The sequence below is a fragment of the Streptomyces sp. CA-106110 genome, assembly GCF_050936285.1.
Classification (GTDB): Bacteria; Actinomycetota; Actinomycetes; order Streptomycetales; family Streptomycetaceae; genus Streptomyces.
This window is the reverse complement of record NZ_JBNJNB010000001.1, coordinates 969,502-1,197,588: the sequence shown is the minus strand read 5'-3', so window position 1 is coordinate 1,197,588 and position 228,087 is coordinate 969,502. Positions and strand designations below refer to the sequence as shown.

The window sequence follows — 228,087 nt, the reverse complement described above, 5'->3', positions numbered from 1 at the left end:
TACCGAGGCCCGTGAGGCGCATTTGGACCAGCTTGCGCGGAACACCGGCAAGGCGTGGCGTGACATCGATGACCTGATCGCCCAGAAGAAGGCCGCCGCCTACGATGCCGCCATCGCACTCCTGCGGGACCTCCGCGACATGCAGGCCCGCACCGGGTGCACCGCCGACTTCGACCGCCGAGTCAGCGAACTGCGAGCCGCACACCGGGGCAAACCCTCGCTGATGCACCGCTTCGACAGCATGGGCATTCCCAATCCCTGACCAACCCCGAGGGTCCGCCGTCTGCCGGTGCACCTCGGGTCTCCCACCGCGCGCTCAGCGAGCATCCTGCACCGCTGTTCATTTCCGCCAGGACTGGCGCAGTCTCACGTTGAGCTGTCGGTGAGCAGGTGCCCGGCTCGGTGGGCGAACGTCGGAACCCCGGCACAAGACAGTCATGGGCGGACGGCCCTTGTCGGCCGCCATCCGTCGAGCGTCGCCGTGACCTCGTCGGGCTGCTGGTCGAGCAGGGCGTACAGGTACGGGTCCGGTGGGGCGGCAACACCGTGGGAGCTGAGGACCTCCGCGGGTAAGTCGTCCAGGTTCCACGTGATCAGCGCATCAGCGCGGCTGGCGACGGGGGTGGCCGTGTGGTGGACGAAAGAGCCCGGTAGCCCCCGGCGAAGGCCGGATGTCCAGCATGGGCGTCAGATACGCCCGTGAGGCCGGACCGGGCGGTGGATTTGGCGAACAGGAGGGCACCTGGCGCCCCGCAGCGCTTGCGGCGTCTTTGTCGCGGTCGCTCATCGGCACGAGCCGTATCAGGACGAACATGCTTGTCAGGGCCAGGTTGGGCAGTCGCAGCAGCACCGAACCATGCTGGCCCAGGCCCCGAGACGGCAAACGGCGGGGCATGGCCGCGGCTGTCGCGGTCGTTTGCGAGGCCGCGCAGTTACGCTCAGAACTCCTGACCAGCGTGGATGAGGTTTCTGGCTGCGGGTGCCGAAAATCCCATCTACGCCTGTGACGTGCAAGTTCTCCGGGGCCGCGAGAACCGCCCGCGCCGCCGGTCCCCGCACGGACCGTCGTCAGCCCGCTATTGCACCGCCGGCACCCGACCGTGACCGCGCGATGAACAGTATCCTCCGGGCCCATGGGAGTGAACCGCATGAACCGCGAGGAATTCTTCGCCCAGTTGGCCGGCCTCGACGAGGAGCGGTTGAAGAAGGCGCTGTGGAACCTGTACTGGCGCGGTGCTGCGCCCGTGCGGGAGCGGATCGAGGCGGAGATCGCGCCCGCGGCGAGCGTGCCCAGGCCTCGCACAAAGAGCGCGCCGGTGGACCCGCAACAGGTGCTGGAACGCGTACAGGAGTTCGTAGGCCTGGCCCGTGCCGGTTCCTACCTCGCTGGTGACCGCAAGGTAAGCCCCACCGAGCGGTCCCGCTGGCGGTTCACATTCCGACGCCACGCCGAGGCGGCCCGCGAGGCGCTCACGGCCGACGATCCGCTTCCGGGCGAGGATGCGGTGACCGCGATCGTCGACCTGGCTTGCTACTGCAAGGCATACCAGTGCTTCCGCTCCGATGATCCGATGGAAGCCGCGAAGTTCGTCGCCTCGGACGCCGTCGCCGCGCTGTGGACCACGATGCTGCACCGCCACGGCCAGGCCGAGTTCGCACAGCGGGCCATGCCGCAACTGGCCCGCTGGGAGTCCCGCTACGGTTGGACGCTCCGGGGCTTTGGTCAAGTACCGGAACAGGAGACGCAGCTGGCCGTCGTCCTCGAACGGCTGCTCCCGGCTCCCGACGCATGGGTGGCATGCGCAGAGCAGTATGTGGACGCACTCGACTGCCTAGCTCAGACGCAGCAGGGGGCGAGGGACCGTCGCGGCTTCGGCTACTCGGGCGCCGCGTACGAGCGTAAGCGCCGTGCCGAAGATCTGCTGGCCTGGCACGGCATGCTGCTGGAGCGACTGCAGGACTACGACGCCGGTCATCTGCTCGACAAGATCGCCGTCCACCCGGCGTTGGACGGCGGTTACCAACTGCTGTTCCGGGCCAGGCTCGCGCTCGCACGCGGCGACCTCGGGCAGGCGCGGGCTGTGGTGACGCAGGGGCTGAACGACCTCCCGGGCCTGGACACGCTCCACGAGCTGGCGGCCGAGATCGGTGCCGATGTGCCAGAGCGCGCGCGGGGCGTCCGTGAGCGCCTCCGCATCACCGTGCCCCGCTCCTGAAGCCCGCGTTCCGGGTGGGGCTCGATGCCGTCTACGGCCCAGCCGACCTGTTGGCGGCATGGTCAGCGTGAAAGAACACGCTTCGGAACCGGTACGGCGACTACTGGATCTCTGCTGGATCGTGGGCCGTGGAACAACGTTTCCACACGCCGAAGGCTTGTGATCGGCGTTTCGGTTGAACGCTTTACTCACGAAGTGAGAGTGGGGCCTACCAGTAGATCTTGCAGCCAGAGCCGCCCTTGCGCGACCACGACCGTATCGTCAGTGGTCAACTCCCCCCGCCGACACGAACCTGCACGCCTCCCCCAGAGGAATGGAGGGCCGGTCCGTGCCGGGGGCGGGACGCTAGGAGGTCAGTGAGTCGGCCAGTTCCGCGATCACCTGGGCGTGGCACGGCTCGGGTGCGCACCAGCAGCCCAGTCTCCGGCCGCGGAGGCCGGGCAGCAGGGCGAGGAGGTCCGGGCGGCCGAGGAGATAGGTGCGGTACTTCTCGATCACCTCCTCGCGCGTGCCGTCGCGTCCCGGCCGGAACGGGCTCGCGAGCGGGGAGCCGTCGAGGTCCCATCCGCCGCGGCGCATCGCCCGGCCGACGTAGACCACGTCCGCGTACTCGGGATCGCCGCGGTGGCTTTTCAGATTGACAACGGTGGTCGTGGCCAAGTCGGTCCTCCTCGCCTCTCAGGCCGCGTCGGGCAGTGGGAAGACGGCGCAGGTGGCCGTCCCGTGCGCGTACAGCTTGCCGTCGGCCGCCCCGACGATCCGGGCCTCGGCGATCGCGGTCGTGCGGCCGACATGGACGGCCCTGCCCTCGCAGCGCAGCGTCGGGGTGGTGTCGAACACTGGCCTGACCAGGTTCACGCCGAGCTGGACCGTGGTGTAGGCGCGGCCGGCGGGCAGGGCGGTCAGCACGGCGGTGCCGAGCGCGGAGTCGAGGATGGTGGCCATGTAGCCGCCGTGGACCGTGCCCATGGGGTTGAAGAGGTGTTCGCCGGGTTCGCCCTCGAAGACGGCCAGCCCCTCCTCGGCCTCCACCAGCCAGAAGCCGAGCGTTCCGCAGATCGGGGCTTCGGGCAGACGTCCGTCGAGGCTCATCCGCGCCAGCTCGATGCCCGTCAGGCCTCCGGCGGCTGCGTAACTCTTCGGCGGTTCCCAGGTGTGCGTGCGTGAGCGGGTCCCGGCAGGGAGTGCCGCGTCGGCGGGTGGGTGGCCGGTGGTGGTGCGGTTCTGCGTGGCGGGTTGGGCCATGGTGCTGTCCGTCCTTTGTCGCCCCCGTCTCGGGGGTCCGTCGTCGCTGTGCGGGGCGCCGGGCGGCAGCGCGGTCTCCACGCTGCCGCCCGGCTGTGAGGCTGAAAGGCCCATGGGCCCAGGGCTGTTGCTCGGCGTGTTGCGCCCCGGCCCGTCAGGGATCCTGGTGTCGCAGGGCCGCCTGGATCAGGGAAGCTTGACCGCCAGCAGGTCGACCGGCCGGATGTCCGGTGCCTCGCTGAGCATGGTCTGCGCGGCCTCCATCAGCGCGGCGGCGATCCTGCCCTGCAGGTGTCCCTGCCGCCCCTGCTCGTCGTCGAAGGTGTCGAAGACGCCGAAGGTGGTGGTGCTCTGCCGGAACGCGAACCAGGTGACGGTGTGGTCCTCCTGCTGCGCGAGCTGCAACGCGTCACGCAGCAGGGCCTCGACCTTGTCGGCGTACTCGGGCTTGGCCTCGATCCGTGCCAGCAGTCCGAGCTTGGTCATGGTGCACTCCCGTTGTCTGGGTTTCGTGAATGGTGCGGTGCCGGTACCGGGCACCGGATCTCGTCCGGACATCGAGGAATCTAGGCCGCCGGGCCCGCCGCCCCCAGTGTCGGAAACGATGCGTCCGATATCGTTCCCGTCATGGATGTGGCTGTGCTGGCCTACGACGGCGTCTTCGACTCCGGGCTCGCCGCCCTGCTCGATGTGCTCGACGGGGCGAACGCGATGCGGGACGAGCTTCCGGAGCCCCCGCCCGCCTGGAAGGTCACCAAGATCGGCTTCCGGCGGCGGATCCGCACCGGTGCGGGACATCTCGTCGATACCGTCCCCGTGGGCGCGGCGGAGAAGGCGGATCTGCTGCTGGTGCCCGCGCTGGCCGAGCGGCGGCCCGACGCCCTGATCGCGCATGTCACGGGGCCGGAATCCACGCAGGTACGCCGGTTGGTGGCCGCGACGCGTGAACGTCGCACGCCCGTCGCCTCCGCCTGCACGGGCACCTTCCTGCTGGCGGAGGCGGGCGTTCTCGACGGTCGTCGCGCCACGACGAGTTGGTGGCTCGCTCCCTACTTCCGCAGGCGTTATCCGGCGGTCACCGTCGACGAGACCAGCATGGTCACCACCTCCAACGGTGTGACCACGGCAGGCGCGGCCTTCGGGCACGTCGACCTGGCCCTCGCGATCGTGCGGATGAGCAGTCCGGCCCTGGCCGATCTCGTCGCCCGCTATCTGGTCGTCGACGAGCGCCCGTCCCAGGCGGCGTACACGATCTCCGCGGCCCTCGCGCAGAGTGACCCGACCCTTGCGGCCTTCGAGCGCTGGGCCCGGATCCACCTGGACCAGCCGATCTCGATAGCCGCAGGAGCGCGGGCCGTCGGCGTCAGCGAACGCACGCTCCAGCGAGCCGTGCGCCGCACGCTCGGCACGTCGCCCGTCGGCTTCGTCCAGGACCTGCGCGTCGAGCGCGCCTCCCATCTGCTGCGGACCACCGATCTGCCGCTGGAGGTCATCGCCCGCAAGGTCGGTTACGAGCACGCGAACACGCTTCGCATCCTGCTCCGCGAGCGCACCGGGGAGACGGCGGGCGCTCTGCGGGGACGATGAGGCATCCCGCCCGCTCGACCCGATGCCGCGGCGTGCGGGACCCGCGCCGGGTGACGGTCGACGCCCAGCGGCCCGGCGCCTGAGCGCGGCGGGGCTCTCGCCCACGCCGGTGACCGGAGCGCGGGAGGCGCGGACGGCTCTCCACCGACCGGTGCCGCTCACTCAGGCGCCTCGGGGAACGGGCCCCGCGCGGCGCGTTCTTTGAGGCGGGAACGGGCGCCGCGCGGCGCGCTCGTCACCACATCTCGTCAGGCGCCGGCGCCGGCGTCACCTCACGTCGACTGCCGCCCTGTGCAACGGCGCGGGCTCAACGCAGGCCGTCCCACAGGACCCGCAGCTCGTGGTCCGGATCGTGGGTGATGTCCGGTGACGAGCCGAACCGGCGGACGGCGCGGTCGGATTCACGGTAGGCGGGCCAGCCGGGATCTCCTGTGGTGGCGAAGGAGACCCATGCGGCGTGCATGCTGTCGGCGATGTCCTGCGGCCGGGTGTCGCCGAGCAGGGGAGCGAAGCCGGGTTCGGCCAGGTTGTCGAACACGAAGGGGATCTCGACGGCATGGCATGCGCCGAGCATGCCGTCGAACGCCGGGGAGGCCCAGTCGAATTCGTACACGAAGGCGCGGGCGCCGTGGCGCGTCTGCGCTTCGGCCAGGCGCAGGGCGGGCAGGCGGTAGAACCAGTCGGTGGCGATCTTGGTGTAGAGGTCGCCCGGCGTCGCGTCCGGGAAGGCAGCGCGATACATGGGCACGCCTCGGCCGGGCGGCAGGCCGTACGCGGCGGCGGCGCGCTCCACGAGCTCGTCGGTCACCAGGCCGTGCAGCCCGGTGGGCACGGTGAACAGGCGGAACTCGTCGCGGGTCCAGCCCACCAGAACATCGATGCCGGCGGCCGTCCCGTCGGCGATCGCGTCGATGGGCGTACGAGGCAGGGTGTCCTGGTCGACCACCGGCTCGAAGGGCATCATGTTGACGGAAGCCTCGCCCCACAGCTCCGGGTCGGGGCGGGCCGAGATCTCGGCCCACAACTGCTGCTGCGCGGCGAGTAGTTGTTCCAGAGGTACGGCGGCGAGGTCCGGCCGGGTGGCCGGGACCTCGAGGATCGCGGCCAGGCGGGTGGCGACGAGGGCGGCGGACGCGGGGGAGAGGGTGTGGTGGGCCGCGCCGCTCTGCAGTACGGCGCGGTGGATCAGCCCCTTGGCGGCGGGCATGGCGAGCAGGGCGCCGATGCTCATGGCACCGGCCGACTGTCCGAAGACGGTGACGCGCCGGGGGTCGCCCCCGAAGGACTCGATGTTGTCGCGGACCCACTCCAGGGCGGCGATCTGGTCCAGCAGGCCGGGGTTGGCCGATACCGAGTCGTCCGGGCCGAGGTGGAGGAATCCCTGTGCGCCCAGACGGTAGTTGAGGGTGACCATGACGACGCCGTCGCGGGCGAACGCGGTGCCGTCGTAGCCGGGGACGGAACCGGAGCCGTTGCTGAAGGCGCCGCCGTGGATCCACACCATCACGGGCAGGCGCCCAGCCGGGTCCGGGGTCCAGACGTTGAGGTTGAGGAAGTCCTCGCCAGGGATGTCGGCCTCGGGGATGAGGCGGTCCATCGGTGCGGGGTAGGGGGCCTTGGGGGCGGTGGGGCCGTAGGCGTCGGCGTCACGGATCCCGTCCCATGGCGCCGGCGGCCGCGGTGGTGCGAAGCGCAGTGGCCCGGTGGGCGCGGCGGCGTAGGGGATGTTCCTGAAGCAGGCGATGCCCGCGGGTCCGACGGTGCCTCGGACGGAGCCGTGGCGGGTGGCGAGGACCGGTCGCATGGTCGCTCCTTCACGCAGGGCGGGGCGGGGAGCCCCCTTCGGGTGGGGGCGGTGAAGCCCCCTCAGGCAGGGTAGGGAAACGCCGCGGCTCGGCACACCGGGCAGGTTCGGAGCCAGGGCGCTCAGCGGTCGGGGCTGACCATGCGCAGCGCGAACTGCGCGTACTGATCGGCTACTTGTTCACGCGTACGGTCGAGGGCGGGGCCGAACCAATGGGCGACCTGTACGCCGAGGCCGCCGATGGCCGTGACGGCGAGCAGCGGATCGGCGAGGCTGAACTCACCGTTCTTGATGCCCCGTTCCAGGACGTCCGCGAGCAGTCGGCGGCACTCGTCGCGCAGTTGGAGTGAGGGCGCCGCCAGTTCCGGATCGAGGGCGTGGAGCTCGCTGTTGGTGACGACCGCCAGCAGCGGATAGTCGGTGTGGACCAGGACATGGGCGCGGACCAGGGCGGTCAGCTGCCGGGCGGCGCTGTCGTTCCGGGTGCCGTCGGCCGCCTCGGCCAGCCGGGCCCGCATCTCCTCGTGCCCGATGCGTACCAGCTCGGCCAGCACATGCCCCTTGGAGGGGTAATGCGCGTACAGGGTCGCGGAGTTGATGCCGACCATGCGTGCGATCTGCCGGATCGAGGCGCCCGCGAAACCGGACTCGGCGAACAGTTCGAGGCCGGCCTGGAGGATCCGCCCCCGCGTGCCGGGCGGTGTGACGCCGTCGGGCAGGACCGCTGCCATGGCGACGACCCGGCGGGGCTCCCATGCGGGAAGGTCCATGGCTGCTCCTGAGGACTCGAAGAATTCCAACCAATCGATTGGTTGACACCGTAGCGCAGAAGCCGGATGGTAACTCGCAACGATCCGGAAACAACCAATCGATTGGTTGGCGACGTGGACATGGAGAACGACCCCGGGGCAGCCCGGCTGATCCACGCCGCGTGTGCGCCACCCGCTGCCGGCCGTCCGATGCACCGCCGAACGGACGGTGCGGGTCATCGGGTCCGGCTTGAGCAGCCCACTCCGAGGCCGCCCGCACGGGCGGTCCCCGTCATCCCTCCCCCCATCACCGGAGTGTGCACAATGAGGTTCCGCTCCCTACGCAGAGCCGTACAAGGCATCGCCGTCCTCGGTGCCGCGGCCGCTCTGGCCACCGTCGGCCTGGCCGCGCCGGCCCAGGCCGCCACCCCGCCCCTGCCGGAACTGAACATCACCGGCACCTATGTCACCGGAGTCTCCTCGGGCGGCTTCATGGCCACCCAGCTCCAGGTCGCCTACTCCCGCACCTTCGACGGCGCCGGCATCGTCGCGGCCGGGCCGTACGACTGCGGTCAGGGCAATGTGATCAAGTTCGTCACCTGCGACCTGGGACTGGGTGTCGGCACGCTGGAGCGCCAGGCCGAGGACTGGGCGGCGCAGGGCCGTATCGACCCCGTCGCCAACCTGGCGGGCAAGCCGGTGTACACCTATCACGGCTACCTCGACCCGGTCGTCAACCCGCTGGTCTCCCAGGCCGGCGTCGCCTTCTACCAACACTTCGGCGCCGATGTCACCTACCACGACTGGGACCCGGCCGGGCACTCCTGGCCCACGCCCGACGGCGTCGTGCCCTGCGCTCTGACCCTGCCGCCGTTCCTGAACAACTGCCACAACGACCCGCAGCGCGAGATGCTCACCACATGGCTGGGCGGGGTCAACCCGCGCAACAGCGGCGCGCCGCAGGGCACCCTCAGCCACTTCGACCAGACCGCCTATGTCCCCGGCGGCTCCGCCGGGGACATGTCCATGGACACCACCGGGCAGCTCTACGTCCCGCCCTCCTGCGCCGCCGGCGCCCCTTGCAAACTCGTGGTGGCTCTGCACGGCTGCCTGTCCGCCCAGCAACTCCTCGGCACCGCCTTCGCCGAGAAGGGCAACCTCGACACCTACGCCGACACCAACGACCTCGTCGTCCTCTACCCGCAGGCCGTCTCCAGCATCTGGCCGGTGAACCCGCAAGGCTGCTGGGACTGGTTCGGCTACACCGGCTCGGACTACGCGGTCAAGAGCGCGCCGCAGATGAGGGCCATCGTCAACATGGTCCACACCTTGGGCGGTTGACCCGGCTCGGCGGCCCGGCCCGTCCTCGCGGTGCCCACGGACAAGTACCCACCTAGGGTTGGAGGTGAAAGGGACACACCAGGAGGGTCCGACCAATGACCACCACAACACTCCGCATCGCCACAGACGTTGCGACCGCGCGGGAGTACCTGCAGGTCAGCAAGGGAAAGGGGGCGGACCGCCCGCAGCATCACCGATCAGCACCGGGACAACCTCGTGGCTGAGCAGGACGTCGGGCCGTGGGAGTGGGGCGAGGCGTAAACCGACATCGGCTCCGCCTCCAAGTTCGCCACCAAGGCCCGCGAGGACTTCGAGCGGCTGACGGCCGACCTCGCCGACGGCACTTTCGGTGCCTCCGGTGACATCCTCGTGCTGTGGGAGATCTCCTGCCTCGCCCGCGAGACCGGCAAGGGCGTCAAGCTCATCGACCTGTGCGAGGCCGGTGGGTACCGGATCCACATCACCTCGTACGAGCGCAGCTACAACCCGGACTCCGTGTCCCACAGCACCACCTCCACCGAGGTCACGTCGGCGATCAGCCGGGCCGTGTCCGTGTCCCCGAAATGGTGAGCAAGAACGGCACTGGTCGCGAGCAGCCACTGGCTGACGACGGCCTTGTTCTCCGCCGTGTCGAGGGCGACGGACATGTCAGGCGACCGCAGCTCATCACTCATGAATGGGATTGTCGCACCCGCCACCGACAACGGAAGGGTAGCCAATTGCTCCGGCGTCTAGCCAAGTTGGCGATCCGGCAATGATGCCCTGGACGCGTGACCCCGAGCACGACCGAGCCCCCGACCGACCGGCCGGGGGCTCGGTGCTGTGTGGGCTACTCGGCTGCGCCCCGGGCGCGGGCGAGCAGCACCCGGACCAGGATCGCCGTCGCCGCCGGGTCCGGCCGCACGAGGCCGGCATGCGCCCGGTGGGCGTAGATGTCCCGCCTCGGCCCGCTGTTGCCCGGCTCGTGCGCGACGAACACCGCGTCGGCCGGGTCGGTGATCGGCTCGTCGCAGTGGCGGCACACCCGGACCGCGCTCACCGGTGCGCCCCGCCCAGGTTCTGCACGTGATCGCACAGCGCGTTCACCGAGCGGGCCAGCTTGGTGACGACGGACAGGCGCAGCCGGTCGTTGTCCCCCTCGCCCAGCCTGAGCCGCATGCGCGCCTCGCCGACGCACGCCAGCGCGCACGCCCTCGGGATGTCGTCCTTCGGCAGCCGACCGGCGGCCGACTCCACCTCGGGGACGAGCTGACGGATGTGATCGCGGAGCAGCATTCCGAGGTTCAACAGCTCCTGCTGTGTGGGCTGTTCGGCTTCCCCGGCCAGGAGCCGCCGGGCCGTCGCCCGCATCGTGTCCCGGTCCAGCGGTGGGGGCTCTGCCATGGTCGGCGGCCGGGATGTACGTTGCGTCATGTCGTCGCTCCCTCGAAGCGTCGGCTGCGACCCCGGTGGCCTGGCAGGGCCCCGGGGTCTTCCTTCGGTCAACGTAGCGCGAACTGCGTCCCACCGCGTCCCCTTGCGTTCCAACGCGTCCGGACGCGTTCCCGTGATGCGGGCCGCACCCCTCTGCGTAAGCCTGTGATCATGACCGAGCTGCCCAGATACGAGTACGTGAGGATCGCCGACGCCGTCGCCGCCGACATCGCCTCGGGGAAGCTGCCCGTCGGGGCCCGGCTGCCGGGCGAGCGGGAGGCCCTGACGATCTACTCCACGAGCATCGGTACCTGGCGCCGGACGGTCCGGGAGCTGCGGGAGCGGGGCCTCGTCGTCACCCTCGCCGCCAAGGGCACCTACGTCATCGGGCAGCCGGGCTGACACGACTGACACCTGACAGGCCCGAAACCACCCCCTACGGGGGTGGGTGTCTGACACGGGCTGACTGACACCCCTGACAGCCCGGCTGACACGGCCGGGCTGACACGCCCCCTCGGACAGCCTGTCCGCGCCGGGACGGCCGCCGGACAGCGTCCCCGGACACGAGCCCGGCCGGGACATCCTGTCCCGGGACACGGGCCGGACAACCGATCCCCCGCGTTCCCGTGTTGTCCGGTGTCCCGGGACAACCGCTCCCGCTTGTCCGGGTGTTGTCCCGGTGCGGGGCAGGGCCGGACGCCGCTACGCTGCCCGGTCATGAGGTCCGACATCGTTGAGATTGACCGGTGGGAGACGCCGCAGCCGCAGCGCGAAGACACCCTGTGCAGCGCGCACGGCGAGAACTGGTGCCCCCGGCCCCTGGCCGCCGACGTCTACCTGAAAAACGACGTCAGTGATCGCATCCACTGGAAGGTATGCCAGCACTGGCTGGACAACGAGCCGGACGTGGCGGCGTTCGAGGCGCCGGGCCGCCGTTAGCGGCCGTGGGTCTTGCGCTCCAGCTCGTTCAGGCGGTCGAGTGACTCCCTGGCGTGTATCAGGCCTGCGTGCGCGGACTTCACCTGTTGTGCGAAGCGCCGGTCGTCTTCCAGGTTCTTCCGTGAATCCGGCACCGCGTTGGGGTCCAGCACGCCGTCGATGAGCCGTGTGGGCCGAGCCGCTGCGAACGCCTCATCCCATGCCGGCGTCACCTTGGCCAGGAGCCCACGCAGGGCGCTGTCTTCCCTGCGCTCCGCCAGATCCTGAATGCGGTGGGCGGTCTCGCGCCGCTCCTCAGCCATGAACCAGTCGGCGCGTCGGCCCCCCGGCGTCGTGATGACCTCGAACAGCGTGCGTATGCCCGTAAGGGCCTCGCGCAGCTCGTCGTCAGCGGGACCCAGGGCGACCCTGTTACGGCGCACCCACACCCTGCGGGCGCCGGCACCGAGCGTCCACACGAACGCCAGCCAGCCGGGCACGAACTTGGGCCAGTCGGCCCACCAAGAAGAAGCAGCCAGTGTCATGCGGTGATTGTGCGGTCTGCGGCCCGGCCCCGAGGCCGATTTAGCTAATGGCCGGCAAGAGGTCCGCCCAGCTCACGACAGGCCCGCCCGGACGAGGTGGTCGGCGATCTGGTCCCGGACGTCCTCCGGCAGATCGGGCACCAGCTCCCCGAGGGTCGCCACGGACTTGGGCCAGAACCACCGGCGCAGCACGATGTTCAGGGCGGCCCGGAGGTGCTGGCCCCGGACGTCGGCGGCGAGGAGCTGTTGTCGCGTGGAGTCCATGACCGAGGGGCGGCCGGTCGGCAGCCGGACGCCGGTCCTCTGCTCGACTACGGCGACGATCTCGGCCACGAGCGCGGTTGGCCTCCGTCCAGGTGTCGGCGATGGCCTGACGGCCTTCAGCAAGCAACACCTCCCGCCCCCGGGAGATGTTCGGGGTCGTCAGGGTGCATCGCTCGCCCTCCTCATCCAGTGGATGCCGAGCCGGATCATCGCCCGGACCTGCTTGGCACGGCTCAGGCTGTCGAGGTGCCATAGACACGGCTGCTAGTTGCGGTCCGAGCCGACGCACGCGCACACCGGGCCGGGCGTTCACCGGTTCGTCGCTCACTTCGGCTGACCGCTGCGGTTCGGCAGCCCGCTCGGCTCCGTCGCCCCCGCCGGCGAGGGCTCGTCGGTCTTGGGCTTCGCTACGCACCCGGGCGTGATCGGCGTCGGCCGAGCCGGGCGAGACGCAGACTGCTGACGGCCCAGTACCGGCGGCTCCAGTCGGCCGACCGTGCCCCGGCGGCGGACGGCCCCGAGCGCACTCTGTCCGACACCCTGCTGCCTGACGGCCTGTCCCGAGGCCGACCGGGCCGCCGTCGAGACCTGGCCTCCGGAGCTGCGGGCCCGGCTGCGCGACTGGGCCGTGACGTGGGTCATTACCGTGTGGAGACGGCTGACCTGGGCTTTCGTCCAGCCCGCCGAATCATCCACACCCCATACGGCACTGCATCTGCGCGGCGACCGCATCGCCCCCGCCGGCGACGGTGGCGGCGAGGTCCTCGATCAGTACCGCGGTGCCCATGTGCTGCCGGGGCTCGTGGACATGCACACCCATCTGCCCCGCAGCAGCCCGCTCCACCTGACCGAATCCGTACTGTGCCGGTCCACCGACTGGCAGGGCGTCACCGACCGGCGTCTGGACGAAGTCGTCCGACACAGCCCCGCGCACGGCCTTGCCCACACCCCGACCCTGGTCGCCACCGAGGCCCTGCTCAGCTACCGGGACTACGAGTCGGCCCGGCGCGCCCCACAGGCCGGCATGCTGCCCCCGCTGTATGCGGACCGGCTCTGGCACACGGGACGCGGCTTTCCGGTGTACGGGGCATCGACGGCGCGCAACTCGACCGCGTGGCCCACAGCGTCTCTGATCAGCTATGCGATCCTGAGTTGGATTGAGTTTCCGGGATCGTTTCCCACCGTGGTGGGGAGGCGTGGGCGTGGAAGTGGAATCCCGCGCCGAGTGCTGCCCCTCGTGGCTGGTGGCCGGTGGTGGGCGTGCTGATCGTGTTCACGCCCTGGTGTCGGTGGGCTGCGCGGGGCAGCCGTGTCCGGTCCGTGTGAGCGTGTCCCTCCGGACGCTGGCCAACACGACCGCGAAGCCGTGCTGGGGAGGGTGCCCTGCGTCGCCTGGGCGCGGGGCGTGTGGAACGACGCCGGGTGGAGCCGGTCTTGGACCGGTCCTTCCGGCTGGTCTTGGGAGTCGGTGTGAGGACGGCGTTCGCTTCCAGGTTGTCGAGGACCGTCCGGATCACCATGTGGCCGCTGGTGTGGTCGGTAACGGTCGTGGCCTGGTGGGCCAGGCCGCGGGTGGCGATACGGCGCCAGGCACCGTGGTCGCGGTCGCCCTGCCAACGGCAGTCCTGGTTGGGGCAGATGGCCCATTTCCATCCCGCGAGGGTGGGCCGGTCGGGGGCCTTGCGGTGGCGCAGCGGCATCAGGCAGTGCGGGCACAGTCTGGAGGTGTTGCGCGCTGGAACCGTGACGACTGCGATGCCCTGCTCGGTGGCGAGGTGCCGCATGCGGTCGGCGATCTGTCCGCGGACCTGCTGGGACAGGCGGGTGTTCAGGGTGCGGCCCATGCCCCCGGCTTCCATCGACCGCAGATCCTCGACATAGATCACCCTGGCCCCGGCCGCGATGGCCTGGTCGACGGTCCACCTGGCGGCAACCCATGCCAGGGAGTCGTTGAGGTTCGACCGGCGGTTGGACACGTGCTGGATCTCGCTGCGGAGCACGTCGAGCTTGGGGGCAAGCTGGTGGTCGTCGTGGCCTGCGGTCAGCCGTTCATACTGGTCGGCCTTGGTGTGCAGTCGCTCCGAGAGGCGGCGCAGGCGGTGCTGCTTGGCGAGCACACCGGCGGCCCGGAACTGGGCGCCGGCCCCGAGCGCAGTGGTCCGCCGCTCGCCGTTCAATTGCACGGCGCCCGTGCTGAGGAGCGTGTTCAGGCCCCAGTCCACGCCGAGCGCCACCGCATGACTGGTGCGGTGGGCCTTGGGGACGGCGTGGGTGTAGGCCAGGTCAGCGCGCACGGTGTCACCCGCGAGGCGGAGGGTGGGAAGGTGGAGCACCGCCGATGCCGGGACCGTTGGCGGCAGCGTGATGGGGCAGGCCACCCATGTCCAGTCCCGGTAGGTGGCCGGGTCGGGGCGGGTGGGCAACTGTAAGCGCAGCAGCGCCTGCCCGGTGTCGGTTTCGGAGCGTTCGATCGTGGCCTGCTGCCCGTCGCATGCGGCGAGCAGCAGCATGCGGGCCACCTTCGGGGTGCCTTCGAGTTCGAAAACGTCCACGGGCAGACGGCCGTTGGCCTTGAGATACGTGGCGGCCTGCCGGGTGCGGGCCTTGATGATGCTGGACGGCAGATACTTTCCACCAGGGACCGCTGCGCGTACGGCGTCCCACTCGCGGGGAGTGCGCTTGCTCGGATCGATGGGCCACGTCGCCAGGACTCCGGCAGTCATCTCGGCGCGCCACTTCGCCGAGCGCAGCGCCCGCCCGGCCTGCTCTTGGGCCATGCGCACGATCCGGTCGTTGACCTTCACGCCCTCGTGCGGGGCGGCACTCCAGCCCAGACGGCGCAGCGCCATCCACGCGTTCGACGGCAGATTCCGACCGACCTCGTCCACGCCGGAGGCGAGTACCTTCACATCACGGCTGTTCCAACGCTCGGCGAGCACGACAGAAACCATGCCCGCCACCAGGTCGCTGCACCAGCCGATACGTTCGGCCAGCACGGCCTGGGTCAGGACTTCGCCCGTCTTCTCATCCACGCCTGTGCGCACAAGAGTGCGGGCGCACGCGGTACGGGAGGTCTCGGCCTTACCGATCGGCAGCTTTCGACTCACGCGGCGCGCCCTGCGTCGCACTGGCCCGACTCGGCCAGCAGGCGACGCCGGTTTTCGGCCGACCGCATCCCGTACAGGCGGCCGGCGAACATGGTGACCAGCGAAACGAAGTCCTCGCCGATGGAGGTGGCCCGCAGCTCCTTCTCCTGCGCCTGAAGCGAGGATTCCTGCCCATGGGAGCCGGACACGCGCACATGCAGGCCCTCCAGGCGGACACGCTCGCGACCGGTGGAGACCTTCATCGCCTCCACATCGATCGAGGAGAACCGACGCTCACGCCCGACCCAAGTCACCGGAATCTTCCCCGAGTCAGCCCAAAGCCGAAGCGTCACGGGGTGAACGCCCAAACGCTTAGCAGCTTTTGACAGCCGAAGAAGTTCCACACGATCACCGTACGATCACTGAAGAACTCTAAGCAAATTGATGAGCCTCCGCCGGGTGCCCCCGCCGATCTCCTCCTCTACAACGCGGATCCCACTGCGCGCACGGACCCGTCGGAGGGACTGACAGCCGTCGTCAGCCGAGGCCGGCTCTACACCCGCGCGGATCTGGAGGCGGCGCTGGAGGCCGACCGGCGCCGACTGCGCAGACCGCTGTCGGCGTTGCTGGGACGCATCGGATCGGCGCGGGTGCTCAGGACGACCGACTTCTCGTTCTGAGCACCCGTGTCCCGCGACACGTCGGGGCCCACCTCGCAGCGAGGGGAGGAGGCCGGACGGTGTCTCACATGTTGATCATGTGGCCGGCCAGGCCGTGCACCGCTTCCTTGACCGCCTCCCCGAGCGTGGGGTGGGCGTGCACATTGCGCGCCACCTCATGGACGGTCAGGTCCCACTGCTGGGCCAAGGTGAGTTCGGGCAGCAACTCGGTGACGTCGGGGCCGATGAGATGGCCGCCGATGAGCTCGCCGTACCTGGCGTCGCTGATCAGCTTCACGAAGCCGGTGGTGTCGCCGAGGCCGTGCGCCTTGCCGTTCGCGGTGAATGGGAACTTCGCCACCTTGACGTCGAAACCGCGCTCGCGTGCCTGGGCCTCGGTGTAGCCGAAGCTGGCGATCTGCGGCTGGCAGTAGGTGGCGCGCGGGATCATCGCATAGTCGAGTTCCATGGTCTCCGCGTCCGCGAGGGTCTCGGCGGCCACCACGCCCATCGCCTCGGCGGCGTGCGCCAGCATCAGCTTGGCGGTGACGTCGCCGATGGCGTAGATGTGCGGGACCGAGGTGCGGCAGTACCCGTCGATGTCGATGGCTCCGCGCTCGCTGACGCGCACGCCGGTGTTCTCCAGGCCGAAGCCCGTGACGTTGGGCGCGAAGCCGAGCGCCTGGAGCACCTTGTCGGCCTCCAGGACCTGCTGGGCGCCGTCCTTGCCGGTGACGGTCACGCGGACCTGGGGGCCCGACTCGTCGATGGAGTCGACCCGGGTGGAGATGAGCACGTCGATGCCCAGCCTGCGGTACTGCTTGGCGAGTTCGGCGGAGACCTCGGCGTCCTCCAGCGGGGCGATGCGGTCGAGGAATTCGACGACGGTGACTTTCACGCCGTAGTTGTGCAGGACGTAGGCGAACTCGATACCGATAGCTCCGGCGCCAGCGATGAGGATCGACTGGGGCAGATCCTCGGCGAGGATCTGCTCTTCGTACGTCACCACGCGCGAGGTCCGGCGGGTGCCGGGCAGCAGCTTCGGGGTGGCGCCGGTGGCGATGATGCAGTGGTCGAACCCGATGGTGCGGCCGGCGCCGTCGTATCCGGCGACCTGAAGGGTGTGCGGGTCCAGGAAGGTGCCGCGGCCGTCGATCTCCGTGATCTTGTTCTTCTTCATCAGGTAGTGGACGCCCTTGACGCGGCCGTCGGCGACACGGCGGCTGCGGAGGAAGGCCTCGCCGTAGTCGAACGTGACCTGTCCGTCCACCTTGATGCCGAAGGTCTTGGCCTCGCGGGTGAAGATGTGCGCCAGCTCCGCGTTGCGCAGCAGCGCCTTGGTGGGGATGCAGCCGACGTTCAGGCAGACCCCGCCCCAGTACCTCTCCTCGACGACGGCGACGCGTTTGCCCAGCTGCGCGGCGCGGATCGCGGCGACATAGCCGCCGGGGCCCGCACCGAGTACGACCACGTCGAAGTGCTCGTCCTGCTCGGCCATTTTCGTTCGCCTCTCTTCTGGGCACTGCTTCCGCTGCCGTGGCGGACCCGGCCGTCCGGCTCCGCCCCGCGTAAGGCTACGCGTCGGGTGGGCAGGGCTGCCTCAGCCCCTGGGCGGAAGGGGCATGTTTCTGCCTGCGCGTGTCCGCCCCTGCTCGATCTCCAGGTGGCTCCTGCCGGAGTGGAGAGGGCTTCACTGCCGCTCGGACCCTGCCGCTTCGCGCGGGTCGCGACGCGCACCGGCCTGTCCGCGTGGGCCCGTTGTGGGCTCTGGTGACGGATGCGACGATGCCGGCACGGATGCCGCGACGAAGGGGGAGCACCTTGAGTGACGGGGACGAGCGGTCACGGGCGGCCGCGGTGTTCGACGCGCTGGGCGGCGAGTACGAGAAGGCCTTCGCCCGCTCAGCGGCCCACCGCGCGTCGTTGACCTGGCTCTTGCGGCAACTCGACCCCGGAAGCGGGGTGTTGGACGTGGGTAGCGGCACGGGCCGGCCCACTGCGGCGACGCTCGCCGCGGCAGGACACGATGTGCTCGGCATCGACGTCTCGCCGGTCATGGTCGATATCGCCGCTCGTCAGGTGCCCGGCGCTGTCTTCCAGCGCGCCGATGTCCGCGAGTTCCCGCTCGAGGACGCTTCCTTCGACGCGGTCTGCGTGTACTTCGCGCTGCTGCAGATGTCCCGCCAGGAGCAGTCCGCCGTCGTGCGGCGGCTGGCGCGGGCCGTGAAGCCGGGAGGCAGCGTCGCCCTGGCCACCGTGCCGCTCGATGTCGAGGACGTCGAGGGCATGTTCATGGGACAGGCCGTGCGGGTGACGAGCTTCGCTCCCGCGGACTTCGTCGGCCTTGCCGAGGGGGCGGGACTGACGGTGGTCTCCCAGGAGAGCACGATGTTCGCCCCGGCCCATCCCGAAGCCACGCCTGAACCCCAGCTGTTCCTCCACTGCCGGCGCGACAGGGCATGAACCTCGGGTGCGCCGTGGCGCGGCGGAGTCCGGTCCCGCGCCACGGCAGGCGCGTACGTAGGGCAGATTGACGGGCGCTGAAGGAAGGCCCGCGCGCCAGGAGTTTCCAGTCGATACGGGGTCGCCTTGCGGGAGTTGATCCCGCGGGCACCCGGGGCTCAGGTGCCCGCCATCACGGCCCTGAGTTCGTCGAGCGACTCCTGGATGAGGTGCCCGAGGTCCTGCTCGTTCTCCTCCTCGATCCAGCGCTCGAACGCGACCTTGAAGACGGCGACCCCGGCCTCGGCGGTCAGGCTCGCCGCCGGCTCCGCGACGCCCCGCAGGCGCAGGGCTTCGGCGAGCGCCGCGGACAGCGACGCGAGTTTGATCAGTTCCCGCTCGCGGAGTTCCGCGTTCGCGATGATCGCCTTCTGACGCTCCCGGGCGTATGCGTGGCGCTCCTGAAAGGTGCCGGCGACGACCTCGAGTGCCTTGGCCACGGCGTCGAGCGGCGCGGCGGCCTCAGGGGCGCCGGAGACGGTGCTCACGAAGAGAGCCTCCAGCGATGCGGCGCCCGCGAACAGGACTTCCCGTTTGTCGGCGAAGTACCGGAAGAACGTTCGCTCGGTGAGCCCGGCACGCCTGGCGATCTCCGCGACCGTGGTCTGTTCGAAACCGCGCTCGCCGTACAGCTCAAGTGCCGCCTGCTCCAGGCGCCCGCGCGAGTTCGGTTCCCATCGACCCATGCCCTGATCTTACGTGATGACAGTTACTGACATCGGTGCTACGGTCGATGACAGTCACTGACATCGACCTTCCGTGCGGCCCCCTCGCGCCCAGGACGGTCGACCTACCTGAAGGACTTTCCATGCGGGTTTTCGTCACAGGCGCGTCCGGCTGGATCGGCTCCGCCGTCGTTCCCGAACTCATCGGCGCGGGCCATCAGGTCGTCGGGCTCGCCCGCTCGGACGCTTCGGCCGCCGCACTCACCGCGGCCGGAGCCGAGGTGCGGCGCGGCACCCTCGACGATCTCGAGGTCCTGCGCGGCGCGGCCGCCGAGTCGGACGGTGTGATCCACCTGGCGTTCAAGCACGACATCGCCTTCTCTGGAGATTTCCAGGGCGCCGCCGATGCGGACCGCCGTGCCGTCGAGACGTTCGGCGACGCGCTCGCGGGTTCCGGGCGGCCGTTCGTGCTCGCCTCCGGGACGCTCGGGCTCGCCCCGGGACGCGTGGCCACCGAGGAGGACACGGGCCCCGACCTCTCCATCGAGCATCTGAGCTCCGGTCCGCGGACCCGGATGGGTACCGCGCAGCTCGCGCTCTCCCTCGCTTCCCGTGACGTCCGTTCGTCCGTGGTGCGGCTGCCTCCCACGGTGCACGGCGACGGGGACCAAGGCTTCATGGCCGCACTGGTCGGCGTCGCCCGGGCCAAGGGCGTGGCGGGCTACGTAGGCGACGGGACCGACCGCTGGCCCGCCGTGCACCGGCTCGACGCGGCGCGCCTGTTCCGTCTCGCCCTCGAGAACGCTCCGGCCGGATCGGTGCTGCACGCGACCGCCGACGAAGGAGTGCAGATCCGCGCCGTCGCGGAAGTGATCGGGCGGCATCTCGATCTCCCCGTGGCCTCCGTCCCCCAGGAGTCCGCGGCCGAACACTTCGGCTGGCTGGCCGGCTTCATCGCACTCGACAGCCCGGCCTCCAGCACCCTGACCCGTGAACTGCTGGAGTGGCAGCCGACGGGCGCCGGGCTCATCGACGACCTCGAGAAGGGTCACTACTTCCACACCACCGCGTAGACCGGGCCTCGCCGGCCGCTGCACACCCGGGGGTGACCGTGCCCGCGGCCCGGCAACGGCGAGTACGAGGTCCCTCGCATCGGCGCCGACCCGCCGCACCACGTCCTCGCCGCCCGTACCCGGACCTCGCCGTCCCCGGAGCCGAGTGGCCGGGGCGGTGCGGCGCCCGTGCGAGACGGGTGAAGCGCCGGCCGCGAACGCGTTCGTGGCCGGCAGCGCCACTCCGGGAGGTCACTGCTCGCGCATGCCCCAGGGCGAGCCGTAAGCCGTCAGCAGCTCCAGGAACGGACGAGGCCGGAAGGCCTCCGGGCCGAGGACGCCCGAGCCGGACCAGGCGCCCGTGGCGAGCAGTTCCAGAGCGATCACGGGGTTGACGGCCGTCTGCCACACCACGGCCTGGCAGCCGTACTCCGCCATGGACCACTGGTTGTCGACCACGTGGTACAGATACACCTCGCGCGATGCCCCGCCCTTGGTGCCGCGCACCCAGGTGCCCGCGCAGGTCTTGCCGTGCATGCGCTCACCCAGCGTCGCGGGGTCCGGCAGACAGGCCGCGACGACGTCCCGCGGCGAGACGGCGACCGGACCGGCCGGGCCCGGCACCGTCACCGGATCGGTGCGGTCGAGTCCGAGCAGGTGGAGCGTCCTCAGCGTCTCGACGAACTCCCGCCCCAACCCGTACTTGAAGGTGACGCGGCGGGCGTCCACCCAGCGCGGGACCAGCAGCACCTCCTCGTGTTCCACGTTCACGCACTCGACCTCGCCGATGCCCTCCGGGAAGTCGAACACCTCGGGCTCGCTGAACGGTGCCGTGGTGAACCAGCCCCGCCCGGCCTCGTAGACGACGGGCGGGTTGAGGCACTCCTCGATCGTGGTCCAGATGCTGAAGGACGGTGCGAAGTCATAGCCGTCGACGGTGAGGTTCGCGCCGTCGCGGATGCCGATCTCCTCGATCTCGTCGAAGAGTTCATCGGCCGCGTAGCGGGCGAACACGTCCGAAAGGCCCGGCTCCACGCCCATTCCGACGAGCGCGAGCATGCCCTCCTTCTCCCACTCGTCGGCCTGCGCGAACTGGGCGTCGCCGAGCTTGACCCCGCATTCCTCGTAGGGGCGTTCGGGGTGCGGACGGGACAGTGACATCGCCATGTCGAGGTAGGTGGCCCCGGCCGTACGCGCCGCCTGGAACAACGGCATGACGAACCGCGGGTCGGTCGCGTTGACCAGCACGTCGCAGCGGTGCCGGGCCAGCAGTGCGGCCACCGCGGCCTCGTCGCCCGCGTCCACGGATTCCGCGACGAAGCGGCCGTCGTCGCCGAGGGCCGCCACGGCCGCCTCGGCACGGGCCGGGTCATAGTCGGCGACCACCATCGTCTCGAAGAACGCACGCCGGGCAGCGATCCGGGTGATCGCGGTGCCCACGCCGCCGGCTCCCACGAGCAGTACACGCATGGCAAGACTCCCTGTCGGTCTCTGGATGCTTCGGTGTCTCGGATGGCAAGGCGCGCCCTTGGCCGCAGATACAACGCCCGGTGTTCCCGTAAGGTCAATGGCGTTGGCATAAGGGGCGACCGAGGAGGACGTGGTGCCGAAGCAGGTGGTGCCCGAGGAGAGGCGGCGACGGCGCCGTCCCACCAAGAGCGGCACCGTGCTGTCAGAGAGCCTGATCGTCGAGACCGCGCTGCGGATGCTGCGCGAGCACGGCAGCTCGGGACTCACCGCACGGCGCCTCGGGACGGCGCTCGACTGCGACCCGAGCACGCTCTACCGCTACTTCCGCGGCATGGACGACCTCACCCTCGCCATCGGCGACGCCCTCATCGGGCAGGCTCTGCAGGGCTGGGAGGCGACGGGGGAGTGGCGTGCGGACCTGCGTGCCGTCGGACTGCGGATCCATGCCGCCTATGTGGCCCATCCGCAGGCGGCCCAGCTGACAGCGAGCCGCGTCACCGGCCGGCCGAACGAGCTGGCGGCCGACGAGGCGGTCCTGGAGGTGCTGCGCACAGCCGGGTTCCCGCTGCCCGACACGGTCCGGATCTACCACGCCTTCATCGACCAGACTCTCGCCTTCGCCGCGCTCGACGCGGCCTCCCTGGCGCTGCCGAGGGCCGCTCTGCGTGCCGACGAGGGCATGTGGCGCTCCACGTACGCCCGGCTTCCCGCCGCGACCCACCCGCGCATCGCCGAGGCCGCTCCGCTTCTCGCCACGCGGATGGTCGCCAGCGCCTACCCGACGGCACTGGAGATGCTGCTGGACAGCGCGGCGGCCCGGCTGGCCGCACTGCACTGACAAGCGGGTCCCGGCTCGGCGGCCGGGCCGAGGGGCCCTCTCGCCTGGCGTCGCCGTCGGCCGAGCTCACCTGGGACCTCCGAGGATGCCCCGGCTTTCAGGCCGGGGAGGAATCGGGCTCCTGCGGAGCAGGGCAGGGATAGCCGGATCGCCGCCAGGGCGATCCGGCGTCCACTCCACGTCGGCGTGAGGCAGCCCATAATGATCAAGAGCTCTCAACTGTCAGTCCTCCCGGGTAGGTTCAGGTGCGTGACGACAGAGGCGCACACGGAAGTGTCCGGGCATGCCCGGTACACCTTCCGCGTGCGCCTGTCCGCGACGGCCCGGCGTCAGCTTGAAGCCGAGTGGGACCGGTGCCGGTGGATCTGGAACGAATGTGTGGCGAAGTCGAAGGCCGTGTATCAGCAGGCCAGGGCAACGGGCGAGAAGCTGACGTGTGGCCCGGCGCAGCTCGACAAGATGCTGACCGAGGCCCGCAGGATGACGCCCTGGCTCGCTGAGGGCGCTTCGGTCCCTCAGCAGCAGGTGATACGCGACTTCGCCAAGTCCCGCGCGAAGGCCCTGAAGGACATCAAGGACCGGCTTCCGACACACCGCCGGGCGGGGATGCCCAGGTGGAAGAAGAAGCGGGAGGCGCGGCCGAGCCTGAACTACACCCGGCGCGGCTTCCGGCTTGATGACGGTCGTCTGCACCTTGCGGGCGGGATCGTCCTGACGGTGGTGTGGTCGCGGGAGCTGCCCGCGGATCCGTCCAGTGTGCGCGTGTACCAGGACAGCCTCGGCCACTGGCACGCGTCCTTCGTCCTCCCGGCTCAGGTCGAGCCGCTCTCTGAGACCGGCCGCTTCCTGGGCGTGGACTGGGGTGTGAAGGAGACCGCCACCACCACCGATGACGCCTACGACCTCCCGAACGCCGAGCACGGCAAGCGGGCCGCGCAGCGGCTTGCGAAGTACCAGCGGATGATGGCCCGGCGGCGCCGGCCGAAGGGACAGCCCGCATCCGCCGGCTACCGGCAGGCGCAAGCCCAGGCCGCGAAGCTGAACAAGAAGGTGGCTCGGCAGCGGGAGGACACCGCCCGCAAGTGGGCCAAGCGTGTGATGCGCGGTCATGACGGGGTTGCCGTGGAGGACTTCCGGCCGAAGTTCCTCGCGAAGACCACCATGGCCCGCAAAGCGGCGGATGCCGCCATCGCAGCGACCAAACGCGCCCTGCTCGAGATGGGCCGCAAACACGCGCGAGACGTCCGTCTCGTGCACCCGGCGCACACCACGATGGACTGTGCGCAGTGCGGAGCGAGAACCAAGCACGCACTACCTCTCTCCGAACGAACCTATGCCTGCACCGTGTGCGGAGCCGTATCCCCCAGGGATAAGAACTCCGCCCGCGTGATGCTGGTCCGGGCAGGTTGGAACCCGGACGGTGCCGAGGGCGTAAGACCGCCGGCTCCGGTGGCAGCCTGAGCCGTAAATCCCCACGCACGCCCGAAGGCGCCCCGCCGGGGGGCGTCCGGCCACCAGGCCGGGCGGGAATCCCCCGCCTTCCGGGGGGGAGCCTTCAATGTGCGTGTCGCTCGCCAGCCGCGGCGTTCAGGCGTTCACGTTGCGGGACCACGACGTAGGCGGGGTCCTTCGTGGACGCGACGCCCGCCTCGAAGGTGCCGAAGCGCTGCAGGGCGCTGCCGGCGAGCAGCGACAGTCCGGCCGCCACTGCGGCTGCGCGGCTGCGCCGGGCGACCGTCACGGCGGCGAGTGCTCCGCCGAGTGTGAGGCACTCCGACGCCTGGCGCAGACGGTGGGCCCGTCCGGTGGTGTAGGCCTTGGGTACCAGACCCGGCCGGCGATCGATCAGCCGGGCCGCGACGAGTTCGACCGCGGCCCCCACCGCGCCCAGTCGCCGGGCGGGGCCTGCCTCGTCCACTGGGGCCACGAGCATTCCGAGACCGCCGCCGCTGGCGGCGGCTGACCCGGTGAACACGAAGGGGAGCTCCTGGCGGGCCTCATGCCAGGCCGGCACGGCCGTCTGGGAGAGCAGCACCGCCGTGTAGGCGGCGAGCGCCGGTGCGATGGCCGCCGAGGACATCCCGGCCGGGCGGGCCGCGTTGTGCAGCAGCCGCCCGGGCAGGCTGCTGCGCAGGGTGGCGGGCAGCAGCTCCGCCGTGGCGGCAAGACTGATGCCAGGACTGTAGGCCATGAGGATCCAGGTGCCGACGGACATCGGTGAACTCGGCTTCGCGACCCGGAGCATGTGGTGGAACCGCTCGGGCCGGCCGAGGTCGGCGATCAGGAAGTAGCTGCTTGCCAGCAAGGCGCCGAAGCCGCCCAGGCGGCTCCACCGGCGCAGCTCGGGGCGTCCTGTGACGTCGGCGCCGGCCGCGAGCAGGGCGCCTCCCGCCGAGAGGCCGCCGGTGAACAGATAGGCCGGCACCTTCCACTCCCACACCGGCGGTTTCAGCACCGGCCGGCCGTAGTACGAGCGGAAGTCCGTGCGCGGCACGGCGGACCCCTCGTGTCCCGCGTCGCGGCGGCCGCCCGAGCCGAAGGTGAGTGCGTGGGCGTCGTCGGCGTGCGTGTCGCTGCGCGGCTCATGCAGGACTCCGTCCTCTTCGGTCATCGCCTGCCTCCTTTCAGGAAGGCGGCGACGGACGCGGCCAGCAGGCCCGAGGCCGCCACACCGGCGTACTTCCACATGGACGGCAGGTCACGCGTGGGTACGACGGGATCCGGTGGCAGGCCGTACACCTCCGGCTCGTCGAGCAGCAGGAAGAAGGCCCCGTCGCCGCCCACGCCGTCGTCGGGGTCCCGCCCGTACAGCCGTGCCTCGCTCACGCCCGCCTCGTGCAGTTGCTCCAGCCGCCGGTCGGCGCGCTCGCGCAGTTCGTCGAGCGGCCCGAACTGAATGGAGTCCGTCGGACAGGCCTTGGCGCAGGCCGGCTCCAGGTCGCCGCGCAGCCGGTCGTAGCACAGGGTGCACTTCCAGGCGCGCCCGTCGTCGGGCCGGCGGTCGATGACCCCGTACGGGCAGCCGGACACGCAGTAGCCGCAGCCGTTGCAGATGTCGGGCTGCACCACGACCGATCCGAACTCGGTGCGGAAGAGCGCTCCCGTGGGGCAGACGTCGAGACAGCCGGCGTGCGTGCAGTGCTTGCACACGTCGGAGGCCATCAGCCAGCGGAACTGGGTACGGCTCTCCGCACCGGCGGTGGCTCCGGGCAGTTCGAAGGAGGGGAACCCGAGGTCGACCGGGCCGGTGCCCAGCTCGCCGCCGCCGCGTGGGGAGTCGCGCACGGCGTCGGCGACCACCTCCGCGGTGGCCTCGGTGCTGGAGGGGCCCGTGGGAAGTCCGGACAGCCCCGGGTCCTGCCGGCCCAGCGGGCGCTCCTGCTCCACGAACGCGACGTGCCGCCAGGAACTCGCGCCGAGCATGCCGGTGTTGTCGTACGACATGCCGAGGAGCTCGATGCCGTCCTCCGGGACGTCGTTCCATTCCTTGCACGCCACTTCGCACGCTTTGCAGCCGATGCACACGGAGGTGTCCGTGAAGAAGCCCACGCGGGGTGGCGGGTCGCTGTGGCCGGCGTCCGCCGCGGGGTCCTCGAGCGGCCCGTAGAGGCTGTGCTTGTCCGTCATGAGGACTCCTCCGGACGGCCCGGTTCGGTGTGGGCCGGGCTCTGGTCGGCACCGGTCGTCAGGATGCGGGTGCCGGTCGCCGGTGTGATCCCGGCCCGGCGGCGGTACTCCTTCACGTACTCCAGCAGGGCGGGGCCCCGAGGCCGGGGTCCGGGGCGGATGTCGCAGGTCAGTACCTTGCTCTCCTGGATGAGCACATTGGGGTCGGCCACCACGCCGATCAGGTCGTTGACCACGTCGCCGCGAGTGAGCCCCGTGGAGCCCCAGTGGTAGGGCATCCAGACCTGGTGGATGATCCGGCCGTCGACCCGCAGCGGCGCCATCCGGTCGGTGACGACCACGCGGGCGTCCACCGCGGTCCGGCTCGTGATCACATGGGCCCGGTCAAGGTGGCGCAGACCGCGTTCGGACGCGAGCTCCGGTGACACCTCCACGAAGAGTTCCGGCTGAAGCTCCGAGAGGTACGGCAGTTGCCGGCTCATGCCGCCCGCGGTGTGGTGCTCGGTGAGCCGCGAGGCGGTGAACACAAAGGGGAACACCTCGTGGTGCGCCTCGGGCGGCGCGGGGTTGGACGGGTTGTCGGGACGCCCGTACACCTTCCGCACCGGATTGCCCTGCTGGCCGTAGAGCAGGTTCCGCAGCGGGGACTCCGCAGGCTCGTAGTGGGTGGGCAGCGGGCCGTCGGCCAGCCCGGCCGGGGCGAACAGCCACCCCTTGCCGTCGGCCATCATGATGAACGCGTCGCTGCCGGAAAGCGCCTCCGGCCCCGATGCCCCCTCCGGCGGCCGGTAGTCGGGCGGCTTGTTCTTCTCGAAGTCGGGAATGTCGTGTCCGGTCCACTCGTGGCGCTCCTCGTCCCACCACACGAGGGCCTTGCGCTTACTCCAGGGCCGCCCCTGCGGATCGGCGGAGGCCCGGTTGTACAGGACGCGCCGGTTCAACGGCCACGTCCAGCCCCACTCCGCGTCGTACGGACCCTGTTCCAGCCGCGACTTGCGGCGGCGGGCCTGGTTGACCTCGTCGGCGTAGACCCCGCTGTAGATCCAGCAGCCGCAGGAGGTGGAGCCGTCGTCCTTGAGGTCGAGGTAGCTGTCGACCGTCCGGCCGGTGCGCAGGTCGATCCCGTTGATGTGGCGCAGCACGTCCGCCGGGGACGGTTCCTCGCCCTCGGTCCGGTAGTCCCAGGCGAGGTCGAGAACCGGGCGGTCGCGTTCGTCGGTCGAGCCGGAGAGCTTCTCCTTGATGCGCAGGCCGAGCTGGTAGAAGAACCACAGCTCCGAGCGCTGGTCCCCGCTCGGTTCGACGGCCTGGTCCCGCCATTGCAGCATCCGCTGCGTCTGGGTGAACGTGCCGGCCTTCTCCACGTGCGAGGCGGCCGGGAAGAAGAACACCTCCGTGGGGCAGCGTTCGGTGACGATCTCGCCGGTCTCGATCTCGGGAGCGTCCTTCCAGAACGAGGCGCTCTCGATCATCGTGAGGTCGCGCACCACCAGCCACTCGAGGTTCGCCATGCCCAGGCGCTGCAGCCGGCCGTGGGCCGATCCGACCGCCGGGTTCTGGCCGAGCAGGAAGTAGCCGAAGACCTTCCCGTCGACCATGTCCATCACGGTGCGGTACGTGCCGTGGTCGCCGTTGATCCGCGGCAGGTAGTCGAAGCAGTAGTCGTTCTCCGCGGTCGCCGCGTCGCCCCAGTACTCCTTGAGCAGGGAGATCATGTAGGAGCCGGCGTTGCCCCAGAACCCCTTCTGCTTGGGGCGGCGGACTCCGTTCAGATAGGTCGCCAGGTTCTCGTGGGTGGTGTCCGGCATCGGCAGATAGCCGGGCAGGAGGTTGAACAGGGTCGGGATATCGGTGGAGCCCTGGATGCTGGCGTGCCCGCGCAGCGCGTAGATGCCGCCGCCGGGACGGCCGATGTTGCCCATCAGGAGCTGGACGATCGCACCCGCCCGGATGTACTGGACGCCGACGGAGTGCTGGGTCCAGCCGACGCTGTACACCAGTGCGGTGGTGCGCTCCCGGCCGGAGTTCTGCGTCCAGGCGCGGCACACGTCCAGGAACAGGTCCTGGGGCACCCCGCAGATCCGCTCCACCATCTCGGGCGTGTAGCGGGAGAAGTGCCGCTTGAGCACCTGGAACACACTGCGGGGATGCGCGAGGTCCGGATCGGACGCGACATCGCCGGAGCATCCCTCGACGGCCGGGCCGCCGGCGCCGTGCTGGTACGGCGCGGACTGCTCCTTGTTCCGGTGGCCCGCGCGCTCCTCGGCCTGGATGCTCTCGTACGCCCAACTCGACGGGTCGTACGAGGCGGTGTGCGGGTCGTAGCCACTGAACAGGCCGTCCAGGTCCTCGGTGTCCTGAAACCGCTCGCTCAGGAGGCATCCCGCATTGGTGTACGCCCTCACGTACTCACGGAACTCCAGGCCGTTGGACAGGATGTGGTTGACCACGCCGCCCAGGAAGGCGATGTCGGTGCCGGCGCGCAGCGTGACGTGCTGGTCGGCCAGCGCACTGGTGCGGCTGAACCGGGGGTCGATGTGGATGACCCTGGCACCGCGCGCCTTGGCCTCCATCACCCACTGGAACCCGACCGGATGGGCCTCGGCCATGTTCGAGCCCATGATGATGATGCAGTCGGCATTGATCAGGTCCTGCTGGTAGTCGGTGGCGCCGCCACGTCCGAACGAAGCTCCCAGACCGGGAACGGTGGCGGAGTGTCAAATACGCGCCTGGTTCTCGATCTGAAGCGCACCGAGAGCGGTGAACAGCTTCTTGATCAGGTAGTTTTCCTCGTTGTCGAGCGTGGCGCCGCCCAGGCCCGCGAAACCCATGGTGCGCCGGAGCGTGTTACCGGCCTCGTCGGTGTCCTGCCAGCCCTTGCGGCGCGCGTCCAGCATCCGGTCGGCCACCATGTCAACGGCCGTCTCCAGGTCCAGTTCCTGCCACTCGGTGGCGTACGGGGGCCTGTACCGCACCTTCTGCTCGCGCTGCGGGCCGGTCACGAGCTGCTTGCTGGCCGAGCCCTTGGGGCACAGGCGACCACGCGAGATCGGGCTGTGCGGGTTGCCCTCGATCTGGATGACCCGCTCGTCCTTGACGTAGACGCGCTGCGCGCAGCCCACCGCGCAGTAGGGGCAGACCGAGTCCGCGACCCGGTCCGCCTCGTCGACGCGGGGTCTCAGGCCCGCCGAGCGCTTCGACTGGGCGGCCTTGCCCCGGCCCAGCCGGTCCGCCCCCGTGATCTGGCGGTACACCGGCCACGCTTGAATCCACCGTTCCAGGCCCATGCACCTGCTCCTTCGTGCGGTGGCGGTCACCAGCAGACGCTACCGCCGGGGTGGCCGTCCGCAAGTCGAGGCGCGCGCGGCCGGCCGCCGCCGCAGATACTCAGATACGGTCGCCCGCGGACCGGAGGGTGATCACGAGCTTGCCGCGGGTCCGACCGTCCAGCAGGTGCCGGATGGCCGCGGCGGTCTCGCTGAGCGGGTAGACCCGGTCGATGACCGGTGAGACCTTGCCGCCCTCGATGAGGCCGGACAGGGATGCCAGGTCGTCGGCGTTCTCCGACGCGACGAATGTGCCGAGGGTCTGAGCGGTCCAAGGGGACAGCAGTTGAGCCCGGAGCTGACGGTCGACGCCGCCGAGCCAGCGACCGCCGTTCTCGCCCCCGACGATGACGAGGCGTCCCTTCGGGGTCAGAGTGCGGCGGAGATCCGACAGCCGGCGGCTGCCTCCGATGTCGAGGACGACGTCGTAGCGGTGCCGGCCGTCGGCGAAGTCCGCACGGGTGTAGTCGATGACCCGGTCGGCGCCGAGGGCGTGGACCAGGTCGGCCTTGGTGGTACGGCACACGGCCGTCACCTCGGCTCCGTAGGCCTTGGCGATCTGCACGGCGAACATTCCCACGCCTCCCGACGCCCCGACGACGAGCACCTGTTGTCCCGGCCGCACCCGGCCGTGGTCGCGAACGGCCTGCAGGGCGGTGACGCCGGAGATGGGGACGGCGGCCGCCTGGTCGAAGGAGAGATCCGCGGGCTTGGCGGACTGCCTGTCGGCCCGGACGCAGGCGTACTCGGCGAACGAGCTGTGGCACGTGCCGTACACCTCGTCGCCCGTCGCGACGCCCGTCACGGAGGCGCCCACGGCTTCGACGGTCCCGGCGAAACCGCGCCCCGGGCTGGGGTTGGGAGCTGTTCGTTTTCGGATGTGCAGAAGTGTGTGTGAGTGTGTAGTGGTTTGTGGTGTTGCAGCGTGCACACGTCGCATGTCGGCACTGAATGTCAGTGCCCGCCCGTACCGTTCTTCCTGTTGCTGATAAAGCGTTGTGGAGGGGGTACATCGATGCGTGGTGAGTCGTTGCGCGCGATCGCTGCTCCCTTCGTGGCGGTCGGCCCGTCGGGCGTGGCGATCCGCACCCGCATCAAGGGCCTCACGCCCGACGATGACGAGGTGTTACGTCTGGTCGGTGCGCATCTGGGGTCGTTGGCCTCGAAGGATCTCAAACGCCGGTGCGCTGAGGGCCTGGAGCACTCCGCGGATACGTGGGCGCAGCGCAAGCGGGCTCTGACCGACACGTCGTCCTCGCGGTGGGCCGGGAGCATCACGAAGGCCACCCACGATCAGTGGGCGCTGGCGCGGCGTGCCCAGTTGGCGCACATTCACAGCCTTGAGGCCGGCATCAAGACGATCGCCAGCCGGTTGTCGCTGCCGGTGGTCGAGAAGGGCTCGAGGCGGGCGCCTGGCGGATACCGCACTCGGCAGGAGTGGTTCCAAAAGTCCCGGCGGCTGCGTCTGCTGGAGGACCGGCTGGAGCGGGAGCGGGCCGATCACGGCAGGGGGCGGGTGCGGGTGGTGCGAGGGGGTAAGCGCCTACTTAACACCCGACACCACCTCGAGGCGGCGCAGCTCACCGAGCACGCATGGCGGCGGCGGTGGGAAGCATCGCGCTGGTTCCTGCGGGCGGACGGCGAATCGGGCAAGCGGTTGGGGAACGAGACGATCCGCGTCACCCCGGACGGCGAAATCTCCCTCAAGCTCCCCGTCCCGCTTGCGCACCTGGCCAACGCCCCGCATGGCCGCTACGTCCTGACCTCAACCGTGGTCTTCCACCACCGGCGCGAGCAATGGGCCGACCGCGTCTCGGTGAACCGGGCCGTGGCCTACCGCATCCACTACGACATGGGCCGCTTGCGCTGGTACCTCACCGCCTCCTGGACGATCCCACCAGTCAAGACCGTCCCGCTGTCCCAAGCCCGCAAGGGCGGTCTGATCGGCGTGGACACCAACGCCGACCACCTCGCCGCCTGGCGCCTCGATCAGCACGGCAACCCCTGCGGCGAACCGCGCCGGTTCTTCTACGATCTGTCCGGCACCGCAAACCATCGTGACGCCCAGGTACGGCATGCACTGATCCGGCTCCTGCACTGGGCCCAACGCCACGGCCTGTCGATCGCGATCGAACACCTCGACTTCAGCACGGAGAAAACCCGGGAGAAACACGGCCGCCAGAAGCGGTTCAGGCAGGTGATCTCCGGCATGCCCGTGTCCAAGCTGCGGGCCCGGCTCGTCAGCATGGCGGCCGAACTCGGCATCACCATCGTCGCCGTGGACCCGGCCTACACCAGCCGATGGGGCGCCCAGCACTGGCAGAAACCCCTCACCGGCAAGACCAGGAAAACCACCCGTCACGATGCCGCGAGCATCGCGATCGGCAGGCGCGCCCTCGGGCACCGCATCCGGCGACGGACGGCACCGCCTTCTGCCCACCAGAGCGATGGACAGGAGCATCGGACCGCCCAGGCCGCAAGCGGCACCCCAGGGCGTGAGGGAACCCGCCCCCGCATCCTCGGACCACGGACACGATCCACTGGGACCAGACGCGGCGCGAAAGCGGGAGACCAGGACGCCCAACACCGTTCGGAGCGTCCGACTGAGCCCGTGCAACGCATGCTCAGTCCCCAGGAACGGTTCTTGGGCCTGCGAACCCTGCCAGCCGGATCGGATAGGGCAGCCCGGCCATGATGTGCCGGGTGCCGCGGTCCACGCCGGCCGCGTGCACCTTCACCAGCACCTCGTCCGGCCCGTACCGGTCCTGCACGATCGACCGCATCGTGGTCGCGCGGGGGGCCGTGGCGGCCGGCCCGCTGGGGGAGTCGAGCGACGTGGGCTGCATCGGGACGCTCCTGGTCCTGGGAGTCTCAGCGTCTGGATCCTTACGTCGTAAAGCTCTTCCTTACCCAGTAAGGTTGTCAAGGTGAAGACGGAAGAACGCCGATGACCCCGCGCACCGGTCGTGACCGGGCGCCCCGTGTCCCCCTCAGCCGCGAGAAGGTGCTCCACGCCGCTGTCGCGCTGGCCGACGAGAGCGGGATCGAGGCGCTCACCATGCGCAAGCTCGGCGAGGCGGTCGGCGTCGAGGCGATGTCTCTCTACACGCACGTCGCCAACAAGGAAGACCTGCTCGACGGCATGATCGACCTGGTTTTCGAGGAGATCGAGCTTCCGTCCCCTGAGGGTGACTGGAAGACGGCGCTGCGCCGTCGGGCGATCTCGGTGCGCCTGGTCCTGTCCCGGCACCGCTGGGCGATCGGTCTGATGGAGTCGCGGACCTCCCCCGGCCCCACGACGCTGCGGCATCACGACGCGGTCATCGGGTGCCTGCGCAGGGCCGGCTTCTCCGTCGCGCTGACAGCGCATGCCTACTCGGCCCTCGACAGCTACATCTACGGATTCGCCCTGCAGGAGCGCAACTTGCCGTTCGACACCCCAGGTGAGACGGCTGATCTGGCGCAGGCCATCCTGACGCAGGCCGCCGAGCACTACCCGCACCTGGCCGAGCTGGCGATCGAGCACGTCCTCCGGCCCGGCTACGACTACGGCGACGAGTTCGCATTCGGGCTCGACCTGATCCTCGACGGCATCGAGAGGGCCGGCGGCAGGGCGTAGGGCCGCCGTGGAGCGTCCGCGGCACCCCGGGCGACATGGTGTGCCCACACTGCGGTCCGCCCGCCCGCGGCAGCAGAGGTCCGCGGATGTCGGCCGGCGGCGAAGGCTTCATCTGCGACAGAAAGGGGACTCGTCCCTTCTCTCCGGTCCCGAGACGAGGAGGGGTACCTGATGTCCGAGTACGAACGTTCACGCACCATGCCGGCACTGCCCGAGAAGGTCTTCGACCAGGCCGCCGACGTCGGCCAACTCGAGGACTGGCTGCCGAACGCACTGCACGTGCATGCCGAGGTCCCGCCCGCCGTCACCGTGCATGACGATCTCGCCGAGCGGGACATGTCCGCGCTGCTGAAGGCACGGCCCGAGCAGATGCGCATCGAGTGGGGCACCCGCGACGAGGGGTCCTACGCCGGTTGGCTCCAGGTTGCGGGCATCGGCAGCGGAACCAGCGAAGTGACCGTGCATCTGTCGTTCTTCGACGACCGCCATGACCCGGGCGAGAGCTCAGTGCACGAGGCCCTCGACAGCAGCCTGAGGCGACTGGAGGAGCAAGTGCGGCTGAGGGCCGAGAACACTCCCGGCTGACAGTCCGATCCCGCCGCCGGAATCATCGGCAGCCCCTGGGATCCCACGCTTCTCACCAGCGGAAACGGCATGGCGCAGATCCCAGAATCGCGCCTTGCGCCCGGACCCGCATCCTGACGAGAAGACGCCACCCAATTGGCCTACAAACTTCCGATTCCCGGCATGCGGGGTACTCCGTTCGGCCCCATGCTGAGGCTGGAACTGTTGCCAATGGAGCGCCGTTCTGATCACTGCTGCACTAGGGGGCACCGTGATCCTCATAGCCCTGCTTGTCCCGGTGATACTCCTTCTGGTCATGTTCGCTCTGGACGCCCTGGAGAATTTCCTCTTCCCACCGCCGGAACAACCGGTCCTGAGAGAAGAGACAATCCCGGAGCAGGCGACATCCGAGTGATCCGGATATCCGGGCCGTCGCACCGCTGACCGGCGGCAACCGCTGCGACGCACGCGGTTGCCGGCCGAGATCGGCGGGATCGCTCCGTCGACCGCTCCTTTCACTCGCAAGCCGCTCCACCGTGGTGCACTGTGGGAGGCATGGGCTTGTGGCAGCGAGGCTTTTCCAGCCTCGAGCGGCCGTGGCCGTCGAAAGTCATACTGCTGGTCATTCCAGTGGTGCTCATTGTCCTGATCTCGGTCGCGGACATCATTGCCCCGGCCGACATCGTCCTCGGACCGCTTCTGGTGATCGCGCCCGCCCTCACCGCGTGGTTCGACGGCCCGTGGACGACCGGGGCCGTGGGAACGCTGGCCATGGTCGCGCAGGCGTTCATCGGGTGGCGCTCCCACGCGCTGTTCTCGCGGAACGTGATCGTCGAGGTCATCGCCCTCGGGGTGCTGACGTCGGTGGTCGTGATCATGTGCGTGCTACGCGATCGGCGTGGACGCCAGCTCGCCCAGGTGCGGTCGGTCGCCGAGGCCGCCCAGCACGTCCTGCTGTGGCCGTTGCCGACCCGGATCGGCCCGCTGCACCTCGCATGTCTCTATCTGGCGGCCGAGGACGAGGCCGAGATCGGGGGTGATCTGTACGCCGCCGCCCGCACCGAGGGTGCGGTCCGCGTGATGATCGGCGACGTCCGCGGCAAAGGGCTGCCTGCCGTCGGCGAGGCGGCCCTCGTGCTCGGCGCCTTCCGTGAGGCCGCCCATCTGCACGCCACGCTGCCCCAACTGGCCGCCGCCCTGGAGCGGAGCGTCGCCCGCTACCTCAGCGACTTCGAACCCGACGAGGAGACCGGCGAACGCTTCGCCACCGCTCTTCTGCTGGAGATCCCGGACGACGACGCCATCATCCGGGTGACCAGTTGCGGACATGTGGCCCCTCTGCTGCTCGGTCCGGGCCGCGCCGTGACGGTCCCGGACCTCACGCCCGCGCCTCCGCTCGGCGTCGGGATGACCGGGGCCGACGTGTACAGCCTCGACGTGCTGCCCTTCGGCCCCGGCGACACCCTGCTGCTCTACACCGACGGCGTCATCGAGGCCCGCGACCGGAACGGCGTCTTCTACCCGTTCGCGGAACGCACCGCCCAGTGGGTCGAGGACGGGCCCGAAGCCCTGCTCCACCACATCAGACGCGATCTGCTCGCGCACACCGCCCGCCGTCTCGGCGATGACGTCGCCCTCATCGCCATCCGTCGTGCCGCCGGCCGGCAGCCCGGCCACCACCTCGGGCGGGTGGCGCGGTCCAGCGGATCGTGTTTCGGCCCCGAAGCGAAGGAACCGGGTGGCCCGGCGGCACACGCCGGCCAGAGCCTCGGCTGGGGCGCTGTGCCGGCCGGCCCGTTCCTCCCGGTGACGCGGCGGACCCGGCCGCGGCCGGCATGACCGACAGTGCGGCACCACGCACAGACTCAGCCCGAAGGCCTTCGCGTTCCACGGCGCGGGGTTTTGATGTGGCGTGTTTGCTCGGTAATCGCCTGAGTTGGCGGGAGGCCGACCCTGACGGCGCCCAGTGGTTGCATCTTGAAGGCTCCCCTCCCTGAAGGGAGGGGATTCTCCACCCTCCAGGGTTGAGCGGGGATGTACGGCTCAGGCTGCCACCGGAGCCAGCGGCTCAGGTGGTCTTACGCCCTCGGCACCGTCCGGGTTCCAACCTGCCCGGACCAGCATCACGCGGGCGGAGTTCTTGTCCCTGGGGGACACGGCTGCGCACACGGTGCAGGCATACGTTCTCATCGAGAGAGGGAGTGCGTGCTTGGTTCTCGCCCCGCACGTTGCGCAGTCCATCGTGGTGTGCGCCGGGTGCACCAGACGGACGTCCCGTGCGTGCTTGCGGCCCATCTCGACCAGGGCACGCTTCGTCGCCGCGATGGCCGCGTCGGCCGCCTTGCGGGCCATCGTGGTCTTCGCGAGGAACTTCGGGCGGAAGTCCTCCACCGCCACTCCGTCATGATCGCGCATGACGGCCTTGGCCCACTTGCGGCCGGTGTCCTCCCGCTGCCGCGCGATCTTCCTGTGCAGCTTCGCTGCCTGTGCCTGCGCCTTCCGGTAGCCGGTGGATGCACGCTGTCCTTTCGGTCGCCGGCGCCGGGCCATCATCCGCTGGTACTTCGCGAGCCGCTGAGCGGACCGCTCGCCGTGTTCGGCATGCGGAAGGTCGTAGGCGTCATCCGTGGTGGTCGCGGTCTCCTTCACACCCCAGTCCACGCCCAGGACGTGGCCGGTCTCCACAAGCGGCTCGACCTGGGCCGGGGCGACGAAGGAGGCGTACCAATGCCCGAGCGTGTCCTGGTACACGCGCACACTCGACGGGTCGGCAGGAAGAGCCCGCGACCACACCACGCTCAGCACGATCTGGCCCGCAAGGTGCAGACGGCCCTCCTTGAGGCGGAAACCGCGCCGGGTGTAGTTCAGGCTCGGCCTGGCCTCCCGCTTCTTCTTCCAGCGGGGCATCCCGGCCCGGCGGTGCTGCGCAAGCCCGTCCTTGATGTCCTTCAGCGCCTTCGCCCGCGACTTGGCGAAGTCCCGGATCACCTGCTGCTGCGGCACCGAGGCACCCTCGGCCAGCCACGGTGTCACCCCGCGGGCGTCGGTCAGCATCCTGTCCAGCTGCGCCGGACCACACGTCAACTTCTTGCCGCCCGCTCTGCTCTGCGCGTGGGCCTGCCGGGACTTGGCCACGCATTCGTTCCAGATCCAGCGGCAGCGATCCCACTCGGCTTCGAGTGCGCGCCGGGCTGTCTTCGACAGGCGTACACGGAAGGTGTACCGGGCATGCCCGGTGTCCTTCGTGGTCGCTTCTGTCGTCATGCATCCGAACCTACCTGGGAGGACTGACAGTTGAGAGTTCTTGACCGTTGTGGGCGGCATCACGGCCGTGCGGGGTGGACGCCGGATCGCCCTGACGGCGATCCGGCTGTCCCTGCCCTGCTCCGCAGGAGTCCGATTCCTCCCCGGCCTGAAGGCCGGGGCATCCTCGGAGAAAGCCGGTGAACGTTGTCATTATCGGTTGCAGACCGGTAGGTTCACCTAACCGTTGTGAGGGTACGGGGCGCCGATCGGCAGCGATGGCGGTGGGGGATCGGCGGGCGTTCACGGATCGGGCACGTCTGCCGGCTGAACGGCGGCGTAACGCCGAGCGAAACGTCGGAGGCTGTCGAGGCGAATGTGTCTCAGCCTCGTCAGGATGTTCATTTCTGTTCACCTTCAAGCGGTCGTATGTGAACCGTACGGTGGCCGACGGGCCCGGGCTGGCTTGTGAGGATGGGTAGGTACTGATGCGCGGTGGGGACGAGAGACCGCCGGTGTCCTATGGGGGTTCGCTCATACCCGGACAGAGAACACCGAACGGATTGCAGCAACCGCTGCCTCCGCTCTCCGTGGCCGACCGGTCGCCACAGCCCCCGCAGGAATCGACGGCCGCGCAGAAGCGCGCCGCCGGCGACCGCGCGGGACGCCGGCTGTATGCCATCGACGGAATCCGTCTGGTTGCGGCGCTCATGGTGGCGGTCCACCACTATGCCGGTACGAATCGGATGAACCACGAGAACAACCGGTATTGGGGCCGCCCGGTGTCCGAGATCATGCCGACGGTCTTCCGGTTCGCTTCCTACGGATGGATCGGCGTCGAGATCTTCTTCGTAATCAGCGGGTTCGTGATCTGCATGTCCTGCTGGGGGCGTACCCCGCGGCAGTTCTTCATTTCCCGGGTGATCCGGCTCTATCCGGCGTACTGGTTCGCCATCGTGTTCACAACGCTCGTGCTGACGGTGCTGCCGGGTGTCTGGGGGCGGCTGCAACCGCGCGAACTGCTGCTCAACTTCACGATGCTGCAGACGGGTTCCGGCGTCGCGAACGTGGACGGCGTGTACTGGACCCTCTGGTCCGAACTGCGGTTCTACCTGCTCTTCCTGCTCGTCGTCGCCACCGGGCTGACCTACCGGAAGGTCGTCCTCTTCTGCTGCGTATGGGGCGCGGTCGCGATGCTCGCACCGGTGTCCGGGTTCCCGCTGCTGGAGCTGGTCGCCAATCCGGACGGCGCCTGGTTCTTCATCGCGGGGCTGGCCCTCTACCTCATGCACCGGTTCGGTCAGGACCTGCTTCTGTGGGGCATCCTCGGCATGGCATGGCTCATGGGACAGAGGGAGCTGGGGTCCCGGATCGACGAGGTCGAGCACGTCTCCAGCTGGCGAGGGAGCCTGGTGATCTTCACGGTGTTCCTGCTGGTCATGGTCGGCATCTCGCTCGGCATGACGGACCGCGTCCGCTGGAAGTGGCTCGTCACGGCGGGGACGATGACGTACCCGCTCTATCTGATGCACTACGCGGCGGGCACGACGCTGATCAACCGCCTGCGGGACACGATGGACGCCCGGCTTCTGCTCATCGTCGTGATCAGCGGCTTCCTGGTGCTGAGCTACCTCGTCCACCGCGTGGTGGAGCGGCCCGTGGCGCGGCTCATGAAGAAGGGCCTCGACTCGTCCTTCGCGCGACTGCGCAACGCCGGCAACCCGGCCTGAACCAAGGACACGGCCGAGGGGCGCCCCGCGAACGCGCGGGGCGCCCCTCGGCCGTCTGCTGCCCGCACCACAGAGCGTGCACCCGTGGCCGTAGGAGCGCCCTTCCGTGATTTGGCACGTTCGTTCCCGTCGCCGCCCGCGAGCAGAGGCAGCTGCTGGCGCAGGGTGTGCTGCACAAGCGGGTGGAGGCCGGGTCGGCCTCCACCCGCTGAGACGTCAGGGTGCGTCGATGAGGCCGTACTTCGGCACGGTCACCGTGCGGGCGCCCGGCGTTCCGCCGAGGACCACCTTGCGGTAGGTGACGTTGTTCGCCGTGCTCTGTTCCTTGAGCCGGTTGTCGGGGTTGGCGATGACCTGGATGTAGTAGGTGCCGTTCGGCAGGTCCGTGATCTCGAAGGACTGACCGGGCCGGATCTGGGTGTAGGTGTCGCCGTTGCCGACATCGAGCACCTCGCGCACTGAGACGGAGGTCTCCTCACCGCAGGCGGTCGCGAGGTCGGTGTTGTACGGGTGCCAGTCGGCGTTCTTCACCGTGTAGTCGATCGCGTCGGTGTTGGCCAGGCAGAAGGCCTCCTTGCCGCTCCGGACGATCTCCTTCTTGTCGGCGCCGAGCAGTCGGTAGCTGGCGAAGTCGCTGAAGTGCCAGTGCTGGTGGCCTTCTCGGGGGTCCCACTCCATGGTGCCGGTGGGCGTGTACCCGACCTGCTTGCCCTTGGCGTCGTAGAAGTACTGGTACGCGTCCATCTTCTCTTTGCCGGGGCTGCGGAACCCGTCGACGACCAGCGGCGAGGGCCCGCCGTTCCAGACGGTGGCGCTGAAGGCCAGATAGTCCTTGCCCGGGACGTCCCCGTCCTCGCCGTCGGTGATGGCGATGCCGTAGGCGGGCAGGGCGCGGAGATCGGGCTTCGGCGTGTTGGCGGGGATGCCCGCCCGGCGCGCCGGACGCCTGGCGGCCGGCTTCGCGCTCTTGAAGGTCTCCCTGTGGGCGTGGCCGCCACCGGCCGGCCCCTGCCCTTCACCGGTCTGGCTGCGGACCGTCACCTTGACCGTCCGGGACTGCGCGGGGATGCCGAACACGTCACGGTACTTCTTGGCCACCGAGATCGTGGCGGTGTAGACGCCGGGGGAGAGGTCGATCGGCTGCTGCTGCCTGAATCCCGGGGACGTGGCCGCCGCCCAGCCCTTCTCGACGCCCCACACCGAGCCGAGCGCGAACGGATTGTCGGAGCAGCTGTCCGGGAACTTCGAGGTGGACGGTGCGTCGGGCCGGATGCGGCCGGCCCGGGTGTTCGGGCAGAACGACTGCGTCGTGTCCGCCACCTTCGCTCCCGACCGGTCGCTGATGCTGACCTGGAGGAAGTCCGGCAGGCCGGAGAAGTCCTTCACCAGGCCGGTCGGCAGGGCCTTGGTGAGGGTCTTGGTCCCGGAGTGGATGATCTGCGACGCGACGACGGGGTCGTTGTACGACTTGCGCGCCACCCGTAATTCGAAGGGACCTCCGTCGACGGTGACGTAGGTGCCGAGGTCTAGATAGACCCCCGGTTCACCTTCCCAGCGGTCGACGGTCACCGCGTTCGATGCGGTGATGATTGTGAGCTTCGGCGTGCCGGCCGGGGCGGCCGCTGTGGCTCCCGGTGCGGCGACCGCGCCGGCGGCGGCGACGGTGAGGGCCGCGGCGGCGACGAGCGCCGAACGGCGTACGGCATGAGGATGTCTGGTCATCGGTTCCTCGTTCTGCGTGGTCCGACTGTGCTGTGTGCCTCGTGCAGGTGCCGCAGTGATTCCTGTGCGGCACTTGTGAAAAGTGTGAGAAGACGCTTTGGGTTGCCTGTCACCCGTAAGTCGCCGTGAATGTCGGCTTGTTACCGTTTCCGGCTCGCAGGAGCCCCGTGCATGGCGTCCATGTCCGCCACACTCGACGACGGCCTCTTGAGGTCCCCGATCCCCCTGTCACCGGATCGGGCTGCCGCTCAGGTTTGGTGCCTGCCGTGGGGCGCCTGAGGCAAGGGGCAGGCCGGGTTCCCGGATGGCCGATGGCGGAGCTTGATGCGACGCTGGGAGACGGTGACAGCGGAGGTGGGGATCGAGACGCATGTCGTTCAACGCGTGACGATCCGGTCCCACTCCTTCTTGCGTCGGCCGCCGCAGGACATGGAGGCGGCCCCGTACACCGCGGGAGGACAACCCATGAATCGCACCACGAGAAGTCGCCTGCGCCTGGTCTCTGTGCTGCTGGCTGCGGCCGCGTCCGCGGGCCTGCCGGCGGGCGCCGGCCTTGCGGCCGCAGCAGACGTCGGCGCTCCTCAGCGGGCCTCGGTTCCCTCGTGCACGAGCGCTCAGGTCGTCGCGAACAGCGCGCGCCGCATCGGCGGCACCCAGATCGGGATCACCGTCGTCAACAAGGGTTCGAAGCCCTGCACGCTGACGGGCTTTCCCACGGTGGCTCTCGCGGGCCTGGGCTCACCGGACAAGAACAAGCCCCTCAACGTGATCCGCCAGGGCTCATCGACGCCGGTGCAATTGGCGGTCGGCGGCCGGGCCTCGACGCAGCTCACCTTCACGCCGGTCCTGGGTGAGGCGGACGGGTACTGCGCCTCCGGCGCCACACCTTTCGCAGCGCCCTCGATCGTGGTGGGCGTCGCGGGTGGCAAGCAGCAGTTGGCTCCGGATGACGGCGGCGACTTCGCGCTCTGCGGCCAGAGCATTCGTGCCACCGCCTTCCGGGCGGCAGGTGCCTGACACGCGCGAGGATCCGCAGCCACCGGCCGGGCGACCGGCCGGTGGCTGCGGATCGGTTTGCGAGTCCCGGCAGACGAACGGCACAAGCCGTGCGTCCACCACGGTGTCGCACCGATCAGTCGCGTCCGCGACCCTTGTCCAGGCGGGCCAGCACGGCACTCGCCATGGCCTGTTCACCCTTGGCATTGGGGTGCGCGGGGGCCGCCGGCGAGGCGGGCTGCAGTGGTTCGATCCAGCGGTCCGCGGGCGCCTTGCACATGTCATGCCCCTGTGTGGGCCCGTAGGTGTCCACGTACTCGGCGTGATTCCACTCGGCCACCAGGCGAAGCATCAGGTTCAGGCGCTTCTCGGTGTCCCGCAGATAGGGAAAGTCCTTCGACGCGAACGGGACCGAGGGAAAGCAACCGCTGCCGTCGTCGGGCAGCAGGTCCGGGTAGCCGACGACGAGCACACGGGCGTGCGGCGCCTTGGCGCGCACAGCCCGCAGCACACGGTCGACCTTCGGCGCCGTCTGCACGATGTTCAGCGCCAATTGGTCGAAACCGGACGCGGCGTAGTGGCGCTGACACGGGTTTCCCGTCACGTCCGTGGAACTGAGGCCCGCGCAGGTGGCGATGATGGAGCCGAAACCGATGTCGTTGCCGCCGATCTGGACGGTCACCAGATCGGTGTCCCGTTGCACCGCGTTCAGCTGAGGGGGATTGGTGCCCTGCGGCTTCCACATGTCCTCGGTCGTCGCTCCGCCGCAGCTCGCATCCTTGAACGCGGTCACTTCGCGCTCCGCCGCCACGATCGAGGGGTAGTTGTGGTCGGAGCGGGCGCAGGCCGCGTCCACCTGCTGCGGGATGAGGGGGCCCGAGGTGTAGGAGTCCCCGAGTGACACGTACTGCGTGTCACGGCCGTGCCCCACGCCATGGGCCGAGGCGGGTACCGCCGAAGCGGCGACGAGGACGCAGCCGCCAAGCGCCGCCCCCGCCGTGAGCGGCCAGGAGCGACGTCTCGCAGCTTCGCCAGGATGAGTGTCATTCGCCATGCAGGTCCTCCCCCTGAAGCCAGGCCGGCACGCGGAACCGCACCAAGGACGGCTCTCGCGCGTTCGATTGGGCCTGTATACCGTTCGGTATGTCCCGCGTGCCAGAGTCGTGAACGGGGCAACTGCGCGGGGGTACCACCCGCACCGACGAGGGGCCGGGTTCCGCCGGGACCACTTGAAGTGGGTGACCCTGCGCAGAGTACGTTCAGCAGTAGTAGGCACATGCTGTCGCAGCCGGGCGCGAAGTGATCTGATGAGAGTCGCTGCCGAGTGCCCAAACAGAAGACGCTCCTGAGCTGCCCCGCCCAGGACAGTCCGCGGGGACGTGCACTCGGCGGTGCCGATGGCCCCGCACATGCCCGTAAAGGATTGGCCCGTATGGAATACCGTCACCTCGGCCGCAGTGGCCTGATCATCAGCGAGATCGCCTATGGCAACTGGCTGACCCATGGTTCACAGGTGGAGGCGGAGGCGGCGACCGCATGCGTGCGCGCCGCGCTCGACGTGGGCATCACCACCTTCGACACGGCTGACGCCTACGCCGCGACTCGGGCCGAGTCGGTTCTGGGCGACGCGCTGAAGGGCGAGCGCCGCGAGGGACTGGAGATCTTCACCAAGGTCTTCTGGCCCACCGGCCCGGGCAACAACGACCGCGGGCTGTCCCGCAAGCACGTCATGGAGTCGATCGAGGGGTCGCTGCGCCGTCTGCGGACCGACTACGTGGACCTGTACCAGGCCCACCGGTACGACGTCGCCACGCCGCTGGAGGAGACGATGGAGGCGTTCGCCGACATCGTCCACTCGGGCAAGGCCCACTACATCGGTGTCTCGGAGTGGCCCGCGGAGCAGATCCGGCGTGCGCACGCCCTGGCGCGAGAGCTGCGCATCCCGCTGGTGTCCAACCAGCCTCAGTACAACGCCCTGTGGCGGGTCATCGAGGGAGAGGTCGTGCCCGCCTGCGAGGAGTTGGGCATCGGCCAGGTGGTGTTCTCGCCGATCGCGCAGGGTGTGCTGACGGGCAAGTACACGCCCGGTCAGCAGCCGCCGGAGGGCTCGCGCGCCACCGATGCCAAGGGCGGCGCCAACATGATCGCCCGCTGGCTCCGCGATGACGTGCTGGAGGCCGTCCAGCAGCTCCAGCCGCTCGCCGCCGACGCCGGGCTCTCCCTGGCACAACTGGCCGTGGCCTGGGTGCTGCAGAACCCCAACGTCTCGGCGGCCATCATCGGTGCGTCGCGGCCGGAGCAGGTCGCGGAGAACGCCAAGGCGGCCGGTGTCGTGCTCGATGCCGACCTGATGGCCCGCATCGAGGAGGTCCTGGAGCCGGTCGCGGTCACCGACCCCAAGCGGGTCCACGACAACGTGCCCGAGCGCCGCCCCTGAGACACCGGCGCCCTCACACATCGACGTCCTCCCGGCCAAAGGCCGGGAGGACGTCGCCGTGTGCCTGGCCGCGGTCCGAAAGACCACGCCGAGTGACCGGAACATGGGCGGCTTGGCCGGCGAGCCCGCCGCGGCCAGCTCACCACCGCACAGAACGTCAGGTGGCGTTCCAGTCGGCGGGCCGGTCGGGCGGGTTCGCGTTCAGCGGGCGGCCGCGAACGCGTCGCGGGCCCAGTCGGCGAAGTGCGTCCAGTGGATGTGTGGTGCGGCGGCGTGCAGCGCGGGCATGTCCACGCGGTAGCCCGGACCGTTGAGAAACGTCCACATCGCACGCATGTCTGGACTCCCGATCGCCTCGAGCGGTACTTGCTCATGGCGGACTTCGTGTCCCAGGGCGGCGCTCAGCGCGGCCGCCATCTGTGCGGGCGTGGGTGCGTCACCGGCCAGTTCGATACGCCCTTCCGTGTACGCGGCGGGGCTCAGCAGCACCTCGGCCGCGAAGGCGCCGAGATCGGGCCGGGCGAGCTGCTGCAACGGCCTGTCGGCAGGCAGCGGCAGGTCGAGAACCCCGTCGCGGATGCGTTCCGCTCCGCCCAGGGCGTTGTCGAAGAAATACGTCGGGCCGAGGATCGTGTACGGCACATCGCCGGAAGCCAGCTCCTGCTCGACGCGTGCCTTGCTCTCGAAATGCGGTACGCCGCTGTCCTGGTCGGCCCCGGCCACGGAGCTGAAGACAAGATGCGGCACGCGTTTCTCGCTCGCCGCGGCCAGGATCGCCCGCCCCTGGGCCACCTCGGCCTCCACGCCGGCCTCGAAGGGAGTCGTGAACGCGAAGACCCCTCTGACCGTTCCTAGTCAGTGAGTAGGAGTGAGTCTTGTACCCAGTCCTGGTCAACTGGCGCATCCCGAACGGTGGTGGATGCACTGGTCTCCCGCGTTCGCGCCGCGTCCGGCGACACGGATCGTGTCCGTGGTCCAAGGATGCGGGGGCGGGTTCCCTCACGCCCTGGGGTGCCGTGTCCGGCCTGGGCGGTCCGATGCCCCACACGATCGCTCTGGTCGTGTGGGGGCGGTGCCGTCCGTCGCCGGATGCGGTGCCCGAGGGCGCGCCTGCCGATCGCGATGCTCGCAGCATCGTGACGGGTGGTCTTGCGGTTCTTGCCGGAAAGGGGCCCCAGCCAGTGCTGGGCGCCCCACTTGCTGGTGTAGGCGGGGTCGACGGCGATGATGGTGATGCCGAGTGCGGCCGCCATGCTGACGAGCCGGGCCCGCAGCTTGGACACGGGTATGCCGGAGATCACCTGCCTGAACCGCTTCTGGCGCCCGTGCTTCTCCCGGGTTTTCTCCGCGCTGAAGTCGAGGTCTTCGATCGCGATCGACAGGCCGTGGCGTTGGGCCCAGTGCAGGAGCCGGATCAGTGCATGCCGTACCTGGGCATCACGATGGTTCGCCGTGCCGGACAGGTCGTAGAAGAACCGGCGCGGTTGGCCGCAAGGGTTGCCGTGCTGATCGAGGCGCCAGGCGGCGAGGTGGTCGGCGTTGGTGTCGACGCCGACCAGACCGCCGGTGCGGGCGTGGGACAGGGGAACGGTCTTGACCGGTGGGATGGTCCAGGAGGCGGTGAGGTACCAGCGGGAGCGGTCTGTGTCGTAGTGGATGCGGTAGGCCACGGACCGGTTCGTGGTGATGCGGTCGGCCCATTCCTCGCGCCGGTGGTGAAAGACCACAGCGCCGGTGAACACATACCGGCCATGCGGGGCGTTGGCCAGGTGGGCAAGCGGCGCAGGCAGCTTGAGGGAGACTTCGCCGTCGGGCGTGACGCGGATGGTCTCGTTGCCGTACCGCTTGCCCGATTCCCCGTCCGCTTGGAGGAACCAGCGCGATGCTTCCCACCGTTGCCGCCACTGGGCCTGCGTGAGGTGGGCGGCGTGCAGGTGGTGCCGGTTGCGTGCGAGCCGCTTCCCGCCGCGCACCACCCGGACGCGGCCCGCAGCGTGGTCGGCCTGCTCGGCATCCAGCCGGCCTTGAAGGACCTGCAGGCGCCGGGTCTTGGCGAACCACTCTCGTGCGCTGCGGTAGCCGCCCGGCGCCCGCTTGCTTCCCTTCTCGCCGATCGGCAGGGACAGGCGGTGCGTGATCGTCCGCACGCCCGCCTGAAGGCTGTGGATGTGCGCGAGTTGGGCACGCCTGGCCAGCGCCCACTGATCGTGGGTGGCCTTGGTGATGCTCCCGGCCCAGCGCGACGAAGACTCCTCCGTCAGGGCCCGCTTACGCTCCGCCCACCTATCCGCGGAGTGTTCCAGACCGTCGGCGCACCGGAATTTAAGGTCCTTCGAGGCCAGCGAGCCCAGATGTGCGCCCACCAGGCGCAACACCTGCTCGTCGTCGGCGCTCAGGTGCTTGAGGCGGGTGCGGATCGCCACGTCGGACGGGCCGACGGCCACGAAGGGAGCAGCGATCGTGCGCAACGCCTCGTCGGGCATCGATGTACTCCCTCCATCACGCTTGAGCAGCAACAGGAAGAACGGTATCGGCGGGCACTGACATTTAGCGTTGACGGTGGCTTCCCGGGATCCTCGGGGGCTGCGTAGGGTGCGTCGGGTCCGGTTCTTCCGGCACGGCTGGATCACTGACCGAAGCGTCTGCCTGCAGGCGACTTCTCCACGCTGATCGACGGCTGGTTGAACCCCCGACGCACGTGCGTCCCTGTTGGGAACCCGTGGCCACGGCAAGCGCGTGGACCTCTGCTACCGAATGTCCGGTCAGCACAACCCTGCCGAGCACGTGCCTGGTTGTGGCGGAAGCCCTCCGGACACGGACAGCACCTGCTGCGGGACGGAGGCATCTGTTGAAGCTGCACCTGGGGATCGATGTGGCCTGCCGGGCCTCGCACCGGGCCACCTGCACTGACGCCGCCGGAGAGATCCAGTTCTCCGGACGGCGGTTCACCACCACCGCTGACGACCTCGAACGGTTATGGGACGGCCTGCCCTCCACCGACGACGTCACCGTCATCATGGAGCCCACCCGCAACGCGTGGGTCCCGCTCGCCGCGTGGTTCGCCCACCGTGGTGCCAAGGTGGTCCTGGTGCCGCCGGAGCAGTCCGCTGACCTGCGCGACTACTACTCCAAGCACACCAAGAACGACCGGCTCGACTCCCGGATCCTCGCGCGGCTGCCACTGCTGCACCCCGAAGGACTGCGGGACCTGTCAGACACAGGGCCGGCCGACCCCCTGCGACGAGCCGTCCGTCGCCGCAGCTCGCTGGTCGAACGCCGCACGGCCACTTTCTACCGGCTCGACGCCCTACTGGAGCTGCTCGGACCCGCCTGGGCCGACGCCCTGGGCACAGGCGCCTACTCCAAAGCCGCGCTGGCCGTGCTGGAGAAAACCGGAGCCGACTCCCACGCCATCCGCCGACTGGGCCGCAAACGCCTGGCCGCCCTGCGGATCCGACACAGCCGAGGCCAGTGGCGCGAGGAGCACGCGGAACAGATCACGGCTGCCGCCCGGCAGAGCCTTGAGGCGGGCGGGCGGCGCCCTGGACTTCGCCGAACTGGCCGAGGACATCGCCGGCGAGGCCCGCATGGCCGCTCACCTGAACGCGCAGATCATCACCCTGGAGGACCGGATCGCCATCCTTTACGAAGAAGCCGACCCCGGCCAGGTCATCGCCTCCGGGCCCGGCTTCGGCGTCATCACGGCCGCGGGCATCCTGGGCCGGCTCGGAGACCCGAACCGCTTCGCCAGCCTGGCCGGTATCCGCGCCTTCACCGGCCTGGTTCCCCGTGTCAGCCAGTCCGGACTGACCGGCCGCAACGGCCCACCCACCCGCCAAGGAGATCCCGGACTGCGCGAGACCTTGTTCAAGGCCGCGGACATCGCCCGGCACGTCGATCCCACCCTCGCCGCCCGTTACCACGATCTCGTCGCAGGCAAGGGCAAACACCACAACTCCGCCCTCTGCACACTCGCCGCCGTCCTGGTCACCCGCCTGGCCGCCTGCTGGCGCAACGGCACCCTCTACGAACTCCGCGACACCGACGGACGCGAGATCACCGAGGCCGAGGGACGACGAACCTGCACAACCCGCTACAAGGTCGACAAGACCGCCCGAGCGAAAGTCGACGTCCGACGGCGAGCCCAGCAACTGAAAAACCCAACGACGAGCCGGCGTGAGAAGGAGTCGCGAAGCGCTCCGGCAACCGGCCCGTCGACAACCACCCTACGAACCAACCCCCGAGATCACCACGATCTGCTTGACGTCCGTTAGGAACTCAACGGGGCCCGCCATACGACGTGTGCGCGCTACAACACCACGAACCAGTACATGCTCCTGCACACTCACACACGCTCCTGCACATCCGAAAACGACCAGTTCCCCACCCCGTTCATCGCGGCGGCGAGCGACGCGCGGTCGCCAAGGGATCCCGCCACCACGTCGACGTCCCGGTCGGCCAGTTCACGTGCTCCCCTGTGGCCGGTGTCACGTACCAGTGCCCGGACGGGAGCGCCGCGGCCCAGGAGGGCGTCGGTCACGGCTCTGCCCTGACCGCCGGTCGCCGCAAGCACCAGGATGGGTTCGTCGACCATCGGGGGCGTCCTCCTGCACAGGTACGCGCGGCGATGAGTCATGAGCCAGTGGTGCCAACGCTATCGCTCGACGTCTGGCGACGTGCTCAGCGGCGCGGCAGCCTCACCGCGTGCCACCGGGACCCGGTCCGGGAGCGAGGCGCCCGTACCGCGGGCCTGTGGCGGCAGGCCCGGCGGCGGGAGGTCAGGCCTCGTCGGTCTCCGGGAGCAGGAGGACGGGGACGTGGGTGGCGTGGCTCACGGCGTCGGAGACACGGGGGTTGAACCAGGCGGCGAAGGTGCTGCGGTGGTGGGGGCTGAGCACGAGCAGGTCGGCGCCCACCCGCTCGGCGGCGGCGGTGATCGCGGGGGCGACCTCGGTGATGAACTCACCGAGCAGTTCGCCCTCGGCGCTGACACCGGCGTCACGCAGAGCTGCGAGGGCCTCGTCGAGTACCTGCTGGGCTTCCTTCTCGTCCTCCAGCGGCATGACGGCGGTGCCGACCGGCGCGGTGGTGGCGATGTGGAGGACGTGCACCGTGCTGTCGAACTTCTGGGCGAGAGTGGTGACGGTGTCGAGCGAACGCTGCGGCAGCGGGGTCGGGTCGACGGCCAGCAGAATACGCTGGAACATGGGGGCTTCTCCTTGAGGTGAAGAGACGGCGGGGCACCGACGGTCCGCTCATGGTGGGTGCGACCGCCCATGCCGCGGAAAGGGATCAGCCCCTTGTCAGGGATGGTCCGTTTCCATGGCCCAGTCAATCATGTGCTCCTCGGCTCCTTGAGGGCGAGGTCAGGGCGATCGTGCGGGGTCAGTCTCGGCGGGCCACCAGGCGGTACGCGTTGGACAGCCGCAGCCGGTGGGACAGGGGCTGGACCCCGAACCGGTCGATCAGTGTGCCCAGGACCAGCGCGGGGATCCCGGTGACGAGCACGGCGGTACGCAGTGCTCGTCGCAGCGCGTTCGGCCGCTCGGGAAGCCACGGCATGTCGTCGTGCGGTGCGGCGTGGTTGAGTGCGAGCCACACCGCGGCCAACAGGTCGACCGGGTCGTGCGGTTCGGCGTGCTGCTTGGCGACCACCGTGAAGCCCAGCTCGGCCAGTCGGCCGCGGAGGTTGGTGACTGGCGTGAAATGCAGGTGCTGCGGCTGGAGCCAGGGCAGCCACCAACGGCCGAGGAGACGGGCGTAGCGGCTCTGCGGGTCAGGGACCTCGATCAGCAGATGACCGCCGGGACGCACCGACTGCCACGCGGCCCGCAGTTCGGCATCGGGATCGGCGCTGTGTTCCAGGTAGTGGAACATGCTCACCACGTCGTAGCGGGCGGCGAGCTCCGGTGCCAGGCGGGGGAAGCTGCCGCGGTAGCCGCGCTCCACTCGTCCCTCGCGTTCGGCGAGTTCGGCGCCGTCGGTGAAGTCGAGCCCGTCGAACGTCGTGCCGGGCAGGACGTCGCGGGCGGCCGCGCAGAAGTGGCCGTGGCCGGTGCCGACGTCCAGCCAGTTCTTCGGGGTGGCGTCGTACGGCAGCATCGACTCGGCACGGCGCCGGTACATCGCGCCACGCCTGCCGAACGTGTCACCGAGCTGCTTCTCGCCGAGTCCGTCGTAGAAGTCCCGGTAGTAGAACTCGAGGCCGGCCTCGTTGAGGCGGGGGTTCTGAAACGTGTGGCCGCACGCGTCGCAGCGGTCGAGGGTGAAGCGGCCCGGTTTGTGCTGGAGCAGGTCGGTGGTGCGCAGCCGGGTGCTCAGCCGGTGCGACGCGCACCAGGGGCAGGTGGTGCGGCGCTCTTCGAAGAACTGGTCCAGGCCCTCGGCTAGATCGGCCTGGTATCGGGGACGCAGCGCGGCGACCAGTTCGGCGCGGCCGGGGCCTGTGGCGGGCTTGGTCTCGTCGCTCATCGGGACTCCCTGGCCAGGTGTTCGAGGTGGGTCGCCGCGGCCGGTGCTCCTCCGGCGGCACGGAACGCCGTACGGATGCGCCCGGCGGCGGCTCGGAAGCCGGGCTCGTGCAGAACCTCGTCGACGGCGGCGCCGAGCCGCGTGGCGGAGACCCGGCCGAAGCGGATCCGTACGCCCGCCCCCGCGTCGACCACCTGTCCGGCCACGACGGGTTGGTCGTCGCGGATCGGGGCGACCACGAGCGGGAGCCCGTGCCAGAGGGCCTCGCACACGGTGTTGTGCCCGGCATGGCAGACGACCGCGTCGACCCGTTCGAGGAGGGCGGGTTGGGGGACCGAGGGAACGATCAGGACGTCCTTGTCCTCCTGGCCGGGGGCCGTCCCGCCGTCCGCGCCCAGTGCCCCGCCCGGATCGGCGATGACCGTCTGCACCCGGTCGGCCTGCTCGCGCATGGCTTCCAGGCACACGTCGAGGAAGCGGCCACCGACGTCCGTGTTGGCGGTGCCGAGAGTCACCAGCACCGTGGGCCGGCCGCTGTCGAGCCACTGCCAGGGAAACCCAGGCGCTGTGGGGCGGGCGGCGATCGAGGGACCTACGTAGCGCAGCTGATCGCCCTTCAACGCCCCCTTCGGACCCACGAGTTCTGGGGTGCTGAAGGCCAGCGCCAGACGGGGGGAGAAGCGCGGGTCGGCGGTGCCGGACGGGTCTCCGATGCGCAGGCGCAGATCCGCCAGGAGCCCGTGGAGATGCTCCTTGACTCTGGGCAGACCGGCCAGCGGGTCGACCAGTTCGGCGGAGGTGGTGGCCGAGGTCGCCCATGGCACGCCGAGCCGCTCGGCCACCAGCGCCCCGGCGAAGGCCTGCTGGTCGGCGACGACCACTTCCGGACGCGCACTCTCGACGGCCGCCCGCACCCCCGGCGCCATCGCCTCGGCGAGCGGCACGAGGTACCACTCCCACAGGAACTTCAGGGCCTCCGGCCCCCGGAGCCCGGCCGGCCGCTGGGCTCCGTCCGCACCTGGGACCGGCCCTGCGCAACCGAACACCTCGGCGTCCGGTTCGGCCAGCCGCGCGACGAGCCCGGGGTCGGGGCACGCCCACGCCACCCGGTGCCCGCGCGCGGCCAGTTCGGCGGCCACACCCACAGCGGGGTTGATGTGCCCCACCAACGGCGGTACGACGAACAGGAATCCGCTCACCGGACCTCGGCCCCGGTCAGCTCGGCCGCCGAGACTTCCTGCAGGAACGCCAGGATGTGCCCGCCGACGGCGCCTTGCGCCTCCACCAGCACGGAGTGCTCGTGTCCCGGCAGGACGACCGTCCGGCAGTCGGGCAGCAACGACTCCAGCCAGGGCACCAGTTCGGCGAGGTCGGAGTCACCTCCGTAGACGCCGAGCACCGGGCAGCGCACGGAACGTATCTCTTCCTCGGTCAGTACCGGACTGGCCGGGATGTCCCGGCCCAGCGTGGTCTCGCGGGCGAGCCGGGCCGCACCCTTCGCCAGGCGCGCGTGGTTGCGGCCGCGGTTGGCCGTGATCCAGGCGATCGCCTCGGATTCGTTGCGTCCGAGGTCGGTCACCACCCGACGCAGGATGTCGTCCAGTTTCATCGCCCATGCAGCGGTGGCCGGTTCGGACTCGATCAGGCTGACACTTGCCGTTCGCTCCGGGTGGCGGACCGCGTACCCGAAGGCGATCGTTCCGCCATAGGAGTTGCCGACGAGATGCACGGGACCGGTCACCTCCAGCCGGTCGAGCAGGGCCTCCAGGTCGTCGATGTTGTGGTCCAGGGTGTAGCCCTCAGCCGGGCGTTGACTGCGGCCGTGGCCCCTCAGGTCGTACATGACCACGTCGAACCCGACCGCCGCGAACGCCGGGGCCACGGTGAAGTAGTAGCTGGCCAGGCTGTCGGTGAGCAGACCGTGGACCAGCACCGCCGTGGCGGCCGGGCGGCCGACCCTCGGGCCGAGTCTCTGCACATGCAACCGGATGTCACCGGTGTCGACGATCGCCATCCGTCAGCTCGCCTCCACGGCCTTCAGGCTGGTCACCACGTACTCGACCAGCCGGCCCACGGTGAGCTCGATGATCTCGTCGAACTCCATGCCGGCGAGGAACTCGGCGAAGTTGACCTGCTGTCCGTACCGTTCTTCCAGGAGACCGGCGAGGGTGACCAGGTCGATGCTCTCCAGCTCCAGGTCGCGGTTGAACGTGGTGTGCATGCCGATCTGGACGTCGTCGAGTGCGTACTCGTCCTCCAGGAGCCGTGCCAGCATGCCCGTGATGTCCGTGAGGACCGTCTGCTCGTCGGCTTGCACGGTGCCTCCGGTCGTCGCGGCCGTCGAGTGGGGGGTGGGGTTCATCGGTCGTACTCCTTCTCGTGCGCGTGTCCCGTCGTCCAGGCCACGACGTAGTCCCGGCGCGGCAGCCCCGGCGGGTTGGCGGCGGGCGCGCAGCGCACCGCGTAGGCGCGCTCCAGACGGCCCGCGACCACCAGCCGGTCGCCGGCCGGAGTCGCCTCGAGCACGGCGAAGTCCCGGGGCCGACCGCCGAATCCGGTGCCCTCCGCCTTGGCGACCGCTTCTTTCGCGGTCCAGAACCGGGTGAACCACAGCGCCTCGGGATCCCCGGTGGCCGCGCACATCTCGCGCAGCAGCCGTGCCTCGTCCACGCCGAGTGCGGAGGCCAGCGCCTCGGGGGTGCGGTCCGTGACCTCTTCGATGTCGATTCCCGGCCGGGTCCGGGGCGTGTGCGGGCGGACGATCGCCACGGCCGCCTCGGCACGGTGGGCCAGGGAGACGTCCAGCGGGGGCAGATTCCGCCCGTGCACCCCGGTGACGTACGGGCGGCCCGCCTCGTCGTTGTGCACGCGGATCTCCGCCGGGAACACCGGACCCTCGCCGTGGTCCCACAGCCACTGCCGTACGGCGTCCTTCACCGCGATCCGGCCCAGAAGCCACTGCCGGCGCCCGCGCGGCGCGTGCTCCGCGTACCGCGTTCGCTCGGTGCCGGCCAGGAAGTTGCGCATGATCAGCTCTCGGGAGGCGAGGTCCGGCCACCGCTCGTAGAGCAGCGACCAGCCACCCGGGCGCGTCTCGGACAGTGTGTTGCGCTCCGGGAATCGCTCGACGGGCCGGGTCTTCGGATCGTTGTCGAACCTGCGGTCCTGCCAGCCGGTCAACTCCGCCCACACCGTTCCGTCGACCGACAGCTGTACGTCGGCCTCGAGAACCGTGTCGGTGAGCGAGGTGATCCGAACCAGGCACTCCACCTCGGTACCAGGGTGCGGATGAGGTCCGTGGAACCGCATCTCCCGCATTCCCACGGGGAAGACGACCGTCCGCTCGGTGCGGGTCGCCATGATCCAGTAGCCCAGGATCTGGCCGACGTTGTCCAGCAGGGCGCCGGGCGCGGGTGGAGTGGTGATGACCCCGCGTACACGCCGGTCGCCGATCGCGGTGAGCTCGGTGACGCCCTGGAACGCCGGGCCATGGAACATCCAGCGTTCCGAGTAGAGTTCGGCGGCCGTGTGGTCGGGGGTGCGCTCGGTGCCCGGCTCCGCCCGCCAGGGGGCGGGCGTCTGGGCCGGGTAGCCGGCGGCGACCTCCACGCAGGCGCGGGCGCGCGGGCCGAACGAGACGGCGAGGCGCCCCGGCCCTTCGGGCTCGACGGTGACCGCGATGTCCACGGCAGGGGTGGCGGTGATCCACTCCCGGAACTGCGCCCCGTACACGGCGACCGGCACCGATCCGGGGGCCGCCCGCGTCGCCGCGTCCATGATGTGGTGCACGATCGTGGTCGCGGGGACGACCGGCCAGCGGTCGGCCACGTCGGGCCAGCCCGGTCGCTGTGGGAAGAAGCAGTGGTCGAGCAGATAGGGCATGGTCTGCGGGGAGACGCGGACGGTGCTGTGCCAGGCGCCGGGTTCGAGGGGAACGCGGACAGCCGGTGGGGCTGGAGCCGGGGTGGCAGGGACGGCAGCTGTGCGCGGAGCAGGGGCCAGGGTCGTGGTCCGGGACGGTCGGTGGCCCCGTGCGGCCATCAGCGCGGCTGCCGTGTCCGCAGTGTCCTGCATGAGGGCGCTCAGCTCGGCGGCCGCCGGGAAGTGCCCGGCGAGCGTCTCCAGAGGCGACCGGCCCATGGCGCCCGCCGGTGCGGTGCGCGGTCGTGCTCCCAGTTCGGCCCGCAGTTGTGCGAGGGCCTCCGGCGCGAGGGACACCAGCGCACCGCTCAGGTCGAGCCGCACCGGTTGTCGTCGAGGCCGGGAGGTAGCGTCGGCCGCCCCTGGGTCGTGAACGGTGTGGGCGGGGTGAGCCGGTTCCTCCGCGGCGGCGGGGCCGCCCGGACGGGCAGCCTGTGCGCTTGGCGGCAATGCGGGCGCCACCGCCGCCCCCGCCGTCCACAGCGCGGTCGCCACTCTGCGCAGCTGGGCGAGGCCTGTGCGGTGCGCCGAGTTGGCGGGCACGACCAGATGGTCGCGGCCGTTCAGTGTGTCGCCGACGAGCGAGCCGAGCTGTCCCGGGCCGACCTGGACGTAGGCCCGGTGGCCCGCCGCGTAGAGGCCTTCCACGAGCTGACGGAAGCGGACGGGTTCCAGGAGGTGCCTGATGAACAGGGCGCGTACCTCGTCCTCGCCCTCGGGGAAGGGCGCGGCCGTCGTTCCCGACCACACCGGGATGTCCGGCCGGCGCAGCCTGAAGCGGTCTACCGCCTCCTTGATCGGCCAGAGGTAGGGCTCCAGCATCGGTGTGTGGAAGCCGGACCGGAACGGCAGCACCTGGCTGAGCACACCCTGGGCACGGAAGGAGCCGACGAACTCCTGGACCGCCGCGTCGGGCCCACAGACCATCGACTGGCCCGGTGCGTTGTCGTGGGAGAGCACAAGCCCTGTCCCGGCCCACCGCTGCTCGTCGAGAGCGGCGAGCACGCGCTCGGCGGGCGCCCCGACCGCGCCGAAAGCCAGGCCCGGCACGGTCACCGTGTCCGGGTCGAACGCGGCCATGAAGGCGTCGACCTCGTCACCGGAGTACAGCCCGGCCGCCGTCATCGCCGTCCACTCGCCGACGCTGTGGCCGGCCACCGCGTCCGGTACGACGCCCGTACGGCGCAGCGCGGCGTCGAGGAGACGGCCCACGGCGACGACACGGAACCCGTGGCGGCCGACGTCGCCGACGGGGTCGTGTGTGTCGGCGATTCGGGGGAGCGCGAAGTGGCTCGCCACATCGTCGACCCGCGGGGTGAAGTCGCCCTCCAGACCGGGAAATACGAAGGCCAGCTTTCCGAGGCCCTGGCCGAGCAGGGGGCCGGGCCGGAACCAGACGTCGCTGCGGCCGTGCCACGCCCTGCCCTTGGCGACTGCCCGGCGGGCCAGCGCGAGCCGCTTGGGGGTGGGCTCGACGATGCCGAGGCGGGCCGGGCCCGCGTCCGGGCGCGGGCGCGTGGGGTCGAGACCCGCGGCGAGCACCGAGGTGTCGTCACTGTCCACCAGGGCGGCGAGGTGTTCGGGACCGTCGGCGGCGAGCAGCAGGACCCGCTCGGCCTCGGTCACCTGAACGGCCGAGCTCATGGAGTCGGTCGCGCCGAGAACAAGCTGTGCTGCCGGAGCAGTCGAGTCGGTTGTACGGAGAGCCTTCTGCGCGGGCGGGTTCGGGGACGCTGCCGTGCGGACCGGGGGCAGGCGGGTGCCCGGGGCCTCCTCGAGCACCAGGTGGGCGTTGATCCCGCCGAATCCGAACGCGTTCACGGCTGCACGCCGTAGCGGCCGGTCGGGCGTGGTTGCCCAGGGGGCCGCCTGCGTCAGTGTGCGGAACCTCGTCCCGGCGAGCAGGGGGTTGGGCTCGTCGCAGTGGAGCGTGGGCAGCAGCATGCCGTGGTGCACGGCGAGAGCGGCCTTGACCAGGCCGGCGACCCCGGCGGCGGGCATCGTGTGCCCGATCATCGACTTCACCGAGCCGATCACCGCCCGGTCGCCGACGGCCGGCCCGAACACTTCGGCCACAGTGGCCAGTTCGGCAGCGTCACCGGCCGGGGTCGCGGTGCCGTGCGCCTCCAGCAGGCCGACCGACCCGGGCTCGGCCGGATCGAGCCCCGCGGCCCGCCATGCCTGCCGTACGGCCCGGGTCTGCCCGGCGGGATCGGGGGTGACGAGACCCGCGGTACGGCCGTCGCTCGCGACTCCGGTGCCGCGGACGACCGCGTAGATCCGGTCGCCGTCGTGTTCGGCGTCGGCGAGACGCTTGAGGACGACCACGCCCGTGCCCTCACCGATCAGGATGCCGTCGGCGTCCCGGTGGAAGGGACGGATGCGCTGACTCGGGGAGAGGGCGCGCAGCTGGGAGAAGACGCTCCAGAGGGTGATGTCGTGGCAGTGGTGGACGCCTCCCGCGAGCATCAGGTCGCAGCGGCGCGTGGCGAGTTCGGCCACCGCCTGGTCGACGGCGACGAGGGACGAGGCGCACGCCGCGTCCACGGTGTAGGCGGGGCCCCGCAGATCGAGCCGGTTCGCGATCCGGGAGGCGGCGAGGTTGGGCACCAGGCCGATGGCCGCCTCGGGGCTGTCCGTTCCCAGCCGGTCGGTGAACGCCTCCCTGACCCGGCCGAGTTGCCTCGTGGTCAGGTCCGGCAGCAACTCGCCCAGAGTGCGTACCAGTTGTCCGGCCGTGCGGACGCGCTGGTCGAGCCGTACCAGACCTGGGGTGAGATAGCCGCCCCGGCCGAGCACGACGCCGACACGCTCACGGTCGGGCAGCCGCTCCGTGCCGCCCGCGTCGACGAGGGCGGCGGCGGCCACGTGCAGCGCGATCAGCTGGTCGGGTTCGGTGCCGGCCACAGACTTCGGCATGATCCCGAACCGGGTCACCTCCACCTCGGCCAGCTCGTCCACGAAGCCGCCCCGCCGGCAGTACACCCGGTCCGCGGCGGCCGGTCCGGAGGCGGCGCTAGGATGGTAGTGCTCGGCGTCCCAGCGGCCCCCGGGAACGTCGCCGATCGCGTCGACACCGTCCCGCAGGTTGTGCCAGTAGGCGTCCAGGTCCCCGGCGCCCGGCAGCAGGACCGCCATCCCGACGATGGCGACGGGTACTTGACGGCTGCTCACGACGGCCGTCACCAGCCCGAGGAGGTGTAGACGACGCCCGTGGCCGTCTCGTCGCCCCAGGCGAGCTCCCGCAGCAGCGCCGCGGTGCCCTCCTCGGGATCGATCAGCGCGATACCGCGCCGGGCGTACTCGCGGGCCAGCTCCGGGCCGACCATGCCGGTGTGATCGCCGCTGGGTGCCCAGGGGCCCCAGTGCACGGTCAGCGCGCGGTGGCCGGTGCGGGCCGACCAGGCGGCGCCGAGCGTCTCGAGGGCGTCGTTGGCGGCCGCGTAGTCCGCCTGGCCCCGGTTGCCGAGGACCGCGGCGATGCTGCCGAACAGCACGGTGAACGCGGGCCCCTCGGGCAGTTCCTCCAGCGCCGTGAGCAAGGCGTCGGCGCCCGTGGCCTTGGTGCCGTACACACGCTGGAAGGACTCCGGGGTCTTCTCGGCGATCAGCCGGTCCTCGATCACGCCGACTCCGTAGACGACGCCGTCGAGCCGGCCGTGCTCGGCGTGGATCTCCTTCACCGCCTGGAGCACCGCCTCCGGCTCCCGGACGTCGACGGAACGGTACCGGACCCGGCTGCCGAGCGCGGTGAGTTCGTCCAGGGTCGCGGTGATCTCCCGCTGGGCGAGCAGGAGTTCGGCGGCGCGGTTGATCTCCGCGGGCTTCAGCCCGCCCTGCGCGGCCAGTACGGCCCGCAGCTCGGCCGCGGTGCGGGCGCCGGCCGTCCGCGAGTCCTCGGGCCCGTCGGGTGCGGCGGTTCTGCCGAGCAACTCGATGCGGCACCGGGAGGCGCCGGCGAGTGCCGCGGCGAACCGGGCGGTGATGCCGCGCGCCCCGCCGGCCAGTACGACCACCGAGTCCCGGTCAAGACCGAGCGCGGCGGCCTCGGCGGCCGCGTCGCCGGCCGGTCCGGCGCCCGAGGCGGCCAGCCGCCCGAGTGGCCTCGGGGTCAGTTCCAGCCCATGGCGGCCGTTCGCGGTCCGCAGCACGACCGGGGCGCGGTCGGGTGCGAGCAGTTCGGTGAGGAGGGCGTCGGCGACGGTTGCCGGTGAGATGTCGGCCAGGTCGACGACCCTGGCCACCGTCTGCGGGTATTCGCGGGCCACGGTGTGGAACAGGCCGTGCAGTCCGGCAGAGGCCGGGTGAGGCGCCACGCCATCGGCGGGCCGTACGGCCAGCAGCCAGCGGGGGCCACGGGCCAGCGCGGCCTTCAGGACCGGGAACGCATCGGGCAGCACCGGCGTCCCGGCCGCGAGCGCCCCGAGGTACAGCACACCGTCCACGGCGCCGTCCGCCTCCGTGAGCAGATGCTCCCGGTCGAGAACGACCACGTCTGCTCCGTGCGGCGCGAACCGGGCTCCGACCTCGGCGCCGTCACCGAGGACGACCCACCGGGTCCCGGACAGCACCGAGGAAGGATCGGCCGTACCGTCGTGCTGCGCGAGCGGTACCGGTCGCAGGACGAACCGCTTGGGGGCCTCACCGGTCACCTCCGTCGCCTCGCCGGGCGTCACCCGCGCAGGCTCCGTGGCGGCCACCGCGGCCTGCGGCGCGCTGGGGTCCGGCTCCGGTCCGGTGAGCCGTGCCGTGAGCCAGTCGGTCACCGCGGCGGCCGTCCGTGCCTTCGTCAGCTGCTCCAACTCGGCGTCGCCCAGGACGGCGAGATCCGTGCCGGCGCCGGCACCGAGGCGTTTGGCCAGTTCACCGGCGATCTCGGCCCGCTTGATCGAGTCGATGCTGAGGTCCGCCTCCAGGTCGAGGTCGGGCTCGATCATGTCCACCGGATAGCCGGTGCGCTCGCTGATGATCTCGAGCACCAGCTGGTGTACGTCGTGCTCGCCGGTCCCCGCCGCGACGGGCGCCGTCTCCGGCTCTGGCACCGGCACCGGTTGCGGGAGTGCGGTGTGCAGCGCCGGTGCCGGTGATGCCACCGGGGCAGGCGCTGTGATGTGCTCGCCGGGGGCCGCGCCGAAATAGGTCAGCAGGACATCGCGCTGGGCGGCGACCATCTCCCGGCTGGTGCGCAGGAATTCGGCGATGAGCGCGTCCCGGTCGGACGCGACGCCGGGTGGGGGGTTCGTCGTCACAGTCGTCTCCACGACTCGTCGGGCCGGTGCGAGTGCACCGGGCAGGAACTCTCCGGTGGCGGTGCGGACCAGCTGCCCGTCGACCGTCCAGCCGGGCCGTTTCGGCGCCGGGGTCCGTACCGCGTCCACCGCGTCCCGTCCGCGCAGCAGCCACTCGGTGCGCACGGGCGCCCCGGCGACGGCGAGTTGGGCGAGAGCGTCCAGCCAGCCCCGCAGGCCCTGGTCCGGGCGCGGCTCGCACGCGACGGCCCGGTGCGGCCGGTCCCCGAGGATCCGCCCGACCAGCCGCGTCAGGACGGAACCGGGACCGGCTTCGACGAACAGGCGCGCGCCCGCTTCGTGCATCGCCTCGATCTGTTCGACGAATCCGACCGGGGCGCCGATCTGCGCGGCCAGTTCGGCCCGTACCGCATCCGCGTCGGCGGCGTACGGGGCGGCCGTGCGATTGGCCCACACAGGGAACTCGGGCGGACGCACCGGGCGGGCGGCGAGCGCCTTCGCGAACCGGTCACCGGCGCCCGCCACCAGCGGACTGTGGAAGGCGCAGGCCACCGGGATGCGCTTCGCGCCGTACCCGGCTTCGTGCAGCCTCCGTACGGCGTCGGCGACGTCGGCGACCGGACCGGAGATCACCGTCTGCTCCGGCGCGTTGCGGTTGGCGACGACGACCGAGGCGGGTGCGCCCGCCGCACGCAGGGCTCGTACGACGTCCTCGGCGCCGGCCGTGACCGCGGCCATGGTCCCCGGCTCCTGCCCGGCCGCGGCGAGGATCGACGCCGCCCGCTCGGCGCTGAGCTCCAGCAGCGTCTGCGGGTCGAGAGCGCCCGCCGCGCACAGCGCGACCAGCTCGCCGTAACTGTGTCCGGCCGCCATGTCGGGCCGTACTCCCGCGGCGCCGAGAAGGGCGAGTACGGCGAGCCCGGCGACGCCCAGCGCGGGCTGGGCGACCCGGGTGTCGGTGAGCGCGGCCTGCTGCCGCTCGCGCCCGGCGTCGCCGAAGGCGGCCGGCGGGTGCAGCGTGTCGGCGACATCGCGCCCGAGCTCCAGATACTCGTGCAGATCGGGGAAGGCGACGAACAACTCGGAGAGCATCCCGGTGCGCTGACTGCCCTGACCGGGGAAGAGAAGGGCGACCTTGTCGGGAGCCGGGGCCTGCGCCGTCGCGAGGTGGATCCCGTGCGCCGGATCGTGCTCCCCGGCCAGTGCCCGCCGCAACTGCCCGATCAGCCCGTCCACGTCCGTCGCCACGATCGCCACCTGCACGGGGTCGTGGCTCGTGTCGGAGCGCCGCGCCGCGCCGAGCGCCAGGTCGCGCAGCCGCCACGGACGGCCGTCGGCCTGCGCGGCGGACAGCACCTCCTCGACGGCCCGGTGGGCCGCCGCCGCGTCCTTGCCCCGGAAGACGAAGAGCTCCGCCGGCCAGGCGTGAAGCGCCTGCGTCGGGGGGACGCCGTCGCCGTAGGCACCCAGCACCACATGGAAGTTGGTCCCGCCGAAGCCGAACGCGCTCACCCCGGCGAAGCGTTCACCGGCCCGTGCCGCCCAGGGGCGTGCCTCCGCATGGAAGACAAAGGGGCTGGTCTCCGCCGCCCACGCCGAGTTGGGCCGTTCGATGTGCAGGGTGGGCGGCCTGATCCCCGTGTGCAGCGCGAGCACCGTCTTGATCAGGCCGGCGAGTCCGGCGGCGCACTTGGTGTGCCCGATCTGCGACTTGACCGAGCCGAGCACACAGCCGCCCGGGCGCGCCCCGGCCGCCTCGAACACCTTGCTCAGGATGGTCAGTTCGGTCCGGTCGCCGACCACGGTCCCCGTGCCGTGCGCCTCGACCAGCCCGACGTCCGCCGGGGACAGGCCCGCGTTGCGGTAGGCCCGCTCGAGCGCGGACCGCTGGCCCTCGGGGCGCGGGGCGGTCAGTCCCAGCGAGCGGCCGTCACTGGAGCTGCCGACCCCCTTGATGACACCGTATATCCGGTCGCCGTCCCGTTCGGCGTCCGCGAGCCGCTTGAGGACCACGCAGGCGACGCCCTCGCCCAGGGCTATGCCGTCCGCCGAGCCGTCGAAGGCGCGGGAGCGGCCGGTGGGGGAGAGGGCGTGCACGGAGGAGAACAGCACGTAGTCGTTGATGCCGTTGTGCAGATCCGCGCCGCCGCACAGCACCACGTCGCTGGTGCCGCCGGCCAGTTCCTTACAGGCCACGTCGACCGCGGCCAGCGACGAGGCGCAGGCGGCGTCCACGGTGTAGTTGGCGCCGCCGAGATCCAGCCGGTTGGCGATGCGACCGGAGATGACGTTGGCCAGCATGCCGGGGAAGGAGTCCTCGGTGAGCGTGGGCAGTTGCTCTTCGATGCCTTCCGGTACCTTCCCGTAGTACGACGGAAGTACGGCGCGCAGTGTCGCCGCGTTGGACAGGTCGCTGCCCGCTTCGGCGCCGAACACCACCGCGGTGCGGGAACGGTCGAAGGTGCGGCCGTCGTCACCGTATCCGGCGTCTTCCAGAGCGCGCCGGGCGGCCTCCAGGGACAGCAGCTGAACCGGCTCGACGCTGCCGAGCGACGTGGGCGGGATGCCGTAACGCAGGGGGTCGAAGGGGATCGGGGGCAGAAAGCCGCCCCACTTCGAGGCGGAGGCCCCTTCCTCGTAGTGCACGGCCGGGTCCCAGCGCTCCGGCGGGACCTCGCCGACGGCGTCGTGGCCCGAGACGACGTTGGCCCAGAAGGTGGCGAGGTCGGGCGCCTGCGGGAACATGCAGGCCATACCGATGACGGCGACATCGAGTGGCGCGGGTGCCGCCCGCCGGGAGTCCGTACCCGTGCCGAGGTCTCCGCGTAACGCCGCCGTCCGCTCGGTGAGGAAGGTGACCGCCCCCGTGGTGACCGCCTGGTGCAGGGCGCCGACGGTGGTGGTCTCCGCGCGCAGCACGGCGACCTCTCCGGCCATGAACATGCCGTCGCTGAGCTGGCGGTCCTCGTCGACCGGCGCGAGCCGGCCGGTCGTGTCCCGCTCGACGCCCTTGCTGGCGATGCGCAGCCGCCCGACATTGAGGCTTTCCAGCTGCTCCCAGATCTGCCGGTCGGGCACCCCCTCGGTCCGTAACCGCGCCTCAAGCGCGCGGTAGTCGGACGTGAACGGGCTCGGTACACAGCGCGTGGCGTGGCCGGGCGCGGTCTCCAGGAGCGCGGTGCGCCGCGCTTCGAGCACCTGTCGCTGGAACAGCGGCCGGATCGCGCCCCGCGTCACGGCCTCTTCGGTGAACAGGTAGGCGGTGCCCATGAGGACGCCGACGGCCGCTCCGCGTGCGGTCAGCGGAGCGGTGAGTGCGGCGACCATCGCCGCCGACCGCTCGTCATGGACGCCGCCGGCGAAGAACACCTGCACGTCCTGCGGGGTGTTCTCCTCCGCGCTGTCCAGGAAGTCCTCCAGGACCGCGAGTTGCGCCTCCCACAGCGGGAAGCTGCCGCGCGGCCCGACATGGCCGCCGCACTCGGATCCCTCGAACACGAACCGGCGTGCGCCGGCCTGGAGGAACTGCCGCAGCAGCCCGGGCGAGGGTACGTGCAGGAAGGTGCGGATCCCGTCCCGCTCCAGCGCCTCGGCCTGCGACGGGCGTCCGCCCTCGATGATCGCGTGCGTGGGCCGTACCTCTCGCACGGCCTCCAGTTGTGCGTTGCGCACGTCCTCCGGTGCGAAGCCGAGGACGCCGACCCCCCAGGGACGCCCGGCCACCGCGCTGCGGGTCTTCGTCAGCATGGCCCGGGTCTGCTCGCTGTCGGCGAGCGCGAGCGCCAGGAACGGCAGGGCCCCGTCCGCGGCGACGGCGGCGGCGAACGAGGCCTGGTCGCTGACCCGGGTCATCGGCCCCTGCGCCACCGGCAGCCGTGTGCCGAGCGCCCGGCTCATCGCGGAGCCCGGCAGCAGCGCCCTTGCGGGCGCGTCATCCCGTAACGCGTTCCGCACGGCCTGCGCCAAGGCCCGTACCGTCCGAGCGGTGTTCCCCCAGCGTTCGGCGAACCGGGCAGCGAAGAAAGCGTCCTGACCGACCGGCAGCAGCTGGGTGGCCGGATCCTGCGCGCCCAGTCCGGCCGCCACCGCTTCCGGTTCGGTGTCCGTCACCTGGGGGGTGTCCCGGCCGCGGCGGAGCAGGACTCGGTGGCCGGCCAGGACGACGGTCTCCGAACCGTCCAGGGGCCGCAGGGCCGCGGCGACCGCCTCGGGCAGTGCCGACTCGGCGAGCAGTGCGAGCTGGCTGTCGAGGACGACGCCTGCCGCGCCGCCCGCCACGGCCGCGGCGGCCGTCCGGGGTCCGATGCCGCCGCAGGCCCACACCGGGAGCTCCACACCGGATGCGGCGAGCAGTTGCTGCAGCAGGACGAAGGTGCTCAACTCCCCGATTCGGCCGCCGCACTCGCTGCCCCGGGCGATCAGCCCGTGCGCCCCGGCGCGGACCGCCTCCCGTGCCTGGTGGAGGTCGGTGACCTCCACCAGGACGCGATGGCGAGCGGCCACATCACCGATCTGCCAGGGCGCGTCCGCGGCGAGGACCACCGTCCCAGGACCCTCGTCGCCGTCCGTCTCCCGTACGAGGTCCGCGGGGACCAGGCGGCAGCGCGGGCCGACGCGTATCCCGAACGGTCCCGGTGCCAGCCGGTGAAGCCGCGCGAGGGCTTCGCGGGATCTTCGGTCGCCGTCTCCCAGGTCGAGTACGCCGAGCCCGCCGGCGCGACTGACGGCCGATGCCAGTCGTGCGTCGGGGTCACCGAACGGGGTGATGCCGATGATCATGTCCTTGGAGCGCACAGCAGACGTCATGGTTCTCCGCATCAACGGGAACTGCATGGTGGGGGGTTCAGGACAGCAAAACGGTGCGTCGGCTTCTACCCGGACAGGGGACACCTGGGAACGCCGATTCATAGCACTTGCTGGAACCGGTTTATAGTCCCGTTATTACTCGCTGGTCAACGTTGAACCAGTCGCACGCCGTTAGTGCGCATCGTTTCGGTCAATCGCGGAGGGCTGATCCGGTGGCAGAAATCGACGCAATCCGATTCGGGCACGGCGCCGTTCACGCCCGTCTCACATTGCCGAAACACACGTGACTGAGCGAATGGGCTCGGGCCGGCTGTGCATGTCTGAATAGAGACGCAATTTGCCGTCGCCCATGGCCGTCTGGGAAATTCCCGGTGTCGGCCGGAGGTGACCGGGAAACACGTGTGAGCAAGTCGTCATCCGCTCAGGGGCCTGTGCCGGGACGGCCTCCGGTCTTCGGGACGAACCAGGTCCTCGTGGAGGTGTGCGCAGACACACCGAACGGAATGCCCAAGGGGCCGTGAAGCGGTCACCGCGCCGCGAGTTGGAGTGCGAGGCGAGCGGCGGTGGTGACCGTCGAGTCGAACGCCCGGCAGGCGACAACGGCGTGGGTGACTCCGGTCGCCGTACGGATCAGGTCCAGTCGCATGGTGTGACCCGTAGGCGGGCGCACCAGACGGGCATCCATCCAGACGGTGGTGACGCTGACATCCGTGGTGCGGCTGCGCTCGCCGCTCAGCAGACGCGTGTCGCCGTGGACGGCGGTGGTGCGCAGCGGGGGGAGGTCCGCGTCGTCCGCGGTGAGCGTGCCATCGGTGGTGAGCGTCCAGCGGACATGTGCGAGGCGGTCCGCCACGTCCTGAGCCTGGGTGAGTGATCCGGACAGCGGTTGCACGGAGATGACCCGGAGCGTGCGGAACGACCACGTCCGGTCAGGGGTCGGCCGGGCGGTGCCGTCGTCCTTGGACAACCGAGCGTCCGAGAAGGACGGAATCCCTTCGGGGCGGGCAGGACGCGGGGGCCGCGAACGGCTGGGGCAGGGTGTCGGCAAGGCGGTCGCCCCGGCCGGAGGGGTGGCAGCGACCCCCGGGCCCTGGTCTCCGGCCTGCTGGGAGGACCCACCGGCAGTCGGCCCGACCGGAAGAAGTCCCACAGCCAGCGCCAGCAAGGGGAGCAGAGCCGAGGCCGCATAGGCGGCGCGAGAGAAGGCGTCGGACGGCTGCCCGCGCCATCCCCACAGCCGGGACCACGCGCCGGCGATCAGCGGCCACAGTGCGATGGTGGCCAGCATCGCCCACCACACCGGTCCCGCTATGAGCTGTTCACGGGCGAGCGACACGGCCTTTCGGGTGGCCTCGGCGCGGTAGGAGCCGCCCAGCAGCCGGTAGGCCGTAACGGCACCGAACAGGTCCAGCAGGTCTCCGGCCAGCACTGCCGCGGGCCACAGGAGCACCAACAGGAGCTGGGCCGACGGCCGTTCGGTGCGGGATGCGAACCAGCGGCGCACCCCGACGGGCGGGTGGTACAGCCGGGCCAGACCACCCCCGGCGCGCCGGTCCAGGGCGTTCAGCGCCCGCAGGTGCATGCGCTGTCCGGCGGTCCGGGCGGCGTGGCGGTCGGCGGCCAGTTCCGCCGTCCACAGGGCGCCGACCACGATCAGCAGTACCTTGACCACGCTCAGGACCACCAGGACGATCTGAGCCGGCATCAAGGGCGCGGCCACGTTCCCGGAGGCGAACAGCAGCGCCACCGGCAGCAGTCCGAACACGGCGAAGACATACGGCCATGCCCGGACCAGACCGGTGAACGGACTGCCGAGCCCGGCGACATGCTGCTCGCCGTACCGGAGGTGACCGACCTCGTGCAGCAGTACGGCCTCGGCTGCTTGCCGGTCCTGCACCCACAGGTGGACCAGAGGGCTGAAGACTCCGATCCGTGCGGTCCGCCGGCCACCGGGATAGACACACGCGAGGAGGTCCCGGCGGCTGCTGACACGCAGCTCGGTGCCCGGCGCCTGCTCGGCGAGGAAGCGCCGCATCTGGTCATGGACGTCCGGCAGGCTGTCCTCCACGGGTGCGCGCCGGTCGAGCGCCGACGAGGGGGCCGTGTCCGGGAGCTCGGGCGGCCCCAGCCCGTACCGCTGCTCCACCCACCGGGTCCGCGCCCGGGGCGGCACCAGCGAGAGCGCTCCCGCCAGCAGGAAGAGCAGGGGCAGCGCCTGTACGAGGGTCAGCGCGAGAGTCGTCAGCAGATCGGAGGTCGGGCGGTGTTCGACCAACGTCCAGGAAGCCGTCCAGGCCAGCCCGCCGAACAGGACCGGCAGCTGTGTGGCGAGCAACCCCAGGGTCAACCACAGCCAGGGGGGGCGGTCCCCAGAGCCGGGCGGGCCCCGTGGCGGTACCCGGGTGTGGCGGCCGGGCGGAGGCCGCCGGGCTCATGTGCCGTCCGTCTCGTCCGGCGGCGTCGCGGATCCCACCGGGTCGGCGCCGGACGCGCTCTCCCGGCGGAGCAGGACGGCGGCCAGCCTCCCGGCGAGCCGGCGCAGGGGCATCCGGGGGCGTCGGGGCCCGGGTACGGTCGGCTCGGGCGGCTCGTTCGCGACCAGGGAGTCAAGGAAGGACGCGACGCCGCCGTGGTCATCGGAGGTGAGCAGCCGGGCGGTGAGCCCGGCCGCGAGTTCCTCGGCCGTGGCCGGGTCGACTCCCCGGGCGCGCAGTCGGTCGTACAGGCGTAATGCGGCCCGCACGGCCTCGGCGGAGGGCTGAGCCGGTGCCTGGTCGGGCCGCCGGGTCTCGTTCTGCTCCTCGTCGTGCCTGGCACCGGCGGACGGCCCGCCCTCGCGTCGTGCTCCGCCCGCACCGGGTCCGCGACCGTCGGCCGCAGACCCGCTCGAAGAAGGGGCCGGGGTCTGCGGATCGGAGCGCCCGGTCCGCAAACTCACCACCAGCGCTGCCGTGGAGACGGCGTTGGCGAACTGCTGGCTGCCCAAGGCGGCTTTGAGGGCGTCGGCCGCGTACGCCAGCGCGTCCAGCACTTCGGGCAGCAGGGTGGTGATCCCCCCGCCGAACCCGCCGGGCGCGAGTCCTCCGGTGCGGAACAGCTCCCGGCGTACCGTCCCACCGGCCGCGTAGGCGCGGGTGACCTGCGGGGCGAGCACCGCTTCCGAAGGCGCCGCCCATCGCGCGATGCGCACGCCCCACCGGTCGAGGTCGTCACCGGCCATCGCGCCCCACGCCTCCTGTCGCTCGCGCCGACGGATCCGCGCGGGGGATCACGAGGAGGTCCCGGTGAAGTCGAAGCGGAACTTCAACAGGCTGTCGCCGGAACCGCCCTGCGCGGTCAGGGACGCGCTGTCGCCGTCGAGTTTCCCGCGAAGTGTCGTGCCCGCAGCGACTGCGTGCGGGTATCCGCCAGGCAGGGCGCCGAGGTCAGGACGGCAGGCGACGATCAGGCTGGGCCAGTTGACCAGATTGAGAGTGACGGCCTGTTCGGTGTGCGGATCGGTGAGCCGTCCGCTCAGTTCGCCGTCGGTCCACTCCAGATGCCAGTACGTCAGCAGCAGGTTCGGGTCGCGAGGGTTGCCCGCCAGGTCCTGGCTCGAGACGGTGCTGACCGCGGACGACCAGAACGACACCGCGCCCGCCTCGGACGGCTGCCCGACCGCGAGCAGCAGGGAGAACGGGTTGTCCTCCGTCTCACCTCCGCCCGTGCGGGGACGAGCCAGGTTCAGTGTGGCGTTCATGGAATACGTCTTGCTGTCCGCCAGTCGCCTGGACCCGCCGCTGCCGCAGTAGTCGTACACATCGACCGAGACGTCAGCCCTGCCGCTGTACTCCCGCCCCCACAGCGCGGCGGCCCCCGTCGGCTCGCTGACCGGCGTGTCGGCCGAGGAAGGCGGTGGTGATGAGACCTCGGTCTCGACCGCGGTGGTCGCCGTGGCCACTGCGCTGGACTCGGTGACGGGCGGCGGCGTGCTGGTCGGCGCGGAGGCGGACACGGACGCCGGCACGGAACGCGCGGACTCGACCTGCCCTCCGCCGCCACCCGAGCAGCCGCTCAGCAGCACGGCCAGCATCCCCATGCTCGTTCCGGTCCCCATCACGATGCGCGTCCGCCGCGCACACGTATGCCCCCCGGACAGGAATATCACGATGTTTTCCTCCCCCACCGGGCATTCGACCACGAACACCCGGGGCAGAGGATGCTACGGTGCGCAACGACTCAACTACGCCTGATCACGGCTTCGTTACCGTTCCGTGTCTCCTGCGGCGGGGCGGGCTGTGGCCCGGCCGGCACCGGGTGGCCGGGCCTGCTCGGCCGGGCGCCGGCGGGCCGCTCCGTCCGGCGCGCGATCAGGTCAGGGCGTGTGCGGAGGCGCCGGGCTTCGTGTAGGCCTGCCACGGCGTGAGAGGCCCGTGCTCGTCGGCGCAGACGACGGCGATCTCCAGCGGCCGGCCGCAGTCGCGATGGCGAACCTCCAGGGGTGGTCCCTCCGGGTCCGCGGTGTAGTGGTCCCCCCACTGCTTGAGGGCGAGCATCACGGGCCACAGATCCCAGCCCTTGCGGGTGAGCCGGTACTCGTGGCGGGTGCGCCGGCCCGGCTCGCGGTAGGGGACGGTGTCCAGGATCCCGGCGGCTACGAGCTTGCGCAGCCGGTCCGCCAGTACCGCCTCGGACAGTCCCACGTGCCGGCGGAAGTCGTCGAAGCGCCGTACGCCGTTCATCGCGTCGCGCACCACCAGCAGGGACCACTTCTCGCCGATCAGGTCGAGGGTGCGCTGCACGGTGCAGTTCTCGGGGCTGGTCTCGAGCCAGGTCATACCGACATCCTAGGCTGGCTTCGGCATTGACAGCCAGAGGTGCGACTGGCTAGCTTCAAATGGTGCAGTCAGCAGAGGAAGAGACGTCAATGACCAGGTCGCGCACGTTCGAGTGGGAGGACCCGAGGGTCTCCGCAGCCGCCGTCGGGCAGCAGAGCGGGCTCGACTTCCTGCGCAGCGTGCTGAGTGGTCGTCTGCCCGCCGCGCCCATCGCCGCGACCCTCGGATTCGCCCTGGAGGAGGTCGAGTTCGGCCGCGTCGTCTTCGTCCTGGAACCGGGGGAGGAGCACTACAACCCCATCGGCAGCGTTCACGGCGGCGTCTACGCCACCCTGCTCGACTCCGCCGCCGGCTGTGCCGTGCAGTCCGTCCTCCCGGCGGGCATGGGATACACCTCGCTCGACCTCACCCTGAAGTTCCTCCGCCCGATCACCGTCGACACCGGGAAGGTCCGCGCCGTCGGCACCGTCCTCAACCAGGGCCGCCGCACCGCGCTGGCGCAGGCCCAGCTGCTCGACTCCGAGGAGCGTCTGCTCGGCCACGCCACCAGCAGCTGCATGCTCTTCCCCGTGCCGGCGAGCTGAGAGCAGGTCCGCCTCCTTCGGGCTCGCCGGGTGCCCGGCCAGGCCGTTCCACCGCAGCCCCGGCTCGTGCCGCAGGCGTCACTCCTGGCCGGCGAGCTCACCGCGCAGCACGGAGTAGATGACCATGTCGCGCCAGGCGCCGCCTCGGAAGCAGGCTCCGCGCAGCACGCCCTCCCGGGTGAAGCCGGCCGACTCCAGCGACCGCTGCTCGGCGACATTGACGATCTCGGTGCTCGCCTCGACCCGGTTGACCTGAGTGTGCGAGAACAAGTACTCGGCGAGCCGGCGCTGAGCGAGCGTGCCGAAGCCCTTGCCGCGTTCGGCCGTCAGCAACGCGATACCGATGTTCCAGCAGGGCGAGGCCGGGCCCTGCAGGACCTGGTGCCACTGCACCTCGCCGACGAAGCGATCGTCGCCCGCGGCGACGGCCAGCCGTCCACCCTGGGCTGAGATGAAGCCCTCGGCCCACTTCCGGCGCAGCTGACCGGGGTTCCGGTGGCCGAAGAAGCCGAGTTCCCCGGCCTCCGCCGGGTCCTCGTACAGGCGCTCCAGCAGGCTGAGATCGCGGTCGAGGACGGGACGCAGGTGTATGGGTTCGGACATGGAGTCACACTAAGAGTCATCCCGTATTGGGATGCCACCCGATCAGTTCCCGCGCAGGGATACCGCCGCGGGCTGCGGTGTTTCCTGTGTGGGCGGCTGTTCCGACGTGGTCCTTGTGCCGCTGGTTCGCGGGTCGGGTCTCATTCGGGGTGGGCCGGTGCCGGTCGGGGGTGTTTCGTCGAGCAGAGGCCTGCCGGCCGGGGATTCCCGGACCGTGGGCTGCCGCGTGGGTGCGGCCCCTGCTGGGGCGGCCACCGCGCTGCGGTTGACTCGACAGGGCTTCTTGCAGCCCTGGTGAGAACAAGATCTGTGTGGTGCGGGCCTGGACGGTGTCCAGGCCCGCCGTGCTGGGATCGTCTGGATCGGTGAGCCGGACGTGCGCGGCGAGTGCGGCGGAGACCATGTCGCGGTCGGCGACCAGGCCGCAGGAGGTGCAGGTGTGGACCCGGTCGGCGAGGCTTTTCCGCACCTGGTCGCCGCACAGGCAGGTCTGGGACAGCTTCGTGGTGAAGGTCGACGCGCGCAGCAGGCGGCCGCTGGTCTTCTCGCATTCTTTGCCGATCGCGGCGATGAGCCGGCCAGGTGTGGTGGCTTGCAGGGCGCGGCCCCACAGCCGGTACCAGGTGCGGATGTCGCAGTCCTCGACGGTCAGGTTGGCGCCATGATCGGCAACGATCCGCTCAGCGATTCGCCGTGCGCGGTGGTCTTTCGCTGCGGCGGTGGTGGCCTCGGCGAGCCTGGCCCGGTCAAGGCGGTAGCCGGCCGAGAGGGTGTCCCTGCGGTTTGCCTGTTTGGGTACTCCGGCCTTGTTCGCCGCCCGCGCGCCGCCCGGAACGTGAACGTGCCGTTCCGGGAGTCCGGCGGTCTTGCGTCGTGCGGCTCGGGCCTGCCGGCGTTTCGACGGCGCGTACTGGCCTGGGTTGGTGGCGCGGCGGGACCGGTCGAGGGCACGTTTGCGGCCCCGTTCCTTGCGGCGGGCCTTTTCGAGTGCGGCCCTCTCGGCGTCGGTGAGCTCGACCCTGGTCGAGTGCACCTGTCCGTCTGCGGGGTCGAAGGTGTCTGGGAAGGAGACGACGGACAGGTTGGAGACGTTGCCGTCGATCCCACCGACCCGGTTCAGGTCGGCTGCGGCAGCCCGCCGGGCCCGGGTAGCCGGGGACGCGTATCCGCTGGTGAGGACCATCAGGTGCGCCTCGTATGCCCACCCACCAGGAGACGAGGCGTCTCGGCGGCGGACCAGGTCCACGCCGTCGTAGCCGCGTGAGGCGGCCGGCACCGTCGCGGCGGCCCGCACCGACTGCGCGTCGATGACCCCTGCCGTGGGCTCAGCCTCACGGCCTTCGCGTTCACGGACCTTTCCGCGCAGTCGGTCGTGGAACTCGCCGATCAGCCCGTGCTCGCGCCAGCGGCGGAAGAAGGCATACACCCGGCCCCAATCGGGGAAGTCCGCGGGCATCGCCCGCCACGAGATCCCGCCCGCGACCAGGTAGCGGATCGCGTCCAGCATCTGGCGGTGGCAATAGCCCTCGGGCTGCCCGCCCCGCCCCTGGAGCCAGGCAGGCACCGGCAGCAACGGCCGGATGGCCGCCCACTCTGCGTCCGTCATGTCCGACGGATACCGGCGCACCCGATCTGGATGATCAGCCGCGTTGCCGTACACATGCGCGAGGCAATCACACGATGGAGCGGCCGAGTTGAACTGGACGGACTCGGACGCGTACAACAACGACACCAGGGCCTCCCGGCATTGCTCGGTTCGATTCGCATCCCCGAGCTACCGAGAGGCCCTGCTCTCATGCGCACACAACGGGAAGATCACCCCGACGGGAAACCTGTTCGACCGGCACGTTCCATGGTCGGTTGAGATACGGCTTCTAAGGTGCCCTTATGCGCCTGACTCTGGCCCGCTGCACGAGCGTTGAACTCCGCGCCTGGACCGGGCTCACCGGGCCACAGATGCAGCACCTCGTCGACAGGGCGCGAGCTTTCTCACGGTGCGGGCTTGATCAGGTCGAGTGCGTGGTCGGGATGTGACCGGTAGTGATCGACTGCGGCGGCGTGGTTGCGCCAGCCGGCGAGTTCGGCGAGGGCGAGGGCGGTGTTGCGCAGGCTGGCCATGGCGCGTGGGGCGTTGCCGGTGTGGATCTTGGAGGCGTCTTCGTGCAGGGTCACGTCGCGCAGGTGGTGCAGGGCTTCCACGCCCCAGTGCTCGCGGATGTGCTCGCCGAGCTGGGCAGCGGTGACCTGGTGCATCGTCAGATCAGTGAGTGCGTAGACCCGTTCGAGGGTGAGTTTGCCGGTGGCCAGGACGCGGCGGCGGCGCACGATCTGCAGGGCCTGGTCGGCGTGGGGGAAGGGCAGGCCGGGGACGGTGGCCGCCTTGAGACGGCGGATCTCGTCGCGGCCGTGCGCGGTGGCGCGGGTCTTGTCCATCAGCGGGATCTCGTGCCAGGGCAGTTGCTTGAGATGGACGTGCAGGGTGGGGTGGTTGCCCTTGATCAGGGCGATGTAGTGGGCGCTCTTCTCCTCGACGAGGAAGCGGGCGTGGTCGTGCTGGGTGAGCAGGGCGTCGAAGGTGACGACCTTGCCGGTCAGGTCCACAGGTTCGAGCAGGGGACGGAACGCGGAGATCTCGTTGCTCTTGGAGTCGACCTGGCGCTGGGCGATGACGGTGCGGGTGCCGTGGAGGCAGGCGGCGAGCAGGTGGACCGCGCGGCGGTCGCCGGTGCGCGAGCCGCGCGCGGTCTTGCCGTCGACCGCGACGGCTCCCAGCTTGACCAGGCCGTCTTCCGGAGCTGGGGCACTGAGAGGGTCGCAGTGCTGTAGCTGTACCCAGGCGCCCAGGGCCTGGTCGAGGGCGTCGCCGTCGAGGCGGGCGAGCAGGCGGGCCAGCGTGCAGGTGCGCGGGATGCCCCGGCTCAGGCCGATCCGCTCGCGCAGGGCCGGGTCGAGTCCGGCGGCGAAGCGGATGATGCCGGCCCAGGTCGAGGCCCCGGCCAGCACGGCCGTGGTGCACAGCACCAGCAGGGCTCCGAGCCGGTAGCGGCGGCCGCGGACCCGGCGCGGGTCGGGCAATCGATCCAGGACATCGGCCAGGCCGACGAGATGGTCAGCGTCCTGGTCGGAGGTGTCCGGCAGGCGGTCGTGGTGGCGAGTGACGGTGGAGATCAGGGAGGATGGGATACGGACGCGGCTTCGGTTGTGATCAACGGCTTCAGACGCCTTGATCATCCGAGGCCGCGTCTCGTTTCACCAACGCCGCGAAACCGACAACACGCCTACTCTATTACAACCATGACGTCTCGTCACCCGAGAACGCTCGAGCCCTGACTCCAGCATGCCGACGAACGCCGACCATCCCGCATCGTGCACGGAATTGGCGAGCCGGGTACGCCCGAGGCCGGACACCGCGAGGTCTGGGCCGGTGGCCAACTGGGCGGGCGAGATGCTGGGGCGCCCGTCGCGCGGGTACCAGTCGGCGAAGTCCTCGTCGCACCACAACCCGTCCAACCGGTCTCTCCCCCACATCGCCGCCGTACCGCCAGGGTTGCTCGCCCGCGCGACCTGCGCAGTCAAAGACGGGACCTGCTCACCGGAACGGGGACGGAAGGACAACGGACACCTCGACAACTGCGCCGGCCTTCGAAACAGCCCCGAGCATGCCCGCTGATCACGCTGCCGCACCGGGAAAACTCCAAGATCCCCGACAGAGTCAAGCTCAGTGTCACGGTGTCATGTGCGAGCGGCAGATCGTGTGTGTCCGGTACCCGACTGTGTCCGGCCATCCGCTGCCGGGTGCTGCTGGGAGCGGTGGAGAAGGGGCAGCGCGATCAGGGGGAAGATGACCACGGAGAGCAGCCCGGCGGCGACCAGCGCGGACGCGTTCTCGGGCCGTATGGCGTCCAGTTTCAGGCCGATGGTCGCTGCGGCCACTATGACTGGCAGTGATGTGGCCTGGAGCAGAGCGCCGGCCGCGACTTCCGGCCAGGAGAGTCCGGCTGCGCGGTACAGCAGTGCCGGAAGGCCGCGGACCAGCAGCAGCGCGGCCAGGAACATCGGCACCCGGAGGATGGTCCCGGCGTCCTCGAACAGGGCGCCGAGGTTGAACTGGATACCGCTCGTCACGAAGAACACGGGAACGAGGAATCCGTAGCCGAGGCCGGCGAGCTTCATGTGGAACCGGGGGTGGGACCGTTCGGCGTGGGGGTCGACCAGCCGGAGGACGGCACCTGCGACGAAGGCGCCGAGGATGGCCTCGAAGCCCAGGTGGAGCGCCATCGCCGAGAACCCGACGACCAGCAGCATCGCCAGCCGGATGCGGATCTGGGCACTGGTGTCGGCCAGCCGGTCGAGGGTGCGGGTCAGCCAGGCCCACCGTCCGATGCGCACGGACGCCGCGACGATGAGCGCCGAAATCCCAGCCAGGGCAAGGAGGAGGAGGACCTTCGAGCCCGCGCCGGAGCTTCCTTCCGAGAAGAGCAGCGACAGAAGGACGACGGCTCCAACCTCGCCGGCCGACGCGCCGCCGATCGTCAGCTGTCCCACCGGCCGGTCGATCGCCCCGGAGTCCTTGAGGATCGGGACCAGCAGACCCAGCGCCGTCGCCATAAGAGCAGTACCGACCAGCAGGGGATTCTCGACGAGTCCGGCGGTGTACATGAGCCAGCCGACCGCAGCCGCAAGGGCAGCCGAGGCGACCCAGCCGGTGCCGATCAGCCGCCCGCGGGGCCCGCGGAGCTGCTGGATGTCGATCTCCAGGCCGGCGAGGAACAGCAGGAAGCCCAGGCCGATGACCGACAGCATGTCGACGGCGGCGTCCGCCTCGACGACGTGCAGCACGGCCGGGCCAAGGATGATGCCCGCCAGGATTTCGAGCACCGCGCCGGGGAGGGGAAGCCGGGGGACCGTGGCGAGCACAAGCGGCACACCGGCCGCTATGGCCAGCACGATCAGAAGGTTGTCGTAGCCCATGGGGACTCCAATGGCGAGGAGGGCGTTGTCAGGTTGTTGAGGAGGTGGCTGGTTGAGGGTGTGGTGGGCCGGGTTGCCGGGCTGTGGGTCAGGGTGCCGTGGCCATGGTGTTTGTCGCGCGTGCCGGTGACTTTGTTCCAGGTGGCGAAGCGGTGGTGCATTTCGGTACGGAATTCGGTGGCGGGGAGGAGATGGCATCGAGGTCGGAAGTGGGGGGAGACCTGGCCGAAACGGACAAAAACCTTTGGGCTCCGCTGGCTGAGCGGAAGCCCTTCATCGCGCGTTCGCGCTTCCGGGTGGGCACCGTCAGCTTGGCTGGGGGCTGTTGGTCCGGCATGATCGTCGGGTTGGTCGCTGTCGGGACGGCTGCGCGTGGGCACGCCGTCATGCAAGGGCTTTTGGTGCCCGGCGGAGGTCATCTCCGAGGCGGTGTGGCTGTACCACTGCTTCCCGCTCAGCTACCGCGAGGTCGAGGAACTCCTGCTCGCCCGTGGGATCTTCGTCTCCCACGAGACCATCCGGCAGTGGTGTGCCAGGTTCGGGCCCGATACGCGGCCGGACTGCGCCGCCGCAAGCCTCAAACCGGCGATAAGTGGCGTCTCGACGAGGCCTCTTTGAAGATCAACGGCGAGTGGCAGTACCTCTGGCGGGCCGTGGACCAAGACGGCAACGTCCTCGACATCCTCGTCCAGAGCAGGCGCAACGCCAAAGCCGCTATTGGGGCTGCCCGCCCGCCTGTGTTACCGGCCGCGCCGGCATACCGGCCGCAAGGGTGAGCGCCGCTCGCTGAGCGAGACGGACTGCATTCGCCTGCTCGACGGCGCCCACCAGCTGCTGAAGGCCCCGCTGATCGTGGTGTGGGACCGGCTGAGCACCCACATCTCCAAAACAATGGAGGCGCTCGTGGCCGAGCGGGACTGGCTGACGGTGGTCCTGCTGCCCGGGTATGCACCCGAACTCAACCCGGTGGAGGGCCTGTGGGCGCACATCAAGCGGAGCCTGGCCAACCTGGCCGCCCGCACGCTCGGCGAGCTGGAGACTCTGCTCCGCAGACGACTCAAGGCGCTGCAGTACCGGCATGGCGTCCTGGGTGGTTTCCTCGCCGGGACCGGCCTTGCTCTCGACAGACAAACTGACCCTAATACGCCGAAGTCAGTAATTCGGGGGCCATGCAGGCCTGGTGGGTGCGGGAGCGCGGCACGGTCTCGCCGGTGAGCACCCGAACCATCCCGGGCCGGTGCCGGGACGGTTCGGGAAAGCCGGCTCGCTCACTCCTGGCCGAGCCACAGGTCCGGGCCGAAGACCTCGTAGTGGATGTTTTCGGCGGGAACACCGCTGCGCAGCAGGTCGCCGCGGACCGCGCGCATGAACGGCAGGGGGCCGCACATGTAGACGCTCACGTTGTCCGGGTGTTCCAGCGTGGTGACGTCGGCGTTGCCGGGCAGTGCGTCCGGCGCCTGGTCACCCGGCTCCTGGTACCAGAGGTGCAGCTTCGCGTCGGGGAGCGCGTCGACGAGTTGGCGCTGTTCGTCGCGGTGGGGGTGGTGGGCGGGGGTGCGGTCGGCGTGGACCACAGCGACCTGGCGGGTCGATCCGGTGACGGCTAGGTGGTCGAGCATGGTCAGCATCGGAGTGATGCCGATTCCGGCGCTGGCCAGCAGCAGGGGGTGGTCGCCCTCCGGCAGGACCAGGTCACCGGCAGGGAGGGACACGCTGAGGATGTCGCCCGGCGCGGCATTCCGGTGCAGCCAGTTGGAGACCTCACCCTCCACCTCCCCCCTCTGCTCGCGCTTGACGGTGATGCGCCACTCCGGGCGGCCAGGAGCGGTGGAGAGGCTGTACTGGCGGATCTGATGGGCGCCGTCGGGCAGCTGGACCTGCACGCTGACGTACTGGCCCGGACGGAAGGGCTTGACCGGGCTGCCGTCCGCGGACCGCAGAACCAGGGAGATCACGTCGGTGGTCTCCTGGTGCCGTTCGACGATCTCCATCTTCTGCCAGACGTCGCCATCGGCGACACCGGCCTGCTGGTAGAGCCGGGCCTCGATGGCGATCAACGAGTTGGCCATCAGCCAGTAGACCTCGTCCCAGGCGGCTGCCACCTCGGGGGTGACGGCGTCGCCCAGCACCTCGGCGACCGCCCCGAGGAGGTACTTGTGGACGATCGTGTACTTGTCGGAGGTGATGCCGAGGGAGACGTGCTTGTTCGCAATCCGGGAGAGCATCGTGTCCGGCCGGGTGTCGGGGTGCTCCACGAGCATGGCGGCGAAGGCCGCGACCGATCCGGCCAGGGCCATCTTCTGCTCACCGTTGGCCTGGTTGCCGCGGTTGAACAGGTCCCGCAGCAGCTCGGGATGGGCGTCGAACATTCTCTTGTAGAACAGGTCAGCAATGTCGCCGATGGCTGCGCCGACGGCCGGCAGGGTGGCACGGATGACTGGGGTGGACTGCTCCGAGAGCACGACGAACTCCTAAATTGGTTAATGATCTTCATATTTAATGATACGAGCGCGCACACACCCGGGAGGGCGTGGGTCACTCGGGGCGGTGGCCGACCACTCCGACCAGTACCGGGCCGGTGGGCGAGGCCACCAGGTCGGCCACGGTCAGCGGATCGAGTGCGGCGTAGAACGCTTCCTGTGCATCGCGCAACGCCCGGCGGAGTCGGCAGGCGCTGCGCAGCGGACACGGCAGATCACCTTCGCAGGCGACGACCTCACCCTCGCCCTCCAGCTCCCGCACCAGCCAGCCCACCGAAGCCTGACGGCCGAGACCTGTCAGTCCGAGCCCCCCGCCACGACCCCGGCGGGCATCCACCACGCCGAGGTGCTGCAGCCGGGTGATCGCCTTCGCCATGTGGGCGTAGGGCACATCCACGGCTTCCGCCACTTCGCGCGTGGTCAGGGAGCCGCCCTGTTCGGAGACCGCCAGACGCATCATGGCACGCAGCGCCAGGTCGGTGAACTTCGTCAACCGCATGCCTCGACGCTATCAAAGACGCATCCAAGACTCCTATTTAAGGAGGGCCGGCCCGCGGGTGACATGCGTCACGAGGGGCCGCTCGGCTCGCCGCCCGTCCGATGCCGCGACAGCGTCACGCTGGCCGCGAGTGAGGTGAGGGCGATCAGCGTGAGGGCGACGAGCGCCGCGAGCAGCGCGAGGTGCTCGAACGTGGCGCTCTGCGGGCGCAGGCAGGCGGCGAGCAGGTGGACCGCGCGGCGGTCGCCGGTGCGCGAGCCGCGCGCGGTCTTGCCGTCGACCGCGACGGCTCCCCGCTTGACCAGGCCGTCTTCCGGAGCTGGGGCACTGAGAGGGTCGCAGTGCTATAGCTGTACCCAGGCGCCCAGGGCCTGGTCGAGGGCGTCGCCGTCGAGGCGGGCGAGCAGGCGGGCCAGCGTGCAGGTGCGCGGGATGCCCCGGCTCAGGCCGATCCGCTCGCGCAGGGCCGGGTCGAGTCCGGCGGCGAAGCGGATGATGCCGGCCCAGGTCGAGGCCCCGGCCAGCACGGCCGTGGTGCACAGCACCAGCAGGGCTCCGAGCCGGTAGCGGCGGCCGCGGACCCGGCGCGGGTCGGGCAATCGATCCAGGACATCGGCCAGGCCGACGAGATGGTCAGCGTCCTGGTCGGAGGTGTCCGGCAGGCGGTCGTGGTGGCGAGTGACGGTGGAGATCAGGGAGGATGGGATACGGACGCGGCTTCGGTTGTGATCAACGGCTTCAGACACCTTGATCATCCGAGGCCGCGTCTCGTTTCACCAACGCCGCGAAACCGACAACACGCCTACTCTATTACAACCATGACGTCTCGTCACCCGAGAACGCTCGAGCCCTGACCTCGTCGAGCAGCTGTGGGAGCGGAGACCAGACGCCGACCACGGCCGGAACTGGGCGCTTCCGTTCCCCGACCGGGTCCTGCTGCTCGTCCTCGCCTACCGGACCAACCTCACAATGCAGCAGTTGGCGTCACTGTTCGGGACAACCGACTCCACCGTGCACCGCGTGATTTCCCCTCTCGCACCGCTCCTCGGGGAACTCCTGGGGCCGCCCCCGGGTGACCGGCGGGAGCTGTGGGTCGTCGACGGCACCCTCATCCCCGTCCACGACCACACCCACACCGCGAAAAGCAAGAACTACCGGCACAGCGTCAACGTGCAGGTCGTCTGCCGGGCCCGGGACAGACGCATCGTCGCACTCGGTGACGCATGGCCAGGGAACCGCAACGACATCGTCGTCTTCCGGGAAACTCTCGGCCGGACCCTTCCAGCTCACCCGCGGCTCGCCGGCGACGGCGGCTACCGCGGCTGCGCTCACATCAGAACACCACGTCGCGGACCAGACGGCCGCGACCCTGTTGCCCATTGGCAGTTGAGAGCTGACAGTGGCTTGGTGGTGCTGGCAGGGTTGGTGGTGCGGCCGGTTCCTTTCTGATCCTCGGTCGTGGGGTGGGATGGGCGTGTCGATGGAGCCGCAGTCGTGGCCGGAGCCGGATCCCGTGGTGGCGCGGGCGGTGCGGGCGAAGAACTACGGGCGGCAGGTGCCGCTGCCGGTGGCGGTGCGCGACCGGCTGGGGGAACTGTTCCCGGACGAGGAGTTCGCGCAGGCTTTCGGCGCGACGGGGCCGGCGGGCTGGTCCCCGGGTCGGCTGGCGTTGGTGACGGTGTTCCAGATGGCGGAGAACCTGACGGACCGCCAGGCTGCGGAGGCGGTGCGTGACCGGCTCTCGTGGGCCTACGCGCTCGGGTTGGAGCTGACCGACACCGGCTTCGACTTCACCGTGCTGTCGCAGTTCCGTACCTGGGTGGTCGAGCACCATCTGGAGGAGAAGGTCCTGGACCTGCTGCTGAAGAGGCTGACGGAGCAGGGTCTGGTCGCAGCCGGGGGCAAACAGCGCACCGACTCCACCTACATCGTCTCCGCGGTGCGGGACCTAATGGGGCTCGTCGGGCGGTAGGAGAGACTACGGTCCGTAGCCGCCAGTAGGTGAGCACTACCGGGACCGGAGCCCTTGGAGCTCTGGGTTCAGACCGTGCCCCTACTGGTCGGCCGGGAGGCCTGACTGCTGATGGGATGGCGTGCCCGCCGGGTGGTTGGGCGTGAGCACTTGATCCATTAGGGCGCGAGCCGTGCCTTCCGTCGGCTGTGCAAGGTCCGTACGAGAGTGAAGGGTTGGGTGCTGGTGCTGTTCATCGGCGATGACTGGGCCGAAGACCACCACGACGTCGAGCTGCAGGATGCGACGGGCCGCAGACTGGCCTCAGCGCGGCTGCCGGAGGGCGTTGCGGGCATCGCGAAGCTGCACGCCCTGGTCGCCCGGCATGGCGGCGATGACCTGGAACCGGGGCAGGTGGTGGTCGGGATCGAGACCGAGCGCGGTCCGTGGGTCCAGGCGCTGATCGCAGCCGGCTACACGGTCTACGCGGTAAACCCCCGCCAGGCGGCCCGGTTCAAGGAGCGGTACGGCACTTCCGGGGCCAAGAGCGACAAGGGCGACGCGCACGCTCTGGCGGACATGGTCCGCATTGACGGCGCCCAGCTGCGGCCAGTGGCTGGGGACAGCGAGCAGGCCCAGGCCGTCCGCGTCGTCGCCCGTGCTCACCAGACCCTGATCTGGGAGCGCACCCGCACCTTCCAGCGGTTGCGAAGCACGCTGCGCGAGTACTTCCCCGGCGCGCTGGCCGCTTACGCGGGGCTGGAGCTGACCAGCACCGACGCGCTGGAGCTACTGATCAAGGCGCCCACCCCGGAGCGGGCGACGAAGCTGACGAAACAGCAGATCACGGCGGTGTTGGCCCGGCAACGCCGACACCACCGGGATCAGAAGGCCGCCGCGATCCGGGCCGCACTGCGCGAGCCCCAGCTCGGCGTCCCGGCACTGGTGGTCTCCGCCTACGCCGCGGCGGCGGTCGCACACGCGAGACTGCTGATCGCCATGAACGAGCAGATAGCGGAGCTGGAAGAGCAGGTGAGTGCGCATTTTCTCGCGCACCCGGACGCTGAGATCTACCTGTCGATGCCCGGCATCGGCGAAGTCACCGGTGCCCGGGTGTTGGCCGAGTTCGGGGACGACCCCACCCGTTACACCAGCGCGAAGGCGCGCAAGAACTACGCCGGGACCAGCCCGATCACCCGCGCCTCCGGCAGGACACACAGCGTCCAGGCCCGCTACGCGCGCAACGACCACCTCGCCGACGCCCTCCACAAGCAAGCGTTCTCCGCCATCAGCGTCTCGCCCGGCGCGCGGCGCTACTACGACAAGCAGCGCGCCCGCGACGCCGGCTACAACCCCGCCCTGCGCCAGCTCGGCAACCGGCTCGTCGGCATCCTCCACGGTTGCCTCAAGACCCGCACCCTCTACGACGAGGCCACCGCGTGGTCACACCACGCAACCCTCACCGCAGCTGCTTGACATCCCTACGCCATGGGATGTCTGAACCGCCTGGAGCTGGCCGGGGAGAGCGTGCGGGCGGCGGTGGAGGCGTTGACAGTGGCCGCGCCGCACTGGGTCGCCGACGTGCTGGACGTGCCCGGCTGGTCGCGCCGCTACGACACCCGCATCGACACCTGGCGCATGCCCTCCTCCGCCACCAAGCGCGACCAGCTCGCGCTGACCTACGCCCGCGACGGCTTCGCCCTGCTCAGCGCCGTCTACGATCCGCGCTCCGAACCCTGGCTGCGCGAGCTGCCCGCGGTGCAGACCCTGCGCACTGTGCTGCTGCAGAACTACACCCGTACCACAGCGCGGGGCGGACGCGAGGTCGTGGCCCGCCGCGCCAGGACCGAGGAGGGCGGTGACGGGCTGCCGCCCGGCCATCTGCGCATCGCTTCCCCCTACGATCTCGACACCCGCTGGTCCGCCAAGCGCGACACCTTCTGGAACGGGTTCAAGCTGCACGTGAGCGAGAGCTGCACGGACGCGCCCGAGAAGGAGCGCACCGCCCCGAACCTGATCACGAACGTGGCCACCACTGCCTCCACCGTCCCCGACACCAAGGCCCTGGACGGCATCCACCAGCAGTTGCAGCGCCGCGGCCTGCTCCCGGGCGAGCACTACCTCGACTCCGGCTACCCCAGCGCCGACCTGATCGTGAAGTCCCGCCAGGCCTACGGCATCGCACTGATCACCCCGGTCCTGCTCGACCAGTCCCGCCAAGCCCGCGAGAACGCGGGCTTCCAGGCCGACGCGTTCACCATCGACTTCAAGTACCAGCAGGTCACCTGCCCCCAGGGCCGGGCCAGCTCCTCCTGGAGCCCGTGCACCCAACACGGCTATCCGATGATCGTGGTCGCTTTCACCAAGCCGACCTGCGGCCCCTGCCCGGTCCGGGAGTTGTGCACCACCAGCCGCCGGGGCTTCCGCCAGCTCACCTTGAACCCGCGCCCGCTGACCGAGGCCCTGCGCACCGCCCGTGCCGAGCAGGCCGACCGGGACTGGCAAGACGCGTACGCCCTACGCGCCGGCGTCGAGGGAACCATCCACCAGGCCCTCACCGTCACCGACAGTCGCCGGGCCCGCTACCGCGGCCTGGCCAAGACCCACCTCGAACACGTCCACAGCGCCGTCGCCCTCAACCTCATCCGCCTGAACGCCTGGTGGAACGGCAAGCCACTCGACCGCCGCCACACCAGCCACCTCGCCCGACTCGAACTCAGCCTCGCCGCGTAGCCGAATGGGCAACAGGGTCGGCCGCATCATCAAAGATCGGACCTACAAACGGTTCCGGAAACGGCGAGCAGTAGCCGAGCACACCATCGCACGCCTCAAAGACCATCAAATCCTGCGGCAATGCCGCCGCCGCGGCGACGCCATCAACCACGCCGTCGCCGGCGTCGCGGCGCTTCACAACCTCAAGATCGACATCAGCTAACTAAAGCCCCGGAGGTGGTGAGGCACGCACCGAACCGCATTACGGGATATCTCTTAGCCAGCGCTTTTGTGCGCTGTGGCGCGGGGTGGTGTCCTCTCCGCGGGTCCCGTTCCGCGCCGTGCGCTCAGTGGGGGCGCTCGGGGCGGCGTCCTGGGGGTTGGGCGGGGCTCGGCATGGGGGGCGGCGGCTTGAGGGGCCGGACCAGTGGAGCGTCACGTGACACCGTCAGCGGCTCGCGGTAGTGGGTGAACTTGAAGGTGTCGCCCTCCACGAGGGTGTACGTGGTCTCGGATTCGGTGATCTCGACGCGTAGGCACTTGCCGCGGGCGTGCACCGAGAAGGCGAGACGGGTGAGCCGGTCCGGCAGCCGGGGAGCGAAGTGGAGGGTGTCGTACGTATGGCGCATGCCGCCGAAACCGGCGACCAGCGCGATCCAGGAGCCCGCCAGTGAGGCGATGTGCAGGCCGTCGCGGGTGTTCTTCTCCAGATCGTCCAGATCCATCAGCGCTGCCTCGCACAGGTAGTCGTAGGCCAGACGCAGATGGCCGACTTCGGCGGCGATGACGGCCTGTACGCATGCCGAGAGCGAGGAGTCGCGGACCGTGATCGGTTCGTAGTAGGCGAAGTTCCGCGCCTTTTGACCCTCGTCGAAGGCGTCGCCGCGCAGGTACATCGCGAGCACGAGGTCCGCTTGCTTGACCACTTGCTTGCGGTACAGCTCGACGTACGGGAAGTGCAGCATCAGCGGGTAGTCCTCGGGCCCGGTCCGGGAGAAGTCCCAGACCTGGTGGCGGGTGAAGCCCGCGGCCTGCTCATGAATGCCCAGCGCGCTGTTGTAGGGCACGGCCATCGCTTTGGCGGCGGCCCGCCACGCGTCGGTCTCCTCCTCGTCCACGCCGAGCGCGGCGGCCTGCGCGGGGTGGCGTTCGGCGGCGGCGGCGGCGACTCGCAGGTTGGCCTGGGCCATCAGATTCGTATAGACGTTGTCGTCCGAGAGCGCGCTGTACTCGTCGGGGCCGGTGACGCCGTCGATGTGGAAGGTGCCCCTGGAGTCGTGGTGGCCGAGGGAATGCCACAGCCGGGCGGTCTCCACCAGCAGCTCCACGCCTGTGTCGCGCTCGAAGTTCTTGTCGCCGGAGACCGCGGCATAGCGCAGGACGGCGTGGGCGATGTCGGCGTTGATGTGGAATGCCGCTGTTCCGGCAGGCCAGTAGCTCGAGCATTCCGCTCCGTCGATGGTGCGCCAGGGGAACGCGGCGCCCTTCAGGCCCAGTTGCGCGGCCCGGTCACGTGCTGCCGGCAGCGTGTCCTGGCGCCAGTGCAGTGCCGCGGCGACGCTGCGCGGGTGGATGAAGGTGAGCACCGGCAGGACGAACGTCTCGGTGTCCCAGAAACAGTGCCCGTCGTATCCCGAGCCGGTCAGTCCCTTGGCGGGGATGGCGCGGTGCTCGGCCCGGGCCGCGGCCTGCAGGACGTGGAAGAGCGCGAAGCGGACGGCCTGCTGGATCTCCGCGTCGCCTTCGACCTCCACATCGGCGTGGTCCCAGAAATCGTCCAGGTAGGCGCGCTGCTGATCCACCAGGCCCTGCCAGCCGGTGCTGTTCGCACCGGCCAGCGCGGCCTCCGCCTGGTCCCTCAGAGCTGTCAGCGAGCGCAGCGCGGACCAGCCGTAGCAGACGAACTTCTCCAGTCTCAGCGTCTCCCCGGGTTTGAGGTCGGTGATGACGGTGAATCTGGCGACGTCGTCGGAACTCTCACTGAGGGTCTGGGTGGACTCCGGGCCCTGCACGACATGGCCGGCGGCGACCGCGATGCGCAGACCGCTGCGCTCGGTGCGGTGGATCAGGCGCAGCCGGTCCCCCTCGGAGTAGTGCTCCTCGGCGCGCAGCGGGGACTCCAGGACGGCGGAGACCCGCGGATCCGCGCTGGCCTGCGGCAAGGGCTCGTTGGCGACGAGTTCGGACTGGATGACCAGCCGCACCTCCTCGTCCAGCGGCTCCACCTCATAGGCGATCGCGGCGGCGGCCCGATGGGTGAAGGAGACCAGGCGCGAGGAGCGCACACGGACGGTCTTGCCCACCGGGGAGACCCACTCGCACGTGCGGTGCAGCACCCCGGCCCGTAGATCAAGCACCCGTTCGTGCGCACGGAGCTGTCCGTAGCGCAGGTCGACCTGCTCGTCGTCGACCAGGAGCCGGATGAGCTTGCCGTTGGTGACGTTGATGACCGTCTGGCCGGATTCCGGGTAGCCGTATCCGGCCTCGGCGTAGGGCAGGGGATGCACTTCGTGGACGCCGTTGAGGTAGCAGCCCGGCAGCCCGCTCGGCTCACCCTCCTCGAGGTTGCCGCGCCATCCGATGTGGCCGTTGGACAGCGCGAACACCGATTCGCTCTGAGCCAGTACGTCCCAGTGGAGCCCGGTCTCGCGCACGCACCAGGGTTCGACCTCGTAGGCGGGATGAGTGATCACGGCGACTCCTCCAGCAGCTCGGCCACGTCTTGGACCACGAAGGTGCCGCGACGCGCCTTGCCCGGCAGCGCGCGCTTGGCGGCGACGCCGTCGATCCTCGCGCCGGGTTGCTCCTCGCTCCCCGCCTGGACGAGGGTGTCGCGGCCGTAGGCCCTGGAGGATATGTCCGGAAGGCCCAGATTTGCCATAGATGATCCTTGCCCGTTGTGTCCTCCCTCCATGCCATCGGTCCACGGGCAGGACCGTGCAGTCCGGCAAGCGGGCCCCTGACACGGGGCCCGCTTGCTGCCGCTCACTGCGTCAGGGCAGCAGAGCGCGTGAGGCCTTCCGGGGGCGGCGCGGGGTCACCTGAGTGCCTTGCGCAGACGACGGTCGGAGGCCTGTCGCCACACCAGTGGGAGCTCCTTCTCCTTGGAGCGCGACGCGGCCCGTTCCTGACCGTGGAGCAGACCCCAGGTGAAGCCGGGCTCGCCCGCCACATGCGCTGCGACGGCCAGACGCCGGAGCACACCGCGCGCCACCACGCTGTCGTGGTGATCACCACTCACCTGCTGTACCGCCTTGATGCGCTTGGCGATACGCCGGGCGGGCTTTCCCAGGGCCGGGCGGGCGGCCTGAGCGGCGTAACGCAGCCGCTTGGCCGCCTTGCGGGCCTGGTGGATGGCGGTGTCGCGGTCCGGCCCCGACGGCAGTTCCAGAGCGAGGACCATGCGCCGCTGCAGCCTGCCGTACTCCTTCCCGAGCACTTTGACCATGACCTTCTCGGGCTTGCCTGCGGCTTTGGCGCGCAGTGGCGGCCGTGCGCTCAGCTCGCCGAGGCGGTCCAGCAGCGTCGTGTAGCGGGGCGAGTTGAGTGCGTCCAGGGTGCGTCGGCGGCCCGCGGCCCGCTGCGCGACGTCCCATGCCCTCAGGCGCGCGGCGACGGGGCCGAGGAGCAGTTCGCCGGGCAGCTCCCGCACACCTGTGCTCAGGCGGTCGTTCAGCACTTCGTGGTCACGCTCCGCCCCGAGCTCTCCGGCCAGCCACTTCAGTTCCGCGCGGATGGGTTCGGTGACCTCGCGATCGAGGACGGCACGGTAGGCGCGCAGGGTTCCGCGCAGGTGGCGGCAGGTGACGCGCATCTGGTGCACCGCGTCGGGGGTGCTGCGGCGGACCGCAGGATCCAGGTCCACCAGAGCCTGCACCTCGTCGGCCAGATAGCCGGACAGGTACGCACCGGCAGAACCGGGAGCGGCGGCTCCTTGCGGCTCTCGGTCGCCGCCCTCGTGCGGTGCCCGTCTCCGCCAGGGCGTGGGCGAGCTTGGACGGACTCCGGTCGCGAGCGACGCCCTTCTTGCCCAGCACCTTGTCGATGCGATTCAGCAGTGCGGGGTCGGCGCCCTCGGCGAGCTCCACCTCCAGCTCGGTCCATTCGGTGTGGCCGCCCTCATGCAGCAGTGAGTCGGCACGGACCGTGTCCAGACTCAGCTCAACGAGCGCACCGCCGTCGGCGTCGACCACGTCGCGCACGGAACGGGTGGTGCGCAGGCGCACCACGGGCCGAAGCGGCACGCCGTGCGTCCGGGAAAGGGTCAGCTCACACAGCTCCTCCGGTATCTCCTCGGCCAACGGGACATGGATCTCCCCCCGGCTGTCGTCGACCAGGGGCAGCTTGAGATGCCAGCCGGCGTCCGTGCCGCCCGTCCTGCGCCGTAGGGTCGCCGAGCTGCGGTTGAGCCGGAGATCGGCGGTGTCGTAGTAGACGGCGTCCAGCTCCTGGATCCCGCGGTCGACCAGCGACTCGACACGATCCACACCGATGAGATCGGGCAGCCACGAGACGTCGTCCACAGCAGGTGCCGTGTACTTGCGTTCTGTCTCTATTTTCGACTGGGCCATACAGTGCCCGTTGACACAATCCACGGTCTCAAACACGACGAGGTCCGGGGCGCCCGCTGTCGCGAACCCTCAGCCGGGGCGGAAGGGCGCTGGTCCGCGGGCCGGACAGAGCCGCGAGAGGGCGGCACCCGCGGCGCCTCACCGCCAGGGGACGGCTCGCCCGGGCGGCCGTACGCCGCCGACGGCGAACATTGCCGTACGACACGAGCAGATTCACCCGGTGGCGGGTCGCCGAGGCGTGATACGGCGTGGCTGTCGCGACAAACAGTGACAAACCGTGCACAATGTGGCGCTCTGTGATCCGCTACGGCCGGAAGGTTCCGTACCATGACGCGCCTCGGGAGGCCTCGTGTGCACGACCCCTTGCGCCGCGGTTTCCTGAGCGCCGTGTCGGCGCTCGCGGGGACCGCCGTCGTGGGGGCGCTGAGTACGGTGCCGCGAGCGACCGCACCCTCGTCCAAGGTCACCGGAGCAGAGCCGAGCATGTCGCCGCTCTCGAAGACGGGGCCTGCGGACCGGCAGAAGGCACAGGCGATCCGGGCCGAGTTCCTGCACGCCTGGAACGGCTACCAGACGTACGCGTGGGGCCATGACGAGGTGCTGCCGGTCTCGGGCGGATACCGTGAGTTCTTCTCCAGGCGGCATCCCGTGGGCCTGTCCATCGTCGAAGCCCTCGACACCCACTACGTCATGGGCCTGGACGACGAGGTCGACCGCAGCGTGCGCTGGATCCGATCGCATCTGGACTTCGACCTGGACGCCGACTTCCTCGTCTTCGAATCGATCATCCGCCTCGTGGGCGGCCTGCTGGCCGGTCATCTCGCCACCGACGACAAGGAGTTGCTCGCCCGGTGCGTGGACTTGGCGAACCGACTGCTGCCCGCCTTCACCAAGTCCCCCACCGGGATGCCCTATCGGAGGGTCAATCTGCGCACCGGCGCGGCGTCGGGTGCCACGGTGCCACTGGCGGAGATCGGCACGAACATCCTGGAACTGGGGGTCCTGTCGCAGCTCACCGGCGACCCCCGGTACTACCTGGCCGCCAAGCGTTCTCTCGCGGCGGCGGTGGAGCGCCGCTCGTCCATCGATCTGATGGGCACCAGCATGAACGTGGAGAGCGGCCGGTGGGTCGACGGGCGGGACGTCGCCCCCAATCCGCCCGTGGACTCCTTCTACGAGTACCTGTGGGGCGGTTGGGCCATGTTCGGCGACCGCGACTGCCTGCGCTGGTTCCGCAAGTTCGACGCCTCCCTCAAGAAGCACCTCGCGGAGCGAGTGGGCGGCCTGCTCTGGTTCAAGCAGGTCGACCACCTCACCGCGGCCACGCTGAGCCGCCTGCAGTCCAGCCTGGCCGTCTGCATCCCCTCCGCGGGCGGCGACGATCAACTGGCCGCGGACTACTACTTGTCCTGGACCGCCGTCCAGGACAAGTACATCGTGATCCCGGAGGAGATCGACTACACCCGTCTCACCGTCCGGGTGCCCGACAACGCGCTGCGCCCTGAGTACGCGAACTGCGCCTTCGATCTCTACTGGCGGACCGGCGACCCGTTCTACCGGACCACCGCCTGGCGCTACTTCACGAACCTCAAGGCCTACCACAGAGTCCCGGGCGGCTACACCATCGTGACCGATGTGACGAAGCGCCCCATGACCAAGGGCGACTACTGTCCCGCGTACGTCTTCGCCGAGAACTTCAAATGGCTCTACCTCACCTTCGCGGACGCCCCGCGTTTCGACTACGACAGCGGCTACCTCAGCACGGAGGCGAAGATCCTCCGCGGACTGCGCCGCACTGTCACCGGCACCCCGTCACCAGCGAAGTGACGCCGGGGCTCTGACCTCGGCAACCACCCGCCGCCGCGCACACCCCGCGTGCGCCGTGCCGGGGCGGCCGCCACCCTGCGACCGACCACTCGGCCCGGCTTACTTGCGAGGTAATCGAGCGTCTCTAACTGACTTAGCCAGCCTGAGCGTTGCTCAGCCTTGGGAGTCAATCGCCTTCGTGCCCTGGTACTGAACGACAGGAGCCGCCAGCCCGCGTGGCACGTCCCTCCGGACGCTGGTCGACCGGACCGCAAGACCCGACCGAGGAGGGTGCCCGACGTCGCCTGGGCGCCGGGCGTGCGCCTAGCACTCTGCCACAGGTTCACTACGCTTCGCTCATCCAACTGGTGAGCCTGCGCCCTCCGCATGCCACGATCGACGGCGTACGGAGCCGACCGACCGGGAGGACGCCATGCCCGCCTATGCCATCGCCCACCTGCAAGAGGCCGCCCCGCATCCGGAGATCGCCGAGTACATCGAGCGCATCACCGCCACCTTCGAGCCGTACGGCGGCCGTTTCCTCGTCCACGCCGCGCGACACGAGGTGAAGGAGGGCAACTGGCCCGGACACGTCGTCGTGATCGCCTTCCCCGGGATCGACGAAGCGCGGGCCTGGTGGGACTCACCGCAGTACCAGGAGATCGCGCCGCTGCGCTCACGGCACATCGAGGGCGACATCATCCTGGTCCCGGGCGTTCCGGACGGCTACGACCCGGCCGGCACGGCCCGGGCGATGCGCGAATCCCTGCCCGCACAGTAGCCCTCGGACCCCGGTCCGGCCGGCGGACTCTTGGAACAGGTCCCGACGAGCCGTGCTCAGCGCACCGGAAAACCGAAGGAGTACCCCTGCTGCCTCAGCCACGGCAGGACCTGGCGCAGGGCGGCAACGGTCTGCGAGCGGTCCCCGCCCGCGTCGTGGAACAGGATGGTCGGGCCGTTGCGGACCTCGTTCCTGACGGTGGCGACGATGGTGTCCGTGCCGGGACGCTCGAAGTCCTTCGAGTCGACGTTCCAGCCGAGCGGCCGCATGCCGTGGGAGGCGGCGAGCCCGCGGCTGAACGGGGTGAAGGCACCGCCAGGGGCCCGGTAGTAGAGCGGCCGCACGCCCCCGGACGCCTGGGTGATCATGCGTTCGGCGTCGAGGATCTGCTGCGACTGGTAGGTCTGGGACTTGGTGTCCATGGCGGTGTCGTGCGACACCGTGTGGTCGCACAGCCGGTGCCCGGCCGCCACCACCGACCTGACCAGATCCGGGTGGGCCCGGGCCTGGGTGCCCACCATGCAGAAGGTGGCCCGCACGCCGTTCTCCCGCAGCACCTGGAGTACCTGCGGCGTCCAGACGGGGTCCGGACCGTCGTCGATCGTGATGTTGACGCCCCGGGCGCCGCGGTCCGAGGCATGGACGATGTCCGCCGACACCGCTGCCAGCGCGGGGTCCGGGGCGGCCGCCGAAGGGGACTGCGCGACGCCCCCAGGTGCGTGCCGCCCCTCGATGGGCCCGGCCTGTGCTGTCCATACCGAGGTGGCGGCTGCCGCCGCCGTCACTCCGACGGCCGCCGCGAGCACCCGGCCGTACCAACCTCGTCCACCACGCCCCATGTCCGCCCCGCCCCTTGCCGTCGTTCCGGTGCTTATGCACCCGTCAGGACGGAGCGGGCCGGCCGCGGGATGCGTCCGTTACAGAGCGCGGACGATTCCGCGGGGATATCGCGACGCGGCCTCCACCAGCGGAGCGTGACGGGGCGAAGCTCGTACGGGGCCTTGGTCCGCTACGTCGCTGGGGGACAGCATCCGGGCCTCCGCGGCGCCGTGGGCGCGCACGGACCGTGCAGGCGAGGCGCGCGGCGTCAGGTGGTCGCATCGCGGATGCGGGAGAGCAACGCCCCCAACGTGGCGCGGTCCTCCGGGCCCAAGGCGGCGGTCGCCTCGGCGAGTGCGAGGCGGTCCACCTCCTCCGCCTCGCGGTGGCGGCGCCGGCCTTCGTCGGTGAGGCGCAGCAGGAATGCCCGGCGATCGCTCGGATGGCGTACACGCTCGACCAGACCGTCGCGTTCCAGGCTGTCCACGATGCTGGTCGTGGTCCGAGCCGCCACGCCGGTCATCTCGCTCAGGTCCCGCATCCTCAGGGGCTGTTCCGCCCGGGCGAGCATCCGCAGGGCGCGCAGCCGGGCGACCGACGCTCCGTTGGCCCGGAGCCGGATCTCGACGAACTGGCGCAGTCGATGCGTCGTCTCGTAGAGCTCGTCCACCAGGATGTCGCTGCTGCCGTGCACTGCCATGTCGCTCCCCGCTCCGTCCTTCAACGTCGAACTCTATGAGCAGGACATAGTGAGTATCCTCAGTATGTGCTGCTGCCTCGACGCCCTCCCGCGCCGTCCCTCCCCGCTTTCCGCCTCAGCCAGCGCTTGGTCGTCCCTGTGATGTGCGTCAGCGTGACGTTCATCGCGATCGTCGACGGAGCGATCACCACCGTGGCCCTTCCCTCGATCGCCCGTCAGTTCGGCCTGACCACGGCCGCCCTCGACGGGGTGGTCGTGGTCTACCCGGTGTGCCTGGCCATGGCCATACCCGCCTCGGCCTGGCTGGTCGAGCGGTTCGGTGCCAAACGCGTCCTGCTCATCGCGCTCGCCGCCTTCCTCGTTTCCTCACTGCTGTGCGGCGCAGCCCCCGATCTCGGCCGGCTCCTCGCGTTCCGCGCGGTCCAGGGACTCTCCGCGGGAGTGCTCTTCCCAGCCTCGGCCGCACTGCTGTTCGCCACCTTCAACTCCGCTGAGCAGGTGCGAATCTCCCGGTACATGATCATCCCGCAGCAGATGGCGCCGGCCGCCGCCCCCGTCCTCGGGGGGCTGCTGGTGGATCACCTGTCCTGGCGCTGGGTCTTCTACGTCAATCTGCCGGTGGGCCTGCCGGCGATGCTGTTCGGGGCGCTGTTCCTGGAACGGCACCGTGGCCACCGGCCCGGCCGGTTCGACCTGACCGGGCTGCTGCTGAGCGCCGCCTCCCTCGGCGCCCTCATGTTCGGCATCTGTGACGGCCCCAACCGCGGCTGGACCTCACCGACCGTGCTGACCTCCCTGGTGCTCGGCGGATTCCTGCTGGCCGCCGCCATCACCTACGAACTGCGCACCTCCGAACCCCTGCTGAGGCTCCGTCTCTTCGCGGACCGGCTCTTCCGGGACACCAACCTGATCAACCTGGTGGGCCTGGTGCCGATCCTGGGCGCCATGTACCTGGGCCCGCTGTTCCTGCAGCAAGGACAGGGCCGCACCGCCCTGGAGTCCGGCTCCAGCACCTTCCCCGAAGCCTTCGGTGTGCTGCTCACCGTTCAGATCGCCGGTGTGCTCTACGCCAGGATCGGGCCGCGGGTCATCGTCGGCTGCGGTCTGGCCGGCGTCAGCGTGGTCCTGCTGCTCTTCGCCGGCTGCGACGAGCACACCGGCCTGTGGACCTTCCGCGGCTATATGTTCCTGCTCGGCGTCGCCATGGGCGGGGTCTTCATGCCCACGATGGTGGCCTCACTGGCGACCATCGCCCGGCAGGACCTGGCCCAGGCCTCCACGCTGAACACCGTCGTACGCCAGACCGGAGGCGCCCTCGCACCCGCCGCGGTGACCACCGCACTGGTACTGAGCACCCCGGCAGCGGCAGCCGCCGACCCTCCCATCGCCGCCTACCAGCACGCCTACCTGGCCCTGGCCGCGATCGCCGCCGTCACCTCGGTCTTCGCCTTCACCCTGCCCGACGGCCCCGCCCGAGTCGCGGCACGCGGCACCGCTGCCTCGAGCCGGTCCGCTCCGATCCGGCCCCGGCGTGAGAGCACCCACTGACCACGTCCCGACCCGGCTGCCCGCCTCCTGGTGGCACCGGAACGGAGGAGGGCTTGCGGCCAAGGAAGGACGCCCATCACAGAGAGTGCTGCACTCACCCGCTTGGCCGGTGTGAGTAGCCGATACGGACGCATTCCCGTCTCATGGCCTTGACCGCAACCCCGCTCGTGTGGGAGGTGGCAGATGTACGAGATGCGCGCCGAATGTGTGGCGACGGAGGCCGGGATCGGGCAGCTGTGGCATGTGCTCGACCCCGATGGCAGCGCCCTGTGCGGCCGGCTCATGGGGGAGCGGGCGAAACCCACGCCCGACGGCCTGGGCGACAGCGAGGAGTACTGCATCCCCTGCCTGCGGGCGATCGAGGCGGAGGCGCCGCCATCGGCCCTGCGGCGCGCCCGGGCGGCAGTGGCCGACTGCCATCCGGGATCCGCCGTCACGGAGGAGGAAGCGGCCAGACCGTCTCGCTGATGCGCCGTGACCGTCCAGGCCGCGGACCGTGGCGCCCGGCATCGGCGGAACGCAGGTTCTTGTGCGGCCAGCACGCGGCATGAGGGGGGTTTGTGCCGGACCGGCAGGACCTGCCGACTCGCGCGATGCCGCTCCCGGCCGAACGCGTGGCCCGGCTGGGGCGCGAGGCGCGGTGCCGCGTGACGGACCGGCTCCGGTCCGGGCAGGCCGGTCCGGAGCCCCTGGTACCGGCTCGGGACACCTGGTGTCCCGAGCCGGCACCTTGCGTCAGGGGAACTGGGTGACCTTGGAGGGCACGGTGTCCGTTCCCGAGGTGGGGGAGCCGGTGTCATTGATCACGTGGGCGTACTGGCCCTTGCCACCGAGGGAGATGACCAGGAGATCGTGCATCTCGATGCCCGCTTTGACGGGCACCTGGAAGCCGTGGGCCTGGACGATCGTCGGGTCGGCCGTGAAGTTGCAGTAGCTGCCGAGGCCCCATGCCTCATGGACGTTCACCGTGTCGGCGACCTTGTAGGCCGCGTATCCGACGATGCCATCGTGGGTGATGGCGGCGGCGTTCGGGGCGTCGTAGGCCTTCTCGTTCTGGAAGAAGATCGTCCGGCCGCGCTCTCCGCTCCAGTAGACGTCGTACTTGTTGAAGTGCTCCACGAACAGGCCCGTCGCCAGTACGTCGTTGCCATTGACGCGCAGGCCGAAGTCGGCGCGGTTGGTGTCCCAGCCGACTCCGCTGCCGTGGTCGGCGCGCCAGAGCCAGGTGTGGTCGATGATGACGTTGTTGCTGTTGACCACGACCGAGTTGGTGGCCAGACCGGGGCCCGCGCCGCCGATCCGGACGAACACGTCCTGCATCGTCGTGGGGTCGGCCGAGTGGTCGGCGGAGGAACCGGGCGTGCCGATCTGCAGCAGGGTGTCGGAGTTGACGGGGCCCGCGTCGATCAGGAATCCGGCGAGCTTGACCCCGTCGACATCGGCCACGTGCATCGCGTCGATCCCGTTGTCGGGGACGAGCGTGGCCAGGCCGAGCCCGAGCACCACGGTGTCGGCCCGGGTGACGTCGATGGTCTGGTCGAGGTGGTAGACGCCCGGGGTGAACAGCAGGTTGAGCCCCTGGGCGAGCGCGGCGTTGATCGTCGCGGCGCTCGCTCCCGGCTTGACCACGTAGAACTGGTCGAGCGGAAGCGAAGTGCCCGCGTTCGCGGGCCAGGACACGCCCCGCGCGTTGGTGCGCTCGGCGGGGACGAAGACCTTGTAGGTGCTGCCGTCCAGGTAGAGGAACGGCTTCTCGCGGGAGACAGGCGTGGTGTCCAGCGTGGTGTACGGGCCGGAGTCGAAGTTGGTCGCCGGGGCGCCCTGGACACCCGTGAACGTCATGTTCCACACACCGTTGGTCCAGCCGCCGACCGAACTGTCACGGGTGTACCACTGCTGCTGGGAGTAGGGTCCGACCGTGCCGTCGATCTTCGAGTCGGCGATGTACCCGCCGGAGGCCCAACCGTAGCCATTGGGGGCCAGGTTGAGGCCGCCCTGGACATGTATCCGGCGGAACGGGGCGGCCTGGGCGACGGCCCAGCGGTCGGTCCCGTTGGAGGGCCTGATGGCGAGGTTCTCCGCCGAACGCCAGAAGTTCTGCGTCGCGTTGCCGTTGAACCAGCCCGCGTCGACGGTGATGTCACCGTTGATCTGGGTGTCGTCGGGGTTGAGGCCCAGTCCGGAGATCGAGGTGTAGAAGCCGAGTTGCGCGTTGATGCCGTTGTAGGTGCCCGGCTTCAGCAGGAACTGGTAGCGGCCGGTACCGAACTGGCTGGACTCCTGCTGGGCGAAGACCTGGTCGAACTTCTGCTGGAGGTTGGGCATCGCGGGGTCCACGACGATGACGTTGGGACCGAGGTCGCCGCCGCCCTGCACGGGGGGAGTGCCGGAAGAGCCGGTGTGGACCGCGACCTCCCACAGTGAGTAGCCGTAGCCCGTCCCACGGACCGTCCCGTAGACACGGAGGTAGCGGCCCGAGCCGCTCACGTCGTAGGACGCGGTGCCGCCGGTCGCGCCCGTGACGCTCTTGAGAGTGGTCCAGTTCTGGCCGTCCGTGGAGGCCTGGATCTGGAACTCCTTGGCATAGGCGGCCTCCCAGGTCAGATCCACCTTGCACAGGCTCACCAGTTGGATTGGCGAAGCGTAGTGAACGTGTGGCAGAGCGCTACGCGCACGCCCGGCGCCCAGGCGACGTCGGGCACCCTCCTCGGTCGGGTCTTGCGGCCCGGTCGACCAGCGTCCGCAGGGACGTGCCACGCGGGCTGGCGGCTCCTGTCGTTCAGTACCAGGGCACGAAGGCGATTGGCTCCCAGGGCTGAGCAACGCTCAGGCTCGCTAAGCCAGTCAGAGACGCTCTGGACCGAGCCCAGGTCGACCTGGACCCACTGCGGGTCGGAGGCCTGGCTGGACCAGCGGGTGCCGGTGTCGCCGTCGAAGGCGGCGGAGGCGGGGGTGCCCGCGTTCTCCGTGGAGGAGGCCGAGGCCTGCTTGCCCTTGGCGGCATTGGCCGGGTCGCACGAGGGCGCGGTGCCCCCGGCGGTGCCGAAGACCTGGAACTCCCAGAGCGAGTAACCCCATTGGGTGGCTCGGTGGATGCCGTACATCCTGACGTAGCGGCCTTGGCCGGAGACGTAGAGGGAGTCGAGTCCGCCGTCACCGCCGGTGACGGACTTCAGGTCGGTCCAGTTGCTGCCGTCCTGGGAGGCCTGGACCTTGTAGTCCTTGCCGTAGGCGGTCTCCCAGTTGAGGACGACCTTGGTGATCGAGGCCGTGGAGCCGAGGTCGACCTGGAGCCATTGTGTGTCACTGGCGGCCGACGACCAGCGGGTGCCGGTATCGCCGTCCACGGCGTTCGCCGCCGGGGTCCCGGCGTTCTCGTCGGACGACGAGGTGGCCGTCCTGCCCTGGGACAGAGGCGTTTCGGCCGCGGCGGCGGACGTATGGGTGGACGGCAGGGTTATCAGCGCTGCGGCGGCGGCCAGCGCGACACCCAAAGATCTCAGTCTCATGTGGGTTCCTGCGGGTCCGAAGGGTGGGGGTGCCACGACGAGCCGGGGGGCGGATACGTGCCCTGCCCTGTGCACAGACGGCCCCGGGGAGCGGCCTCCTGCGCTGCCCAGATCGGCGTGGAAGGTGAAGTAGCTTGTGAATACACTTAGTTCACGTCTTGATTTAACTGATGAGTCGCCGCAGTGGGAAGCCCCCGGACAGAGGAATCTTTCAACTCCTGGTCACAAAGGTGGTCATTCCGTGCGCTCGTGCGTTCAAGAAGTGGTACGGCGGGGGAGACGTCGGACCTGGCTCTGGGCGCCTTCCGCCACCTCGGGGCCGCCCCCGACGGGAACCGCGGTCATGCCTGCCGGGCCGGCTCGATGTTCTGATTGGCGCGGAAGAGATTGTCCGGGTCGTAGGTGCGCTTGATCCGCGCGAGCCGGTCGTAGTGGTTCCCGTACGTGGCCCGTACACGCTCCTGGCTCTCGCCCGTGCCCATGAAGTTCACGTAGGAGCCGCCCATGGAGTACGGGTGCAGCTCCTGCCAGTAGTCGACACACCAGTGCTTGATGATCTCGGCGTTGTCGGGGTCGGGGTCGACTCCGGCCACGACGCCGGACCAGACGGCGTCCCGGTAGCCCCATGCGGTGTCGTCCGGGCCCACCCGGTGGGCGGCCCCGTCGACCGGGTAGAGGTGCAGGAGCGAGAGCGGCGTGGGGATGTTCTCGCCGTACTTGAGGTGCACGTCCAGGGCGCCATCCGGAATGCGGTCGAAGAAGTCGCCGCGCCAGTACCACTGGTGGCCGGCGGGGAGGAGGGCGTCGAACATGCTCTGCAACGCCGGGTAGGGCATCCGCGTCGTGAAGTGGAAGGTCGGCCGTCCAGGCTCTTGCACCGCCGTGAACGCCTCCTCGAAGCGGCTCGGATCGCCGGTGTGGCAGCCCACGATGCCGCACATTTTCTGTCCGTGGAGCTCTTCGGGGAACGGCGGGACGGGCGGGATCACGAAGGCCGCGAAGAAGGCGTACACGTCCTCGGGTGCCTGCGGCAGGAACTCGCGGTACCACGCCAGCACATCACGGGTGCCGTCGACCGGCCACAAGGTGATCGCGACGCCGACCGTGTCCACCGGATGCAGTCGGTAGGTGAAGGAGGTGACGATGCCGAAGTTGCCGCCGCCCCCGCGCAGTGCCCAGAACAGATCCGGTGTGTCCGTCTCGTTCGCGGTGACGAAACCGCCGTCGGCCAGGACGACGTCCGCGGCCAGCAGATTGTCCACGGTCAGGCCGTGGGTGCGGGTGAGGTAGCCGTGGCCGCCGCCGAGGGTCAGGCCCCCGACTCCAGTCGTCGAGATGATGCCGCCGGGAGTGGCGAGCCCGAAGGCGTGCGCGGCATGGTCGAGGTCGCCGAGCAGGCTGCCGCCGCCGACCTGGGCGGTCCGGGCCACGGGGTCGACCCGTACCCAGCGCATCGGGGAGAGGTCGATGGTGACGCCGTCGTCCACCAGACACAGACCTGGGCCGCTGTGCCCGCCACCCCGGACGGCGAGTTCCAGTGCGTTGTCACGGACGAAGTCGACCGCAGCCATGACATCCGCAGCGTCCGTGCACCGCACGAGGGCGGCCGGACGCTTGTCGATCATCGCGTTGTAGACCGTGCGGGCCCGGGAGTACTCGGCGTCCTGCGGACCTATGACCGGTCCGCGCAGCGTGGCCTTCATCGCGTCCAGAGTTGCGGTGTCCATGACGATCTCCTGGTGGCGCACAGCCGGCCCGCCACAGGGCTGACTGGACCAGCGTCCCGCCGGTGACGGCTCGCTGCAATTTCAACGGCCCGCTGCTCCCGGCAGGCTGGACGGGCACGGCACCTCGGTGTTCCCGCCGTCGTACCGCCCGCACTCGGAGCAGCCTCGCGTACGACGCGGCGAGCGGTGCCCGTACGCCCTTCTGGACCGCACCGAGGTGCAGGAACCCGGGTCAACGCATAACGTCTGAAGTGCATGTAAACGGGACGACGTCCGACGCAACGATGCCGGGTGCCGAATCCGTTCGCCGTGAGAGGCCACCGACCGTGACGCGCTGCCGCTCCGCCCGCAGGGCGTCCATCGGGCCGAGCAGGGCCGACGCGGCGTCGACGTCTCCTTCGGGGTGACTCCGCGCTGGGCACGTACCTGCGGGCCGGGCCCCTTTGAGCACGAGACCGGCCGAACCACGCGCCACCGCCTTGCCTCCGTTGCCGAGCGCCCCCCGACCAGCCAATTCGACGAGCCACGCCGCACCGCCACGGACGCCCATCTGCCCGGGCGCATCGGACGGCGCCCACAAGGGCCGCTGCGTCAGGCATGAGGAGGAAGGGCATGAGCGAAACCAAGCGCGGTGCCGGTGCCGGAGGTTCCCAGGCCGAGGGGGACAGTAGTGCCGCTGCCCGGCGCCATAGTCGACAGGACGAGCGAATACGCCACTCCGGCGCACAGACGGCAGCGGACGAGGACACAGCCGGGCCTGCGGCGCCGGACGGACGACAACCAGGCCGCCCCGACGACGGCGCCACCGCGCCACATCCCCCGAAGGCGATTCAGCGGACCCCGCCGCGCCGTGGCATGCCACGGGCCCGGAACGCGCGGCTGCGGATATCGAAGGCCGACCCCTGGTCGGTGATGATGACGAGCCTCCTGATGTCGCTCGGCCTGGGCCTGGGCCTCATCGTGACCGTGTTCGCCGCATGGATCACTCTGAACGCGGCGGACCCGGATCAATGGCCGTCCTTCAGCTGGGGACTCGCCCTCGCCGTCGTCATCGTCGTACTGGTGGAAGCCGTGCTGGCCACCGCGCTGGCGACCCTGGCAGCCTTCATCTACAACTGGTCGTCGGTATGCGCCGGTGGAGTCGAGTTGACCATGGAGGAGGACGCCGCGGCTCCGACGGAACGAGATTCCCGCGCTCCACCGGCCGATGATGTCGGATCAGGCCATGGGCCCTTGAGTGATTGAGACGTATGGTTCTTCTTCCTTTTGACACCGCGCACGCCGCCACGGTGGCCGACTGGCCCGCATCCACGCCGGAGGTCACCATGTGGTGCGGAGCGCGCGAGTTCCCTGTGCCTGCTCGGACGATTCGTGCATGGCAGGACGAGGCCGACGTGCAGGCGCATGTACTCATGTGCGACCGAGATTCATAGATGGCGGACAGGGCACGCTAGTTGGCGAATCTTGATGCGCGATCGATGGCCATCCCGCTCACCTGCTGCGATGCCTCTGAGCGTGTGAGCCGGGACACGCTAGTTGGAACCTGGTCACGAGAGTTGGAACCAGTGCGGGCTGCGCCGACTAGGCTCACCTCCATGTCCGAGCAAGCCCTTGACCCTCGTATGCAGTCCTTGATCAACCGGCTCCGGCCGGGGGCCGTGAGAACGGTGAAGGTCATCGGGTTCGAGGGAGCGGACGTCCTGGTGGAGCTTGTGGATGCCGAAGGGAGGGACACCGAGATCGGTCGGATTCCTCGGCAGGAAGCGCCGATGCGTCCGATGGAACATCCATCCGAGCTGTTTGAGGTCGGCCAGGAGATCAAGGCCGAAGAGATCGGGCGTTGGCGCGAAGGTCAGCTTCACCTCTCCGCCAGGGCGTGCGAGATTCCGGCCTTGCGGTCCTTTCTCCTCGCGTTCGAACGAGGGCAGGTCGTCGCTGGGACGGTCTCCGAGGTTCACAACTTCGGGGTCTTCGTTCACGTCGATGGCGAACCGGACGGCCTGTGCACCGGCTTCATCCGGGGGCCGGACCTGACCTGGGGCTGGATCAATCACCCCTCCGAGGCAGTCGAAGCCGACCAGCGGATCACCGCTGAGGTGATCTTTGCCGAGACGCGCTCGGGACAGGTCACGCTCTCGTTGAAGGCTCTGCAGGAAGATCCACTCATTCGGTTTGCGGATCAGGTCGGCCAGGTCCTCACTGGGCCGATCATCAAAATCGTTCCATTTGGCGTGTTCGTGCAGCTTGCTCCCGACGTTGTGGGGTTCCTTCATCTCTCAGAGCTGACTGATGAGCCGGTCAAGACCCCGGATCAGCTCATCGATGAAGGCGAGCTGATCACGGTGAAGGTCACCGAGGTCGACCTCCAGCGTCACCGGGTGAGGCTGGGCGCCGCTGGCGGAGCCGACAGAACCTAGCGAATGGGCATGCTGGTGCCCGATTCGATCTTCTCGCCGAGGGCGTCGCCGTCCCGGGAGAGTTGGAAACCAGGTGTTCGCCCGGCGCTGTCCCCAGGCTCGGCGAGTGCCCGAGGGCTGTTCGGCTTCGATGTGTCGCCACCACCCATCCGCGGCCCTGCGTACGCGCTCGCTCGGTTCCATACCTCTCAGGGAAGCGAGTACGGATGCCGCAGGTCCGCGATGCCCGGAACTGGTTCCAACCTGATTGGCAATGGGAGCCCACCGATTGCCCAGCAGGCGCGCCGAATAGGGGGTCGAAATCGTTTCAGCAGGTCAATGCGCCCTTTTTGTGGTACTCAGGGTCACGATGTGGCTACTGCAAGCTGGTGAGATTTGGGTAGGGTGCCGTATTAGCAACTGTCCCCGTGTGTCCCCGAGTTGACGGTCAGCCGGCGGTGTGCACCTGCACACCCCCGAACTGATCGAGAGGACCCTCATGTCTGAATCTCCGGCATATGCAGCGCGCCCGGAATCCGGTCGGTCGGCCGCTGCGGGCCCGGCACGAAGCAGGCACGGCAGACCGGCTGAGGAAGAGCCGACGGATCCCGCCATCCGCTCCACACTGGTGCGCCTCGCGGTCATACCTGCAGCCGTCATATCCGTCCTTGCGGGCGCTGTCGTCGCTTACGTTCTGAAAGCTCAGTCAGGCTCAGCCGATGCCGCCACATGGGCCGTCCTCACCTCAGTCGGCGTTCTCGGTGTAGGCGCGCTCGTCCTCGCAGCGCGTGCTGCCACGGCAGAGGCCCGCCGATCGGCCCAGCGCCACAACTCCGTGCAGCAGGCAGTCAGGAAGGGCCGTGCCGACGTTCAGTGGATGGTGAACGCTCTGCAGCGTGGAGACGTGGTGGAACAGCCATTTGTCTCACAGCGAGCTCCCGGCGCCTCCGACGGATTCAGCACCCTCGCCCACGAGATCAACCTTTTGACGTTCGAGTCGGCAGCCGCCGTCGTGTACGCCGCGCAGCCCAGCCCGGTCAATAATCCGGGCAACGGCGAGGATCGGGTGGAGGTCTTCGTCAACCTGGCCCGGCGCCTCCAATCGCTTGCCCACCGCCAGCTCAGTCGGCTGGAGGCGCTGGAGAACGAGGTTGAGGACCCCGACCTGCTGACGGCCCTCTTCCACGTCGACCATATGGCGACGCGAATCCGCCGGCACGCGGAGAACGTTGCGGTCCTCGGCGGCTCCGTCCCACGCCGCCAGTGGAGCACCCCTATCAAAATGACAGAGGTGCTGCGGTCCGCGATCTCCGAGATCGAGCAGTACTCCCGAGTGAAGCTCGTGCCTCCGATCGAAGGGTCGTTGCGCGGCCAAGCGGTCGCCGACGTCATCCACCTCCTGGCCGAGCTCCTCGAGAACGCCACCTCGTTCAGCGAACCCTCCACGGTGGTGCTTCTGCGCGCCCAGAAAGTCACGGCAGGGCTGGCCATCGAGGTCGAAGACCGCGGCCTGGGCATTTCCCCGGCAGAGCAGTCACGCATCAACACCCTGTTCACCGAGCCCAATCGCATCGACCTGAGCAAACTGCTCGTGGACGGCCGTATCGGCCTCTACGTGGTTTCCGAACTGGCACGCCGCCACAAGATCGTGGTCGAACTGCGGACCAGCATCTACGGTGGCATCCAAGCAGTCGTCGTTCTGCCGCACGGACTCATCAACGACGCACCCTCACAGATGCCGCCCCAGACTGCTGTAGAGGCTCCCTTGCCTGTGGCGGCCGCATCACCTCAGCAGCCTCCCGCCCTCCAGGCCGGGCCGGCGACGGAGTATGCACACCCGCAGCTGAATACGGCAGAGCCGATGCCGCAGCCGCCGGCGATGCCCCAGGGGGAGCGGCCCGTGGCTGCACCCGTACCTCAACAACCTCACCAGCGCCCTCAGCGGCCAGCGGAGCCGGAACAGCGACGAGCAGCCCCCGGACCGTACGACCGGGACTCCCGCACCGGCCGACCGCCGCTGCCAGAGCGCGACCCGCAGACACACCTGGCGGAGCCGCTCAAGGAGCAGTCGCGTACGCGCACTCCGAGGCCCGGGAACGAGGCGGGACATGATCCGGGACTGATGGCGTCCTTCCGGCGGGGGTACAACCGCGTCGACGAGACCGGCCCCGCTGACGACTCTCGCTAAATGCCGATCACACACGCCCCCCTCAAGGAGAAAGACGCCACCATGGTGAGCGAAACGACCCAGAATCTCGACTGGCTTCTGAAGGGCCTCGTGGAACGGGTGCCCCTTACTCACAGCGCGCTCCTGCTGTCCGCGGACGGGTTGCGAAAAGCCTCCGAGGGCCTCACTTCGGATGAAGCCGACCACATGGCCGCCCTGGCTTCCGGGATGTATTCCCTTGCCCGGAGCGCCGGCGTCAGGTTTGCCCAGGGAGCCGATGTGCGCCAGGTGGTGATCGAGCTGGACACTGCCTTGCTCTTCGTGTCGGCGGCAGGTTCTGGTGCCTGCTTGGCGGTGATGGCCGGTCGGGAGGCCAATGCGGAGGTGCTCGGCTACGAGATGGCCATGCTGGTCAAGAGTGTCCGCCCGTATCTCGAAACGCCCGCCAGGAGCCAGGAGCCCGGCACGGCGTACACCGCGGGGCATTAGGGATGACGGACGCTGGGAACGGGGCGTGGCTCGACGACGAAGCCGGACGGTTAGTCCGGCCCTACACCGTCACCAGTGGCCGCACCCGGTCCGAGGTGCATTTCGACCTCCTCAGTCTCGTAATGGCCACCGGCCGCCGACCTACGACGTATCTCGGCCCGGACTGTGACCAGGTCCTCGACCTGTGTGGGGCCCGCCCCATCACCGTGGCCGAGGTTGCCGCGCATCTCCATCTGCCGGCCAGCATCACGAAAGTTCTTCTGTCCGACCTCGTGGGGCACCGCGCGCTGACTACGCAGGCGCCCCGCCCTATCGAGGCGGCTTCCCCGACCGACCGGATCATCCTGGAGGCGGTGCTAGATGGCCTTCGCAAGCGCATCTGAAACCTCGCCCTATCCCACTGCCCTGAAAATCCTGATCGCCGGAGGATTCGGCGTCGGCAAGACCACCTTCGTCGGTGCAGTCAGCGAGATCGTGCCGCTGAGCACCGAAGAGCTGCTGACCGCGGTCAGCGCCCGCACAGACAGCCTGGTTGGCATCGAGGACAAGACGACCACCACCGTCGCCATGGACTTTGGTCGAATCACCATCAACCGGGAGCACGTCCTCTATCTCTTCGGGACACCAGGCCAAGAACGGTTCTGGTTCATGTGGGACGAGCTGTCCAACGGCGCGCTGGGCGCCGTGGTACTCGCGGACACGCGCAGACTCGAGTCGTGCTTCGCCGCAGTCGACTTCTTCGAGCGACGCGGCATCGCCTTCGTGGTGGCCGTCAACGAGTTCGACGGCGCCTATCACTACGAGCCCGAGGAGGTCCGGGCGGCGCTCCGCCTCAAGCCGGAGGTACCTGTCGTGCTCTGCGACGCCCGGCAGTGCAATTCCAGCACCTCCGTACTGATCGCTCTCCTAGAGCACCTGCTCGCCCCCGCTCCGGCCTTGGTGTCGGCGGAGCCCACCCCGCATTGACGCATGATGTCGTCGAATTGGAGCTTGTATGTCCGCCCCCTACCCGCAGCAGTACGACCCGACCGCCCAGATGCTGGTGACCCCCCAGGACGTGGATGCGCCGGCCCGGGAACAGCGCTTGCGTGCACTCGGCGTCGGTACCACCCCAGTCGCAGAATTCGACGAAGTCGCTCGCGCCCTCGCGCGCACCCTCGGCACTCCGTACGCCATGGTGAACTTCATCGACACGAGGCGGCAGTACTTCGCTGGCCTCTTCACCCCTGCCGACGGTGGTGCGGCCGTCGAACTGGGACCTCAGCAGGCCAGCACCGAGAGCGACCGGGTGATGGCGAAAGACTACGGCTGGTGCCCGCACGTCGTGGTGCGGAAAAAGGCGCTGGTTCTGGAAGACGTCTACGCCTACCGGAAATTTGCCGCCAACCCAGTCATCAGTGAGTTGAACATCCGCGCGTACATCGGCGCACCGTTGATCGACTGGAGGCCGGGGCCGGATGGCGTCACCCCGATAGCTCTGGGAACAGTCTGTGCGATTGTTCCTGATGAGATCACTCCGTGGGGCCAGGAGGGCTTGCAGATCATCAAGTCCTACGCCGCCAGTATGGTCGAGCGTCTCAAGGAGATCGAGAAGGAGAGCGGTCAGTTCTGAACCGGGCGGCCTTCCTCGGCGGGAGGCTTTTGCCGATGCGAGGCGAGGGAGCCACGTGCACAGCACAGTGCCCGCGGCTCCCCTCTCTACAGTGCAGCTGTCTCCAGCTGCTCTGCTTCCGAGAGATCTGTCGGGTCGGCTCGGACCACGTCAGCCAAGCGCTCGGACCACTGGCCCTTCTCCGTTCCCAGCGCATGCTCGGCGAGGCGCAGGAGCTGGATGTCGGAGGTGCCGGCCGGTGCGTAGATGTGTTCGGCGTCCCGCAGATAGCGTTCCACCGGGCGATCGGTGAAAAGGCCGCTCGCAGCATGGATGTCCATGCTGTCGCGGGCCGACTGCCGAGCGAACTCGACGTTCAGGAACTTCGCGTTCATCAACTCGGCGTCACAGGCGGCACCTTGGTCGAGGAGATCCACGGCGTGATAGGCCGCAAGCCGGGCGGTCATCAGCCGATGCTGCATCAGGCCCAGTTTGATTTTTATGTTGCTCAGCTCGCCGAGTGGGTTGCCGTATCGCTCGCGTTCAATGCACAGAGCGGTCGTCTCTTCGACGACCGCGGTGTGAATGCCGAGGGAGACCGCGGTCAGGTTGGGCCTGCCGTAGAGGACGCTGGAGGAGTACGCGACCTCGAGGCCCTGGCCCTTGGCCCCGAGCATGTTCGACGCTGGCACCCGGCAGTCATTGAAGATCAATTTGCCGAAGCTGAACCCGTGCAGCCCCATGGCCGGCTGATGTTCGGCGAGGGTGAGGCCAGGACGGTCCTTCTCGACAAGGAAGGCGGACAGGCCTCCGGAGCCCTTGCCGGTCCGGACGACCACGCCGTGCAGGTCGCCAACGTGGGAGTTGCCGACGAAGACCTTGTGCCCATTGAGAACATAGTCGCTCCCGTCGCGCACGGCCGTCGTGGCCATACCGAGAACGTGGCCACCCGACCCCTCCTCGGTCGTCGCGATCGTCGGCAGGCACTCCCCGGCGGCAATTCGCGGCAGCCAGGTTCTTTTCTGGACATCGTTGCCATAGTGGAGAATCTTGGCTACGCCGAGCTGTGAGGCCTGCACCATGGCGCCCATTGCTCCGCACACACGGGCGAGTTCCTCGATGATGATCGTCTTGGCGAGGTGTCCGCCGCCCATGCCGCCGTAGGCTCGGCCGATGGTGACGCCGATCCATCCCTGCTGGGCAATCAGACGGGACACCTCGTGCGCAACTGCGCGCGACGCCTCCATCTCCGGTATGCGGGGCCGTATCTCGCGCTCGGCGAACTCGCGCACACGCCCCCTCAAGTCCTCGTGCCATCGCTTGGTGAAGTACCGCTGCACAACCCCTCCTCGGCGCTACTCCACACCCTCTCGGATGCGGGGGACGTCCTTCGGGCAGTGGTTCTCCGCCTCCAGGCAGACCGTCAGTACGATTGTCGTCTTGTCGATCCATCTCGGCCAAGATCGCCAAGAATCTTTGACTCAAACATCTCCTCTTGCGCCGCAGCCCCAAGTGTGCGATGTGGTACCGCTCCAGCCGTCGCCCCGCGCCAGCGGGGAAGAAGTTACGAGTGCGCGCGGTGGGCACGCGAGGATTCCTTCCGCACTGTCACCAGGCACTTGCCTCCGGAGCGCCCAACTGAGCGCCGCCGCAATCAGAGGGCTGCCCTCTGGCCAAAAGAGACGCCCACATAGTAGTGATCACCCTACGTCGGGCGTTGTTCGGCCATCGTCCCCGGGGAGGGGATACATGAGTGTGCTACTGGGCAGGCTTAACGCCCCGGCCGCCGCCATGCGACGCTGTGCGTCGCTGAGTTGGGCAGACTGCCCATGCGAGCACGAGACGAGCCGCTCCGACATTCACCAAGCGCAGTAGCGGCTGCCGTCGCCCCATCTCGCCTGTCGCGCGGGGGCCTTCGTTGCGTCCGGGAACTGGCACCGGAAAGGACGGGCGCGGGCACCTGCTGTGCACGCCAATGCACGCGACGGCCGGGAAGGCCATGCCCTTCCGGAGCCCGCAGGCGGCTCCTGGGCGCAGCCCCTAGTAGGACTTTGTTAGCTCGGAAATATTGTGTGCCGGATTTGTGTTGGTCTGTTCTGTGACGCCAGAAGAGATCAACGAACTGCGCCCCCGCCTGGAAGCCTTCATCGCCCCGATGCTGGCCGAGCTCCCCCGCGCCGACCAGCGGGAGAAGGGAGAGCTCTACGTCCGGGGCCTGATGATGGATGGGCAACGCAAGTCCATGCAGCCCATGGCCGAACGCCTGGGCGTGGACTACCAGCGCTTGCAGCAGTTCATCTCCTCCTCCACCTGGGACTACACCCGGGTCAGAGCCAACATCGCCACCTGGGCGAGCGGGGCGTTCCCCGTGCGGGCCTGGGTCGTCGACGACACCGGCTTCCTCAAGGACGCCGCCTCCGTCAGCAGTCCCGGGGTGGCCCGGCAGTACACCGGTACCGCGGGCAAGATCACCAACTGCCAGATCGGCGTCAGCGTCAACCTCATCGGCGACACCGCCTCGGCGGCGGCCAACTGGCGCCTGTTCCTGCCCGAGAGCTGGGACCCCGCCCTGATCGACGACCCCGAGCAGGCCGCCCTGGTCCGCACCCGGCGCCGACGCTGCGGCATCGGAGAGGACTTCGGCCACCGGGCCAAGTGGCACCTGGCACTGGACATGCTCGACGAGATGGCCGGGGACTGGGGCCTGCAGCCCCTACCGGTGGTCTGCGACGCCGGCTACGGCGACATCACCGCCTTCCGCCTGGCCCTGGAAGAGCGCGGCCTGGCCTACGTCGCTGCGGTCAAGGCCACCACCAGCGCCCACCCCGGGCAGGCCGTCCCGCAACAGCCCCCCTACGCCGGACGCGGCCCGCGCCCGCGCCCGCGCTACCCACAGGATCCGTCCTCCCTCAAGGAGTTGGCCATGGCTGCCGGGCGAACGGCAGGACACTATGTGACCTGGCGGCACGGCACCCGCGCCAGCAGGAGCAACCCCTCCGCCGCGATGCGCTCGCGGTTCCTGGCCCTGCGCGTGCGCCCGGCCAACCGAGACATCCCCCGTGCCGACGACGGCTGTCTGCCCGAGTGCTGGCTGCTGGCCCAATGGCCCCCGGGAGCGGCGGAGCCGACCGACTACTGGCTCTCGAACCTGCCCGCCGGCACTTTGCTGCGCGACCTGGTCCGCCTCGCCAAGATCCGTTGGCGGGTGGAACACGACTACCGGGAACTGAAGTACGGCCTCGGAGTGGACCATTTCGAAGGACGCAACTTCACCGGCTGGCACCGTCACGTGACCATGGCCGCGCTGGCCCAGGCGTTCTGCACAGAGCTGCGGCTGGACCCAAAAGTCCCTGCTCGGGCCTGACGCTGTACGCCGTCCTGAAGGCACTCCAGACCCTTCTGGCGCTGTGGACCGGGATATGCCGAGCTTGCCGCCAACCACTTCTGCGGAACCAGCAACAAGCCCGAGCTCCCACCTAACAAAGCCCTACTAGGAACGGTCGGTTATTCGGCATACCGGGCCGGAACCTGCACTGCCTTCCCTGGTAGGAAGGAAGATGAGATCGCGAGCGGACGCACGGTCGATGTGGAGGAGTGGGTGCCATGGAGCATGAACGAGCGGGCATGCCGGCCGGACCGGAGGACCTGATCGACGTCGCCCGGCTGGTGACGGCGTACTACGCACTGCACCCCGACCCGGCGGATTCGGGGCAGCGCGTGACGTTCGGTACTTCCGGACACCGCGGGTCGTCGACGGCGGCGGCGTTCAACGAGGACCACATTGCCGCGACCAGCCAGGCCATCTGCGAATTCCGTGCGGGGCGGGGCATCGACGGCCCCCTGTTCCTGGGGGCGGATACGCACGCCCTGTCCGAGCCCGCGAAGGTCACCGCTTTCGAGGTGTTCGCGGCCAACGACGTGACGGTGCTGATCGACACCGCGGACGGCTACACCCCGACCCCTGCGGTCTCGCACGCCATCCTGACTCACAACCGGGGCCGCGCCTCGGGTCTCGCCGACGGCGTGGTCGTCACCCCCTCGCACAACCCGCCCTCCGACGGCGGCTTCAAGTACAACCCTCCGAGCGGCGGTCCGGCGGGGTCCGAGACGACCTCCTGGATCCAGGACCGGGCCAACGACATCATCACGGCCGGTCTGAAGGACGTACGACGCATCCCGTACACCCGGGCGCTCGCCGTTCCCGGCACCGGCCGCTACGACTTCCTCGGCACCTACGTCTCCGATCTGCCGAGCGTGCTGGACCTCGACGCGATCCGGGACGCGGGGGTGCGGATCGGAGCCGATCCGCTGGGCGGAGCGTCCGTGGCCTACTGGGGGCGCATCGCGGAGCAGCATCGGCTGGACCTGACGGTGGTCAATCCGCTCACCGACCCCACCTGGCGGTTCATGACGCTGGACTGGGACGGCAAGATCCGTATGGACTGCTCGTCGCCGTACGCGATGGCGTCGCTCATCGAGCGGCGCGACCGTTTCCGGATCGCGACGGGCAACGACGCGGACGCCGACCGGCACGGCATCGTCACACCGGACGCCGGGCTGATGAACCCCAACCACTACCTTGCCGCCGCCATCGCCTACCTGTACGCCCACCGCCCCCAGTGGCCGGCCGCCGCGGGCGTCGGCAAGACTCTGGTCTCCTCCGGCATGATCGACCGGGTCGCCGCCGACCTCGGCCGACGGCTGGTGGAAGTGCCCGTGGGATTCAAGTGGTTCGTGGACGGGCTGGTGGACGGATCGCTCGGCTTCGGTGGCGAGGAGTCCGCCGGGGCGTCCTTCCTGCGCCGGGACGGATCGGTGTGGACTACCGACAAGGACGGCATCATCCTGGCCCTGCTTGCCTCGGAGATCACGGCGGTCACCGACAAGACGCCGTCCCAGCACTATGCCGCGCTCACCGCGCGCTTCGGCGAACCTGCGTACGCCCGCATCGACGCACCCGCGACGCGCGAGGAGAAGGCACGTCTGGCCAAGCTGTCGCAGGCCCAGGTCAGCGCCGACACCCTCGCCGGTGAACCGGTCACCGCCGTGCTCACCGAGGCGCCGGGCAACGGCGCATCGATCGGCGGCATCAAGGTGACCACCGAGAACGCCTGGTTCGCCGCGCGGCCCTCGGGTACCGAGGACGTCTACAAGATCTACGCGGAGTCGTTCCGGGGGTCCGACCATCTCCGTCAGGTCCAGGAGGAGGCCAAGACCGTGGTCCTGGGGGCGTTGGGCGGCTGACGCGACGGGCGCCGGCGGCGCGAGGCCTGGAGGGGCTTGCGGTTCCGCCTGCCGTGCCGGTCCGCGACCACTCGGGCGGACCGGCACGGAGCTGGCTCAGGCGGTTGCGCGCCGCCGGGCCGCCAGCACCGCGTAGACGATGACGCCGGCGAACAGGAACAGCACGCCCTGGTACACCGCCGCATAGCCCGCGCCCGCGACGAGCCACATCGAGAAGGCGGTCGCGACCGCCGCGATCACGGCGTCCCGCACCAGCCGCGCACGGTCGACCTGTTCGCGCCGGCCCGAAACGAGGTGGAAGAGCTGCGCGGCGGTGGCCAGCAGATATGGCACGGTCGCGGTGAACGTGGTGACCAGGACCAGCACCTCGAAGACCTTGCCCGAGCCCGATGCGAAGTTGTAGACGGTCAGCAGCGAGGCGAGGACGACGGTGACACCCACGCCGACGGTGGGTACGCCGCGCCGCCGACGTGCGAAGGCCGCCGGGAACAGGCCGTCCTGTGCCGCGGCGTACGGGGTCTGGGCGCTCAGCAGTGTCCAGCCGTTGAGGCAGCCGGTCATCGACACGAGCGCGGCGAGCGCGACGGCCCAGCCGCCCCAGGTGCCGCCGAACATGGCGTTCACGGCGTCCGAGAAGGGCGCGGTGGACTTCACCAGTCGGTCGTGTGCCACCGTGCCGAAGACGGACAGCGTGCCCAGCAGATAGACGAGCGCCGCGCCCGTGGTGCCGATGACGGTGGCCCGTCCCACATTGCGCCGCGCGTTGTCGACCTCTCCCGCGCTGACGGCGGCGGACTCCACGCCCAGGTAGGAGAAGAGGAGAATCGCGGCACAGGCGGAGACCGCGCCGATCGGGCTGCCGCCGCCCGAACGGAACGGCCCCAGGTTGTCCGGGTCGAAGAAGAACAGCCCGCCCACCGCCACGAGCAGCAGGGGCGCGAACTTCAGCACCGTGGAGACGAGCTGGACGGCGCCCACGTAACGGGTGCCCGCGAAGTTCGCGAGTGCGGGCAGCCACTGCAGGACGAGCGCGGCCAGACACGCGGTCCAGCGGTGGCCGTACACCGGGATGAGCACGTCGAGATAGCCGACGGCGGCCACGGCGAGCGCCGCGTTCGACACCCAGGTGGTGATCCAGTACGCCCAGGCGGCGAGGAAGCCGGCGAAGTCGCCGAAGGCCTCGCGGGCGTAGACATAGGGCCCGCCGGTGCGTGGGTCGCGCTCGGCAAGGCGGCCGAAGACCAGCGCCAGGGCGATGGCGCCGACGGTCAGGACGCCGAACGCGAGCAGACTGACCGTGCCGTACGGGGCGACGGAGGCCGGAAGCAGGAAGATACCGCCGCCGATGATGTTGCCCATGACCAGGGCGGTGGCGACAGGCAGACCGAAGCGGCGGGCGTGCCGACCGGAGTTGCCGTCCGTGTCTTCGGCAGCAGGCGCGGCCGCTGGGGACTCCTGCGGGGCCGGAGCCGACTGAGGGACGGTTCCGGTGACGTGCATGGGGTGGTGCGCCTCTCTTCGAACTGGTGCCCGGGATCGCCGGGACGGGCCCTATGGTCGGACATCACCGGAGGTGCCCACAAATCCCTCGCTTTTGTTCCGTATGACACCCTCCGGTGCCGGAAAAGCTGCGCCCGTGCGGGCCCTGGACCGGGAATCGTTTACCAGGCACCGATCCGGGAGGAGGGGGCGCCGCACCGGCGAACGGCGCGGAGCGCTGGGCGCAGTGACCCTCGAACCCGTGCATGCCGGACGCCCCGTCCGCGTTTGTTGCCGGAATGAGGGGCAAGGCGATGTCCATGATTGAAGGCTCCCCCGCCTGAGGGCGGGGGGTTCCCGTCCGGCCTTGTGGCCGGACGCCCCTTGCGGGGCGCCTTGGGGCGTGTGTGGGGATTCCAGGCTCAGGCAGCCTTCCGGGCCGGCGGCCCGGATGGTCTTACGCCCTCAGCACCTGCCGGGCACCAACCCGCCCGGACCAGCATCACGAACGCGGAATTCTTGTCCCGAGGGCGCACGGCTCCGCATCGCGTGCAGGTATACGTTCGTTCCGAGAGAGGCAGCGCGTGCTTGGTTCTCGCTCCGCAGTCTGCGCACTCCATCGTGGTGTGCGCGGGATGCACCAGGCGCACATCCCGCCCATGCTTGCGGCCCATCTCGATCAGGGCGCGCTTGGTTTGCGAGATAGCGGCGTCGGCCGCCTTCTCGGCCATGGTGGTCTTCGCGAGGAACTTCGGGCGGAAGTCTTCCACCGCGATCCGGTCATGGTCGCAGACCACGGACTTGGCCCACTTGCGGCCGGTGTCCTGACGCTGCCCGGCGACCTTGGCGTACGCCTTCGCGCGCAGCTTCTTCGCCTCGCGGTAGCCCTTCGAGGCGGCCTGCCCCTTGGCCGGGCGGCGTCGGGCCATCATCCGGTCATAGCGCGAGAGCTTGGCCTGGGCCTTCTTCCCGTGCTGGGCGTGGGGAAGGTCGTAATCGTCGCTCGTGGTGGTCGCACTCTCCTTGACGCCCCAGTCGATCCCGATCACGCGGCCGGTCTCTGGCAGGTGCTCAGTGGTGGCGGCGGTCACGAAGGACGCATACCAATGGCCGATACTGTCGCGGTACCCGCGCACCGAGGACGGCGCCTTGGGCAGCCGGCGCGACCACACCACCGTCAACACGATCCCGCCCGCCAGGTACAGGCACCCGTCCTTGAAACGGAACCCACGCCGGGTGTAGTTCAACGACGGATCGGCCTCCCGCTTCTTCTCCAGCGGGGCATCCCCGCACGCTGCCGCATCGGCAGCCGGGCCTTGATGTCCCCCAGCGCCTTCGCCCGCGATTTCGCGAAGTCGCGTACGACCTGCTGCTGCGGCACGCTCGCGCCCTGCGCGAGCCACGACGTCACCCGACGCGCCCCGGTCAGCATCTTGTCGAGCTGCGCTGGACCACACGTCAACTTGTCCCCGGAACGGGGTGTGTCAATTTAACGGCTGATCTTGGTTGTTGAGCGGTCAGTTGTTGCTCGGGGTCAGGCGGCCCTCGAAGGCGATCTGGAAGGCGTTGAGTGGGGCCTTCCAGCGCATGGTCCACCGCTTGCGGCCCTTCCCGGTCGGGTCCAGGCTCATCAGCGCCATGTAGATGCACTTGAGGGCGGCGGCCTCGTTGGGGAAGTGTCCGCGGGCGCGAACGGCCTTGCGTATGCGGGCGTTGACGCTCTCGATCGCGTTCGTGCTGCAGATGACCTTGCGTATCTCGACGTCGAAGGAGAGGAAGGGCACGAACTCGGCCCAGGCGTCCGACCACAGCTTCACGATCGCTGGATACTTCTGGCCCCAGGACTCCTGGAACTCCAGGAACCGCTCCGTCGCCGCGTCCTCGCTGGGAGCGGTGTAGACGGGCTTGAGGGCCTTGGCAACCTTGTCCCAGTCCTGGCGGGCGGCGTAACGGAACGAATTCCGCAGCAGGTGAACCACACACGTTTGGACAATCGTGCGAGGCCAGACGGTCTCCACGGCCTCGGGGAGGCCCTTGAGTCCGTCGCAGACCAGCATCAGCACGTCGTCCAGGCCGCGGTTCTTCAACTCGGTGAACACGTGCAGCCAGTACTTCGCGCCCTCGCCGCCGTCACCGGCCCAGATGCCGAGGATGTCGCGGGTGCCGTCCACGGTCACGGCCATCACGACGTAGATGGGGCGGTTCGCGACCTGACCGTCGCGGATTTTGACATTGATAGCGTCCACGAACAGGACCGGATAGACGCGGTCGAGCGGCCGGTTCTGCCATTCGGCCATGCCGTCCATCACCTTGTCAGTGATGGTGGAGATGGTCTGCTTGGACACCTCGGCGCCGTACACCTCGGCGAGATGAGCCGATATCTCCCCGTGGGTGAGACCCTTCGCGGACAGGGACAGCACCATCTCGTCGACACCGGTCAGGCGGCGCTGCCGCTTCTTGACGATCTGCGGCTCGAAGCTGCCGGCGGTGTCGCGGGGCACCTTCACCTCCACCGGACCGATGTCGGTCAGTACGGTCTTCGCCCGGGTGCCGTTGCGGCTGTTGCCGTTGTTCTTCCCGGCCGGATCGTGCTTCTCGTAGCCGAGGTGATCGGTGATCTCGCCTTCCAGGGCGGACTCCAGCACCCGCTTGGTCAGCATCTGCAACAGCCCGCCCTCGCCAGTCAGTTGCAGTCCCTCACTACGTGCCCGGTCAACGAGCATCGCGACGAGCTGTTCGTCCGACGCGGCCGATGGCGTCGCATTGCCTGCCGACTCCTCCACGGACCCTTGCTCCATCGTCATCTCGCTCACGTGGCGTCTCTCCCTTGATCAGCAGATCCGCCGTTGATTAGACACTCCCCCGGAACGCACCTTGTTGTGCAGGTACACGGCCTTGTTGTGTCCTGAACGCGAAAGGAAGAAGCATGTAGGAACTCTTCTTGTAGCGATGCTGTACGAAGGATGAAGGTTTGGCCCTTCAAATTCGCCCTGCGGGGGGAGGATTTAAACCACGTGTGTCACGAACGCAGAGGGGAGTTCAGGTAGGAGAGCTTCGCGATGCGGTGCTGTGCGAGAGATGAGGGACTTGGCCCCTCGGTTCCGTCCTGCGGGGGATGGTGCCAAACCGCCACATGCTGCGTTGGTTGACGACCGTCGTGGTGAGCGATGTGGAAAAGGCGGCGGTAGAGCCGTCAGGTGGGGATCAGGAAGACGAACGCAAGTGAATCGCTGCTGAAGTGTCGTTAGAAAACAGGTGACATCAGAACCGGAGATTTGTGGTTGCTCCGGGATAAGTCTGGCGGGAGTCCCGTCTACTGGCCAGGCGGTGTCCGGCACGGAGGCGACGTGAGCCTGATCTGCGGCTCTCGCATGGAACGTGAGAAGGCATGCCCTGATAGTGCCGCTTGAGTCATGCGGGTGGCGAGAGGGAGCGGCCCAAGCGGAAGAACCGTGAGGGTTTGAGTACCGACGCGGGGTGTGCTGGCGGACCGGCTCGTAGTAGTGAGGAACCCTTTGTAATGAAGGGGGAGCGAAGGGGCCGGGTCATCCGTGACTGATTGTTCGTTCGGTCAACCGGAAGTTCTCCGGGAGGAGCTGGGTGGACCAGTTGAAATCATCGGACAAGCCGTTTGAGATCTCGAAGTGGGAGGTTCAGGAGGCGTACGAGAAGGTCAAGGCGAACAAGGGTGCGGCAGGGGTGGACGGGCGCTCCATCGAGGACTTCGAGAAGGATCTGAAGGGTAATCTCTATCGAATCTGGAATCGTCTGTCTTCGGGGAGTTACTTTCCGCCTCCGGTGAAGGGTGTGGAGATCCCGAAGTCGCATGGTGGTGGGGTTCGTTTGCTCGGTGTGCCCACCGTGGCTGACCGAATCGCTCAAACGGTAGTAGCCCGGCGTCTTGAAGAGAAGGTCGAACCGATCTTCCATCAGGACTCCTACGGCTACCGTCCTGGGCGGTCCGCGTTGGATGCGGTCGCGGCGTGCCGGAAACGCTGTTGGAAGTATGACTGGGTGATCGATCTGGACATCCAGAAATTCTTTGACAGCGTGCCCTGGGACCTTGTCGTCAAAGCGGTTCGGGCCCACACGGATCTCCCCTGGGTAGTTCTGTATGTGCGGCGGTGGCTTGAGGCGCCGTTGCAACTGCCTGACGGGACCTTGCAGCAGCGCGATCGCGGAACCCCGCAGGGTTCTGCGATTTCGCCTGTTTTGGCTAACCTGTTCATGCATTATGCGTTCGACATGTGGATGGCCCGGGAGTATCCGGGCGTACCGTTCGAACGGTACGCAGACGACGGTGTTGTGCACTGAACCTTTCCCGGTAAGCGATCATGCCTGTGTGTGAACGTTCAGATGGTGCGGTCGTATTCAAGTTGGAGTAGGACGAGGGCTGCGGCGGCGATCTGGGTGATGCGGCTGGGATCGAGGCTGACCCGCCGCAGGGCCTTGAAAGTGGTCTTAAGCAGGGCGTTCGCGCGTTCGCACATCCCGTGGATACCTCGGATGACCCTGTTGAAGGGTAAGCATTCACGTGGTCTGTCCGCTGGTGGCGAGTTGACGATGTGACAGGCCGTCGTGGTCTCTGGCACGCTGCGGGATCGTGTCTGTTGCTGCCGAGTCCGCCGCGTCGCGTGAGGACCTCCTCGCGCTGATTGCGCTGCTGCGCGAGCAGAACGTGGCGCTGGCCGAGCGGTGTGCACTGCTCGAAGAGCGGAACACTGTGCTGGAGACGCGGGCCGCACTGCTGGAGGACCAGAACGCGCAGCTCGCTGCCGCCAACGAGCGCCTGACGAAGCGGGTCGTGGAGTTGGAACGGCGGTTGAACCGCAACTCGGGCAACTCCAACTTCCCGCCCTCGCAGGACGTGTTCGGTCTCCCGAAGGACGACAAGCCCGAGGCGCAGCCGAAGGGCCAGGCCCGGCGGGGCAGGCGCAAGGGCGCGCCCGGTGCGGGGTTGGGCATGGTCGAGAATCCGGACCAGGTCGAGAACCATCGCCCGCGTGCCTGCGCGGACTGCGGCAGCCACTTGCGCGGCGCGCCCTCAGTCGGCTTCGCTCGCCGTCAGGTCAGCGACATCCCCCTGGTCACGGTGAAGGTCACCGAGTACCGGCTGCACAAGGTCCGCTGCGGCTGCGGGCACACCACCACAGCCGAGGCACCCGACCACCTGGCGGGCTCGCCCGCGTCCTACGGCCCGAACCTGCGCGCACTGGCGGTCTACCTGGTCGTCTTTCACCACGTCCCCGTCGAGCGGACCGCCCGGCTGATAGCCGACCTGACCGGCGCCGCGGTGTCCACCGGCTGGGTCAGCGGTATGGTCGCCGAGGCCGCCGAACTGACCGGCGACTCGCTGAACCTCATCAAAACCCTGCTGATGCTCGGCCACATCTTGCACGCGGACGAGACCACCACCCGGATCGGCGCCAAGCGCCGCTGGCTGCATGTGGCCTGTACCGAGCAACTGACCCACCTGGCCCTGGCGCCGCGCTCGCGTGAGGGCGCCAACTCCCTGGGCATCCTGCCGGGTTTCCGCGGCACGCTGGTCCACGACTCGCTCTCGCTCTACGCCGGCTACCCGGACGCGGACCACCAGTTGTGCGGCGCGCACCTGATCCGCGAGCTGACCGCCGCCGAGCAAGACCATCCCAAGCAGAAGTGGCACCAGCAGATCCACTGGGCCCTGGCGGGCCTGAACCGCCAGGCCCGGCGCGTCAGGGACGGCGAGAGAGCCGAGATCGGCCCCACCTCGCTGCTGTTCTACCAGCAGCACTACCACCGAGGCGTCACCGCCGGACTCGCGCTCCACCCCAGAGCCCCCGGCCGCAAGCAGTCCCCGGCCCGCAACCTGCTGGAACGGCTCCGCGACCAGGCGAACAACGTGCTCCGCTTCGCCGACCACCCCCGACACGTGCCCTTCACCAACAACACCGGCGAGAGAGCACTGCGACCGGTCAAGACCCAGGTCAAGATCTCCGGTTGCCACCAGTCCGAACACGGTGCCGCGGCCTGGCTCGCCGTGCGCTCATACCTCGACTCCGCCCGCAAGCACGGCCTGAACCCCTTCGACGCCATCCGCCGCGCCTTCACCGGCAACCTCTGGATGCCACCCATCGCCCTGGCCACCTGACCAGCAGATATCACACAGCGTCAAATGTCGACAGGCATTCCTTGTGAATGCTTACGTTGAAGGTCTGCTGGGCTTCGGTGAGTTCACCGCCCGCGGGCTTCTTGACCGGGTGACGGAAGCCGTCTCCGGCGTTCTCGTAGCCGAGGTCGACCAGGGTGAGGGTGCCCAGTTGGTCGGCGAGCCGGTTCAGCGCATCGAGCAGCCCGTGGTGGCGGGCGCAGGTAGTGTCGTGCTCGCGGCCGGGCCGCACCGGCGAGACCCAGATCGGCCAGCCGTCCGGGGCGGAGATGACCTGCACGTTGCCGCCGTGATGCTTGTGCTTCCCGGACCACCAGAGGTCTGCCCCGTTGGGCCCCGGGGCCGCGACACGGTCGGTGCGGATGACCGTGCCGTCCAGATTGAGATGGGTCAGGCCGGCCGCCTTCGCCCGTTCCAGCGCGGTGGCCAGGTCCGGTGCCCCGGCCGCCAGGACCGTCAGCCCTTCGTGCAGGTATCGGTAGGCGGTGGACGTGGACAGGGCGTTGTCGCGGGCGAGTTGGGCCAGGCGGGTGCCGTCGATGAACCAGCGCAGGATCAGCACGGCCTGCTTGAAGCAGCCCAGGGCGCGGCGCCCGCGGCGGGTGCCGACCTCGGTTCGATGGCTTCGCAGGAGCCGGGCCAGGTGCTCGGCGGTGGAGCGCCGGACATCGAGCACGGCGGTGTATGTGACACTGGTCGGCACGTGAGGCCCCTCGGTCGGATCTTTCTGTTGCAAGATCGTTCCTACCAGGGGCCTTACGCCTGCCCGGAGTTGGGAGTGCACCACGAGACACCCGGAGGCGATCACACTCAGCGACCGCCGGTTACCGAGAAAGGCTCACTGTGTCAGCGAGGGTCAGGCCCGGAAACTACGGGAGGCAATCGCGAACAGGATGCGGGAAGTTGGGTTGCGGCTGCATCCCGACAAGACCAAGATCGTGTACTGCCGGGATGGTAATAAGCGCCGACGTCCGTACGGGCAGACGGAGTTCACCTTCCTGGGGTTCACTTTCCGGGCTCGCAAGGCCATCGACAGGAATGGGGAGAGGTTCACCTCGTTCCTGCCGGCGATCAGCAAGGAATCCTCGAAGAAGATCAGTGGTGAAGTGCGGCAATGGCCACGGCCCCGGCGTAGTTGATCTTTGACGGGTTTCGGGTTGTTTGTCCGTGGGGTGAGGTGGCGAGTTGCAAGGCGAGCGCGGCCTCTGATGATCTTTCAGGTTCTCACGCCAGAAGATCGTCTCAGGAGCCGCGCTCGTGTCCGCATCCTCTCTGATCAGCCCTGTCCTTGGCCAGCTCACCGACCTCGCGCTGTGGGAGTCCGAGCTCGCCGCGGATCCTGCGGCGGTGGAGTCTGCGCTGGTCGGCAGGCTGCGACAGGTCCCGGACCGGCGCGCGGAGCGAGGGCGGCGGCATCCTCTGGTGGTGATCCTGGTACTGGCCGCGTGCGCGACGCTGGTGGTCGGCGGCGACTCCATGACCGCGATCTGGCAGTGGGCCACCCGCGCCCCGCAGATCAAACTGGCACGCATCGGCGCCCGGTACGACCCGCTGACCGGCCAGTACCTCGTACCCAGCGAACGCACCTTCCGCCGCGTGCTCGCCGACCTGGACGCCGACGCCCTGGACGCGGCGACCTGCGCATACGTCACCGAGGTCGCGGCCGGAACCGCAACGGCGCCCAAAATCCCGTGCACCCCGGGACCCATCGAGCGCGAACAGCGCCGCGCCGCCCAGCGGGCCATGGAACACCCCGCGCCGGCCGGCCTCCTGCCCGCCGCGGCTGTCGACGGCAAGGCCCTCACCGGCGCCCGCACCGAATCGGGGCGCATCTTCCTGGTCGGGGCGGTCGCCCATGCCAGCGGCGCGGTCCTCGGCCAGACCCAGGTCCCGGACAAGCACGGCGAGGGCGAAGCGGCCCGCACCCTGCTGACCCAACTCGCTCTACCCGGATGGGTTTTCACCCTGGATGCCCTGCACACCACAAAGAAGACCGCACGCCTGATCACGAACCGGCTCGACGCCCACTACGTCCTGATCCTGAAGGGGAACCAGCCGCTGGCCCGCGCCGCCGCCCAAGCACTGCTGGCCGGCACCGACGCGGAGTGGACCCAGACCACCGAGGCCGAGGACGACCGTGGGCACGGACGCACCGAGCGCCGCACGATCCGCACCGCCCAAGCCGACGACACCCTCTTCCCCGGCGCGGGACAGGTCTTCCGCCTGCGCCGTGACACCGGCGGCCTCGACGGCACCTGGACCAGGAAGGAGATCGTCTTCGGCGTCACCAGCATGCCCGCTCGCCTCGCCGGCCCCGCTCACCTCAACCACTACGAGAGGGCCCACTGGTCCATCGAGAACAAGATCCACTGGGTGCGGGACGTCACCTTCCACGAGGACAACTCCCAGCTCAGGACCGGAACAGCACCCCGCGCACTGGCCAGCTTCCGCAACCTCGCCATCAGCACCTTCCGCCTCGCCGGACGAGCCAACATCGCCCACGCCCGCCGCGATCTCCTCAACCACAACGACGTCTTCGCCGTCTACGGCATCTGATCAACTACTACGAAGTCGGGCGTAACGGAACGACGCCGGGGCCGTGCGGCAATGGCGGCTTCACCGACAGATCGGCCGGACCTTCGCCGAGCTCGCACGGGCGATCAATCCGATCGTTCGGGGCTGGATGCAGTACTTCGGTGCGTTCTACCGGACGGCGCTGCTTCCCCTCCTGGAGCGCATCAACGCCTACTTGATGCGCTGGATCCGCAAGAAGTTCAAGCGGCTGCGGACCTTCAAGAAGGCCCATGCGTGCTGGCGGCGTATCACCCGTCAGTACCCCAGGCTCTTCGCCCATTGGGCATGGGTTCCCACGTTCTGGTGATCAGGATGACAAGAGCCCGGTGACGGGAGACTGTCACGCCGGGATCTGTGAGGGCCGGGGGGTGAAATTCCCCCCGGCTACTCGACCTCATGCTGCGCTAGCTGAAGACTGCCGTGGTGAACGATGAGGAAAAGGCGCCGGAAAACGGTGTCAGGTGGGGATCGGAAGGCGAACGCAAGTGAATCGCTGCTGACGTGTCGAAAAGTAGAGTTGACATCAGAACCGGGGTGTCAAGGCAGTCCCGGGAGGAGTCTGGCGGGTGCCCGTTTATTGGCCAGGCGGTGTCCGGCATGCAGGCGGCGCGAGCCCGGTCTGCGGCCTTCGTGCGGAACAGGAGAAGGCGGGCCTGGATACGTCTCCGCTGGTGAGCGGGGAGAAAGGGAGCGTCCTGGACGGTCCGAAGCCGTGAGGGACTGAGTACCGATGCCAGGCACGCCGGCGGACCGGCTCGTAGTAGTGATGAAGCCCCTGTAATGGGGGCGGAGCGAAGGGGCCGGGTCGTTCGTGACTATGTTTATTCGATCAACCGGGTGTTTCCCGGGAGGAGTCGCGTGAACGAGTTGAAAGCATCAGGCAAGCCATTTGATATTTCGAAGCAGTCCGTCTGGGAGGCGTACGAGAAAGTCAGGTCGAACAAGGGCGCTGCGGGTGTGGATGCGGTGTCGATGGAAGAGTTCGAGAAGGATCTGAAGAACAATCTGTACCGGATCTGGAACCGTCTCTCCTCCGGCACCTATTTCCCACCCCCGGTGCGTGCGGTGGAGATCCCGAAGAAAGGGGGCGTCCGGATTCTGGGCGTGCCCACGATAGGGGATCGTATCGCTCAGCCTCGATTTTTCCGAGGGCTGATGGCGACGCCGGGAGCGGCTGGCTGCCCGATATGTCCCGTGCCGTGTCGGGACTGGCCGTCGCGTGACGCTGCGGGGGCGTCGGGTTCCACGGGCCCGAGGGTGGTGCGGTGCTGTCCTTTCCGGTGTCGTCGGGGCGGTGGCCGGCCGTCAGGTGAGGGCCGGGAGCTGGGTGGCCCGCTGCCAGGCGGTGGTGAACGCTGCTGTCCAGGGCCAGGTGCGGTCGAGGTGCAGGGTGCGCCTGCGGGCGTGGGCGGTGAGTCGGGCGGGCAGGTGGTACAGCTTCATGCGGATCGTCTCCGGCTCGGCTGCGGCGAGTTCGGGCTCGTCGTGCAGGAGGAGGAGCCGGGTCCATGCGTCGAGGTCGGCGGCGATCGTGGCGGCCAGCACCCAGGCGGCGTTCAACTGCCAGGACTTCGAGGGCAGCAACCCGAGGCCGACCCGCTTGATGGCTTTCACCCGGTCCTCGACCTCTGCGTGGTCACGGTAGAGGGCGTCGACGAACCACACCTGCCCGGAGCCGGGAATCCCGGAAAGTCCCTGGTGAGCGGGGACGTTCGTGGCGATGATCTGGTAGCGCCAGCCGGTGCGCTTCTCGAAGGCGGTCAGCTTCTTCGCGTCCCGCCGCGAGGGCTTGACCCGGCGCACGATCAGCCGCATCCCCTTGGGCCAGCCGGTCAGGTCGCGCAGGCCGGTCAGCTCGGCGACCTGGTAGGAGATCCATTCGCCGTCGGGGCCCTTGATCTCGTGGACCTCGCCGTCCTGCCGCAGCGCGGCCGTCCACGCCGTCTCGGGCAGCAGCGCGATGGCCTGCTCGTCCGTGGCGTTGATCGCCCAGCCGGTCACCCAGCGCACCCGGCGCCGGCTGGTGGTCAGGCGCTGGAGGTGGTCGAGGACGTCGTGGCTGAAGGCCGCGCCGTCGATCCGGACCAGCAGCTTCGACCACAGCGGCAGCGGGAGCTGCCGCAGCGCGGCGGCCAGGACCCTCTTGTGGTCGGCGACGTCGTTGGGCGGCGCGTTGCCGGGCCGCAGCAGCATGGCGACGCACTCGCGGGTGTTGGCCACCCACGCCCCCAGCGGCATGTGGCCGAAGCTGCCCTTGAAGGTGCCCGCCGCGCCTTCCTTCCGGCTGGTGCAGGTGACGATGGTCGCGTCCAAATCGAGGACGTACCAGCCGGTCACCTCCCGGCCGCACACCGCGATCCAGGGGAAGCCGCCGGGGCGCAGGGCGAGCAGCATCCACACCACGCGGCGTATCGCGGCGCGGGCGCGTTCCACCCGGGCCGCGACCGGGCCGTCGATCGCCGCCAGGGCGCGGCGCAGGGTGCTGTCCGAGACCGGCCGCGGGAACACCGGCCGCCAGTGGTACTGGAGTTGCTCGGCCTGAAGGACGTTCGTCGCGCCGAGCACGATCGCACAGGCCAGCTGGACCAGCGCCATGCCCCGGTCCCGCCAGCCCGGCCCGGTGCCCTTCGGTAACGCCGCACTCAGCGCGGTGGCCAGACCGACGCGGTCGGCGACCTTCCGCAGCAGCACCACGCCCGCGTGGCCGATCAGGTTCTTGCCGTCGGCCCGCACAGCAAGCCGGTGATCCCATTCGGTAGCCTGCACCTGTTGGGTGCCTCTTCTCTGCGACGGTTTTGATCTAGACAGTCCAGATCATCGCAGGCGGGAGGCACCCTTCTCCTGTTGGTGCGTCAGGTGACCGTCGCAGCTGAATTCATGAGGTCAGACGGTGGTTGCCGGGGTGCTGGAGGCGAAGGCCGAACCGGTCTTCCACCCGGACTCATACGGCTATCGTCCCGGGCGGTCGGCGATCGACGCTGTGGGCCGGTGCCGGGAGCGCTGCTGGAAGGCGGACTGGGTCATCGACCTGGACATCCGCGCGTTCTTCGACAGCGTTCCGTGGGATCTGGTCCTCAAGGCGGTCGCTGCCCACACTGATCCGTCCCAGTCCTGGGTCCTGTTGTACGTGCGGCGCTGGCTGGCCGCACCGCTGCAACTGCCCGACGGGACACGGCGCGAGCGGGACCGGGGGACGCCCCAGGGCTCTTCGGTTTCGCCTGTCCTCGCCAACCTCTTCCTCCACTACGCCTTCGATTCCTGGATGGCGCGGAACTTCCCCGCCATCGGGTTCGAACGCTACGTGGACGACGCGGTGGTCCACTGCGTCAGCGAACGCCAGGCACGCTTCGTGCTCAAGGCGATCGAGAAGCGGATGACCGAGGTGGGGCTTGAACTGCACCCGGAGAAAACCCGGATCGTGTACTGCCAGGATGCCAACCGGCGTGCCTCGTACGAGCAGACCGAGTTCACCTTCCTGGGGTTCACCTTCCGCACACGCTCCGCGGTGCGCAAGGACGGCCGGATGTTCCGGTCGTTCCTCCCCGCCGTCAGCGGGGAGGCCCTGCGCCGTATCAGTTCCGAGGTGCGGTCCTGGCGGCTGCACCACCGCACCAGCCTGACCGAAGCAGACCTCGCACGGTTCATCAACCCGATCATTCGGGGATGGATGGCGTACTACGGGGCCTTCTACCAGTCGGCCCTGTATCCCCTCCTGGAACGCGTCAATGCCTACGTGATGCGGTGGATGCGCAAGAAGTTCAAACGGCTGCGGGGCAGGAAGAAAGCCCAAATGGCGTGGAACCAGGCCGTCTCACGACGACCTCGGTTCTTCGCCCACTGGGCCTGGACCACCCATGCTCCCCGCGTCTGGTGACCAGAGCGACAAGAGCCGTATGACGAGAGATCGTCACGTACGGATCTGTGAGGGCCGAGGGGTGAGAATCCCCTCGGCTACTCGGCGACTTGGCCACGCACTCGTTCCAGATCCAGCGGCACCGGTCCCACTCCGCTTCGAGCGCAGCCCGCGCGCCGGCGGACACGCGAAGACGGTACGTGTACCGGGCATGCCCGGCATCCCCATCCGTCGTCGCGTCCGTCGCCATGAACCCGAATCTATCCGGGAGGACTGACAGTTGAGAGCTCTTGATCAAGGCCGGCCTGCTCACCCCGTCCCGTGGTGGACGGCCAATCGCCCTGGCGGCGATTGCCCTTTCCCCGCCCTGCTCCGCAGGAGTCCCATTCCTCCCCGGCCCGAAGGCCGGGGCATCCTCGGGGGAACCCGGTGAACAGAACGGCGCAACGAATCAAAGCACGGGTACCAAACGGGCGGCCGCGGCCAAGGCCCGGCGGACCGCGGACAAGGCCCGGGGGACCGCGGACAAGGCGACGGCTCCGGCTGCTCAGGCCGCGAAGAAGACCACGGCGATGACCGATGACGCGGCGTCAGCGGTCAAGGCCGGTGCCGAGCGCTCGGCCGAGGCCACCACGAAGGCCGCGCAGACCGCGGCCGCCGGCGTCGAGGCGGGCCGGCAGGCGGTCATTGCGACCGCGGGCCATGTCGCGGCCACGGCGAAGACGGCCTGGACGGTCATCGCGCATCGCAAGCTTGTCGTCGCCGGAGTGGGCGTCGGCCTGGCAGCGGTGAGCACCGCGTCCTATGCGGTCGGCCGTCGCGCGGCACGTCATACCCGCGGCCCCTTGACCCGCCTCACCGGCGGGCGGATCTGACTCCGGTGGGGTGGGCGCAGCCACCCGTTGAAGAGACATGGAGTGGCAGGGCCCGGACCCTGGATTCCCAGGTCGTCCCTGGTCCTGCCCTCCCCACCGGATCCCCCCGGGGGAGAACCATCGCGGCACCTGAGAGCGGCCAGGACACTCAGGGTCGCGCTGATGGATCGTGAAGCAATACGGCCGTCCCTCCCGCCCGACGGGTGACTCCGCCGGTGATGCGCCAGGGACAGCAGGGTGATGCCGGGCCCCTGCAGGACGCCTGCGGCTCGAGGCCGAGTCCGTGCAGTGGAGCCCTTCGTGCTAGGAGTCATCGCCCGCAGCAGGGCGGTGAAAAGGCGCTCATCCGTCTCCCCTCTCGACGGCTGGTAGCGATCCGGGCGGCGGCCGTGGCAGCGATGCGGCGTGCGTTCCCTGGGCGGGTCCGGTGTACCTGACCGCTGCGGCGGAGGCGTGGGGTTCGGTGATGCCGCCGGCCTGTCGGCAGGTGTCGCCGCGCGTGCTGACGTGGCGGCCGATGGTGCCTATCTCCGCCGGGCAGGCGGGCGGGGGACACGTGCGGGTGACAAGCCCTCGCTGCTGTCCGTCGCGGCTGCTCGGCGTTTGCCCGCCGGGCCGGAGCCACAGGTCCTCGAAGTGCTCGGCTACGCACTGGTGGGCCTGGGACCCGGTGTTGAGCTGTCCCCGCCCACCCTGGTCGATGTGCGCCTGCGGCTCGCGGACGGGCCATGGACAGTCCTGGTCGCAGGTGAGCAGCGGCCGGCCGAGGCAGCGGTCGAGGACAACGGTCACTGTTCACCTCCGGTATCCCTGGTCGCGACCGGGACGGCCTCCGCCTCGGCCGGGGTGAGGGGGCCGTTGGCCATGACGATCGAGCTCAGCGGGTACACCGGGCCGCTGGTGCCGCAGAGCGTCAGCAGCGGCATGTCGCCCTCATGGCACTGGCCGAGGTAGAGCCACACCTGGCCGTGACGGTCGACCTGACCACGGGCGAGGTCGTAGACCCGGCCCCCCAGGCAAAACGGTTCCTCGGCGGATTCCTCGGCTTGGTCGAGCAAGCGTGGCACCCCGTGGGCGGTGAGGTGGATGTCGACGCCGTCGATCTGTCCTGAGGCGATCTGTGCCCATCCGGCGCGCCGGGTCGGCACGTTGAGGGGTGCACCGATCGCGCCCAGCCAGTACTCCCAGTCGCTGAGGGCCAGGGCCCGGATGGCGATGGTGACGCGGTTGCGGTCCGGGGCGATCTGCATGACCTCGAGCCGATCGGCGTTCTCGGCCTGCAGCTTGGCCGCTGTGGTGATCGCCCGGGCCTCTGCCAGGTCCCAGTCCGCCGCGCGCTGCTCCTGGGTGCCGGTGGTCTGGGCGCTGGTGGGTCTGATCGTGGGGGCCAGATCCGAGAGGGGCACGACGGTCGGCTGCGGCGGGGTGCTCGCTGCATGGGGCGTGTCGCGAGAGGGGCGGGGCAGCACGATCGCGCCACGGGGCATCGAGGTGGGCGGTTCCGGGTCGGGAGCGCTTTCGTGGTGGGCCTCCGGCTCTTCCTCGCGGTCACCGAGGAGCCCGTGCCGTCGCAGGGCGGTCGCCACCCGCAGGGCGACCGCGCTGGGGAAGCCGCATTCGGATTCGATGACGTCGACGGCGACCTTGTATCCGTCGGACAGGCTGCCCCGCGTTTCGACTTGTTCCCGCAGCCGCTTGAGGACGCCGGCGCCACCCGTCTCGACCAGGCGGCCCTGAGCATTGAGGTCGGCGACGAACTCCCGCGCCAACTGGCAGAGTTGATCCGTCAGTTGCTGCTGGACGTCGGTACAGGATTTGGGTGAGGTGGTCATGCTGGCACCCCTCCGTACGCCTTCCGGAGGGAGTCCAGCGCGCGCCACTGGAGCGTCTTGACGGCTCCGTCGGTGGTGCCGAGGGTGCGGGCCGTCTCGCTGACGGACATCTCGCCCAGGAACCGGAGCCGGATGACGACTTGCTGGCGCGGTGTGATCTCGGCCAGGGCATCGTGCAGGTCGGCCACGTCGAGGGCCGACAGCACGGTCTCCTCGGCGGTGCTGACCGGTGCCGTCCAGGCGTCCCACACATGCGTCATCTGGTCGACGAAGGTGAGGCGCTGGGTCGCGGCGACCTTGAAGTGGTCGGCGACCACGTTGCGGGCGATCGTGCACAGCCAGGCTCGGATCGATGTACCGTTCCACCGGAACGTGTCGATCTTGGCCCACGCCTTCACGAAGACGTCGGCGGTGAGGTCCTCGGCCAGTGTCGGGTTGGATCTGACGCGGTAGCCGATGAGCGTGGCGATGACGTCGTGGTGCATTCGGTACAGCTCGCCGAATGCCTCGGGGTCGCCTTGCTGGGCGCGGGCGATGAGAGCCGGTTCCCCGGTTTTGAAGCCGCCGGATACGGCGTTAGCCTTAGTGATCAAGGCCTACTCCCGTCATTCATGTAGATGAGCTCTGTGGGCTGGTGAGGGGAGGGGCTGCTTCGGCCACGGCCCGGCTGGGGGCGGCCCCTGCGTATGTCAGTCGGTCAAGCGCTGACGCCGGACTTGGGCAGGCGTCGGTCGCAGGCACGAATCGGTGGTGCGCCGCGGGTCTGCAGGTCGTCGTGCCCAAGGTGGGCAGCCGAACCTGTTGGCGCCGCGCAGGGTCCGGAGCGTGGCCGGCCTCGGTGTTCCGTGCCGGCCGCGAGCCGGTCGAGGAGGGACCTGTCGAAAACGTGTGCGCTGCCGCAGGGCGGCAACACTTTCGTCACCGAGCTTGGCCATGCTTGGGGCGGAGCACGGCCAGGCGACCCCCCTTGATGATGTGCATGCGTGCGACTAACTCACGCGCTTGCAACTTACGCAAGTTGCTCACTTGTACGCAAGTTGCCAGGCTGAAGTGAGATGGGAAGTTTTTTGATCCGTATGAATGGGGCGTATCGAGCATCTGGCCAGCTTGAACGCTCATCGCAGGGTTGACCTGCAATTATGCAAGCTTGCAACCGGCATGCAACTTGCACGCATGCGCGCTACTCTCCGAACATGCGGAGCATGGAAGAGTCCCCCCACGGGAACCGGGTAAAACGTCAAGCTCAGGCGGGGCGCGTCGGTGCGTATCTCACGCAGGCCGCCGCTGCGGCAGGGTACGACGTCCGCCCGCGGCAGGGCGGCCGAGCGCAACTCGCGGCCGCGACCGGACTGAGCCTCACCACCATCAGCCGAACGCTGGACGGTAAAACCCTGCCGCTGCCCTCGCAATTCTCGACGTGGGCGACGGTTCTTCGACTCGATCACCGGTCAATGTTGGTTGAAAGCGGCCTCATTCCTGCCGAACAAGGACCCGATCTCCCAAGCCGGGCGGTAACCTCAGCACCACTCTCTCCGGACGAGGCCATGAATGCATGGGGTATCACCGATCCCATCATTCGCAAGACGCTCAATGCGAGCATCGTTCAGGCGATCAAGCTCCAAGAGGAGATCGATGCAGCCGACGACCGGGGGGCCGCTGCAAGGGGGTAACCGAAAGTGGTGTACAAACGGACTATCGCTAGCACCACTAGCTGCACGGCCGGTGGAATCCTGACAGGCGACGGCATCTGGACCCACACGTGGGAAGCCGCCGCGACCGGCCTCGGTTTATTGGCCGTGGGTATCGCCGGGGTGCTGGCCACGGCGATGTTCCACCTGCTCCGCGGCTTCGAGGCGCGTACCCGACGCGACATGGACCAGCTGGCCGAGGAGCGAAGCCTCTTCGAGCAGGACATGCGCGCGCGGGAGTACGAACTCCAAAGACGCCAGGAAGCGTTGAATCGCCGTGCCGTGGCAACCTCCATCCGTCTTGCCAGCTATGCGAAGTCGGTGGACGACACGCGGACGGAGAACCGCGCCCTGCGTGAGCGGATCCTGGAGCTGGAGGCCGAGATTGACGAGGTCAACGACGAGCGCAACCAGCTGATCTCCAACGAGCTCACCTTGGCCAGCGCCCAGTTCACGGCGCGGGCGTACGGGGATCTGCGGGCCGTCGCGGGGGGTGAGCAGCCGGCACGGATGCGACGTTCCGGTAAGCGGGGCGTCGAGCTCTTCGAACATGAACGGCGCTGAAAGCTTCTGGTGTGTCGAATGCGGGTCCGACTGGATCGCCTGAAGGCGCGGTCTCGCCGCCCATCGTTCGGATCGTCGCGTCCGCAGTGGGGAGGGGAAGGCGACGATATGACGTTCGTGTGACTGTTCGGGTGTGAGGCAGCAGTGCGACTGGTGCCTCACACCCGAACAGCCTCCCGACAGCTGTCGCCAGGGGGCGCGCCCACGCCGTCGCAGTGAAGTGCCGCGCTCGCACCACGGGCACGCGGCATGGCGGGCGGTCTCCGCGGCTGTGCCGCCGCGCCACTTGTCCGTCCAGAGGACAGGTGTTCGTCAGAGGGCAGCCGTCGTGTGCTGCTCCTCAGTCCCCGGCACCTTCTCGCCCGGGTCGACACACCGTGCGAGGCACCGCGTGCGGGACAGGGCGAAGACGCCGTAGCAGAGCAGAGCGACGCCCAGCACCGCGGGCAGCAGCCACAGCCCGCGGCGCGGCGACTCCGCGAACAGTGTGACGCCGAGGCAGAAGCTCACCGTGGCGTCACCGAGTGTGAGGGCCGGCTGGGACGCGATCAGCGGACCTCCTTGCATGGCATAGCCCAGCAGGAAGATGGAGAGCGATCCGACGGCCGCGAAGCCGTAGGTCTGCCAGGTGAGGAAGAAGGCCGGCACGCCGTCCTCGGAGAGCACCCCCATGGCGGACTTGACCAGCGCCGCGGTCAGTGCGTTGCCGATAGCGGCCGCGGCCGCCAAGCACGCCGCGCGCGCCAGACCGAGCGGGCGCCGCAGGCCGGCCAGGACGAGTGCGGCGCCCGCCCCGCCTATGACGGCGAGCGTCGGTACCCACCAGACTCCGGGCACCTGTGCGCGTCCTCCGGAGGGAGCGGCTGAGAACAGCCCGACGGCCAGGCCTACGAAAATGCACACCACGCACAGCCACGCCTTGCGGGAGACCCGTACGTGGAAGACCGCGCTGCCGACCAGGAGGGCGAGCGGGAGTTCGAGGATGAAGACCGGCTGGACCGCCGCGAGGGTCCCCGCGTTCAGGGCCAGAGCCTGGAAGAGGGCCGCGAAGACGACCCCGAGGATGCCCCCGAACCAGATCGGGCTGTGCAGCAGATGCCGGACGAGACCGAGCCGCTCACCGGAGTCGGGCACCTCCGACGCCGCGCGCCGTTGCAGCACAGTGCCCACCGCGTTGCTGCCGGCAGCCAAGACGGCGAACATGACCGCCAGGATCATCCCGCTTGCACCGCTTCCTTCTGCGCTGCCCGCTGTGGGCCCAGGCCCCGGTCCGGTCGCTGGCCATAAGGGGCAGACTCGGGTGCTTTCCACCATGACACTCCTCAACTGGGGTTTCCAGCGCTGGCGACCCGGCCGCGCCGGTCACCGAAGGGGCGCCCGACATGATCGCCGGTCTCGTCACAGTGGGTAGCGGCTCACTCCGGAAGGTGGCTCAGGCAGCACTGTCCCGGTGCACTGGTGGTCACCGCGCGTGGTGGAAGCGGTCCTGCGCCGCCGTGGTACGGAAGCGAGCACGGTACGTAGTCGGTGCGACGCCCAGCGTTTGCTGGAAGGCGCGCCGCATGGTCTCCGCCGAGCCGAAGCCTGCCTGATCCGCGACGGTGTCGACGGTGTCGTTGCCCGCCTCGAGCAGTGCCTGCGCTGCCTCCAGCCGCAGAGACTCGAGGTACTGGCCCGGGGTCACACCGACCTCACCGCGAAACAGGCGGGTCAGGTGCCGGCCGCTCAGTCCCACGCGCCGGGCGAGACTGTCCACACCGCAGGAGCTGCGGGGGTCGGCCGCCAGCACGTTCATGGCTTCCCGTACCGCCGGGTGCTTCGCCTCCTTCGGCGCCAGCCGGACGCTGAACTGGGACTGACCGCCGGGGCGGGCCATGAAGACGACCAGGTGCCGTGCCACGCTGCGTGCGATGTCCGGCCCGTGGTCGTCCTCGACCAGGGCGAGCGACAGATCGATGCCCGCCGTGACGCCTGCCGAGGTATTGACCGCGCCGTCCCGGACGAAGACCGGGTCGGCCTGGACCTGCACCGTCGGGTATGCCGCAGCCAGTTCCCGGGTGAGCTCCCAGTGTGTGGCCGCCCGGCGGCCGTCCAGAGCGCCGGTCTCGGCGAGCAGGAAAGCACCGGCGCAGACGGAGGCGACCCGCCGGGACCGTCCGACCAGTTCGGTGGCGAGCCCGACCAGTTTCTCGTCGGAGACCGCCCGCTGCCATGGGGTGCGGCCGGGCACGACCAGGGTGTCGATCCGGGCGGGCAGGATCTCGGGCGGCCCGTCCACGCCGACACGCACCCCGGAGGAGGTCCGGACGTCTGCTCCATCGATGGAGACGATCCGTACGTCGTAGCGGGCGCCGTAGGTGTTGGCGGTGGTGAACACCTCGGCGGGCCCGGTCACGTCCAGCAGCTGGACCTCGTCGAAGGCCACCACTGCCACGACATGGGGCGCGGAGGTACTCCTGTTCACTGCGGCCACGGGGAGTCCTGGACGGAGTGGTGAATGAGTTCGCTCGCGGACTCGCCCACCGGCTCGGCCGACTCCTGCGCCGGCACATTGTCCGTCGCGCTCACCCCCGCCACGGCGTTCATGGCGGTCGTCATGGTGCTCACCCGGCCTCTCCTTGTCTGCGGTGCCCGGCGGGTCGGGCGTGCCGTGTCGCTCGCCGCCCGTCGTACTTCCAGCCTCCCGTCCCGTCGAGCCTTCCACCATGGCGGTACGGACGCGCTCCCCACACATGCGGACATCGCTGGCCTGCCGCGGCAGGCCAGCGAGCTTCTGTCCCACAGCGGACAGTCAGCGGCCCCGCCACCGGTGATCAACGGAATGCAGGAGCCTCGGCCGGTGACGCCTATGCATCCGTGCGATGTGACGGCGGTGACGCGGGGTCCGTCCGACTCCCGGTCGGCCCGATGGAGCGGGCGTACTCGGTGGGCGTCCAGCCGTAGCGCTTCTTGAAGGCCCGGATGAAGTGGCTGCTGTCCGCGAACTGCCAGTGCGCCGCGAGCTCCGACACGCTCAGCCGGCCGGACGGCGCGGTGAGAGCGAGCCGCGCCTCCTGCAGCTGCCGGTGGCGGATGTAGGCGGTCACCGACTCGCCCGCCGCGACGAACGCCCGCTGCAGCGTGCGTACGGAGACGTTGAGCTCACGCGCCAGCGTCGTCGAAGACAGCTCGGGATCGGCGAGCCGGCGCTCCACAAGGTCTTTCGCGGCCTGGGCGAACGCGGGGGCAAGCCGGGGCTCCGCGTCGTCGAACCGCCCCCACGCCACGGCCTTGGCCAGCTCGATCAGGGTGCTCCGGGCGGCCTGCACACCCGCCGGGCCGAGCTCGGTCATGGTCTTGTGGATCATGTTCGTGTGGGCGACGAGCAGCCGCACCTCGGCCGCGTGCGCCGACCCGGTGATGATCCGGTTCGCGAGCAGGGGTCTGAGGAAGTCGGCGGGGAGGACGACGACCTTCGCCGTCGTATGCGGCGCCGTCTCGAAGTGCGACGGCCGTCCGACGTGGCGGAGGCGGGAGATCCGGGTCAATGCCGTCCATCCCGGCGTGACGCTCAGCAGCCGGTTCCTGCGCGACGCGCTCGCCGAGGGAACCCCGCTGCGCGAACGATTCGCGGAGCGGGTACCCATGGGCCGGCCGGGCGAGCCGGCCGAGGTGGCTGCCGTCGTCGCGTTTTTCGCCGCTCCCGACGCCGGGTATCTCAACGGCGTGCACATTCCCGTGGACTGCGGCCTGACCGCATCGAACGGCCAGGCCAACCTCTACAAGACCGAGGACTGAGGGCGAGGACGGACGCGCGCGGAAATGCCGTCCGGCATGGCCGCGACCCCGGACCGGCCCGCCGACAAGACCGTCAACGGCGTGACGTGGGGGGGACGGTGACGGTCGATTCGGCGGCGCGCGGTCCGCCTCGTCTTGATGCCTGTCAACTACAGGTCAGCTGGCCCGCGTTGAGCTTGGCGGTGAGGATCCGGTGGACGCTGTTGTTCACCTTGGTCCGGAACGAGGCGTCTTGCTGCATCCGGGTCTGAATGGCCTGTGCCATGGCCGGCACGGTGCTCGGCTGCACCGTCAGGATCATGTCCCCACCCGCCGCGATGAAGTTCAGCGCCCGCTGCGCAGGGGTGAAGGACCGTACCGCGACCGCGTTTCCGAGGTCGTCCGAGATGACCACGCCCTTGAATCCGAGCTGGGTGCGCAGCATTTGACCGATGACCGTGGGCGAGAAGGCCGCCAGGTGCTTGGAGTCGATCTTGGTGTAGGTGGCCAGCGACACCATCACGAACGGCGAACCGGCAGCGATCCCACTCCGGAAGGGGGTGAGGCTCGAGCTACTGGCGGTCGTCACCGTGTCCTTGACGTTCGCGGTGGTGTCGGTGTTGCCGATCACCTGGCCAAGCCCCGGAAAGTGCTTGAGCGTGGTCATCACGCCCGACTGCTTGAAGCCGGCGGCGAACGCGTTGGTGTGCGAGGTCACGGTGGCGGCGGTGTGGCCGTACTCCCGGAAGTAGTGCCCGATGGGGCCGTTCTTGGTGCCAAGGCTTGCCGGCACCACATCGGCGACCGGGGCCAGGTTGAGGTTGAGTCCGGCGGCCTTCAGTTGCTTGGCCCAGCCGGCGGCCCGCGTGCGCAACGTCGTGGTCGACCAGCTGCCCTGGGTCAGCCCGTTGGGCATGGTCGAGAAGCCCGGGCCGCTGAGGACCTGGACCTGGCCGCCCTCCTGGTCCGTGGAGACCAGCAGCCCGACACGCTGGCCGCCGACCAGGTCCGCCTGGCCCCGGATGCTGTCCACCACCTTTCTCGTCGCCGTGACCCCGGCGGTGCTGCGCCCCGTCAGCATGATGGACCCCACGTGATAGGTCCGCAGAGTGCGTAGCTGGGTCTGGTCCGGACGGGCCGCGTTGACTCCGCCCATGAAGAGCTGCCCGACCCGTTGAGCCGTGGTCATGCCGTTGAAGTACCGGTCGGTGCAGGTGACGGCGGGGGCCAGCGAGGTGGTTCCGGTGGCGGCCGCGGCTGCACCGATGGCTATGGAGCGGCTCGACAGGAAGCTCGCCGTCCAGGAGCCCTGTGTGCGCTGGCTGGTGGCGGTCGAGCGCGAGTCGGTGGCGCTCGCGTGAGCGACGGGTACGCCACAGGCGGCTGCGGCCAGCACCAGGGTGACGAGGGGGACCGCGGTGCGCATGGTTGCTGAGCGGCGGCCCTTGAGCCACCGGACACGTGCCGTCATGGATTTCTCTCCTGCCTCTGATGGTTCCCGGACCGCTGAGGCCACGGGTTTCAAAGCCGCTTAGTACGCGGCGAACTCGGCCCACCGCGCCAATCACACGGTACGTTAATGCGTATTTGTCCGACTCCTAGTCGGTGTAGACGGGAATGGGGGCCCGGGGGTGCGCGACGCCCCGTTCGCATGGGGGTCGTGTCCCCCCGGGCAGACCGGTACTGGCGTGTCTGGGGCGTCCCGCGGCGGCCCGGTGCGGGCATGCCGACCCCTGCTGCTGGACCGACCAGGGCACCGATCGCGCAGACATCGGCTCCTGCGGGCCGTCGACGATGGGCCGTATGGCGCCGACGCCCGGCGTCTCCTGGGGGACGATGAGTCGTTTGCCCATCTGGTGCCGCCGATTGCTCGGGTTCCTCCGCCGCGCCGGTCGCGCCGGTCGGAGACAGGGGTGTTCGGCGCAGCCGATCTCCTGTTGCGGCGGCATCGGCCGACGGCCGGAGGGAGCGCGACACCGGCCCTGACCAGCACGTTCACGGCTCTGTGTCGCTGCCGAAGCGGCAGACATGCGATGCGCGCGTGCGACCTACTCGGTCACGCGTCCTCCGAACGAGGGCTGTTGATTGTTACGGAGGCCGTTGGGCCGGCCGGGGGAGTCCATGCGGCGGACCGGTCGAGGAGGGCCATGAGCCGTCCGCCGCTCGTGTGCTGATCACAGTGTGGTGGAGAGCGCAAGCGGACTACTCCAACCGGAGGGCCCGCTACTTCAGTGGTCCATGCACGGGAGCGTTACGGATATGTCCGCGTTTTGTAACGTGAATCGTCATATTGATCTGCTGTGGCCGGATCGAGCGAGAGTTGCGGACCTCGGCACCGAGCCGGGACTTCGAACGGCACGCCGGCCCCGCCAGGGTGGGTGTGCACGCACGTGAAGGGACAGCAGCATGTCTGTTTCTCGTAATGTCGTCCGCCTGTTTGCCACGTGTGTGGCATCGGGCGCCCTCGTGGGGGTGGCGGCCCTGCCGGCCCTCGCCGACGACGGCTGCCACGACCGAGACCTCGGGAGCAACTACTCGGACAGCTACCGCCACGATGACGGCTACCTCTACCAGGCCGACTGGAACCGGGACCGTGGCTGGGACATGGGTTACGGCCGCGACTGGGACAACAGCCGGAAGCACCACAACAAGCACCACAACAAGCACCACCGCAAGCACCACAACAAACACCACAACAACGACTGGAACGACTGGAACGGTTCGTACGGTTGGTAGGAGGGCCGCTAGCCCACCTCGGCGGGCGCGCCGGTGACGGCGCGGTTCCCCACACCCCGTGTCACACTCTCCGTCATGGCCGGTCCCGGCCCTGACGCCCCATCCGGGGGTCGAGGAGCGTAACCGACGCTCCCTCGGCCCCCGGGCCGCTTTTTGGGCAACCGCGCCACCACGATGGCTGCCGCGCACCTGATCATTACCGACTCGGCAGACGGGCGGCTTCACGCCGCACGTCGCAGGACGCCGTTCCGGCCCGAATGGGACGTCGAGAGCGGGGCATTCGCACCGCACGAGAAACCGACAACCCACTCATCCATCAGGGCGGACATCGTGCTGGCCATTGCCTCGGCAGTCCTCTTCTTCATAGCTTTCCTGATCAACGCGGCAGACCTCACCACCAACGACACCTTCTCTTCGACGGCATGGTTCACCGCTGCTGCGCGGCGTGCCGTCGCCCGCCCGACGACGCGGCAGGCCCTCACAGTGGCCGGTTCCGCCTACCGGGCGGCGGGGGTGAACAGGGCCAGTTGGTCCTTGACCCACGGATCGTAGACCGCCAGGCGCTTCGCGGCCGCCGGGTCGAACATCGCCAGCTGGTCCGCCACCCAGGGATCGATGCCCTGACGGGCGGTGCGGTGCGAGCAGTGGCCGGCGTCGTCCGCGACAGAGCGGGCGGGGGTGCGCCCCGTCGTCTGAGCGGTTGCCGCCGTCGCGGAGCCGTCGGCGGCGAAGAGAGCGCCTGCCACGACCACGGCACAAACGCCCGAGGTCGTCACACGCCGTATCAGCTTCTTCATGGTTCTCCTCCTTGCACAGCCCGTCGTTCCCTGACTGCGAACGATGGCGGCTGCCGTTGCGTCGGCGCTGGTCAAGCTGCGGGTGCCAGCCCTGCAGGCACCTCGGCCCACCTCCCGTGGAGGCGTCCGGACGGGCGGTTACCCCACTCACCACTCCTCACACACCGGTGACGAGGGTCGGGGTGGGACGACGGTCCCGTGCGGCGAAGGCAAGGGGCATGGTGCCGCTGCCCGTGCGTGAGCGGGGACGTATGCAGGGGCGTCGACCGGGGACCGTCCACGCGACGACGACGCGGCCGGCACCGCCGGGGGGCCGGAGCCGATCCGACCGGGACAGAAGGTCTGGACCGGCCCGGTCAAGAGGTGAACGCGCCATGTCGCCCGATGCGCCGAGGATGCTCAGAAGCCAAAGTCGCCGTCGCCCCACGGTCCAGCACCTTCGGCCGCATGTGAGCAAAGGATCTGACGCGCGAACATGGCCGGAAGACGGTTGCGGGGGAGCGGGGCGACGAGGGCAAATACTTCCGGCGGCACGTCGGTTCGACTGCTCCGCTCGTTTCGCGTTCAGTTGTTGACCGTGCGACGCAAGGGGAGTACAAACCCCGAATAGAGCGCTCTCAAGCACCGCTGTTCTTCATCCCCCAGAGACAGCCACCGCTTTGGAGACCCCATGCGGACATCGTCACGCGCGCCGATACCGAGACCACTGTCCGGCGCCGCACGGTCCCGAACCGCTCTCTGCCTGATCCTCGCGCTGCTCGCCACGTGCTTCTTCACGATGGCGCAGTCACCCGCCCGAGCCGACGACCAGCTGCTCTCCCGCGGACGGCCCGCGACCGCGTCCTCGACCGAGAGTGCGGCCTTCCCGGCCGCAGCGGCGGTCGACGGCGACCCCGGCACCCGCTGGTCCTCGGCCTTCGCCGATCCGCAATGGCTTCAGGTGGACCTCGGTTCCGTCCAGCAGCTCACCCGCGTCACCCTTCGCTGGGAAGCTGCATACGCCACGGCCTACCAGATCCAGGCCTCCACCGACGCGCGGAACTGGACGACGATCTACTCCACGACCACCTCCACCGGCGGCACGCAGAACCTGAACGTCGCCGGGAACGGCCGCTATGTACGCATGAGCGGAACCGCGAGAGCCACTCCGTACGGCTACTCCCTATGGGAGTTCGAGGTCTACGGCCCCGGCGGCAGCACCCCGCCCCCGGACGACTTCTGGGGCAGCACCAGTGACATCCCGCCCGCGCAGAACGCCGTCGAGGTGAAGATCCTCAACCGCACCAACGGAAAGTACCCCGACAGTCAGGTCTACTGGAGCTTCAACGGCCAGGTGCACTCCATCGCCGAGCAGCCCTACCTCGACATGCCGGCCAACTCCGCAGGCCGTATGTACTTCTATCTGGGCTCGCCCAACGGCCCCTACTACGACTTCATCGAGTTCACCGTCGGCAACAACGTCTTCAACGGCAACACCACGCGCGTCGACGCCTTCGGCCTCAAGCTGGCCATGCGACTGCACACCAAGGACGGCTACGACGTCGAGGTCGGCGAGGACCGGCAGACCTTCGCCGAGGACCGCTCAGTCACCTTCCAGCGCTTCGTCGACGCGGTCCCCGCCCCGTTCAAGGCCCTGGCCCAGACCCAGGCCCCGTACCGCATCATCGCCCCCGGCAGCGCCCCCAATTTCCGTGCGGGCGGAGCCGATGCCGGCTACTTCACCGCCTACGCCCAGTCCGTCGGAGTCAACGCGGCCACCTCGGACATCTTCGGCTGCGCCGCCTCCCTGGCCGGCAACCCCGACATGTGCGCCGCCCTCAACCGCCATGTGGCCACGCTGCCGGCCTCTCAACAGGCCGACCCCAGCCAGTACTACAAGGCGGCCCCGGCGAACTACTACGCCAGGTTCTGGCACGACAACGCCATCAACCACTTGGCCTACGGCTTCCCCTACGACGATGTGGCGGGGCAGTCGTCCTTCATCTCCCACAGCAACCCGCAGTGGTTGCTGGTCGCCGTCGGCTGGTGACGAGTCGGTCGCCGGCCGAGGTCCCGGCCCGCAGGCCCTGACCTGTGGTGGACGACGGCGGCGGTCCAGGTCGGCCATCGCGCCATGCCGGTGCGGCACCACAGCGCCGCACCGGCATGGTCCGGTCTTCCTCGGCCATGGGACTGGACCCGCACCCGGCACCAGTGGACTTTCCTGGTCACACACCGTCGGTCGTGCCGAGCCGCCACTCGTCGAACTCCTCCACGACGCTGCGCAGCCGCCACTGGGGGCTCTTCGCGAACATGCCGCGCAGTTCGGCGACGGGGATCGCAGCCGGAAGGTAGTCGTCGTCTTCGTAGAGGTCCTCGTGGTCCGGATCCTCCATGGGATCGCCCGGAACCCCCACGAAGGGTCCCTCCCATGCATCGGATTCGGCCGGGGAGTCGGGGTTGTACTTCCATACCGCCCCGGCACGCACGCATACTTCGCCGAGATACCAGGCGGGCACGGTCACCTGAGGGGTGTGCTGCGCGGCTCTGATGTCCTCCCAGGAGGAGAACTCGGCCCTGAGCACCGCGTCGAGCCGGTCGACCGAATCCGGGGAGAAGTCCCAGACGCCCGGGTGGGAGTCGGCCCACTGCGGAAACGCCTCTTCCTGCTCCTGCAGCCAGGCCCAGAGCCGGGGATGGTCCGTCCACTGCTGCTCACTCATGGGCCCAGAGCCTAGCCAGCCGGGTCGTCCGGTGGTGCCGTAGACCCAGGCATCCGCGCCGACCAATACGCTCTCCACGTCGGTCGGTGGCTCGCCGGTCGATGTACGGCTGCTGCTTGAACACGCTGGCAGCACAGGAGGGTTGGCGTGAAGGGGGCATGTGGTGAACGATGAGGAGGGCGCGGCTCCTTCCCCTGCCTCCGGCCTACCACCCGAAGGTTCCCGGGCCGCCGGCGGGGGCGGCCCGTCAGACGCGGAGGAGGCCTCGCCCGAACACGGGACCATTGTCTTGTCGCGGGTCCGGGGCGCCTGTCGGGATGCGCTGCGCCGCTATGCAGTGCTGGTCGACGGCACCAAGGTAGGTAGCATCGCCCGAGGGCAGACGCTCCGGTTCGAGGTGTCCGCAGGGCTGCATCACCTGCAGCTGAAGAGTGCCCGGCGTTCCAGCAGACCCGCCACTGTCATGGTGGAACCGGGCAAGGCGACGTGCTGCTTATGCTCCCCAGGCCGTGATGCATCCGAGGGACGCTCCGCCGTCATCCATGGCAGGGGCAGGTACATCACCCTCGAGCAGATGCCGGAGCCGATCGCCAGGGCCAACCCTCCCGTTGCCGGCGGCCCGTTGGCGTCACATACGGATGACATCGTCGCGGGTCAGTTGATCACCATCCTGAACGATCCTGACGCTCCCGAAGGGGACCAACTCGACGCTGCCATGGACCTGGAGTTCCACTCTGGCCCGTGGTTGGAACAGGAGATCTTCAAGATTCTCCGGCGGGAGCGGTTCGCCAGTGTCCTGGCCCAGCTCTGCGCGGAGTCGCTTGCGGGGATCTGGGCCCGGGACGGCCGGATCGACCCAGAGTTCTTCCGGGAGCTTCGCGGTCCCGCGTTGGACGAGGTTCTCGGCATCCTCGGGGCCCGCTCCCCCCATTTGATCCCGCCAAAGGGAGAGGACACCTGAAATCCGCCGTGGCGCGAGCCACCCTGGGTTCACCGGCTTTCTCCGAGGATGCCCCGGCCTTCAGGCCGGGGAGGAATCGGACTCCTGCGGAGCAGGGCAGGGACAGCCGGATCGCCGTCAGGGCGATCCGGCGTCCACCCCGCACGGCCGTGATGCCGCCCACAATGGTCAAGAACTCTCAACTGTCAGTCCTCCCAGGTAGGTTCGGATGCATGACGACAGAAGCGACCACGAAGGACACCGGGCATGCCCGGTACACCTTCCGTGTACGCCTGTCGAAGACAGCCCGGCGCGCACTCGAAGCCGAGTGGGATCGCTGCCGCTGGATCTGGAATGAATGCGTGGCCAAGTCCCGGCAGGCCCACGCGCAGAGCAGAGCGGGCGGCGAGAAGTTGACGTGTGGTCCGGCGCAGCTGGACAGGATGCTGACCGACGCCCGCGGGGTGACAGCGTGGCTGGCTGAGGGCGCGAGCGTGCCGCAGCAGCAGGTGATCCGGGAGTTCGCCAGGTCGAGGGCGAAGGCGCTGAAGGACGTCAAGGACGGGCTTGCGCAGCACCGCCGGGCGGGGATGCCCCGCTTCAAGCGCAAGCGTGACAGCCGACCGTCGCTGAACTACACCCGGCGCGGCTTCCGCCTCAAGGAGGGCCGTCTGCACCTTGCGGGCCAGATCGTGCTGAGCGTGGTGTGGTCGCGGGCTCTTCCGGCCGACCCGTCGAGCGTGCGCGTGTACCAGGACACGCTCGGACATTGGTACGCCTCCTTCGTCGCCCCGGCCCAGGTCGAGCCGCTTGTGGAGACCGGCCACGTCCTGGGCGTGGACTGGGGTGTGAAGGAGACCGCGACCACCACGGATGACGCCTACGACCTTCCGCATGCCGAACACGGCGAGCGGTCCGCTCAGCGGCTCGCGAAGTACCAGCGGATGATGGCCCGGCGCCGGCGACCGAAAGGACAGCGTGCATCCACCGGCTACCGGAAGGCGCAGGCACAGGCAGCGAAGCTGCACAGGAAGATCGCGCGGCAGCGTGAGGACACCGGCCGCAAGTGGGCCAAGGCCGTCATGCGCGATCATGACGGAGTGGCGGTGGAGGACTTCCGCCCGAAGTTCCTCGCGAAGACCACCATGGCCCGCAAGGCGGCCGACGCGGCCATCGCGGCGACGAAGCGTGCCCTGATCGAGATGGGCCGCAAGCACGCACGGGACGTCCGTCTGGTGCACCCGGCGCACACCACGATGGACTGCGCAACGTGCGGGGCGAGAACCAAGCACGCACTCCCTCTCTCGATGAGAACGTATGCCTGCACCGTGTGCGGAGCCGTGTCCCCCAGGGACAAGAACTCCGCCCGCGTGATGCTGGTCCGGGCAGGTTGGAACCCGGACGGTGTCGAGGGCGTAAGACCACCTGGTCCGCTGGACCAAGAGGCGGCCTGAGCCGTACATCCCCGCTCAACCCTGGAAGGTGGAGAATCCCCTCCCTTCAGGGAGGGGAGCCTTCAATGTCGGACGCCGTGAGTGGGAGTACGTCCTGCCCACCGACTCGAGCGAAACCGGGCTCGGCGCACTGCAACTCCCGGCGGGTGTGGCGATCCTGGCCGCCGGCGAGGCGGACGAGAGCCTGCTGCGCGCGTTGGACCGTGCGATTCGCGAGGAAGTCGAAGCCACCGTCGGTTGGCGCACCATGCCGGCCGAGGTGCTGGCCGGCCCGGCCGGGTCCACGCTGGTGGACCCGGCGAAGTACGCGGTGGCGGTCCGGAACGCTGAGTACGTCGGTCTGGTCCGGGTTGTGCCGGTGCGCCGCCGAGTGCGGATCGGGCTGATCGCGATACGGGCCGATCAGCGCCGACACGGCATCGGACGGGCGCTGCTGGCCCATGCGTTGGGCGGGCTGCACCGGGACGGGATCGATTCCGCCTGGGCTGAGGTGGACGAATCCAACGCCGCGGCGACAGCGCTGGTCGAGGGCGTCGGTGCCCGGCGATCGAGCAGCTACCTGGAACTGGTGCGCCGCTGATGGCTGCTCACGCACCGAAACGAACCAACCGACCCCACCCAACTCACCGATCCCAGAAGCGAGAGACATTGGCAAGAACAGCAAAGGGACTGGAAGTCGAGGGCACCGTCCTCGAATGCCTGCGCAATGCCATCTTCAAGGTGGAGCTGCAGAACGGGCACCACGTGCTCGCGCACATCAGCGGGAAGATCCGGAAGAATTACATCAAGATCCTCCCGTTCGACCGCGTGCTCGTGGAGCTCAGCCCGTATGACCTGACCCGCGGGCGGATTCTCTACCGGTACCGGACCTGAGTAGAGGGAAGGGCGCGCCCGGCAGACCCCGGGCGTGCGCTTCGGCCGCCGTTGCCGCTATGGCGCGTATCGAGTCGTGTTCGATCCGGACGCGCTCGCAGGGGTGCGAATGAGAATGAGACCACGCTTGCCGTCAGCGTCCTGGCCGCCCCGGTGAAGTCCACCAAGGACGTTGGCTCCTCCAGCGTTACCGGTCGAGGGATGGCTGCGCGACGACCGGTGCCGGGTACGACGTTCACCTCAGCGGGCAGCGAGTGCTGATGCCGGCACTGTTGCTGAGCACGTCTACCGATTGGTGCTGGACCTCCAGGAGGCCTGGGTGCGGTATGCCCCGCAGGGCCCGGAGCGGGTCCGACCTTGACGGGCTGGAGTGATCTCGGCCTCGACGGACCATTAGTGTCCTCGCATGACCGACGGGATAAGAAGATCGGCGCGCGCGTTGTCGATGCTGACGTTTGCTTGTGTCCTCTCAAGCTGCGCTTCCAGCTCGGATGACCAGGGACCTTCGGCATCGCCGATTCCTTCTGCTGCCTCCGACGTTCAGCAGTGTCAATCCCCTCGAACTGTGGAGGCCTGCTAAGCGGCCAGCTCCAGGACGGAGTTAGCCCGGTGGTCGTGTTCGTAGTCGATCGGACTGCGGTAGCCGCACACGCTGTGTAGCCGATGGGTGTTGTAGAACCCGGTGATCCACGTGGCGATCTTCAGTCGGGCCTCGGTGCGGGTGGCGAAGGTGTGCCGGTGAACGTACTCGACCTTGAGCACGCTGTTGAACGCCTCGCTGACGGCATTGTCGAAACACGAGCCGACCCGGCCCATGGACTGGGTCACGCCCAGGCGGCGGCAGGCCCGCTTGAACCGGCGAGAGACGTATTCCGAACCCCTGTCGCTGTGAAAGATCACGCCCTTGACGTCGCCGCCTCGGGTGGCGGCGGCCATGTGCAGGGAGGCCACGACGAGTTCGGCATCATGGCGGGCGCTCATCGCGTAGCCGAGCAGGCGGCGCGAGAACAGATCGATCACGGTGGCCAGGTAGAGCTTCCCCTCGCTCGTGACGATCTCCGTCATGTCGCCCGCCCAGACCTGATCGGGTGCGTCGGCGGTGAAGTCACGGCGCACGAAGTCCGGGGCCGCGGCCCGCCTGCCGGGACGGGTGAGCCCACGCCTGCGGCGTATCTTGCGTCCGGCCAGGCCGAGTTCGGCCATGAGCTTGGCGACGGTGTTCACCGATACCCGCCATCCCTCCCGTATGAGCGTGATCCAGATCTTCGGGGAGCCGTAGGTGCCGCCCGAGGCGTCGAAGATGTGCTTGATCGCGTCGGCCAGTTCCTCACGCCGCACCTCGCGCGCGGTGACGGGTCGATCCCGCCACTTGTAGAACCACGACTCCGACACGCCCAGCACACGGCACGCGAGGTTGTGCGGAATGTTCTGCCCGGCCTTGCAGTCGCTGATCATCCTGGCCACCTGGGCCGGGTCCGCAGCAGCTACTTCACCCACAAGGCCATGCAGCGTTTGAAGACATCACGCTCCATCTCCAGCTCGCGGATGCGCTTGTTCTTCTCGCCCATCTCCCGCCGCAACCGCTCCAGCTCGGCGCGTTCGGCCTCCCGCAGCCGACCACTCGCCTCGGCCGGCGCGGGCCGGTCGGAGGAAGCCGAGCCGTTGCGGCGCCACCGCGAGACCCAGCTGTGCAGCGTGCCGGGATGGACCCCGAGTTCCTCGGCGACCTTAGGGATCGGCTTCCCCGTCTCGATCACGATGCGTACAGCACCCTCACGGAACTCAGCGTCGTACCTCTGTTGCTTGGACCCCATGAACCTCAACTTCCCCTGGTATCACGGACTCCACGCTACGAGGGGACCCTCAGCAGCCTCATCCCACCGACCCTGCAGACGCTATTACTGGTCAGTACTTCACAGTCCCGCCTGGGTACTACGCTAGCCCGACGGCAACAGGCGATTGTGCGTTCGGCGGATTGGTGATTCGCGGGGACAAGCTGTACCAATGCGAGCCGAGCGGCCATCTGAAGTACCTGGGTCCGTACTCCGGAGCGACGCACTGACCTTGTGCGCCCGCCTCCGCCGCTCCCCCCGGAACGGGCACGCAAGGCGTGCATTGCTCCGCATGCCGGTTGGTCTGCCAACCGACGGTGGAGAGTGACATGCTTCCCGCTGTCCAAGACCAGCTATGTATGGGAGCGAGGCATGGGCACGTGGGGGACTGGGCCGTTCGACAGTGACCTGGCAGGAGACTTCGTCGACGGGCTGAGTGCTCGCTCATCTCACGAGATTGCCGATGCGCTGCAGCAGGCCCTCAAACGGGTAGTGCATTCCGGTCCGCGGGTGGATGGTGGCGACGGAGCGGAAGCTGTTGCGGCCGCTGCCCTGATCGCCGCACAGGTCCCCGGCGGCGGTTCCGTGATCGACTCCGAGGACGGGCCAGAGATCCCTCTGCCGCAGTTGCCGGCCTCACTGCGCGCACTGGCGGCACAGGCCCTTCGCCGTGTACTCGGAGACGGGTCCGAATTGACGGAGGGCTGGGTGAACAGCAGCGACGCCATCGAATGGCGCCAAGGGGTAACGCTGATCCTTCAGGTGCTCACAACGCGTGGTTGATGACGGCTTGCTGTACAGCAGGATTCTTGGGGGCGTGACGGCATGGAGCGGGAATCGCTCGAACGGCTGCTGGTCGGCGAAGACGAGGCGTCCTCGTCCGCCCTGGCTGCGCTCAGCAGCGGCGGTTCTCATGTCGTCTGGGACGGGACTACGTCCGCTGAGTCGCTCGCTCATATCTATGAGTGCCGACTCCGGCACACCCGCCGGAAGGGCATCGAGACCATCGGCCTCGAACGCACGGTAGAACTGCTGGGCCGGCGTCAACAAGCGGTGCGCCTGGGGCGGATCAGATCGCACGATGGGTCCTGGGTGTTCATGCTGTTCCTCAGCGAAGACGGCAGCAGCCTGATCGCTTGTACCGGTGTGCGGCAGGGACATGATCGATGACGGCCCGTCGGCTCGCCCCTGCCTCAGCAGCCGACCTTGAGCATCAATCGCCCGCGAACCACAGGTATCTGTCTGGAGTGGCCGCGTACTGCTCCAGCATCGCTGCGAGTCGATCAGCGCGGCAGCTTCAGCGGCCGTTCCTTCACGCTCGGTTAGTGGCGGACGGCGGTGTCGCCTGCCTCCGGAAATCGTAGATCTCAGCAGGTCGGGTGACGTGCGAGGTCAAGAGTCAAGCTGAGGTAGTGGGTAGGGGTTGTTCGGTCCAGATGGACTTGCCGGTGCGGGTGTGGCGGGTGCCCCAGCGCTGGCAGAGTGCGGAGATGAGCTGTAGGCCGCGGCCGTCCTCGTCGGTGGCGGACGTCTGGCGGATGTGCGGCGTTGTCAGGCTGGTGTCGGAAACCTCGCAGATCAGCACGCGACTGCGAAGCATGCGCAGTCGAATGGGGCCGGAGGCGTGCCGGATGACGTTCCCGACGAGTTCGCTGACCACAAGTTCGGTGGTCATGATCAGGTCCTCATCGGTCAGGTCCCAGTGGGCGAGCTGGGCGCGGACCAGTTCGCGGGCCTGGCCCGCCGCCACCGGGTCCTCCGGCAACGGCCACTCGGCGACGTTCTCCGCGTCCAGCGGGTGGGTGCAGGCCAGCAGCAGGGCGGCGTCGTCGATCAGCGTGCCGTGGTCAGGGAGGAGCGCGGAGGTGAGGGTGGCGCAGAGGGCGTCCAGGTCGGACGCGTCCGCCGGTGACGTCGGCATGGCGTTCAGGGATTGAGAGAGGAGTTCGGCGAGGCGACTCATGCCGGTGGTGACGTCCCTGTCCTTGCTCTCGACCAGGCCGTCGCTGTAGAGGGCGAGCAGGCTCTCGGCGGGCAGGAGGGTCTCGAGGATTTCGAAGGGTGGAGCGGCCACCCCCAGCGGCGGGTCCGGGGTCATGGAAAGGAAGGTGACGGTGCCGTCGGGGTGGGCCACCGCCGGGGGCGGCTGACCGGCGCTGGCGTACGACAGGCGCCGGGTCACCGGGTCGTAGATGCCGTACAGGCAGGTCGCGAAGGCATCGGTGCCCAGCTCGCCGACGATGTCGTTGAGGTGGCCGAGGATTTCGTCGGGTGGCAACTCCAGCTCCGAGAGGGTGCGGACGGCCGTCCGGAGCGCGCCCATGGTGGCGGCCTCGGCCATACCGTGGCCCATGACGTCGCCGATCACGAGTGCCACCCGGGCCGCGGAGAGCGGGATCACGTCGTACCAGTCGCCGCCGACGTCGGCTCCCTGCTTGGCCGGCTGGTAGTGCGCCGCCGCCGTCACCTCGGGCAACGTGGGCAGGGCCTGCGGCAGCAGGCTGCGCTGGAGGGTACGGGCCCGGGTCGTGGCCTCGTCGTAGAGCCCGGCTCGCTCCAGGGCCTGCGCGATCAGTCCGCTGAGCGCAGTCAGCAGCGTTTGTTCGTCTTCGTCCAGCACTCGCGGTCCGCCGAAGGCGATGACCGCCGCGCCGATCCCGCGCCCCGATACCGCCAGCGGCAGAAGGGCCCACGCCTGCTTGCCGCCCTCCCGGATCAGCATCTCGGTCTCGGGGTAACGCTGCAGCATCTCCTCCGGGGAGGAGATGTAGAGCGGGGTGCGGGAGCGCATGGCGTCGCCTACCGGGTTCGTCGCGTCCATCGCTGTCCACTGCCCGTCCAGCAACCGAATGAAGCGCTCCGAGTATCCCCGGGAGCCGATCACGTTCAGCCGGTCGCCGACGACGCCGAGCATGATGAGTCCGGCGGCCCCGACGGGTGTCATGACACCGTCGGCCACCGCCGCCATCACGTCCTGGGCCGTGACAGCCTCGGCCAGCTCCCGCGTGATGCGCTGCACCACGGCCGCCCGCTCCGCAGCCGCGTGCTCCGCGGCGGCCCGATCGGCCTCCCGCAGATGCCGCTCGGTAGTGTCCGTGATGTAGAGCGTGAGGCCTTCCGGCGCCGGCACCAGCCGGAGGTGGTACCAGGACGTTCTGTCCGGCCACTGCACGTCGAATCCGGCCGGCTGCCCCTCGGCCGCCGTGGCCCGGCACCGTTGCTCCAGCCCCGCCACGGCACGTACCGCGGGAACGTTCCAGAGCACGGCTCCGGCCACATCCTCCGCGGCGCCGAAGAGCCGCTCGGCGGCCTGATTGAGAAATCCGATGCGCCAGTCCGTGTCGAGGGAGACGAAGCCGTCACTCATGTGTCGCAGAGCCCGCCCCACCGACTCGGCGGCGGCGTGCGTTTCGCTGCTGTCCCGGAGGGTGCCGATCACCTTCACCGGTGTTCCGTCTTCGTCAGTGATCGTCCTGGCACTGGCCTCGATCCAGAGGTATGTGCCGTTCTGGCGTCGGATCCGGTACTCGTTCTGGAAGCCGCCGCGCAGCTGAATGCCCGCGTCGAAGCCGGCTACCGCCCCTGGCAGGTCGTCCGGGTGAATCAGCGCTGCCCACGCCTCGATTCCGCCGCTCATCACCTCCGGATCGATGCCGGCCAGCACCTCCTCGACGGGCTGGTCGCAGGTCAGCTCGCCGGTGCGCAGGTCCCAGGTGTACGTGAGGGTGGGCATCCCTGCCACGTCCGGCGTGAGGGCCTCCCGCGGTCCCGGCCCGTTCTCCAGGGTGCGCAGCAGGGTGGGGGAGGGATTGAGGATCCCGGACGACCTGAGCCTCCCGGACATCCAGGCCGCCACCTCGTTCAGAAACGCGCCGTCCGCCGTGCCGGGCTCGGCGCCTGGTGCGAAGAGGACGGAGAGCGCACCGCGGCGCCGGCCACGGCCGGGAATGGGGACGGCCAGATGACCGATGCCGGCGGGGAGCCGGGAAGGCCACAGGGCGGCGGGGTCCCGGCCGGGCACCGGGTCGGGCGGAGCCAGCTCGGGCGCCCAGGTGATGGTGTCTTTGTGGGCGGCCCTGCTGGGCGGTGCCGCGCCCCGTACCGGGATGATCAGCCAGGGCCGGGTCATCGACTCGGGCAGGCCACTGCTGGCGACCAGGTAGAGGATGCCGCTCATGCCGCCGCCCGGAAGATGCACCATGCCGCCCAAGCCGTGCACCTCGGCCACCGCCTGCTGGAGCGCGGTCAGCAGAACCTCGACATCGTGCCGGTCCTCGGCCACGGCGTCGAGCAGCTGTAGCCGCGTACGGCGTCGCTCCAACGACCGCACAGTCTGTATGGCCCGCACGCCCTGCGGCTGGTGCGGCGGATGGGGGGCACTTGGCATGAACGGGCCGGTGTTGTCCGCATCGCCGCCCCCGGCATTCATTACGGCCAACTGTCGCCTCCGCTCACCGCTGGGGTACCTGCTGGGCCACATGTGATCGGATGTGAACGGGCAGAGATCTACATCCGTCGAATCGATACTAGTCCGAATCATTTCGCTGATTTCATCTGGCCTGAGAACCCGCCGTATCCGGTCCAGCGTCCGGTCGACCCCATGTGGACTTCACGTCACCCTCCGTTACCACTGAGGCTTGGTCCGCCGGCTTTGGCGCGGCGGCGTAGGCCGGCGGTGCGTCAAACCCGGCAGTAGAGATCAAGGCTTTGTCCTCGTGGTGACCGCTTCGATCCGGGCCAGGATCTCGGCTCAGTCGGCTGAGGCACTCGTCCAGGTCCAGGACTTGTTGAGCGAGACCCTCGGTGATGCGTGCGGCGGTCTCCTGGCCAGGCAGCGTGGTGTGCTGGGCCTGGGCCTGGGCCTGGGCGAGGGCGGTGGCGGCTCGCTCGCCGTCAAGGAGGCGCAGGATGTGCTGCGCTTGCTGGTGACGGTCGCCCAGGTCGGCGGGCCGAGGTCCGGCGAGGCGGACCGGCTGGCGTGGGAGGTCGACGCCCCCATCCCTCGGAGAACGGACCGTAGCCCAGTTGCACCGCATAAATGGGCCGCACCCGAATCCCGGGTGCGGCCCTGACGCGTTCCATGCTTCAAGCTCTACCCCGCCATGTTCAGGAAGGAATAAAGCCGTCGCGATGGGCGGGATGCCCGCATGGGAGAAGACAGGGAGGGCGGCGAACGGGGCATCCGCTACCTTCGTCACCATCGTGCCCTCCATGGACCTGCTGCCCGACCATGCCTGTGTCGGTACGATCAGTGGCAGCGAAGGAGAGGCGGTTGCCGTGGGCCCGCACGCTCACTGTCCGCGCGGGCTCTCACCGCGGCGTGACGGCCGCGAGTACTCCCCGCGCGGCAGTTCCGTTCGGCCAGGTCCACCCGGCGACGACGTATCCGGACGACCTCTGCGCAACCTCCGTCGGCCGCAGGACGCGGTTGACCTGAACGTCAAGCCCGTCGCCAGGGCCAGTTCCGTGCACGGTGACGGTCGGGTCAGGGGTGTCGCTCTTGCTCTGGTGCTGTGGCGTCGCCTCACCGCGCAGGAGGGCGCGCAACTGCGCCATCACGACCGGGTCGTGGACGCCATCGTAGATCCACCGGGTGCCGAGCACGCCATGCTCGGAGGTGCCGATCAACGCCTCGGCGGGGACGCCTTCCAGCGCCGCATCGCGGTAGCCCATCGGCACCAGATACGCCACCGGCTCCTGCGCGCCGGCGTCCGACACGACCATGAACTCGATTCCGACCGCGCCCACCGGATCGTCCAGACGGAACCCACCGGCCTTGACCAGTTCCGGTGTTTCTGCGCCGCCCACGTACCAGCTCTGCTTCGGCAGCCAGCCGGTGAGCAATTCCAGCTTGGTGGGCGTCATGGTGGTGTGGTGGATAGAGGCCATGCGAGCTCCCTCACGCGTAGGTCTGTTCTCCAACGGGATGTGATCGAACCTATCGGAAGCCGCTTTGCCTCCCGAGCGGCAGCAAGCCGGCCTGTAGACCTCCCGGTTGTCCTGTCGACCTCTGACGGCCGCGTTCCTGACGTGTAGGAACTCCAGCTCTCTGACCGCGTCCCCGCACGCTCACCGCTGGCTGATCGCTGTCGGCACTGACTGTTCCGGTACTCCTCAAGAGGCCAATCTGCGCGCCCTCTACTGGCCGCTGCCGCATGTACGCCGAGGCAATGGCGCGTGCGCTGGAGATGCTCGACGGCCCCAGCTCAGTGGTCGAGGCCTCCGGAGGAGTTGTCGCCAAGGCCTGCGGGCGGCGTGATCGTCGTCAGTCCGGTTCGGATGGCTTGATGGCGACGAGTTCGATCTCGAAGCCGTCGGTGTTCTCCAGGTAGGCGGCATGGGTCTGTTCGCCGCCGGCGTGCGGGTGGCGTTCGGGGAACATCAGGCTCCAGCCGTGCCGCGGGGCCTCGGCGGCCAGCGATTCCACGGTGCGGGGATCCTTGACGTGGAACGCCAGATGGTTCAGCCCAGGTCGGCATCGGTCGTGCTCGCCGGTGGTGAGGGCCGGGGACTGCTCGAAGACCAGGTAGGTGGCTCCGAGCCGCCAGCTGCGGCCGTTGCTCCAGTGCTGGAATGGCGTGTAGCCCAGGGACTCCAGCAGCCAGCCGAAGGAGACGACGGCCCGGTGGAGGTCGGGCACCCAGATCTCGACGTGGTGCAGCATCCCGCCGCGCGGCTGGGTCATGCCGCCACCGCCGGGGTGGGTTCGGACAGGTGGCCACGTTCGACGGGGGCGTCGGCCAGGACCAGGGCGACCAGGTGGGGCGCGTTCGCCGCGCGCCACCGGTTCTGGGCGGACTCGGCGAGTTTGATCGCCATGGCCAGGGCAGCCGTCCTTGTGTCGGCGCCCTTGGATACCTTGGTCCGCAGTCGGATGGTGGCGAAGGCCGACTCGACGGGGTCGGTGGTCCGCAGGTGCATCCAGCGCCCGGCCGGGAAATCGTGGAACGCCAGCAACTCATCCTCGTCGTCGGTGATCTTCGCAACGGCCTTTCTGTGTGGTCACCACGTGGCCGCGCTGCTTGCGCGGTACGAGGTGAACTGCGTCTTCGATGTGGGCGCCAACGCCGGCCAGTACGCACGCCGGCTGCGCCGGGACGGCTATACCGGCCGTATCGTCTCGTTCGAACCCACGGCCGCCGCTTTCGCCAAGCTGGAGAAGGCGGCGGAAGGGGACCCGGACTGGTGGGTGTATCCGTTCGGGCTGGGCCGCAAGGACGAGACCAAGTCCATACACACGGGCTGGAACACCATGAACTCCCTGCTGTCGCCGAGCGATTATGGCCGCGACCGCTATCTCCGGTTCGCCAAGTCGCAGACGGAGGAGATCGAGATCCGCCGTCTCGACGGGGTGATGGACAAGGCACTGGCCGACATCGACGACCCGCGCCCCTATCTGAAGATGGACACCCAGGGGTACGACCTGGAGGTCTTCGCGGGCGCCGGTGAACGGACCCAGGAGTTCGTCGGAATGCAGTCGGAGGTCGCCCTGCTGCGGTTGTACGAGGGCAGCCCGCGCATGAACGAGTCCATCGCCGAGTACGAGAGCCACGGTTTCGAGGTCACCGGCATGTACCCCGTCACGCGGGAGCAGTCCACGGGACGGGTGGTGGAGTTCGACTGTGTGATGGTGCGGGCTTCAGCCGTGCCGGAGTGATGCGGGGAAGCCGCCGGGGCGTGCAGGCGCGGGCGGGCGAGCGGAACCGGGGCCAGGAGGTGGAGGTGGCGCGGCGCGTTGCCCGGCCGTCCTGACGGGCGGCAAACGGTGTGGTCGATCGTGAACGCAGACTCGTTGTCAAGATGGCCCGCCTGCCCGCCTGCCCGCCTGCCCGCCTGCCCGCCCGCCCGCCTGCCCGCCTGCCCGCCCGCCTGCGCCAGCCGTGCCACTTGGTCGTGCCGCTGAGAGCCTGTCGGGTGGCTGATCATGCGCGAAGCGTGACGGCCGCGATCTGCCCTCTGGGCATGGCGACGGCCCCGGAATGATCACGTGGTGTGTGCCAGTGCGACAACTCCGAGGCCGTCAGCGGCCCATGCTATCCGTCCAGCCTGACCGATGAGATGTGGGAGATCATCCAGCCGCTCCTTCCCATGCGTGACCTGCGGAAAGGCGGCGGGGTGCGCAAGTACCCGGATCGGCTGGTGCTCGACTCAATCTTCTACGTGCTGCGCTCGGGCTGCCAGTGGCGGATGCTCCCGCGCGACCTGATGCCCTGGGACGCGGCCCACCGCTGGTTCACCAAGTGGCGCCGGGACGGCACCTGGGACCGCGTCCACGACGAGCTGCGCCGTCAGGTCCGGATCGGGGCCGGACGCGATCCCGAGCCGTCAGCCGCCGTGATCGACGCCCAGTCGGTCAAAACCAGCGAGGGCGGCGAGGCGCGTGGATTCGACGCGGGCAAACGAACGACGGGGCGGAAGAGACATCTGATCGTCGACACGATGGGCCTGCTGCTGGTCGTCACCGTCACCTCCGCGTCCGTGCAGGACCGCGCAGGAGGCCGCACCGTCCTGGCCCGGCTCGCCGCCGGCTTCCGCACAGTCAGTCTGGTGTGGGCCGACGGCGGATACGCCAACTCTGTTGATTCCACGCTGCTTTCATGGGCTCGCAACGCGCTGGACATCGTCGTCCAGATCGTGAAGCGGACCGACGACGTCAAGGGTTTCAAGGTCCTGCCCCGCCGCTGGGTGGTGGAGCGAAGTTTCGGCTGGCTGGTCCGCAACCGCCGACTGGCCCGCGATTACGAACGGCTGACCGCGACCTCCGAGGCCATGATCAAGGTGGCGATGATCCGCCTGATGCTCGTCCGGCTCGCCGGGCAGCCAACGCGGTGGAGCCACGAATCCCACCGCAAGACCGCCCGAACCAAGACCGTCGAAGACCTCATCGCAGCGTAATCAACCAGCCACCCGACAGGCTCTGAGGGCGGTCCGTGAGTTCGTCGCGTCACGCGACAGCGGATCGCCGTCTCCCCGCTGCGCGCCGCCGTCGACCAACTGAAGGACATGCACCCCATGCCGGTTCCGCAGCTGCACGGCATGGGCCGGAGCCTGGAGGGCCGGCAGGCGTTTGCGACCAGCTGGCCGCAGACCACCGGGTCATCAGCACGGACCATCCCCGCTTCGGTCTGAGCCCGCCCGATGCCAGGGCTCCGTCGCACGCACGGTCATCGGCGTCATGGACGCCCTCGGCGAGCACCGCCCAGCGCACGCGAGGGACACCCTGCGCCCGCAGGATGCGCGGGCCAGACCGACCATGCTCACGGAGGTGGGGGTTTCCGGAATGGCCCATCCGGACACGGTCTCTCCGTCCTGCGCCCGATCACCCTCCGCAGCACGGGGAAGCTGGGGTGGCCCATACCGCCCCGGCCCCCTCGCGATCGGACCACATGCCGAATGGTCTCTTTCGCCTATATCGTGACATCAAGTGCTGAATCTCCCCGAAGCTGTCGAAACGGCTCACTTGCCCGCGCGTCGGGCCGAAGCCGTGTGCGACCCGTCCCGAGGAGGACGCGATGACGGACGTGGCGAGCAGGCGGGACGTGAGCGAGCGGCCTGCGGCCCCGGAGCGGGTCGTGACACTGACAGTGAACGGACGGTCGTACGCCCTGCGTATGGACACGCGAGTCACCTTGCTGGACGCCCTGCGTGACCGGCTGGGCCTCGTAGGCACGAAGAAGGGCTGCGACCAGGGTGCCTGCGGCGCATGCACCGTCCATCTGGACGGCCGGAGGGTGCTGGCCTGCCTGACGCTGGCGGCGCAGGCGGAGGGCCGGGAGATCACCACCATCGAGGGCATCGCCGAGGCCGACGGCCCGCACCCGGTACAGCAGGCGTTCATGGAGCACGACGCCTTCCAGTGCGGCTTCTGTACGCCGGGGCAGATCATGTCCGCGGTGGCGCTCCTGGCCGAGGGCCGGACCGGCTCGGACGAGGAGATCCGCGAGTACATGAGCGGAAATCTGTGCCGGTGCGGTGCCTATCCCAACATCGTGGCGGCGATCCGCGAGGCGGCCTCCCGGGGAGGTCACGATGCGCGCCTTTGACTACGTCCGTGCCACCGACACCCGCGAGGCAGTGCGATTGCTGGAGGAGGAGCCGGCGGCATCCTGCCTCGCAGGCGGTACGACACAGCTCGACCTGATGAAGGACGGGGTCCTGGAGCCACCGCGACTGATCGACATCACCCGGCTCCCGCTGCACGGCATCGAACGACGCCGCGAGGCCCTCCACGTGGGAGCCCTGGCCACCATGGAGGAACTGGCCGCCGACGCCACGGTGACCGAGCACCTGCCCATGGTGCGCGAGGCCCTTCTGCTGGGCGCATCGGTGCAGCTGCGGAACATGGCCACCATCGGCGGCAACCTGCTGCAGCGCACGCGCTGTCGCTACTTCCGGGACCCCACGGTCGGCGAGTGCAACAAACGTACGCCGGGATCCGGGTGCGCCGCGGTGCAGGGCGCGGCACGTATGCACGCCGTGCTCGGCGCGAGCGAGCGGTGTATCGCGCTGCACGCATCCGACCTCGCCGTCGCCCTGGTGGCGCTCGACGCGGTCGTGCACATCCAGGGGCCGTCGAAGGCCCGCAGCGTGCCGCTGACGGAGTTCTACCTGACGGCCGACGAGAGCCCCCAGCGCGAGAACGTCCTGGAGCACGCCGAGCTGATCACCGAGGTCGAGATCCCGCTGCCGCCGCCGGCCGCCCGGTCGGGCTACCTCAAGGTCCGCGACCGGGCATCGTACGAGTTCGCGCTCACCTCGGCCGCGGTGCTGCTCGTCGTGGAGGACGGCACGATCCGTCAGGCCCGGGTCGGCCTGGGCGGAGTGGGGACGAAGCCCTGGCGGGCCTACGAGGCCGAGCACGTGCTGACCGGCGCGTCCGCCACGACGGCCACCTTCCTGGACGCGGCCGAGGCGACCATGCGCGACGCCTGGACCGTCCCCGGAACGGCGTTCAAGGTTCCGCTCGCCCGGCGCACTCTGGTGCGAGAGCTGCAGACCGTCTCAGGAGTGACCGTATGAGCACCGTCGAAAGCAGGCCGCTCGTCGGCGCCGGCATCAACCGGGTCGACGGCCCGCGCAAAGTCACCGGCACCGCCCCGTACCCGATGGACTTCAGCGTCCCCGGCCAGGCCTACGGTGCCCTGGTGCAGAGCACCGTCGCCGCGGGCCGGATCGTCCGCATGCACACCGACGCTGCCGAAAGCGCCCCCGGCGTGATCACCGTCCTCACCCACGAGAACGCCCCCAAGGTCGGGACGGGTCCCGTGACGGTCCTCGGGGCGTCGCCTCCGGCGCCGCTGCGGAACGACCGGATCGTCCACCACGGGCAGCACATCGCCTTCGTGGTGGCCGAGACTCCGGAGCAGGCCGCCGCCGCGGCGCGCCTGGTGCGGGCCGACTACGAAGTCACGGACCCGCTACTGGACCTCCAGGACCCGCGGGCCGAACAGGTCGTCGACCCGTGGGAGATGGACACCTCGCGCGGCGACACCGCCGCAGCGCTGGAGTCGGCCGAGGTGACCTTCCGGGCCACCTACACCACGGCCGACAACACCAACAACCCGCTCGGGCTGTTCGCCACCCTGGCCGTGTGGGAGGGCGACACCCTCACCGTCCATGACACCAGCCAGTGGCCCTCGATGGTGCGCACCACCCTCGCCATGGTCTTCGGCATCCCGGAGAGCTCGGTGCGGGTCCTGGTGCCCTACGTCGGCGGGGGCTTCGGCTCCGGGCTGCGCGTGTGGCCGCACGTGATCCTGACGGTCATGGCCGCCCGGGTGCTCAACCGCCCGGTCAAGCTGGTCCTGACCCGCCCGCAGATGTTCAACTCCGTCGGGCACCGCCCCAGCGGCGTGCAGTGGCTCGGTGTCGGGATGACCCGCGCCGGCGAACTCGTCGCCATCGACCACCGCAGCCTCAGCTCCCTGAGCATGGAGGACAACGACTACGAGCCCTTCACCGCGGCAACCGCCTTCGCCTACCAGTGCCCGAACGTGATCACCCAGGACCGACAGGCCCGGATCAACATCGCCGTTCCCACGTCGATGCGCGCCCCGGCCGAGGCACAGGGCAACTTCGCCCTGGAGTCGGCACTCGACGAGCTGTCCTACACCCTGCGCATGGACCCCTTGGAGCTGCGGCGGCGCAACCACTGCGACACCGATCCACGCAACGGGCTGCCCTGGTCCAGCAAGGCGCTCCTGGAGTGCTACGAAGTCGGCGCGCGGCGATTCGGCTGGTCCGACCGGAACCCCGAGCCGCGCTCCATGCGTGACGGCAACTGGCTCGTCGGCTACGGCATGGCGAGTGCGCTCTTCCCCTATTTCGCACAGCCCTGTGCCGCGCAGGCCACCGTCAACAGCGACGGCAGCGCGCTGGTGCGGAGCGCGGCGACCGACATCGGCACCGGCACCTACACCGTGATGGCCCAACTGGCCGCGGACGAACTGGGACTGCCCCTGGACCAGGTCCGCTTCGACCTGGGCGACTCCGACATGCCCAACTCGACGATGGCGGGCGGCTCCGGCCTGACCGGCGCACTGGGCAACGCCGTACACGACGCCTGCCGTCGGCTGGTGCGCTCGTTCGCCCAACTTGCCTGCGGAGACGCCGACTCGCCCCTGTACGGCGCGTCCCCCGACGACGTGGAGTGCACGGACGGGAGGGTCCACCCCGCGGGCCGTCCGGATCGCGGGGAGCCGTACGCCGACATCCTCGCACGGCACGGGCTGTCCGAACTGGCGGCCGGCGGGAACAGTACCCCGCCGGTCCCCACCGAGCTGGGCATGTCCCTCGCCGGGGCGTACGGCGCGAAGTTCGTGGAGGTCCGCGTAGACCCCGATCTCGGCCTCATCCGGGTCGCACGGGTGGTCTCCGCGATCGACGGCGGCCGCATCCTCAACGAGAAGACGGCGAGAAGCCAGATCATCGGCGGGACGGTCGGCGGCATCGGCATGGCCCTGTACGAGGACACCGTCACCGACCCGCGCACCGGCCGCATCGCCAACGGCACGTTCGCCGACTACCTCGTCGCGGTCAACGCCGACATCTCGGAACTGGACGTCGTCTTCGTCGGCGAGCCCGACCGCGGCACCACCACCGGCACCAAGGGCGTCGGCGAAGTCGGCCTGGTCGGCATCGCAGCCGCGATCGCCAACGCCGTCTACCACGCCACCGGAAAGCGCTTCCACGAGCTGCCGATCACCCTGGACGCCCTGCTCTGAGCCGCCGCCGGACGTCGAAACGGTGGTGTCGTGTCCGGCGGGTCCGGCAGATCTGGTGACCACGGTCAGTCACGTCGACCGGGGAGATCCTGGCCTGCTGCTCGGCCCAGGTCGTTTGCCGTCGCGGTTGTAGCGGGTGCCCCAGCGTGATGTGAGCTGAGGGACCAGGAACAGGCCGCGGCCGCCCTCGTTGCCGGTGCGGGCGCGGCGTAGGTTTGGGGCGCTGAGCATAGCCAACTGGCGGCCAAGAACGGGCGAGTTGTCTGGCCGCCAGCGGCGACACTGTGTTGATGGTGGGGCGTGCCTGCTCGACGGTCGCCTCGGACAGTCCGGGCTACGGCCGAAGCACGATCTTGCCGTGGGTGTGTCGCCGCTCCAACTCGCGGAAGGCGTCCTGCACTTGCTCCAGCGGGTAGGTTCGGGCGATCGGCACCTCAAGCTCGCCGCGCGCCGCGAGCCGGGCGAGCTCGCCGACCACGACGGCGCACGCCGCCGCGCCTTCTCCGTAGGTCCGCGCACCGAACTTGGCCGCGGCCTGCCAATCGCGGATCGTGTTGATCCGCTCGGGCCGCACGCCCAACTCCACTGCCAGCTCCACGTAACCGTCGCCGAATGTGTCGATGAACGCGTCGACTTTTCCGCCTGCGGCCTCTCGGATCCGTTGGGCGGCGCCTTCCCCGTACTCGACCGGGACAACGCCGTGATCCGTCAGCCAGGCGTGGTTTCGCCGGCTCGCCAGCCCGATCACCGTCGCGCCGCGCCTCCGCGCGAGCTGCACGGCGAGCGACCCGACGCCGCCCCCCGCACCGGACACCACGACGGTGTCGGCCGGTCCGGGGTCCACTGCGAACACGGTGGCGTATGCGGTCGTGCCGGCCACGTACAACGATCCGGCCACGTCCCAGGACAGCCCCTCCGGACGGGAGACCACGTTCACGTCATCGACGACGACGAACTCCGCGTGGCTCGCTCTGTTGTGGGTGAAGCCCAGGACCTCGTCGCCCACCGCGAAGCCGCGCGTCTGCGGGCCCACCTCCACCACGACGCCGGCCAGATCGCTGCCCTGCCCGGAGGGGAACGTCGCCGGCCAGCGGTCGTGCCGCGCGCCGTTGCGGATCATCACCTCGCCGGGCTGGATCCCGGCCGCGCGGACCTCGACCAGCACCTGTCCGGGGCCGGGCGACGGCCGCTCCACGTCCTCCACCCGCAGCACATCGATCCCGCCGTACTCGTGGAACCGCACCGCTTTCATTGCGTGATCACCGTGCTTCCTCAGTCGGACAAGCCTTGGACCGTCACGCCCCGGATGGCCACACATCGACCGGGCCATTGACTCAACTGCTCGGGGACAGAGCCGTATTCCCAGGGGCGCTGCCGACAGCGACGACGTTCACACCGACGTCGGCCCTGCCGCAACGCACCTGCGGCCGGCCTGCACGGAGCAATCGGGGCACGCGGGGTGTCGATGGAGGGTCATGGCATCGACGGCCCCAGGCAGTCCCAGCGTCTTCACCGGAGATTACACGGAGAGGACTCTGGCACGGGATGCTCGGCAGGGTCAGGACGAGCGGGTGCCTGGCTTCTGCCATGTCGGCCTGCGCGCGTGGACCGGCCAAGGATGACTCCGACCAGGACGAGGACCAGTCCGCACAGTTGCTGAACCGTCAGGACCTCTGCGGCGACCGCTGTGCCAAGCAGCACGCCCGTGACGGGGTTGAGCAGTCCGATCAGACCCACGGTCCCCGCAGGCAGGTGCCGCAGCCCCGTGAACCAGGCGACGAAGGCCAGCGCGGTCGCGACAAGGGAGACGTAGCCGAAGGCGAGGAGTGCCGGTGTGGAGAGCGCGGGCGGCGCGCCCTCCACGGCCGCGGCGACCGGAAGCAGGAACAGCCCTCCGGCGGTGAGCTGCCAGGCGGTCGAGGCGAGCACATCAGCACCGGCACCCCAGCGCTTGGTGAGGATGTGGCCGAAGGATGACACCAGCATGGCGGTGGCCGCGGCGAAGACTCCCGGCAGGCTTGCCCCCGCTGATCCCGTGAGCAGCATGAGGCATACCCCGGCAATCCCGATCGCGGCGCCTGCCAGGTGGGCACTCCGGGGTCGCTCGGACACCAGGGGCCAGGCCATGAGCATCATCGTCAACGGGGACACCGCCATGAAGGTCGAGGCGACGCTCGTCGGCAGCAGCTGGGAGGCGAAGTAGACGAGGACGAAGAACACGCTCACGTTGAGCAGCCCGAGTACGGCCGATCGCCACCACCACGCGCCGCGTGGCCGCTGCCTGCACAGGGCCAGCAGGAGGAGGCCGGCGGGCAGCGCCCGCAGAGCGGCCCCGTACAGCGGGTGGTCCGCCGGCAAGAACTCATGGGTGACGAAGTAGTTGGCCCCCCAGGCCACCGGCGCAATCGCGGTCAGTACCACCCAACGCATATTAGCTTCCACGGAAGCTAATATAGCTTCCGTGGAAGCTATGATGGAGTCCATGGAACATCCGCTGGACCATGTGGCCCGCATCCAGGCCGACTGGCGCCGTGAACGGCCCGACGTCGACGTCTCCCCGCAGGGAGTGATCGGCCGACTGCACCGCCTGGCCGGCCGGCTCACCGAAGAACTCGTCCGCGTATACGGCCGCTACGGTCTCAGCGAGGGAGAGTTCGACGTCCTGTGCGCGCTCCGCCGCGCCGGCGAGCCCTACGAACGGGCACCTGGCGAGCTCGCCGTGCACACCATGGTCACCACCGGCGCGATGACCAAGAGAATCGACCGCCTGGAGCAAGCCGGACTCGTCACCCGCCGCCGCTCCGACGACGACCAGCGCGGCCGGATCGTCGGCCTCACCAGAGCCGGACGCGAACTGATCGACCAGGCGTTCACCGACCACATGCACAACGAACGCCACTTGCTGGATCTACTGAAGCCGGCGGAGGCCGAGGCGCTCGAAGCATTGCTCACGACCTGGCTCTCCCGCATGGCGCACCCGCGCTCGCCCGGCAGCGAGTGACCTGCGCGCCTCCGGGCTGTGGCCAGCACAAAGAGGTGCAGACACATTGACCGGTGAAAGCGGGCTACTGCAGCAGCGGATCAAACGGCTGCCGGAGTCCGCTTTTGAGGGCGTCTTGGCGCGTTTGCCATCGCGGGAGTTGCCTCCCTACTTGCCCGGGGGGTCATGCTCGTCAAGCGTCGCCTGGCTGTCTGCGTCGTGACGCGGGGTGTCCCGGGCGGAGGCCTGAGGCGTCCGCCCGGGAGACCGCCTGCTCGCTACCTGACGTCGACGTAGTCGCCGGCCGAGGTGACCGGAGCGGCGGCGGGCGAACCGGCGTAGGTGAAGCGCCAGTAGCCGTCCGACGCCGCCTTGGCGGTGGTCTTGAGCGAGCCCGTGCTACTGGACGTGATGCCCTTGACGTTCACGTAGTTCTTCGTGCCGGCCTTGCGGAACTGCAGGGCGACCTTCTGGCTTCGGTAGCCGCCGTACTTGTGCGTCTCCCAGTTAGCCACGGTCAGGGACCCGGTGACCGTGATGGTCGCGCCCTTCTTCGCCGGCTCCGGCGCCGCGTTGGCCGACAGATGGGCGGCACGCAGCACCTTGAAGGTCTTGGCGGGGTCCTGCTGTATGTAGTCGCCGTCGATGCCGTTGGCGTAGGCCCACATCTTCCAGGTGCCTGCGTGGGCGTTCTTGATGGCGTCGACGGTGTCGGTCAGAGAGCAGGTGCAGGTGGCCTGGAGGTGCTTGCCGCAGATGGGCAGCACGACTCCCCAGTCGTCGTGGTTGACGTCCTGACCGTGGTAGAGGATGCCGCGGGCGTCGCTGATGCCGCTCGGGTCGCTGACGGTCATCTTGACCGTCACCGTCGCCTTGGCGCTGGAACCGAGGACGATGGGCTTGCCGCCGTTGACCACCACGTTGGAGATCGTGGTGTCGTTGGCCGCGACGTCGGCCGAAGCGGCCTGAGCCGCCGGCGCGGCGAGACGGATACGCGTGTGCATGATTACCGTTGCCGAGACCGTAGTCAGGTCTCGGCCTTCCGGGCATTCCTGCCCGGAAGGTCCGTCACATCACCAAAGCGTGAGAGCTTCGGCGTGAGTACGGTCTCTCGCTTCCTTCTGCCGCTGGTGCGGCAGGGGTGCGCCACCTGCCCGCCCCGGCCTTGCGGCTGCGGCGGGTGGTGCGGGTCTTGTGGTCGGCTCCACGAGGCTTCGACACCCGAGGGGCGTCCTGGTCTCCGGCCACTCCGGTACCAGTTGCTGCTGCCGCGAGGGCGGCGAGATTGCGGGCCGCGTTCTCGTCCCGGTCGAGGACCAGGCCGCAGACATCGCATTGGTAGGTCCGGACGTGCAGCGGCAGCTTGGCTTTCACCGCGCCGCAGCCGGAACAGGTCTTGGAAGAGGGGAACCAGCGGTCGGCGGCCACGATGCGGCAGCCGTCCCGGCGGGTTTTGTAGGTGAGCTGACGTCGGATCTCGCCGAATCCGGCGTCGGCGATGTGGCGGGCGAGGTGCCGGTTGCGGAGCATGCCGGCGACGTTGAGGTCTTCGACCACGACGGTGCCGTACTCGGCGGCCACGGCGGTGGTGAGCTTGTGCAGGGCGTAGGCACGCAGGTTCGCCACCCGGTGGTGTACCCGGTTGCGGGCCGCGTTGGCCTTCTCCCACCGCCTGGACGCCTTCTGTCCGGTACGCCGGTCGGGGCCGCGGCGGCGGGAGACGACGCGGGATGCCCGGCGCAGGCGCTTCAGCGCGGCATCGAGGTGCCGAGGGTTGGGGACGGTGCGGATCTCTCCGTGGCTGTCGGCCATCACGGCGAGCGTCTTCACTCCAAGATCGACACCGGCTGCCGCGTCCGGGCGGGCCACGCGCTGGATGTCCCGCTTCACCTCCACCTGGAAGGCGACGAACCACCGGCCACGCTCGTGCCGCGCGGTCGCCGACAGGATCCGGGCGGTCCCGGCCTGCACGCGAGTCAGGAGCTTGTGCGTGGGCTCGTGGGTGCGGATTGTGCCCAGCCGCGGCAGCGTCACATGCCTGCCATCGCCCTCGACACGGATCGTGCCGGTGGTGAATCGGCACGCCAGACCGCCTTCCGCTTCGACTTGAACCGGGGCATCTGGACCTTCTTGCCGCGCCGCTTGCCCTGCTTGGACTTGGCGTAGTTGTCGAACGCCACCGAGGCGTTGGCCAGGCCGGTGTTGTACGCCTCTTTGGAGTTCTCCTCCCACCACCCGGCGAACCTAGGGTCGGTGTGCTTGGCGGTGTTGAACGCCTTCCGCAGGGCGGGAAGCGACCAGGGCCGCCACTGCGTCAGCCCGGCCTCGGGCACGCCGTAGGTCTCCTCGGCCTTGCGCTGCCACCACGAGGCGCTCACCCAGCCCACCGCCCAGTTGTACGCGGCACGCGCCGCGCCGCAGTGCGAGACCAGCGCGGCCTGTTGGGCGGCGTTCGCATCCAGCGCGAATCGGAACGCCTGCACCACGAAACCGGGCTGCGGCTGGAACTTCTTCACTCGCCGGCCTCGCCCACCGCCACGGCCACCGCGCGTTCAGCACGGTTCTTCGCCGCCCGGCGCCCGTACAGGGGCGCGCACATCCAGGTCAGCACCTCGGTGATGTCGCGCACCAGGTCCTCGGTGGTCTCGGAAGCCTCGAGGACGAGTAGCTGCCGGCCGGACGCCGACAGGGCGGCTTCCAGGTGCTCGACGCCGAACCGAGCGAGGCGGTCGCGATGCTCGACCACGATCACGGCCGCGCTGGTATCCGCCAGGAGCCGGTGCAGCTTGCGGCGCCGCCCGTCCAGCCCGGACCCCACCTCCCTCACGACCTCGGCCACGGCCAGACCCTGCTGGTTCGCACCGGCCACGACGCGGGCAGCCTGCCGATCCAGATCCGCCTCCTGGTCGGCGGACGACACACGGCAGTACGCCACTACACGCCCGGACAGCCGGGCAGCGGGCTCGTCGACCAGCCACGTCCCCGACGGCGCCTGACGGACAGGAACGGGCATCTTCCCGTCCTTCACCCAACGCCAAGCCGTCTGGTAGCTCACACCCTGCTGACGCGCCCACTCCGAAAGCTTCACCCGGCCAAAGATAGACGACCAGAGATGACAACAGATGACTAGAAAATCTATAGATGCTGTCTCCCTCACATCGAAACGGTCCCGCCGCCTATGCCCCGCGGCGGGTGACGTTGCCGTCGCGTCACATATGCACGCGGTCTCCCACTCCGCCGAGGCGTTCTCCACAACCGCCGACGCCTCATCGATCAGCTATTACTGGACGCCGACACTGTCACCGATCACGTACGGCAAGCACACGGGCCTTGACGTCGATCTACCGGTGGCCGTCCACCCGGCACGGGCGCCACTGAGCTGACGAAGGTCGAGAGGGCTGCACGGCAAGGGCGACAGCGGGAGCGACCTCCAGGTCTCTTCAGCGGATGCATGTCCGATCGCATGACGCCCTGTCGGATGCCTACAGCCGCTGCATGGGACGAGCCTTGCTCAAGACGTGTGAATTGAGCTCGGAGGCACGTGAGGGGCATACCTTCCCGGCTGATCTCTGAAGGTCATTGAGCAGGCCGGTGTTCGTCGCCCCGCTCGGGGACGTACGCCCATGCCGGCGGCCTTGATGATGACCGCGTGGGCGATGTGGGCGCACCGTGGCCGACGGTCGAGGTAGCAGGTGTGGCGTGCGTGGCTGGATGCTTCATGTGGTGACCTTGGCGATGAACGCGGTGAGGTTCGCGACGGTCCGGTGGATCTTCTCCTCCGGGGTGAGCGACTCGTGGAGCCGCGCGCCGGCGCCGGCGTCCTTCTTGCCGCGCACGTACAGCGGGCAGGCGAGGTCGCTGCATATGTAGGCGCCCACGGAGTTGCCCTGCTGTCCGGCCTTGCCGGCCTTCGGGGCCACCATCAGCGAGACGCCTCCGGTGTGGGTGGTCAGGCACATCGAGCACATGCTGCGCCGCATCTGCCAGGAGGCAGGGCTCGGGCAGCGGAGGGCGAGTGCCACCGGGCGGCCCTCCAGCGAGGTGGCGAGGTAGGCGCGGTCGGGCGCCTGGGGGTCACGCCAGCCGAGGAAGTCCAGGTCGTCCCAGGGGCGCTCGTCCAGGTCGCGGGGGAGGGACAGGCGTTTCGCCTCGCCCTTCGTGCAGTTCACGAACGCGGTACGGATCTCTTGCTCAGTCAGCGGCTTCATGAGTGGCAGGCTAATTTGCCTAAAAGCTTTAGGCAAATGCATAATGGTTGTCGTTGGATAGGAGGAAGGTTATGGTTCGAGCAGGGCTGACCGTGGAGCGTCTGACCCGGGCGGGGGCGGAGCTGGCCGACGAGGTCGGCTTCGACCAGGTGACGGTCTCGGCGCTCGCCCGGCGGTTCGACGTCAAGGTCGCGAGTCTGTACTCGCATCTGAAGAACTCCCAGGACCTCAAGACCGGGATCGCCCTGTTCGCGCTGGAGGAACTGGCCGACCGGGTCGCCGCCGCCCTGGCCGGGCGTGCCGGCAAGGACGCCCTGGCCGCCTTCGCGGACGCCTACCGCGACTACGCCCGCGAGCACCCCGGCCGCTACGACGCCGCCCGACTTCGGCTCGACCCCGAGACGGCGGCCGCCAGTGCCGGCGTTCGGCACGCACAGATGACGCGGGCGATCCTGCGCGGGTACGACCTGACGGAGCCGGACCAGACGCACGCGGTCCGGATGCTGGGCAGCGTCTTCCATGGCTACGTCAGCCTGGAGATGGCCGGAGGCTTCAGCCACACCGCCGTCGACTCGCAGGAGTCCTGGGCCTGGATCTTGGATTCCCTCGACGTCCTGCTGCGGAACCGGACTACTCCTTGATTGGCAGGGCCGCCCCACCGGGGGCGATCCGCCGCGTCGTGCACCGGCGCATTCGAACAATCCCGAAATTTTGATCAACAGGCCGAGGCAATGAGCACTGAGCACGACTGGATCACCACACCTGTCACCGCGGACATTCTGCGCGGCTTCCTCGACGTGGAGCCGACGGCCCACGGCCTGCTGCCGCATCGGCTGCCCGCTCGAGCGCGTCGGCAGATCCCCGACGATCAACTGGCCATGGCCGAGGCCCAGCCGTCCGGCGTGCGGTTGGCCTTCCGCACCCGGGCCACCACCATCGAACTGGACACGCTGCCCACCAAGCGGGTCTACCGAGGTCTCCCGGCCCCGGCGGACGGCGTCTACGACCTGCTGGTCGATGGCAGTCTCGCCGCCCAGGCCACGGTGACCGGCGGTAACGTGCGGATGATCGACCTGACCGCCCAGTCCGTCGAACTGCACGAGGGACCCGTCGGCACCGCCCGATTCACCGATCTGCCGACGGGTGACAAGGGCGTCGAGATCTGGCTTCCGCATACGGAGATCACCGAGCTGATCGCCCTGCGCACCGACGCCCCGGTCGAGGCGGCGCCGGACACCGGACGCCGGGTGTGGCTGCACCATGGCAGTTCCATCAGCCACGGCTCCAACGCAGCCCACCCGACCGCCATCTGGCCGGCCCTGGCCGCAGCCCAGGGCGGAGTGGAGCTGGTCAACCTGGGGTTCGGCGGCAGCGCGCTGCTCGACCCGTTCACCGCCCGTGCGATGCGGGACACCCCCGCGGACCTGATCAGCCTCAAGGTCGGCATCAATGTCGTCAACACCGACGCGATGCGCCTACGCGCCTTCATCCCCGCTGTCCACGGCTTCCTCGACACCATCCGCGAGGGGCATCTGACCACGCCCCTACTGGTCGTGTCCCCCGTCCTGTGCCCGATCCAGGAGGACACCCCCGGCCCCCTTGCGCCCGACTTCGACGGCGGGACCTTGCGCTTCAAGGCCACGGGCGATCCAGCCGAGCGCGCCGCGGGGCGCCTGACGCTCAACGTCATCCGCCACGAACTCGCCGGGATCGTCGAACAGCGGGCCGCTGACGACCCGAATCTGCACCATCTCGACGGCCGTGACCTTTACGGCGAGGCGGACTACGCCGAATTCCCGCTGCCCGACGAAGTACACCCCGATCCCGCAGGACACCGCCGGATCGCCGAGAACTTCGCGCGACTCGCGTTCGGCGACGGCGGCCCTTTCGCCACCATGACCGGCTGACACGATCGCGATCACGCAGACCGTGACCGCTACGAGGTCGCGCCCCTCCTGCAGCCGTGTCAGACGGCCTGGGCGGAGCCAGCGGCGTCCAGGGCCTGATCACATTCCGGGGTGAAGTCGGGTCTTGAGGCGTCGACGGCAGTCGTTGGCGTAGCCGAGGGTGCGGAAGGCTTGGCAGATGTCGGCGCGGGATTCCCGGCGGAACCCGTGCAGGAGCGCGGAGGGTGGCTTCGACGACCCAGCGGCGGGTGCCGATTCCGGTGCCGTGCTCGGTGCCACGGTGGGCGATCACGGGGCTGATGCTCAGATTCGTGGACCTCACGACGGTAGTTGGCGTGATCGTAGCCGTAGTCGGCGTGGGTGACCAGCACAGGTGGAAGGCGAGTTCGCCGGTGGTCCGTTGCGACGGATGAGCTAGTGGTGGTGGCGTCGTGGCCGGTCTGGACCCGGGCCCAGTCGAAGTAGCGCGGGCCCTCGAGGCCTGTTCCGGCGCCCTGTGGTGGTGCTCCTCGCCGTAATCGGGCGCAGAAGTCGTATATGAACGATCAAATTTTCATGAGACGGCGGAAGCGGGTGGAATGGTCCACACGGGCCATGACCGAGCGTAGACAGGTCAGTTGGAGTGGGAACTTTCCGCTCCAGGGGGTTGACGGGACACTCTCGCGAGACCATCTTGAACGATCAAATCCGGGTTTCGGTCGTCGATGAGTCGCCGACGGGAGCCGTGTTGTGGTGCGCTCAGCGACCCGTCGGTGAACAGCGAGGAAAGCACGGTGAGTTCGTTGCGGATGGTGTTGGGTGCGGGACAGACACCCCCGGGATCTGGGGGAGCGAGGCCGCGGCGACTGGCCGCGATGGCGACGGCCGCGATGGTGTGCGCGTCGGTGCTCGCCGGATGCAGCGACTCGGGCTCCTCTGACTCCAAGGGCGGGCCGGAGAAGTCCAACGACCGCGGCCCGATCACGCTCGCCACCGGCAAGGACACCACCGGCACTCTGCAAAGCCAGCTGGACCGCTGGAACAAGCAGCACCCCAGCGAGAAGGTCACCCTCGTCGAACTGCCGGAGAGCGCGGACCAACAGCGCCAGCAGTTCATCCAGAACGCCCAGACCAAGTCGGACGCCTACTCCGTGCTCAACCTCGACCCGATCTGGGTCGCCGAGTTCGCGGCCAACCAGTGGATCGACGAGCTGCCCGCCAAGGAATTCCCCCTCGACAAGATGATCCCCGCGGTCGTGAAGACCGGGAACTACTTCGGCAAGCAGTACGCGATCCCGTTCAACACCAACGCCGGTCTGCTCTTCTACCGCAGGACCTGCTCGGCAAGATCAACGCTCAGCCGCCGACCACCTGGGCCGAGATGAAGCAGGACTGCGCGAAGGTCCGTCAGCTTCCCGAGGGCAAGGGCATCGGCTGCTACGCCGGTCAGTTCGACAAGTACGAGGGCCTCACCGTCAACTTCTCCGAAGCCGTGGCCTCGGCGGGCGGCAGCGTCGTCGATGCCAACGGCAAGGCGACGGTCGACACCGACGCCGCCAAGAAGGGACTGCAGTTCCTCGTCGACGGCTTTAAGGACGGCACCATCCCCAAGCAGGCCGCCACCTACGAGGAGGAGGACGGCCGGCGCGCCTTCCAGGCGGGCAACCTGCTCTTCCACCGGCAGTGGCCGTACCAGTGGACGCTTGCCAACGCCAAGGACGGCTCCAGCAAGGTGGGGGGTAAGTTCGGCGTCGCCACGCTGCCGGGTCTCGACGGGCCCGGCAAGTCGAGCCTCGGCGGACTCGACCTCGCGATCAGCAAGTTCGCCAAGCACAAGGCGACCGCGCTCGACTTCATCAAGTTCTTCTCCAACGAGGAGAACGCCCGCACCAACCTGAAGGTCACCTCGGCGGCCCCGCCGTACACCGACCTCTACGACGACCCGGCGCTGCGCAAGCAGTTCCCGTACCTGGACACGCTGAAGCAGTCCCTGGCCACGGCGACACCCCGGCCTGTCGTGGTGCACTACGGCGACGCCACCGCCGCCATCCAGGAGAGCGCCTCGGCCGCGCTGAGCGGCTCGACGCCCGTCGACACGGCCCTCGCCGACATGCAGAAGCAGCTCTCCGCGGCGATCGCCGAGAAGTAGGCGGGTCCGCTCGTGTCCGTGATCACCTCGACGCCGGGGCGCACGGCCCCGGCGTCCCGGCCCGAGCGCACCTCGCGCCGCGCCGGGACCGGCCGCCTGGCAGCGGCCCTGCTCTCGCCGACGCTTCTGGTCCTCGCCCTGGTCATCGGCTACCCCGTGGTGGCCGCTCTTCGGCTGTCCTTCCAGGTGTCCACCGAGGGCATTGATCCACGTACCGGTTTCGTGGCGAACACCTCCCACTACGGAACCGGCAACTACGCCACTGTCTTCTCGGACGACCGGCTGCTGCGCCCCTGGTGGAACACCACATCGTTCGCCCTGGCCTCGGTCACCCTCGAAGTCGTCATCGGCGTGTTCATGGCGCTGGTGATGCACCGTGCCTTCCGCGGTCGCGCGCTCGTCCGCGCCGCCGTCCTCGTGCCCTGGGCCATCCCCACCGCGATCTCCGGAATCCTCTGGAAGTGGATCTTCAACAGTCAGGGAGTCGCCAACCAACTCCTGGGCAGCCAAGTGCTGTGGAACAGCGACGGGTTCCACGCCTGGCTCTCCGTGGTCATCGCCGACACCTGGAAGACCGCACCGTTCATCGGTCTGCTCGTCCTCGCCGGACTGCAGATCATCCCCGGCGAGTTGTACGAGGCTGCACGTGTCGACGGCGCCTCGTCGTGGCGTGTCTTCTGGCGGATCACCCTGCCCCTGGTCCGCCCGGCCCTCGTGGTCGCCGTCCTGTTCCGCCTCCTGGACGTACTGCGCATGTTCGACCTGCCGTACGTCCTGGTGGGGCCACGCAAGCACTCGGTCGAGACGCTGTCGATGTCCGCCTTCAACGAGATGACCAATCTGCGCTTCGGCTCGGCCGCCGCGTACGCGACCGTCCTGTTCGTCTACATCGCCATCGTCGCCCTCGCGTTCGTCAAGCTGTTCGGCGCCGATCTGCTCGGCCGGGGCACCAGGAGTGAGTCATGAGCACGCTGTCTCTCACACGACTGCCACGGCGCGGGGCGACGGGAAGGAGGCGGACCGGGGCCTGGGCCCGGCGGCTCGGCATCGCCGCCGTCGTCGCGTACTGCATCGCGCCGTTCTACTGGATGGCGGTCTCCAGCCTGCGCAGGCCGGCCGACCAGTTCTCGAACGCACCCCTGCCCGCCCCGGCCTCCATCGACAACTACACGGCGGCTTTCGATCCGCACAACGGGTTCGGCCGGGCCCTCGTCAACAGCCTCGTCGTCGCCGGAATCACCACCGCCGTCACTCTGGTCGTCGGCATCTTCGCCGGATACGCCCTGGCCCGACTGCAATTCCGCGGCAAGACGCTGATCCTGACACTGATCATCGCGGCGTCGATGTTCCCGCCGATCATCCTGGTGGTCCCGCTGCTCCGGCTCTTCACGGACGTCGGCTGGATCAACACCTACCAGGCGATGATCGTCCCGAGCATGAGCTTCGCCCTGCCGCTGGCCGTGTGGAACCTCACCGCGTTCTTCCGTCAGATGCCGGCCGAGCTGGAGAAGGCCGCGCAGGTCGACGGATGCACACCGGCGCAGGCATTTCGCAAGGTCGTGCTTCCGCTTGCCGCGCCGGGCGTGTTCACCACGGCCATCCTCGTCTTCATCAGCGCCTGGAACGAATTCCTCACCGCCGTCAGCGTGGTGAATGACCGTCACATGATGACGGCCAACGTGATCCTTTCGCTCTTCACCGGGCAGTACAAGTACGACCAGCCGTTCGGCACGCAGATGGCCGCCGGGGTCGTGGTGACCTTGCCGCTCGTCGTGGCCGTGCTGTTCTTCCAGCGGCGGATCGTCGACGGCCTCACCGCGGGAGGGCTGAAGTAATTGACCGCCCAGACCAGCGACCGTCCCGCCCCGGCTGCCGACGCATGGGTGCTGGCCACGGACGATGCTCACCGGGGCTCCGGCCCCGGGGACCCTCACGTAGCCGCGCTCGTCGACTATCACCCCACCTTCACCGGCAACGGCCGTTTCGCCGCACGCGTCCCGGCAGCCGGCAACGGCTTCGCAGAGGCTCCCGTCCGCACCCAGTTCCACGTCGCAGGCTTCTACACCGGTCGGGACGGCACATGGTCCCGAAAGGCGTCCCTGCCCGCGTGGTCCACGCTCGATGTGAGCGACGGCAGCGGTTCGTTCAACTCCGCATTCACCAGCCCACCCGGCGCGCGCGAGAGTGCACCCGCCGAGGGCGAGTGGCCGGCCGGCGACGACTGGGCCCCGGTGAGCAGCCCGCGCGCCGGGGCGGCGCGCGGCATCGAGCGGTATCGACAGTGCCTCGACCTGCGTACCGGGGCCATCACCACGGACGCCCGATGGACCTCACCGGCGGGCCGGATCACCGACGTGCGCTACGAGGTGTTCACTGATCGGTCTCGGCCGTACGTGGCCGTCGTGAGCGTGACGGTCACGCCGCACTGGGAGGGCGAGCTCGTCGTCACCGACGCGCTGGACGAGCGTGCCGCACTGCGCGTCCGGACCGCGGGGCGGGGCGGGGGCCACGGGCAGATCTGGACGCTTGTGGAGGCCGAGGGCAGTGGCGTCACGGCCGCGCTCGTCTCCGTCCTGGACGGACCTGGCCACGTCGAGCCCGTCCCGGAGCCGGACGGCACCGCGGCGCAGACGATCCGTGTCCGCACCTCCCCGGGACGCCCTCTGACGTTCACCAAGTACGTGTCCGTGGTCACCTCCCACACCACGGACGAGCCGCTGAGCACAGCCCGGGCCCACGCCGAGCAGGCCGCCCGCGAGGGACACACACGGCTTGCCGACGACAACCGGCGCGTCTGGCAACGCGAATGGGAGAGCGATATCGTTATCCGCGGCGATGCCCTGCTGCAACGCCGCGTACGGGCCGCGAAGTTCTATCTCCTCACGAGCGTGCACGAGGACTCGCCGTGGTCACCGTCGCCCTCCGGACTGTCCAGTGACGGCTACAACGGCCACGTCTTCTGGGACACCGAGACCTGGATCTGGCCCGGCTTGCTCGCCCAGCATCCGCAGATCGCGCGAAGCGTTCTCGACTACCGGGTGGCCCGGCTCGGCGCGGCCCGTGCCGCCGCGGCCGCCGGGGGCCACCGAGGCGCTCGCTTCCCCTGGGAGAGCGGACTCACCGGTGACGAGGACACTCCTGCGTGGGCGCCCTTCGGCCGCCTCGAACAGCACATCAGCGCCGATGTGGCTCTGGCCTTCTGGCAGTACTGGCTCGCGACCGGCGACAAGCAGTGGCTGCGCTCCGCGGGACTGCCCGTGCTGAGCGCCGTCGCGGACTTCTGGGCGAGCCGCGTCACCACCGACGCCGAGGGACGTTGCCACATCAACGGCGTGATCCCGCCGGACGAGTACGCCATGGGACCGCATGACGACTCCGTCTACACGAACGTCGCCGCCCGGGAATCCCTGCGTTTCGCTGCCCGCGCCGCCGAGGCCCTCGGCGAGAGCGCCGACCCGCGATGGGCCGAGGTCGCGGACTGCATCGTCGTCCCGTTCGACGAGGTACGGCAAATCCACCCGGAGTTCGCCGGGTACCAGGGCCAAGTGATCAAGCAGGCCGACGTGGTGATGCTCACCTACCCGTGGGAGAACCCGCAGCCCCCCGAGGTCACGCGTGCCGACCTGGAGTACTACGCGTCCCGTACCCACGAGGACGGGCCGTCGATGACGGACTCGGTCCACTCCATCGCCCACGCCGAACTAGGCGACGCCAAGGCGGCATTCGAGTACACCCGGCGCAGTGTCGAGCCGTTCGTCAGACCGCCCTTCGAGCAGTTCGCCGAGGCCCGCACCGGGGGTGCCTTCACGTTCCTGACCGGGCACGGCGGCTTCCTGCAGGAGTTCCTGTACGGCTACTCGGGGCTGCGCTGGCGCGCCGACCGGGTCGTCGTCGCCCCGATTCTGCCCGGTTCGCTGGAAGGTGTCACCCTGCAGCGGCTCCGCTGGCGGGGCCGTGTCTTCGACGTGGACATCCGACAGGATGGTACGACCGTGCGGCTCCACACGGGTGAGCCGCTCCCGGTGGAGACGGCGGGTACGGTGCGGCACGTACCGGCTGGGGGAGAGGTCACCGTCGCCACGCGGACGCCTGCGCCGCACGGTTGAGGGCGTGCCGCCGCACACATCGGGCCGCTACAGACGAATCGGCTGGGCCGAATCGATGGGCGGCGGCGGGGCCTGTACCGGCGCGGAGCTCGCGCGGACGACCAACTCGGGTGCCAGGAGCTGGTGCAGAGGCTTCGCGGGCGGTTCGACGTCCGCACCGGGGCTCCGGCCGGTCAGCCGCAGCACCTCCGCCATGACCAGCCGGCCCACCTCCTCGATCGGCTGACGAACGCTCGACAGCTCGAGCGCCGTAGCCGCAGGAGAATCGTCGAAGCCCACCACAGCGATGTCCCGACCGGGATGCAGGCCGTGGTCGCGCACCGCGTGGAGCGCCCCCACCGCGAGCGTGTCGGTCGCTGCGACGACGGCGGTCGGTGGGCCGGGCTTGTCCAGGAGTTTCGTCATCAGCCTGGTACCACTCGAGGTCGTGTCGTCGCCCCGTACGTCGAGTCGGTGGCTCCCGGCCAGCAGACCGTGCCGGTCCATGGCCATCAGCCAGCCGTGTGCGCGCGCATCGCCGACGCTGGACCCCTCGGGCCAGCCCAGGAAGCCGATGCGTCGGTGACCGGCGGCGACCAGGTGGTCGACGGCCGAGGCTGTCCCCGCCGCGTTGTCGACGTCGGCCCAGCTGTAGTGCTCCGTGTCGGCCGCCGTACGCCCGAAGGCCGTGAACGGCACACCGGCAGCCCTGAGCCGTCCCGGTCGGGGATCGTCCGGCGTCATGTCGTAGAGCACCACACCGCTCACGGCGCCTGCGCGCCAAAGGGCTGTGCACCGCTCTGTCTCCGCGGCGACATCCGCAGCCGTGAAGAGCAGCACATGGTGGTCGCACTCCTGCCCCGACTCGGCGAGCGCGTGCAGGAAGCGGTCCTGGATGGCGGCCACCGTTTCCGCGTGCACCGGCAGGATGCGGCAACCGATCATGCGGGGTGAACTCGCCCGCAGGGAGCGCGCCATATGGTTGGGGTGGTAGCCGAGGTCGGCGATGGCCTGGGTGACCCGCTCCCGTGTCTCGGCGCGGACGCGGTCCGGTGCGTTGAGCACGTTGGAGACCGTCTGCCGAGAGACGCCTGCCGCCTCCGCGACGTCCGAAATGGTCACGGACTGCGCAAGCGACCGTACATCGCGGAAACCGGCTGTCACGTTCTCTCCCTCGCCCACGCTGGAGTCCTCATTTTTATCGTTCATATGGGGACTGTCGAGGCCGTACGGGAAGCCTGTGGCTCTGTGCCTGAGCGGCGCCCAGCGGTGGTGTGCGCTTGATCACTTGTGGCTGCCCGCGCCGGACGAGTCGGAGGCTATGGCGTCGCCACCTGGAATGGCTGTGAGGGCGCGCTCAGTGTCGCTGACTTTCTCGACGTTGGTACGTGCTGCGGCGGCCCCCGCCCTCACCTGGCCGCCATCCAGCCACTCTGGGCCGAGCGTGCCCGAGGGATCAGCGGGCGTCGTCGAGTGACCGCTGTCCCATGGGCGTAGGGGTGGCTTGATGGTTCTCCACCGGTTGGGAGCGTCTCCACCCGGTAGGTCAGACCTACGTGCCGCCCGCGGCCGGGGCTGGTTGCGGGGACGGTTTCTCCGGAGGTGGCATGGGCTGGTACCGGTCCTGAGTGGCTACGGCGTTGGCGCTGCCCGCAGGCGTGATGATCAGGTAGCGCTGGTCTGGTGCCGAGTTCGAGGGCTTCGGTGGGGTGAGTACTTCGCGGAGGAGTCCGATGGCCTGGCTGACCTGTGCGCCCGCGGCGTTGGCGGTGAACATGGTGAGCGCCTGCTTGTGGCCGAAGGGGGCGGTGCGCCGCTCGGTGAGCCACAGTGTGTAGTTCTTGCCGGGTTTGAGGCCGGTGGTCGCGACTTGCAGGAGGTCCAAGGCACCGAGCGCGTTGACCGAGACCGTGGCGTGGACGTGCTCGCTGCTGCCCTTCGGTGTGGCCAGTGTGAGGTGGCCGGCCTTGCCGGCGACCGCGAGCGGCTGAAGGTTGGCGGTGCCCGTGCCCTCCGGGACGGCGCGCGGTACATAGAGCAACTGCTGTGGCTGCTGGCCCACCGGGATGGTGGCGATCACCTTGTTCTGGAGGGTGTCGACGGCCACGACCGCGTCCTGGTTCTCGAGTCCGACGTAGACGCGTGTGCCGTCACCGGAGCCCCAGATCCCGTGCGGTAGGTGGCCCGTGGGGATGGTGGCCGCCAGGGACGGGGTGCGGCCGCGCCGGTAGACCTTGATGACGTTCTCGCCGCCCACCGTCACGTAGGCGAACTTGCCGGCGCTGTTGTCGACGAGTGCGACGTGGTTGGTGATGGGCCCGCTGTCGATCGTGGAAAGGATGCGGAACGGCGGCCGGGCGGTCATGATCTGGGTCTTGCCGCTGTCCTTGAGGGTGAACCACACCTCGGTGCCGTCCCGGCTCACCGCCAGGTTCGGCGAGAAGGGGCTGGCCTGCGGCACCCGGGCCACGACACGGTAGGTCTTGGTGTCGACGACGTCGACCTCGGGGGTGAAGCTCGAGGGCACGAAGGCGTACTTGCCGTCCGGGCGGAACAACACCATGCCCGGTCCGTTGGCGGTCGTGACACGACGTTTCTCCCGCATCCGCACGGGGTCGATCACCGAGACGTAGTTCTCGCCGCGCACGGTGGCCCACAACTCCTTGCCGTCGGGCGTGAAGAACGCCTCGTGCGGCGACCGGCCGATGTACACGACGCCCTTGACCTTGGTGGTGGCGGTGTCGATGAGGGTGACCGAGTTTGAGCCGATGGAGACGGTGGCCAGCGTCCGGTGATCGGGGGAGAAGCCGCCGCCGTGCACCAGCAGTTGGTTCTTGTACAGCGGGCTGAGCGAACCAGGCACCGGGTCGCCCAGGCGGATCACCCCGAGAAGGCGATTGGCGGCGGGGTCGATCACGGAGACGGTGTTGGACGTCTGGTCCGAGGTATACACCCGGTCCTGGCTGGATATCGGGATCACCGGACCGGCCGATCCTGCGGGCGGCCGGTGTTCCTCCTTCCCCGCCCCGGGCACGGGGAGGGACGCGTTCCGAGGGGCCGCGGGTTGCGTCGACAGCCGGCCCTTCAGCACCTGGATCTCTTGCTGCTGGGTGACGATGATCTCCTGTGCCAACCGCCGCAGGACGGGGTCCTTGCCGTGTTCGAGGACCGCCTTGGCCATGGCGATGGCTCCCTCGTGATGGGGCACCATCATCGCCGCGAAGTCTTGATCGGGATCACCGGTCATGGAGGACTCGGCCATGGCTTTCATCATGGCCTGCATGCTCTGGTCCATCGCCTGGGCGAACGGTACGTGTGCGCCTGCGCGCGCCATCTGTGCATGGGGAGAGCCGGGTTCGGCCTGGCAAGCGATCAGGCCCACAGCCATGACTCCTGCCACGCCCGTGATGCGGAGCCGATGATGTGCTCTGCGCGCCATGTATCGCTCCCTGTTACGCCGTCAAACGCCTTGGCCCTCTGGCTCCGAGGCCCTGGGGCTGGAACGCCAGTCTTTTGAGCCGATCAAGGGTTGTCACTTTCAGGCGTGCAGAGGGGTGACGGCGCTGCGTGGCTGTCGCCTTCTCGATCTGAGGCTTGGGCGAGCGCGGCCTGGGCCACCGATTTCCGGGGACTGCGGAGCCAGGGCCGCGAGGTGGGGCGTGCGGGGCGTCCATGGGCAGGACAGGGGCCGCCCCGCACGGCTGGGGTGTCAGGCGTGCTGGTGCGGCGTGACGAGGGGGTATTCGTTGTCGGTGTCGGCAACGATGTTGAAGTAGTTCGTCAGGATGTTCAGGGCGAGGTTGCCGACGACCTCGGCGATCTCGGCGTCCGTGACACCGGCGGCGCGGGCGGTCTTGAGCGTGGCCTCATCAATGGTGCCGCGGCCTCGGGCGATGGCGTCGGAGAGGGCGAGCACGGCGGCCGCGTGCGGGTCGGACGACTCTGCGTGGCGGGCACGTTCGATTTCGTCACCTTCGAGCTTGGTGAGGTTCTTGGCCCGGAGGGTGTGGGCGGACAGGCAGTAGGTGCAGCGGTTGTACTCGGCGGTCGCCAGTGCGATGCGTTCGCGGACGGCGGGGTCCAGCACTCCGCCGGCGAGCGCGCCGGACAGGCCCATCCACCCCTTGAGCAGGGCAGGGCTGTTTGCCATCGCCTTGGCCATGTTCGGGACGGAGCCGATGCTCTTCTTGAGATCGGAGAGCAGGGCGGCGGCCTCGCCGGTGGCCTCTGCGGGGTTGATCTGGGGCAGCGTCGACATTACGGGCTCCTTGCGGTGGCATGGACCCAACCTCTAATGGTTGGGTCATCTGTTTGACATTAGGAGCATGACGCGCAATTCCCCGACTGTCAAATGCATGGCCTGCCGTCCATCCATTAGTCAGTGGTATCGTGGGTGGCATGATGACCGAGCAAGTGCCCACAAGCGCGCCGCTCCTGGGGGAACCGCTGCCGGTCGAGCTGATGAACACCGTCCTGGTCGACCGTGGCCGCACCCATGACGCCCTCGACAGCGACGCCGGCGCCGCGGCCTGGCTGCGCGCGGTGGCCGGCCGGCTCGGGGCCGAGGCCGAGATCAGTGCGGACGAGCTCGATGAGAACGTGGTGCGCCCGATGGCCGGAACGCTGCGCACGCTGCGTGACGCGCTGCGACGGCTGGCAGCGGAGGCGACCGAGGATCCGCGCCCTCCGGCTACGGCGCCGGAACTGGCGCGGCCGGAGGCGATCACCACGCTCAACACTCTCACTCGAGCGTGGCCCGAGCTCGTCTGGCCGGCTGACGGACAACCGTCACGCGCCTACAGGGGCTCCGGGACGCCCGCGGATCTCGCCGTTCAGCTCATCGCGCACCAGGCCGTCGAACTCTTCACCGGGCCGGACCGGGATCGCCTGCGCCCCTGTCTGGCTCCGAACTGTGTGCTCTTCTTCATCAAGAACCACGCGCGCCGGGAATGGTGCTCCCCAGCGTGCGGCAACCGCGTGCTCGTCGCCCGCCACTACCGGCGCCACCACCCAGCGGCAGAGAGCTGAGAGATACGCCCTGCGGCAGTGACCGGGCGCGATCTCGGCTGCCGGGATCTCGTCGGGCTCTCGGGTGTGTTGTCAGTGGGGATTCCGGCCGGCGGATGCCTCGTGCAGGTGTGTGATCGCGTCGGCGGTGAGCCGGCGCATGACCTCTGCGGCGGGTTCGATCCTGGTGATGGCGCCGACTGCCTGGCCTGCGTAGTGCGGCATTGCGTCCACGTGCCCGGTGGTCGTCCGCGTCGGGCAGACAGGACTGGATGCGGGGACGGATACGGGGGCACCGGCCAGCACCGCCTCGCCTGCGATGTCGGTGTCGAGGGCGCGCGCCCGCTCGACCGAGCCCGACAGAACCCGGTGCGGTGCGTCAGGCCACATGACCGAGAACTGGGTGGTCAGTACGGTGTCGGCGGAGGTGGCCCGGATCAGGGCTTGCTGATACTCCGGGTGCGCGTCGGTTTCGGTCGTGGCGACGAACCGTGTCCCGATACGGGCCCCGTCGGCGCCGGCGGCGAGAACGGCGGCGACGGATCTGCCGGTGGCGATGCCACCGGCTGCGACGACAGGGATGTCGACGTGCTCAGTCACTTCGCTGACCAGTGGCAGCAGGGCCTGGGATCCGCGGACGTGCCCGCCCGCCTCCGCTCCCTGGACGACGACGAAGTCGCACCCCGCGTATGCCGCCTCCCGTGCCTCCTCGACCGAGCCGACCTGCCACGCGGTCAGCGCCCCGCCCGCCTGGACCCGGGCGACCAGACGGGGGGACGGGGGCGCCCAGAAGAATTCGACGACGGACATCCGCTGCGCGGCGATGTCGATGCACGCGTCGTCCTGGAGCAGCGGAAGGATGAAATTGATCCCCACCGGGCGGGTGGTCCGTTGCCGCACCTCCTCCAGCAGCCCGGTGAGGATCTCGGGTGTCGCCGTGGGGAAGGCGACCATGCCGAGTCCGCCGGCCTCGGAGACCGCGGCGGCGAGGTCGACGCCACTGACCCAGCCCATGCCGGCCAGTTGGACGGGCACCGTGCAGCCGACGAGTTCAGTGAAGCGGGTGCGCAGGGCCGGTGGTGCGGTTTCCATGTCTCGATGGAACAGGCCCGGCGCCGGTTGGGGGCGGCTGCGACGCGGTTGTTCGGCCCCACGCCACGCGCAAGGCGTAGCAGGCCGCAACGGCGCGAGCAGGGATCACGATTCATCTGATCCCGACCGCCCGCGTCGGCAGCGATCTGTCTGCTCGCCCTGACAGCGCCCGGGCCCTCCTCGACCGGCCCGTTGTGGGACACCGACGGAGTTCGGTGATCTACGGAGATACAGCTTGCTTCGTGTGGATTCCCCGTGTTGTGACGTGACGCTTCCTGGCGAACTCCCTGGACCTGTCTGGCTAGGGCAGGCTCGACACCGTGTTCACCGCGCCCGCCTCGGCTTCCGCCTGCCACCCTGTCCGTCGGCCGACGTGACGCCCCGGGCCGTGGTGACGTACGCGCTGACCAGGATCAGCACGCAGCCCACCAGTTGCAGCGGGCTGGGGCGCTCGCCCAGTACGACCGCGCCCAGCGCCACCGCACCGACCGGGGTGAGCAGCAGCAGAACCGCACCGACATGGCTGGCCAGCTTGGGTGAAGCGGCCGCGACCAGCAGCCACCCCACGACCTGGCTGCACGCGGCCACCGCCAGCAGCCAGCCGAGGACCCAGCGTGCGCTGCGAGGCATCCGACAGTCCCGGCGTCCGGCAGGTCTGCGATCGGTGGATGGGTCCCCAGGGCGCCTCCGGTACAGGGACGGCGGCGTTGACGACGATTCAGGGGAGAGGGGTACCGCGTCACACGGCGGAAGCCGTCGGCGCGGGTTCGGCCTCCTGGGTGGGCGGTTCGGCGGTTCCGTTCTGGGCGGCCAGCGCCTTTTCCAGCCGCCGGATGTGGTAGTACTGCACCCGCGTGGTCCGCTGCAGGGCCATGACCGCGGCAAGGAACTGGTCCATCTCGGTGGCCCGGGTGAGGATGTCGTCGGGCACGTGTTCGTCCCGCAGGCAGGCTTCCGCGTCCTGGCCGAGTACGGCGTGTGCCCAGCCACGAGTGATCGGCTTGAACAGGCCCGGGTGGTTGGCCACGATCCGCGCCCGGATGGCCAGGTCGTTCTCGGCGGCTTCCAGGTGCAGTCCGGTGTCCTTGTTGCGCGCCCCGAAGAGCGGCTCATGGATGTGGTAGGCGTCGAAGCCGTGCTCGGCGCAGCCGATCCAGAAGTCCCAGTCTTCTCCAGCCCGCATGCTCTCGTCGTACCCGCTCACGGTCTGCCAGGCTTCACGGCGGTACAGCGAGCAGTAGAACATGATCAGTCGCTGGAGCAGCAACTCTCTGCTGTAGGCGGGCAGGGGCATCACCTGCGGGGGCAGATCGTCGTCGGTGAAGGTGAACACATCGGTCGATGCGATGGTGATGCCGGGATCGCCGTCCAGTACCGCGACGGTCTTCCCCAGCATCGTGGCCGCGATCACGTCGTCGGCGTCCAGGGGAAGGATGTAGCGGCCGGCACTGGCCTCGATTCCGGCATTGCGCGCGGCGGAGACCCCGGCGTTGGCCTGTTGGAGCAGTCTGATGCTCCGGTCGGGGTGGCGGGCGATCAGGCCCTGGGTCACCTCGGCGGTGTCGTCGGTACTGCCGTCGTCGACGATGACGAGTTCCCAGTCGCGGAACGTCTGGGCGAGGACGCTGGACACTGCCTGGGGCAGATAGCGGGCGTAGTTGTGGCACGGGATGACCACCGAAACCACGGGGTCGGATCTGTGAGGCATGCGCCGTCTTTCGTTTCGGAAGGGAACGGGACGGAAGGAGGATCCAGCGGGCACGGGTCAGGATGGTGCGTTGTCATGCGTCTGCGACCCCCGGGGAACCCCTGTTCGGGGGCCATGTCCCGGGAGACCCGCCGGATCCCCTACTGGCTGGGGCGCTGTCAGTCCCAGTCGTCGTAGTCGTAGTCGTGGTGGTGTGAATGATGATGGCCGTAGTGGCAGAAGGTCACATTGCTCATGTGCGAGCAGCAATGGTGGCCGTAGTGCGAGATGGTGACGTTGCCCATGGGGGTGCAGGGGTGCGCGGAGCTTGAGATGAGGGCGACGTCGCCGCTTGTCGGCTGCTGTTGGTACCCGGACGGTGCGGACGCCGCGAGAGGGTCCGCATTGAGGGCGGCGGCATAGGCCGCCTCCGCGGTGTTGAGGAGTCCGGCGGTTGCCAGTGCAGCAGGGAGGGCCAGGGAGGATATGACACGAGCTTTCATGGTGGGCCTTCTTTCGAGGTAGGGAGCTGCCCTTGTGCCGCGGTGAACTGCTCCGCAGGGGCAGTGGCGCCACCGTAAAATTGGCTACCCAGCGTGTCAAAGCGGTTACTCCTGTTAGCGGGCACGCCGTAATTCCCCACGATTCGCCTGATCGGCATCACCCAATTCCCCATCTGGGCCGAGGTCGTGACGGGCCGCCCGATGTCCGGGTGTCCGGCTGTTGCGGTCGGTCACGAGCTCCCTCGGCGGGCTCCGGGTGGACCTGACGGCTGCTCTGGGCCGGGCTGACGAGCTTGAGGACAGTCCGGCCACCGGCGGCCCAGGAACGCTCGGTGCCGTGGGGACGTCGACGTACGGTCACCGTTTTGCTCTCCACGGTGGTCTCGGCGCCAATGTCCCTCTGGCCCATGGCGTGACGTTCGGGATGGCTCACTTGAGGGAGTGTCGACAAGCCCCGTGCTGTGGGGCGACGGACCGGCGCTTGGGTATCGGCCCCCCGGAGGATCAGGACGGTGACACGGCCTCGATGTCCGCTGGATTGGGGACATGGTGCGGATGCAGCACTTCCAGGTCGGGCAGCGCCCAGCAGGCGGTCCCCATGTCCCGGGCCATCGCGGCGAGACCCTCGGTCTCGATGAGGCGCCGGTACGGGAAGGAGGGGAAGTTCAGGCCGTCACGGTGGAGGTCCGCGCGTACCAGCAATGCGGTGCCGCCGACCGAGTCCACGCGGAGGAGCCCTTGCCCGCGCAACTCGTCGAGGTACGTTCGGCCGAACCCTCTGGGGGGCTGCAGAATGCCGTCGCGCAGCCACTGGGACCAGTTGAGCGTGCCGGCTCTGGGGTGAAGGACGAAGGTGTTGAGGTCGTACGTGGGTCCACCGGTCGTGGTGACACAGTGCGGGACGACGATGTCCTTGCGCGCTCCGAGCAGGTGCTGGAGGAGGTCCGCAGGGTAGCCGGTGACATCGGCGTCGAGCCACAGCACCCACTCCTCGTCGACGAGGGCCCGGGAGAGCAGATGGTTGCGCACCCTGGCCAGCACCGACCGGCGCCGGAGCTGGACGCTGGGCTCCCAACGGGGGCCCGCCAACTGGAGGCCGAAGTCGCGCTGTACGAGGGTGACCCTCCGGTACTCCGCCTGAAGGCTCGGCACCACCTGTTGGAGCAGTTCCAGCGTCGTGTCCTTGCTGTCGCCCTCCAGCAGGCCCAGTGAGATCGCCTCGCGCGGGTAGTCCAGGGCGCGGAGGTTGTCCAGGTAGCCGGGCAGGAACGCGGTCGCGTCCTTGAGGGGGGTGAGGACCAGCACCAGGGGCCGCTCACTCGCCGGGCCCGGGGCGGACTCGACCGTCGTCTGCGCTCTGCGCGCGGAGGCTCGGGCGGCGCGATCGGTCTCGGCCTGGGCGATCTCCTGGGGCTCGATCGGCAGGCGGGTCGCCATGGCCAGCAACCGCTCGATGTAAGCGCCGCGTTCGGCCCAGATCTCGGTCGCCACTTCGAAGTGCTCTTCGAAATGTGACTCGCTGAACGTATTCCCACCGTGACACACATACGTGTACAGCTCGGGTGCGTCGACCGATACGACCCGACAGGTGCGCACCACCTCTTCGGCTACCGGAGTGTCCTCGCCCCGGCGTTGCGCCGGGTAGCGCGGGAGTCGTTCCTTGGCGCACACCATCGACCCTTCCCAGACGCGCGCGCAGGAGATGGCCAGCTTGTGGCGAGCGGGCCACCACAGCCGCTCACGGGCGAGGAAGCAGGCCTCGGCGCCGAGTGCGAGAAGCGCCGCCATCTGTGTCTCGACCCGCTCCGGGTCGTACAGGTCGTCGTCGTCCCACTGGCAAACGTAGGCTCCGGTGGCCCGGTCCACCGCCTCATTGCGCAGCTCGCCCAACGGCCGCCCTTCCGGGGGAAGCCGGTGATGGCGGATCCGCAGGTCGCTCAGCTCGCGGATGTGCTGCTCAAGGGTGTCGTCCGTGCCGTCCTCCACGACGACCAGTTCCAGGTTCGAATAGGTCTGCGCACGGAAGCAGCTGATCGCGCGGCGGGCCGTCGACGAGCGATCCTTGGTCACCATCAGGCATGACACGGTCGGTGCGGGCGCGCCCGAGGCCCAGCGGCGGCGCTGTGCGTCAAGGCTGAGCAGACCGTCGGCGAGCGGTTGCAGCTCCTGGCTCGCCCAGAACGGGACCCTTTTGCCGGTTGAAGTCCGCGGCGCTGCGGGGACGTCGCGCACCCAACTGCCAGACCAGTGGTGCACGGCGTACGCACGCTCGTAGTCGGCCTTCTGAGGGCCGAACAGTTCTGTTGTGTACGGGCTCACCTTGGGGTACAGGACCTCCGGGCCGAGGACCGTGATCGAGTCAGCTTCCGGGGTGCTGTCGATCGCGCGGGTGAGGAAGAAGGGGCCTGTGACGTCGAGAGGGTCGGGCAGCTTGTGGGCACCGACCAACTGCCGGTGGACATGGGCCCAGAAAGGGTGGCCCGGCCGTGATGCGATGAACGCGTTGCCGACGATACGGCCGAATCCGCGCCGGCGCGCCAGCAAGAGCCGTGTGTGTACCTCGGGCTCGCAGCCGAGGACGAGCTCCTGCCCGTCAAGGATTCCGTCGACCGGGCTCAGGCACTCGAAGTCCAGATCCACGTAGAGCCCGCCGAAGTGGTCGAGCAGGAAATAGCGGATTGCGTCGGCCCGCATGATTGCTTCTGGATAGCCGTCGTAGACCGGCAGGAACCATGGGTAGTGCTCCTGGAGGAACGCCCGATTGTCGGCGTCGGTCCACAGGCGGTATCCCCAGTCAGGGTGGTGCAGACGCCAAGAGTCAGCCCACTTCCTCCATTTCGGGGGTACATCGGTGTCTTTCCAGGTTTGATGGATCAAGGTGGGAATCTGCTTCTGCGACCGCATTCACACAGTCTGCCGAGCTGCTTGGCCGAGAGGATTTCCGGTCGGGCCAGTCGGCAGGACATTCACCCGGGCGGCCCTTCCCGGGGCAGACATGCGCCAACTGCAGACGTTCTACGGCCTGGGCGTGGTTCGAAACGGCTCAGGCGGCGCTGGGAGCTGTGGCGCCGAGGACGTGGTCTGGCGTACTGACTCGGCGGCGCGTGTCCTACGGTGGGAACCGTTCGATCAGCTGGTCGGCGATGGCATCGAGGTCCTGCCCGACGTAGTCCGGCTGGGGGCCGACGTCGAGTGGCGCGTTGCCCTCGCGCAGGATGAGCGCGGCCTGCCAGCCGACGGCGACAGCGCCGATGGTGTCCCAGACATGGCAGGCGATCAGACAGATGTCGCCGGGGTCGATGTCGAGCGCGGCGGCCACCGATCGGTAGCCCTCAGGCGCTGGTTTGTCGCGTCGCACGGTTTCGTCGACGCTGAAGGGGCGTTCGAACAGGTCGATGATGCCTGCCCTCTCCAACTGCCGCCCTGAGATTCCCAGCGTGTTGTCGGTGAATGTGAACAGCCGGAAGCCCTGATCGTGGAGCCGACGCAGTGCCGCGGGGACTTCGGGGTGGGGCGGCATGGTGGCGAACCGGTCGGTCAGGGTGCCCCAGTCCGCCGACGATTGGTCGTGCGGATTACGTGCCGTCGCCGACCCGTGCAGTCAGGTCTGCCCCGTCCGACCGGTGCCCGTCACAGGCCGCGACACCAGGCGCGTCCGTGCGATCAAGCCTGCGCCGGCGCGGCGGCCGTGCTCCAGGACGGACGGGGCCCCGCAACCGCTACTGGCGCGGCCGTTCGAAGGTGAGGAGCAGGCCCTCGACGGCGCCCGGCCCGATGCGGCCCTTGACGTCGGCGGAGGTTATCGCCTTCAGCCCCCAGCCGTCCTCGGCGTGCTTGTTGAGGACTTTCTCCAGCTTGTCGCTGTCCAGGGCGTCGCCGATGAGCGACTCGCGGAAGGTGACGACCTTGTACTCGTACGTGTAGGCGACGCTCATGACTGCGGGTTCTCCCGGGGGTTGGTGCTGCGATTGCCGGAGCCAGTCAATCATCGTTCGACGCTGAACGGGCCGGGAGGTGCCGACCGGTCAGAGGCGCGGGCTGCGTTGTTCCCCCGGCGCCCGGACGGATGTCTGGTCTGACACATCACCAGGCACCGCCGGCCTGCGCCGGCGCCACACTGGCCCGCTCGCTCAGGTCGGCAGGCTTCTCTCGTGGAGCGACCGTCTACTGATAGCCGACCGTCGTTTGCACAGGGAGGTGATAGTGCCTGGTGCTCGCGGCGCAGCCGATAACACGCTTCTTCGGGGTGCCATGCACGAAGGAGCAGCTTCATGCCACTCCTGAAGAGCGGACTGGAAGGTTTTGCCTACCAGCAGGGAGTGCGCCGGTCGTGGCACGGGTCCTGGTGACAGGCACATGATAGGCACCGGGAACTCCGGTGAACGGGCTCCGGGCGTCAGCTGTGATCGGCTGTCTGACCCGCGCTGGAGCTCTCGCACCCCGGCCCCTCGAGGAGCTGGACACCGCCCTTGGGCGCGGATCGTGCAGCCCGCGGCATATGTGGTGGGGCGGCACGTGTGCCGGGGCAGGCGCCCGGTAGGGGAGGCCGGCTCGACGGGCCGGCACCTTGTGGGGCCCACCCCACATCCGTCGTTGCGTAGGAGCTTGCTATGAACGGGGCGCTCTTCATCACCGGCGCCGGCAGACCGGGCCGCGACCCAAGCGCCGGCCCTCTCGAGGCACTGATCGGCGGCGGCACGCTGAGGAACCTGCCGTGTCCACACCCCGCACGGCCCGGAGGTCTCCGATGAACCACAACCGACCCGGAACGGGCACGCTCACCGTGACCGTGTTCGTCTTCCCGGGGGTACGGCTGCTCGATGTGACCGGCCCCATCGAGGTGTTCGACTCGGCGAACGAGTTCGGCGGGCGCTATCGGGTGCAGATCGCGTCCGAGGACGGGGCGGAAGTGGTCACCTCCGCCGGGACCCGCATCAGCGCCGACCTTGCTGCCGATGAGGTACGTGAGCCGTGCGACGTTTTGGTGATCCCGGGCGGTCCCGAATGGGAAACGCTGATCAAGGACGACGCGCTCCTGGACGTGGTCCGGCGACTGCATGAGAAGGCCCACTGCACGGCATCGGTATGCACGGGAGCGTTTCTGCTGGCAGCGGCCGGACTTCTCGATGGGCGTCGCGCCGCGACGCACTGGCGGCACACGCACCAACTGGGCCTTCGCTTTCCGTCCGTGCGGGTCCAACCGGACGCCCTCTTCGTGCGGGACGGGCAGATGATGACCTCGGCAGGTGTCAGCGCCGGTATCGACCTGTCCTTGGCACTCGTCGAAGATCATTACGGTGCGCAGGTCGCTCGAGCGGTCGCCAAGGACATGGTCGTCTTCATGCAGCGACCGGGAGGCCAGTCCCAGTTCAGCGTCCGCTCCCGGGCCCCGCACCCCCGCCAGGAGGTGCTGCGTCGGGTCCTGGACGCGGTCGCGGAGGACCCCGGTGGCAACCACACACTGTCGGCCATGGCCCGCAGGGCGGGCGTGAGCGTCCGTCACGTGACCCGCCTCTTCTACGAAGAGGTAGGGACGACTCCGGCCCGGTATGTGGAGCAGGTCAGGCTGGAAGCCGCCCAGGTGCTGCTGGAGACGGGCGATGACTCCATGCGGGTGGTAGCGCGGCACACAGGGTTCGGCTCGCCTGAGTCGCTGCGCAGAGCGTTCGTACGGCATCTGGGGGTGACGCCTGGCGCGTTCCGGGCCAGTTTCCGGACGACCGGCGTGGGCACGAAGGATTCGGTGTCCGCCCCGGTCTGCCCGTAGCCGAGGCACCACGGGCCATTGATGGTGAGGGCGCTGGTGTTTTCCCATGGTGCGGCTCCCCTCAGCCGACAGCGCCCCCGTCCCGGCGCCATGCCGGCACGGGGGCACTGACAATCCAGGCCCCGGGCCCCATGCGAGCGGACACCCTGGGATCCGGTCCGAGGAGAGGTGTCCCCAGCAACAGGGTGCCCGCCATACGGGAGGCGTCGTCCGGGCCGTGGCGGGCGGGCAGGGTCAGCGGAAGGCGGATGCCACGAGATCCTTCTGTTCGCTGGCATGCCGCCGGGCGGAGCCCACGGCGGGGGCCGGTGCCTGCGGTCGGCTGATGCATCCGATCGGACGGTTCGCCGGCCGGTGCACGTGCGGCCCCACGAAGGACCAGGCTCCTTGGTTCTCCGGCTCCTCCTGCACCCAGCGCACCTCGGCGTCGGAGGGGAAGCGGGCGAGCTCCGCGCTGCACTCGTGCTCGGGGAACGGGTAGAGGCGCTCCAGGCGGACGATCGCGGTGTCCGACAGGTCGCAGCTTCGCCGGTAGGCGTCCAGGTCGTAGAAGACCTTGCCCGAGCACACCAGCACGCGCCGGATCCGGGCGGCATCGGCCGCCTCATCCGGTATGACGGGGCGGAACGTGCCCGTGGTGAGCTCCGGCAGCGCGGAGGCGGCCGCCTTCAACCGCAGCATCGACTTCGGTGTGAAGACGACCAGTGGCCTGCTGCGTTCGCTGAGCGCTTGCTGCCGGAGCAGATGGAAGTAGTTGCCCGGAACGGTGGGCATGGCGACGGTCATGTTCCCCTGCGCGCACAGTTGGAGGAGTCGCTCGATCCTGCCGGAGGAGTGGTCAGGTCCCTGCCCCTCCAAGCCGTGCGGTAGCAGCAGCGTGACCCCGGAGCGCTGCCCCCATTTCTGTTCGGATGACGCGATGTACTCGTCGATGACCATCTGGGCGCCGTTGGCGAAGTCACCGAACTGGGCCTCCCACAGCACCAGAGCATCGGGCCGTGCCAGGGAGTAGCCGTATTCGAAGGCGAGCGCTGCCAGTTCGGACAACATCGAGTCGTAGGGCGCGAAGTCGGCGGCGTGCGAGCCGAGGGCGTTCAGCGGCGTGTGCTCCACGCCGGTGCGGCGGTCGGTGAGCACCGCGTGCCGTTGGCCGAACGTGCCGCGGCGGGAGTCCTGCCCGGCCAGCCGCACCGCCACCCCGTCCAGCAGCAGCGAGCCGATGGCGAGCGTTTCTGCGGTGGCCCAGTCGATCGTTCCCGCATCCAGCATCGTGGTACGCCGGTGCAGCTGGGGCAGCACGCGCGGGTGCACTGTGAAGCCTGGTGGCAGATGGGTCTGGGACGCGATGACGTGCCGGGCGGTCGCCTCCGTGATCGCGGTGGTCACCTGAGGGGCGGGCCCGTCCTCGTGAAGGACGGGCTTGGGGGAGTGGGGTACCGGCAACGCCCGGGTCTCGACGAAGGCCCGCTCAAGGCGTTCCCGGTAGTCCCGGAGTGCGCCTTCCACTTGCCGCTCGCCGATGTGCCCCCGGGTGACCAGCGCCTGGGCGTACAGCTTGCGCACCGAAGGCCTCACGTCGATCCGGTCGTACATCGCCGGCTGCGTGATGGAGGGGTTGTCGACCTCGCTGTGCCCGTGACGCCGGTAACAGATCAGATCGACGACGACGTCCTTGTGGAACGCCTGACGGTAGTCGAATGCCAACCGCGCGATGCGGACGACGGCCTCGGGGTCGTCCCCGTTGACATGGAAGACCGGGGCCTCGATCGTCCGTGCCACATCGGTGGCGTAGGTGCTCGAACGGCCACTGGTGGGCGAGGTCGTGAAGCCGAGCTGGTTGTTGACGACGATGTGGACCGTCCCGCCGGTGCGGTAGCCGGGCAGCTGCGACATGTTCAGCGTCTCGCAGACCACGCCCTGGCCGGCGAACGCGGCATCGCCGTGGACGACGATCGGCAGGACGGGGAAGACGTCGCCCTTGACTGCGGCCTCGTCCTGCTTGCCCCGCACGACTCCCTGGGCCACCGGTCCGACGATCTCCAGATGCGAGGGGTTCGCCACGAGGGAGACGGCGATCGCCCCGCCGTCCAGAGCGCGGTATGTGCCTTCCGCACCGAGGTGGTACTTCACATCGCCGGATCCTTGGACCGACCGAATGTCCGTCGCGTCCTCGAACTCACGGAAGATCTCCGCATAGGACTTGCCGACGATGTTGGCCAGAACATTGAGCCGGCCCCGGTGCGCCATACCGATGACCGCTTCGCCCACCCCGTGCCTGATGGCGCACAGCAGGAGGGCGTCGAGCAGCACGATCGCGGACTCGCCGCCTTCGAGCGAATACCGCTTCTGGCCCACGTATTTGGTGTGCAGGAACGTCTCGAAGGCTTCCGCCGCGCCCAACCGGTAGAGGATCTGCAATTGTTCGGCGCGATCCGGCCGGGGGAGAGGCGATTCGATCCGCTGCTGGATCCACCGACGTTCTTGGGAGCTTTGGATGTGCATGTACTGAGTGCCCACGGTCCGGCAGTAGGACTCCTGCAGCACTTTCAGAACGTCGCGCAACGTCATGGTGACCTGCCCGGCGAAGTCGTCGACGACGTACGTCCTTTCCAGGTCCTCGTCCCGGAGCCCGAATGCCGTGAGGTCGAGCTCCGGGTGTGCCGCCCCGTGTTGGGCCTTGAGCGGGTCGGTGTCGGCCGCCAGGTGTCCGCGCACGCGATAGGCGTGGATGAGCGCGGCAACGCGGACCGCCTTGACCGTCGCCTCGTCCGTGTCGTGCGCAGCCGTCGTGGCGTTGCGCGCCAGCCGACCGGCCTCGGGAGGCGGAGAGGCGAAGAGGTCCCTCCAGGTCTGGTCGACCGAGCCCGGGTCCTGTAGATATCGCTCGTACTGTTCGTCCACGAGCCATTCGTTGAGGCCGAATTCCCGCCCATAAAGCACCGGCTCACCGGCGTGTGATCGCGACGCCACGGTGTGGATCGCCTTCTTTCCTTTTTCAGAACGACCGACGGTGGACACGGTCGGCCTGGTGGGCCATCCCCGCCCAAGGGGCGCCGATTCCGATCGCGTCCGCTTTGGAGACGAAACCCTCCGACCGTGTCGCACGAGCGAGGCTATGCCGGTGCGGGGCGTCAGAAAGACACGTCAATGTGCCATAACGGCGGCACATGTGGACATCGCCTCAAGACGGACGGCCGCCGCGTGGAATGCTGCCGGCGTACAGCCGAAGCCGGGATTTCGGTAATCGCGCGTCCCGATCCGAGGGCGTGGCATCCACGCGGGCCGAGACCGCGGCGGCTGCCGGACGCCGCAGGTGATCATCCGCGGCTGGCCATCGTGGAGCAGGTGATCTCCGAGTTGCAGAACGGCCCGTTCGCGCACGCCCCCTCGGGTAACTTCCCGGCTCACGCCGCCCGCGCTCGCCTTCAATCGCACCCGCGCCCGCGGGACCCTTGCTCGTTCCGTTTCACCGAAGGCCGGCCGGGGACGGCCCTCTCAGTCCGGCTGGCGCTGCTCGGACCGACAGCGGTGGCGCTGCTGTCGCCGACTGCCAGGTGCTCCGGAGCAGGCCGGTCCAGCGATGCGGCACACGAAGCCGAGCACCCGCAGCGCTTGTAGCAGTGGTCGCATCGGAGCGTCGCATTCGCTGAGTCTGCCGAAACAGCGATCACGTGCCGCTCTTCCCGAATATCCGCAGGCCACTGGCCCATTGGAAGCCCCGAGCCGGAGTCTGGGCCTCGACTAAGAAAAACGAATGTTCGTCTTGACCTGTCACTCACCTATGGCGCAGGATGGGCAGCGCTAAGGGAATGGCTGTTCCCGGAACGGGAGGAGGCGGCATGGCTACCGTGCAAACCGGCGGGTCAGGAATGACCCCGTGTCAGGTTCTGAAGGCTGACGGGATGCCGACAGCACCTACGAGGGCTGAGCGGACGCCGTCCGGCACGGTGGCGTTCGTGCTGCAAGGTGGAGGCAGCCTGTGCGCAGCGCAAGTCGGTGCGCTTCGAGCGCTCACGCAGGCGGGTATCACTCCCGATCTCGTAGTGGGATCCTCGGCCGGCGCTCTCAATGGCGTTGCCTTCGCCGCCGACCCGAGCATCGAGGGCATCGACAGGCTGGAAGCGTTGTGGCTGAGCCTCAAGCGCCGGCATGTCGCTCCGATATCGCCGAGGACTCTGATCAGGGCCGCCATGGGGTGGGAGGAGGCGGCGGTCTCGAGCCAGGCGCTGCAGCAATTGCTGCAGCACGGCGTCGGCGTAAGCCGCCTTGAGGACGTCGCCGTGCCCGTGCACGTCGTGACGACCGACTTCGAGACCGGCGCCGCCGTCGTGCTGTCCCGAGGTGACGCTGTTTCAGCGCTCCTTGCCTCGTCGGCCTTCCCGGGGTTGTATCCACCGGTGCGCGTTGGGGGGCGCCGCCTCATCGACGGTGGCGTGTCGGCGGATACGCCTGTGCTCCAGGCGGAAGCGCTCGGCGCGACCACGATTTACGTGCTGCCCTCCGCCATCACGAAACAGGCGGGGCGTCAGGCACACGCACCCCTGCTCGCCGCCTACCGGGCAGTGAGCCAGATCCTGGATGAGCGTGAGAGACGGGACCTGGCAGCCGTCCGCGGGTCGGTTCTTCGGCTGCCCCCAGCCACCACCCCCGTAGCCAGCCTCATCGACTTCCGCGACACACCGCACCTGGTCCGGGCCGGCTACTCGCTCACCCAGGACTGGCTCATCCAGCAGCCCGCGGCCATGGCGTGAGGATGCCCCATGGCGCACCTGGCCCCCTTCATGCGACGTCTGAGGTCCTCCTCAACGTGCCGTTCAGTGCGCTTGGTGGCCTCACCCACACCATCGGCAGACACGCCACGGAACCGGGAGACTCAGCCCGGCTCGGCCGCGAGGGCGGCCTCTGAAGACCAGGCGGTCGTCTTTCGCCGGCCCCACCCCACCTCCCTACACGCCCCCAGGTAACCCACCATGATCTATCCCTCCCCACCTCCGTCTCCGGACGACGGGGACCGCTCGGCCGTCAGGCCCAAGCCGCCGAACAGCGAAGACGGCAACCGCGGGGCCGGAAGCTGGCTGCGCAGTCGGCGTTGCGGCCGGGTGTCCGCGCACCTGCCACTGCACCTGGACGAGGCCTTCCTCGTCCGCCATGTCGCCCGAGGTCCGGCAGAAGCACTGATGCGCTTTCGGATCGCCGACGCCGACGAAGCCGGTCACTCGCGACGCTCTTGGGGGCGCCGGACGGACGTGGGACATCAACTCGCAGGGTCAGAGGGGGAGCTGCGGCTGGTCCGCAACTGCCCCAGGGGCGAGAGCGGCACCCACCAAGCCCCTATCGCCATGCTCACGCTCAATGGCATCACCGACGCCGCACCCCTGATCCGGCTCGCTATTGCCGACCACTTCCCGTACGTCGCCGGGAGAGAACCGGGCCACACCGCAGGTGTCGGCGTCGACGTGTACTTCTTGGCGGGCTTTTGGGGCCTGGACCTCCCCGAGCGCGCGCGGTGTCGCATGCACCTCGAGGGTCCCATCCGTCTTCTGCCCGACTGGCCGACGCCGCGATGAGCGAGCGATTGCATGAGACCTGGGTCGGCCGTGCCGACGATCCAGGAGCGGTGGCGGGCAGGGCAGGTCAGCCCTGCCGCAGGGATGCGTCGTGACTTCGCCGCGTTTGCGCCGACGCACCGTGCTGACCGCCTGTGCCATGGTGAGCGTAGCGGGCGCCGAATTGGTGTGGGTGGCGCCCTACGCGCGTCACTCAGCAGGGCAGCTGGCCCACGCCCGTCTCAGGTGGTTTCTCCTGGCACTTGCCGCCGAAACGGTTTCCATGATGGCGTTTGCCCGCCTTCAGCGGCTCGCGCTTGGCGTCGGCGGGCTGCGCGTCAGGCTCGGTTCCGCTGCCGCCATGGTGTTCGCCGGGAACGCTCTGAGCGCGACCTTGCCCGGCGGGAGCTTGATCTCCATCACCTACCGGACACGCCGCATGCGCTCCTGGGGCGCCAGCGCACCTCAGATCGGTTTCGCGCATGCAGCCACCGGCGTTCTGAGCACGATCGCGCTCGCCGTACTGGCCGGTGTCGGACACACTCTGGCAGGGAATAACTCACAACTCTTTTCGGTCGCGGTCCAGGTCGTCGCGACCTGCGCTCTGGCCGGCGCCGCACTGGCGCTGGTCCACCACCCCGCCGCACTGCGTCGGCCGGTGAGACTCCTCCTTCGCCTGTGGCGCAGGCTGCGCCGCAGCGCCGCGGACCATCTGTCAGTCGAACGGCTGCTCGACGAGCTGGCTGCCATGCACCCGCCGGCCCGTTTCTGGGCGCGGAGTCTTGGCTTCGCCCTGGGCAATTGGACGGCGGACCTCGCGTGTTTGCTCGCTGTGTGCCATGCCGTAGGGGCGTCGCCCGCCCTCGGCGCGGTGCTGCTGGCCTACGTCGCCGCGATGACGGCCGCGTCAGCCATGCCGTTACTGCCCGCCGGGCTCGGCACCGTCGACGCGGCACTGGTTCTCACCCTGCACCACGGTGGGGTACCGACCAGCTCCGCCACCGCGGTCGATCTTCTGTACCGGCTGATCAGCCCCGGGCTGGTCAGCGTCGCCGGATGGATCCTGCTGGTTCACCACCGCCGACGGTCCCCCCGAGGGCGGCGGGCACTCGACTCCGACACCAGCGCCGCACCGCGGCAGCCGCCGACACAGCCGGAGCAACAACCACGGTTGGAAGAGGTCAACAGGCAGGCCCCGGGTCAGCTCATCGGTGATCCCCACGGCACTGCCGCTGTGACGCAGGCCCCCGCTGGTTGATGCCTTCGGTCACCTTCGGAGAGGCGGAGCGCGCCCGAACCTGCACACACACTGACCTGCACGTCAGCGTCCGCTGATGTTCGCCCCCTCACATCGACTGTGACCGCGGCACAGGCCCATCTGGAAAGAAAACGAATGTTCATCTTGACGATTCTCGGCCAGCGCACCAGACTGATGCTTAACAAAATGATCATTCGTCTTATGGGAGGCGTGGCTGTGAAGAACCCACTGGTGAGGGTCCTGCCCTGGCGCCGGACTGTCCTCATGATCGTGGGGTTGCCACTGGTGATCTCGCTGGCCGCGATGGCATTCGCGTGGCCCGCATCGCGCATTGCGCCGCGAGACTTGCCCGTGGGGATCGTGGGTACGAGCACGGCCAGCCAGAATGCGGTCGAAAGCCTGGATCGTGGTGAACCGGGCGGATTCGACTTCCACCTCTACCCCGACCAGGCGTCGGCGCGCTCCGCCATCAAGAATCGGGATGTTTACGGTGCATTCGTCATAAACCCTGGCGAGGTCACCGTATTGGAGGCTACTGCCGCGAGTACGTCCGTGGCCCAGTTGCTCGGGATGTCTGGGCAACAACTTGCCGCCCACGCCGCGAAGTTGCCCGCAAGGACACCCGCCCCTCCGGCCCATGCCACGTCCCACGGGTCTCGCGCTCGGAAGAGCGTCGCCAAGACGGTGGCCAAGGTCACTGTGAACACGGTGGATGTCGTCCCGACCTCTGCAGACGACCCCCGGGGAGTGGTCTTCAGCGCGGCACTTCTCCCGCTCACCATCTGCAGCATTCTCATCGCAGCGCTCGTCACTCTGTCGGGTCTCCATCTGCCGGGGTGGCGTCGGTTCATCGACCTGATCGTCGTGTGCGCCATTTCTGGTCTCGCCGCTTACCTGGTGACCCAGGGCATCTTGGGCGCACTGCCCCACCAGCACGTGGCCACCTGGGCGGCCCTGTCCCTCACCATGCTCGCCGTCAGCGCGACCAGCGCCGGCCTGATCAGGATCATCGGTCATCCAGGGCTCGGGGTCAGTGCCGCACTCATGGTCTTCGTAGGAAACCCGTTCTCCGGCAGCACGTCCGCACCGGAACTGCTCCCCAAGGCAGTCGACGACATCGGCCAATGGCTGCCCCCGGGTGCCGGCGCAAATCTTCTGCGCAGCACGGCCTACTTCGACGGCAATGGATCCGGGGGCCATATCGCCGTTCTCACCCTGTGGAGCTTGTTCGGGTTGATGTCCGTCGTATTCGGTCGTCGGACCCTCACCGTCCCGGGCGACACGCTCGAACAAGACGCCCACGAGCCCAGCGATACGAGTGCTGAAGGCCCAGCCGCGGCCGAACCCGTCGGTGCCTTCTTGTCGTCAATGTCCGAAGCGCCCGTCCCGTCTCCTTCGCGGGCACTGGAAGTGGGCCGCCCGCACTCGCACGCCCGGCACGCAGCCCACGATTGATGCGGACCACGATGAGTGCCCGTCGCCTCTCTGCGATACGGACCGGCCTCCCGTCGATCTGGCCGGTCCCCCGCGGACTCGTGGCGTCACAAGCGAAAGCCGCCCAGGGACATCGAACCGGAGAACACAACCAGCTTGGTCTCCGGGCGCTGGGGACGAGCGCGGGACTCGCGACCAGCAAGGGTGTAACTACCGGGTGAGGGTGCTCCAAGAGGAGTTGGTCAAGGCGGTGCGGTCCCGTACTGCCCCTCATGGCGCCGTTTTGACGGATCGACGTTGACCCCCTCGAAGAGATCGGCCGGACGCCCGTGCGGCGCAGCGCGACATGTTCGTCGACACCGACGGCATGTTCGCCGTCGCTGCTGGCCCTCACGGGCAATAAGGCACCAAAGCACCAAAGCAAGGGAAAGGAACGATGTCCACGACGGACAAGCCTGCGCATGACGCCGGGGACCCCCCTGAACCGGAGGCCGTCTTCCATCACAACCGTGGCGTGATGTTCGGTATCGCATACCGGATGCTAGGCAGTGTCAGCGAAGCCGAGGACGTCCTCCAAGAGGCCTGGATCCGCTGGCAGACATGCGACCGATCCCAGGTGCAGAACCCGAAAGCCTTCCTCACCACGTTGGTGACGAGGCTCGCCATCAACGTGCTGCAATCGGCGAGAGTTCGCCGTGAGAGGTACGTCGGCGTGTCGCTGCCGGAACCCATCGACACCATGAGCGACCCCGAGGCGGGCGCCATGAACAGGGAAACGCTCGAAGTCGCGGTGCTCATACTTCTGGAACGGCTGACCCGTGTGGAGCGAGCCGCTTACGTGCTCCGGGAGGCCTTCGACTACCCGTACGGAGAGATCGCCGAGATCATCGGCCATTCCCAGGTCAACGCTCGTCAACTGGTCAGCCGAGCCCGCAAGCGCCTGGACACAACGAAACGAGCCAGCGTGGCTACCGAAGACCACCAGCGGTTCCTGACGGCATTCGTGGCGGCCTCCCAGACGGGGGATGTCGCCGTGCTGGAGCAACTGTTCGCCGAGGACGCCGTATCACACTCCGACGGCAGCGCCGATTGTGCCTCGGAGTGCCCCGCCCTGGACCGTCACGGCGTGGCGTAGTGGCACCACCGTTCGTCGACCGCTATAGCACTGGCTCGAGCGCAGGACGGGTAACAGCGATAGGCGGGCGACGAGGTGTCCCGCGACGGCACCCGGTCAGTCGTCATGGTCAGCATGTGAATCCGTCGAGCCCGCGGCCACGCACCTCAGGGATGGGTCGGTCGCTTCCGCGTCGCGCCGGTTTCTCCGGACATGGCAGAGCCACTCCTGCGGGGCAACGCGCATCGGTACCGCCAACGGTCATAAATACGGAACAGATGCAGCAAGCAGAGGCCAGTACCGAAGGTCGTGGCGCATAACGCGAGTCGTCTTTGCTGGACAACTTGTCCTTCACCACACTCAACGGAGGTGACGAGAGCATTCCCCGCTCTGTCCAGCGCTGGGTACCGTGGGCACAGTGGCTTGTCTTGAACATCCGGCCGGCAACATTTCACTGTCAGCCGGAGGAGATGGCGAACACTCGGGCCTAGGGCCGGAGCATCCGGCTATGCGATTCCACTAGCGCACCGGCAGTACCATACTCAATTTGAGGGCGTGGCCGAATTTGGCCAGAGTGCCCGCAACGCGCCAGGAACTTCCTCCATAATCTTGCTGTCGCCCATGGCCAACTGGAGGATGTAGCCGGGCAGGATGCATACAAGTGCGGAGGCGATCGCCTCGGGGGACGCCTCGCGCGTGAGGTTGCCGCTCTGCTGGTGCTCTCGAACGACATCCGTGAGAGCGGATCGCATCTGAGTCATCAGGTCGTCGAACTGCCCGGCCAACGAGGGGTTCCGCAGAGATTCTGACCACGCCAGCACGGACAGGCCGGCGATATTCTGCTCGGCGGTCTTAGTTTTCACAATTTCGAGGACCTCGGCCATGAGAGCCCCAACGGAACTGCTGGGACGGTTCCTGGCGGCGCTGTGAACCATGTCGAGGACGTCACGAATGCTCTCCTCGACGATCGCCGTGATCATCTCGTTTTTGCTGGCGAAGTGCCGATAAACCGCGCCCGCCGACAGGCCCGATTCCGCGAACAGGTCTTGCATGGACGTCGAGTGGAATCCGTCGCGCAGGAAACAGCGACGCGCCGCATCCAAGATCTGCTTACGACGGGCCTCCATGTACTCCTGCGTGACCTTAGGCATGGATCCATCCTACGCGAAAAAAACGAATCTTCGTGTTAACTTAACACGCTGACCTGCCCGCCACGCCCTGAGTCGACAGATTGCCCTGACCGTCCTCCGGGGTAGGCGCGCTTGCGCGGGTCGCCATCAGGGAACAGGTGATCTCCGAGCTGAAGAACGGGCCGTCCGCGCACGCCCCCTCGGGTACCTTCCAGGCGAACGCCGCCTGGCTCACGTCGGCCGCGCTCGCCTTCAATGTCACTCGCGCCTGCAGGACCCTCGCCGGCATCTTCCACGCCCGTGCGCCCTGCGCGGCCATCCGTGACCGTCTGATCTGCGTGCCCGCCCGCCCGGACTGGCGGCGCACCCACCGCCTGCCCGACCGTCGGCCCCGGCAGGACGGCTTCGAGGCCGTGCTCAACACGGTGCACCCCTGCCCTCGGCTGGTCGACCCGCACTCACGCCGTGGACCTCCGGGCTGACGCGTCCTGCCGAAGATGAATCTTCTGAGAGACGTCGGACTCTTGTCACATTTCACATGCTTTACCGGTCAATCAGGTAGAACGCCATCAAATGGGAGGTAGGTGACTGTGAACGTCTATGAAGCGGTCACGAGCCGACACGCGGTACGCGAGTTCAGCGACCGTTGTATCCCGAGGGAGGTGCTGGAGCGCGTACTGTCCGCTGCGGCTTGGGCACCGTCAGCATCGAACCTGCAGCCATGGCACATCTATGTCCTTACGGGCTGCCCGCTGGCCGAGCTCAGGAAGCGCGCCGGCGAGCGCGTGGCCGCAGGTGATGCCTGGGACGAGCCGGAGTACGATCAGTACCCGACCGCGCTGAAGTCTCCGTACCGCGAGCGCCGATCCGCTTTCGGTGAGCAGCGCTACGGCGCACTCGGTATTGCCCGCGAGGACCTGGAAGCTCGCCAGCGGGCCGCTGCTGCGAACTGGGACTTCTTCGGCGCGCCCGCCGCCCTGTTCTGCTACATCGATCGGGCAATGGGGCCACCCCAGTGGGCCGATGCCGGCATGTATCTGCAGACCGTCATGCTGCTCCTCCGCGCGGAGGGGCTGCACAGTTGCGCGCAGATGGCGTGGGCGAAGTATCGCAAGACCGTCGCGGAGGTCTTGTCACCGCCGAAGGGTCTCATCCTCTTCTGTGGCATGTCGATCGGCTACGAGGACGTCACAGCAGGCAACGCCCGTACGGGCCGGGCGCCACTCAACGAGACGGTCACTTTCATCGATGATCAGCCGGGTGGCGTACCCCCTGCGACCTCAACGTGAAGTTCCACCGTTGAACTGAGCAAGCACTCACCGACGGAACGCGCACGCGCGGCCCCCATTTACCCTGTTCGGCGGGCGGGTTGCGGTCGTGATGCGTACCAGAATTCTGGAACCCGCGCGCTTGCCCGTATGGCAGCCGCAAGTTGGGCCTGCCCGCACGGGTGACAGACATGTACAACGAACGGGACGTGCACCTGACCTGACGCACCGTGCGGCTGCCGGAAGGCCGCTCGCCCCTCGCCAGCCGTACGGCCTCTCGCTCACGGGCCGTCCGCGGACATGGCCGGGGTCACCGCCGGCGCCATCAGCGCATGCACGGTGGGCGGAACGCGGAGCGGACCCGCCAGCGAAAGGGAGTTGTTCAGCCCTCTTCGTGCGCCAACGTCAGATCGAAATCCTGGCCGCTGCCGTCGAAGGCAAGAGGTGTGGCCCGGGCCGGGTACCCCGCAGCTACGACCGTGTAGCGGTCGCCTTCGAGATCAGCGAACGCGTAGGAGCCGTCCTTGCCAGTGAGGGTCATACCGACGACATCGCCCGCCGGATCGAGCAGGGTGACACGAGCCTCGGAGACGGGGCGGCCGTCAGCGCCGGCGCGGACGGTGCCCCTGAGCACGGTGGCCGCGCGCCGTAGCTCCGCCCGGACGGGCCGCCGACGCGCGTGCCCGGCGACGGGCCGCCGGCGGATGTACCCGGCGGCGTGGCACAGGGAGCGGCCGGCCACCACCACCCAGGCGATGACGAGCAGTGCATAGAGCACCACGGCTGTCCAGACGAACGGCTTTGAACCCGTCCGTGCCGCGAGGGCGCTGGTGGCCGTCACGCAGGCGCCGACCGGGAAGATGAAGGACCACCACGTGGGCGCGAAGGGCAGCCCGGCCCGGATCGTCCGTACGGTCAGCCCGGCGGCGAGCACCAGCCAGAGCATGGCGAAACCCCACACCACGATTCCGCCCAGTAGTGCGAAGACCGCGGTGCCCCGCGCGTAGGGTACGGGCAGCGTGCTGGGCGCCACCGCGGCCAGGGCGCCGAGCGCCGTCACCGACTGGCCCAACGCCCCCACCCCGATCCACACCGTGGGCACCACGGTCCCGGTGGGTGCTTCGTGGTGCACCAGACGCCCGTAGATCATGGCCAGCACCAGCAGTGCCGCCACGAGGCCGAGCCCCAGCATCGCGTAGCAGCCCAGGAGCAGGGCGAGCCGCGGCTGCCCCGCGGGTGTATGGGGGACAAGCAGCGCACCCGTCGCGGCCGAGACCATCGGCGGTACCACTGGCATCAGCCAGCCCCCGAACGCCGCGTCCGGAGCGAAGCGGTGCCGGGTGACCATCAGATAAGGCACCGTGCACGCTGTGACAAGACCGAGCACGGTGCCAAGCGACCACAGCACCCAGTCGACGTCCAGCGCCGCCTCGAGCCCGATCAGCCGGCGGCCGAGCAACAGCGTCCCGGCGCCCACCGTGAGCAGCGCCATCGGTGGCGCGCCGAAGAACTGGGCCATCACCGGGTCACCGGCGTGCAACCGAAGCGCCCGCTGCCGGAGGTAGCCGACAGCCAGCAGGATCAGCAGGAGCACCGCGCCCAGCCAGACCACCATGGCGGCGGTCCGGAGTCCGGAGAAACTCCAGGGCAGGGTGACCGCCGCATTGGCGACGATGCCGGTGCCCATCACGGCTGCGAACCAACTGGGGCCGAGGAGCGGACGCGTCGTCCTGTTTGCCGTAGGCGCCGAAGGGGCGGCGCACGGGGAGGAATTCATTCCCCAAACCCTATGGTCGGGTTGGGGCAGCACTGTCGATGATGTCCTGATGCGAGCGGTTCATGGCACATATCGACGCCATGGCGTGGCTACCGCAAAGGGCCTCGAGGGAAGTGACAGCAAGGTAGGCCAGGCGCAGCACAGTGCGGCCGATCATGATGTCGTCCGCCCTTGTCCAGGTGAAGACAGCAGGACAGCTGTCCGCTGTATCTGGATCGCCGATCAGGGATGTGACCTGACCTCCTAATGAGGTTGTCAAGCCGCACCAGTGACGGAGAACGCAGGGTCATAGCACCGTCCGTCACGGATCAGGGCCCACAGGACGTTCACCCGTCGGCGGGCCAGGGCGAGGACTGCCTGGGTGTGCCGCTTGCCTTCGGCGCGCTTGCGTTCATAGAAACGGCGAGAGGCGTCGCAGGCACGGATGCTGATGAGCGCGGAGGTGTAGAAGACACGCTGCAGTCCGCGGTCGTAGCGGCGGGGCCGGTGCAGATTGCCGCTGATGCGGCCGGAGTCACGGGGCACGGGGGCGACCCCGGCCAGGCTGGCCAGCCGGTCCGGGGTGCCGAAGCGGCTGAGGTCGCCGGCGGTGGCGGCCAGGAACTCCGCGCCCAGCAGCGGCCCGATGCCGGGCATGCTGCCGATGACCTCGGCGAGGTCGTGGGCACGGAACCGGGCCTCGATGCGCTTGTCGATCTCGGCGATCTGCTCGCTCAGATCCCGCACCTCCTTCGCCAGGGTGTGGATCACCTCTGCGGTGATCTGTTCCCCGGGCAGGGCGGTGTGCTGACGCTCGGCCGCGTCCAGCGCGGCCGCGGCCAGGGCTTCAGCACCGCGGACCTTGCGGTTGCGCAACCAGTTCTCCAGACGCTTGCGGCCGATCCGGCGCAGTGCGGCCGGGGTCTGGTAGCCGCTCAGCAGGGTCAGTGGGCCGAGGTTGCCCAGCTCCAGCTCTCGTTCCAACGCGGGGAAGATGTTGGAGAGTTGGCCTCGCAGACGGTTGATCTTCCGGGTACGGTCGGCGACGAGGTCGGCCCGCCGGTTGGTGAGGACCCGGAGCTCGACGACCTGTTCGTCCTCTGGTCGCAGGATGGTCAGGTCGTGGCGCATCCGGGCCTGGTCGGCGATGACAGTGGCGTCCTTGGCGTCAGTCTTGCCTGTGCCCCGGTAGCCGGCGGAGGCCCGGTTGACCGCGAGGCCGGGTATGTAGACGAGCTGCTGGCCGTGGTTGAGCAGGAGGCTGACCCACAGGGCGGCCATGCCGTCGGCAACGTCGACCGCCCAGACGACGTCCTCGTCCAGGGCCAGGACGTCGGCGAGCAGCTCCAGCAGTTCCGGCTCGTCGTTCAGCACCCGCCGGGACAGCAGTCGGTTGCCTTCACTGTCCAGCACCACGCAGTGGTGGTGGGTCTTGCCGATGTCCGTCCCCGCCCAGATGTTGGCCACGGGTTCCTCCGGTCGTTCGATGTGCATGTGCGTCCCGGCAACGACCGCGCCGACGTGGTCCTACTCAGCGATGCACCCGCAGGGGCCCGCAGCTCCTAATCAGTGGCCGGGTCGTCGTGAGACACCGGGCGGCCAGGTCAGGCGAACCATCAGGGGCAACCCTATGAAAGCCATACCCGGTGTCTCTGGGCCTCTGGACCTTACGACTGGCCCGTCCAACCCGATGAAGAAGGTAGGACTCTATGAGGGCCGGGCCCCCTTCCCTGCACAGCCCGGTGGATTCTGGTTCCGGGTCCCATACGTGCTCGGGAAGGAGGCCCTCAATGTCGGTCTACGTCGGCATCGACGTGCACCGCAAGCGCTCACAGATCGCGGTCGTTGATCACGATGGCGCGGTGCAGGTAAATCGGAACGTGCCCAACGGGGTCGAGACGGTGCTCTCGGTGATCGGGGATCTTCCGATCGGAGCCCCGGTGGCCTTCGAGGCCGCTTACGGCTGGGGCTGGCTGGTGGAACTGCTGGAGGACTACGGCTTCGAGCCGCACCTGGTGCACCCGCTGCGGTGCAAGGCCATCGCCTCCGCGCGGCTGAAGAACGACAAGGTCGACGCGGCGACCCTTGCCCAACTGCTCCGTGCGGATCTGCTGCCGGAGGCGTGGATCGCCCCGCTGGATGTGCGCCAGCAACGGGCTCTGCTGCGTCACCGCTGCCAGCTGGTGCGTCTGCGCACGCTGCTACGCAACCGTGTCCATGCCGTCCTGGCGGACTACGGCTGCGACCGGCCGGGCGGCTACTTCACCGCTCCGGGACGGGTCTGGCTCGACGGCTTGGACCTGCCGGACGCCTCGCACCGCGTGGTCGACGATCTTCTGGTCCTGATGGACGCGCTCAAAGAGCCGATCGACGCCCTGGACCAGCAGCTGGTCGCGCACGCCCGTGGTGATCCGCGGGTCAAATCCCTCACCCAGCTGCCGGGGGTGGGTACGCTCACCGCCCTGATCATCGTTGCCGAGATCGGTGACATCAGCCGTTTCCCCTCCGCCCGCAAGCTCACCGCGTGGGCGGGGCTCACCCCGACGGTCCGCGGCTCGGACATGACTGTCCGGCACGGCCACATCTCCAAACAGGGTTCGGACTGGCTGCGGTGGATCTTGTGTGAAGCCGCCCAGACCGCCAAGCGGTCTCCGGAGTTCGCCGCCTCCTACCAGCGCCTCGCCCGGCGCCGGGGCAAGAAGATCGCCACTACCGCGATCGCCCGCCGCCTGTTGGCCCGCGCCTACCATCTGCTGCGCGCAGTCCAGGCCCCACCCGACCGGCAGAGGACTCGATGACACCAGCCGACGACAACCGCCAGGGGCGGTCGCAGACCCCGGGTGAGCTCGCATTTGCCCATCGAGCACGGGCTGTCGCCCGTGCTCGATGACCTGACTGAGCAGCCCGGATCCCCCGAACCACGGTCATGGCGCCGGCCCGCACGGCCAGACGCTGAATGGGTGGATGTGAGCTCACTCCGCCAAGGCCATCAGCGCATCGGGGGCGTCACGACCAAATCTCTGAATATTGGTGACGCTACCTCGCCTCCGACTCAGGGCTCTGCACGGCAGCCGCCTGCCAGACGAGCACGAGGAAGACCCACAAGGAAAGCGCCTCGGCGAAGAACAAAAAGCCGCAGGCCGGGGCCACTTCTATGCTTGACAGGCCCGGCCCTCATGGGTGGGCGGATGATGTGTCGGCGCCTGGAGTGGCCGGTTCGCGCGTCCGCCGGACAAACTGGGTGTACGGAAGCGGCAGGGCGGACTGAGGTGATCGCCGATGGCGGACGAGAGTGTGAACTACCCGGGTCTCATCGTCCCGGTCGGGCATGTCGAGCCGGTGCCGCGACGCATCCGTGCGCAGGTCGACGGCCAGTGGGTGTTCGACACCCGGCACGCGTTGTACGTGTGGGAGTGGCCCGGCTATCCGCAGTACAGCATTCCGCTGCGGGATCTGGCCGACGGCGTCCTGACCGACGACGGCCGCACCGGCCGGCTGGGCCCCGGCCCCGCGCGGCGGCACTCGCTGCGGGTGGGCTCCGAGGTCCGTGAGGGCGCGGCCTGGGTATGGGACGAGGGAGCCCCGAAGGCACTCATCGGCACCGCCCGATTCCGGTGGGACGCGATCGACGCGTGGTACGAGGAGGATGAGCAGGTCTTCGTGCACCCGAGGAGCCCGTACACCCGGGTGGACGCGCTGCGCTCGTCCAGCAGCGTGCGCGTCGAGGTGGACGGCACTGTCCTGGCGGACGCGCCGTCCTCGGTGAAGCTCTTCGAAACCGGCCTGCCGACCCGCTACTACGTGGAGCGCGCCTTTGTCGACTGGACGCAGCTGCGTTCCTCGGCCACGGTGACGGAGTGCCCGTACAAGGGGCGGACAAGCGGGTACTGGTCGTTCGTGAGCGGGGCCGTCGGCCATGACGATCTCGCTTGGGCGTACGACTTCCCGACGGTGTCGTGCACCGCCATCGCGGGGTTGGTCGCCTTCTACAACGAGCACGTCGACCTGTACGTGGACGGCGTCCTGCTCCCGCGGCCCACCGCGCTCTCGCGGGCAGAGTGGAACAAGCAGCAGCGGACGCATTCCTGAGCCGCCTGCCGGCGTCCACGGATTAGGGTGGACGGTATGTCCGTGGTGGAAGTCGTGCAGCTGCTGGTGTCGCCGGTGCACCGGTACATGGGACGGCCGTCCGAGGGGCCCTCGGACGCGCCCGGGCAGGAGCTGGTGGGGAGCGTCGAGGTGCGGCGGAACCTGGGCATCGTGGGCGACCGCTACTACGCGCGCCCGGCACATCGCGACGCCGCCGTCACGGTCATGTCGGCCGAGAACCTGCCGCTGGACATCAATCCGCAGGCCGATCTCGGACTCACACGCCGGAACATCCTGCTGCGCGGCGTCGATATCGACGCGTACGTGGGCTCGACGGTGTCGCTGGACACAGGCGCGGGCCTCGTCCTGCTGGCCGTACGCCGCCCGGCGCGCCCCTGCGCATGGATGGACGCCGTCATTGGTCCAGGCGCGCAACGCGCCCTGCGAGGCAAGGGCGGTGTGCGGTGCACGCCGCTGACGGACGGCGTACTCACCGTGGGGAAGGCGGAGTTCGCGGTCGTCGAGGGGGCGCGGGGCCCGTCCTGAAGAGCCCAGCCGGCGACCGGGCCTCCTCTGCCCGATGGTGGCACTCCGACCGGATCCGCCACTGCGACGCCCGCCGTGGCGGCCAAGAGGATCACGACGCCGGCCGGCGCAGCGCGCACCACCCTCGCTGACTGCCACGCCGCAGCCCGCCCCTCGGTGTCCCGCAGTCCCATCACGACCTCATACCACCCTGATGACTTCAGGTTGGACGACGGATGCGGCCCCTGATCAGCACGTCGTGGAGTTCTACCTCCACCTGGTCACCACGCTCGTCACGCTCCGCATGCTGATCCGAAACGCCACCACCCACTACCGGCGGGACAGGCGCCCCAGCACACGCCGCCTCAGGTGATCCATCTGCGTCGGTCCAGTTCGGTTGATGCGGCTGCAGACAGGCGGAGGGTGTGCTGGAGAGCGTGTCGGGAGCGCGGCACATCGCAGCCGTCCCGGCCGGCAGATCACCGGCTCGACCGGGCCCGGTCCTCCGCGCCCCGAACGCTCCGGGACTGCTCCTGGGCTGCGAAGTCAGGCCAGATCCTGCTTGGAGAAGACACTACTTGACTTTGCATAGTACTGGGTGAAGCATAGTTGTGTGACGTCAACCCATGACCCACAGCAACTGAAGGGCGTCCTGTGGCTGCTCCTGCTGCGGCTGCTCGCTGAGCAGGAGTCCTACGGCTACGAGGTGGTCCAGCGCCTGCAGGCGTCCGGCTTCACGGACGTCCTGGAAGGGACCGTGTATCCCGCGCTGGCGCGCCTGGAACGGGAGGGTCGGCTGGTCACCCGGCTGGTGGCCTCGCCCAGCGGGCCGGCCCGCAAGTACTACCGCCTGACACCCGCCGGGCGCGAAGCGCTGTCGGCGGGCACCGAAGCCTGGACCCGGCACGTGCTCGCCGTCAACGCCGTCCTTGGCTCAGGCGCGCCCGGAACACCGTGACCGGAACTCACTGACATCGAAGGGGGAACCATGCAGCACAGCCTCAGTGGTTGATGGCGTCGCCGCGGCGGCGGCATTGCCGCAGGATTTGATGGTCTTTGAGGCGTGCGATGGTGTGTTCGGCTACTGCTCGCCGTTTCCGGAACCGTTTGTAGGTCCGATCTTTGATGATGCGGCCGTCTGGTCCGCGACGTGGTGTTCTGATGTGAGCGCAGCCGCGGTAGCCGCCGTCGCCGGCGAGCCGCGGGTGAGCTGGAAGGGTCCGGCCGAGAGTTTCCCGGAAGACGACGATGTCGTTGCGGTTCCCTGGCCATGCGTCACCGAGTGCGGCGATGCGTCTGTCCCGGGCCCGGCAGACGACCTGGACGTTGACGCTGTGCCGGTAGTTCTTGCTTTTCGCGGTGTGGGTGTGGTCGTGGACGGGGATGAGGGTGCTGTCGACGACCCACAGCTCTCGCCGGTCACCCGGGGGCGGCCCCGGGAGTTCCCCGAGGAGCGGTGCGAGAGGGGAAATCACGCGGTGCACGGTGGAGTCGGTTGTTTCGAACAGTGACGCCAACTGCTGCCTTGTGAGGTTGGTCCGGTAGGCGAGGACGAGCAGCAGGACCCGGTCGGGGAACGGAAGCGCCCAGTTCCGGCCGTGGTCGGCGTCTGGTCTCCGTTCCCACAGCTGCTCGACGAGGTGCTGCATCTGTGGCCCGGTGAGCCCGGTCCAGGCGCGGAGTTCAACGCTCGTGCAGCGGGCCGGAGTCAGGCGCATAAGGGCACCTTAGCTTGCGATTTTAGGACGTGAAGATCGTTTAGGTTTGGATTCTGCTGTTCGCCGGACATGGGAACGGCCTTCGGGTGATGTTGGGTTCTCGCCAGAGATCCAGCTGCACCAGAAGGCCGTGATGGACAGTCTGCAAGACACCCCTGCCCGCGTCGAGGCGTTGTCCGAGTTATCCAGGTTCCGTGCGGGTCTCCATGCCTGCTTCACCCGCCGCGGGGATGCCTTGTTCGAGTTGGCGGACGCGATGCTGTGCGCGCAGGGCCCGGTGCGATCACCGGTTGAGCTGTCCTTGGAGCCGGAGTTCCGCCGACGACACGGCTCTGTCTACGACGCCCTGGCCCATGGCCAGATAAGCAGTAGCCGCTTGCGGTACCTGCTGATCGGCCTGTCGGCCCCGGCCAGGGAGGGCGAGCCGCTGATGTTCGCGATCGACACCACTCCGCACGCGCGCCCCGACGCCGAGTACGCCGACGAGCGGACGATGGTGCAGGTCCGCGGCAAGGGCGGGGACCGCTGGCTGCCCGGCTGGCCCTACAGCCTGCTCGTCGGCATCCAGTGGGGGTCCTCCTCCTGGGTCGACCCCATCGAGGCACGCCGACTGCGGCCCGGCGAGGAGCACACCGACGTCACGATCGACCAGATCACCGGGCTGCTCAAAGACCTGACCGCGACCGGGAAGTGGCAGCCCGGCGACCCGCCGCCGCTGGTCCTGCTCGACGCTGGCAACTACGCCACCGACCTCACCCACGCCCTGGCCGGCCATGACGTGCAACTGCTGGTCCGGCTACGTGCCACCCGGGTCTTCTACCTCGACCCCCCGCCCCGGCGACCGGGCCAGATGGGCGCGCCGCTGCGCCACGGCGCGGAGTTCTCCTGTTCCGACCCCGCCAAACGACACGCCCCCGCCTTCGAACGCACCGTGGAGTCCGAGCTGTACGGCACCGTGACCGTCCGCGCCTGGAGCGGACTGCACCAAAAACTCGGCAGCACCGGCCGCTGGGCCAACTGGCCGCGGGACAAGCAGTTGCCGATCGTGCGCGGCACGGTCCTGCAAGTGGTCGTCGACCACCTGCCCGACGGCCGCAAGCCACCCAAGGACCTGTGGCTGTGGCACGCCGGCCCCGTTCCGGCCGACCCGGACCTGCTCTGGAAGGCCTACCTGCGGCGCTTCGACCAGGAGCACTTCCACCGCTTCGCCAAGTCCTATCTCGGCCTGGCCAGCGCGCACCTGAGTTCGGCGGCAGCCACCGACCGGTGGGTGTCCCTGGCCATGGGCGCCTACGCCCAACTACGCCTCGCCCGCCACCTCGTGGACGACCTGCGCCGCCCCTGGCACCCAAGACCGGACCCGGGTAAGCCCCTCAGCCCCTACAAGGTCCGCCTCGGCTTCCGCCGACTCCGCGCACGCATCGGCACACCCGCCGACTCGCCGAAACCCACCCGCCCCGGCCCAGGCCGCCCGAAAGGCTCGAAGAACCGCCCGAAATCCAAGCGACCGCCCTACCGCAAGAGCGAACCGACCACCGGTAAACACACAGAGTGACGACAAAAGCTAAAATCGCAAGCTTAGTGGTCCGTGCCGGAAGTCCTTCGGGGGTTGACGCGGGAGCCGACGTTGTGTGTATCGCCTGGTCAGGTGCCGAGTGCGGCGAGGTGGAGGTGGCAGGCGCAGTCGAGGGCGTCTTGGGGGGTGCCGGCGAAGCCGCCGGTGGGCAGGAGGGAGTCCTCGTAGCGGTCGCTGCTGGCGTAGTAGAGGGCGAAGCCCCACCTGCTGGCGGTTCCGCCGTAGCGCAGGCGCATCAGCGTGACCCGTTCGCCGTCCGCCAGTTCCGCCTCCACGTAGGCAAAGGCTCCGCGGTGACGGACGTGCAGCCGCCTGATCTGCGGCCAGGTGGTGCGGGCATGCTCGCCAAGGCGCTGCTCGAGCGAGAGCCGGGTGGACTCCGAGGGTGTGGGCATGGCAGCCATCCTGCCCGAGGGGCCGCAGGGCGGGGCACGGCAGGATACGGGCTGTCGTGATCCACCTGCCGTTCGGTGCGATGCACTCGCCGCACCACGTCGCCCCCGAATGGTCCGAGCCCTACCGAGGCAGGTTCGACCACGGCTGGGAGCGCTGGCGCGAGGAGGTCTTCGCCCGCCAGGTCGCGTCCGGGATCGTTCCGGAGGGCACCGTACTGCCCGGACGTCCGCCGTGGATCACCGAATGGGACGCGCTGGGCGCGGACGAGCGCCGCGTCTTCGCCCGCAAGCACGAGGTGTACGCGGGGTTCCTCACCCACACCGACGCGCAGATCGGCCGGCTGCTGGACCTCCTGGAGCGCATCGGACGCCTGGACGACACGCTCATCGTGGTCATGTCCGACAACGGCGCGAGCGCGGAGGGAGGGCAGCTCGGTACTCCCAATGAGCACCGATTCACCGCCCGCATGGGCGACACCCACGACCGAAACCTTGCCGCGCTGGACGAGTGGGGCGGCCCGGGCACCTACCCGCACTACGCCTGGGGCTGGGCATGGGCGGGCAACACCCCGCTGAAGCTGTGGAAACGCTACACCTGGCTCGGCGGTACCCGCGTCCCACTGATCATGCACTGGCCGCGCCGCATCACCGCGCACGGCCAGGTCCGCGAGCAGGTCGTGCACGCCGTGGACCTGATGCCGACCATCCTGGAGGCGTGCGGCGTACCCGCCCCCGAGTCCGTGGACGGCACCCCGCAGCAACCCGTCGACGGGCGCAGCCTGTTCCCCACGTTCGACGACCCGGACGCGTCGGCGCCACGCCAGACCCAGTACTTCGAGATGCTCGGCTCCCGGTCGATCATCCACGGCCGCTGGAAGGCCACCACAGACCACGTCTCGCGCGGCGTCCTGGACGAGGAGCGCCTGATCCGCGGCAGCCGCGACTTCGCCACCGACCGCTGGTCGCTGTTCGACCCGGCCACCGACTTCGCAGAGGCCGTCGACCTCGCCGACGACCACCCCGACATCGTCGCCGACCTTCAGGTGCGCTGGGACGCCGAGGCGAAGCGCAACAACGTGCTGCCCTTGCAGGACTCGCTTCAGGACCGGCTCGCCCACATGATCTTCCCCACGTACGGGTTCCCCCGGCGCGCCGTGTACCGGCCCGGCGGCGGCCCCGTCCACGACGAGTCACTGCCCCTGCTGACCGGCGGATTCACTCTGCTCGCCGACGCCGAGGTCCCCGACAGTGGCGCCGACGGGGTGCTCTGCGCCCTCGGCGACCGCATCGGCGGGTTCGTCCTGCACGCCGTCGGCGGGCGCCTCGCCTTCGCCTGCTCCCGCGCCGGCGACCTGGACCGCGTCACCGCCCCCGGGCCGCTGCCCCCCGGCCGCCACCGGATCGGCGTCCGCGTCCACGGCACCGTGATCATCCTGCTTCAGGACAGTCAGGAGGTCGCGACCGGACGGCTCGGCGGCCAGTGGCCCACCGCGTTCCAGCACGGCGGCGCGGGCCTGCGCATCGGCCACGACCGCGGCCTGCCCGTCGAGGACGCCTATCGTCCCCCGGCCCGCTGGAACGGCGTCGTCCACCAGATCGAGATCGACACATCCCCCACTCCCGAACCCACCCCGCAGGAGGGCCTGCGCACTGCCCTCCACAGCGACTGAACCCCGGAGCGATCATGGATGCGTTCGAACTCCTCGACACCAACGACGCGGTCGGGCTGGCCTCGCTCGTCAGGTCCGGCGAGATCGGCCCGCACGAACTGCTGGACGCGGTCGCCACCCGGATTGAGCAACGGAACCCCCTCGTCAACGCCATCGTGGCGACCCGCATCGAGCAGGCTCGCGCCGAGGTGGACGCGGGCCTGCCGGACGGTCCACTGCGCGGCGTCCCGTTCGGGGTCAAGGACCTCGGCCGCGACATCGCCGGCATGGTGACCACGTCCGGTTCGTGGCTGTTCGCGGAGGCGGTCGCCGCGTGGGACGGGCACCTGGCGCGCCGGTACCGGCGCGCGGGCCTGGTGCTCATCGGCAAGACCAACACCCCCGAGTTCGGCAAGAACGCCAGCACCGAGCCGCTGCTGCACGGCCCGACCCGTAACCCGTGGCGGCCCATACACTCGGCGGGTGGCTCGTCCGGTGGGTCAGCGGCCGCCGTCGCCGGCGGGCTGCTGCCCGTCGCGCACGCCAACGACGGCGGCGGATCCATCCGCATCCCTGCCGCGTGCTGCGGGCTCTTCGGGCTCAAGCCGTCCCGGGGCCGCGTGCCCGACGACGAGGGCCTGGGCGCCCTGGCCTATCCGCTGGCCGCGCACCACGCGGTGACCCGGACCGTCCGCGACAGCGCCGCGCTCCTCGACGTCGTCGCGGGCCCGCTGCCCGGCGACGCCTACGGGCCGCTCGCCGGGCCTGAGGCGGGATCATTCCTCGCCGCGCTGGACCGTCCGCCCGCGCCGCTGCGCATAGGCGTCGCCACCGCCACCCCCGCAGGCGTCACCGCACACGACACCGCCGTCCGCGCCGTGCGGCGCACCGCCGACCTGCTCGCCGACCTCGGCCACGACGTCCGGGAGGCAGCCCCGGCCTGGGACATGGCCGTCGCCACGCAGGCCGGCGCGATCGTCATGTCCATCGGTGTACAGGCCAGGATCGAGGACCGGCTCACCGCCCTCGGCCGTGACCTCGCCGACGACGACCTGGAACCGTTCACCCGCTGGCTGCACGACGGGATCGCCGGTCTGCCCGCCACCAGCCTCACCCGTGCCCTGCGCGACATCGAGGCGGTCGGACGGCAGGTCGCGCCGTTCTTCACCGACCACGACGTCTGGCTCAGCCCGACCCTGGCCGTCCCCGTCCCGCCGCTCGGCCTGCTGGACACCACCGACACGGACGCGATGGTCGAGCACGCCGCCAAACTGCCTTGGTTCACCTCGGTGTTCAACATCAGCGGTCTGCCCGCCGCGAGCGTTCCAGCCGGGAAGGACGACGCCGGCCTGCCCGCCGGCGTGCAGATCACCTGCGGATGGCGGGTGACCTGGCAACTCCCTGACGTGGGCCGGAGGGTGATCGGTGCCGCTGTTCCCGGTGAGTTCCCGCTGCGTTCCGACGGATCGGGCACGCAACGGGCATCTCAAGCCCCTCTGCGGACGCCGTTGGCGGCGGGGTTCAGCCGCGTGCCTGGTAGTTCATGAACCAGTGGGTGTCGAAATAGCGGGCCATCGTGAACCGGTGGTGCGGGTCGATGAGGATGCGGCAGACGAACTCCGCGGCCTGGCACGCGAAGGGGACTCTCTCGCCGTCGAAGGACCGGACGACGACGGGCCAACGGTCGGGGTCGTCGCCGTCGGTCTTCCAGCAGTACAGGTCCTCGTGCTCCGTGCCCGCCCAGATGAGCAGCCCGTCCTCTCTGAGAGCCGTCCACGGCTCCTGGTTCAGGTCCAGATATCCGTCGAAGGCACCCTCGCCGAACGTCTCGACCATGCGCTTGTAGTCGCTCGGCAGCGTGGTGCCCAGGCGCGACTCCACCTCCGCCCAGTCCACGTCCGGCCGCTGGGCGGGCTGAGTCCAGCCGGTGATCTGCCTGAGCCGCTGCATCCAGTCGACGTCCTGGTCCGGAGCGACCGCCAAGGGTTCTGGCACCGCCCTGCGAGCGACCACCAGCACCGGCCGCTCGATCTCCTCGGCGTCCCGCGCCGTGCCCGTGCCGATCCACTGATCCCCGTATGCCCACGCCCGTATCGTGACGACCCGGTCCTCGAAGGGGACGAGGAGAGCCGCGCCCCTGGACTCGTCGACCATCGGCTCGGTGAAGCCGTCGAGGACGAGGGTGCGCGGCGCGCCGTACCTGCCGTCGAGCAGGTCGGTCAGGTCCTGCGGGTCGAGGTCGCTGGGCAGGTACATGTAGCCGTCCCCCGGGCCGATTTGGGCCAGCAGGTCGTTGACGGTCGTTTGCGTGAGCTCCATGGCGGACAGTGAAGCGCACCGCACTGTCAATGGACGTGCTCACAGATGTGTCTGACGTCAATTCGGGAGGTTTCGGACCTTGGTGCCTCATTAGGCATGGTTCGCCCCGGTGATGGGCAGCCGTACGCCGCCGCGTGGACGAGGGCCCCTGTCCGCGGTGGATGCCGCGGACAGGGGCCCTTTCGTCAGCCGCCCGCCGTCGCTACTTCAGGCCGAAGGCGCGGATCAGGGTCTGGCTCACGCTGTTCCCCTCCGTGTCCTGCGCCGTGGTGCGCAGGCTCGCGAAGCGGGCCCGCGCCGGCGCGTCGAGCTGCGCCTTCCAATTGCCGCCCGACTGGCGCAGCGTCGCCTTGTGCCACGTGGCGCCGTCGTCGTACGACACTTCCAGCGTCACCGTACGGATCGCCCCCGTGCCCGCCGCGCCCGTCAGGTGCGACGGGGTGACCGTCAGCCCAGTCCGCTGGTGCGCCTTGCCGGACAGGTCAGTGGGCACCGTGTAGTCGAGCTGCACCAGGGGCAGAGGTGTGAGGACCGTGTAGTCCGTGGTGGCGGAGGTGAACGCCCACTCGGTGCGCGTCCGTGTCGAGTACGGCCGGTCCGGCAGGTTCCGCTTGCCCTCCACCACGATCCGGTAGAGCAGCGGGTCCGGTGACAGCCCCTCGGCAGAGATGATGCCCTCGTTGAAGCCCTCGCCGAGCAACTGGTCGCCCTGGTAGAGCGAGATCTTGGTCGTGTCGGCGTCGACCCAGGCGACGCCCCCGTGACCGTCGGAGTCGCCCCACGCAGGCAGCCGCGACGTGTTGATGATGTCGCCCGTCCGGTACGGGGCCCGCCAGCTGATGTTGTCGTTCAGCAGCCGCGGGTGCTGGATGGGGGAGAACCAGGTCTCACTGGTGGTGCTGCCCGGCTGGTACGAGTGCGCCACGCCTCCCTGGTAGAGGTCACGCATGCTGGCCGAGGAGACCCAGCGGGCGTCCGTGCCCGCCGAAACCCACGACGTCAGCGTGCCCTGGGCCGCAACCGCCGTCGGCTGGATGAGCATGGGGCTGTCGAAGACGGCGGACACATCCTCGCGGTACTGGACGGCCTCGCCCTGCTTGGTGTTGCGGAACTCATCGTTGATGCGGGCGAGTTCGCCGGGGCCGGGCCGATAGGACGGATCCCGGGGGACCGCCCCGTCGTAGTGGCGGACCAGGTCGTACACGTAGCGCGGATACGGGTGCGAGACCACCTTCAGCGTCGCCGTGCCGGTCTTGCTGATCCGGCTCAGCAGCCGTGCGCTGTCGTCGGTGCCGAGCGAGGCCACCGGCAGCGGGGCGGCGTCCGGCAGGTCCGCCCACGGGTCCAGCTTTCCGTAGCCGTCGTTCAGGATCAGCAGCTGCCTGGCGCCGGCCTTCGACGCGGCCGCGGCCTGGTCCGGGGCGGGCACGGTGTCGCTGCGGCGGACGACCGCCACCTGGCCGCGCACCGTCACTTTGCGGAAGTCCGCGGCCGAGCCGTCGCCCGCCCAGACGGCCCGGTAGCTGCCCGTGCTCTCCGGCAACTTGGGGGACAGGCTCTGGATGACGACGTCGTCGTAGGTCTGTGAGCCGGCGGAGAACGTCAGCGGCGGCTGGACCTGCCGCCAGCGGGTCGCGAAGACGTACGAGCCCTTCGTCACCTTCGGTGTCGGGGTCACCCAGAGGCTGTCGTACCGCCAGTACTCGGGCATGTAGCTGTCCAAGAACGGGAACAGGCCGCTGTTGGTGCGGGACTGGTCCACCCGCATGAACTGGTTGGCGGTCCGCTGCGGGGTGTAGGCGGCCGCCTTGCGCAGGTCCGCGGCGTCGAAGCTGACGGTGCGGTCGGTGTCGAGGTCGATCTGCGGTGCGGAGAACATCGCGAAGCCCAGCGTGTGTGTGCCGTCGATGCCGGGCACGGTGGTGTTCATCCACGCCGAGTACGTGCCCGGGGACAGGCGCAGGCTCATGTGGCCCGAAGCGTCGATCTCGTACATCTTGGGCGTGGTGTTGTGCTCGACGTCCTTCAGGACGAGGGTGCCGGGCAGGGCGGCCCCGTGGCGGTCCTTGGCCGTGACCGACAGGGTGACGCGGCGGCCCTCCTTGTTCACGCCGACCGGCGTGCGGGAGAGAACCGTGCCGTCGGCGCCGGTGGCGGTGAGCAGGCCGGAGTAGGCGGCGTTGTCCTGTGCAGCGTCGAGGTGGGTGATCACACCGACGGTGGCGGCGCCGTGCGCGGGCACGGTCAGCCGGGTGTCGGTGAGGGTGAACAGGCCCTCGGGCAGCTGGTCCCGGCTCAGGGACAGGTCCACGGTGACCGGCTCGGCCCCGGTGTTGGTGTAGGTGACGTCCTTGCGGACACTCTGACCCGGCGTGTACGGGTAGTGGGCCTGTGCGAACGCGTTCCCGGAGGCGACCAGCGTGGCCTTCACCGCGGCGGCGACGTTCAGCCGCCCGCTGCCGGCCTGATAGGGGCTGAACCGCTGGGTGCTCGAGGTGGTGCTGACCAGCGCGTCCTTGAGCTGCTGCCCCGTCCAGTCCGGGTGTTTGGCGGCCAGCAGGGCCGCGGCGCCCGCGACGTGGGGCGTCGCCATGGAGGTGCCGCTCATCGTCTGGTAGGCGCCCTCGCCCTCCGGCGCGTACTGCGAGCGCGCCGCCAGCACGTCCACACCCGGGGCGGTCAGATCGGGTTTGATGGCGTTGTCGCCCACGCGGGGACCGCGGCTGGAGAAGCTCGCCAGCTGGTCCACGCCCTTGCCCGGGCCGTGCACCGCGCCGACGGTCAGCGCGGCGTCCGCCGCCCCGGGGGCGCTCACGCTGTAGGGCGCTGGGCCGGAGTTGCCGGCCGCGATGACGAACAGCGCCCCGGTCTCCTCGCTGAGCCGGTTCACCGCCTGGCTGAGGGGGTCGGTGCCGTCGGTGGGTGCGCCGCCCAGGCTCATGCTGACGATTTTGGCGTGCTGGTCGCGGGCGGCCCACTCCATGCCGGCCAGGATCCAGGAGTCCTGGCCGTTGCCGAGGTTGTCCAGGACCTTGCCGATGTGCAGCGAGGCACCGGGCGCGACACCCTTCTCCGTACCGCCGGACGCGGCGCCGGTGCCGGCGACGGTAGAGGCGACGTGGGTGCCGTGGCCGTGCCGGTCGGTGACGTCCTCGTCGGGCACGAAGCTCTGCGTCGCCGCGATACGGCCGGCGAAGTCGGGGTGCGCGCCGTCGATGCCGGTGTCCAGGACGGCGACGTCCACGCCCTGCCCGGTGTCCCCGCCCGCCCAGACCTCCGGGGCGCCGATCTGCGCGGTGGTGTCGGACAGCGTGGCCTTGGCCTTGCCGTCCAGCCACACCTTGGCGATCCCTTCGGTCAGCCGTCCGGACGGCGACGCCGCCCCGGCCGTACGCGCCCCCGCTGAGCCCGTCGGGGTGCCGGTGAGGGAGGACCAGAAGTCCGCCGCCTGTGCGTGGTCGGCGGATATCGCGGCACCCTGGATGCTGCTGAGTATCCGGGTCCTGCTCGCCCCCTCCGGGGCCTTTGCGTTGCGGGAGCGGGCGGCGGCGTCGGTGTAGGTGACGATCAGTGGCAGGTGGTCGCTGCGCGCGTCGTCGTAGCCGTCCGCGAGCAGCTCGGTGACGTTGAACAGGTGCTCGTCCAGCGCCCCGGACGCGATGTAGGGCAGCGCCGCGTCGGGATACACATAGATGTCGTCGCCGACCGTCATGACGTGCGCGCCACCGGTCCTGCCCTGGGGATCGGTCACCGACGTGACCGAGCGCCTGCTGCCATGGGCGGTCACCGTGGCCTTGTCGCCTGTGATCAGCGTGACGGTACGCGTGAAGGCCGGACCCGGGGTGACGGTTGCTCTGGGGGACGGGGACGTCGGAGCGGCGTCGGCCGAGGTGGCAGGACCGGCGGTCGTCAGCACCACCAGTGCTGCGACGGCGGCTGTCAACCCGCGTCTGCGGGACGGAGGCATGGGCAAGGGAACCTCACGGACTAGATGTGCAGGAGATCTCCGCAGTCAGCCATCCGTTCGCATCACTGTAAAGACAGCTCATTGGCACTTCTGTGCCATGTCACCAAGTGGCATTCTTTCAATTCGGCACAATGGACCTCTAAGTGGGACATCCTGCACGGTGTGAGAAGGTGGCAGATCCCCAAGAAATCCCACGTGTGAGCAGGGCCGCTACCTTGCGCAGGGTGGCCCGGATATGCCGCATCGGTATGTTCCGCCCGAGGCAGCACCCGCGGGCGATGACAACGTGTGATTCGATTGCGCGTGGTGACGAATGGTCACACGGGCAGGTCCGGTGCCGCCCCGGCAGTCGTGCCGGCTCAACGCCGCGAGCGGTCATGATGCTCCGGACGCCCGGCCCGCGTGCCCGAAGCCCGGCGTCATATTCTTGACCTTCTTGTACCGATCGTCAGGTCCGTCGAACCGATCGACGATGTCGTTCTGTGCGGCGACGCGACGGCAGCAGATCGAGCGACCTGAACTGGCAGCCGACAACCGGGCTGGTTCCTTTGGCCGCCGCCCCTGCTTGTCATTTCCTGATCGATGTCACACGGCAAAGGCCAGAAGCGGAGAGCAGCGATGGAAAACGATGCCTCCTTGGCCTTGGTCGGCCTCGATGCGGAGGCGGAGGCTGTCTATCGCCACCTACTGACACGCGGTGGTGGGACTGTCGACAACGTTGTGGCGGCATGCGGACTGGCGTGGGAGCAGGCGTTGGCGTTGCTCGAACGTCTGCACCACTCCGGATTGGTCAGCCGTCGATCCTCAGGGGAGTTCCTCACCGTGGATCCCCGTCACGCGCTGCAAGCACTGGTGGAGTCACGCGAGCGTCAACTGGCTGCCGTACGGGACGCGGCGGGATCGCTCGGCGCGATCTTCGACGACGCCAGACGGGCCAGTACGACCGAACCTGCCACCAGGACGATCAACGGCCCGGAGGTGGTCGGTGACTACTACTACCGACTCAAACAGGCTGCCCGATCCGAGCTCTGCGCTCTGGACCGCCCTCCCTTCCTGCTGGCTCCGAACGGACCACTCGACGAGGCGGCTGTCCGGCGCGGGGTGCGGGTGCGTGTCGTCTACGCAGCCGCCAGTTTCGATGCTGAAGGTGGCTGGCAGGGGTTGGGCAGTCTCGTGTCGCGTGGGGAAGAAGCCAGGGTCGCACCGACGCTGCCGATCAAATTGGCGATGGCGGACCGGTCGGCGGCGATGGTCTCGTTGAGCCTGGACGCTGACAGCACCGAGTGCCTCTACACCGAAGCGCCTCCCTTGCTGGAGGCATTGACCGAGCTGTTCGAACGTTACTGGGCCACCGCGCCCGCACTGAATGGTGGCCCCGACTCCGAATCGTTGCCGTCACCAGGCCCGTCCGGCCAAGGCGACCAGGAGCGGGAGCCCAGTGACGGGGAGCGGAGCCTGCTCGCGCTCTTCGCCGCTGGGGTCAAAGACGAGGCCATCGCCCGCCAGTTCGGGGTTTCGACGCGGACGCTGCGGCGGCGGATCCAAGACCTCTACACAGAGTTGGGGACCACCAACCGGTTCGGCGCTGGTGTCGCGGCAGCTCGACGCAACTGGGTTTGAGCGTCCCCGTCCCGCCCTGCCCCGCTCAGACCATTCGCGCGGTGTGGCTGTCTCGTTCGGTCCCCTGTTCGGCCCGGCTCCCTCATGCTGTCCGCCCACGGTTTGTCAGACGTCCTGTTCCATGACAAACCCCGCTGCCGCAGAGCGGTCGGCGGTTGCTCTGCGGCAGCGGGGTGTGGAGCGGGGTGGGTCAGTCGCCGGTGCCCGCCTGGAAGGCCGTCAGCTTTGCGGCGGACGATACGGGCACCGGGCCGCCTGTCCAGTCCACCTTCAGGGAGTCCTTCTCGTCCGGCGGGGTGATCAGGATCCCCGTGGGCGTGGCCGTGCTGGCGCCACTGACCTCGGGGTTGCCGAAGCTCAGCCCCGCCCAGGCGCTCTTGCCCGGCGACAGCGTGATCTTCGTGAGGCTTCCGGAGCCGCGCTTGGGGTCCGGTCCCAGCTGCTTACCGGAGGCGTCCACGAAGGCGGCGCCCGGGTAGCCGTCGATGGTGCAGGTGCGTGCGGAGAAGTTGGTCACGACGAGGGGGAAGTTCTCCTGCCCTGCGCCCGGGTTGTTCTCGCCGACGTGCCCGCGCAGTTCGGACGTGTTGCAGCGAGTGCTCGCGGCGCCGCCTCCAGAGGCGGGTGTGCTGCCGGAGCCCTGCGGCGAACCGGTGTCGGCGGAGGTGCCGCCCGTGTTCGTTGTGCTGTCGGCGGCGCTCGAGTTGTCGCCGGAGGCCGGCTGGGCCGTTCCGGACGCCGTCTGCGGAGCGCCGGCGGTGCCTTGGCCGTCGTTGCAGGCAGTGAGCAGGCTCAGGGCAGCTACCGCACCGAGCGCTGACACCACGCGTCGTGCCGTCAGGAAGGTGGCTGTGCTGTCGGGGTCCGGGCTCGCCGTGCCGCGCCGGAAGGTCGCCATGTCTGTTTGCTCCTTGGAACTTGCCGCTCGAGACGAGCGTGTGTGAACGGCGCCGTGCGCCCGGTCCTCCCTGTCCGATGCACGCCGGCGCGGAAAAGTTTGCGCGTATCTCAGCGTGCTGTGAGGGCATTCTCACAGTGCCGTGTCAGCTGGTGACCCGCACTCAACCCAGGTCGCTGTCGGTCGAGTTGCTGCCGCCGTCCTGGCGCAGCTGTACGTATGCCCGGGGCTGGTCCTGCCCATCGGCCGGACTCAGGGAGGCCTCCGCGGCGGGTCCGTTGTCGCCCGCGCGGTCGTTACAGATGCGCATCCGCCCCCGCCAGGCCGTGCCCCGGTGGCCGTGGCCGATGGCCTTTCCCTGAGTGGTGTGAGCGATCAGGGCAGTGAGTGCGTCGGCTCCGGGCCCGCATGAAGCCGCCCCGGCGCGTCGTCGGCGCAGCCGGTCTCCAGGCAACGTTCACAGGGCCTCTGGGTCCACCGGCTGTACCCCGGACCCCGGGTCCAACGCACTCTTGCTCTGCTGGATGATCTCCTGGACGTGACGCTCGATCTCCTCCGGATTCAGGCCGAGTGCCTTGCCCGTGTGCACCGCCCAGACTTCGGCGCGAAGATTGGTCTCGAAATCCAGATCGGCCCGCACCTTCTCTCGTACGGCTTGCCGATTCTGGCTCACCATCACGAACGTGGACAGGAAGATGGCCTCCAGGCTCACGATCGTGGTGAGGAGCCCGAACGGATAGGGGTCGAAGACCGCTGACGAGCCGAACAGCCCGAGGTTGAGAGCGATCCACACCGCAAACCAGACGGCATGGACGTAGACGAACCCCATCGTGCCCGCGAGGGCGGTGATCGCGTCGGCGAACCGGTCCTGCGACGTGCGCATCCTGGCGAACACCAGCTGCTCGTGACGCAAGCTGGCGTCGAGGCGATGAGCAGCGCCGGGAGCGGAGCTCGATCGGGAGGCGCGGTCTCCGGAGTGTGCGGTCATTGTGTCAGCCGTTGTCAGCCTTCCCGTGCCGAAATGGCGGGTCAGCCTGCGGGGCGCGCGGGTGGGCCCGCTTCACCAGTTCGTGGTAGCCGAAACACGGCCCCGAGCGGCGGTGCGGAGGAATTCCGGGGTGACCGGGAAGCCGTTCGACGAGGAAGGTCATCCGCGCAGCACCCTCGGGGATGAAGGGCGGGTTGGTGTTCTGCACCAACCTGGGCCCGAACGTCGCCGGGCTCTCCTGCTCGGCAGTCCTGTCCACTGAGTCGCTCTCCGACACTGTGCTGCACCTCCGTAGGGCTGCCCCGGAACGAACGATCTCGCATCGCCCACCGCCTTTGGGCCGGTGTACGGACCTCTCGTTCGGCGGTGACCGCGTTCGTCGATTCCGGGTTCACACGACTTGCGTCGTAGTGAAGACAGGGCAGGGCCCGTATCTGTGACGCGCCCTGCGCCGTCTGCCTCGCGCGGCACGGAAGAAGAGACAGGGCTGGACAACCTGGAGCCGCTCTGCCAGTGGCACAACAACGGCGAGAAGACATTCCCTGTCGCTCTGCGGCTTTCACGGGGCCCGGTCAGAGTCGGTGCTCGCCGGCGCCGAAGGGCAGGCGTGGCTGCGCGTGCCCGAAGCAAGATCGCTCTGGCAGGATACCGACATGGGGAACACACGTGCGTGGCCCGTGTTGCGGACTGCGGACTTGGCTGAGGCGTTGAGCCTCGCGCAGCGGTTGCTGTCGGTCGCGTCCTGGTACGAGCCGAGCGGCTGCTACCTGGATGCCTGGGCGCGCAACGATGATGACCTGCGGCGTTTGACTGACGCCTTCCCGGGAGTGGACGTCACGTCGTACGGAACGGACGGTGCCGGCTTGCCGGCGCGCGTGTGCCTGGGCGCCGGGACCTTCGCGCAAGTGCGCGAGGCTCTGGGGACCTGGGCGGACATCACCCGGTGTTATGTCCTCTGGCACAACCTGAGGTGGCCTTCGGTGCCTGACCTCGGGTTGGCAGAGGAGTACAAGTACGCTGAGTTGCAGATCGCGTGCAACAGCCACGACATCCACTGTGAAGAGTGGGCAGCCGAGCACACTGTCTTCGTTCATACACGCCCAGGGGACGATGAGCGGGTCGCTTGGTTGGCGGCACAGGTCGACGCCCGAGTTCGGGTGGTAGTCCGACGAACGGACCGACTCTCTGCCTGGTGAGGCCAAGCCCTTCGGCCGGGCCGCATGGCACGGCGGGTGCCAAGGCCTCAAGGGCCCTGGCACCCGCCGTGGCTAAGCCGTGTCAGTCCGCGTCAGCGATCTCGGCGGCTCATGCGGTCCCGTGGTGCAGGTAGGCGCGGTTCACGGTCTGCTGGACGCTGTTGCCGGCGGCGTCCGTGGCGGTGACCCGCAGCGTCACGTAGGCGTCGCCGTGCACGCTCGACGGGCGCGTCACGGTGGAGGTGAACTGCCCGTCACCGCCGTGCCGCGCGGTGCGCGCGGTGGTCCAGCTCTTCCCGTCGTCGTACGACGCCTCGACCTTGAGCGTCACCCCGCGGGGCGTTGTCATGCCGTCCTGCATGCGGACGGTCAGGCCGAGGGCGTGCGTGCGCGCCGGGCCGACCGCGTTCTGTGCGTCGACCGGTACGTTGTAGTCGACCTGGAGCAGCGGCAGCAGGGTCGTGTCGGCCGCGGTGTCCGAGTGGAACGTCCACGACGTGTGCGTGCCGGTGCCGAAGCGCCAGTCGTCCGAGGTGCGGGCGGTCGTCAGGTCCAGTCGGTACTCGGCGTCGCCCGCGGGCACCTCGAAGTTGCCCCACGCACCGTTGTCGGACGTGGCGATCTGCTCACCGTTGCGGTACAGCTCCGCCTTGGCCGTGTCGTCGACGGAAGCCGTGCCGGCGCCGCCGCCGATTCCGCCGATTCCGCCGAAGGGGTCGCTCTCCGCGAACGACCAGTGGTCGGCACCGGAGTCGTTGAATTCCGGAACGTAGACCGACAGGGTGTCGCCGTTGCGCACCGATGGCAGGCCCTTACCGTGCGGGATCGACGGGCGGACCACTGCTCCGAACCACCGCTCCGTGGCGCTCTGGCCGGGCTGGTAGGTGTGCGGCGCGTCGTGCATGCCGGCCCCGAGCGGGAGGTCGGGGTCGAAGACGACGTTGTGGTGCACTACGTGCTGCCACTGCGTGTCTCCGGTGCTCACGTACTCGACGCGTTCCTGTCCCACCGGAACGTAGCGGCTGTACTGGTCCCACGCGGTGTCCTGGAACGGCCGCCACGCGAAACGCTGCTCGCTCTCCCAGTCCGTTGCACCGGTGCGGGTGTAGGTGCTGTGGACCTCCGCGCTGTTCCGGTCCGAGACGGTGTAGACCACCTGCTTGGGAATGGAGCCCTTCGAGACCTGCATCACGTCGTACAGGTACGGGCTGCGGACCGTGCCGGAGAACTCCACCGTCGTGGCGCCCTTCGCCATGCGGTCCAGCAGAGCCGTCCCGATCTTGAAGGAGGTCTGCATGGTGGGCAGGGCCATCCGGTCACCGTTGGGCTGCCACCGGGTCCAGTCGGAGAAGCCCTCGGGCTGCACCAGAAGCACCGCCTTGGCTCCCGCGGCCGCCGCGGTCTGCGCGAGAGCCCGTCGGTCGAACCAGGTGGAGTTGTCGTCCCGTACGACGGCCAGCTTGCCGCGCGCCCCGCGGAAGTCGGGCGCCGCCGCCAGGCCGGCGGCCACAGCGGTCAGCCGCGCGCCCTGGTCCCCGAAGACCGGGGAGGTCGCCTGGTAGTACGGCGCGAACTGCTGCGCGCTGCCCGCGACCTTGGCCCGCAGTTGGGGGGCCGTCATCTGCCAGCGCGAGGAGAACTCGAAGGAACCGTCGGTGACCGGAGCCGTGGGGCTGACATAGAGCCGCTTGACGGTGTCGAAGAACATGGAGCCCTGGAGCAGGCTCTGACCGTCGATCTGACGGTAGAAGTTGGTGCTGAGAACGCCGTGCTGCTCGGCGGGGCGCGGCGTGCGGATCTTCACCTCGGTGGCCTTTGAGGCGTCCAGGGTCACCGTCATGTCCTTGGTGACCTTCACCTCGGGGTCGACGATCTGGCCGACCTCTTCGCCGTCATCGGTCCGGTCGTAGAAACCGGTGTTGACGTTGTACGTGCCCTCTTCCACGACGGCGACTCCCGCGTCGCGGTCCGTGTAGTCCACGAACCCGTCGGGGCCCCAGATGGTCGGCAGCGAGCCAGGCACGACCTTGCCGTTGCGGTCGCGGTAGACCACGGTCAGCCGGTGCTGGGGGGCGTGCACCACGAGGGAGACGGTGGTGTGGGCGAGCACGGTGCCGTCGGCGGACTTCGCGGTGATGTATCCGTAGAACTTGCCGCGGACTGCGTGGGCCGCGTCGGTGTGCAGCGGCACGTCGGCGGTGGCACCGGGGGCCAGTTGCACGGTGCTGGAGTCGAGGCTGACCACCCCGTCGGGGATCGCGTGCCCGGTCTCGGTGGCCAGGTTGGCGGCCAGGGAGAGGGTGAGCGGGTGATCGCTGGTGTTGGTGTAGTGAAGGGTGGTCGCCTGCGGCTGCCCCTGCGTGCCACCGGTGGTCAGCGGGGCGAGGGTGACCGAGCCGGTGGCCGTGACCGGGCCCATGGCCGCGGCCACGTCGATGCGGCCGCCGCCCTGCTCGGTCACCTTGGTGCCCGGCACCGTGTGCGCGGTGCTGATCAGGGTGTCCTTGAGCTGCTGGGCGCTCCAGTCCGGGTGCTGCTGGGCCAGCAGCGCGGCGGCGCCGGCGACGTGCGGGGTGGCCATGGAGGTCCCGGACAGCGCCACGTAGTTGGCGTCGATCGGGTCGCCCAGGGTGGTGCCGGCCGCGCGGGCGGCGACGATGCCCACGCCGGGGGCGGTCACGTCGGGCTTGACCGCGGCGTCGCCGAAGCGCGGGCCACGGCTGGAGAAGGAGGCCAGGGAGTCGTCGCGGTCGACGGCGCCCACGGTCAGCGCGGCATCGGCTGCGCCCGGTGTGCCGACGGTGTACTGGCCCGGGCCCGAGTTGCCCGCCGCGACGACGAAGAGCGTGCCGGTGGAGGCGGTCAGGTTGTCGACGGCCTGGCTGAGCGGGTCGGTGCCGTCGGTCTGCTCGTCCGCACCGAGGCTCATGTTGACGACTTTGGCGTGCTCGGCGGTCGCCCACTCCATGCCGGCGATGATGCCGGACTCGTCGCCGTAGCCGTTGTCGTCCAGCACCTTGCCGATCAGCAGGTCGGCCTTGGGCGCGACACCGCGTCGGGTGCCGTTGGACGCGGCGCCGGTGCCGCCGACGATCGAGGCGACGTGCGTGCCGTGGCCGAAGTGGTCGTCGGTGTTCCCGCTGCCGGAGAAGTCCTTGGCCTCCGCGATGCGGCCGGCGAGGTCGGGGTGATGGGCGTCGACACCGGTGTCCAGCACGGCCACCTTGACGCCCTGGCCTTCGTAGCCGGCCTTCCAGGCGGTGGGGGCGTTGATCTGCGCGGTGCTCCGGTCCAGCAGGGCCTTGACCTTGCCGTCCAGCGAGATGCGCGGGGTGACCGTGGTGCGGGCGGTGTCCGACGCTCCACTGGGGTTGAGCGTCTTCCAGAACTTCCCCAGGTCGTGGCCGGAGACCCGCACCGACCGCGCGTGGATGCTGTCCAGTCGGCGGGAGGGCGTCGCGGCCGTGTTGAGCGCCACCAGCCGGTCGGCAGTGGCCGAGGCTGTCTTCGCTGCCTGTGCGGTGACCCGGGCCCCCTCCCGTGACGGTTCCGGCTGAGAGGAGACGATCAACGGCAGGGCGGAGGTGTGCGCCTCGTCGTAGCCCTCGGCGATCAGTGCCGTCACATTGAACAGCCGCCGGTCCAGGGTGCCGGCCGACACCAGCGCCTGGGCGTCGAACGGCATCACGATCAGCTGCTTGTCGCTCCCTTCCAGCGTCTGGAAGGGGATGTGCTCGCGCCCGGGTCCGGGCTGCACCGACGCGGTGTGCCGTCCCCCGGGCAGTGTGGTCACGGTCACCCGGTCACCGGTCACCAGTCGCACGGTCGCGGAGGTGGCCCCCGGCACGGCAGCGGGATGAGCGGGGGTCCCGGCGGCTGCCGACTGCCCCGCGAATACGGCTGGCACAGCTCCGGCGACCAGCAACAATCCCGTCGATATAGCCGCCGTTGGGCGGATTCTAGACATCAGTGAGACACCTCTCGTACAGCTGGAGGGGCAAAAGCTGTGCGAAAGCATCCGTTGATGATGCTCAACCTGTCACTGACCTCGGGTGTCGCAACTGCGACATGTTCCAACTGCGACACCCGCCGCCTGCGCGCCGCCGTCATACAGTCAGCACGACCGGGTTGTCCTGAATCAGTGCGTTTCTTCCCAGAGAGAGCCACGTGATGAGGACGAGTGCGACGGCGGATGACCCCACCAAGTGTGGTGACGGTCTGTCACTTGCCGAGAGTGCTTGACGGGCGGGGGTGCGGCCCGGGTCGGCCAGGAACGCCTTCACCAGCTCAGGTGCGGCCTCGGGCCTGCACATCGCCCGGGTGGCGGTCATCGCGAGCGGCAGGCCCTCGCCGTCGGCCGAACGTGGCGGCTGTGCCGCCGCGGGGCCTGCCCATGGCGTATGAGGTGCTCATTCTCACAGGCCACCCCCTTCGCCGTCACAGAGGGCAAGGTCGTCCGGTCCTGGTAGATGCAGGTCGATTCCGAGCCGCCATGCCGGGTGATCGTCGCCATCCCGCTCCCAGAGGGAGTCGGTCACCCCACTGCCAGGAGGAGAACCTTCATGAGTCCCCCCTTCATCGCGATCGCCTGTCACTCCGGCTATGACCATGCCGAGAGCGGCGACAACCTCTACACGCTTCAGTACTTCGCCACTCCGGCGGCCGGGCGCAATCGCGGTGGGCTCGTGCAGCTCCACCGGCTCCGAGAGTGATCTCGACCGCTCCGGCTTCTGCCTGAGTGCGGGCAGACCGGGCGGTCCCTCTCCATTGGCGACGCCCTGGCTCCGCCTCCGGCAGCGCGCCGGTGACCCGCCGGCGCAACGGGTACGGCCGCCGGACAGCACCCCGTTGCGGTGCGGCCGCAGGCGCCGTACGCCGGCGAACCGTTGCCGCACGCGGCGGTTCGAGGCCGTCCGGTGCCGGGGCTGGGACATCGCCGTACCCATCGAGACCGCCCAGGGAGCAGTGGCTGCATCACTGCGCGATCCCGTTTTTAAGTTAATTAGCAATTAATATTGACAGGCTTCAGGGGCCTGGGCACAGTTTCGGCCGTGGCACCGGCGCCCGGTACGACCGGAGTGCGGTGCCCCGTACCCCCAACTATCGGGAGACTTCAGTGGCTTCGCATCGTGCAGAGATGGCGCGTGTGCGGCGGACCGCGGCGGTGCTCGGCGCCGCGGTGCTGGTCGGGTCGGCGGTTCCGGCGGCACATGCCGCGGACGACCAAGGCGCGCCGCAGTACTACGACAGCGGCCTCGCACCCACGCCGTACATGGGATGGAACACCTACTACGGGCTCGGCGCCCCGACCGAGGACCAGGTCAAGAAGGTCGCCGACTACCTCGTCAGCAGCGGGCTGCGCGACAGCGGCTACAACATCGTCTGGCTGGACGGCGGTTGGCAGGCGGACCAGCCGCGTGACCCGGAGACGGGCCGGCTCGTGGCCAACCCCACGCGCTTCCCCTCCGGCATCCCCGCCCTGGTGACGTACCTTCACAACCGCGGCCTCAAGGCGGGCATCTACACCGACGCGGGTGAGTACGACGGCGGCCATTGGTGCGGCCTCGGCAGCCGCGGCCACTACGAGCAGGACGCCCGCCAGTTCGCCGGCTGGAAGGTCGACGCCATCAAGGTCGACTTCCTCTGCGGCATCGGTGCGGGGATCGACCCGGGCCCGGCCTTCAAGGAGTTCAGCGCCGCCGTCGCCAAGTCCGGCCGGAAGATGCTGCTCAACCTGTGCAACCCGCTCACCGACGACTGGGGCATGCCGCACACCCCCGAGCAGGACGCGCACAACACCTTCGTCTACGGCCCGACGATCGCCGACTCCTGGCGCACCGGCACCGACCTCGCCTGGGGCAACCCGACCGCGGGGGAGTGGCCGAACATCCTGCGCAGCATGGACGCCAACGCCTGGCACCCCGAAGCGCAGGGCCCCGGGCACTGGAACGACCCGGACTACCTCATCCCGATGCGCAAGCTCGCCGAAGGCGGCTACGAGCTCAACGAGGAGGAGTCCACCACGCAGTTCGTGATGTGGGCCGAGATGGCCTCGCCGCTGGTCATCGGCAGTGATCCGCGCACACTGCCGCAGTCGATGCTCGACACGCTGCGCAACCCCGAGATCCTCGCCGTTGACCAGGACCCGCTGGGCATCCAGGGCGCCCGCGTGGCCACCGACTCCGTCGGCGACGTCTACAGCAAGGTGCTCCAGGGCGCGGGCAAGCGGGCGGTCGTCCTGCTCAACCGCTCCGACCAGGCGCAGGACCGCACGGTGAACTTCGCCGACGCCGGTCTTGCGGGCAAGGTCGCCGTCCGCGACCTGCGGGCCCGTACCTCGCGCGGTACCTTCACCGGCTCGTACACGGTGCGCGTCCCCGCACACGGCACCGCGTTCCTCAAGCTGACCGGCACCGACGACGCCCCGGGTGCGCAGCTGCCCGGCCGTTCCTCGGCGAGCCCGGCGCTGGTGCGCGACGGCGACGACCTGACCGTCTTCACCCGTGGCACGGACGGGTCCCTGCGCGCACAGACCGCGCGCGGCGGTGACTGGTCCAAGGCCCAGACCACCGACCTGGGCGGCCCGACGCACGGCCGCATCCTCGGCCAGCCCGCCGCGCACGCCTCGGCCGGCGGACGGATCGACGTCTTTGTGCGCGGCACCGACGACACCGCCTACCGGCGGGTGTATGCGAACGGGCACTGGGGTCGCTGGGAGAACCTGGGCGGCACGCTGACGGACGCGCCGACCGTCGCCTTCGCGGGTCCGGACGACTGGACGGTCTTCGCCCGCGGCGCGGACGGCAAGCTGTGGTCGCGCGGCCCGGCCTCCGGCTGGACCTCGCAGGGCGCCCCGCAGGACAAGGCGTTCTACGGCCGTCCGTCGGGCGTCGTGGACGACGCGGGCCGGCTGCACGTGGC

187 protein-coding genes and 16 pseudogenes (2 of these 203 cut by a window edge) are annotated in these 228,087 nt (G+C 69.2%); 95 read left to right on the top strand and 108 right to left on the bottom strand.

The annotated features are described in order from the left end of the window. Both ACQEXA_RS05650 and ACQEXA_RS05645 read left to right on the top strand, forming a co-directional pair. A protein-coding gene (locus ACQEXA_RS05650; RefSeq protein WP_432936582.1) for a hypothetical protein crosses the window boundary here: on the top strand, window positions 1–262 show its end. Its footprint begins 908 nt before the window's first position; only the last 262 of its 1,170 coding nucleotides appear in the window; its start codon lies beyond the left edge, outside the window; its stop codon occupies window positions 260–262. Window positions 263–1,133: 871 nt separating this feature from the next. Further along, window positions 1,134–2,216 (top strand): hypothetical protein, encoded by a 1,083-nt coding sequence (locus ACQEXA_RS05645; RefSeq protein ID WP_432936584.1) that lies wholly within the window; start codon window positions 1,134–1,136, stop codon window positions 2,214–2,216. A 345-nt stretch (window positions 2,217–2,561) separates the two neighbouring features. Here ACQEXA_RS05645 and ACQEXA_RS05640 read toward each other — a convergent pair whose 3' ends face one another. The 3 genes from ACQEXA_RS05640 to ACQEXA_RS05630 form a co-directional block, all read right to left on the bottom strand. Continuing rightward, window positions 2,562–2,876, bottom strand: coding sequence for a DUF4326 domain-containing protein (locus ACQEXA_RS05640; protein WP_432936587.1), 315 nt, complete (start codon window positions 2,874–2,876; stop codon window positions 2,562–2,564). An 18-nt stretch (window positions 2,877–2,894) separates the two neighbouring features. Then, window positions 2,895–3,461, bottom strand: a complete 567-nt coding sequence (locus ACQEXA_RS05635) for a PaaI family thioesterase (protein WP_432936590.1) — start codon at window positions 3,459–3,461, stop codon at window positions 2,895–2,897. Between the two features lie 186 nt (window positions 3,462–3,647). Further along, window positions 3,648–3,947: a putative quinol monooxygenase gene (locus tag ACQEXA_RS05630; protein WP_360995141.1), complete on the bottom strand. Its 300-nt coding sequence runs from the start codon at window positions 3,945–3,947 to the stop codon at window positions 3,648–3,650. A 141-nt stretch (window positions 3,948–4,088) separates the two neighbouring features. Between ACQEXA_RS05630 and ACQEXA_RS05625 the strand changes: the two genes are divergently transcribed. Then, complete coding sequence (locus tag ACQEXA_RS05625; protein WP_360995144.1) at window positions 4,089–5,048, top strand: GlxA family transcriptional regulator; 960 nt, start codon at window positions 4,089–4,091, stop codon at window positions 5,046–5,048. Between the two features lie 307 nt (window positions 5,049–5,355). Here the strand turns inward: ACQEXA_RS05625 and ACQEXA_RS05620 are convergent, their stop codons facing one another. Both ACQEXA_RS05620 and ACQEXA_RS05615 read right to left on the bottom strand, forming a co-directional pair. Continuing rightward, a complete protein-coding gene (locus tag ACQEXA_RS05620) occupies window positions 5,356–6,852 on the bottom strand; it encodes a carboxylesterase/lipase family protein (RefSeq protein WP_433128863.1) in 1,497 nt (498 codons plus the stop codon). A 122-nt stretch (window positions 6,853–6,974) separates the two neighbouring features. Further along, the gene (locus ACQEXA_RS05615; protein ID WP_432936594.1) at window positions 6,975–7,622 is read right to left on the bottom strand and encodes a TetR/AcrR family transcriptional regulator; all 648 of its coding nucleotides are present in this window, start codon (window positions 7,620–7,622) and stop codon (window positions 6,975–6,977) included. A gap of 303 nt (window positions 7,623–7,925) precedes the next feature. Between ACQEXA_RS05615 and ACQEXA_RS05610 the strand changes: the two genes are divergently transcribed. Further along, window positions 7,926–8,942: an extracellular catalytic domain type 2 short-chain-length polyhydroxyalkanoate depolymerase gene (locus tag ACQEXA_RS05610; RefSeq protein WP_432936596.1), complete on the top strand. Its 1,017-nt coding sequence runs from the start codon at window positions 7,926–7,928 to the stop codon at window positions 8,940–8,942. 267 nt (window positions 8,943–9,209) lie between these two features. Beyond that, on the top strand, window positions 9,210–9,512 hold the full coding sequence (locus ACQEXA_RS05605) for a recombinase family protein (protein ID WP_433134456.1): 303 nt from the start codon (window positions 9,210–9,212) through the stop codon (window positions 9,510–9,512). On the opposite strand, the gene ACQEXA_RS05600 is transcribed toward ACQEXA_RS05605, so the two are convergent. From ACQEXA_RS05600 to ACQEXA_RS05590, 3 genes are all read right to left on the bottom strand, one after another. Beyond that, window positions 9,422–9,616 carry a hypothetical protein gene (locus ACQEXA_RS05600; RefSeq protein ID WP_432936598.1) on the bottom strand — a complete coding sequence of 65 codons (195 nt, stop codon included), beginning with the start codon at window positions 9,614–9,616 and terminating at the stop codon, window positions 9,422–9,424. The genes ACQEXA_RS05605 and ACQEXA_RS05600 overlap by 91 nt on opposite strands. 155 nt (window positions 9,617–9,771) lie before the next feature. Beyond that, window positions 9,772–9,981, bottom strand: a complete 210-nt coding sequence (locus tag ACQEXA_RS05595) for a hypothetical protein (RefSeq protein WP_432936600.1) — start codon at window positions 9,979–9,981, stop codon at window positions 9,772–9,774. Then, window positions 9,978–10,355, bottom strand: coding sequence for a DUF6415 family natural product biosynthesis protein (locus tag ACQEXA_RS05590; RefSeq protein ID WP_432936602.1), 378 nt, complete (start codon window positions 10,353–10,355; stop codon window positions 9,978–9,980). Before ACQEXA_RS05590 ends, ACQEXA_RS05595 begins: the two co-directional genes overlap by 4 nt. A gap of 171 nt (window positions 10,356–10,526) precedes the next feature. Between ACQEXA_RS05590 and ACQEXA_RS05585 the strand changes: the two genes are divergently transcribed. Both ACQEXA_RS05585 and ACQEXA_RS05580 read left to right on the top strand, forming a co-directional pair. Beyond that, window positions 10,527–10,757: a GntR family transcriptional regulator gene (locus ACQEXA_RS05585; RefSeq protein ID WP_432936604.1), complete on the top strand. Its 231-nt coding sequence runs from the start codon at window positions 10,527–10,529 to the stop codon at window positions 10,755–10,757. Between the two features lie 315 nt (window positions 10,758–11,072). Continuing rightward, window positions 11,073–11,294, top strand: a complete 222-nt coding sequence (locus ACQEXA_RS05580; protein WP_432936606.1) for a hypothetical protein — start codon at window positions 11,073–11,075, stop codon at window positions 11,292–11,294. Here the strand turns inward: ACQEXA_RS05580 and ACQEXA_RS05575 are convergent. The 7 genes from ACQEXA_RS05575 to lpdA form a co-directional block, all read right to left on the bottom strand. After that, complete coding sequence (locus ACQEXA_RS05575; protein ID WP_432936609.1) at window positions 11,291–11,818, bottom strand: hypothetical protein; 528 nt, start codon at window positions 11,816–11,818, stop codon at window positions 11,291–11,293. The genes ACQEXA_RS05580 and ACQEXA_RS05575 overlap by 4 nt on opposite strands. 72 nt (window positions 11,819–11,890) lie before the next feature. Beyond that, window positions 11,891–12,151: a hypothetical protein gene (locus ACQEXA_RS05570; protein WP_432936611.1), complete on the bottom strand. Its 261-nt coding sequence runs from the start codon at window positions 12,149–12,151 to the stop codon at window positions 11,891–11,893. Window positions 12,152–12,770: 619 nt separating this feature from the next. After that, window positions 12,771–13,028 carry a hypothetical protein gene (locus ACQEXA_RS05565; protein WP_432936614.1) on the bottom strand — a complete coding sequence of 86 codons (258 nt, stop codon included), beginning with the start codon at window positions 13,026–13,028 and terminating at the stop codon, window positions 12,771–12,773. A gap of 187 nt (window positions 13,029–13,215) precedes the next feature. Continuing rightward, complete coding sequence (locus ACQEXA_RS05560) at window positions 13,216–15,189, bottom strand: zinc ribbon domain-containing protein (protein ID WP_433128861.1); 1,974 nt, start codon at window positions 15,187–15,189, stop codon at window positions 13,216–13,218. After that, window positions 15,186–15,572, bottom strand: a complete 387-nt coding sequence (locus ACQEXA_RS05555; RefSeq protein WP_433128859.1) for a helix-turn-helix domain-containing protein — start codon at window positions 15,570–15,572, stop codon at window positions 15,186–15,188. The genes ACQEXA_RS05560 and ACQEXA_RS05555 overlap by 4 nt, the downstream gene beginning before the upstream one ends. Before the next feature lie 149 nt (window positions 15,573–15,721). Next, window positions 15,722–15,916: a hypothetical protein gene (locus ACQEXA_RS05550; RefSeq protein ID WP_432936620.1), complete on the bottom strand. Its 195-nt coding sequence runs from the start codon at window positions 15,914–15,916 to the stop codon at window positions 15,722–15,724. Next, the gene (gene lpdA / locus ACQEXA_RS05545) at window positions 15,913–17,325 is read right to left on the bottom strand and encodes a dihydrolipoyl dehydrogenase (RefSeq protein ID WP_432936622.1); all 1,413 of its coding nucleotides are present in this window, start codon (window positions 17,323–17,325) and stop codon (window positions 15,913–15,915) included. The genes ACQEXA_RS05550 and lpdA overlap by 4 nt, the downstream gene beginning before the upstream one ends. Before the next feature lie 287 nt (window positions 17,326–17,612). Here lpdA and ACQEXA_RS05540 point away from each other — a divergent pair, with 287 nt between their 5' ends. After that, entirely contained in the window at window positions 17,613–18,290 is a 678-nt protein-coding gene (locus tag ACQEXA_RS05540) for a class I SAM-dependent methyltransferase (protein ID WP_432936624.1), read from the top strand. A gap of 158 nt (window positions 18,291–18,448) precedes the next feature. Here the strand turns inward: ACQEXA_RS05540 and ACQEXA_RS05535 are convergent, their stop codons facing one another. Then, window positions 18,449–19,015 carry a TetR family transcriptional regulator gene (locus tag ACQEXA_RS05535; RefSeq protein ID WP_432936627.1) on the bottom strand — a complete coding sequence of 189 codons (567 nt, stop codon included), beginning with the start codon at window positions 19,013–19,015 and terminating at the stop codon, window positions 18,449–18,451. Window positions 19,016–19,137: 122 nt separating this feature from the next. On the opposite strand from ACQEXA_RS05535, the gene ACQEXA_RS05530 reads away from it, so the two are divergent. Further along, entirely contained in the window at window positions 19,138–20,067 is a 930-nt protein-coding gene (locus tag ACQEXA_RS05530; RefSeq protein WP_432936629.1) for an SDR family oxidoreductase, read from the top strand. Between the two features lie 231 nt (window positions 20,068–20,298). On the opposite strand, the gene ACQEXA_RS05525 is transcribed toward ACQEXA_RS05530, so the two are convergent. Continuing rightward, on the bottom strand, window positions 20,299–21,516 hold the full coding sequence (locus tag ACQEXA_RS05525; RefSeq protein WP_432936631.1) for a saccharopine dehydrogenase family protein: 1,218 nt from the start codon (window positions 21,514–21,516) through the stop codon (window positions 20,299–20,301). Window positions 21,517–21,649: 133 nt separating this feature from the next. On the opposite strand from ACQEXA_RS05525, the gene ACQEXA_RS05520 reads away from it, so the two are divergent. Continuing rightward, window positions 21,650–22,354 carry a TetR/AcrR family transcriptional regulator gene (locus tag ACQEXA_RS05520; protein ID WP_432936633.1) on the top strand — a complete coding sequence of 235 codons (705 nt, stop codon included), beginning with the start codon at window positions 21,650–21,652 and terminating at the stop codon, window positions 22,352–22,354. Window positions 22,355–22,603: 249 nt separating this feature from the next. Beyond that, window positions 22,604–23,815 carry an RNA-guided endonuclease InsQ/TnpB family protein gene (locus ACQEXA_RS05515; protein WP_432936635.1) on the top strand — a complete coding sequence of 404 codons (1,212 nt, stop codon included), beginning with the start codon at window positions 22,604–22,606 and terminating at the stop codon, window positions 23,813–23,815. Window positions 23,816–23,909: 94 nt separating this feature from the next. Here the strand turns inward: ACQEXA_RS05515 and nrfD are convergent, their stop codons facing one another. The 4 genes from nrfD to ACQEXA_RS05495 all read right to left on the bottom strand — a co-directional run bounded on the left by nrfD (window position 23,910) and on the right by ACQEXA_RS05495 (window position 30,247). Further along, window positions 23,910–24,965 carry an NrfD/PsrC family molybdoenzyme membrane anchor subunit gene (gene nrfD, locus ACQEXA_RS05510; RefSeq protein ID WP_433128857.1) on the bottom strand — a complete coding sequence of 352 codons (1,056 nt, stop codon included), beginning with the start codon at window positions 24,963–24,965 and terminating at the stop codon, window positions 23,910–23,912. Next, the gene (locus ACQEXA_RS05505) at window positions 24,962–25,981 is read right to left on the bottom strand and encodes a 4Fe-4S dicluster domain-containing protein (RefSeq protein WP_432936639.1); all 1,020 of its coding nucleotides are present in this window, start codon (window positions 25,979–25,981) and stop codon (window positions 24,962–24,964) included. The genes nrfD and ACQEXA_RS05505 overlap by 4 nt, the downstream gene beginning before the upstream one ends. After that, window positions 25,978–29,268: a formate dehydrogenase gene (gene fdh, locus ACQEXA_RS05500; protein WP_432936645.1), complete on the bottom strand. Its 3,291-nt coding sequence runs from the start codon at window positions 29,266–29,268 to the stop codon at window positions 25,978–25,980. The genes ACQEXA_RS05505 and fdh overlap by 4 nt, the downstream gene beginning before the upstream one ends. A 100-nt stretch (window positions 29,269–29,368) precedes the next feature. Continuing rightward, complete coding sequence (locus tag ACQEXA_RS05495; protein WP_432936647.1) at window positions 29,369–30,247, bottom strand: NAD(P)-dependent alcohol dehydrogenase; 879 nt, start codon at window positions 30,245–30,247, stop codon at window positions 29,369–29,371. A 75-nt stretch (window positions 30,248–30,322) separates the two neighbouring features. Between ACQEXA_RS05495 and ACQEXA_RS05490 the strand changes: the two genes are divergently transcribed. The 5 genes from ACQEXA_RS05490 (at window position 30,323) to ACQEXA_RS05470 (ending at window position 35,329) form a co-directional block, all read left to right on the top strand. Beyond that, window positions 30,323–32,002, top strand: coding sequence for an IS200/IS605 family accessory protein TnpB-related protein (locus tag ACQEXA_RS05490; protein WP_433128855.1), 1,680 nt, complete (start codon window positions 30,323–30,325; stop codon window positions 32,000–32,002). A 252-nt stretch (window positions 32,003–32,254) separates the two neighbouring features. Then, window positions 32,255–32,926 (top strand): TetR/AcrR family transcriptional regulator C-terminal domain-containing protein, encoded by a 672-nt coding sequence (locus ACQEXA_RS05485; RefSeq protein ID WP_432936652.1) that lies wholly within the window; start codon window positions 32,255–32,257, stop codon window positions 32,924–32,926. Between the two features lie 171 nt (window positions 32,927–33,097). Then, on the top strand, window positions 33,098–33,511 hold the full coding sequence (locus ACQEXA_RS05480) for an SRPBCC family protein (RefSeq protein ID WP_432936654.1): 414 nt from the start codon (window positions 33,098–33,100) through the stop codon (window positions 33,509–33,511). A 250-nt stretch (window positions 33,512–33,761) separates the two neighbouring features. Beyond that, window positions 33,762–33,905 carry a hypothetical protein gene (locus tag ACQEXA_RS05475; protein ID WP_359400510.1) on the top strand — a complete coding sequence of 48 codons (144 nt, stop codon included), beginning with the start codon at window positions 33,762–33,764 and terminating at the stop codon, window positions 33,903–33,905. 140 nt (window positions 33,906–34,045) lie between these two features. Beyond that, the gene (locus tag ACQEXA_RS05470; RefSeq protein WP_432936657.1) at window positions 34,046–35,329 is read left to right on the top strand and encodes a PP2C family protein-serine/threonine phosphatase; all 1,284 of its coding nucleotides are present in this window, start codon (window positions 34,046–34,048) and stop codon (window positions 35,327–35,329) included. A gap of 204 nt (window positions 35,330–35,533) precedes the next feature. Here the strand turns inward: ACQEXA_RS05470 and ACQEXA_RS05465 are convergent, their stop codons facing one another. Continuing rightward, window positions 35,534–36,754, bottom strand: coding sequence for an RNA-guided endonuclease InsQ/TnpB family protein (locus tag ACQEXA_RS05465; RefSeq protein ID WP_433128853.1), 1,221 nt, complete (start codon window positions 36,752–36,754; stop codon window positions 35,534–35,536). A 467-nt stretch (window positions 36,755–37,221) separates the two neighbouring features. Here ACQEXA_RS05465 and ACQEXA_RS05460 point away from each other — a divergent pair, with 467 nt between their 5' ends. After that, window positions 37,222–38,463 (top strand): acyltransferase family protein, encoded by a 1,242-nt coding sequence (locus tag ACQEXA_RS05460; protein ID WP_432936662.1) that lies wholly within the window; start codon window positions 37,222–37,224, stop codon window positions 38,461–38,463. A gap of 216 nt (window positions 38,464–38,679) precedes the next feature. Here the strand turns inward: ACQEXA_RS05460 and ACQEXA_RS05455 are convergent, their stop codons facing one another. After that, window positions 38,680–40,185, bottom strand: coding sequence for a lysyl oxidase family protein (locus tag ACQEXA_RS05455; protein ID WP_432936664.1), 1,506 nt, complete (start codon window positions 40,183–40,185; stop codon window positions 38,680–38,682). A gap of 465 nt (window positions 40,186–40,650) precedes the next feature. On the opposite strand from ACQEXA_RS05455, the gene ACQEXA_RS05450 reads away from it, so the two are divergent. Continuing rightward, the gene (locus ACQEXA_RS05450; protein ID WP_432936667.1) at window positions 40,651–41,202 is read left to right on the top strand and encodes a DUF4232 domain-containing protein; all 552 of its coding nucleotides are present in this window, start codon (window positions 40,651–40,653) and stop codon (window positions 41,200–41,202) included. Window positions 41,203–41,317: 115 nt separating this feature from the next. On the opposite strand, the gene ACQEXA_RS05445 is transcribed toward ACQEXA_RS05450, so the two are convergent. Then, window positions 41,318–42,235 carry an SGNH/GDSL hydrolase family protein gene (locus ACQEXA_RS05445; RefSeq protein ID WP_432936669.1) on the bottom strand — a complete coding sequence of 306 codons (918 nt, stop codon included), beginning with the start codon at window positions 42,233–42,235 and terminating at the stop codon, window positions 41,318–41,320. A 378-nt stretch (window positions 42,236–42,613) separates the two neighbouring features. Here ACQEXA_RS05445 and ACQEXA_RS05440 point away from each other — a divergent pair, with 378 nt between their 5' ends. Continuing rightward, the gene (locus ACQEXA_RS05440) at window positions 42,614–43,618 is read left to right on the top strand and encodes an aldo/keto reductase family protein (protein WP_432936671.1); all 1,005 of its coding nucleotides are present in this window, start codon (window positions 42,614–42,616) and stop codon (window positions 43,616–43,618) included. 201 nt (window positions 43,619–43,819) lie between these two features. On the opposite strand, the pseudogene ACQEXA_RS05435 reads toward ACQEXA_RS05440, so the two are convergent. After that, window positions 43,820–44,455 (bottom strand): annotated as a pseudogene (locus tag ACQEXA_RS05435) (NmrA family NAD(P)-binding protein); the annotation flags it as partial. Between the two features lie 14 nt (window positions 44,456–44,469). Beyond that, the gene (locus tag ACQEXA_RS05430) at window positions 44,470–46,101 is read right to left on the bottom strand and encodes an IS200/IS605 family accessory protein TnpB-related protein (protein WP_433128851.1); all 1,632 of its coding nucleotides are present in this window, start codon (window positions 46,099–46,101) and stop codon (window positions 44,470–44,472) included. A 215-nt stretch (window positions 46,102–46,316) separates the two neighbouring features. Between ACQEXA_RS05430 and ACQEXA_RS05425 the strand changes: the two are divergent. Both ACQEXA_RS05425 and ACQEXA_RS05420 read left to right on the top strand, forming a co-directional pair. Next, a pseudogene (locus ACQEXA_RS05425) lies at window positions 46,317–46,931 on the top strand (IS110 family transposase); the annotation flags it as partial. Window positions 46,932–47,139: 208 nt separating this feature from the next. Continuing rightward, complete coding sequence (locus tag ACQEXA_RS05420) at window positions 47,140–47,892, top strand: transposase (protein WP_433128849.1); 753 nt, start codon at window positions 47,140–47,142, stop codon at window positions 47,890–47,892. A gap of 71 nt (window positions 47,893–47,963) precedes the next feature. Here the strand turns inward: ACQEXA_RS05420 and ACQEXA_RS05415 are convergent, their stop codons facing one another. From ACQEXA_RS05415 to ACQEXA_RS05360, 12 genes are all read right to left on the bottom strand, one after another. Next, the gene (locus tag ACQEXA_RS05415; RefSeq protein WP_432936678.1) at window positions 47,964–48,212 is read right to left on the bottom strand and encodes an NmrA family NAD(P)-binding protein; all 249 of its coding nucleotides are present in this window, start codon (window positions 48,210–48,212) and stop codon (window positions 47,964–47,966) included. Window positions 48,213–48,396: 184 nt separating this feature from the next. Continuing rightward, window positions 48,397–48,825, bottom strand: coding sequence for a universal stress protein (locus ACQEXA_RS05410; protein WP_432936681.1), 429 nt, complete (start codon window positions 48,823–48,825; stop codon window positions 48,397–48,399). Window positions 48,826–49,003: 178 nt separating this feature from the next. Then, complete coding sequence (locus tag ACQEXA_RS05405; RefSeq protein WP_432936684.1) at window positions 49,004–50,089, bottom strand: class I SAM-dependent methyltransferase; 1,086 nt, start codon at window positions 50,087–50,089, stop codon at window positions 49,004–49,006. Beyond that, window positions 50,086–51,288: a glycosyltransferase gene (locus tag ACQEXA_RS05400; RefSeq protein ID WP_433128847.1), complete on the bottom strand. Its 1,203-nt coding sequence runs from the start codon at window positions 51,286–51,288 to the stop codon at window positions 50,086–50,088. Before ACQEXA_RS05400 ends, ACQEXA_RS05405 begins: the two co-directional genes overlap by 4 nt. Further along, window positions 51,285–52,103: an alpha/beta fold hydrolase gene (locus ACQEXA_RS05395; protein WP_432936689.1), complete on the bottom strand. Its 819-nt coding sequence runs from the start codon at window positions 52,101–52,103 to the stop codon at window positions 51,285–51,287. The genes ACQEXA_RS05400 and ACQEXA_RS05395 overlap by 4 nt, the downstream gene beginning before the upstream one ends. Window positions 52,104–52,106: 3 nt before the next feature. Further along, window positions 52,107–52,451 (bottom strand): acyl carrier protein, encoded by a 345-nt coding sequence (locus ACQEXA_RS05390; protein WP_432936692.1) that lies wholly within the window; start codon window positions 52,449–52,451, stop codon window positions 52,107–52,109. Continuing rightward, window positions 52,448–57,148, bottom strand: a complete 4,701-nt coding sequence (locus ACQEXA_RS05385; RefSeq protein ID WP_433134454.1) for a beta-ketoacyl synthase N-terminal-like domain-containing protein — start codon at window positions 57,146–57,148, stop codon at window positions 52,448–52,450. The genes ACQEXA_RS05390 and ACQEXA_RS05385 overlap by 4 nt, the downstream gene beginning before the upstream one ends. Before the next feature lie 44 nt (window positions 57,149–57,192). Beyond that, on the bottom strand, window positions 57,193–64,065 hold the full coding sequence (locus tag ACQEXA_RS05380; protein WP_433128845.1) for an SDR family oxidoreductase: 6,873 nt from the start codon (window positions 64,063–64,065) through the stop codon (window positions 57,193–57,195). A 526-nt stretch (window positions 64,066–64,591) separates the two neighbouring features. Further along, complete coding sequence (locus tag ACQEXA_RS05375) at window positions 64,592–66,400, bottom strand: M48 family metalloprotease (protein WP_433128843.1); 1,809 nt, start codon at window positions 66,398–66,400, stop codon at window positions 64,592–64,594. 96 nt (window positions 66,401–66,496) lie between these two features. Continuing rightward, window positions 66,497–67,285 carry a hypothetical protein gene (locus tag ACQEXA_RS05370; protein WP_432936702.1) on the bottom strand — a complete coding sequence of 263 codons (789 nt, stop codon included), beginning with the start codon at window positions 67,283–67,285 and terminating at the stop codon, window positions 66,497–66,499. Window positions 67,286–67,333: 48 nt separating this feature from the next. Next, window positions 67,334–68,161, bottom strand: coding sequence for a hypothetical protein (locus tag ACQEXA_RS05365; RefSeq protein WP_432936705.1), 828 nt, complete (start codon window positions 68,159–68,161; stop codon window positions 67,334–67,336). 253 nt (window positions 68,162–68,414) lie between these two features. Then, entirely contained in the window at window positions 68,415–68,882 is a 468-nt protein-coding gene (locus ACQEXA_RS05360) for a winged helix-turn-helix transcriptional regulator (protein ID WP_432936708.1), read from the bottom strand. An 89-nt stretch (window positions 68,883–68,971) separates the two neighbouring features. Here ACQEXA_RS05360 and ACQEXA_RS05355 point away from each other — a divergent pair, with 89 nt between their 5' ends. After that, window positions 68,972–69,466 (top strand): PaaI family thioesterase, encoded by a 495-nt coding sequence (locus tag ACQEXA_RS05355; RefSeq protein WP_432936710.1) that lies wholly within the window; start codon window positions 68,972–68,974, stop codon window positions 69,464–69,466. Between the two features lie 78 nt (window positions 69,467–69,544). On the opposite strand, the gene ACQEXA_RS05350 is transcribed toward ACQEXA_RS05355, so the two are convergent. The 5 genes and pseudogenes from ACQEXA_RS05350 to ACQEXA_RS05330 form a co-directional block, all read right to left on the bottom strand. After that, complete coding sequence (locus ACQEXA_RS05350) at window positions 69,545–70,069, bottom strand: GNAT family N-acetyltransferase (RefSeq protein WP_359400546.1); 525 nt, start codon at window positions 70,067–70,069, stop codon at window positions 69,545–69,547. Between the two features lie 16 nt (window positions 70,070–70,085). Next, window positions 70,086–71,675, bottom strand: a complete 1,590-nt coding sequence (locus ACQEXA_RS05345) for a transposase (protein ID WP_433128841.1) — start codon at window positions 71,673–71,675, stop codon at window positions 70,086–70,088. A 383-nt stretch (window positions 71,676–72,058) separates the two neighbouring features. After that, the gene (locus tag ACQEXA_RS05340) at window positions 72,059–73,300 is read right to left on the bottom strand and encodes an ISAs1 family transposase (RefSeq protein ID WP_433128839.1); all 1,242 of its coding nucleotides are present in this window, start codon (window positions 73,298–73,300) and stop codon (window positions 72,059–72,061) included. 501 nt (window positions 73,301–73,801) lie between these two features. Next, on the bottom strand, window positions 73,802–75,040 hold the full coding sequence (locus tag ACQEXA_RS05335; RefSeq protein ID WP_432936717.1) for a cation:proton antiporter: 1,239 nt from the start codon (window positions 75,038–75,040) through the stop codon (window positions 73,802–73,804). A gap of 122 nt (window positions 75,041–75,162) precedes the next feature. Beyond that, a pseudogene (locus ACQEXA_RS05330) lies at window positions 75,163–75,341 on the bottom strand (IS6 family transposase); the annotation flags it as partial. Between the two features lie 65 nt (window positions 75,342–75,406). On the opposite strand from ACQEXA_RS05330, the pseudogene ACQEXA_RS05325 reads away from it, so the two are divergent. Both ACQEXA_RS05325 and ACQEXA_RS05320 read left to right on the top strand, forming a co-directional pair. Continuing rightward, window positions 75,407–75,756, top strand: a pseudogene (locus ACQEXA_RS05325) (IS6 family transposase); the annotation flags it as partial. Between the two features lie 4 nt (window positions 75,757–75,760). Beyond that, window positions 75,761–76,180: pseudogene (locus tag ACQEXA_RS05320) on the top strand (transposase); the annotation flags it as partial. 128 nt (window positions 76,181–76,308) lie between these two features. Here ACQEXA_RS05320 and ACQEXA_RS05315 read toward each other — a convergent pair. The 3 genes from ACQEXA_RS05315 to ACQEXA_RS05305 all read right to left on the bottom strand — a co-directional run bounded on the left by ACQEXA_RS05315 (window position 76,309) and on the right by ACQEXA_RS05305 (window position 78,765). Further along, window positions 76,309–77,502: a globin domain-containing protein gene (locus ACQEXA_RS05315; RefSeq protein ID WP_432936720.1), complete on the bottom strand. Its 1,194-nt coding sequence runs from the start codon at window positions 77,500–77,502 to the stop codon at window positions 76,309–76,311. Window positions 77,503–77,575: 73 nt separating this feature from the next. Then, window positions 77,576–78,019: a nitric oxide-sensing transcriptional repressor NsrR gene (gene nsrR, locus ACQEXA_RS05310; RefSeq protein ID WP_432936723.1), complete on the bottom strand. Its 444-nt coding sequence runs from the start codon at window positions 78,017–78,019 to the stop codon at window positions 77,576–77,578. 344 nt (window positions 78,020–78,363) lie between these two features. After that, window positions 78,364–78,765, bottom strand: coding sequence for a transposase family protein (locus ACQEXA_RS05305; protein ID WP_432936726.1), 402 nt, complete (start codon window positions 78,763–78,765; stop codon window positions 78,364–78,366). Between the two features lie 121 nt (window positions 78,766–78,886). Between ACQEXA_RS05305 and ACQEXA_RS05300 the strand changes: the two genes are divergently transcribed. The 5 genes from ACQEXA_RS05300 to ACQEXA_RS05280 all read left to right on the top strand — a co-directional run bounded on the left by ACQEXA_RS05300 (window position 78,887) and on the right by ACQEXA_RS05280 (window position 82,905). Then, window positions 78,887–79,468: a transposase gene (locus ACQEXA_RS05300; RefSeq protein WP_432939891.1), complete on the top strand. Its 582-nt coding sequence runs from the start codon at window positions 78,887–78,889 to the stop codon at window positions 79,466–79,468. 31 nt (window positions 79,469–79,499) lie between these two features. After that, window positions 79,500–79,991: a transposase gene (locus tag ACQEXA_RS05295; RefSeq protein ID WP_433128837.1), complete on the top strand. Its 492-nt coding sequence runs from the start codon at window positions 79,500–79,502 to the stop codon at window positions 79,989–79,991. A gap of 225 nt (window positions 79,992–80,216) precedes the next feature. After that, window positions 80,217–81,446: an IS110 family transposase gene (locus ACQEXA_RS05290; RefSeq protein WP_432938746.1), complete on the top strand. Its 1,230-nt coding sequence runs from the start codon at window positions 80,217–80,219 to the stop codon at window positions 81,444–81,446. A 12-nt stretch (window positions 81,447–81,458) separates the two neighbouring features. Next, on the top strand, window positions 81,459–82,703 hold the full coding sequence (locus ACQEXA_RS05285; protein ID WP_432936729.1) for a transposase: 1,245 nt from the start codon (window positions 81,459–81,461) through the stop codon (window positions 82,701–82,703). Window positions 82,704–82,707: 4 nt separating this feature from the next. Then, on the top strand, window positions 82,708–82,905 hold the full coding sequence (locus ACQEXA_RS05280) for a hypothetical protein (protein ID WP_432936731.1): 198 nt from the start codon (window positions 82,708–82,710) through the stop codon (window positions 82,903–82,905). Window positions 82,906–83,029: 124 nt separating this feature from the next. Here ACQEXA_RS05280 and ACQEXA_RS05275 read toward each other — a convergent pair whose 3' ends face one another. The 3 genes and pseudogenes from ACQEXA_RS05275 to ACQEXA_RS05265 all read right to left on the bottom strand — a co-directional run bounded on the left by ACQEXA_RS05275 (window position 83,030) and on the right by ACQEXA_RS05265 (window position 87,253). Continuing rightward, a complete protein-coding gene (locus tag ACQEXA_RS05275) occupies window positions 83,030–85,375 on the bottom strand; it encodes a glycoside hydrolase family 65 protein (RefSeq protein ID WP_432936733.1) in 2,346 nt (781 codons plus the stop codon). Then, the gene (locus ACQEXA_RS05270; RefSeq protein ID WP_432936736.1) at window positions 85,372–85,563 is read right to left on the bottom strand and encodes a hypothetical protein; all 192 of its coding nucleotides are present in this window, start codon (window positions 85,561–85,563) and stop codon (window positions 85,372–85,374) included. The genes ACQEXA_RS05275 and ACQEXA_RS05270 overlap by 4 nt, the downstream gene beginning before the upstream one ends. Window positions 85,564–85,719: 156 nt before the next feature. Further along, window positions 85,720–87,253 (bottom strand): annotated as a pseudogene (locus ACQEXA_RS05265) (CHAD domain-containing protein). A 351-nt stretch (window positions 87,254–87,604) separates the two neighbouring features. Here ACQEXA_RS05265 and ACQEXA_RS05260 point away from each other — a divergent pair. Both ACQEXA_RS05260 and ACQEXA_RS05255 read left to right on the top strand, forming a co-directional pair. Continuing rightward, the gene (locus ACQEXA_RS05260) at window positions 87,605–89,080 is read left to right on the top strand and encodes a glycoside hydrolase family 47 protein (RefSeq protein ID WP_432936738.1); all 1,476 of its coding nucleotides are present in this window, start codon (window positions 87,605–87,607) and stop codon (window positions 89,078–89,080) included. A 412-nt stretch (window positions 89,081–89,492) separates the two neighbouring features. Beyond that, on the top strand, window positions 89,493–89,840 hold the full coding sequence (locus ACQEXA_RS05255) for a DUF1330 domain-containing protein (protein ID WP_432936741.1): 348 nt from the start codon (window positions 89,493–89,495) through the stop codon (window positions 89,838–89,840). A gap of 56 nt (window positions 89,841–89,896) precedes the next feature. Here the strand turns inward: ACQEXA_RS05255 and ACQEXA_RS05250 are convergent, their stop codons facing one another. Both ACQEXA_RS05250 and ACQEXA_RS05245 read right to left on the bottom strand, forming a co-directional pair. Continuing rightward, the gene (locus ACQEXA_RS05250) at window positions 89,897–90,679 is read right to left on the bottom strand and encodes a polysaccharide deacetylase family protein (protein WP_432936744.1); all 783 of its coding nucleotides are present in this window, start codon (window positions 90,677–90,679) and stop codon (window positions 89,897–89,899) included. A gap of 248 nt (window positions 90,680–90,927) precedes the next feature. Next, on the bottom strand, window positions 90,928–91,359 hold the full coding sequence (locus tag ACQEXA_RS05245; RefSeq protein ID WP_432936747.1) for a MarR family winged helix-turn-helix transcriptional regulator: 432 nt from the start codon (window positions 91,357–91,359) through the stop codon (window positions 90,928–90,930). A gap of 126 nt (window positions 91,360–91,485) precedes the next feature. Here ACQEXA_RS05245 and ACQEXA_RS05240 point away from each other — a divergent pair, with 126 nt between their 5' ends. Then, window positions 91,486–92,907, top strand: a complete 1,422-nt coding sequence (locus ACQEXA_RS05240) for a DHA2 family efflux MFS transporter permease subunit (RefSeq protein ID WP_432939894.1) — start codon at window positions 91,486–91,488, stop codon at window positions 92,905–92,907. A 183-nt stretch (window positions 92,908–93,090) separates the two neighbouring features. Next, window positions 93,091–93,375 carry a hypothetical protein gene (locus tag ACQEXA_RS05235; protein ID WP_360995249.1) on the top strand — a complete coding sequence of 95 codons (285 nt, stop codon included), beginning with the start codon at window positions 93,091–93,093 and terminating at the stop codon, window positions 93,373–93,375. A gap of 267 nt (window positions 93,376–93,642) precedes the next feature. Here ACQEXA_RS05235 and ACQEXA_RS05230 read toward each other — a convergent pair. The 3 genes and pseudogenes from ACQEXA_RS05230 to ACQEXA_RS05220 form a co-directional block, all read right to left on the bottom strand. Beyond that, window positions 93,643–95,526: pseudogene (locus tag ACQEXA_RS05230) on the bottom strand (discoidin domain-containing protein); the annotation flags it as partial. Window positions 95,527–95,756: 230 nt separating this feature from the next. Beyond that, window positions 95,757–96,416 (bottom strand): annotated as a pseudogene (locus ACQEXA_RS05225) (discoidin domain-containing protein); the annotation flags it as partial. Window positions 96,417–96,757: 341 nt separating this feature from the next. Continuing rightward, window positions 96,758–98,143: an FAD-binding oxidoreductase gene (locus ACQEXA_RS05220; protein WP_432936755.1), complete on the bottom strand. Its 1,386-nt coding sequence runs from the start codon at window positions 98,141–98,143 to the stop codon at window positions 96,758–96,760. 858 nt (window positions 98,144–99,001) lie between these two features. Here ACQEXA_RS05220 and ACQEXA_RS05215 point away from each other — a divergent pair. The 7 genes and pseudogenes from ACQEXA_RS05215 to ACQEXA_RS05185 all read left to right on the top strand — a co-directional run. Continuing rightward, window positions 99,002–99,388, top strand: a pseudogene (locus ACQEXA_RS05215) (DUF3566 domain-containing protein); the annotation flags it as partial. A gap of 350 nt (window positions 99,389–99,738) precedes the next feature. Then, complete coding sequence (locus ACQEXA_RS05210) at window positions 99,739–100,560, top strand: S1 RNA-binding domain-containing protein (protein ID WP_432936759.1); 822 nt, start codon at window positions 99,739–99,741, stop codon at window positions 100,558–100,560. A gap of 856 nt (window positions 100,561–101,416) precedes the next feature. Further along, window positions 101,417–102,727, top strand: a complete 1,311-nt coding sequence (locus ACQEXA_RS05205) for an ATP-binding protein (RefSeq protein ID WP_433128835.1) — start codon at window positions 101,417–101,419, stop codon at window positions 102,725–102,727. A 42-nt stretch (window positions 102,728–102,769) separates the two neighbouring features. Further along, entirely contained in the window at window positions 102,770–103,195 is a 426-nt protein-coding gene (locus ACQEXA_RS05200) for a roadblock/LC7 domain-containing protein (RefSeq protein ID WP_432939896.1), read from the top strand. 2 nt (window positions 103,196–103,197) lie between these two features. Further along, window positions 103,198–103,578 (top strand): DUF742 domain-containing protein, encoded by a 381-nt coding sequence (locus tag ACQEXA_RS05195; RefSeq protein ID WP_433128833.1) that lies wholly within the window; start codon window positions 103,198–103,200, stop codon window positions 103,576–103,578. Next, complete coding sequence (locus tag ACQEXA_RS05190) at window positions 103,556–104,161, top strand: GTP-binding protein (protein WP_432936768.1); 606 nt, start codon at window positions 103,556–103,558, stop codon at window positions 104,159–104,161. Before ACQEXA_RS05195 ends, ACQEXA_RS05190 begins: the two co-directional genes overlap by 23 nt. Before the next feature lie 28 nt (window positions 104,162–104,189). Beyond that, a complete protein-coding gene (locus ACQEXA_RS05185; protein ID WP_432936771.1) occupies window positions 104,190–104,807 on the top strand; it encodes a GAF domain-containing protein in 618 nt (205 codons plus the stop codon). Between the two features lie 86 nt (window positions 104,808–104,893). Here the strand turns inward: ACQEXA_RS05185 and ACQEXA_RS05180 are convergent, their stop codons facing one another. Beyond that, window positions 104,894–106,126: an acyl-CoA dehydrogenase family protein gene (locus ACQEXA_RS05180; RefSeq protein WP_432936774.1), complete on the bottom strand. Its 1,233-nt coding sequence runs from the start codon at window positions 106,124–106,126 to the stop codon at window positions 104,894–104,896. A gap of 758 nt (window positions 106,127–106,884) precedes the next feature. Here ACQEXA_RS05180 and ACQEXA_RS05175 point away from each other — a divergent pair. Both ACQEXA_RS05175 and pgm read left to right on the top strand, forming a co-directional pair. Then, the gene (locus ACQEXA_RS05175) at window positions 106,885–108,150 is read left to right on the top strand and encodes an IS701 family transposase (RefSeq protein ID WP_433128831.1); all 1,266 of its coding nucleotides are present in this window, start codon (window positions 106,885–106,887) and stop codon (window positions 108,148–108,150) included. Window positions 108,151–108,389: 239 nt separating this feature from the next. Continuing rightward, window positions 108,390–110,030, top strand: coding sequence for a phosphoglucomutase (alpha-D-glucose-1,6-bisphosphate-dependent) (pgm, locus tag ACQEXA_RS05170; protein WP_432936780.1), 1,641 nt, complete (start codon window positions 108,390–108,392; stop codon window positions 110,028–110,030). Window positions 110,031–110,126: 96 nt separating this feature from the next. Here pgm and ACQEXA_RS05165 read toward each other — a convergent pair whose 3' ends face one another. From ACQEXA_RS05165 to ACQEXA_RS05155, 3 genes and pseudogenes are all read right to left on the bottom strand, one after another. Then, window positions 110,127–111,530 carry an amino acid permease gene (locus ACQEXA_RS05165; protein WP_432936783.1) on the bottom strand — a complete coding sequence of 468 codons (1,404 nt, stop codon included), beginning with the start codon at window positions 111,528–111,530 and terminating at the stop codon, window positions 110,127–110,129. Window positions 111,531–111,931: 401 nt separating this feature from the next. After that, a pseudogene (locus ACQEXA_RS05160) lies at window positions 111,932–112,998 on the bottom strand (RNA-guided endonuclease InsQ/TnpB family protein). A gap of 28 nt (window positions 112,999–113,026) precedes the next feature. Further along, window positions 113,027–114,307, bottom strand: a complete 1,281-nt coding sequence (locus ACQEXA_RS05155) for an IS256 family transposase (RefSeq protein ID WP_432938879.1) — start codon at window positions 114,305–114,307, stop codon at window positions 113,027–113,029. An 802-nt stretch (window positions 114,308–115,109) separates the two neighbouring features. On the opposite strand from ACQEXA_RS05155, the gene ACQEXA_RS05150 reads away from it, so the two are divergent. After that, window positions 115,110–115,823, top strand: a complete 714-nt coding sequence (locus tag ACQEXA_RS05150) for a reverse transcriptase domain-containing protein (RefSeq protein WP_433128829.1) — start codon at window positions 115,110–115,112, stop codon at window positions 115,821–115,823. A gap of 38 nt (window positions 115,824–115,861) precedes the next feature. Here the strand turns inward: ACQEXA_RS05150 and ACQEXA_RS05145 are convergent. Beyond that, window positions 115,862–116,029: pseudogene (locus ACQEXA_RS05145) on the bottom strand (transposase family protein); the annotation flags it as partial. A gap of 83 nt (window positions 116,030–116,112) precedes the next feature. Here ACQEXA_RS05145 and tnpC point away from each other — a divergent pair. Beyond that, the gene (tnpC, locus tag ACQEXA_RS05140) at window positions 116,113–117,639 is read left to right on the top strand and encodes an IS66 family transposase (protein ID WP_432926078.1); all 1,527 of its coding nucleotides are present in this window, start codon (window positions 116,113–116,115) and stop codon (window positions 117,637–117,639) included. A 34-nt stretch (window positions 117,640–117,673) separates the two neighbouring features. Here the strand turns inward: tnpC and ACQEXA_RS05135 are convergent. Beyond that, a pseudogene (locus tag ACQEXA_RS05135) lies at window positions 117,674–118,360 on the bottom strand (HARBI1 family protein); the annotation flags it as partial. Between the two features lie 205 nt (window positions 118,361–118,565). Here ACQEXA_RS05135 and ACQEXA_RS05130 point away from each other — a divergent pair. The 3 genes from ACQEXA_RS05130 to ACQEXA_RS05120 all read left to right on the top strand — a co-directional run bounded on the left by ACQEXA_RS05130 (window position 118,566) and on the right by ACQEXA_RS05120 (window position 120,538). Then, window positions 118,566–118,796, top strand: a complete 231-nt coding sequence (locus ACQEXA_RS05130; protein ID WP_433128827.1) for a hypothetical protein — start codon at window positions 118,566–118,568, stop codon at window positions 118,794–118,796. 118 nt (window positions 118,797–118,914) lie between these two features. Beyond that, window positions 118,915–120,213, top strand: coding sequence for an ISAs1 family transposase (locus ACQEXA_RS05125; protein ID WP_433128633.1), 1,299 nt, complete (start codon window positions 118,915–118,917; stop codon window positions 120,211–120,213). Between the two features lie 43 nt (window positions 120,214–120,256). Beyond that, window positions 120,257–120,538 carry a group II intron maturase-specific domain-containing protein gene (locus tag ACQEXA_RS05120; RefSeq protein WP_433128825.1) on the top strand — a complete coding sequence of 94 codons (282 nt, stop codon included), beginning with the start codon at window positions 120,257–120,259 and terminating at the stop codon, window positions 120,536–120,538. A gap of 998 nt (window positions 120,539–121,536) precedes the next feature. Here ACQEXA_RS05120 and ACQEXA_RS05115 read toward each other — a convergent pair. Next, a complete protein-coding gene (locus ACQEXA_RS05115) occupies window positions 121,537–122,997 on the bottom strand; it encodes an IS1380 family transposase (protein WP_432923289.1) in 1,461 nt (486 codons plus the stop codon). Window positions 122,998–123,121: 124 nt separating this feature from the next. Here ACQEXA_RS05115 and ACQEXA_RS05110 point away from each other — a divergent pair, with 124 nt between their 5' ends. Beyond that, on the top strand, window positions 123,122–124,105 hold the full coding sequence (locus ACQEXA_RS05110; RefSeq protein WP_433128823.1) for a reverse transcriptase domain-containing protein: 984 nt from the start codon (window positions 123,122–123,124) through the stop codon (window positions 124,103–124,105). A gap of 85 nt (window positions 124,106–124,190) precedes the next feature. On the opposite strand, the pseudogene ACQEXA_RS05105 reads toward ACQEXA_RS05110, so the two are convergent. Beyond that, window positions 124,191–124,334, bottom strand: a pseudogene (locus tag ACQEXA_RS05105) (RNA-guided endonuclease TnpB family protein); the annotation flags it as partial. 181 nt (window positions 124,335–124,515) lie between these two features. Between ACQEXA_RS05105 and ACQEXA_RS05100 the strand changes: the two are divergent. Beyond that, window positions 124,516–124,959 (top strand): annotated as a pseudogene (locus tag ACQEXA_RS05100) (hypothetical protein); the annotation flags it as partial. 342 nt (window positions 124,960–125,301) lie between these two features. On the opposite strand, the gene ACQEXA_RS05095 reads toward ACQEXA_RS05100, so the two are convergent. The 3 genes from ACQEXA_RS05095 to ACQEXA_RS05085 are packed head-to-tail and all read right to left on the bottom strand — an operon-like array spanning window position 125,302 to window position 127,384. Then, the gene (locus ACQEXA_RS05095; protein ID WP_432936789.1) at window positions 125,302–125,751 is read right to left on the bottom strand and encodes a hypothetical protein; all 450 of its coding nucleotides are present in this window, start codon (window positions 125,749–125,751) and stop codon (window positions 125,302–125,304) included. Further along, window positions 125,748–126,791 carry a BN159_2729 family protein gene (locus ACQEXA_RS05090; RefSeq protein ID WP_433128822.1) on the bottom strand — a complete coding sequence of 348 codons (1,044 nt, stop codon included), beginning with the start codon at window positions 126,789–126,791 and terminating at the stop codon, window positions 125,748–125,750. Before ACQEXA_RS05090 ends, ACQEXA_RS05095 begins: the two co-directional genes overlap by 4 nt. Continuing rightward, window positions 126,788–127,384 carry a sigma-70 family RNA polymerase sigma factor gene (locus tag ACQEXA_RS05085; protein ID WP_359407555.1) on the bottom strand — a complete coding sequence of 199 codons (597 nt, stop codon included), beginning with the start codon at window positions 127,382–127,384 and terminating at the stop codon, window positions 126,788–126,790. Before ACQEXA_RS05085 ends, ACQEXA_RS05090 begins: the two co-directional genes overlap by 4 nt. Window positions 127,385–127,993: 609 nt before the next feature. Between ACQEXA_RS05085 and ACQEXA_RS05080 the strand changes: the two genes are divergently transcribed. Together ACQEXA_RS05080 and ACQEXA_RS05075 are read left to right on the top strand one after the other, a co-directional pair. Beyond that, entirely contained in the window at window positions 127,994–128,461 is a 468-nt protein-coding gene (locus tag ACQEXA_RS05080) for a transcriptional regulator (protein WP_432936795.1), read from the top strand. Window positions 128,462–128,587: 126 nt separating this feature from the next. Next, window positions 128,588–129,043: a hypothetical protein gene (locus ACQEXA_RS05075; RefSeq protein WP_432936797.1), complete on the top strand. Its 456-nt coding sequence runs from the start codon at window positions 128,588–128,590 to the stop codon at window positions 129,041–129,043. 312 nt (window positions 129,044–129,355) lie between these two features. On the opposite strand, the gene ACQEXA_RS05070 is transcribed toward ACQEXA_RS05075, so the two are convergent. The 4 genes from ACQEXA_RS05070 to ACQEXA_RS05055 form a co-directional block, all read right to left on the bottom strand. Next, window positions 129,356–130,261, bottom strand: a complete 906-nt coding sequence (locus ACQEXA_RS05070; RefSeq protein ID WP_432936799.1) for a DMT family transporter — start codon at window positions 130,259–130,261, stop codon at window positions 129,356–129,358. Window positions 130,262–130,505: 244 nt separating this feature from the next. Further along, on the bottom strand, window positions 130,506–131,516 hold the full coding sequence (locus ACQEXA_RS05065; protein ID WP_433128820.1) for a GlxA family transcriptional regulator: 1,011 nt from the start codon (window positions 131,514–131,516) through the stop codon (window positions 130,506–130,508). Next, entirely contained in the window at window positions 131,504–131,650 is a 147-nt protein-coding gene (locus ACQEXA_RS05060) for a hypothetical protein (RefSeq protein WP_432936805.1), read from the bottom strand. Before ACQEXA_RS05060 ends, ACQEXA_RS05065 begins: the two co-directional genes overlap by 13 nt. Window positions 131,651–131,889: 239 nt before the next feature. Next, the gene (locus ACQEXA_RS05055; protein ID WP_432936807.1) at window positions 131,890–132,570 is read right to left on the bottom strand and encodes a helix-turn-helix domain-containing protein; all 681 of its coding nucleotides are present in this window, start codon (window positions 132,568–132,570) and stop codon (window positions 131,890–131,892) included. Between the two features lie 16 nt (window positions 132,571–132,586). Between ACQEXA_RS05055 and ACQEXA_RS05050 the strand changes: the two genes are divergently transcribed. Next, on the top strand, window positions 132,587–132,820 hold the full coding sequence (locus ACQEXA_RS05050; RefSeq protein ID WP_432936810.1) for an SDR family oxidoreductase: 234 nt from the start codon (window positions 132,587–132,589) through the stop codon (window positions 132,818–132,820). Between the two features lie 145 nt (window positions 132,821–132,965). Here the strand turns inward: ACQEXA_RS05050 and ACQEXA_RS05045 are convergent, their stop codons facing one another. Next, window positions 132,966–134,270 (bottom strand): glycoside hydrolase family 3 N-terminal domain-containing protein, encoded by a 1,305-nt coding sequence (locus ACQEXA_RS05045; protein WP_432936813.1) that lies wholly within the window; start codon window positions 134,268–134,270, stop codon window positions 132,966–132,968. 935 nt (window positions 134,271–135,205) lie between these two features. Between ACQEXA_RS05045 and ACQEXA_RS05040 the strand changes: the two genes are divergently transcribed. Then, window positions 135,206–135,535, top strand: coding sequence for a hypothetical protein (locus tag ACQEXA_RS05040; protein ID WP_432936816.1), 330 nt, complete (start codon window positions 135,206–135,208; stop codon window positions 135,533–135,535). Window positions 135,536–136,032: 497 nt separating this feature from the next. Here the strand turns inward: ACQEXA_RS05040 and ACQEXA_RS05035 are convergent, their stop codons facing one another. Then, window positions 136,033–136,332, bottom strand: a complete 300-nt coding sequence (locus tag ACQEXA_RS05035; RefSeq protein ID WP_432936818.1) for a hypothetical protein — start codon at window positions 136,330–136,332, stop codon at window positions 136,033–136,035. 670 nt (window positions 136,333–137,002) lie between these two features. Here ACQEXA_RS05035 and ACQEXA_RS05030 point away from each other — a divergent pair. Continuing rightward, window positions 137,003–138,361 carry a beta-1,3-glucanase family protein gene (locus tag ACQEXA_RS05030; RefSeq protein WP_432936821.1) on the top strand — a complete coding sequence of 453 codons (1,359 nt, stop codon included), beginning with the start codon at window positions 137,003–137,005 and terminating at the stop codon, window positions 138,359–138,361. 178 nt (window positions 138,362–138,539) lie between these two features. Here ACQEXA_RS05030 and ACQEXA_RS05025 read toward each other — a convergent pair whose 3' ends face one another. Beyond that, the gene (locus ACQEXA_RS05025; protein WP_432936824.1) at window positions 138,540–139,034 is read right to left on the bottom strand and encodes a hypothetical protein; all 495 of its coding nucleotides are present in this window, start codon (window positions 139,032–139,034) and stop codon (window positions 138,540–138,542) included. 574 nt (window positions 139,035–139,608) lie between these two features. Here ACQEXA_RS05025 and ACQEXA_RS05020 point away from each other — a divergent pair. The 4 genes and pseudogenes from ACQEXA_RS05020 to infA all read left to right on the top strand — a co-directional run bounded on the left by ACQEXA_RS05020 (window position 139,609) and on the right by infA (window position 142,301). Then, window positions 139,609–139,995 (top strand): hypothetical protein, encoded by a 387-nt coding sequence (locus tag ACQEXA_RS05020; RefSeq protein ID WP_432936831.1) that lies wholly within the window; start codon window positions 139,609–139,611, stop codon window positions 139,993–139,995. 212 nt (window positions 139,996–140,207) lie between these two features. Then, window positions 140,208–141,428, top strand: a complete 1,221-nt coding sequence (locus ACQEXA_RS05015) for an RNA-guided endonuclease InsQ/TnpB family protein (RefSeq protein ID WP_433128818.1) — start codon at window positions 140,208–140,210, stop codon at window positions 141,426–141,428. Between the two features lie 52 nt (window positions 141,429–141,480). Continuing rightward, a pseudogene (locus ACQEXA_RS05010) lies at window positions 141,481–142,008 on the top strand (GNAT family N-acetyltransferase); the annotation flags it as partial. Window positions 142,009–142,076: 68 nt separating this feature from the next. Further along, on the top strand, window positions 142,077–142,301 hold the full coding sequence (gene infA / locus ACQEXA_RS05005) for a translation initiation factor IF-1 (RefSeq protein ID WP_433128816.1): 225 nt from the start codon (window positions 142,077–142,079) through the stop codon (window positions 142,299–142,301). A gap of 576 nt (window positions 142,302–142,877) precedes the next feature. Here the strand turns inward: infA and ACQEXA_RS05000 are convergent. Beyond that, window positions 142,878–143,756 (bottom strand): IS3 family transposase, encoded by an 879-nt coding sequence (locus ACQEXA_RS05000; RefSeq protein WP_433128814.1) that lies wholly within the window; start codon window positions 143,754–143,756, stop codon window positions 142,878–142,880. Window positions 143,757–143,785: 29 nt separating this feature from the next. Next, entirely contained in the window at window positions 143,786–144,115 is a 330-nt protein-coding gene (locus tag ACQEXA_RS04995; RefSeq protein WP_432920799.1) for a transposase, read from the bottom strand. 390 nt (window positions 144,116–144,505) lie between these two features. Between ACQEXA_RS04995 and ACQEXA_RS04990 the strand changes: the two genes are divergently transcribed. Continuing rightward, a complete protein-coding gene (locus ACQEXA_RS04990; protein WP_432936839.1) occupies window positions 144,506–144,916 on the top strand; it encodes a DUF4259 domain-containing protein in 411 nt (136 codons plus the stop codon). Window positions 144,917–144,958: 42 nt separating this feature from the next. Next, window positions 144,959–145,303 (top strand): hypothetical protein, encoded by a 345-nt coding sequence (locus tag ACQEXA_RS04985; protein WP_432936841.1) that lies wholly within the window; start codon window positions 144,959–144,961, stop codon window positions 145,301–145,303. 229 nt (window positions 145,304–145,532) lie between these two features. Here the strand turns inward: ACQEXA_RS04985 and ACQEXA_RS04980 are convergent, their stop codons facing one another. Further along, window positions 145,533–148,454, bottom strand: coding sequence for a SpoIIE family protein phosphatase (locus tag ACQEXA_RS04980; RefSeq protein ID WP_432936843.1), 2,922 nt, complete (start codon window positions 148,452–148,454; stop codon window positions 145,533–145,535). Window positions 148,455–148,851: 397 nt separating this feature from the next. Here ACQEXA_RS04980 and ACQEXA_RS04975 point away from each other — a divergent pair, with 397 nt between their 5' ends. After that, window positions 148,852–149,205, top strand: a complete 354-nt coding sequence (locus ACQEXA_RS04975; RefSeq protein ID WP_433128812.1) for a DUF6417 family protein — start codon at window positions 148,852–148,854, stop codon at window positions 149,203–149,205. 238 nt (window positions 149,206–149,443) lie between these two features. Here the strand turns inward: ACQEXA_RS04975 and ACQEXA_RS04970 are convergent, their stop codons facing one another. The 3 genes and pseudogenes from ACQEXA_RS04970 to ACQEXA_RS04960 form a co-directional block, all read right to left on the bottom strand. Further along, the gene (locus ACQEXA_RS04970; RefSeq protein WP_432936849.1) at window positions 149,444–150,022 is read right to left on the bottom strand and encodes a maltokinase N-terminal cap-like domain-containing protein; all 579 of its coding nucleotides are present in this window, start codon (window positions 150,020–150,022) and stop codon (window positions 149,444–149,446) included. Window positions 150,023–150,398: 376 nt separating this feature from the next. Then, window positions 150,399–150,818, bottom strand: a complete 420-nt coding sequence (locus ACQEXA_RS04965) for a VOC family protein (protein WP_432936851.1) — start codon at window positions 150,816–150,818, stop codon at window positions 150,399–150,401. Next, window positions 150,815–151,126: pseudogene (locus ACQEXA_RS04960) on the bottom strand (transposase); the annotation flags it as partial. The gene ACQEXA_RS04965 and the pseudogene ACQEXA_RS04960, both read right to left, overlap by 4 nt. Between ACQEXA_RS04960 and ACQEXA_RS04955 the strand changes: the two are divergent. The 5 genes from ACQEXA_RS04955 (at window position 151,008) to ACQEXA_RS04935 (ending at window position 157,356) form a co-directional block, all read left to right on the top strand. Beyond that, window positions 151,008–151,790, top strand: coding sequence for an FkbM family methyltransferase (locus ACQEXA_RS04955; RefSeq protein ID WP_432939908.1), 783 nt, complete (start codon window positions 151,008–151,010; stop codon window positions 151,788–151,790). The pseudogene ACQEXA_RS04960 and the gene ACQEXA_RS04955 overlap by 119 nt on opposite strands. Window positions 151,791–152,125: 335 nt before the next feature. Then, window positions 152,126–153,028 carry an IS5 family transposase gene (locus ACQEXA_RS04950; RefSeq protein ID WP_433128283.1) on the top strand — a complete coding sequence of 301 codons (903 nt, stop codon included), beginning with the start codon at window positions 152,126–152,128 and terminating at the stop codon, window positions 153,026–153,028. 617 nt (window positions 153,029–153,645) lie between these two features. Then, the gene (locus ACQEXA_RS04945; protein ID WP_359393663.1) at window positions 153,646–154,176 is read left to right on the top strand and encodes a (2Fe-2S)-binding protein; all 531 of its coding nucleotides are present in this window, start codon (window positions 153,646–153,648) and stop codon (window positions 154,174–154,176) included. Then, a complete protein-coding gene (locus ACQEXA_RS04940; RefSeq protein ID WP_432936854.1) occupies window positions 154,163–155,152 on the top strand; it encodes an FAD binding domain-containing protein in 990 nt (329 codons plus the stop codon). Before ACQEXA_RS04945 ends, ACQEXA_RS04940 begins: the two co-directional genes overlap by 14 nt. Then, entirely contained in the window at window positions 155,149–157,356 is a 2,208-nt protein-coding gene (locus tag ACQEXA_RS04935) for a xanthine dehydrogenase family protein molybdopterin-binding subunit (RefSeq protein WP_432936857.1), read from the top strand. The genes ACQEXA_RS04940 and ACQEXA_RS04935 overlap by 4 nt, the downstream gene beginning before the upstream one ends. Window positions 157,357–157,690: 334 nt before the next feature. Here ACQEXA_RS04935 and ACQEXA_RS04930 read toward each other — a convergent pair whose 3' ends face one another. Both ACQEXA_RS04930 and ACQEXA_RS04925 read right to left on the bottom strand, forming a co-directional pair. Continuing rightward, entirely contained in the window at window positions 157,691–158,608 is a 918-nt protein-coding gene (locus tag ACQEXA_RS04930) for an NADP-dependent oxidoreductase (RefSeq protein WP_432936859.1), read from the bottom strand. Window positions 158,609–158,865: 257 nt separating this feature from the next. After that, window positions 158,866–159,786, bottom strand: a complete 921-nt coding sequence (locus ACQEXA_RS04925) for an EamA family transporter (protein ID WP_432936861.1) — start codon at window positions 159,784–159,786, stop codon at window positions 158,866–158,868. Window positions 159,787–159,838: 52 nt separating this feature from the next. On the opposite strand from ACQEXA_RS04925, the gene ACQEXA_RS04920 reads away from it, so the two are divergent. Then, window positions 159,839–160,357, top strand: coding sequence for a MarR family winged helix-turn-helix transcriptional regulator (locus ACQEXA_RS04920; protein WP_432936863.1), 519 nt, complete (start codon window positions 159,839–159,841; stop codon window positions 160,355–160,357). Between the two features lie 257 nt (window positions 160,358–160,614). Here the strand turns inward: ACQEXA_RS04920 and ACQEXA_RS04915 are convergent, their stop codons facing one another. The 5 genes from ACQEXA_RS04915 to ACQEXA_RS04895 form a co-directional block, all read right to left on the bottom strand. Beyond that, a complete protein-coding gene (locus ACQEXA_RS04915) occupies window positions 160,615–161,340 on the bottom strand; it encodes a calcium-binding protein (protein WP_432936865.1) in 726 nt (241 codons plus the stop codon). A 64-nt stretch (window positions 161,341–161,404) separates the two neighbouring features. Beyond that, window positions 161,405–162,370: an RNA-guided endonuclease TnpB family protein gene (locus ACQEXA_RS04910; protein WP_433128810.1), complete on the bottom strand. Its 966-nt coding sequence runs from the start codon at window positions 162,368–162,370 to the stop codon at window positions 161,405–161,407. Next, window positions 162,367–162,852: a helix-turn-helix domain-containing protein gene (locus ACQEXA_RS04905; RefSeq protein ID WP_432936869.1), complete on the bottom strand. Its 486-nt coding sequence runs from the start codon at window positions 162,850–162,852 to the stop codon at window positions 162,367–162,369. The genes ACQEXA_RS04910 and ACQEXA_RS04905 overlap by 4 nt, the downstream gene beginning before the upstream one ends. After that, the gene (locus ACQEXA_RS04900) at window positions 162,849–163,424 is read right to left on the bottom strand and encodes an IS607 family transposase (RefSeq protein WP_433128808.1); all 576 of its coding nucleotides are present in this window, start codon (window positions 163,422–163,424) and stop codon (window positions 162,849–162,851) included. Before ACQEXA_RS04900 ends, ACQEXA_RS04905 begins: the two co-directional genes overlap by 4 nt. A gap of 628 nt (window positions 163,425–164,052) precedes the next feature. Next, window positions 164,053–164,544: an FBP domain-containing protein gene (locus ACQEXA_RS04895; RefSeq protein ID WP_432936874.1), complete on the bottom strand. Its 492-nt coding sequence runs from the start codon at window positions 164,542–164,544 to the stop codon at window positions 164,053–164,055. A gap of 71 nt (window positions 164,545–164,615) precedes the next feature. On the opposite strand from ACQEXA_RS04895, the gene ACQEXA_RS04890 reads away from it, so the two are divergent. The 7 genes from ACQEXA_RS04890 (at window position 164,616) to ACQEXA_RS04860 (ending at window position 172,685) form a co-directional block, all read left to right on the top strand. Further along, window positions 164,616–165,185 carry a TetR/AcrR family transcriptional regulator gene (locus ACQEXA_RS04890; protein WP_432936877.1) on the top strand — a complete coding sequence of 190 codons (570 nt, stop codon included), beginning with the start codon at window positions 164,616–164,618 and terminating at the stop codon, window positions 165,183–165,185. A 90-nt stretch (window positions 165,186–165,275) separates the two neighbouring features. Next, entirely contained in the window at window positions 165,276–166,451 is a 1,176-nt protein-coding gene (locus tag ACQEXA_RS04885) for a GDSL-type esterase/lipase family protein (protein ID WP_433128806.1), read from the top strand. 854 nt (window positions 166,452–167,305) lie between these two features. Beyond that, window positions 167,306–167,815, top strand: a complete 510-nt coding sequence (locus tag ACQEXA_RS04880; protein ID WP_432936882.1) for an extracellular solute-binding protein — start codon at window positions 167,306–167,308, stop codon at window positions 167,813–167,815. Next, a complete protein-coding gene (locus ACQEXA_RS04875) occupies window positions 167,812–168,579 on the top strand; it encodes an extracellular solute-binding protein (protein ID WP_433128804.1) in 768 nt (255 codons plus the stop codon). Before ACQEXA_RS04880 ends, ACQEXA_RS04875 begins: the two co-directional genes overlap by 4 nt. A gap of 18 nt (window positions 168,580–168,597) precedes the next feature. Beyond that, window positions 168,598–169,545, top strand: a complete 948-nt coding sequence (locus ACQEXA_RS04870) for a carbohydrate ABC transporter permease (RefSeq protein WP_433128802.1) — start codon at window positions 168,598–168,600, stop codon at window positions 169,543–169,545. After that, window positions 169,542–170,414: a carbohydrate ABC transporter permease gene (locus tag ACQEXA_RS04865; protein WP_432936892.1), complete on the top strand. Its 873-nt coding sequence runs from the start codon at window positions 169,542–169,544 to the stop codon at window positions 170,412–170,414. The genes ACQEXA_RS04870 and ACQEXA_RS04865 overlap by 4 nt, the downstream gene beginning before the upstream one ends. Beyond that, window positions 170,415–172,685, top strand: a complete 2,271-nt coding sequence (locus ACQEXA_RS04860) for a glycosyl hydrolase family 65 protein (RefSeq protein ID WP_433128800.1) — start codon at window positions 170,415–170,417, stop codon at window positions 172,683–172,685. It abuts the gene before it with no gap. A gap of 27 nt (window positions 172,686–172,712) precedes the next feature. Here ACQEXA_RS04860 and ACQEXA_RS04855 read toward each other — a convergent pair whose 3' ends face one another. The 3 genes from ACQEXA_RS04855 to ACQEXA_RS04845 form a co-directional block, all read right to left on the bottom strand. Beyond that, window positions 172,713–173,873: a LacI family DNA-binding transcriptional regulator gene (locus ACQEXA_RS04855; protein WP_432936896.1), complete on the bottom strand. Its 1,161-nt coding sequence runs from the start codon at window positions 173,871–173,873 to the stop codon at window positions 172,713–172,715. 343 nt (window positions 173,874–174,216) lie between these two features. Beyond that, entirely contained in the window at window positions 174,217–175,998 is a 1,782-nt protein-coding gene (locus ACQEXA_RS04850) for a DUF305 domain-containing protein (RefSeq protein WP_433134452.1), read from the bottom strand. A gap of 375 nt (window positions 175,999–176,373) precedes the next feature. Continuing rightward, window positions 176,374–176,922 carry a carboxymuconolactone decarboxylase family protein gene (locus ACQEXA_RS04845; RefSeq protein ID WP_432936900.1) on the bottom strand — a complete coding sequence of 183 codons (549 nt, stop codon included), beginning with the start codon at window positions 176,920–176,922 and terminating at the stop codon, window positions 176,374–176,376. 140 nt (window positions 176,923–177,062) lie between these two features. Between ACQEXA_RS04845 and ACQEXA_RS04840 the strand changes: the two genes are divergently transcribed. Continuing rightward, window positions 177,063–177,692 carry a CGNR zinc finger domain-containing protein gene (locus ACQEXA_RS04840; RefSeq protein WP_432936902.1) on the top strand — a complete coding sequence of 210 codons (630 nt, stop codon included), beginning with the start codon at window positions 177,063–177,065 and terminating at the stop codon, window positions 177,690–177,692. Between the two features lie 72 nt (window positions 177,693–177,764). Here the strand turns inward: ACQEXA_RS04840 and ACQEXA_RS04835 are convergent, their stop codons facing one another. The 7 genes from ACQEXA_RS04835 to ACQEXA_RS04805 form a co-directional block, all read right to left on the bottom strand. Beyond that, complete coding sequence (locus ACQEXA_RS04835) at window positions 177,765–178,763, bottom strand: NAD(P)H-dependent flavin oxidoreductase (protein WP_433128798.1); 999 nt, start codon at window positions 178,761–178,763, stop codon at window positions 177,765–177,767. Between the two features lie 324 nt (window positions 178,764–179,087). Beyond that, on the bottom strand, window positions 179,088–179,393 hold the full coding sequence (locus tag ACQEXA_RS04830) for an EamA family transporter (protein WP_432936907.1): 306 nt from the start codon (window positions 179,391–179,393) through the stop codon (window positions 179,088–179,090). 109 nt (window positions 179,394–179,502) lie between these two features. Then, window positions 179,503–180,471 carry a glycosyltransferase family 2 protein gene (locus tag ACQEXA_RS04825; protein WP_432936909.1) on the bottom strand — a complete coding sequence of 323 codons (969 nt, stop codon included), beginning with the start codon at window positions 180,469–180,471 and terminating at the stop codon, window positions 179,503–179,505. Between the two features lie 158 nt (window positions 180,472–180,629). Then, window positions 180,630–180,953: a hypothetical protein gene (locus ACQEXA_RS04820; RefSeq protein ID WP_359393620.1), complete on the bottom strand. Its 324-nt coding sequence runs from the start codon at window positions 180,951–180,953 to the stop codon at window positions 180,630–180,632. Between the two features lie 504 nt (window positions 180,954–181,457). Further along, a complete protein-coding gene (locus ACQEXA_RS04815; RefSeq protein ID WP_433128796.1) occupies window positions 181,458–183,857 on the bottom strand; it encodes a glycosyltransferase in 2,400 nt (799 codons plus the stop codon). A gap of 205 nt (window positions 183,858–184,062) precedes the next feature. Next, a complete protein-coding gene (locus ACQEXA_RS04810; RefSeq protein ID WP_432936914.1) occupies window positions 184,063–184,473 on the bottom strand; it encodes an HAD family hydrolase in 411 nt (136 codons plus the stop codon). 199 nt (window positions 184,474–184,672) lie between these two features. Next, on the bottom strand, window positions 184,673–184,888 hold the full coding sequence (locus ACQEXA_RS04805) for a DUF4177 domain-containing protein (protein WP_359393611.1): 216 nt from the start codon (window positions 184,886–184,888) through the stop codon (window positions 184,673–184,675). An 812-nt stretch (window positions 184,889–185,700) separates the two neighbouring features. Between ACQEXA_RS04805 and ACQEXA_RS04800 the strand changes: the two genes are divergently transcribed. Beyond that, window positions 185,701–186,720, top strand: a complete 1,020-nt coding sequence (locus tag ACQEXA_RS04800; RefSeq protein WP_432936916.1) for a GlxA family transcriptional regulator — start codon at window positions 185,701–185,703, stop codon at window positions 186,718–186,720. Window positions 186,721–186,954: 234 nt separating this feature from the next. Here the strand turns inward: ACQEXA_RS04800 and ACQEXA_RS04795 are convergent, their stop codons facing one another. Next, the gene (locus ACQEXA_RS04795) at window positions 186,955–189,660 is read right to left on the bottom strand and encodes a multifunctional oxoglutarate decarboxylase/oxoglutarate dehydrogenase thiamine pyrophosphate-binding subunit/dihydrolipoyllysine-residue succinyltransferase subunit (RefSeq protein ID WP_433134450.1); all 2,706 of its coding nucleotides are present in this window, start codon (window positions 189,658–189,660) and stop codon (window positions 186,955–186,957) included. Window positions 189,661–190,667: 1,007 nt separating this feature from the next. Between ACQEXA_RS04795 and ACQEXA_RS04790 the strand changes: the two genes are divergently transcribed. From ACQEXA_RS04790 to ACQEXA_RS04770, 5 genes are all read left to right on the top strand, one after another. Then, window positions 190,668–191,471: a patatin-like phospholipase family protein gene (locus ACQEXA_RS04790; RefSeq protein ID WP_433128794.1), complete on the top strand. Its 804-nt coding sequence runs from the start codon at window positions 190,668–190,670 to the stop codon at window positions 191,469–191,471. A 219-nt stretch (window positions 191,472–191,690) separates the two neighbouring features. Beyond that, window positions 191,691–192,287, top strand: a complete 597-nt coding sequence (locus ACQEXA_RS04785; protein ID WP_432936922.1) for a hypothetical protein — start codon at window positions 191,691–191,693, stop codon at window positions 192,285–192,287. A gap of 91 nt (window positions 192,288–192,378) precedes the next feature. Next, on the top strand, window positions 192,379–193,524 hold the full coding sequence (locus ACQEXA_RS04780; protein ID WP_433128792.1) for a lysylphosphatidylglycerol synthase transmembrane domain-containing protein: 1,146 nt from the start codon (window positions 192,379–192,381) through the stop codon (window positions 193,522–193,524). A 99-nt stretch (window positions 193,525–193,623) separates the two neighbouring features. Then, a complete protein-coding gene (locus ACQEXA_RS04775; RefSeq protein WP_432936926.1) occupies window positions 193,624–194,979 on the top strand; it encodes an ABC transporter permease in 1,356 nt (451 codons plus the stop codon). A 415-nt stretch (window positions 194,980–195,394) separates the two neighbouring features. Beyond that, the gene (locus tag ACQEXA_RS04770; RefSeq protein ID WP_432936928.1) at window positions 195,395–196,093 is read left to right on the top strand and encodes a sigma-70 family RNA polymerase sigma factor; all 699 of its coding nucleotides are present in this window, start codon (window positions 195,395–195,397) and stop codon (window positions 196,091–196,093) included. 521 nt (window positions 196,094–196,614) lie between these two features. On the opposite strand, the gene ACQEXA_RS04765 is transcribed toward ACQEXA_RS04770, so the two are convergent. Next, window positions 196,615–197,223 carry a TetR/AcrR family transcriptional regulator gene (locus ACQEXA_RS04765; RefSeq protein WP_432936931.1) on the bottom strand — a complete coding sequence of 203 codons (609 nt, stop codon included), beginning with the start codon at window positions 197,221–197,223 and terminating at the stop codon, window positions 196,615–196,617. A 137-nt stretch (window positions 197,224–197,360) separates the two neighbouring features. Here ACQEXA_RS04765 and ACQEXA_RS04760 point away from each other — a divergent pair, with 137 nt between their 5' ends. Then, the gene (locus tag ACQEXA_RS04760; protein WP_432936933.1) at window positions 197,361–197,684 is read left to right on the top strand and encodes a hypothetical protein; all 324 of its coding nucleotides are present in this window, start codon (window positions 197,361–197,363) and stop codon (window positions 197,682–197,684) included. Between the two features lie 108 nt (window positions 197,685–197,792). Beyond that, a complete protein-coding gene (locus ACQEXA_RS04755; RefSeq protein WP_432936936.1) occupies window positions 197,793–198,491 on the top strand; it encodes a nitroreductase in 699 nt (232 codons plus the stop codon). A gap of 361 nt (window positions 198,492–198,852) precedes the next feature. Here ACQEXA_RS04755 and ACQEXA_RS04750 read toward each other — a convergent pair whose 3' ends face one another. After that, window positions 198,853–200,247 carry a carboxypeptidase regulatory-like domain-containing protein gene (locus ACQEXA_RS04750; RefSeq protein ID WP_433128790.1) on the bottom strand — a complete coding sequence of 465 codons (1,395 nt, stop codon included), beginning with the start codon at window positions 200,245–200,247 and terminating at the stop codon, window positions 198,853–198,855. 255 nt (window positions 200,248–200,502) lie between these two features. Next, complete coding sequence (locus ACQEXA_RS04745; protein ID WP_432925596.1) at window positions 200,503–201,720, bottom strand: IS110 family transposase; 1,218 nt, start codon at window positions 201,718–201,720, stop codon at window positions 200,503–200,505. 296 nt (window positions 201,721–202,016) lie between these two features. On the opposite strand from ACQEXA_RS04745, the gene ACQEXA_RS04740 reads away from it, so the two are divergent. From ACQEXA_RS04740 to ACQEXA_RS04720, 5 genes are all read left to right on the top strand, one after another. Beyond that, window positions 202,017–203,024: an IS110 family transposase gene (locus ACQEXA_RS04740; RefSeq protein WP_432933167.1), complete on the top strand. Its 1,008-nt coding sequence runs from the start codon at window positions 202,017–202,019 to the stop codon at window positions 203,022–203,024. Between the two features lie 481 nt (window positions 203,025–203,505). Further along, window positions 203,506–204,315: a DUF427 domain-containing protein gene (locus tag ACQEXA_RS04735; RefSeq protein ID WP_432936941.1), complete on the top strand. Its 810-nt coding sequence runs from the start codon at window positions 203,506–203,508 to the stop codon at window positions 204,313–204,315. A gap of 36 nt (window positions 204,316–204,351) precedes the next feature. Next, window positions 204,352–204,861, top strand: a complete 510-nt coding sequence (locus ACQEXA_RS04730; protein WP_432936944.1) for a molybdenum cofactor biosysynthesis protein — start codon at window positions 204,352–204,354, stop codon at window positions 204,859–204,861. 193 nt (window positions 204,862–205,054) lie between these two features. Beyond that, entirely contained in the window at window positions 205,055–205,213 is a 159-nt protein-coding gene (locus ACQEXA_RS04725) for a hypothetical protein (RefSeq protein WP_432936946.1), read from the top strand. Between the two features lie 240 nt (window positions 205,214–205,453). After that, complete coding sequence (locus tag ACQEXA_RS04720) at window positions 205,454–205,798, top strand: PadR family transcriptional regulator (protein ID WP_432936949.1); 345 nt, start codon at window positions 205,454–205,456, stop codon at window positions 205,796–205,798. A gap of 43 nt (window positions 205,799–205,841) precedes the next feature. On the opposite strand, the gene ACQEXA_RS04715 is transcribed toward ACQEXA_RS04720, so the two are convergent. Beyond that, complete coding sequence (locus tag ACQEXA_RS04715) at window positions 205,842–206,558, bottom strand: transposase (protein WP_433128788.1); 717 nt, start codon at window positions 206,556–206,558, stop codon at window positions 205,842–205,844. 133 nt (window positions 206,559–206,691) lie between these two features. Here ACQEXA_RS04715 and ACQEXA_RS04710 point away from each other — a divergent pair, with 133 nt between their 5' ends. Further along, on the top strand, window positions 206,692–208,113 hold the full coding sequence (locus tag ACQEXA_RS04710) for a transposase (RefSeq protein WP_433128786.1): 1,422 nt from the start codon (window positions 206,692–206,694) through the stop codon (window positions 208,111–208,113). Between the two features lie 89 nt (window positions 208,114–208,202). On the opposite strand, the gene ACQEXA_RS04705 is transcribed toward ACQEXA_RS04710, so the two are convergent. Next, window positions 208,203–208,529: a PH domain-containing protein gene (locus ACQEXA_RS04705; protein ID WP_432920489.1), complete on the bottom strand. Its 327-nt coding sequence runs from the start codon at window positions 208,527–208,529 to the stop codon at window positions 208,203–208,205. Window positions 208,530–208,585: 56 nt separating this feature from the next. Between ACQEXA_RS04705 and ACQEXA_RS04700 the strand changes: the two genes are divergently transcribed. Both ACQEXA_RS04700 and ACQEXA_RS04695 read left to right on the top strand, forming a co-directional pair. Beyond that, on the top strand, window positions 208,586–210,199 hold the full coding sequence (locus tag ACQEXA_RS04700; RefSeq protein WP_432936951.1) for a sulfatase-like hydrolase/transferase: 1,614 nt from the start codon (window positions 208,586–208,588) through the stop codon (window positions 210,197–210,199). Window positions 210,200–210,213: 14 nt separating this feature from the next. Continuing rightward, entirely contained in the window at window positions 210,214–211,725 is a 1,512-nt protein-coding gene (locus ACQEXA_RS04695) for an amidase (RefSeq protein WP_432936954.1), read from the top strand. Here the strand turns inward: ACQEXA_RS04695 and ACQEXA_RS04690 are convergent. Together ACQEXA_RS04690 and ACQEXA_RS04685 are read right to left on the bottom strand one after the other, a co-directional pair. Further along, on the bottom strand, window positions 211,700–212,497 hold the full coding sequence (locus ACQEXA_RS04690) for a hypothetical protein (RefSeq protein ID WP_432936956.1): 798 nt from the start codon (window positions 212,495–212,497) through the stop codon (window positions 211,700–211,702). The genes ACQEXA_RS04695 and ACQEXA_RS04690 overlap by 26 nt on opposite strands. Before the next feature lie 202 nt (window positions 212,498–212,699). Continuing rightward, complete coding sequence (locus tag ACQEXA_RS04685; protein ID WP_432936959.1) at window positions 212,700–216,464, bottom strand: S8 family serine peptidase; 3,765 nt, start codon at window positions 216,462–216,464, stop codon at window positions 212,700–212,702. Between the two features lie 618 nt (window positions 216,465–217,082). On the opposite strand from ACQEXA_RS04685, the gene ACQEXA_RS04680 reads away from it, so the two are divergent. After that, window positions 217,083–218,084, top strand: coding sequence for a LuxR family transcriptional regulator (locus ACQEXA_RS04680; RefSeq protein WP_433128784.1), 1,002 nt, complete (start codon window positions 217,083–217,085; stop codon window positions 218,082–218,084). 190 nt (window positions 218,085–218,274) lie between these two features. On the opposite strand, the gene ACQEXA_RS04675 is transcribed toward ACQEXA_RS04680, so the two are convergent. The 4 genes from ACQEXA_RS04675 to ACQEXA_RS04660 form a co-directional block, all read right to left on the bottom strand. After that, a complete protein-coding gene (locus ACQEXA_RS04675; protein WP_432936965.1) occupies window positions 218,275–218,982 on the bottom strand; it encodes a DUF4232 domain-containing protein in 708 nt (235 codons plus the stop codon). A 163-nt stretch (window positions 218,983–219,145) separates the two neighbouring features. Continuing rightward, on the bottom strand, window positions 219,146–219,292 hold the full coding sequence (locus tag ACQEXA_RS04670; RefSeq protein WP_432936968.1) for a hypothetical protein: 147 nt from the start codon (window positions 219,290–219,292) through the stop codon (window positions 219,146–219,148). Between the two features lie 147 nt (window positions 219,293–219,439). Further along, window positions 219,440–219,895, bottom strand: a complete 456-nt coding sequence (locus tag ACQEXA_RS04665) for a DUF1003 domain-containing protein (RefSeq protein WP_432936971.1) — start codon at window positions 219,893–219,895, stop codon at window positions 219,440–219,442. 79 nt (window positions 219,896–219,974) lie between these two features. Further along, window positions 219,975–220,247, bottom strand: a complete 273-nt coding sequence (locus ACQEXA_RS04660; RefSeq protein WP_432936973.1) for a hypothetical protein — start codon at window positions 220,245–220,247, stop codon at window positions 219,975–219,977. Window positions 220,248–220,551: 304 nt separating this feature from the next. Here ACQEXA_RS04660 and ACQEXA_RS04655 point away from each other — a divergent pair, with 304 nt between their 5' ends. After that, window positions 220,552–221,166, top strand: a complete 615-nt coding sequence (locus ACQEXA_RS04655) for a hypothetical protein (protein ID WP_432936976.1) — start codon at window positions 220,552–220,554, stop codon at window positions 221,164–221,166. Window positions 221,167–221,275: 109 nt separating this feature from the next. On the opposite strand, the gene ACQEXA_RS04650 is transcribed toward ACQEXA_RS04655, so the two are convergent. Further along, the gene (locus ACQEXA_RS04650; protein WP_432936978.1) at window positions 221,276–225,133 is read right to left on the bottom strand and encodes a S8 family peptidase; all 3,858 of its coding nucleotides are present in this window, start codon (window positions 225,131–225,133) and stop codon (window positions 221,276–221,278) included. A 595-nt stretch (window positions 225,134–225,728) separates the two neighbouring features. On the opposite strand from ACQEXA_RS04650, the gene ACQEXA_RS04645 reads away from it, so the two are divergent. Both ACQEXA_RS04645 and ACQEXA_RS04640 read left to right on the top strand, forming a co-directional pair. Further along, on the top strand, window positions 225,729–225,878 hold the full coding sequence (locus ACQEXA_RS04645) for a hypothetical protein (protein ID WP_432936981.1): 150 nt from the start codon (window positions 225,729–225,731) through the stop codon (window positions 225,876–225,878). Window positions 225,879–226,303: 425 nt separating this feature from the next. Continuing rightward, a protein-coding gene (locus ACQEXA_RS04640; RefSeq protein ID WP_433128782.1) for a glycoside hydrolase family 27 protein crosses the window boundary here: on the top strand, window positions 226,304–228,087 show its 5' portion. It continues 328 nt past the right edge of the window; only the first 1,784 of its 2,112 coding nucleotides appear in the window; it begins with the start codon at window positions 226,304–226,306; its stop codon lies beyond the right edge, outside the window.

Excerpts from the sequence above, each read along its gene's own strand:
- ACQEXA_RS05235 (WP_360995249.1), top strand. The coding sequence starts at position 93,091 with ATGTACGAGATGCGCGCCGAATGTGTGGCGACGGAGGCCGGGATCGGG.
- ACQEXA_RS04715 (WP_433128788.1), bottom strand. The coding sequence starts at position 206,558 with ATGCGCCTGACTCCGGCCCGCTGCACGAGCGTTGAACTCCGCGCCTGG.
- ACQEXA_RS05190 (WP_432936768.1), top strand. The coding sequence starts at position 103,556 with ATGGCCTTCGCAAGCGCATCTGAAACCTCGCCCTATCCCACTGCCCTG.
- ACQEXA_RS04855 (WP_432936896.1), bottom strand. The coding sequence starts at position 173,873 with ATGAACGATAAAAATGAGGACTCCAGCGTGGGCGAGGGAGAGAACGTG.
- ACQEXA_RS05535 (WP_432936627.1), bottom strand. The coding sequence starts at position 19,015 with ATGGGTCGATGGGAACCGAACTCGCGCGGGCGCCTGGAGCAGGCGGCA.
- ACQEXA_RS04645 (WP_432936981.1), top strand. The coding sequence starts at position 225,729 with ATGAGTCCCCCCTTCATCGCGATCGCCTGTCACTCCGGCTATGACCAT.
- ACQEXA_RS04745 (WP_432925596.1), bottom strand. The coding sequence starts at position 201,720 with ATGCACATCGAACGACCGGAGGAACCCGTGGCCAACATCTGGGCGGGG.
- ACQEXA_RS05460 (WP_432936662.1), top strand. The coding sequence starts at position 37,222 with ATGCGCGGTGGGGACGAGAGACCGCCGGTGTCCTATGGGGGTTCGCTC.
- ACQEXA_RS05390 (WP_432936692.1), bottom strand. The coding sequence starts at position 52,451 with ATGAACCCCACCCCCCACTCGACGGCCGCGACGACCGGAGGCACCGTG.
- ACQEXA_RS05505 (WP_432936639.1), bottom strand. The coding sequence starts at position 25,981 with ATGACGGACAAGCACAGCCTCTACGGGCCGCTCGAGGACCCCGCGGCG.
- ACQEXA_RS04840 (WP_432936902.1), top strand. The coding sequence starts at position 177,063 with ATGATGACCGAGCAAGTGCCCACAAGCGCGCCGCTCCTGGGGGAACCG.
- ACQEXA_RS05490 (WP_433128855.1), top strand. The coding sequence starts at position 30,323 with ATGCGTGGTGAGTCGTTGCGCGCGATCGCTGCTCCCTTCGTGGCGGTC.
- ACQEXA_RS05210 (WP_432936759.1), top strand. The coding sequence starts at position 99,739 with ATGTCCGAGCAAGCCCTTGACCCTCGTATGCAGTCCTTGATCAACCGG.
- ACQEXA_RS04875 (WP_433128804.1), top strand. The coding sequence starts at position 167,812 with ATGAAGCAGGACTGCGCGAAGGTCCGTCAGCTTCCCGAGGGCAAGGGC.
- ACQEXA_RS05455 (WP_432936664.1), bottom strand. The coding sequence starts at position 40,185 with ATGACCAGACATCCTCATGCCGTACGCCGTTCGGCGCTCGTCGCCGCC.
- ACQEXA_RS05090 (WP_433128822.1), bottom strand. The coding sequence starts at position 126,791 with ATGACCACCTCACCCAAATCCTGTACCGACGTCCAGCAGCAACTGACG.
- ACQEXA_RS04705 (WP_432920489.1), bottom strand. The coding sequence starts at position 208,529 with ATGCCCACACCCTCGGAGTCCACCCGGCTCTCGCTCGAGCAGCGCCTT.
- ACQEXA_RS04750 (WP_433128790.1), bottom strand. The coding sequence starts at position 200,247 with ATGAATTCCTCCCCGTGCGCCGCCCCTTCGGCGCCTACGGCAAACAGG.
- ACQEXA_RS05540 (WP_432936624.1), top strand. The coding sequence starts at position 17,613 with ATGCCGGCACGGATGCCGCGACGAAGGGGGAGCACCTTGAGTGACGGG.
- ACQEXA_RS04725 (WP_432936946.1), top strand. The coding sequence starts at position 205,055 with ATGACTTCAGGTTGGACGACGGATGCGGCCCCTGATCAGCACGTCGTG.
- ACQEXA_RS05355 (WP_432936710.1), top strand. The coding sequence starts at position 68,972 with ATGACCAGGTCGCGCACGTTCGAGTGGGAGGACCCGAGGGTCTCCGCA.
- ACQEXA_RS05245 (WP_432936747.1), bottom strand. The coding sequence starts at position 91,359 with ATGGCAGTGCACGGCAGCAGCGACATCCTGGTGGACGAGCTCTACGAG.
- pgm (WP_432936780.1), top strand. The coding sequence starts at position 108,390 with ATGGAGCATGAACGAGCGGGCATGCCGGCCGGACCGGAGGACCTGATC.
- ACQEXA_RS05040 (WP_432936816.1), top strand. The coding sequence starts at position 135,206 with ATGTCTGTTTCTCGTAATGTCGTCCGCCTGTTTGCCACGTGTGTGGCA.
- ACQEXA_RS04935 (WP_432936857.1), top strand. The coding sequence starts at position 155,149 with ATGAGCACCGTCGAAAGCAGGCCGCTCGTCGGCGCCGGCATCAACCGG.
- ACQEXA_RS04650 (WP_432936978.1), bottom strand. The coding sequence starts at position 225,133 with ATGTCTAGAATCCGCCCAACGGCGGCTATATCGACGGGATTGTTGCTG.
- ACQEXA_RS04805 (WP_359393611.1), bottom strand. The coding sequence starts at position 184,888 with ATGAGCGTCGCCTACACGTACGAGTACAAGGTCGTCACCTTCCGCGAG.
- ACQEXA_RS05635 (WP_432936590.1), bottom strand. The coding sequence starts at position 3,461 with ATGGCCCAACCCGCCACGCAGAACCGCACCACCACCGGCCACCCACCC.
- ACQEXA_RS05350 (WP_359400546.1), bottom strand. The coding sequence starts at position 70,069 with ATGTCCGAACCCATACACCTGCGTCCCGTCCTCGACCGCGATCTCAGC.
- ACQEXA_RS05220 (WP_432936755.1), bottom strand. The coding sequence starts at position 98,143 with ATGGACACCGCAACTCTGGACGCGATGAAGGCCACGCTGCGCGGACCG.
- ACQEXA_RS05360 (WP_432936708.1), bottom strand. The coding sequence starts at position 68,882 with ATGACCTGGCTCGAGACCAGCCCCGAGAACTGCACCGTGCAGCGCACC.
- ACQEXA_RS05615 (WP_432936594.1), bottom strand. The coding sequence starts at position 7,622 with ATGGACCTTCCCGCATGGGAGCCCCGCCGGGTCGTCGCCATGGCAGCG.
- ACQEXA_RS04820 (WP_359393620.1), bottom strand. The coding sequence starts at position 180,953 with ATGAAAGCTCGTGTCATATCCTCCCTGGCCCTCCCTGCTGCACTGGCA.
- ACQEXA_RS05025 (WP_432936824.1), bottom strand. The coding sequence starts at position 139,034 with ATGAGTGAGCAGCAGTGGACGGACCATCCCCGGCTCTGGGCCTGGCTG.
- ACQEXA_RS04800 (WP_432936916.1), top strand. The coding sequence starts at position 185,701 with ATGAACCACAACCGACCCGGAACGGGCACGCTCACCGTGACCGTGTTC.
- ACQEXA_RS05630 (WP_360995141.1), bottom strand. The coding sequence starts at position 3,947 with ATGACCAAGCTCGGACTGCTGGCACGGATCGAGGCCAAGCCCGAGTAC.
- ACQEXA_RS05155 (WP_432938879.1), bottom strand. The coding sequence starts at position 114,307 with ATGGAGCAAGGGTCCGTGGAGGAGTCGGCAGGCAATGCGACGCCATCG.
- ACQEXA_RS04710 (WP_433128786.1), top strand. The coding sequence starts at position 206,692 with ATGGACAGTCTGCAAGACACCCCTGCCCGCGTCGAGGCGTTGTCCGAG.
- ACQEXA_RS05195 (WP_433128833.1), top strand. The coding sequence starts at position 103,198 with ATGACGGACGCTGGGAACGGGGCGTGGCTCGACGACGAAGCCGGACGG.
- ACQEXA_RS05045 (WP_432936813.1), bottom strand. The coding sequence starts at position 134,270 with ATGACGGCACGTGTCCGGTGGCTCAAGGGCCGCCGCTCAGCAACCATG.
- ACQEXA_RS04880 (WP_432936882.1), top strand. The coding sequence starts at position 167,306 with ATGGCGACGGCCGCGATGGTGTGCGCGTCGGTGCTCGCCGGATGCAGC.
- ACQEXA_RS05465 (WP_433128853.1), bottom strand. The coding sequence starts at position 36,754 with ATGACGACAGAAGCGACCACGAAGGACACCGGGCATGCCCGGTACACC.
- nsrR (WP_432936723.1), bottom strand. The coding sequence starts at position 78,019 with ATGCGGTTGACGAAGTTCACCGACCTGGCGCTGCGTGCCATGATGCGT.
- ACQEXA_RS05080 (WP_432936795.1), top strand. The coding sequence starts at position 127,994 with ATGGAAGAGTCCCCCCACGGGAACCGGGTAAAACGTCAAGCTCAGGCG.
- ACQEXA_RS04945 (WP_359393663.1), top strand. The coding sequence starts at position 153,646 with ATGACGGACGTGGCGAGCAGGCGGGACGTGAGCGAGCGGCCTGCGGCC.
- ACQEXA_RS04830 (WP_432936907.1), bottom strand. The coding sequence starts at position 179,393 with ATGCCTCGCAGCGCACGCTGGGTCCTCGGCTGGCTGCTGGCGGTGGCC.
- ACQEXA_RS05185 (WP_432936771.1), top strand. The coding sequence starts at position 104,190 with ATGTCCGCCCCCTACCCGCAGCAGTACGACCCGACCGCCCAGATGCTG.
- ACQEXA_RS05625 (WP_360995144.1), top strand. The coding sequence starts at position 4,089 with ATGGATGTGGCTGTGCTGGCCTACGACGGCGTCTTCGACTCCGGGCTC.
- ACQEXA_RS05205 (WP_433128835.1), top strand. The coding sequence starts at position 101,417 with ATGGTGAACGCTCTGCAGCGTGGAGACGTGGTGGAACAGCCATTTGTC.
- ACQEXA_RS05395 (WP_432936689.1), bottom strand. The coding sequence starts at position 52,103 with ATGGCGATCGTCGACACCGGTGACATCCGGTTGCATGTGCAGAGACTC.
- ACQEXA_RS04845 (WP_432936900.1), bottom strand. The coding sequence starts at position 176,922 with ATGTCGACGCTGCCCCAGATCAACCCCGCAGAGGCCACCGGCGAGGCC.
- ACQEXA_RS04785 (WP_432936922.1), top strand. The coding sequence starts at position 191,691 with ATGATCTATCCCTCCCCACCTCCGTCTCCGGACGACGGGGACCGCTCG.
- ACQEXA_RS05645 (WP_432936584.1), top strand. The coding sequence starts at position 1,134 with ATGGGAGTGAACCGCATGAACCGCGAGGAATTCTTCGCCCAGTTGGCC.
- ACQEXA_RS05165 (WP_432936783.1), bottom strand. The coding sequence starts at position 111,530 with ATGCACGTCACCGGAACCGTCCCTCAGTCGGCTCCGGCCCCGCAGGAG.
- ACQEXA_RS05035 (WP_432936818.1), bottom strand. The coding sequence starts at position 136,332 with ATGAAGAAGCTGATACGGCGTGTGACGACCTCGGGCGTTTGTGCCGTG.
- ACQEXA_RS04885 (WP_433128806.1), top strand. The coding sequence starts at position 165,276 with ATGAGCACTGAGCACGACTGGATCACCACACCTGTCACCGCGGACATT.
- ACQEXA_RS05440 (WP_432936671.1), top strand. The coding sequence starts at position 42,614 with ATGGAATACCGTCACCTCGGCCGCAGTGGCCTGATCATCAGCGAGATC.
- ACQEXA_RS05580 (WP_432936606.1), top strand. The coding sequence starts at position 11,073 with ATGAGGTCCGACATCGTTGAGATTGACCGGTGGGAGACGCCGCAGCCG.
- ACQEXA_RS05030 (WP_432936821.1), top strand. The coding sequence starts at position 137,003 with ATGCGGACATCGTCACGCGCGCCGATACCGAGACCACTGTCCGGCGCC.
- ACQEXA_RS05335 (WP_432936717.1), bottom strand. The coding sequence starts at position 75,040 with ATGGGCTACGACAACCTTCTGATCGTGCTGGCCATAGCGGCCGGTGTG.
- ACQEXA_RS05590 (WP_432936602.1), bottom strand. The coding sequence starts at position 10,355 with ATGACGCAACGTACATCCCGGCCGCCGACCATGGCAGAGCCCCCACCG.
- ACQEXA_RS04770 (WP_432936928.1), top strand. The coding sequence starts at position 195,395 with ATGTCCACGACGGACAAGCCTGCGCATGACGCCGGGGACCCCCCTGAA.
- ACQEXA_RS05445 (WP_432936669.1), bottom strand. The coding sequence starts at position 42,235 with ATGGCGAATGACACTCATCCTGGCGAAGCTGCGAGACGTCGCTCCTGG.
- ACQEXA_RS05405 (WP_432936684.1), bottom strand. The coding sequence starts at position 50,089 with ATGAGCGACGAGACCAAGCCCGCCACAGGCCCCGGCCGCGCCGAACTG.
- ACQEXA_RS05070 (WP_432936799.1), bottom strand. The coding sequence starts at position 130,261 with ATGATCCTGGCGGTCATGTTCGCCGTCTTGGCTGCCGGCAGCAACGCG.
- ACQEXA_RS05525 (WP_432936631.1), bottom strand. The coding sequence starts at position 21,516 with ATGCGTGTACTGCTCGTGGGAGCCGGCGGCGTGGGCACCGCGATCACC.
- ACQEXA_RS05285 (WP_432936729.1), top strand. The coding sequence starts at position 81,459 with ATGGGATGTCTGAACCGCCTGGAGCTGGCCGGGGAGAGCGTGCGGGCG.
- ACQEXA_RS05470 (WP_432936657.1), top strand. The coding sequence starts at position 34,046 with ATGGGCTTGTGGCAGCGAGGCTTTTCCAGCCTCGAGCGGCCGTGGCCG.
- ACQEXA_RS04955 (WP_432939908.1), top strand. The coding sequence starts at position 151,008 with ATGGTGGCGAAGGCCGACTCGACGGGGTCGGTGGTCCGCAGGTGCATC.
- ACQEXA_RS05200 (WP_432939896.1), top strand. The coding sequence starts at position 102,770 with ATGGTGAGCGAAACGACCCAGAATCTCGACTGGCTTCTGAAGGGCCTC.
- ACQEXA_RS04815 (WP_433128796.1), bottom strand. The coding sequence starts at position 183,857 with ATGCGGTCGCAGAAGCAGATTCCCACCTTGATCCATCAAACCTGGAAA.
- ACQEXA_RS04675 (WP_432936965.1), bottom strand. The coding sequence starts at position 218,982 with ATGGCGACCTTCCGGCGCGGCACGGCGAGCCCGGACCCCGACAGCACA.
- ACQEXA_RS05380 (WP_433128845.1), bottom strand. The coding sequence starts at position 64,065 with ATGACGTCTGCTGTGCGCTCCAAGGACATGATCATCGGCATCACCCCG.
- ACQEXA_RS04990 (WP_432936839.1), top strand. The coding sequence starts at position 144,506 with ATGGGCACGTGGGGGACTGGGCCGTTCGACAGTGACCTGGCAGGAGAC.
- ACQEXA_RS04680 (WP_433128784.1), top strand. The coding sequence starts at position 217,083 with ATGGAAAACGATGCCTCCTTGGCCTTGGTCGGCCTCGATGCGGAGGCG.
- ACQEXA_RS04865 (WP_432936892.1), top strand. The coding sequence starts at position 169,542 with ATGAGCACGCTGTCTCTCACACGACTGCCACGGCGCGGGGCGACGGGA.
- ACQEXA_RS05280 (WP_432936731.1), top strand. The coding sequence starts at position 82,708 with ATGGGCAACAGGGTCGGCCGCATCATCAAAGATCGGACCTACAAACGG.
- ACQEXA_RS05620 (WP_433128863.1), bottom strand. The coding sequence starts at position 6,852 with ATGCGACCGGTCCTCGCCACCCGCCACGGCTCCGTCCGAGGCACCGTC.
- ACQEXA_RS04995 (WP_432920799.1), bottom strand. The coding sequence starts at position 144,115 with ATGGGGTCCAAGCAACAGAGGTACGACGCTGAGTTCCGTGAGGGTGCT.
- ACQEXA_RS05270 (WP_432936736.1), bottom strand. The coding sequence starts at position 85,563 with ATGGCAAATCTGGGCCTTCCGGACATATCCTCCAGGGCCTACGGCCGC.
- ACQEXA_RS04695 (WP_432936954.1), top strand. The coding sequence starts at position 210,214 with ATGGATGCGTTCGAACTCCTCGACACCAACGACGCGGTCGGGCTGGCC.
- ACQEXA_RS04965 (WP_432936851.1), bottom strand. The coding sequence starts at position 150,818 with ATGACCCAGCCGCGCGGCGGGATGCTGCACCACGTCGAGATCTGGGTG.
- ACQEXA_RS05485 (WP_432936652.1), top strand. The coding sequence starts at position 32,255 with ATGACCCCGCGCACCGGTCGTGACCGGGCGCCCCGTGTCCCCCTCAGC.
- ACQEXA_RS05370 (WP_432936702.1), bottom strand. The coding sequence starts at position 67,285 with ATGGCCGGTGACGACCTCGACCGGTGGGGCGTGCGCATCGCGCGATGG.
- ACQEXA_RS04825 (WP_432936909.1), bottom strand. The coding sequence starts at position 180,471 with ATGCCTCACAGATCCGACCCCGTGGTTTCGGTGGTCATCCCGTGCCAC.
- ACQEXA_RS04670 (WP_432936968.1), bottom strand. The coding sequence starts at position 219,292 with ATGCGCATCTGTAACGACCGCGCGGGCGACAACGGACCCGCCGCGGAG.
- ACQEXA_RS04810 (WP_432936914.1), bottom strand. The coding sequence starts at position 184,473 with ATGCCGCCCCACCCCGAAGTCCCCGCGGCACTGCGTCGGCTCCACGAT.
- ACQEXA_RS04730 (WP_432936944.1), top strand. The coding sequence starts at position 204,352 with ATGTCCGTGGTGGAAGTCGTGCAGCTGCTGGTGTCGCCGGTGCACCGG.
- ACQEXA_RS04690 (WP_432936956.1), bottom strand. The coding sequence starts at position 212,497 with ATGGAGCTCACGCAAACGACCGTCAACGACCTGCTGGCCCAAATCGGC.
- ACQEXA_RS04735 (WP_432936941.1), top strand. The coding sequence starts at position 203,506 with ATGGCGGACGAGAGTGTGAACTACCCGGGTCTCATCGTCCCGGTCGGG.
- ACQEXA_RS04970 (WP_432936849.1), bottom strand. The coding sequence starts at position 150,022 with ATGGCCTCTATCCACCACACCACCATGACGCCCACCAAGCTGGAATTG.
- ACQEXA_RS05575 (WP_432936609.1), bottom strand. The coding sequence starts at position 11,818 with ATGACACTGGCTGCTTCTTCTTGGTGGGCCGACTGGCCCAAGTTCGTG.
- nrfD (WP_433128857.1), bottom strand. The coding sequence starts at position 24,965 with ATGACCGAAGAGGACGGAGTCCTGCATGAGCCGCGCAGCGACACGCAC.
- ACQEXA_RS04765 (WP_432936931.1), bottom strand. The coding sequence starts at position 197,223 with ATGCCTAAGGTCACGCAGGAGTACATGGAGGCCCGTCGTAAGCAGATC.
- ACQEXA_RS05585 (WP_432936604.1), top strand. The coding sequence starts at position 10,527 with ATGACCGAGCTGCCCAGATACGAGTACGTGAGGATCGCCGACGCCGTC.
- ACQEXA_RS05495 (WP_432936647.1), bottom strand. The coding sequence starts at position 30,247 with ATGCGACGTGTGCACGCTGCAACACCACAAACCACTACACACTCACAC.
- ACQEXA_RS04740 (WP_432933167.1), top strand. The coding sequence starts at position 202,017 with ATGTCGGTCTACGTCGGCATCGACGTGCACCGCAAGCGCTCACAGATC.
- ACQEXA_RS04985 (WP_432936841.1), top strand. The coding sequence starts at position 144,959 with ATGGAGCGGGAATCGCTCGAACGGCTGCTGGTCGGCGAAGACGAGGCG.
- ACQEXA_RS05600 (WP_432936598.1), bottom strand. The coding sequence starts at position 9,616 with ATGAGTGATGAGCTGCGGTCGCCTGACATGTCCGTCGCCCTCGACACG.
- ACQEXA_RS04850 (WP_433134452.1), bottom strand. The coding sequence starts at position 175,998 with ATGGCGCGCGCAGGCGCACACGTACCGTTCGCCCAGGCGATGGACCAG.
- ACQEXA_RS05530 (WP_432936629.1), top strand. The coding sequence starts at position 19,138 with ATGCGGGTTTTCGTCACAGGCGCGTCCGGCTGGATCGGCTCCGCCGTC.
- ACQEXA_RS05015 (WP_433128818.1), top strand. The coding sequence starts at position 140,208 with ATGACGACAGAAGCGACCACGAAGGACACCGGGCATGCCCGGTACACC.
- ACQEXA_RS05020 (WP_432936831.1), top strand. The coding sequence starts at position 139,609 with ATGCCGGAGCCGATCGCCAGGGCCAACCCTCCCGTTGCCGGCGGCCCG.
- ACQEXA_RS04895 (WP_432936874.1), bottom strand. The coding sequence starts at position 164,544 with ATGAAGCCGCTGACTGAGCAAGAGATCCGTACCGCGTTCGTGAACTGC.
- lpdA (WP_432936622.1), bottom strand. The coding sequence starts at position 17,325 with ATGGCCGAGCAGGACGAGCACTTCGACGTGGTCGTACTCGGTGCGGGC.
- ACQEXA_RS04940 (WP_432936854.1), top strand. The coding sequence starts at position 154,163 with ATGCGCGCCTTTGACTACGTCCGTGCCACCGACACCCGCGAGGCAGTG.
- ACQEXA_RS05250 (WP_432936744.1), bottom strand. The coding sequence starts at position 90,679 with ATGGGGCGTGGTGGACGAGGTTGGTACGGCCGGGTGCTCGCGGCGGCC.
- ACQEXA_RS05340 (WP_433128839.1), bottom strand. The coding sequence starts at position 73,300 with ATGATCAAGGCGTCTGAAGCCGTTGATCACAACCGAAGCCGCGTCCGT.
- ACQEXA_RS04685 (WP_432936959.1), bottom strand. The coding sequence starts at position 216,464 with ATGCCTCCGTCCCGCAGACGCGGGTTGACAGCCGCCGTCGCAGCACTG.
- ACQEXA_RS05255 (WP_432936741.1), top strand. The coding sequence starts at position 89,493 with ATGCCCGCCTATGCCATCGCCCACCTGCAAGAGGCCGCCCCGCATCCG.
- ACQEXA_RS05345 (WP_433128841.1), bottom strand. The coding sequence starts at position 71,675 with ATGACGGACGCAGAGTGGGCGGCCATCCGGCCGTTGCTGCCGGTGCCT.
- ACQEXA_RS05365 (WP_432936705.1), bottom strand. The coding sequence starts at position 68,161 with ATGGGGACCGGAACGAGCATGGGGATGCTGGCCGTGCTGCTGAGCGGC.
- ACQEXA_RS04915 (WP_432936865.1), bottom strand. The coding sequence starts at position 161,340 with ATGCACACGCGTATCCGTCTCGCCGCGCCGGCGGCTCAGGCCGCTTCG.
- ACQEXA_RS05000 (WP_433128814.1), bottom strand. The coding sequence starts at position 143,756 with ATGATCAGCGACTGCAAGGCCGGGCAGAACATTCCGCACAACCTCGCG.
- ACQEXA_RS05430 (WP_433128851.1), bottom strand. The coding sequence starts at position 46,101 with ATGCCCGACGAGGCGTTGCGCACGATCGCTGCTCCCTTCGTGGCCGTC.
- ACQEXA_RS04925 (WP_432936861.1), bottom strand. The coding sequence starts at position 159,786 with ATGCGTTGGGTGGTACTGACCGCGATTGCGCCGGTGGCCTGGGGGGCC.
- ACQEXA_RS05385 (WP_433134454.1), bottom strand. The coding sequence starts at position 57,148 with ATGGCGGTCCTGCTGCCGGGCGCCGGGGACCTGGACGCCTACTGGCAC.
- ACQEXA_RS04835 (WP_433128798.1), bottom strand. The coding sequence starts at position 178,763 with ATGGAAACCGCACCACCGGCCCTGCGCACCCGCTTCACTGAACTCGTC.
- ACQEXA_RS05610 (WP_432936596.1), top strand. The coding sequence starts at position 7,926 with ATGAGGTTCCGCTCCCTACGCAGAGCCGTACAAGGCATCGCCGTCCTC.
- ACQEXA_RS05415 (WP_432936678.1), bottom strand. The coding sequence starts at position 48,212 with ATGGTCGACGAACCCATCCTGGTGCTTGCGGCGACCGGCGGTCAGGGC.
- ACQEXA_RS05480 (WP_432936654.1), top strand. The coding sequence starts at position 33,098 with ATGTCCGAGTACGAACGTTCACGCACCATGCCGGCACTGCCCGAGAAG.
- ACQEXA_RS05295 (WP_433128837.1), top strand. The coding sequence starts at position 79,500 with ATGGAGCCGCAGTCGTGGCCGGAGCCGGATCCCGTGGTGGCGCGGGCG.
- ACQEXA_RS04920 (WP_432936863.1), top strand. The coding sequence starts at position 159,839 with ATGGAACATCCGCTGGACCATGTGGCCCGCATCCAGGCCGACTGGCGC.
- ACQEXA_RS04890 (WP_432936877.1), top strand. The coding sequence starts at position 164,616 with ATGGTTCGAGCAGGGCTGACCGTGGAGCGTCTGACCCGGGCGGGGGCG.
- ACQEXA_RS05450 (WP_432936667.1), top strand. The coding sequence starts at position 40,651 with ATGAATCGCACCACGAGAAGTCGCCTGCGCCTGGTCTCTGTGCTGCTG.
- ACQEXA_RS04930 (WP_432936859.1), bottom strand. The coding sequence starts at position 158,608 with ATGAAAGCGGTGCGGTTCCACGAGTACGGCGGGATCGATGTGCTGCGG.
- ACQEXA_RS05410 (WP_432936681.1), bottom strand. The coding sequence starts at position 48,825 with ATGTTCCAGCGTATTCTGCTGGCCGTCGACCCGACCCCGCTGCCGCAG.